Origin of the sequence: Bradyrhizobium sp. SZCCHNRI3052, assembly GCF_032484895.1 — a bacterium.
In the GTDB taxonomy this organism is placed as follows: Bacteria; Pseudomonadota; Alphaproteobacteria; order Rhizobiales; family Xanthobacteraceae; genus Bradyrhizobium.
The window spans coordinates 113,475-343,562 of sequence record NZ_JAUETW010000001.1 but is presented as its reverse complement, the minus strand read 5'-3'; the positions used below and the strand labels follow the sequence as shown (position 1 = coordinate 343,562).

Genomic DNA, 230,088 nt, shown 5'->3' with positions numbered 1-230,088 from the left:
CCTCCTCGCGCTTCGACAGATGCCGCGTGTTGCCGACGAGCTCGATGATGAACATGAATGCCGCGGCATGCATCGTCATCGCCTTGAGGTCGGTCGGCTCGGAATTGATGAAATAGTCCGCGCGCAGCCCCTGCTCCAACAACGAATAGGTGCCGACTCCGCCTTGCAGCTCGCCGACCACATAGGTCAGAACGACATCACCCCTCAGCCTGACGCCGGCCTCGATCAGCGTCTTGACCGCGCAGAAATAAGCGGCGTCGCCGGCCTTCATGTTTGACACGCCGATTCCGTAGACGAAGTCGTCGTCCACCTTCCCCGCCCAGGGATCGAGGGTCCAGCCCTCGGTCACTGGATTTGTATCGACATGGCCGTTGAAGAGCAGGCTCTTGCCGCCGCCGGTGCCGTGCCAGCGGCCGACCGCGTTGACACGGCCCTCGGCCCCGAACGGGGCGACCGCGGCATCCAGGCCGATCGCGCTCATCTGTTCAGCCATGAAGGTCGCGAGCTGCTTCTCGCCCTCGGTCTTCGAATAGCTCTTGTGCTGAACCATGCGCGACAGCAGCGCGAGCGAAGCTGGAATGTCGATGCGGGCGAGCAGGTCGTTGCGATCCATGGGGGCAATCCTTGCGGTCAGCCAACGGGCGCTGGCGAGGCCGCCATCAGCTCGCGGGTGTAAGGGTGAACGTCGTCTGCGCCGAAGGCATCGACGGCACGGCTGTCGACCAGCCGGCCGTGGCGCATCACGACGATGCGGTGCGCGATCTGCCTGATCAGGTTGAGATCGTGGGTGATGAAGAGATAGGCCGCACCCGTCTCGGCGCGCAAAGCCAGCAGCAGCTCGATGATCTGGGCCTGGACCGAGACGTCGAGCGGCGCCGTGATCTCGTCGCAGATCACCAGGCGCGGCCGCGCCGCAAAAGCACGCGCGATCGCGACGCGCTGCTTCTCGCCACCCGAGAGCTGGTGCGGCCAGCGCATGGCATACGACGCCGGCAGCCGGACCTGTTCGAGCAGGCGCGGCACGGCGGCGACGTCGCCGCCATAGAGCTTCAAGGGGCGCGACAGGATCTCACCGATCCGATGGCGCGGATTGAGCGAGGAATCCGGGTGCTGGAACACGATTTGGACATCGCGCCGATAGGCACGGTTCATATCACCGGCCCTGCGCAACGTTCGGCCGTCGAAGCTGATCGTGCCGTCGAAGCGGGCAAGCCCGGTGAGGGCGCGAGCGACGGATGACTTTCCCGAGCCGGATTCACCGACGAGGCCGACGATTTCGCCGGCACGGACGCGGACATCGACGGCCCTGGTCGCCGGTGGCGGAGCCGCACGGAACAGCCCGCCCCTGCCGTAATGGACTTCGATGCCGCGTGCGTCCAGCACCAGGGCCGCGCCCGGCTGATCGTTCACGAGCCGCCGCTCCGGACGCGGCACGGCGGCGATGAGAGCCTTGGTGTAGGCGTGCTGCGGCGTCCTGAAGATGTCAGACGCGGGCACCTGCTCGACGATGCGGCCGTGCCGGATCACCGCGACACGATCGGCGACCCGGGTCATCATCGCGAGATCGTGCGAGATGTAGAGCGCAGCGACGCCCGTCTCCGCACGCAACCGCGCAAACAGCTCGATGATGCGGGCACCGGTGATGACGTCGAGCGCCGTCGTAGGCTCATCGAACAGGATGACATCGGGCCGGCACCCGAAGGCCGTCGCGATGACTACCCGCTGCTTCTCGCCGCCGGAGATCTCGTGCGGATAGCGCCGCAGCACCGCCACGGGGTCGCGCAGCTCGACATGGCCGAGCAATTCGATCGCGAGGTTCCTGGCGGCCCACGCATTCAGATCGCGATGACGCATCAGCGCCTCGGTGATCTGGCGGCCGATGGTCAATGTCGGATTGAGCGCGGTCGACGGATCCTGGAACACCATGCCGATGCGGCGGCCACGGACCGCGGTCAGTCGCTTCGGGCTGAGGGACCGCAGGTCGAGGTCGCCCAGACACAGGGAGCCCGAGACCTCGCGGGCATTGGCCGGCAGATGCCGCATCAACGCCCAAGCCAGCGAGCTCTTACCGGAGCCGGATTCGCCGACGAGGCCGAGCACCTCGCCGGGCGCGATCTCGAGCGACACGTCACGCAGCACCTCGACAGCGCCCGCCGGGGTGACGTAGTCCAGCCCGTAACCAGTGATGGCGAGCGCCGGCTTCATCGATCGTCCCGCGGATTCAGCGCGTCGCGCAGGGCATCGCCGACGAGATTGAAGGCGATCGCCGACAGCGCGATCGCGGCCGAGGGCGCGATCAGGATCCATGGCGCCCGGTGCATGTATTGGCGCGCATCGGCCACCATCAGGCCCCATTCCGATGCCGGCGGCTGTGCACCCAGGCCGAGGAAGCTGAGCGTCGCGAACAGCATCACCGCAAATGACACCCGGATGGTGGCCTCGATGATGATCGGGCCCATCACGTTCGGAAGCATCTCGCGGAAAATGATCTGCGATGCCGCTTCGCCGCGCGCGATGGCGGCCTTGACGTAGTCCTGACTGCGCACAGCAAGCGCCACGGAGCGCGTGACCCGTGCCATGCCCGGCGCGAACGCAAAGACAATCGCGATCACCGCGTTGACAGCCCCATTTCCGAGCGTGCTGACCAGCAGCAGCGCCATGAGGAGACCGGGAATGGCCATCACAGCATCGTTGGTGCGCATGATGAATTCGTCGGCCTTGCCACCGAGATAGGCCGATGCGACGCCGATCACGGCGCCCATCGCGCTGCCGGCGAGCGTCGCCGCGAGCGCCATCGGAACGGTGGCGCGCGCGCCGGACAGCAGCCGGCTCAGCACGTCGCGGCCGAACTGATCGGCGCCCAGCCAGTTCTGCCATCCCGGCGGGCGGAAACGGCCGAGAAAATCCATCTTCTCCGGCCCATAGGGCGCGAGCCACGGGCCGAGGATGCAGACGATGGCGAGGGCAACGAGCAGCATCACGCTGATCGCCCCCTGCGGCTTGCGGATCATCCTGCCGAGCAGCTCAGTCATAGCTGATCCGCCTGTCGAGCAGCGCGTAGACGACATCCGCCAGCGTGTTGGTGATCGCATAGGTGACCGCCATGATCATCGCGCCGGCCTGGATCGACGGCAGATCGCGGGTGGTGATGGCGATCATCAATGCCCGGCCGATGCCGGGAATGGCGAAAATCTCCTCGATGACGATGATGCCGCCCAGGAGATAGCCGACGTCGAGCGCGACGATGGTGATGACCGGCAGCAGCGCGTTGCGCATCACATGCCGCACCAGCACCGTCCGCTCGGGCAGGCCTTTCAGCCGCGCCGCGCGGACGTAGTCGGACTGCAGCACGTCCAGCGTCTCCGAACGCATCATGCGCATCACATGCGCGACGAGAATGACCGAGACGGTCAGGACCGGAAGGATCAGATGGCGCAGCGCCGGCCCGGCATCCTCCAGCGGCGACACGTAGCCGGTCGCCGGCAGCCATGGCAGAATGTCGGTCAGCAGCAGCGCGAGCACGGTTGCCGTGACGAACTCCGGCAGGGAGACCCCGAGATAGGCGACCACGCTGGTGGCCGTATCCGCCGGCCGCCCCTTGCGGAGCGCCGCGAAGATTCCGAGCGGGACCGCGATCAGGAGGGTGACGACGAGTGCGCCCGCTGCCAGCAGCAGCGAGCGCGACAGCGCCGTCAGCATCTCCGGCGCGACCGGCAGGCCGGTGCGCATGGAGACACCGAAATTGCCGATGGCCGCGTGCGCGACCCAATGCGTGAATTGCAGCCAGACCGGGTCGTCGAGCCCGAGCCGGCTGCGAATTGCGGCCAGCGCCTCCGGCGAAGCGTTCTCGCCAAGCAGCGTCTGCGCTGCGTCAGCCGGCAGCGCCTGTGTGATGGCGAACACCAGCACACTGACGACGACGACCGTATAGACCATCAGGAGCAGCCGCCGCAGCAGCCAGGCGAATGACACCGCTCGGATCCCCGCCTCAGCTGCGCCTGGGCGCGCCTGCGCCGAGCGAGACGAGATCGAGCCGGAACACCGATCCGCGCGGATGCAGCTGGTATCCTTCCACATAGGCGCGCTGCGCCGCCAGGATGTCGAAGAAGACCGGAATGACCGACGGCACCTCCTCGCTCATCATCGTCTGGGCCCGCGCATAGAGCGCGGCGCGATTGGCATCGTCGGTCTCGCTACGCGCCGCATTGACGATCTCGTCGAAGCGCGCATTGTTCCAGCGTGTCTCGTTCCAGGCGGCATCCGAGGTGTAGAGCAGCTTGAAGATCGCGTCGGCGGTCGATTGCATGTTGTAGAATCCGACGTAGAAATTGCCCTTCTTCCAGACCTGGTCGAGATAGGTCGCGTGCGGCATCGTCTGAACGTTGATGCGGAAGCCGGCCGGTGCCGCCATCTCACGGATCGCAACGCCAAGCTGCGTGCGCGTGTCCGGTTTGTCGGATGCCACCATCGTCAGGTCGATGCCGGAGGGATAGCCGGCATCGGCGAGCAATTGCCTGGCTTTCGCGATGTCGGGCTTCTTCAGCTTGCTGTCCTGATAGAACCGGTAGGCGGGGCTCAGCGGCGTGTCGTTGCCGGGCGTGCCGTAGCCGCCGGCCACGAAGCCGGCCATGGCCTCGCGATCGATGGTCAGCGCCAGCGCCTGGCGCACGCGAACGTCGTTGAACGGCTTCTGATCGCAGCCCATGTTGACGTTCAGAAACTGCCCCGAGGGGACCCGCACCGCCTTGACGCCGCTGGCCTTGCCGAGCCGCTCATATTCGCCGGGCGTGGTCGACAACATGAGATCGATGTCGCCCGAAATCAGAGCCGATGCTTCGGCGGTGCGGTCGGGATAGACGAGAATCTCGACGCGATCGAGCAAAGGCCGCGCCGGATCGTAATACGCCGGGTTGCGCTCGACGACGATCTTGCGGTCCGGCTCATAGGACACGAGCTTGAACGGCCCTGAACCATTCGCCTTTGTGGCGAGGCTGGCGAGATCGGCAGCAACGACTTTCGCAGGCACGATGCGCGCATTGTTGTAGGCGAGCGCGACCGGAAAATCGGCAAAGGCAACCGACAACGTGAACCGCACGGTCGACGCATCGACGGCAGCGACATCCTTGATCGGGCCGACATTGGTGCGCGCCGGTGATGCGGTCTTCGGATCGAGGATCGCCTTGAAGGTCGCGACGACATCCTCCGCCGTCAGCGGCGAGCCGTCGTGGAAGCTGAGATTGGGCCGCAGCCTGAACGTCCACTCGGTGAGCCCCGCGCCGGCCTGCCACGACAAGGCGAGGTCCGGCTCGACCGACATGTCCGGCTTCAACCGGGTCAAGTTGGAATAGAGCAGCTCGGTGATGAGGTATTCCGGATTGACACGCGCGAGCAGCGGATGAATGACCGCCGCGCCCTGGTCGACCGAGATCCGCAACACGCCGCCGCGCTTCGGCGCCTCGGCCGAGAGAGAGACTTGCGGCAGAGCACCAAGCACGAGCGCGGAGCCGGCAAGGAAATGACGACGGGTCACGGACGGCATCAGGCGAAGTCCTTTTCAGGCGTGATGGCTTCGGGACAGAGTTCGGGACGGAACTCGGCTGCGAGATAGGCGAGCACCGATTTCGCCAATGCGACGATGTCGGCGAGCGTCGTGGATTCGCCCGGCGCATGAATGCGGCTATCGGGCCTGCCGAGGCCCGTGAGCAGCACCTCCTGCACGCCCGTGGCCTGCTGCACCCAGCCGAAATCGGAGCAGCCGGCCGCCCCCCAGCGAGCGAAGTCTTCCGCGGCATAGCCGAAACCGGCCGACAGCGCCTGCTGCCAGCGCGACCAATGCGGCCCGCCGGGATCGGATGTCGGCATCAGATGGCCGGTGAGGATGATCTCGACGTCGAGGGTGCCGGCCGCCTGCCGGACGGCCGCTTCGATCTCGCGGCGTGCAGCGGCGAAGTCCTCCTCGGGCGTGTATCGGCGGCACAGGAGAATCTCGACCAGCGAGGGGATCTGTCCGCCGCATTGGCCGCCATGAATGGCTGAGATGTCGAGGCTCGCGGCGAGCGGTCCAGCCGCCTGCGGCGGTGGCGGCAACGCCGACGTCCGCTGCGCGATGACCGGCTCGAGGGCCGCGAGCGCATTGAGGATCGGCAGCGCCGCCTCGATCGCGTTGGCGCCGGCGCGGCGCTGCTCGCCGGCATGCGCTGCCTTGCCGTGAACCCGCACCGTGAGCGTGAACAGGCCGAAGCAGCCGGCCCAGATCCGCGGCATGGCACTGCCGTTGAAATTCAGAATATGCCCTTCGAGACGGCCCTGCTCGGCAAGGTAACGCACGCCGGGATAAAGCCCTGCCTCCTCGTCCGTGCACAGCAGCAACATCGGATCATAGGCCAGCGGCAATCCAGTCTGCTGCGCGCCGCGGAGTGCGAGCAGCGCCGCCGCAATCGATCCCTTCATGTCGGCCGCGCCGAGTCCGATCAGACGGTCACCGTCGCGGCTCAGCTGCAGCGGATCGGTGGCCCAGCCGGGCGCCGCCGGTACCGTGTCCACATGGAAATAGAGCCCGAGCACCGGTCTGCCGGCGCGGCGCCGTGCGATCAGATTCGTCCGCGATCCGCGCGCCCCCGGTGCGCGCCATAGGTCCTCCGGAACGATCACGCGCTCGCTATCCAGTGCCAGCGGGGCAGCGAGCTGCTCCATCACGTCGGCAAATGCATCGTAGCCGGCCCCCGGAGGAAAGCTGGTGTCGACCGCCACCATCTTCCGCAGGTCCTCGACCGCCGTCTCGGCCATGGCGTCGATCGCGGCAAAAGCGCTGGCCAGGCTGCGCGCGCCCCGGTCCGCTGGAATGCCCTCAGAAATCATTTGCGGCCAGCTCTATCCTATATTCTATATAGAAATAAAATTCACAACGCGGCGTTTGTCAATTCCATGAAAAAGGCAGCTGTGGCCAGCAAAGCGGCAGACGGGGTGGGGGCGGGTCCAGGCGCGCTTCCGGTGCCGCTCTACGAGCATGTCAAGCGCCAGATCGCCGAGGCGATCCTGATCGGCGACATGCCGCCGGGGACGGTGCTGCCCGGCGAGGTCGCGCTCGCCAATCAATATGGCGTCGCCGTCGGCACCATCCGCCGCGCGCTGGCCGATCTCACCGCGGGCGGCATGCTGATGCGCCGGCGCAAGACCGGCACGGTGGTGACGGGCCGCGCGTCGCAGCATGGGCTCAGCTTCTTCTTCCAGTACTTCCGCCTGCTCGGCGCGGACGGCGGCCTGCTGCACTCGGAGGCCGAGGTGCTGTCGGTGACGACACGCGCCGCCGAGCCAGACGAAGCGGCGCTGTTCGCGATGGCCGAGCGCGGGCCGCTGCTGCATCTTCATCGCATCCGCCGCGTCGCTGGCGCGCCGGTGCTGCATTCGCGGATCTCGATTGTCGCGAGCCGCGTGGCGGGATTTCCGGCCGAGCCGAAGAAGGTCCCTGCCCTGATCTACCGCCATCTGCTCGAGGCCTATGGCATCCGGATCGCCGCGGTGCGCGAGAAGGTGACGGCGGAGGTCGCCACCAAGGAGGACCGCAAGCTGCTCGGCCTGCCCTCTCCGAGCGCCGTGCTGGTGATCGACGAGGAGGCCTACGACCAGACCGGCGCGCTGGCGATCCTCAGCCAGCACCGCGCCACGACGGCGCAACACTACTACTCGAACGAGATCCGCTGAGCACGTATCGCTTCAGCAGCCCCAGCGCAGCGCCGCGGTGTGCACCGGCGCGTCCCACAGTCCCAGCGACGCATCATCGAGCGCGGTCACGGTGAGCGAGCAGCCGGCCATGTCGAGCGAGGTGACGTAGGAGCCGACCAGCCCGCGCGCGATGGCGAGCCCGCGCCCTTCCAAGATGCGCCGCGCCGCATTGGCCATCACGTACAACTCCATCGCTGGCGTGGCCCCGAAGCCGTTGACCAGCAGCAGGCACGGAGTCCCGGGCTTCGCTGCAAGATCGGCCAGGATCGCGCCCATCATCTCCTCGGCGATGGCGTCCGCGGACGCCAGCTTGACCCGGCGCCTGCCGGGCTCGCCATGGATGCCGACCCCCATCTCCATCTCGTCCTCGCCGAGCGTGAAGGTCGGCTTGCCCGCGGCCGGCACCGTGCATGAGGTCAGCGCCACGCCCATCGAGCGGGTGCGCCTGTTGACGTCGTTACCAAGCGCCTTCAGCGCGTCGAGATCGCGGCCCTGCTCGGCCGCAGCACCCAGCATCTTCTCCACGATCAGCGTGCCGGCAACGCCGCGGCGGCCGGTCGAATAGGTCGAGGTCTCGACCGCGACGTCGTCGTCGGTAATGACGGTCGCGACCTTGCCCTCCATCATCTCCGCGGCCATCGCGAAATTCATCACGTCGCCTTCGTAGTTCTTGACGATGAACAGCGCGCCCGCACCGGTGTCCACGGACTGCGCGGCCGCGAGCATCTGGTCAGGCGTCGGCGAGGTGAAAACCTGGCCCGGACAGGCGGCATCGAGCATGCCCGGCCCGACGAAGCCGGCGTGGAGCGGCTCATGGCCGGAGCCGCCGCCGGAGATCAGCGCGACCTTGCCCGGTTTGAGGCTCTTGCGGCGAACGAACTTGCTGTCCTCGCCCAGCGTGACTATGTCGCCATGCACGGCGGCAAAACCCTGCAGGCTCTCGCTCAGCACGTCGGAAACGGCGTTGATCAGCTTCTTCATGGCTTCCCTCCCGGTTCGGCGTCGTCGTTGTTTTCGTTGGCTGAGATCAGCGCGGTGATGCCGCGCGCGACGCCGGTGATGATGCGGTCGGCATGGGCGTTGAGCGCGGGGTCGCCGAAGTCCGGCAGCTCGACCACGAGGCGCCGCATCGGCCGCTGCGCCTCGACCTCGTCCAGCCGGCCCGGATGGGCGGCGCGGTAGGCGGTCAGAAAAGCCTGCTGCTCATGCGGCGAGAAGTGACAGATGTGGAAGATGGTCTCGAGATGCTGCAGCGGGATCGGCGTCGCATAGGCCGGATTGACGATCTGCGAGATGAAGCTGCGATTCTTGCCGATCGCCTCCGCCAGCCGCTGCCGTGTACCGGAGGGACGGCTGTCGATGACCGCGCGCAGGATCGCCTTGTATTCGGCGAGCGGACTCGCGGCCCCCGATGCATCCTGGTCACTCATGCGCCCTCTTCCGCGGTCTTTTCCGTGCCCTTGGCGAGGTCAAGCTCGCGGATCGCCGCCTTCACCAGCGGCAGCAGGCCCGGCGCGACCGACAGCGCGCGCACACCGAGCTCAAGCAGCGCCGGCATGGCTCTGACATCACCGGCGGCGTCGCCGCAGATCGAGACGTCCACGCCCCGCGCGCGACCAGCGCGCACCACATGGGCAATCATCGCCAACACCCCGGGATGCAGCACGTCGGCATAGTCGGCGACCTCGGCGCCGTCACGCGAAGCAGCGGTCGCGTATTGGGTCAGGTCATTGGTGCCGATCGAGAAGAAGTCCGCAGCGAAGTCATGCGCTGCCAACGCAGCAGCCGGCACCTCGACCATCATCCCGAAGGCCGGCGCGGCGAACGCGACGTTGCCGGCGGCCAATTCGGCGAGCACGGCGCGGAGATGGCGACGCGCGACGTCCAGCTCCGCTGCATTGGTCACCATCGGCAGCATCACCTTGAGCGGTCCGAGCGCAGCGGCGCGGGCCAACGCGCGCAATTGAACGCGGAAGATCTCGGGGTGACGCAAGGACAGACGGAGGCCACGAAGGCCGAGAAACGGGTTGCTCTCGCCATCGATCGTGTAGCCCGGAATCGGCTTGTCGCCGCCGGCATCGAGCGTGCGGATCGTGACCGGCCGGCCTTCGGCCCATCGCACGAGCTCGGCATAGGCGCGATATTGCGCCTCTTCGTCGTGAAGCAGGTTGCCGGTGAGAAACTCGGTGCGTGCCAGACCGATGCCGTCGCAGGCCGCGGCCGGAAGCAGCGTCATGTCGGCAGGGCCGGAGATGTTGACGAGCACCGAGACGCGGGTGCCGTCGCGCGTCAGTGCCGGTTCGTGCTGGCGCGCGATCGCATCCGCCTTGCGGCGCGAGGCGGTCACATCCTCCGCCCGGGCGGCGGCGATACGCTGCGCACTGGGATCGGCAATGACGACACCGCGACCGCCATCGACCAGCAAATCCCCTGTCAGCTTGTCCCAATCGTGACCGAGCCCGACCACCATCGGCACGCCCCGGCCGCGCGCCAGCATCGCGACGTGACTGGTCGGGCTGCCCTCGCCGAGCGCGATGCCGCCGCCGCTGGTCCAGTCGATGGCGAGAAAAGCCGATGGCGCCAGATCATGCGCGACGACGATCGCCCCTTTCGGCACTTCGCCGTTCTGCGGCAGGCCAAACAAGTGCCGCAGCACGCGGTCCCGGATGTCGCCGAGGTCGCTGGCGCGAGCACGAAAATACTCGTCCTCAGCGGACTCGTATCCCGCGATCTCCTCCGCCATCGTCGCGCGCCAGGCCGCATCCGCAGCGACGCCGCCCTCGATCTGGACGTAAGCCGCTTCTGTCAGCGCATCGTCTTCGAGCAGTGCGAGCTGAAAGCCGATCAGCTCGGCCGCGTCTCCCTCGAGCCCGTCGATCAGCTCGGCCACGGCCTCACGTGCATGTGCGACCGCTGTGGCGAGCGCTTCATGCTCCTCGGCGATCGCCCCTTTGCTCCGGCTGGCGCCCTCCAGCGCATGCAGGATCGCGGCGGGCCCGATGGCCAACCCGTCCGACGCTCCACGCCCGAAAATGCGCCGCTCCATCGTCACTCCTCGTCGAACTTGCGGTCGACCAGATCGACAAGCGCCGCGATGGCCGCCTCGGCATCAGTTCCGTTGGCGCGCAGGAACAGCGTCTCACCCTTGGCCGCCTTGACGCGCATGATCTTCACCGGGCTCTTGGCGTCGGTCCAGGGCCCGTCGGCCGCGATCGCGACTTCGATGCTCGACGCAAAGCGCTTGGCGAGCTGGGTCAGCTTGACCGAGGGCCGCGCATGCAGCCCGACCTCGTTGGTCAGCAGCGCACGCGCCTTCGCTTCCTGCATGCCGATCTCTCCACCGTCAGCCATTATCGTTCCTGCTCATCCGCCCATCAGCTCTTCGGCGGTCGCGCGCACCGCATCGAGCGGCGAGCCGCCGGAAGCTTCCGTCGCCGCCATCACGGCGCCCTCGACCAGCGGCGCGTTGCAGATCACGATGCGCTCGCGCCGCTCCTCCGGCATCATCTCCACCGCCATCTCGCTGTTGGTCTCGGCGCCGCCGAGATCGACCAGGATCGCAACGCCCGACTCCGACCATGCCTTGTCGATCGCGCCCATGATGGCGCCGACATCGGTGCCGAGCCCGCCATCGGCATTGCCGCCGACCGCCGCGAGCGGCACGCTGTCGCCGACCATCTGCCGGACCATGTCGGCCGCGCCTTCCGCCACCTTGGCGGAATGCGACACGATGACGATGCCGACATTCTTCTGCTCACTCATGCCCAGGCCTCATTGAATACGCCGCAGATCGCCTGCACCAGCAGGCTGGACGAGCGCGCGCCGGGATCCATGTGCCCGATCGAGCGCTCGCCGAGAAACGAAGCACGGCCGCGGATCGCCAGCATCGGCACCGTCGCGTCGGCGGCCTCGGCGGCGATTGCGGGCAGCCGGGAACTGAGATCGTCGCCACCGGCCGCAAAAGCTGCCTGCACCGGGATCAAGACGTCGAGCATGGTCTTCTGACCGGCTTCCGACTTGCCACGCGCTCTGACGTCCGCGATGGCGCGACCGAGCGCCGCCGCCGCTTCGGCGGCAGAGGGCTCTGATGGCAGCGCCTTGCCAAGTCCCATCGCCAGCGTGCCATAGAGCGGACCGGACGCACCGCCGACCTTCATCACCAGCGCCATGCCGACCGCCTTCAACGCCTCGGGAAGAGGCTTGGCGGAGATATTGTCCACATCGGCGAGCACGGCCTCGAAGCCGCGCTTCATGTTGAGGCCGTGATCGCCGTCGCCGATCGCCGAGTCGAGCGCGGTCAGCTCCTCCGCATGGGCGATGATGGCATCGGCCATCGCCACGATCACCTTGCGCTTGAACGCCTGGTCCATTGTCTATCTCACCCGCTGGCCCGCCCGGTCGAACAGCAGCGGCCGGGTGAACTCGATAGCGACGGAGTCGCCGACTTTCAATTCCGTATCCGGCTCCACCAGGCTGACGATGGTCTGGTCCTGCAGCGTGATATGCAGATGATTCTGATCGCCGAGATGCTCGATCCATTTCACCCGTGCGTCGGCACGGCTCTCGGCGCGCCGGACCGTCATGTGCTCGGTGCGCGCGCCGATCGTCGCGACGTCGCCCGGCACCGCAAGATCCGGAAACAGCCCGCGCGGCAGTAGATTGATGCCGGGACTGCCGAGCCGGGTCGCCACATAGGTATTGGCCGGATCCTCATAGACCTCCCGCGGGCTGCCGACCTGCACCAGCCGGCCCTGCTCGATCACGCCGATACGGTTGGCGAGCGTCATCGCCTCGATCTGGTCGTGGGTGACGTAGAGCATGGTGGCGCCGAGATCCTGCTGGATACGCTTGAGCTCGATGCGCAGCTCGGAACGCAGCTTGGCGTCGAGCGAGGATAGCGGCTCGTCTAGCAACGCGATCGCAGGTCTGCGCACCAGCGCGCGGCCGATCGCCACGCGCTGCATCTGGCCGCCGGAGAGCTGAGTAGCGCGGTTGCCGAGCTTGTCCTCGATCCGGAGCATCGCCGCGACGTCACCGACGATGCGCCTGATCTCAGCCTCCGCAATCTTGCGCACCGGCGAGCGCAGTGGGAAAGCCAGATTGTCGTACACCGACAGATGCGGATAGAGAGAATATTGCTGGAACACGAACGTGACGTCACGCGCGGCCGGCGTCGCCTTCGTCTGGTCGACGCCGCCGATGGTGATGCTGCCGCGATCCGGCATCTCGAGGCCGGCCACGAGCCGCAATGTCGTGGTCTTGCCGGCACCGGTCGGCCCGAGCAGCACGACGAGCTCGCCGTCGCGGATGGTCAGCGACAAATCCCGTACCGCCGGCTTGGAACCGAACGACTTGCTGACGGCGTTGAGCCGCGTCTCAGCCATGATGGCGCCCTCCTCTCACCGGCTGCTCATACAGCGCCGTGCGGACCGCGCGGCCCGTGGCGGCGTCGAACAGCGACAGCCGGTCGGCGCGGAAGCTGAGCCCGACCGGCTCCGCACGCTGCACCCGGACCGCCGCGGGCGCGCGCGCCTTGACGATGCCATGAGACGTCGTGACGGTGATGATCTGGGTGGTGCCGAGATATTCGGCGCCGAACACCTCGCCGCGCAGCCCGCCTTCGGCGCTGAGCGCCACCTGCTCCGGCCGCACACCGAGGACCAACTCGTCGCTCCCGGCATCCTCGCGCAGCTCGGGCACGCCGATCTCGGCGCCGTCGATCCGCACGCAGTTCGTGCCGGCGCCAAGCCTGCCCGCGAAGCGGATGAAGTTCATCGCCGGCGAGCCGATGAAGTCCGCGACGAACATGGTGGCGGGACGGTCGTAGATCTCCTGGGGCGTTCCGAGCTGCTCCACGACGCCGCGATTCATCACCGCGATCGTGTCGGCCATCGACATCGCCTCGAGCTGGTCGTGAGTCACGAACACGGTGGTGGCCTTGAGCCGGTCGTGCAGGGCGCGCAGCTCGCCGCACATGATGTGACGGAACTCCGCATCGAGCGCGCCGAGCGGCTCATCCATCAAGAACGCTTTCGGCTCGCGGACGATGGCGCGGCCGAGCGCGACGCGCTGGCGATCGCCGCTCGACAACCCGCTCACCGGACGGTCGATCAGATGGTCGATGCGCAGGATGCGCGCGGCTTCCTCGACCCGCCGCCGGATCTCCCCCTTGGGCACCCCCATCGAGACCAGGGGAAAAGCGATGTTCCGGCGCACGTTCATGTGCGGGTAGAGCGCGAACAGCTGGAACACCATGGCGATGTCGCGCTCGCGCGCGCGGCGGAAGGTGACGTCCTCGCCGCCGAGCCTGATCGCCCCCGAGGTCGGCAGCTCCAGGCCTGCAATCATGCGCAGCGTCGTGGTCTTGCCGCAGCCGGACGGACCGAGCAGGCAGAAGAACTCGCCGTCGGCGATCGTGAAGCTTGTGCCGCGCACGGCGGCAAAGCCGCCGAACTCCTTGAACAGATTCTCGATCCGGATCTCGGCCATGGCGTCAGTCCGGAAACTTGGAGACGATGGTGAACATCACGACGCCGGCGAGCGTGGTGATGAAGGAATAGGTGTAGAGCACCAGTGCGAACGGCTGCAGCAGCATCAGCACGCCGGCCGCAATGAGGATCGTTGCCAGCGTCTCCATCGGGCCGCGCCGCAGCGCCCGTGGCCAGCGCGAGTGCGCCGCATCGGCCGGCTGATCTTGTGCCATCTCGGTCATTTGCGCACCGCTCCGAAGGTGATGCCGCGCAACAGATGTTTTCTCAGCAGCACCGTGAACACGACGATCGGGATCAGGAACAGCGTGGTGCCCGCCGCGACCGCCGGCCAATCCTGGCCGCCCTCGCCGATGATGATCGGGATGAAGGGCGGCGCGGTCTGCGCCGTGCCCGAGGTCAGAAGCACCGCGAAGGCATATTCGTTCCAGGCGAAGATCAGGCAGAAGATCGCGGTGGCGACGATGCCGGTGGTGGCCTGCGGCAACACGACCTTGAAGAAGGCTTGCAGGCGGGTGTAGCCGTCGACCATCGCCGCCTCCTCGTATTCGCGCGGGATCTCGTCCATGAATCCCTTGAGCAGCCAGACCGCGAGCGAGATGTTGACGGACGTATAGAGCAGGATCATGCCGAGCCGCGTGTCGGACAGGCCGAGCTCGCGATACATCAGATAGATCGGGATCGCGACCGCGATCGGCGGCATCATCCGGGTCGACAGGATGAAGAACAGCAGATCATCCTTCAACGGCACCTTGAAGCGCGAGAACGCGTAGGCCGCCAGCGTGCCGAGCACGACCGACAGCGCCGTCGAGCCGAACGCGATCACCAGCGAATTCACGTAGCGCGGGATGTAGTTCGATGGACCCGCGACCACCATGTTGCGGCCGCGCGAGATGCGGTCGCACAGACTGGCAGCCGGTGGCAGCTTGGCCATGTACTCCGGCGCCTGCCGGGTCCGGGTCGTGAACAGGTTGCAATAGCCCTCCAGGCTCGGCTCGGCGACGAGCTTCGGCGGATAGGCGATCGCGTCCGACGGCGACTTGAAGCCGGTCATGAAGATCCACAGCAGCGGCACCAGAGTGATCAGCGCATAGGCGATCACCACGGTTGCCGCGATCCGCTTGGTCAGCGGCGACGGATCGACGACGGAATGGGCGGTTGCGAGACCGGTCATCGGCTTTTCACCCGGTTGAGCGCCTTGACGTAGATGTTGGCGAGGCCGAACACGGTGACGAACAGGATGATGGCGAAAGCCGAGGAATAGCCGGTCCGCCACTTCTCGAAGGCTTCGCGCTTCAGGGTGATCGAGGCGACCTCGGTCGTCGAGCCTGGACCGCCGCCGGTCAGGAGGTTGACCATGTCGAACATCTTGAAGTTCTCGATGCCGCGGAACAGCACCGCCAGCATGATGAACGGCAGCGCCATCGGCAAAGTGATCGACCAGAACTGCCGCCACGGCGAGGCGCGATCGACCTCGGCCGCCTCATAGATGTAGTCGGGAATCGAGCGGAGACCTGCAAGGCAGATCAGCATCACGTAAGGCGTCCACATCCAGGTGTCGACGATGACGATCGCCCAGGGCGCGAGCGGCACTTGCGCCAGCATCTGGAAAGACGATGCGGGCGCGCCCGTCGCGGCGGAGATGACGTAGTTGAAGAGCCCGATCTGCGGCTGGTAGAGGAACGTCCAGAAGTTGCCGACCACAGCCGGCGACAGCATCATCGGCAGCAGGATCAAGGTGGTCCACAGGCCGTGGCCGCGGAACTTCTTGTCGATCAGCCAGGCTAGCGTAAAGCCCAGCAGGGTCTGGATCAGGATGGTCCAGAACACGAAGCGCGCGGTCACCGTCATCGCCGCCCAGACGTCCGGATCGGTCAGGATCGACTGGTAGTTGGCGAGTCCGATATCGAGCACGGTGGCGTTCGGACGGTTCGCGCGATAATTGGTGAAGGACAGCCGGATGGTCCAGATCAACGGGAAAATGTTGATCGCGAGCAGCAGCAGCATGGTCGGCATGATGAATAGCCAGGCGATGGCGCGCTCGGACAGGCCGCGCACGCGCCCCGCCACGGCGGGCGGCGTCACCAGGGCGGCGCGGTCGACGAGGCTGCTCAGTCCGGTTTGGTCGGTCATGCGAGGGGCTGCTTCACTGGCGGCTTCGGGCTGGCGGTGAGACTGGCTGGTCCGCCCGGCAAGCCGAAGCTCGCCGGAGGGATTGTCGTGGCGGATCTCGCTTGCGCGAGAGGTGCCGCCTCCATCACAGCTTGCCGTCCTCCTTGAACACCTTGGTCCAGTCGGCGATCAGCCCGTCGAGCGCGCCTTTCGCCGTACCCTGGTCGGCGACGACATAGTCGTGGACGCGCTTCTGCATCGCGAGCAGAAGCTGGGCGTAGGACGGCTCGGCCCAGAAGTCGACCACCTGGTCCATCGCCACCAGGAAGTCGGCGGCGAACGGCGCGGTGTTCTTGAAGTTGGGATCGTTGAGCACGCCCTTGTGGCAGCTGTAGCCGCCGAGCGCCCACCACTTCTTCTGGGTGTCGAGCGCGGCGAACCACTTGATATATTCCAGCGCTTCGGCGCGGTTAGGCGAATATGCCACCACCGAGATGCCCTGCCCGCCGAGCTGCGAGCCCTTCTCCTTCTGCGCGGGGTTGACGAAGAAGCCGATCTTGTCGCCGCCGACATTGGGATCCTTGTAAAGGCCCGGGAAGAAGGCGAACCAGTTCATCTGCAGCGCGACCTGGCCGGACTTGAAGGCATCGAGTCCTTCCTGCATGTAGCCGTTGGAATAGCCGGGCGGCGTGCAGCATTTGTACAGCGCCTTGTAGAACTCGAGGCCCTTCACCGCATCGTCCGAGTTGACGAAGCCCTGCATGTCATACGGCTTCTTCGGGTTCTGATACTTGAAGCCGAACGGATAGAGCGCGTTGGTGACGCCCATGGTGATGCCTTCCGAGCCACGCTCGGTGAAGATGGCCGCGCCATAAACGGTCTTGCCGTCGATCACCCGCTTCTGGAAGAACTCGGCAATGTCCTTCAGCTCTTCCTGCGTCTTCGGCACCTCGAGCTCGCGGCCGAATTTCTTCTTGAATTCCTCGCGAATCTCCGGCCGCGCGAACCAGTCCTTGCGATAGGTCCAGCCGTTGGCGTCGCCCATCGCCGGAAGCGCCCAGTAGTTCGGCGAGCCCTTCGGCCATTCGGCGTAGCCGGCGACGGTGGCCGGCATGAAATCAGAGATCTTGATGCCTTCCTTGTCGAAGAACTCGTTGAGCTTGACGTATTGGCCATTCTCGGCCGCGCCGCCGATCCATTGGGAATCGCCGATCATCAGGTCGCACAGCTTGCCCTTGGAATTGAGCTCGTTGAGCATGCGGTCGGCGAAGTTCGGCCACGGCACGAACTCGAACTTCATGTTGACGCCGGTCTTGGCGGTGAAGTCCTTGGACAGCTCGACCAGCGCATTGGCCGGATCCCAGGCGGCCCAGCACAAGGTAATCGTCTTTCCTTCGGCGCGTGCCGGCGCGGACGCGCCGAGCACGGTCGCGGCGGCGACCGTCGCCGCCAGTGCAAATGTCTGCAGCAACTTCATCTGGCACTCCCTCCCTGTTGGCGCCGTCCCCGCTTCGCGTGGGTGACGGCGATGCATGGCCCGCGGCGAGCGGCGCCGTCACAACGACAGCGCGAGCCGCAAGCGTTTCCCCTGGCCCTCGGATCATCCGTCCGAGTTAAGTATTTTGTTTAGTAGATTGCGAATGACTAAACATGTCAAGCGCGTTTTCGCGACGTTTGCAGCGCATCATGTTTAGCGACTGCGGTAAGCTGCTCGTCGTCCGGAGGTTTGCCGGGAATGGCGATGGCGCGGCTCTCCGGCGCCGCCGCCAGGACGCAGGCGCGGCCCAACTCCAGGCTGCATCCGCGTGATCAGCCCTTCGCCAACGTCACGCCGCAACTGACCCGGCCGTCAGCGATGAGGAAGCGTCCGGCAAGGCGAGCAACGGCGGCCGGCCAGTCCTCTCTCATGACACGCACCTCGAACGTGCCCGCCGCCCATGCGATCGCGAGCTCGACATCCTGGAAATCCAGGAAGCCGCGCGTGAGCGGATACTGGCATTTGTAGTAGGCTTCCTTGGCGCTGAAGATCACGATCGGCAGCATCGGCTGCAACGCGTCGGGCTGGCCACGAAGCCATTGCCGCTCGGCCGGCGTGAGCACAAGATCGCGCATCGACGGATCGAGCTCGCGCAGGTCCTCGACATCCAGTCCAAGCGACGGGACATCCCTGCTTCGGGCCACGGCCACGGCGCAATGATCGGCACAATGGGAGATGCTTCCCGCATAGCCCGGCGGCCACACCGGCGCGCGATCCGGCGTCGGGACGAGCGCGACCGGCGAAGCTCCCAGCGACGCCAGCGCCCTGCGCGCCAGGATCCGCGCGGTCGCGAACTCGGCCCGCCGCTTGGCGACCGCGGCCTGGATATGCGCGCGCTCTTCGGGAAACAGCTCATCCTCCGCCAGCGAGAGGCTGGACGCCGCCACCACGACCGGGCCTTCAAACAGCTTTGCAAGCACTCACATCACCAACTCTGCGCGCGCGTCTCTTTGCGGACCGGCCTCGACCGGCCGCCACCGTATACGACACGGCGACGTCGAAGCGAATTCCAACGATTCAACATGTCCCGCGATCTCGCGGCGCCACGCGCCAGAGCTTTGCATGGCGAGCGCACGCTGCCGCTCGGCGAGCTGCACCACCGACCACTGCGGATCGGCATCGACCAGCACTTGCGCCCGGCGAGGTGCCAATGCACCCGGCCTCCCCCCGGGAGCCCATGGTTGGATCAGGATCAGAACATAATGCGATGCACGTCGATTCTGCCATAACTCGCCGGCTTGTCCAACGCGCCCCTGCCGCTGTCCCCCGCACCATGCTTCTCCGCGCCGCTGACATGCGCGTCAGCGGCCAGCTTTCGCTTGACGGCGGCGTCCCGCAACGGGACTTATCCAGTCCCTCTGTCTGCCGAAGAAGTGCATTCCCATGGCCGCCGATCCGCTCTCGATCCTCAAGACCGTGTTCGGCTACGACAGTTTCCGCGGCCGGCAGCGTGACATCGTCGAGCACGTGATCGCCGGCCACAATGCCTTCGTGCTGATGCCGACCGGCGGCGGCAAGTCGCTGTGCTACCAGATCCCGGCGCTGGCGCGTCCCGGCCTCGGGCTGATCATCTCGCCGCTGATCGCGCTGATGGAGGACCAGGTCGCGGCGCTGCGGCAGGCCGGCGTGAAGGCCGCGGCGCTGAACTCGCGGCTCTGGGGCGCCGAGAAGGACCTGCTGTGGCAGGACATCGAACGCGGCCAGCTCGATCTCCTCTACATGGCACCCGAGACGCTGCTCAAGGCGGAGAACCTCGAGCGGCTCAAGACCGCACGGTTGTCGCTGATCGCGATCGACGAGGCGCATTGCGTCTCGCAATGGGGCCATGATTTCCGTCCCGAATACCGCGCCCTCGACTGCCTCGCCGGGCTGTTCCCGACCATCCCGCGCATCGCACTCACCGCCACGGCCGATGCGCCGACGCGCGCGGAGATCGTCGAGCATCTTTCGATCGGCGACGGCAACAGCTTCATCGCCGGCTTCGACCGGCCGAACATCCGCTATGGCGCAGCGGAGAAAACCAGCACGATGCAGCAGATGCTGGCCTTCCTGAAATCGCGCGAGGGCGAGAGCGGCATCGTCTATTGCCTGTCCAAGCGCAAGACCGAGGAAGTCGCCGCCTCGCTCAGCGATCACGGCTTCCCGGCGCTGCCCTATCATGCCGGCATGGAGATGAAGGCGCGGGAGAAGAACCAGCGCCGCTTCCAGCTCGAGCAGGGCCTGATCATGGTCGCCACGATCGCCTTCGGCATGGGCATCGACAAGCCCGACGTGCGGTTCGTTGTTCATGCCGATCTGCCCTCCAGCATCGAGGCCTACTACCAGGAGACCGGCCGCGCCGGGCGCGACGGACTGCCCTCCGAGACTCTGATGCTGTACGGGGCGGAGGACATCGCGCTGCGCCGCCGCTTCATCGATGAGTCCGACGCGCCCGATGCGCGCAAGCGCACCGAGCGCCGCAAGCTCGATGCGCTGCTCGGCTTCGCCGAGACCTGCCAGTGCCGCCGCCAGGTGCTGCTGCGCTATTTCGGCGACGATTGCGCGCCGTGCGGCAATTGCGACATCTGTCTTGACCCGCCGGAGACCTTCGACGGCACCATCGCCGCGCAGAAGCTGCTGTCCTGCATCCACCGCACCGGCGAGCGCTTCGGCCAGGCCCACGTCATCGCGGTGTTGCTCGGCGAGACCGACGAGCGCATCGAACGGCTCGGCCACGACAAGCTCTCGACCTTCGGCATCGGCAAGGAGCACGACCGCAACGCCTGGCGCTCGATCGTCCGCCAGCTCGTCGCGCATGGTCTGATCAGCGTCGACGTCGCCGGCCATGGCGGCCTGTCGATCTCGCCCGAGGGTCGCCAGTTCCTGCGCGACAAGCCGCAGCTCAGCCTGCGCGTGCTGAAGAAGTCGCGGCGCGACCGCAAATCCCGGGAGCGGCAGACCACGGCGGCATTTCCCGACCTCGACCGCGACCTGTTTGAGAAGCTGCGCGTACGCCGGATGGAGCTCGCCAAGGCGCAGAACGTCCCGCCCTATGTCATCTTCCACGACAAGACGCTGGCCGAAATGGCGGCCCGCCATCCGCGCTCCGTCGCGGAGCTTGCGAGCATCCCCGGTGCCGGCACGGTCAAGCTCGCGCGCTACGGCGAGGCCTTCGTGGCGGTGATCAATGCGCATGATGCGGGCGCCTGAGCCGGCCATCGTCCAGCAGCACCGCGGCTCCTTCGCTCGACGATCAGACGGCACACATGGCTCACACATGGCCTCGCGATCCCGCCGCTGATGACGCCCGGGTTATGCAACTGAAGTCCCCTTCTCCTCGAAGAAGAGGCGCAGGGAAGACCGGGTATCGACTGATACCCGCGGTCCGCGTGCAGCAAAAAGCACGCGGCAGAACCACAGGTTCAGCCCAATATCCGGCCTTCCCTGCGCGACGGTTTGACGACTTATAGGCGCTCTCCCCGGGGATCGGCTGTCTTGCCCCCGTCGCCGGCGGATCATCATCACCGCCGGTTTGGCATCAGCACCGCGATGCCAGGACCACACCACTTCGCCGTCGCATCGCTCCGTTCGTCGGCGCGGGCTTTGACACCCGGCTGCGGAGCAACGCGCCCGTCGCCTCCCCGGCTCGACGCTCGTGACGATCGCGAAACGTCCCTCTTCAGCGAGCCGGGATAACAGGAAATGTGGATGTGATTTGCCCGACGGTGCAAGTGATGAGTTTGCGACAAACTGGCACGACGGGCAGTTGGCGCATACGCGCCATGCACAGATTGCCCGTCGTGCAGCTCGGGATGGCGCGAGTTCGTCGGGTCACAGCAGCCGGTCCCATCGACGCCTTCAAACGTCTTCAGTGATTGGAATGCACCGTCACAGTGATGAGCTTGGCTCCGGCACCGAGCTGCCGGGTCGGCAAAGCACGAGCCATTCTACTTCTCCGCGTGCCCGGCGGCACTGGTCCGACCGCATGGAAGTTCGGGCGGGGCCGGAAGATCGATGCTGCCAATCAGGTCCGAGCGCAACGTTTCAGCGGCGGCCGTCGCCGCCATGGTCTGTCGCAAGGTGCTGACGTTCGATCCGAGCGAAACGATGCCGCCGAGCACCGCGGCAATCGTCCCGAGGACGACGACCGCATTGGACCCCAGCAGGCCCAGCACCGCCCCGAGCAGCAACGCGGCGCAGCCGGATATCACGATCTTCGAGGCCATGATGATCTTTCGACACCGCTCGGCCGCGTCGGCCAGCTGTTCGATCCGCGCCTCGATGAGGGAGATTGATCGCTCGGGTCGTCCTCATCCATCAGACCAACTGTTCTCCTAATTCCGTCCCCGCCCACCAACGTACGGCCATTGGTTGGACAATCCAAGAGATGGTTTGCGGCCGTGAGGCATCGACCTTGATGAAGCTCGCGATCATCTGAGATATTACAGGCCTTGGATCACACCAACGCATGGCATCTGGCTTTGTTACGGCGCGACCAAGCCGAGGAGCCTCTCGAAACTAGGCCGGCACGGGAACCCCGGCTTTCTTCTCCAGCGCGGCCACCCGGTCGCGAAGGCTGCGGATCTCCGCGACCAGGTCAAGGACGTCCGGCGCGGGTTGATGCCCCATCATCCCGACATGGCTCGTTGTCACACGAATGGTCGACGAGCTGATCTCCATGCTGGTGCGGGAGCTCGCAACTGATAGACCCGGTTGCAATGCGGGCGGTGCGGGGACTGCGATCGTAACGCCACCCGCGACAATTCCGTCTGGAGCGGTAACGGTTTTCTCGAACCGCGCGGCGCCTTTAACGGTCACATCTTCGAGTTTCGCTGCACCGTAAATCGAAACGCCCCCGGCGTAATGCTTGCCATCGTTGAGAACAAGTTCGTCAGCCTGGGAGTGAGAGAGCGCCGCGCGCGCCGCCGGAGGCACTTTCGGGCTCTGGAGCTGCACGGTCTCGACGTTGCATGCCATTATCGCTCGCCCCAACCAAGCCGGGGCTAGCAAGAGACGTCCCGCGTGGGCCTCCGCGCCGTCAAACTCGATTCTGAGCATGCCGGGATAGCCCTGCGCGTCGACGGGAACCCTGACATTGCCGCTCTGCAGCACAGTCGTTGATCCTTCCAGGATGACCGACGTGTCGGTGAGTTTGATGTCGCTCGTCATGTTCGCCGCCTCCCGCTGAAGATGTAACTTAAAATATCGTCAACTCGGCCGCCGCAGTTTGATTCACGTCAACGCTCCATCGGCTGGCGCCTGCGACCGTTAACTACGAAGTAGGATGTTCTGGCGCGCGCCAGGCCGCGCTCAGAACATGGGAACTGGCGGGGTCTTGAAATGCCCAATGATCTGCACACCGTCCTGAGCGGCATTCACGGATTGAAGGTCGACGCAGTCGAGAGGTCGGTTCCGGCCTGCGCGGACCATGCCTTCGCCTGGGCAGGCAAGCTGCTCCCCACGCCCCACGTTCGAGCCCGCGCCGATTTCAGCTCGGCTCATCAGCGGGCTTGGCTCGAGGCCATGAGCAATCTAAGTGCATGGAAGACGCGGCAGATCGATCTGAACCTGCCGGCATCGGGGAAGCTGCTGATTGTCGGATGGTACTTCCCGGAGCTCGCGAGCCTGCTCGGCACTGCGGAAAAAAAGCATGTGGTCGTTCTGGTATCGAATGATGCTCCCTGGCTCTCCGAGTTGAAGGACGCAGGCACCACACTGAACTTCCGGGCCGAAGGCGGTGCGGCGGCGCTCGCCGCGTACATGCGCGAAGGCCGCAACGTGTTCGCGATGATGGACAATATTCATCCGGGCACCGAGTTCATCCGCAGCCCATTCTTCGGGCGCCCCACCAAGACTCCGGCCGCCATTCTGAGGCTTGCGATCCGCAACGGCTACACGCTGGCGCTGATAGCGCCCAGGGACAGCCGCGTGGAAGTGGTGGCGACACTGCCCACCGCCGGCAAGCAGCCGGAGGATCTCGCTGCCTGGGTGAACCAGAAGATCGAGCAGGAAGTCAGACGGGCGCCGGAACGCTGGCTGTCGTGGCCGACGCTCGCCTATCGCTTCCAGGCAAGCTGATTCACCAGTCAGGAGGACGCGCGCATGCCCACCACGTCGTTCAATCAGCTCGCGCAGCAGGCCGACGCACTTTACCCGCCGCAGTCGATGCACAGCCTGTTGTCCAGGCTGCGCTACCCCGGAGCGGCACCGGGAACGACCCTGCCGACGGCTTCGTTCGCCGAGGCGGCTTGGCGCCTCTCAGGCCCCTCCACGACACGAATTTCATTCCTCCACTACAACATCTGGTGCCTGCGCGCGAAGATCGGGCTGAAGGAGATCGTCGCCGCTGCCGGAGGGGTGGGCCACTTCGCGGCTTGTCTTGGGGTCTCATCGGCTGAGTTCATCGGCAAGGCACTGGAGATGATCGGGGCCGACATCGGAGATGTCTGCGACCGCATCTTCCCGCCGATCGTGGAAGTCTGCGGCGTTTCCGCCAACCCGCTGAACGATGCCTGCAAGCTGGTGGGCAACGGCCTCTCGCTCGGCGGATACATCATCGAAAATCTCAGTTCCGACCTCGACTGGCTGATAAGCCTCTTCTCGATCCCCGAGGAGGTCGTATTCGAGGTGCTGATGCAGTTGGTCGCGCCGGTGCTTGGCGTGTTCGAAGTGAGTGTCATGGAGAAGCCGGTCATCCCCGAGCGCGCCGACGAAATCGGCCGGAGGGTGTTCGCCTACGACCTCGTATCGCTGGTCGAGGCTTGGGACCAGGATACGCGGGATACGATCCTGGCACATGGCACCGCGCAGCATGTCGACGGACCGACCGGCTCCCTCGCCTACAAGCAACTGCAGAGCGGGATCCTCGTCCTCAGCCCAACGCGGACGATCGAGAATGGCGGCGGGCATGTCTATGCCGCGGACGGCGTGTCGCGAGTGATGCCCGGCGGATGCGAGATGGGCTACATGTTCGATTCTGACAAATGGGCGAACAAAGGGGTGCAACTCACGCGTATCCCGGTCGGCTTCGGTGCGATCGAGCTCTATTCGACGCATGTTTATGCCGGCGATGGCGGCCTTCTGCCGCCCGGCCCAACTGACGCGGAGAAGATCGACGTCAGGCGCACGCAGATTGATGAGTTGATTGCCTTCATCAAGGCGACGCACCTTCCATCCAACGTGGCCATTGTCGCCGGAGATTTCAACATCGGTGCTGATACCGACGAATACCACAACCTGGTCGCGGCGATGGAGCAGGCCGGCTTCTATGACCTGTGGAGCGTCCCGTACGATACGATGAAAAGCGACGGTTTGACCGACCGTCACGGCGAGGGCGACGAGCCGATCTACAACGACTTCAATACCAACTGTAAGGTCTATCGCGCCAGCGAGGCATATCGGCAAGCCTACGATCCGGCCGTTGCCACGCCGACGATGTCGGATGATGTCGATTACTACTGCGACGACATGCAGCCAGACGACGCGAATCCCACCGGATCGAGGATCGACTACCTGTTCATGGAACGTGCGACTGCATTTCACGGCTTCAATCTCGACGTCTCACGTGTGCGCCGGCGTGCTTTCAAGTCACGCATTCGCTGGGTCGTCACCCCCGGCCCGCAGGACTACCTTTCGAACCACATCGGACTGGAGGCGACTTTGTTCGCCAGCCCAAGGCACTAGAGCTCCGGGCGTTCAAGAAGCGCGGCAGAGGCTCGGAGTCACAGAATGGGTCACTCATCGTCGACAATGCCGACTTGGCCGTCTGCGCAGCGCTTGTCGGCGGGGATGCCAAGTTGAGGCGTCTTGGCACTCGACCTGGTAAACGGTAGGCCATTAGCATCACCAACCTCTCGCCGACCGCTGAGCATAAGGGTTCGGCCAGCTTCATGTTCATGCGCGCCGGCAGGCCGCCGACCTTGTGTTACGACTTGATCGTCACCGACAGGCCGCCGGTGAAGAAGACGCTCTCGATCACGTCGAGATAGGGCCGCAGATCACCTTGCGACTGCCCACTTGGTGCGGGACATCGCACGACCGCGTGTTGTACGTTTCAAACAGCAGGCAAGGCTGAGCCATCTCGCGGCGGCATCCGCCCGAGTTGTCATCTTGAGTGAACCTCTTCCTCCGAAGAAGAGGCGCAGGGAAGATCGGGTATCAGCTGATACCCGCGGTCCGCGTGCAGCAAAAAGCACGCGGCAGAACCAAGGGTTCAGCCCAATATCCGGCCTTCCCTGCGCGACGGTTTGACGACTTATAGGCGCTCTCCCCGGGGATCGGCTGTCTTGCCCCCGTCGCCGGCGGATCATCATCACCGCCGGCTTGGCATCAGCACCGCGATGCCTGGACCACACCACTTCGCCGTCGCATCGCTCCGTTCGTCGGCGCGGGCTGTGACACCCGGCTGCGGAGCAACGCGCCCATCGCATCTTCCGGCTCGACGCTCGTGACGATCGCGAAACGTCCCTCTTCAGCGAGCCGGGATAACAGGAAATGTGGAGGTGATTTGCCCGACGGTGCAAGTGATGAGTCCGCGACAAACTGGCACGACGGGCAGTTCAGGCATGAGAGGCATGCACGGATTGCCCGTCGCGCAGGGATGGCCGTGGTCAGATGCGCCGCTGCACCGACGCGGGCTGGAGATCCTGCTCGCAGTGGCAGGTCCTCTGCGCCCTCTCCCGCAGGATCTGCGAGACCATCCGCTCCGTCCCGGTCAGGCCGGTCAGGATCGTCGCGCCGACAGCCATGCCCGATCGCAATCCGGCGGGCATGGCCGCCTTCAGCAGGCTGATCTTCAGCGCGATCCGCGCTTCGCCGGTTGGCGAGCCGGACGCCGCGCCGATCCACTCAGCATCCGCGACATGTCCATAGAGCCGGACGGGCAGGCCCGGCACGTCGATCGTGACCGCCTGTCCGATCGCGACATAGGTGATCTCGGAAACCGCGAGAGCTGCGATGACGTGGGGCTCGCCTGGCGTGACCACCGCCATCAACGACCGATCTGTCGTCACGGCGTCGCCGACATGGAGACCGCTTGCAGCCACGACGCCGGCGACGGGAGCGATGACGTCGTTCAGCGCGACCGTCGAAGCGCGCTCGTCCCGGTGCTCGATCCGCGCGAGAACCTGTCCCGCAGCGATCTCCTGATTGTCGGTCACGAGCAGGTCCCTGACCAGGCCGGACACCGCCGACCTGACCGGGATCTCGTTCATACTGACATAGGCGTCATCGGTGTGAACCAGATATTGGCCCACGGTCACATACTCGACCATCCACGGCACCGCGACCAGCATTCCGAACATCAGGCTGAGCGCGGCGAGCAACCACAGCGCACGTCCTGCGGACGCCCCGGCGCGCGGCTCCGCTGGGGGACGCTCCTGATGCAGAATGACCGGCCGGGATCCACCCGGCGCTTGCTGTCCGTCCACCACTCGCTCCTCACGACCACGGCATGGGGCGCGTTGCCGCCTCGGCGGCATCCTGTTGACGTCAGGGTCGCACCCATCGAATGCCCGTGACGCGAGATGTGGCGGCTCGCGGGCCGGTTGATAATGGCGCCTGGACCGAATTGGGTCTTCAATTTCTCGAAATAATGCCCGTGTCGACGACACCGCGACACCGCCGCAGCCTCGACACGAGACGGGGGTAACGCCGTTGACCGTCGCGCAAGCTTTGCCAGCGCTTCAAACAACGGCCCCAAACAGCCTTCCGATGCCTGCGGTGAGACCCAGGGCGAAGGCCCCCCAGAACGTCACGCGAAAGGTGGCGCGCGGAATGTTGGCCCCGCCTGCCTTTGCGCCGATCGCTCCCAGCACCGCGAGAAAGGCGAGAGAAGCCGCGGAGACGATCGGGACCAGCAAATTGGCGGGCGACACGACGACCATCAGCAAGGGCATGGCGCCCCCCACCGAAAACATCATGGCCGAGGTCAGGGCAGCCTGGATCGGCCGCGCTGCGGTGATCTCCGAGATTCCCAATTCGTCGCGGGCATGAGCCGTCAGTGCGTCTTTCGCCATCAACTGCTCGGCCACCTGCCGCGCAAGGGATTGATCCAGACCTCGCTTGACGTAGATTTCGGCAAGCTCGTCGCGTTCGAATGCGGGGTTGTCGCTCAGCTCCTTGCGTTCCCGGGCCAGGTCGGCCTGCTCCGTATCCGACTGCGAGCTGACGGAGACATATTCACCGGCGGCCATCGACATCGCTCCGGCGACCAATCCCGCCACGCCTGCGATCAGGACGTCGTTTCGTGTCGCTGCTGCCGCAGCAACACCGACGATCAGGCTCGCAGTCGAAATGATGCCGTCATTGGCTCCCAGAACGGCCGCTCTGAGCCATCCGATCCGCGCCACCAGATGGCTTTCGGGGTGGACGTGAAGGCGGCTCATGTCTTTCTCCTGATCACGCCTTGCAACTTCGTGGCGGCCGCCACGGTGTTGGAAATCGTTCCATACTTCCTGACATTCTGATGAAGCAGCTCGAGCCGGCGGTCGTCTTCGTCGGTGTCGACGATCAGCTCGTAATCGATCGACGCCATCATCGGCGGGCTGTCCTGACGGAAGCCGATCAGTCGCACCTCGACGCCACGAATATGGAACTTGAGCATCGGCGTCACGCGTTCGATTCCCTTGATCATGCAGGCGGCAACCGCGGCGAGAAGAAGCTCGGCCGGGTTGAACGCATCCCGCCGTCCCTGGACATCGGTGTCGAGCACCACGGTCGCATCCTTGCAGTCAGCCACGCTTTCATGCGCATCGATCCGTCGGGCGTTGACGCGATACTCTAGCATTGGGGGAGTCTCCGGGCCGCGTGTCCTTGGGGTTGGCAATCCGAACCATGAGCGGAGTGATCGATCGGATCGCGACCGTTCGGTTACGGCGGCGGAAGCGACCGGCGCAATCCATGGTTTCCGACAGGCGTGTCGCTTCCCTAGTCGTCCGAGTGAGGCAGCATGCGAAGCAGCGTCCGGTCCCGGAAGATCCAGTGATGGATCAGCGCGGCGGCCGCATGCATTGCAGCCACGATGACGAGGGCGTGGGCGAGAATTTCATGCACTTCCTTGACGTTGTGAGCAAACGCGCGGTCCTTGGGCCAGGGCGACGCGATCTCGGCAATGCCAAACAGCGGCAAGGAATCACCGCGCGCAAACTGCAACACGATGCCAACGACGGGCACGGCAAAGAGCAGCGCATAGAGAACGTAGTGCGCGAAACGCGCGGCCGGATACTGCCACTTTCCCATCCATGTGGCGAATTCGGTCGCTTCGGGCGGCGGAGAAGGATCGGCCAGCCGCCAAGCCAGGCGCACCGCCAGAAGCATGAGGATCGCGATCCCAGCCGTGACATGGACGAGCAGGCCGGACTCGCGCGGCGCGCCCTTGGGCAGCACGTCACCGAAGACCCCAAGCGCCCAGGCGACGGCCACGAGAACGACCGTCAGCCAATGCAGCGTCTGCGGAATCGCCCCGTAGTCCCTCGTCGAGTTGAAGAGCTGCATCTCAGACCTCTTTGGTCAAAAGATGCTCCTGGCGCGACCGTCCCTCGTTGATGTGGATCAAGCCCTTGCCGGTCCGGGTGCTCAGGACGGCGGGGCGAGTGCCAGCTCTGCATCGGCGATGACATAGCGGACGTAGCGGTAGTCGCGGATGAAGCTGATCTTGCCGTCGCGCCAGCTCAGCCACATGACGTAGCTGGGCCGCGGATCGCCCTGGCGTTCGAACACGGCGATCACTTCCCGGCCCTCGAGCCAGGCCGGCGCCAGCCAGACGCCGTCCATCCCGGCGTAAATGCTGAAGAACATCCCGACATCGGCCGGGCCGACACGGACGGGATGAGTGGACTGGTGCAGTTTGACGTCGTGTGCCAGCAGCGCGCGCAGGCCGTCCCAATCACGCCGGTTGAACAGGCTCACATAGCGTGTCGCCGCATCGGAGGCGGGTCTCGCCGCCGGCCGCGCCTCGGCCACAGCGTTGATCTCGGAGAGCCGCGCCCGGGCGCGGGCGAGATGCGCCTTCACCGAGTCCACCGTCAGGTCGAGCAGCGCCGCGATGTCGGCGAGCGACTCATCGAGCACATCCTTCAGAACGAGGACACTCCGCTGAGGGATCGGAAGCTCCGTGAAGCGCGACACCGCGGTCCGGATCGCCTCGTCGCGCATCATCGCCTCCACGGCATCCGGCACGGTGTCGTCGGCGACACCGTCAGCCGCCTCCATCGGTTCGGCGGCCCGGATCGCACGGCTGCGCAGCAGGTCCAGCGCCCGGTTATGCGCGACCCGGAACAGCCAGGCGCGCAGCATCGCGACGTCGCGCATCTCGTCCACCGCGACGAGCGCTTTTGTCAGGGTGTCCTGCACGACGTCCTCGCCGTCGATCACAGAGCCCATCAGGCGCGCGCAATAACGATGCAGCTCGGGCCGCAGCTGCTCTGCGAGGGCCACGAGCTCGGCGCTGCGCGCGCCGCGCGAAGCATGTCCGCCGTCGCTCAAGCTGCCGCTCCTTCCATCACCGTCACGCCGGAATCTCCGTTGAGACCGAACACGACGCCGTCGACGAACCGCGGGTCCTCCAGCACTGCGACCACACGATCGCCGAACGCCCGTGGCGGCATCGGCGCGCCGAAGCGGGCAACGAACGCTTCCGGCGCAATGCCCATGGACCCGGCATAAGCACCCGCGGCCGTATCCCCCACTCCCGTGCCGAGGATCATCATACGCGGCACGATCGCCTGGAAGCGGATGCCGAGCCTGTCGTCCTGCGACACGCCGTTGGCGTATTTCGCCATGAACCAGAGCATGCGCTTGGCGCCGCCGTAGCCGCCTGACATCTGCGAACCGCCCACCGCCGCGCCGCTCGATCCGACCAGGACGCGGCTTCCTGGTTTCAGGGGGAGCTTGAGCGCCGCCTGGATCCAGTACAAGCCCGCCTTGACGTCCGTTTCCCAGGCAACCGAGAAATCCCTCCAGGTCAGCCGATCCAGCCGGTCCATGTGCGGCGTTGTGCCGGCGTTCAAGATCAGGATGTCGGGGCTGATATCGCCGACGATGCGATGCGCAGCGGCCTCGTCGGTGACGTCGGCCGCGATCGTGGCCACACCCAGGCGCGCAGCAATCGCGTTCAGCGCCTCGGTTCCGCGCGCGACGACGGTCACCTTGGCGCCGCGATCGACGAGGGCCTCCACGACTCCCAGGCCAAGGCCGCGGCTTCCGCCGGTCACGACGATCGTCTTGTCTTTCAGGCTCATGATGATGCTCCAATGTCCAGATGACATGAAAACGATCGAGGCATCGGAAAAGAGTCAGGCGGCGAAACCAATGCGAGCCCCCTTGCGCAACCGGCCGCCCGGCTGGATGCTCCGGGCACATCGTTCATCACGGGAATCGCTTCATGTCCGTCGACACCACCGCCGCCACCGATCGTCTGATGCGTTTTCTCGCCGTCCAGGGCGTGACCGGACAGGAAAAGGCGATCGGGCGCGAGATCATGGCCGCGCTGAAGCAGGCCGGCGTGCCGGCCAAGGCGATGCGGCTCGACGATGCCAATACGCGCATTCCGCTGCCGACCGAGACCGGCAACCTGATCGTCGAGCTGCCCGGCCGCGGCAGCCAGCACAATCAGCCGCGGATCATGTTCATGACCCACATGGACACGGTGCCGCTGTGCGCCGGCGCGCAGCCGAAGATCTCCGGTCGCAAGATCGTCAACCAGGCCAAGACCGCGCTCGGCGGCGACAATCGCTGCGGCTGCGGCATTCTCGTCACGCTCGCGGCCGAGCTGATCCGGCAGAAGCTCGATCATCCGCCGATCACGCTGCTGTTCTGCGTGCGCGAGGAGAGCGGGCTCTATGGCGCGCGGCACGTCAACACCGACGACCTCGGCGCGCCCGAGATGGCGTTCAACTTCGACGGCAGCTCGGCCTCCGCCGTCACGATCGGCGCTGTCGGCGCCGACCGCTGGGAGGTCGAGATCTTCGGCCGCGCCTCGCATGCCGGCGTCGCGCCTGAGCGCGGCATCAGCGCCACCATGATCCTGGCCCTCGCGCTCGCCGAGGTGAAAGCCGGCGGCTGGTTCGGCAAGGTGGTGAAGGGCAAGGGCAAGGACGCGAGGCTTGGCACCAGCAATGTCGGTCCGGTCACCGGCGGCGAAGGCCGCCCCGCGGGCGACGCCACCAACGTCGTCACCGACTACGTCCACGTCCGCGGCGAATGCCGCAGCCACGATGCCAAATTCATCCGCGAGATCACCAAGGCCTACAAGGCGGCCTTCGAGAAGGCGGCCAAGCAGGTCACCAACAGCGAAGGCAAGTCCGGCCGCGTCAAGTTCAAGGCCGAGACCGACTATCATCCGTTCCGGATGAAGGAGACCCTTCCCGTCGTCAAGCGCGCCATGGCTGCCGTTTCCGACATCGGCGCAGCGCCGACCCTGCGCGCCGGCAATGGCGGCCTCGACGCCAACTGGATGGTCCGCCACGGCATCCCCACCGTGACCTTCGGCACCGGCCAGAACGAGCCGCACACGATCGACGAATGGATCAACCTGGACGAATACGATCGGGCGTGTGCGCTGGCGGTCAGGCTGGCGACGATGGGGTGAGACGACGCCATCCGGACACGCACTTGGATGGCTGCAACCTCCTTGCTCCCGCGCAACGTCGTGATGACGGGCTTGCCAGCAAACGCGCATGTTCCGAACAGGTCGAACAGCGAGGCCACGACGTCGCGCTCCCGCGGCGGATTGCACCCAGGCAGAGATTGCCCGTCGTGCAGCTCGGGACGGCGCGAGCTCGTCGGGTCACAGCGGCCAGTCTCATCGACGCCCGTCAAACGTCTTCAGTGATTGGAATGCACCGTCACAGTGATGAGTTGGCTCGGGCACCGGGCTGCCAGGTCGGCAAAGCACGAGCCAATCCTCCTCCGTGTGCCCAGCGGCACTGGTCCGATCGCATGGAAGTTCGGGCGGGGCCGGAACTCCAAAGCCGGACGGCGGTTCTAGTGCGATGGACCTGCCATTTGCGTTGGACCGTCGCCAGCTCCTCGGCGAGGTCAGGTCCAGAACCGCAATTGATCATCCGTTTGCCGGCATTGTTCGGCTCTGACGTTCGTCACAGTTCTCGGCAGAGCCGGACACCGGAGACATCAGCCAATCACGGCGCACTTCACTGGAGGCCTGACATGTCGACCAAACCAGCTCTGCTCGGCCGCACGGCCGCAATTGCTTCATTGACTGCACTCGCGATCGGCGCCCTGGCCCCGACCAGTGCCGACGCGCGAAATGGGCGCTGGCACGGCGGCGGCGGCGGCGCTGCGATCGGCGCGGCGCTCGCGGCGGGTGCCATCGGCACCGGTCTTGCGATCGCCGCAAGCCGCGACGCCTACGATTATTACGATGGCCCGGTCTATGACGGCCCGGCCTATTACGCGGCTCCGTCCTACTACGGCGTGAACCCCCACGCCTATGGCTATTACCGCAAGGGCGAATACCCCTATCAGGTCTATGGCGGCGACAGCCCGAACGCGGTCTGCGCGCAGGGCACGACCTGGAATTGCCGCTGAGACCGCTTCTGATTGAAACCTCGGCGCGGCACCGGGCGAGGTCTCGCGGCGCTCGCCCGGCGCTGGACTCGATTCTCTGCCGTCGGGATCAGTCCCGTAACATGCCATGAGCGCAGCGACATGCGGGACCGATCTCTCGCCGGGTCGCTTCCCCGAAGCCCATTTGAGCCGCGGCGGGCGCTACGCGTCGAACGCGAGGCGGATGACCGATCGCGATACCCTTGCCGGCATGCGCACCGCTGCCCAAATGCGGCGCGCCAGCCGGCATCATGATCCCGATGCGCCATCCGGCGGGATGACGCCCTTGCTGAAGATGAAGCAGCCGTAGAACCGGCGCTCGCCGGTGGCGATCACGCAATAGGCTGATCTGGCCATCTCATAGAATGCGAAGCGCTCGACGCCGACCAGCGGCCACGACCTGCCCTCGGCGCGGTCGATCACCGCCTGCACCTCCTGCTGCACCGGCGTCACCTCCGCAGGACTGCCCACGACCTCCATCCGCACGGCGGCATCGTCGATGAAGCTGTCGAGCGGCAGCACCGACAGCACGGCCTGGACCGCGCGCGCCGCGCTGACATTATCGATGCGCAGCAGCCCGCCGAACACTGTCTGCCGCGCGATCGCATCCGCCGGAAAATTGGTGTCGCAGATCACGAGACGGTCGCCATGCCCCATCGCGCGGAGCGCATGGAGCACGTCGGCATTGAGCAGTGGATCGATCCCCTTGAGCATGTGGTCTCCCTGTCATTTTCATCGAACGGACCAGGTCGCCGGGCCATCGGCCAAGGGCAACTGCTGCCAAACACCTGGAGCGCGTCACGCCATCATCCCATCGCGAACTACACGCTCCCTCGCCTCTCGCCGACCAGGCGAAGATCGATGCTGCCGATCAGGTCCGAGCGCAGCCTTTCAGCGGCGGCCATCGCCGCCATTGTCTGTCGCAACGTGCTGACATTCGATCCGAGCGACACGATGCCGCCGAGCAGCGCCGCAATGGCGCCGAGGAGCGCGACCGCATCGGATCCGAGCAGGCCCAGCACCGCGCCGAGCAGCAATGCGGCGCCGCCCGCTATCGCGATTTTCGAGGCCAGGATGATCTTTCGGCACCGCTCCGCCATCTCGGCAAGCTCGTCGATCCGCGCCTCGATCCGGGAGATCTCTCCGCTCGGGTCGTCCTCATCCATCACGCGAGCTGCCCTCCGCCATCAGCGCCTCATCCTGAAACGACCCGGTCCCCGATCATGCCACCTGTCACGTGGCGCGCGAGCGTACGACGCCGCCATCCCACCGGCAACCATCCACGGCCTGACTTCACCGCGCACAACAGGTCCCGATGCATGCGGACGCTCCTCCAGGGCCGAAGGCCCGGAACAAGGCCGGCAACTCCGGATTGTCGTAACCGGAATTTCCACACGGCAGATGGGCGGCTCATGCCGAGCGCCCGTTCGGCAACCATCGGCTGCTATTGCCTACACGGCAATGAGCAACTTCTGACCTTGGTGCCAGCAGCTCATCAATAAGAGCTGAGCGGAAACGACAATTCGACTACGAAAGCAGCGCGTCGGCCAGGCGATATCAGGAAAAGGCCGCAGAGGCGCGTGATGCTCAAGGCGCCTCGTTACGGGGCCGCGCAACCATATCATCTCGAGTTGCCCAAACACGAGCACCGTCCGCTACTCGTGGCGGCCCGAGCCGTTCGTCAATTGCAAACTTTCCAAGTTGATCCCGTGTTGCACGCGATATCGTAGCGAGCCGGCGGGGATCCGAAGCGGCGCGACTCCACTAGCGAGCCATTTGCGTGCGTTGGCCGGGCGGCGGGTGGGGAAGGCCACCCCACCCTGGACAACGACAACAGTTCTCCTAACCACTGCCGCGTCCCCACTTCAGGCAACGACCTGGGGCCGACTTTCACAAGCCGCGAAGTGTGACCAAGTCGTTCTCATGCCTCCAGGCTCCGAGAGGTCACATCGAGCCATGCCTGCGAGCTCACGAGCATGAGAGTCCTCAAACGTTCGCGCCGGCGACGTTCCTGCCCGCGAGCCAGCCGAAGACCAGCGCCGGACCCAACGTGATGCCGGGCCCGGGATAGGCCCCTTCCATGATCGAGGCCATGTCGTTGCCGCAGGCGAACAGGCCAGGAATGGGTGAGCCATCCGCGCGCAACACCCGCCCGCGCGCATCGGTGACGAGGCCCGCGGACATGCCGAGATCGGCCGGATAGACCGCGACGGCATGGAAAGGCGGCTCCAGGATCGGCGCGACGCAGGGATTGGGATGCCGATCGGCGTCGCCGAGCGCACGCTGATAGATGTCGCCGCCGCGGCCGAAGGCGGGATCTTCGCCGCGCACCGCACCGGCGTTGAACTGGTTGACGGTCGCAGTCAGCGCCTGCGCGGGGACGCAGATCGTCTCCGCGAGCGCGTCCAGGCTGTCGGCACGCTTGAGATAGCCCGCGGCGACGTCGTCAGCGACACTGCGCGTGAACGGCTTGATCTTGCCGAGGCCGTATCTCCACAGGAAGCGGCGATCGCAGATCAGCCAGGCGGGAATGGCCGCAGCGTGATCGAGCTGCGCGCGCACGAACTCGTGGTAGGACACCGCCTCGTTGACGAAGCGGCGGCCGGTGCCATCGACCGCGATCAGGCCGGGTTTGGCGCGGTCGGTGACCGTGTGCGGGAAGACGCCGCTTCTGCCGTCGGCCCGTGTGAAGGTCGAAGCCGGCACCCAGAACGCGCCCGCTTTCGTCGGTGCCGACAGGCACGCGCCCAGGGCCATGGCCAGCCGCGCACCGCGTGGTGCAGCGCCGGGGTCAACGGTGACCGACAGCAGGCCGGCGCCCTGCGGCACATAGCAGCGGCGCAGCTCGGCATCATGCGACAGCCCGCCGGTCGCGAGCACCACGCCGCGCCTTGCGGTGATCCAGGAGCGGCCGGAGCGATCGACAATTTCGAGCCTCGAGACCCTGCCCTGCGCGTCGGCCTCAAGCTGCTGGGCGGAGGTGCCGGTCCGTATCACGACGCCACGATCGAGTGCCGAGCGCAGCAGCCGCGCCGCCAGCGCGTTGCCGAGATAAAGCGTCGTGCCGCGCCGCGCCGTGAGCCGTTGCAGGCCATAGCGCGCGATCAACCTGGCCGCATGCAGAGCCGAGCGCAACGATCGGCCGGCACGGCGCAGATGCGGGATATCCTGGCGGCTGATCATCATGCCGCCGAACAGCATGAACTCCGGCAGCGGATCGCGCAGCAGCGCAAAGGCGTCGCCGAGGCCGCGCGCATCGAATGGCAGCGGCTCCAGCACCCTGCCTCCCGCGGTGGCACCGGGCAGGTCGGGATAATAATCCGGATAGGTCGGCACCGGCTGCAGCCGCAGCGCAGTGCGGGCCTCGAGATCGCGCAAGGCTTCGTCGCCGAATGCAAGGAACGTCTCGAGCCGCGTGCGGTCCTGCCCCGGCACGGTCCGGGCCAAATACGTGCGCGCCGCCTCCAGCGTATCCGCCCGCCCCTCCGCGGCCGCCTTGTGATTGGCAGGAATCCAGACCATGCCGCCGGAGATGGCGGTGGTGCCGCCGATAAATTCGGCCTGCTCCAGCAGCAGCACCGAGCAGCCGTCAGCAGCCGCGATCGTCGCCGCCGTCATGCCGCCCGCGCCGGCTCCGACGACCACGACATCGAACGTCTCGCCGGCGTGCGCCGCCGCCGTCATGCTCACACCATGCCGCCATTGGGCTGCACGATCTGTCCCTGGATCCAGGAGGCCTCGCCGGAGGCCAGGAAGCGCACCACCTCCGCAATCTCGCCCGGCTTGCCGATGCGATTGAACGGGCTCAACGCCGCCATGCGCTGCTTGGCCTCCTCGGTCTTGCCGGCATTGAAAAGTTCGGTGTCGACGGGACCGGGCGCTACCGCATTGACGCGAACACCGCGCGCCGAGAGCTCCTTCGCCATCGACCGCACCAGGCTTTCGACCGCTGCCTTGGTCGCCGCATAGGGCCCGGTGCCCGGCACCGCGTGACGGACCAGCGACGTCGTGATGGCGACGATGGCGCCGGCGTCGCGCACGCGCCGCGCTGCCTCCGCCAGCACGTTGAAGGCGCCTACGACGTTGACCTCCATCAGCAGCCGGAAGTCCTCCGGCTTGAAGCTCGCCAGCGGACCTGCCGGCACGTTGATGCCGGCGTTGGCAATGACGGCCTGCGGCGCACCACCGAAATCGGCGGCCACTTGCGCGAAGACCTGCGCGACCAACGCGGCATCGCGAATGTCGACCTTGTATTGCCGGCCGGGCCCTCCGTCCGACGGGCTGGCGGCGTAGGTCGAGGCCACCTGCCAGCCGGCGACGGCAAACGCCTGGGCGCAGGCGGCGCCGATGCCGCGGGAGCCGCCGAAGATGAGAACGATCGGAGAAGAGGTGGTCATTTTCGATTCCCTGATGCAGATGGTGTCTTCGCCATCGCGGCCCGCGTCGCTTCGATCGTCGCCTCGATGCCTTTTTGCAGATCGTAGCGCGGCTGGTAGCCGAGCTCCGCCTTGGCGCGGCCGATGTCGAGCGCGCCCTTGACGGCGCTCAGCACGCGGCCGCCATGATGATAGGGACCGGTGTCGCCGACCGTGATCCTCGCACCGGGAATGGCGCGATTGACGGCGTCGGCCGTGTCGCGCAGCGTCGGAGCCACTCCGGTCGCGACGTTGTAGGCGTCGAAGCTGTGATGCGGCTTGTCGAGCGCGAGCAGCACGCCGGCCACGGTATCGTCGATATAGACCTGATCGACCGCGAGATTGCCGCCGTCCTCTTGATGAAATGGCTCGCCGCGCAACGCGGCCTCGATGAAGGTGCGGGGCATGCGCAGGCGCGGCAGATGCGGTCCGTACACCCAGCAGGTCCGCACATTGATGCATTCGAGCCCGTGATCGCGCGAATAGACGCGACCATAGTGCTCGGCTGCGAGCTTGGTCACACCGTAGACGCTGGCCGGCTTCTGCGGGTGATCCTCGTCGATCACGGCGGATTGGAAGTCGCCATAGGTCTCCTCGGTTGAGATCTGCACGACGCGCCGGACGCCGGAGAGCCGCATCGCCTCGAACAGGTTGATCGCGCCCTCGACATTGACCCGCAGCGCCTTCAGCGGGATATCCGCGGCCTGAACCACGCCGACCACCGCGGCGGCGTGGATGACGGCGTCGGGACGAAATGTCTGGAACGCCCGCAACACCTCATGCCATTCGCCGAGATCGATCGCCGCGGTGACGAGCAGCTGTTGTTGCGAGGCGAGTGCAGCCATGGCCGGCGAGACCATCAGGTCGACCGCCACGACGCGGTCGCCGCGCGCGAGCAGCGCATGCACGATCGCCGAGCCGAGCCAGCCACAGGCGCCGGTGACCAGAATGGTCTTGCTCGTGGTCATGCCCGGCCCCTCACCGCGGCGCCGGCTCCTCGTCGGTCGGCGGGCTGGTGATCACGAGGAACAGCAGCGGGTCGTTGCCGGTGCAGTGGAATTCGTGCACCACGCCCGGCGGAATGTAGGTGACGTCGTTGGCACGGACCAGCCGGCGCTCGCCATCGAGGATCAGGATGCCCTCGCCCGACAGCACGTGATAGATCTGCTCCTGCACCTTGTGGGAATGGCTCTCGACATGCGCACCGGGCTCGTAGGACGAGATGCGATGGTCGAAGAAGCGGCAGCCGGTGGTGTCCGGCGTCACGATCGCCTTGGACAGCGCCTGATTGTAGTGGCCCGGATACTGGGTCCAGAAGATCTCGGCGAGATTGCGCGTCACCGCCTTCTTCTCTGTCGCCGCATTCGCGTAAGCGTTCGGTCCGGGAACGACGATGGTCATGTCTCATCTCCTCAGGAAGGTTCAGATCGGGCCGGCCAGCCGATGCCGATGGTCACGAACTCGCAGCTACTCATGAGCCGTTGGCCGCGCGTGGCACTGCCTCAGCGGTCTGAGTGATGCCAAGCAAACGCCCTTGCAGCTCGTGATCGGCCGCGAGCGCGGCAGCATCGCCGACATGGGCCACGCGCCCATTCACCAGCACATAGGCGCGGTCCGCCATCGCCAGCACGCTCTCGGCATGATGCTCCACGATGACGAGGCTCGCGCGCGACCTCAGTTTGGACACCGCGTCGCGGACCTCCTGCACCACGGCGGGCGCCAGGCCCTCGAACGGCTCGTCGAGCAGAATCAGCCGGCTCGGCACCATCAACGCGCGCGCGATCGCCACCATCTGCCGCTCGCCGCCGGAGAGATTTTCGGCACGCGCCTTGTGCAGGATGCGCAGCTTCGGGAACAGATCGAACACGTCGTCGAGCGACGCGCCGCCGGCGCGGGTCGCGAGCTTGAGATTCTCCTGCACGGTCAAGTTCGGAAACAGCCGCCGTCCTTCCGGCACCAGCGAGATGCCGAGCCGGTTGATCTCGTCCGGCCGCAGCCGGTTGAGCTCCCTGCCGTCGAACGTGATGCGGCCGCCGCTCGCCGGCACCGTGCCGGTGATGGCCCGCAGCGCGGTGGTCTTGCCGACGCCGTTGCGCCCCAGCAGCGCCACCACTTCGCCCGGCCGCACGGCCAGGTCGAGCCCGTCGAGAACGGTGCCACCGCCGTAGCCGGCGCGCACGCCTTCCAACCTGAGCAGCGGCTCGGCGGCGGCGCTGCCGGGAAGCGGCGTCACATTGGTCGCCCGCGACGGAGCCGCCGCGATCTGGCCATGGGCGGTGCCGAGATAGGCCGTAACGACTTCGGGATGGGCAGCCACTTCCACCGGCTTGCCGTCGGCGATCAGCCGGCCCTGATGCAACACCGTGATGCGGTCGGACATGGCCAGCACACGGTCGATGTCATGCTCGATCAACAGCACGGCGTGGGACTTCGCCAGCCGCATGATCAGCTCGCCTACGATCTTGCGGTCCGACTCCGCCAGACCAGCCAGCGGCTCGTCGAGCAGCAGGAGCTTGGCATCGATCGCGAGCGACACCGCGATCTCGAGCAGCCGCTTCTCACCATGCGCCAGCGCGGAGCAAAGCTCGGCGGCGCGATCGGCGAGGCCTACGGCATCGAGCAGCGACCACACCTTCGCGTTTGCAGCCGCATCGTCATAGGCATCGCGCCAAAGACCTGTCCATTGCCGGTTGGCAGCTTGGACCGCGATACGCACGTTCTCGAATGCGGTGAGGCTGGGAAACACGCTCAGGATCTGGAACGAGCGGGCGATGCCGAGCCGCGCGCGCTTGTACGGTGACAGCTGATCGATCGGCATGCCCTCGAACAGGATGGTGCCGGCGTTGGCCCGCAACACACCGGTCAGCAGATTGAACAACGTGGTCTTGCCGGCGCCGTTGGGACCGATCAGGCTGTGCAGTCCGGTCCGGCTCATCTCGAACGACACGTCGTTCTGGGTCACGATCGAGCCGAAATGCTTGGAGAGGTTGCGGATTGCGAGAATCGGCACCTGTGAGGCCGTCGCCGCAGCCTGACGTGCACGATCCGGCGCATAGGGAATGATGTCGCGCGGCCGCGGTGGAATGACATTGCGCGTCAGGGTCCAGCGGCTGCGGCCGGCGATACGCTGGAAGATGCCGTGAATGCCCTCATCTGACAGCAGCGCGAAGGCGATGATGATGGGGGCGAAGACCAGCCACCAATTCTCCGTGATGGCGCTGAGCCGGTCCTCCAAGACGATGAAGACGATGGCGCCCCACAACGGCCCCAGGAAATGATGCACGCCGCCCAGCGCCGCCATCAGCACCGGATCACCGGCATGCTCCCAGTTCAGATTGTTGGCGTAGACGCCCTGCAGCAGCAGCGCCATCAATCCGCCCGCGGCGCCGATGCCGCCGCCGGCAATGACGAGCGCAATCAGCTTGGTGCGGTAGGTGTCGAAACCCAGGCTTGCGACCCGCTGCTCATTGTCGCGCAACGCCTGCATCAGTCGGCCGAACGGCGCATGCGCCAGCCGCCACAGCATCCACAATGATCCGATCACCACGACGAGCGTGAAGCCGTGGAAGGCAAGCGCGGAGCGAAACAGCGGACGCGCGACGTTCTGCAGGCCGTTCTCGCCTCCGGTCACCGAGGTCCATTTGAACGCAATCTCGAACGCGATCTGGGAGCACGCCAGCGTCAGCAGCGAGAAGTAGAGTCCGCGCCGGCGAAGGATGATGGCGCCGACGATCAGCGCCAGCAGCAGCGAAAATGCCACCGCGATCGCCAGACCGGTGATTTCATTGGCGGCCGGCATGAAGCCCAGGCCGATTGCCAGCGCATAGCTCGCGCAGCCGAAGAAGAAGGACGCGCCGAACGGCACCAGGCCGAGATAGCCGATCAGGAAGTTCACCTCCGCGCCGTAGAGCGTGTAGATCGCGATCTGGGTCACGCGATGGATCGGCATGCCCACAGCGAGCGCGATGCCGGAGGCGAGCGCCAGTATCGCGGCCGCCACCAGCACCGGGTGACTTGCGAGCCGCTGCAGCACGGACTTGGCCGTCGTCATTCGAAACGCTCCCAGCGCTCGCCGAATAGCCCGCGCGGCCGTAGCAGCATGATCGCGAACATCAAGGCATACATCGATGCGGCAGCCGCCTCTGGCCAGAACTGAATGGTCAGCGAGGTGACGATTCCAACCGCGAGTCCGGCGACCACTGCGCCCCGAAAGGAGCCGAGGCCGCCGATGGCCACGATCACGAACGCTGGCATCACCGCATTGGCAGCCATTGACGGCGACACCGTCCACAGCGGCGCGGCCAGCACGCCGGCGATCGCCGCCAGCATGCAGCCGAGCCCGAACACCGCAGTGAGCACCCGCGGCAGATTGATGCCGAGCAATTCCACCATCTCCGGGTCCCGGCTGCCGGCACGCAGGATCCGGCCATAGGGTGTGAACGCCAGGAAGCCCCATAGGCCGAGCAAGGTCGCCGTGGTCGCGCCCAGCACGGCCACGCGATATTTGGTGATCAGGAGAGGACCAACTTCAACGATCCCTGCAAAGGCCGGCGGCGGATTGAACGGCTTGCCGTCGGCGCCCCAGGCGTAGCGGATCACCGCTTCGATCAGGAGCGCCAGAGCAAAGGTCACGATCAGGCTGAGCAACGGCTCCTTGCCGTAGAGGCGGCGGATGATCGTCACCTCCACAGCCATGCCGATCAGCCCGACCACCGGCGGCGCCAGGATCACGGCGCTCCATCCGAACAGCTGGAACAGCTGCCAGGCCACGTAGGCCCCCAGCGCGAAGAAGGCGCCATGCGCGAAGTTGATGACGCCGAGCAGGCCGAAGGTGATCGACAGACCTACGGCGATCAGCACGTAGATGAAGCCGAGCACGAGTCCATTGGCCGCCTGGGAGACGAGAGTGTCGAGCATCGTTCGAGCCTGTCAGTACGCTGCAGGAACAAGGGTCGCCGCCGCCTCAGAGCGAGGGCATGCTGCAGCCGATATCCTCCTTGGTACCGAACGCCTTCGCCGTCTCCTCGGCGGTCGCCGAGGTGTTCTTCAGCACGTCGAAATAGTCGAACTTGTCGGTGATCTGCTTCTTGATCTGGACGATGACGGCCGGGCGCACCAGCTGGTGATCCCAGTCGCGGAAGAAGAACGGAAACTCGCCTTCGGTGTTCTTCCACTGCTCGAGATGCGCCACGAGCTGAGCGGCCTCGGTCGACTTCGCCGCCTCGATCGATTCCAACAGCGCCCGCATGCCGATCCAGCCCGACCACGTCTTGTCCGATGGCGGCTGATTGTACTTCTTCTTGAAATCCTCGATCAGCTTCTGCTCGGCGGCGGTATTCTTCGGATTGTTGTAGTACCACGGCTTGATGTAGATGCCGGTCGAGGCCTGCGGCCCGACGTCCCAGAAGTCGGTGTCCGTGACGGCGACCGCCGCATAGGGGATCTTGTCCTTCATCCCCATCTCGTTCCACTGCTTCAGGAAGTTGGAGAAGTCGCCGCCCACCAGGCCGCCGACGATCACGTCCGGCTTGGCCTGGCGGATCTTGAGGATGTAGGAGCTGTAGTCCGCGGTGTTGATCGGCACCTCGTCGACCCCGACCTCGGTGGCGCCGACCTGCTTCAGCATCGCGCGCGAGGCGCGCAGGATGTCCTGGCCGAAGGCATATGACGCCGTGATGAAATAGACCTTCTTGCCGATGCTGGAGACGTAGGGCATCAGGCCGGCCATCTGAACCGGCACGGTCGCCTGGGTGCGGAACGTGTACTTGCTGCAGCTCTTGCCGGTGATCTCGCTGGCCGCGGCGCCGGTCAGGATCAGCGGCACCTTCTCGCGATTGGCAACGCTCATCATGGCGAGCGCCGAGGACGAGTAGTTGCCGCCGACCACGGCGACCACCTTGCTCTCGTCGACAAGCCGCTGCATGTTCTGCTGCGACACCTGGGGATTGGGCTCGTCGAGCCAGACCAGCTCGATCGGGCGGCCCAGCACCTTGCCGCCGGCCTGCTCGACCGCAAGCGCGCTGCCGCGTTGCAGGTACTCACCGATCGAGGCGCCCGGCCCCTGCTTGGCATAGATCATGCCGATGCGGACGGGCCCGTCGGACTGGGCCCTCGCGGGACCGCCGGCGCCGAGCATGGATGCGGCGGCCACGCCGGCCGATGCGCGCATGAAGGATCGCCGGTTCAGATCACGCTTCAACATGGTGCTCCTCCCTCTCAATGTTGTTATCTTTGTTTTGTATCGTCAGTCGCGTTTGTAAGGCTTGCCGAACACCGGCTCCTTGAATGGGATCGGCGGCAGCTCCCAGGTGCCCGTCGATGGCGGGCGCACCTCGGCGTCGACATGCAGATCGATCACGCAGGGGCGGCGGTTCTTGATCGCGGTCTCGACTGCACCGCGCAGGTCGGCGCTGCGGGTCACCGTCACGCCGTCAGCGCCGCAGGCGCGCGCCCAGGCCGCGAAGTCGGGGTTGTAGCGATCTCCGCCGGGCCCCTGATTGCCGCGATAGAACGCGGTGCCGAGCTCGCGGCCCTCGAACAGGCCATACTGCAGATCGCGGATCGCGCTCCAGGCGAAGTTGTTCCAGACGATCCAGATGCACGGCAGGTCATATTCGACGGCTGTGGCGACGACATAGGGCGCCATCATGAAGCCGCCGTCGCCGACGACGGCGACGCAGGGACGGTCGGGCGCGGCCAGCTGCGCGCCGAGCACGCCGCAGACGCCGAACCCCATCGACGAAAAGCCCCAGCTGTTCAGCATGCTCTGCGGCCGCTTCGGCTGCCAGAACTGCATGAACCAATTGTGATGCACGCCGGAATCGAGCGACAGGATGACGTCGTCCGGCAGCACGTCCTGCAGGGCTCCGACGACATATTCCGGCCGGATCGGCGTGGTGTCGGCGCTGAAGTGCGGCCGCACGAACGCCTCCCACTCCGCCTTCCAGGTCCCGATCTGGTCGCGCCACGCCGCGAAATTTTCGCGACGGATCGCGGGGCGACGCTCCAGCGCCGCGAGCAGTTGCCCGGCGAAGGTCTTGGCGTCGGCGATGATGCCGAGCGTCGGCGGATAGTTGCGGCCGAGCTCCGCCGGATCGATGTCGACCTGAAGCAGCCTGGTCGACGGGAAATTCCAGGAGTAGCCCTGGTGCCAGCTCGACGACGAGCGATCGTCGAAACGCGTTCCGATGCAGAGCACGAGATCGGCATGACGGCCGGCCTGGTTGGCGGGATAAGCGCCGTTGCGGCCGATGAAGCCGAGCGTCAGTGGATCATCCGCCGGCACGCAGCCCATGCCATTGGGCGAGGTGATGACTGGAATGCCGTAGCGGCTCTGCAGCGCGCTGATCTCGGGACCGGCCTCCGAGAGCGTCGTGCCCTGCCCGATGAAGAACACCGGCCGCTTAGCGGCTTCGATCAGATCGAGCGCCCTGGTGACGTCGGCCTCGCTCGCACTCGGCCGGTGACTGCCGTGAACATGCGACAGCGCCGGCAGCTCGACGTCGGCCTCCTCCTGGAAAACATTGTACGGGATATCGAGATTGACCGGGCCGGGACGTCCCGTGACCATGGTGTCGAAGGCTTGGCGCAGCGCCAGCGGCAGCATGTCGACGCGGCTCGGCTGGAACGAGCGTTTCACCACCGGGCGCAGCACCTGGGCGAAATCGGCTTGGTTGTGCGCGTACAATTCCTGGAACGGCGCGCGATTGGCCTGCGACGTCGGAACATTGGCGGTGATCGCAAGGAAGCTCGAGGAGTCCGACAACGCAGTTGCGAGCGACATCACCATGTTGGCCGAGCCCGGCCCGGTCGAGGTCAGGGTCGCGACCGGACTGTGTTTGACGCGGAAATAGGCGTCGGCCATGTGGCCGGCGCATTGCTCGTGGCGGGGCGAGACCAGCTTGACGCGGTCACGCACCTGGTAGAGCGCATCAAGAATGCCGACATTGCCGTGTCCGCAGATGCCGATTACGAAGGGCACCTTCTGCTTGACGAGATATTCGGCGATGACTTCGCCGCCCTTCATCTTGGTCATGGTCAGATCCTTGTCAGGTGACGGTTCGCGTCATGCGAGGATCGTCACGATACGCTCTTCGCTCATTTCGCGGATCGCGTAATGCGGCCCTTCGCGGCCGAACCCGGAATCCTTGGAGCCGCCATACGGCATAAGGTCCACGCGGGAGCTCGGAGTCTCGTTGATGTGAACGCCACCGACTTGCAATTGCCGCGCGGCCTGCAGAGCCTCGTCCAGGCGTTTTGTGAAGATGCCCGTGGCAAGTCCATAAGGTGTGTCGTTGACGCGCGCGATCGCCTCGTCCAGCACATCGAAGGGCGCGACGCACATCACAGGCCCGAACACTTCCTGGCAGCCGAGCGGGGTCGCCTTGTCGACATTCGTGAGCAGCGTGGGAGGAACCACGGCGCCCACCCGCGCGCCGCCGACCAGACGCCGCGCGCCGCTCTGCTCGGCCAGCGCGATCCAGGACTCGATGCGCTGCGCGGCGGCCTCGCTGACGACCGGCCCAACAACGGTGTCGTCCTCGCCGGGGTCTCCGTAGGGCAGCCCGGCAACGAGCTCTGAAAGTCTCTGCTCCACCTGCCCGATCAGCGAACGCTGCACCAGCAGCACCTGGATCGATGTGCAGACCTGGCCGGCCTTGCGGAAGCCCGCGTTGACGACCTTCGGCAACGCAATATCGAGATCGGCGTCCTCGCAGATCACGCAGTGCGAGATCGAGCCGAGCTCCATCTGCGTGCGGCGCAGTCCCGCCTTGCTTTGGATGATGCGGCCGATGTCCGTGCTGCCGGTGAAAGCGAAGAACTTCACGGCAGCTTCGCTCATCAGCCAATCGGCAACCTCGCTATCGCCATGCAGCACCGACATCAGGCCCGATGGCAGACCTGCCGCGATCAGGCACTCCGCCATGATGCAGGACGTCATCGGCGTATGCAGCGACGGTTTCAGCACCACGGCGTTACCAGCCGCCAGCGCAGGCGCAACCTTGTGCGCCACCGTATTGAGCGGAGCATTGAACGGCGTAATCGCGGCCACGACGCCGAGCGGCACGCGGATGGTGAAGCCGATGCGGCCCTTCTGGCCTGCGGCCCCTTCCATCGGCACCATCTCGCCGGCCAGCCGCCGCGCCTCTTCGGCGGAGAGCCGAAACGTCGTCGCACAACGCTGGACTTCGCCCATTGCATCGCGGCGTGGAAAGCCCGCCTCCTGGCGCAGCACCTCCACCAGCTCCGACGCACGCGTCTCAAGCTCGACCGCAGCGCGATCGAGGATGAGGCCGCGATCATAGGGCGTCAGTACATTGGCTTCGAACGCCCGCTCCGCGGCGACAATGCAGCTGCGGACCTGCTCGCGCGACGGCAGATGCGCGGACATGGCGGGCCGCAGGCGATATTTGTCGAGCACGGCGATGGTGTGCGGACCATTCACCCATTCCCCGGCGATCAAGAGGCGGCACGATGGCAGACCGGCCGACGCCTGTCCCTGAACCGCAGCGTCCGCCATCGTCTGGTTCCTCCCAAAGGGTCTTCACACCTGTTACCCTCGTCCTTAGAGAGAAATTGACATTAGCAAAAATACTGTTTTGGATTAGTTGCCATAAGCTGAGCATATAGCCCGGCGGCAAGGTCTCGTTCTTCCCAAGCAGTGCGGTTCCCGCTCATGGATTTGCGTCAGTTGCGCTATTTCGCCCAGATCGTCGAGAGCGGCAGCCTGTCGAAGGCGTCGCGCTGCCTGTTCGTTGCGCAGCCCGCACTGAGCCAGCAGATCGCAAAGCTCGAGGAGGAAGTGGGCAGGCCCTTGCTGCAGCGCTCCTCGCGCGGCGTGATCCCGACCGAGAACGGCCTTGCGCTCTACCATCACGCCCGGTTCATGCTGCGGCAGCTCGACCATGCGCTGTCGATTGCCCGCCAGGATTCGGCAGAGGTCAGCGGCATGGTATCGGTCGGCTTGCCCGCGACGACCGTGCTCGCGATCGGGCTGCCGCTCACCAAGTGCATCCGCGCCAAATATCCCGGCATCCTGCTCAACGTCGTCGAGGGAATGAGCGGCCACATCGCCCACATGATGCGGCTTGGCCAGCTCGACCTGGCCATCCTGTTCAACAACGACGTGTCATCCAAGCTCGACGCGATTCCGCTGCTCGACGAGGAATTGTTCGTGCTTCTCCCTGCCGACAGCCCGCTGGTGCCGCGCCACCGTTGCAGCATCACAGTTGCAGAAGTTGCAGAGCTGCCCCTGATCCTGCCGACGGGAACTCATGGCCTGCGCCGGCGTGTAGCTGCGGAGTTCGAGCGGCGCAACATCACGCCGAATGTGGTCGCCGAGATCGACTCGCTCTCGCTGGTGATGAGCTGCGTCGGTGAGGGCATCGGGGTCACCATCAAGCCGATGTCGGCGCTGCAGGCAGGAGGACGAAGCAGCGAGGACTGGCGCGCCCTGCCGATCTCGGACGCCCGGATCACGCGACGCAACTATGTCTATTCGATCAAGCCGGACCTGCTGGCGCCTGCAGCCCTCGCCGTCGCCAAGGAACTCCAGGATACTGCGCGAACGCTCGTCACATCCGGACAATGGCGCGGCGTCAGCTTGGTCGACGACTCCATGTCTTCCGCCATCCCGCCGGCGGCCTAGCGCACGCGCCGACCGTCTGACCGGCGGTCGCGACTGCATCACGCCCCGCCTCCGGCCCGGTCTCGTCTACTTCAGCGCCGCTTGCCCGGCCAGGGATACGACGTTGTCCTGGGCGCCCGACCCACCACTCACACCGACGGCACCGATGATCTTGCCATCCACGACCAGCAGATTGCCGCCTCGCGATGCGATCATGTCATCGAGCGTGGCGAGATAGGCGAAATACGCACCTTTGCCCAGCAACGTCTCGAACACCAGCGTGGGGCGTCGATAACGTGCCGACGTGCGCGCCTTGTGCTGAGACAGGCCGATCGACGCATATTGGCAATTGTCCTGCTTTTCGAAATAGACCAGATCGCCGCTCGGATTGACCACGGAGATGCAGAATGCGTTCCAATTGCGTTTCGTCGTCTCGGCAACGGCCGCAGCAGCCACCTTCTTGGCCATCTCCAGGCTGATCGGCTCGCCATAAGGAGGCGGAGTCAGTGCATCCGCGACCGCGTCGTTGGGATTGTCGGTGTTCGATGTCTGGGCGAGGCTGTTCGATAAGTGCAGAGCTGCGACGCATGCGATGACGCTCAAAATGGTCCGATAGTGCATGTCTTCCTCCCGACCCTGTTGCCTTCTCCGTGCTCTCGTCGGCCAGCCTGGGCGCCTTGTTTCGCTCGACGAGGCGTGTCGTTCTCAGCCTCCTCATTCCGACGGCCGTGCTTGGAGGTTGCCGAGATCTCCCGGCTGCCCTGCTTGCATCTCCAACGGAGTCATACGCTGCAGGTCAGCGCCGCTGGTCTCGGGCAAAGCCATCGCGGCGATGAAAGCAAGTCCATAGGCGGCGAGCGCGCAAAGGCCCATCGACAAGCCAAGAGGATGCGACGCAGCAAGCAGGCCCACGGTCGCAGGCACGACCGAGCCGAACCCACGCCCGCCACCGAGGCAGAAACCCTGCCCGCTCGCACGAATCTCGGTCGGAAACAAATCGGCAAAGGTCGGCAACATTCCTGATGCCAACCCACCCTGGAACGCGCCCAGAAAGAAGCTGAGCAGGATCGTCGTGTTGGCGCCGATCGGAGCTAGTAGATAGATGCTCGCGTTCACGGCCTGGCATAGCAGGAAGATCATGAATGCGGGACGCCGGCCCGTGCGATCCGAAAGCCAGCCATAGAGCAACGGTCCGACCAACGAACCCAGGATGTTCATGGCAAGATAGCCTGCACTGCTCCCCACGGTCAGGTTGAGGACGGTGCGCAGATAGGTCGGCAGCCACGTGATCATCACATAGGCACCGCCGAAAATGCCGGTGGCCATCGTGACCGCCGCCACGGTACGCCGCACATGGGCCCTGGTGAAGATCGTCCAGGCGGGCCGTCCGGCTGTCTTGTCCGCGCGGCCTTGACGATAAAGCCCGGACTCCGGCACAAGGCGGCGGATGAAGAACACGAGAAAGGCCGGCGCGATGCCGACCGCAAAGAACACGCGCCAGCCGAGCTCTTCAGGAAACAGCGATGAAATGACGGGGAGCAGCGCGACGGAAGCCGCATAACCCACCGCGTAGCTGCTCTGCACCGACGCGGCCACCCGGCCGCGCAGCGCGGGCCTGACGACCTCGCTGATCAGGACGCCACCCACGGCCGCCTCACCGCCGTAGCCGAGGCCCTGGAGAAAACGCACGATCAGCAAGTAGTTGAAGCCGGTCGCGAAAGCCGATGCGAGCGTGAACAGGGCAACCCAGAGGATCGTCAGTTGCAGGACCTTGATGCGGCCGATGCGATCGGCAAGGATCCCCCCGCCCCAGCCACCGATGGCTGCACCGACGAGGGCTGCGGTCGCGAGATAGCCGGCTTCAGGGCGCGTCAGTCCGATTGTTGCAATCAGCGCCGGGATGACCAGCGCGTAGATCGTCGAATCCAGCGAGTCGAGACCAAAGCCCGCGAAGCAAGCCCAATACGTCCGGCGTTCGACCTCGTCGAGTTCGGAATACCAGCCCAGTTTCATGATCGTTCACTTTCAGGCCAGGACTCGAACCAGATGCGCTTCTTCGTTGGCCGGGAGAACAACCGCGAGTGCAGTACAATCGGGTGGCCGCATGGACCATGCAGGCGCACTTTCCGAGCGTGCCTGCCGGTCGTGTCCATCATGATTGCCGACAGCTTCATCGCCCGCCGATTGGAGATAGACGGAATTCCAGCACAGCCAAAATACGATTTGGCGTTGGCGCTCATAAGCCAAAGATATGGCTTGGCCGGAGTTCACCACGGCATCACGGGGCGACCTTGGCGGTGACAAATCCACTTTGATCGAGCGCTCGGCGTACTGTGCCATTCGCCTTGGCATCTGCAAGAAATCCGGCCGCCCACTCCCGCGCCGTCACTTTGCCCTTCGGGACGACCACGACGACGCCCGTTGATTGGATGACCTCGTTCAAGACCCGGCTGCCCGGCAGTCGCCGCGACAGCTCCTCCAGTGCTTCCATGCCCATGGCGAGGGCGTCGAGCCGACTCTGACCGATCAAATCAGCGGCCGATTCGGGTTTGACGAATTTCGTCACGCTGGCACTTTTCATGCTCGCCTCGACCGTTCTGGACGTCGAGGTGCCTTCGATGCAGCCGACCCGGATTCCCGGACGGTCGATATCGGCGACGGCCGTGATGTCCGAGTTCGCGCGAATGAGATACCCGCTCATGTAGGCGACATAGGCAGGTCCTTGATCGACGAACTGCTCCCGCTTGCGATCCGCCGGCATGAAGGACAGATCCCACGCCCCTTTGCTGCCGGCGGCCGCGATTTCGTCCGAGCTCTGATATTCGACGAGCTCAAGCGGCACATTGAGCTTGCCCGCGGCCGCCTTGGCCAGTTCGACTGTCACGCCGACAGGCTTGCCTGTCGCCGGATCGCGCGTCGTCCAGAACGCGGAGGCGGCCGGCCCGACCGCAACAGCGACGCGCAGCACGCCGGTCGGAGCGATCTCGCGCGCATCCTGCGCAGCTGCTCCCGCCATCATGGCCGAGAGGCCCAAGCAAACACTTGCGATGGCAAAGCAAAGCGATGCGAGCAGACCGGTCGATTTCATGCGTGGTCTGGCGCGATCCGACATCGGTACCGCCGTGCTGATAAAATGCCGGTCTTTCATAGCGTCGGATTCCACGATGATGGGATCAGCCGATAGCCGGCGCCGTCTTTCTCGACGTGTCCGACCGACGGGAACGCGAAGTCGAATCCGATCACGGTCGCCTTCTCCGCCGCTGCATCCGCCTCTGCTTCATGTCTCGTCCCTCCCGCTTCGTCTTCTTTTTTCGTCATCCGCAGAATGCACCGGAGAGGACCGAGCCGGCGCGCTGCTCGCCTCGCCGCCAAGGGAACGGATCAGACGATGACGTTCCCTCGCCTCTCATCGCCATGACAGCCGATCACGCCGCGAATAGTGCGCGCAACTGGCCGATGTCGTCGATTTCTTCGAGCCGCCCGACCATGTCGATCAGCCTCTCCGTCTTTTCACTCCCCAGCACGGGCGCCATGAGATCCGTGGCTTTGGCGTTGACGGCCTCCGTGCCCAGCGGATTCTCCTTGGTGCCCAGCGGGTGTCTGGTGAAATGATCGACCTTGCGGCCATCGACCAGAGTCACCTCGACGATCGCACCGCGTGGCGCAGCCGGATCCATCAAGCCCTTGTCGCCTGCGAGCGTCACCTTCGCCCGTTGCTCCAGGATCGTCGGGTCGCGCATCAGCGCGACATCATGACTGTCTCCGAACGAGACCGCCCCCTTGACCAACGCAAGCGCGACGAGATGCTGACAGTTCACGTCGGGCATGGCGCTGTCGCCGACGATTCCCATCGCGTCGGTCGGAAGCTTGACGAGGATGCTGCGGACGTTGTCCGGAGTGAGCCCGTGCTGTCGGCGCAGCGTAAGTAGCGCATCCAGCGGCGACTGGATCGGATAGCCGACCGAAAAGGTCTTGATGGCCGTCTCCGTGACGTAGAAGCGGCTGCCGAGATCCCTGACCATCTCCTCCGGCTTCGGATCGCTCGACAGCGCGATGAACAAATTGTGGGTCCCATCGAGCACGTCATCGACGCCGGTGAGCCCGGCCATCACCATGTCGACGGCCATCACGCCGTTGCGCGCGCCCATGCCGGCGAAATCGAACGCCTTCTCGATATGGTCCTTGTCCTTCACCCAACTCCACAGCCCCGAGACCTGCTGTGCCGAGTAGGAGATGGCGTGACGCATGCCACGCTCGTCCAGTCGCGCCAGCGAGGCCGCCGCGCCGAGCGCACCGAATGTCGACGACGTGCCCTCGGCACTGCGATGCGAGCCACGCACCAGTTCCGGTCCGAGCGCCATCAGAAGGCGGCAGGTCAGGTCATAGCCGAGCACAACGGCGCGGATCACGTCGCGCCCATTGCGATGCTCCCGTTCAGCCATAGCGAGCGCGGCGGGGATGACCGCGCACCCCGGATGCGCCTTAGTGACCGGTTCGAAATCGTCGGTCTCGTCGGCGTGAGCGCACATGGCGTTTGCCATCGCCACATTGACGGCCGTCGTCCGGACGTCGGAGCCGACGACGGACGCCTGCAACTCACCGCCGAGGCTGCGCACGTATTTCAGCGCCATCTCGCCCGGATGCATGCGCGCGCCGGACACCATGGCGCCGAGCGTGTCGAGAAGGCGGTGCTTGCATGCGAGCATTACCTGCTCCGGCAGTTCCTGGTCACGCGCCGCGACCATGTAGCGCGCCAGGCGCTCGGTCACGCCCGGGCTTGCGGCCCAGGCCTGATGGATGGGCATGGCCGCGACGGCAGCGAACCCGCCCGCCGATTGCAGGAGACGGCGGCGCGACGGCATGGACCTCCTCGCCATGGTCACGCCGACGCCGACATCTTCGCGATATCGGCAGCATTCGACAGACCCTCGACATTCCAGCAGGCGTCCATGATCCGCCGGATCGACGCCGCAGGAACGATGCCGTCGGCAAGATCGGAAAACTTCGCCTCGAGCTGCTGGTCGGTCATCGGCACTTCAACGCTGCCGACGGCGTGCTCGATGCGGCGGCTGAGCTTCCGCCCATCCTTCAGCACGATCATCATCTCGACCTGCTCCGGCTTGATCTCGGGCGTGATGACCGGAATGACCTTGCTACGCAGCGACAGCACCGTCGGATCGGTTACCGCGCGATCGCTGAACTGCTTCTCTCCGCCCGCGCCTTCCACGATCGCCACGGCCACCGCGTGATAGATGCTGAACTTGCCCTCGAGCCCCTGCTGCGGCGTCTTTTTGCCGGTCAGCTCGAGCACGAGCGGGTTGACCTTGAGATCGACATGGTCGATCTGGTCGGCCGTCAGCCTGTTCTCGTTGCGCAGCTGAATCGCAGCGTCGATCGCCGGATGCAGAACGATGCCGCAGGCGAACGGCTTGTAGGTGTTGAGGGCGGCTTCGTAACGCTTGCCGAGATCGCCGACGATCTCGCCATAGTCCTGCTTCGTGCTGATCGTGTTGGCCCAGCCGCGCTTCGCCTCGATCATCCCGTCCGACGACGTGAAATTCTTCGACGCCAGAAGGGCGGCAAATATGCCGTTTGACGCCGCACGGCCGGGGTTGAAGCTCTTGTTCATGGACCCGAACGATTCGCGCAGGCCGACCGGCTGCGACGCGGCGAGGCCCAGCGCCCAGGTCATCTGCTGCTCGTTGAGCTTCAACAGCTTGCCGGCAGCCGCAGCCGCACCGAACACCCCGGCAGTCCCGGTGATGTGCCAGCCGACATCGTAGTGGTTCGGATAGACGGCGTTGCCGATCCTGCACTCGGTCTCGACACCGAGGACGAGCGCATTCAAGAACTCCTTTCCGGAGACCGGCTGCATTTCCGAGAGCGCAATGATCGCCGAAACCACCGGGCCGGCCGGATGGATGATCGTCTTCAGATGGGTGTCGTCGAAATCGAAGATGTGGCTGGACACGCCGTTGATGAAGGCGGCGTTCATGATGTCGAACCGCTCGCGCCGGCCGAACAGCGACGCCTGCTGCGGGCCGGAGAACGGCGCCAACGCCGCGACCGCGATGTCGACCGTTTCGTGTCGCGACCCGCCGATCGCGACGCCGACCCAGTTCAGCAGCGTCCTCACGCCTTCCTTGCGGACCTTGACCGGCAGATCATCATATCCCGCCGAGACGATGTACCGCGCAAGCGTACGCGTGACCTCCTTGGGCGGCGCCGCGGCGGGCGCCGCCGGTGCCTGAGCCTGTGCAAATGCCGCATTCGCGCCGACCGCGGACAAGGGAAGAGCGGCGGCGGCCTGAAGCAGGGTCCTGCGATCAGTGTGCATGTGACATCTCCCGGGCTTTGAACGAGGCCAATTGCGCGGCGAGCCGGACCGCGCTTTCGAGCGCGCCGGTGTCTGCGACGCCCTTGCCGACGATGTCGAACGCCGTGCCGTGCGAGGGCGTGGTGAAGACGGTCTCGAGGCCGGCCGTGACGGTCACTCCGCGATTGAAGCCGCGCAGCTTCGTCGCGATCTGCCCCTGGTCATGATACATCGCGACGACGCTGTCGAACTCGCCGGCAAACGCGCGAATGTAAACCGTATCCGCCGGATACGGACCGCTGCAGACAATGCCCTGTTTCGCAATCGCCTCGACCGTCGGCTTGATCATCTCGATCTCGTCGCGACCGAACAAGCCGCCCTCGCCGGCATGCGGATTCAGTGCGGCCACGGCGATCCGCGGCGCGGCGACTCCGGATCTCCGCATCATCCTGTCGACGAGGACCACCGCATCGGTGATCCGCGGCGGGCTGATGTCGTTCAGCGCCTCGCGCAGGGACTGGTGCCCGGTGACGCGCGACATCCATTGTCCATCCAACACGTTCATTTCAGAAAAATACGTACGGTGCCCGAGCAGGTCCGCGAACATCTTGTGCTCGTCCGGGTACCTCCAGCCGCCGTCGAACATCGCCCGCTTGTTCAAGGGCGCGAAGGTGATGGCATCGATCGCGCCGTCCTTGGCAAGATCGATCGCCCGCGACAGCGTCTCTCCGGTGAGCCGCCCGGACTCGGCGCTGGCCTTTCCGATCGGGTGCCTCGACGGGTCGGTGTTGCCGAGATCGATCAGCTGGATCTTGCCGGAAACCCAGGAAGCCTCCCTGGGTGAGCCGATCCGCTCGATATCGAGGCTCACGCCGGCATGCACCATTCCCATCTCCAGCACGCGGGCATCGCCCACCACGACGAGGCGCGCCGCATCGGCCAGCCGGTGATCGGAGAGGATTCGCGCCGTCTGCTCAGGACCGATACCGGTGCAATCACCGGGAACCAGCGCCACGATCGGCAAGTCTTCACTGAGAACCATGGATCCTACTTCGCTGCTTTCATCTGGACGACCCGCCCCCAATCGTCGCGGTCGAATTCACCATCCCATTTCGCGACCACGATCGCGGCCACTGCGTTGCCGACGGTGTTGGTGATCGCGCGCGCCAGCGACATGAAGCGGTCGATTCCGAGCAATAGCGCGAGGCCTTCGACAGGCAGCCCGGCCGCAAGGACGGTCGCCGCCAGCGCGGCGAACGCTCCGCCCGTGACACCGGCTGCGCCCTTGCTGGTGAACAGCATCACGACAAACAGGCTCAACTGCTGTGCCGTGCTCAGCTCGATGCCGTAGACCTGCGCCACGAAGATCGTGCTCAGCGGCAATGTCAGCGCCACGCCGTCGAGATTGAAGGAGTAGCCGGACGGAATGACGAGACCGGTCACGGCGCGTCCCACCCCCGCCCTTGGCAGCTTCTCCATCATTCCGGGAATCGCCGTCTCCGACGACGACGTTCCGAGCACGACGAGAAGCTCGGGGCGCAACAGCCGGAGCAGGTCCATCAGCCGGATGCCGACCAGACGGCAGATCATTCCCAGGACGACGAAGATGAAGAACGCCATCATCGCCCAGGCCGTCCCGACCAGGAGCGCGAGGGCGTACAATGTGGCGGCGCCGAACTTGCCGACCGTGAAAGCCATGGCGCCGAAGGCCCCGATCGGCGCCAGCATGACGACGACATGGACCACGCTGAACACGAGCTCGGTCAACCGCTCCATGCCCAAGCGCAACGGCAGCGCCTTTTCGCCGAGCATCAGGAGGCCAATGCCGCACAGCAGCGCGAGCACGAGAACCTGAAGCACGTCGCCGCTGGCAAAGGCGCCGAAGAAGCTTTCGGGGATCATGTGCTGGATATAGGCCGACAACGAGCCGACATGGGTCTGCGCATACCGGGCCACGGCTTCGGCCTGTTGCGGGGTGGCGTGCGCCACACCCGCGCCGGGCTGGACCCATCGCACCACGATGAAGCTGAACAGCAGGCAGAGCGTCGTGACGATTTCGAAATACAGGAAGGCCTTGAGTCCGATGCGCCCGACCGCCTTCATGTCGCCGACCTGCGCGATGCCGGTCACCACGACCAGGAACACCAGCGGCGCAATCGTGACCTTGATGAGCGAGATGAAGCCGTCGGCGAGCGGCTTGAATTCGAGCGCTGCAGCCGGAAACAGCGCGCCGACGAGTGCGCCCAGCACGGCGCCCGCCACGATCAGGACATAAGGCTCCCGCCAAAGCGAGCCGGCACGGGGCGCAGCAGCCTGCGTCGGGAGCGCCTCGGACAAAGGAGTCGTTGTGATCGTCAATTCCGTGTCCTCCCGCCTCGCGCTCTTTGGCGCTGCAAACAGCGTCTCCGCGGCCCTTATCTTTGGCCTGACATTGGACCAGCCGGTGCCGCGGTGCTAATGCCGTATTGGAATAATTCAATAACGAGCTGGCATCATGGACCTGAGCTGGATCGAGGATTTCCTCGCCATTGCGGAGGACGGCGGCTTCTCCCGCGCAGCGCTGCGCCGGCACGTGACGCAGCCGGCCTTGAGCCGGCGGATCAAGTCGCTGGAAGCGTGGCTTGGAGCGCCTCTGTTCGAGCGCAGCACGCATGTCGTGAAGCTGACGCCGGCGGGGGAGAGTTTTCGTCCGGTGGCGGAGGACGTCATTCGCAGGCTGTCAAACGGCCGCGAGGAGGCCCTGGAAGCGGCGCGCCTCAAGGCCGAGACGGTTCAATTCGTCGCCACCCACGCACTGTCGCAGACGTTCTTTCCGGACTGGATCCGCCGGGTCGACCGCGCGCGATCCGGATCCGCCGTTCAGCTCGTGGCGTCGAACTTCGCCGGGTGTGAGAAGCTCCTGCTCGAGGCCCATGCGCATTTCATGCTGGCGCATTACCATCCATCGCTCGCCAGCCGTCTAAATAACGATCGCTTTCAGCGCATCGATCTCGCCGACGACGTCCTGGTCCCGATCAGCGCGACCGGTTACAAGGCCGTCACGCGCAGCGGTCGCCGCCGACAATCGATGCCGCGGTTTGCGCTGCCTGGCTCTGCGGACAAACCGCTGCCCTATCTCGCCTATCATCCGGGTTCCGGCGTGGGCCGCATCGTGACCGCGTTCCTCGCGACGAAGCAGCCGAGCGCCATGCTGCTCCCCAGCTTCTCAGCACCGGTGATGCTGCTCATCAACATGGCCCGAGAAGGCCGCGGGATCACCTGGGCTCCACGCAGCCTGGTCGAGCTCGATCTCCAGAGCGGCCGATTGGTGAGAGCCGGCCCCAAGGACTGGGACATCAAGATCAGCATATGCCTCATCCGCGCGCGGGCGCGGATGATCCATGCCGCTGAGAGTCTTTGGAGCACGGCAAGGAAGTTGGCAGCGACGTAGCCAATTGGCGAAGATGGCTGCATAGCCAGCGTTGCTGGTCAGCCCAGGCAGGGCTTCGGCGTCGCGCTCCATCTCCGCATGTCCAGCGCCTCTTCGACCCGCTACCAGCGGCAGGTTCCGGTATGCGAATTCGTAGCCCGATACCCTGATCGGGTTCTTTCTCAGTTCAAACCTTCGCAAACCCTCGCAATTGGAGCGAATCCGACACCGGCGTCTGGAACTGATCTATTGTTTGGTTCAAGATTCGGGAGAACAGTTGGACCAGAGAACCGATGGCACGACGCCGAACCATCATCGCAATTCCCTCACTGGGCTCGCTCGACCGGACTGCTGGCCGCGTTGGATACCAACTGACTCAAGCGCTTCGCGAGGCGATATCGAAGGGGATCCTGAAGCCTGGCGAGCGACTGCCATCCACTCGCGCCCTTGCCAATTCATTGCAGCTCGCGAGAGGAACCGTCATCGAGGCGTTTCATCAGCTCCATGCAGAAGGCTACCTCGAGGCCCGGGCCAGAGGCAGCACGATCGTCGCGAACGTCAATGCCGACACCGATTTGATGACCCGCGCTCCGGCGTTGATCGAACGCGCAGACCCCAGTCCTCTGTTGCCGGAGAAAGTCGCCCGTCTTGCTGAGGTCGCGCGGACTCTCCGGCCTCAAGACTCGGCGCCGTTTGCGATCGCTCATCCCGCGGGTGCAGTTGCCCCCGGCGACCAATGGCGACGGCTTGGCAATCGCGTCCGGGCTCTGCGGGCAGCCGCCCCGTCGGGCTACATTGATCCGAAAGGATTACCCGATTTGCGGATCGCGATTGCCGAATATGCACGGAAGGCTCGGGGCGTGAAATGCGAGCCCGATCAGGTCATCGTTACGGCGGGCACGCAACAGGGGCTTTTCATATCGGCGACCGTCCTTCTCTCTGACGGCGATGCCGTGTGGGCCGAAGACCCGGCCTACCCCGGCATTATCGCCGTGCTCGAAAACTTCAATGTCCGGACTTTCCGGATTCCCGTGGATGATCAGGGCATCGACGTCCAAGACGGTCTCGTCCAGTGCCCGAACGCCCGGGTCGCTTTCGTCACACCTTCGCATCAGTATCCGTTGGGCATGCCCATGAGCATGGCGAGACGCACCGCGTTGCTGTCGTGGGCGCGGCAGAACAATGCCTGGATTGTCGAAGACGACTACGACAGCGAACTTCGCTACGCCGGACATCCATTTCCATCGTTGCAGGGACTTGATCCCGCGCGCGTCGTGTACCTTGGGACGATGAGTAAGGTCCTGTTCTCCTCGATGAGGATCGGATATGCGATCGTTCCCCCTCCCCTGGTCGACGCGTTCGCTGGCGCGCGCGCCCTCATCGATCGCCATTCGCCGGCGGTCGACCAGCACGTCCTCGCGCAGTACATGCGCGAAGGCCATTTCGAAGCCCACATCCGGCGCATTCGCGGCGCTTACGCAGAACGACGCGCCGCCCTGATCTCCGCCCTTGTCAAGGACCTACCGTCCTGGGCAACGCTGCAGCCGAGCGACCAGGGCATGCACCTGTTACTCTGGCTTCCGCCCGGCCTCGACGATGTCGCGGTTGCGGAGCAGGCGCACAAAGCGGGGCTGGTGGTGCGACCGATCTCGCCCATGTACCATGCGACCCCGCCTCGTGGCGGACTCATGCTCGGGTTCGGCGGCTTTTCGATTGCGGAGCTACAGTCCGCCGTCGTGCGCCTCAGAGGCGTCCTCGATGCATTCGTCGCAGCCAAGGGAACGGCTCGCCCATCCAAGCCCGCGCCGCTGAAGGCGGTCAGATCGTGAGACAGTCGCTCATGCTCACACCGGCGCGCCGGACGTCTCCTCGCCCCGCATGGGGACGCTGACAAATACGAAGGCTGGATCGCTCGCGCGCTGCTCTTATCGCCTGATTGCCGCGTCTCTACTCCTGGCTTGCCTTGACGGCTGCGGCCGCCAGCATGGCGTCTCCGATGAGATGCTCGCCTCGTTCTTTCAAGGCCTCGCCTGCGGAGCGTATGTCCCGCACCTCCTTGTTCTGGCTCAGCTTGGATTTTCCGACCAGGTTCGTGATTGCGATCTCCAGCCCGACGATCGCCTTGAGCATCGTGTCGATATAGTCCTTCGGACCGTCAGTCATCTTCCAAGGGACCGGTTGAGACGCTTCATGCTTCCGTGTCAAACGGGCGACATTGCCGCGCACGTAACGTTCGTCGTCGTGAATGGTCACGCGCCCGTACGCATGCGCGACGAGATAGTTCCAGCTCGGCACCTGCCTGTGGAAATCCTGCTTGCTCGGGTACCATTGAGGGGAGATATAGGCGTCAGACGCGCGGAACACCACGAGCACCTCAGCGCCAGTGTCCAGATCCCGCCACACCGGGTTCGCGCGCGCCGCGTGGCAGTGCAACGTTCCCCACTGCCCCTGCGCTCGGTTCAGCTCGAACGGAATATGATTGGCGTTCAAGCCGCTCTTGCCGTGCGTGATCAAAATGCCAAGCGGATTCTTTTCGATCAGATCGTAGAGCATCTCAGGACGGGCTTCGTCGAAGTGCGAGGGAACGTACATTGCAACTCCTTCGGCAGGAAGAGAACGCCACGTCACCGTTGACGGTCACGCAGCCATTGTCAGGATTTGTTCAGACCTCGACCATCGCGAAGTCGCTCTTGCCTGCACCACAGTCGGGGCAGATCCAGTCTTCGGACACGTCCTGCCAACGCGTGCCGGGTGGAATGCCGTCGTCGGGCCATCCATCGCGTTCATTGTAGACGAGTCCGCAGAGCACGCATGTCCAACTCTTGTAGACGGGCACTTCAGCGGTCGTTTCGGAGTTCGGGTGAGCGCTGTCCCTGCTCATGATGGCTTGCCCTTGTGTCAGGAGGCGGTTCACGAGCGATTTAGGCCAGGCCTGCCCCATTCAACAGTGCCAGTTATTGGCATTATCACTGGACCAGAATTGTCCTTGATGGGACGGCTTGCCAGCTCCGTGCGGGCCGGCCGGTCCAACACGGCAGCTACCGGCCTCCAGGAGCGGCGGGTAAAGTCCTCCAGGCTGCGGTGCCGCGCGATCAGGAACTGATCACAGCCCTCTAGATTGTACCCGGCCGGGCGGCAGACTCGATGCTTTGCCTGAAGATCAGCTGCTCGTCGCCATTGTCGATTTGCCGAGCGGGAGCTTTCCTGCATGATCCCCTCGCCGGACCGCTCTCGGTGGAGTGCTCAAACGTCGCCCCGACGGCCGGCCCGGCCTCAACTGATCGACAGTCCCGCAACGCCCGCGAATGCAGACAAGATCGGTGGCGCGGCCGCGCCCTGGCGACGCTGCGGCGCAGTGCTTTGACGCCGCTGGATGGACCGCAGATCACCCTGCGACTGTCGACCTGATCAGGACATGGCACGGGTGCGTTGTATACGTTTCAAACAGCGGGTATGGCTGAGCCGTCTCGCGGCGGACTACGCCCGAGTTGTGTCCTGAGTGAACCTCTTCGTCCGAAGAAGAGGCGCAGGGAAGACCGGGTATCGGCTGATACCCGCGGTCCGCGTGCAGCAAAAAGCACGCGGCAGAACCACAGGTTCAGCCCAATATCCGGCCTTCCCTGCGCGACGGTTTGACGACTTATAGGCGCTCTCCCCGGGGATCGGCTGTCTTGCCCCCGTCGCCGGCGGATCATCATCACCGCCGGCTTGGCATCAGCACCGCGATGCCAGGACCACACCACTTCGCCGTCGCATCGCTCCGTTCGTCGGCGCGGGCTGTGACACCCGGCTGCGGACCAACGCGCCCGTCGCATCTCCGGCTCGACGCTCGTGACGATCGCGAAACGTCCCTCTTCAGCGAGCCGGGATGCGCGAGAATGTGGAGGTGATTTGCCCGACGTGGCAAGGGAGAAGTGCGCGACAAACTGGCACGACGGGCAGTTGGCGCATGTGGGGCATGCGTGGACTGCCCGTCGGGCAAGCGGTGAGCAGTACGCAATTGTCGCCCCTTATGACAGCTACCGAGAATAACGTAACGAGGCGGGCGTCTCTCCGAATTCGAGCCAGCATTGTCGATACAATTGCTGTTCAGCAACGATCAATCAATGACTACAATCGGATGGCCGCGATAGCGAGGAAAGCCTGGAAATCTAGAGTAACAGACGCGACTATTCTTCTTGGTCGCAGGTCTTCGTACGCCGTAGACACTCTCCATACTAAAAAACACTCCACCATCGACGTCGTTCGTAAACCCGCTGTAACCATTCTGAATGAGGTTCGTGACGTCGCCTTCCGTACGGTGCACGTTGATATAGCAAAGCTGCGAGAACTCCTTCACGAGCTGGTCTGCGGAGGGACGCTTATCTGCCTCATAGGCAAGGCACTTTTCGATAATTCCCTGAAGACTCTCAGCCAACGGCTTGTACTGCGGATTACTCACCATGAACGCAGGCCATCGTTTTCTGGTCTGATTTCTCACGTTGACGGCAGCTTCCAAGTAGACACCGAAGGGATACTCACCTGTCAAGACCTTGAACATCATCGCACCGAGGGACCAAATATCTGCCGCACTCCCAGGATGATCGCCGGGTGAACGGAACATCATCTCAGGTGCCATATAGGGCAACGCACCGCGGATCGTACCCGAGGTCGATCTCGTCAGATCACCACCATCGTTCGCCGCTCGCGCGAATACTTCTTCGGTCAATGTTGCAATACCGAAGTCCGTAATCTTCAATTCATGAAGATTAACACCCGATTCTACGATAATGTTGCTTGGCTTCAAGTCGCGATGAATCACCCCGGCGTGATGCGACGCCGCCACACCTTTCGACAGATGATGAAACACCCGCGCGCCAAGATGCGGATCAACTACTCCAAATCGAGATAGCTTGGCCTCCAACGTCTCGCCCGGCACAAACTCTTCAATTAGAAAAAGGCTATTATCCTCTTCAAAGTAGTCCAGCGTCTTTGCAACATTATGATGATTGACCATCGCTGCAATTTTCGCGCTTTGAGCAAAGCGCTTATCTGGCTGTCCTGGCTGCGGCGTTTTAAGCGCAACCTCGATACCAAGTAGCTGGTCGGACGCCAAATAGACATCCTGCATACCGCCGCGGCCAATGTGCTTTTGAATCGTATAACGCGAAGAAATAACATCGCCAGGCTTCACGGCATCACCTCCGGACTCGACACGTCGAAGGTCACAAAGCGCCGACCTCCTCCGCCATTTCCGAAGGTTATCACGCAACACCCAGGAACAATGCTTCCAGCCGTTGCGACGGTGTTGTTCAAATAGACAGATCCGGATGCACTGGATACTCTAAAGTCAAATCCGTCATACTCGATGGCCATCGAACCCACCGCGCCAGCGTTTAAAACTATTTTGCGATTCCGTCTGTCGAGGTGATGCGGCTGCCCGCCCATAACGACAAGAGCACGATGCTCATTCTCCAGAAGATGCCGCGCCAGCCTTGCTTGAACGTCGAACATCGTCGGTCGTTTTACCGGATCTACACTTAGACACCCGTGGATGACAGTGGCTAAGTCTGACTGAAGACCAAGAGAATGCAAAAATGCAGGCGATACTTGCTGTGGCGGCCGCAGGATTAGTTCGCGCGGAGCATTGCCAGTCAAAAGCGCAAGCGCTGTCGCACCAAAAGCGTAGACGTCTATCGATTGATCAAAACTTACTGTCAGATCAGCCCAAAGTTCGGGAGCCATGAAAACGGGGGTGCCAATTACACCGTGGGTCCTTGCATCGTCTCGAGCTCGAGCCAACCCAAAGTCTATAATCTTTACTACACCCTCTTTGTCGATCCGAATGTTATTCGGCTTGATATCCCTGTGAATCACGCCAGCTGCGTGAATGTCTCTAAGCCCTGACGCTATCTGCCACAGAATGTTCAGATAAGCGCGACCGGGCTTGAAGGAGTCGATTTCGAGATTGCCGCCATCAATGTATTCGAGGACTATAGCCTTCTCCCGTCGCCCTCGATCCATAATTTCAATAATATCAAACAACTGAACGACATGTTTTGATCGGAGCCTAGCCAAGGCTTTTTGTTCATCGAGGAGTCGCCGCTTTTCGACACCGACCTGCAATCGTTTGATTATTACGCGCCGCTGCAGATGGGTATCCATACACTCAATGATTTCACCCATGCCACCAGTAGCCGTTGCGCCGGTGGGCTCGTACCTACCCGCTATCTTCATCGGTCTCGTCCGAATTGGGGGATCGCTCGATTTGAATTTCTAGTTGAATATTTTCTTTTGGTTCTACGGGCTTTCTCGATTTCTTCGACTTTTTTGAAGCGGCCTTTTCCTTGCCCTCGGGGCGGGATAATGAGTTTTCCTCATGCACCGCGGCAGTTTGCGGTGGCGCTGATGGATTTGTCGCACGGTTTTCGCCGCGATTGATATCGTCTTTGATCAAAATCGATGTCAAATACCCAAATGAATCCCAAAGATCGATCTCGTCTTCCTCGCCTCTGCGAATTTCCTGCAGGAGAGACTGAACGTCGAGCATCGCTGAGGAGGCGTTATCGGGTCCTCCGCACCATCTCGCCAATGCTGCCAGCCGTTCAGAAGCCGACTTTAATTCATTCGCATGCGACAGAATGCGTTCGAGCGTCGCAGCTTCTACAAAATGAATACCGTCTGTTGTAATAGCCAGATTGCGCACAGTAGCCGGAACCGGCTGAATGTGCGGCCTCATACCCTCTCCCATCCCTACGAACTGCAAAAGCTCTCGACCATGTCCGCCAACAGCTTCGGCAAACGAGTCGTCGCGGGTTAAACGCTCAACCTTGGCGTCACGACCGAAGGCATAAACCCGACTATCTCCGAGATTAACAACAAGCGGTCGAAGATCGTGGTCAAGAAGAACAGAGGAAAGAGTCGCTCCCCCTTTCCCGTTAGCAAATTTGAAAACCTCGACATTCGCGTATGCGATTGCGGCAGCCGCCCGTTGTTGGAGATCGTGACCGCGATACGAAGCTAATGCATAGAAAAAACTAGACAATGCCAAAGTTGCGCATCTTCCTCCGTCTCGCATACCGCCCATGCCATCGGCGACAGCGACCGCAATTAAGCGACGACCCCCACTAGCCTTGGAGCGGATCCGTAGCGCCGCAACGCGATCCTGATTTTCAGATCGCTGTAGACCGATATCAGTCGCGAGAATGACTGGAATGCCAAAGCACTGATTGATTGAACGGTCTGGACTAGCTCTAGATAGCCATGCCGCGATTTTCTCTTGAAACGAATTCATCTCAAGTCCTATATCGAGGTACAACTTCCGCCTCGAAATCCTGTACCGCCAAAACTTTTTAGAACTGCCTCAGATTACTTCGTCGCGCACTGCAAGAGTTTGTGGAAGCATTTCCGACGATACATTTTACTCCCACTCAATCGTCCCCGGCGGCTTGCTCGTCACATCGTACACCACCCTATTCACGCCCTTCACCTCGTTGATGATGCGCGTGGCCGTATTGCCCAAAAACTTCATGTCGAACGGATAGAAATCCGCGGTCATGCCGTCCGTCGAGGTGACGGCGCGCAGGCCGACGACGTAGTCGTAGGTGCGGCCGTCGCCCATGACGCCGACGGTCTTGACGGGGAGCAGCACCGCAAAAGCCTGCCAGATGGTGTCGTAGAGGCCGGCCTTGCGGATCTCGTCGATGTAGATGGCGTCGGCCTTGCGCAGGATGTCGAGCTTGTCTGTCGTGATCTCGCCGGGGCAGCGGATGGCGAGGCCCGGGCCCGGGAACGGGTGGCGGCCGACGAAGACGTCGGGCAGACCCAGCTCGCGGCCGAGCACGCGGACCTCGTCCTTGAACAATTCGCGCAACGGCTCGACCAGCTTCATGTTCATGCGGGCCGGAAGGCCGCCGACATTGTGGTGCGACTTGATCGTCACCGAGGGGCCGCCGGTGAAGGAGACGCTCTCGATCACGTCGGGATAGAGCGTGCCCTGCGCCAGGAAATCGGCGCCGCCGATCTTCTTCGCTTCCGCCTCGAACACGTCGATGAAGAGTCGTCCGATCGTCTTGCGCTTCGCTTCCGGATCGGTGACGCCGGCGAGCTCGCCGAGGAAGAGTTTTGAGGCGTCCACATGCACCAGCGGGATGTTGTAGTGGTGCCGGAAGAGATCGACGACGGTCTCGGCTTCGTTCAGGCGCAGCAGGCCGTGATCGACGAACACGCAGGTGAGCTGGTCGCCGATCGCCTCGTGGATCAGCACTGCGGCAACCGCTGAGTCGACGCCGCCGGAGAGGCCGCAGATCACCTTGCCCTTGCCCACTTGCGCGCGGATCTTCTTGATCTCCTCGGCGCGGAAGGCGTGCATGGTCCAGTCGCCGCCGAGGCCGGCGATGTTGCGGACGAAGTTGCGGATCAGCTTGGCGCCGTCGGGCGTGTGCACCACTTCGGGGTGGAACATCAGGCCGTAATATTTGCGCGTCTCGTCCTGGATCACGGCGAAGGGCGCGTTCGGCGAGACGCCGGCGACCGAGAAGCCCGGCGGCATCTGGGTGATGCGGTCGCCATGGCTCATCCACACCTGGTGCTGCTCGCCGGTCTGCCAGACGCCGTCGAACAGGCGGCTCGATGTCTTGACCTCGACGTCGGCGCGGCCGAACTCGCGGTGGTGGCCGCCCTCGACGGTGCCGCCGAGCTGGGCGGCCATCGTCATCTGGCCGTAGCAGATGCCCATCACGGGGACGCCGCTATCGAAGATCAGCTGCGGGGCGCGCGGGGAGCCGGCCTCGTGGACGGATTCGGGGCCGCCGGAGAGGATCACGGCTTTGGGCTGCATCTGCCGGAAGGCGGCCTCCGCCTTCTGGAACGGCACGATCTCGCAATACACGCCGTCCTCGCGCACCCGGCGCGCGATCAGCTGCGTGACCTGGCTGCCGAAATCGACGATCAGGATCTTGTCGTGGAGCGCGGCCACGGAGGTGTCAGTGGCGGCGCTGGCGGGGGTGTTGGGCTGGGCTGTCATGGCAAGGAATTACGCCGAGAGCACGAGTCCCGCAACCCTTCGCCGGGGTTGACGCCCTTTCCTCCCCGTCATTCCGGGGCGCGCGGAGCGCGAGCCCGGAATCCATAACCACGACCGGGAGTATGGATTCCGGGCCCGCGCCAAGGGGCGCGTCCCGGAATGACAGCGTGCTTGTGGCAACGCCGTCATGCCCCGCGAAGGCGGGGTATCCAGTACGCCGCGGCGTCTCGGTCGGCCACGACCGGCGGGTGGATTACTGGGTCCCCCGCTTTCGCAGAGGACGACGGTGGAGGATGCCGCGGCTGCCTCCTCCGTCATTGCGAGCGCAGCGAAGCAATCCAGAGTCTCGCGCGCAACCCTGGATTGCTTCGCTGCGCTCGCAATGACGGCGGTGGGTGGAGTTTAGGCCTGCTTCTTCAATACCGACACGAAGAACCCGTCCGTACCCGTCCGGCGCGGGGTCATCAGCCAGCCCTCCTCCGACTTCAGCGCGGCCTCGGCGAAGGCCTCGGCCTTGTCCCAGAGGACGGTGGCGGTCTGGTCTGGGGGCTGGATGGCGAAGGCCGGGTGCCGATCCACGAAGGCGCGGACCTGGTCGCCATTTTCGGGCTGCAGCACCGAGCAGGTGATGTAGGCGATGCGGCCGCCGGGCTTGACCAGGGAGGCGGCGCGGTCGAGCACTTCGGCCTGGTCCTTCAGCCGGATCTCCAGCGCGCCGGGGCGCATGCGCCATTTGGCGTCGGGATTGCGGCGCCAGGTGCCGGTGCCCGTGCAGGGGGCGTCGATGACGACGAGATCGGCCGAGGCCTTGATGTCGGCGAGCGGATCGGCGTCACCCTTGGGGCTGCGCACATCGGCATTGTGGACGCCGGCGCGCGACAGCCGCTCGTGGATGGGCGCGAGCTGGCGCTTGTCGTGGTCGGTGGCGATCAGCCGGCCCTTGCCGCCCATCATCGCGGCCAGCGCCAAGGTCTTGCCGCCGGCGCCGGCGCAGAGGTCGATGACCTGCTCGCCGGGCTTGGCGGCCGTGAACAGCGCCGCGAGCTGCGAGCCCTCGTCCTGGACCTCGATCGCGCCCTTGATGAAATCCTCCTCGGCATGGATTCCGGGATTGCGCGCGTCGGCACCGAGCGTGATGCGCAGGCCGATCGGCGACCACGGCGTCGGCACCGCGCCGAGATGCTTCAGCGAGGCCTGCACCTTGTCGCGCTTGGCCTTCAGCGTGTTGACGCGCAGGTCGAGCGGCGCGCGGCTGGCCATCGCCATGGCCTCCGCAACGCGGTCGTCGCCGAACACCGCAGTGAGATACGGGTCGAGCCAGTCGGGATAGTCGCCGGCGACCGGCGGCGGCGCGCCCTCGGTCGTGCGCGAGGCCAGCGCCGTCTCCTCCTGCGCGGTCAAGGGCGGCGGCGCGAAGCGGCTGCCGTCGCACATCGCCGCGATGGTCGGCACATCGAGGCCGCGCTCGAGCTTGAGCATGCCGAGCACCCGCGCCCGCGCCGTGTCGTCCTCCATGACATAGGCGCTGGAGGCACGGCGGCGGAGCACGTCCCAGACCAGGCCGGCGATGGCGGCACGGTCGCCGGAGCCGGCGAAGCGGTGGCTGGTGCCCCAGTCCTTCAAGGCCTTGGCCGCCGGCGCCCTCTGGGCCTCGATGGTCTCGATGATGTCGATGGCGGCGGACAGCCGGGCGGCGGGGGTCATAGGAGGTCCAGTTCTAGATCAGGAGAAGGATCTTGAGGGCGAAATACAGCCACATCGCCAGCAACACCAGCGCCGAGGCGGTCCAGGCGAGGCCGCGCTGGCGGCTGTCCTTGGCGCCGCTGACGAGGCCGGCATTGACGAAGCGGGTCACCACGAACACCCAGGACAGCAGCACGATGACCAGATCGGCATGCCGCAGCGGCAGCGCAATCGCGATCAGCGCGTAGAACAGCGTCGGCAGGCCGAATTCGTCGGCGACGTCAGCGGTTTGTGCCCGTGTCCTGTTCCAGAACAGCAGCGCGAAGGTGAGCCCGACCTGCACGAAGACGGGCAGCAGCACCATGGTCAGCGACATGGAAATCCCCCTTGGAAAGTCGAAGGCCCGGCATGATGCCGGGCCCTCGTGGATGAACCGGTTCCCTCAGGACTCCCGATAAGCGCCCGTGGTTCCCGCTTTTTTCCAGACAGGCTTAAGAATTACATCAGGTGTGCTCAGGCCTTGTCGGGTCCGACCCGCACCAGCTGCTTGCCGAAATTGGCGCCCTTGAGCAGGCCCATGAACGCGGACGGCGCGTTCTCCAGGCCCTCGGTGACGTACTCCTTGTACTTGACCTTGCCGTCGCGGACCCAGGCCGACATGTCCTTGAGGAAGTCGCCATGGCGGGAGGCGAAATCGCTGACGATGAAGCCGCGGATGGTCAGCCGCTTGGTCAGCACGTTGCGCATCAGGGCGCCGGCCCATTTCGGGGCGACCGACTGGGTGTCGTTGTAATGCGCGATCAGGCCGCAGACCGGCATGCGGGCGAAGGCGTTGAACAGCGGAAACACCGCCTCGAACACCGGGCCGCCGACATTCTCGAAATAGACGTCGATGCCCTTGGGACAGGCCTCTTTCAGCTTCGCGGCGAGATCGGGATCGCGGTGATCGATGCAGTCGTCGAAGCCGAACTCCTTCTTCACATAGTCGCATTTGTCCTTGCCGCCGGCGATGCCGATGGCACGGGCGCCCTTGATCCTGGCGATCTGCCCGACCGCCGAGCCGACCGCGCCGGAGGCCGCGGCGACCACCACGGTCTCGCCGGCCTTTGGCTGGCCGATGTCGAGCAGGCCGGTGTAGGCGGTCATGCCGGGCATGCCGAGCACGCCCACCGCGGTCGAGATCGGCGCCAGCTTCGGATCGACCTTGGCGAGGCCCTTGCCGTCGGAGATCGCGTGCGTCTGCCAGCCGGCGCGCGCCAGCACGATGTCGCCGGCCTTGAAGCCGGGATTGTTCGAGGCCACCACCTCGCACACGGTGCCCGCCTCCATCACGCCGCCGACCGGCACCGGCTGGGCATAGGACGGCCCATCGCTCATGCGCCCGCGCATATACGGATCGAGCGACAGCCAGATCGTGCGCAGCAGCACCTCGCCAGCACCGGGCGTCGGGACGGCGTAGTCCTCGAGACGGAAATCAGTGGGCTTGGGCTCGCCGACGGGACGGGCGGCAAGAACGATGCGCTTGGCTTGGGACATGGTGTTTCCTCCTGATGTTATTATGCTTGCTGAGGGAGCGGTGCCCTCTCCTCCGTCATTCCGGGGCGCGCGTTAGCGCGAACCCGGAATCCAGAGGTGAGGTGCGCAGGTGATGATGCAAGACAATATCGGGATTCCGGGTTCAGCACGCCGCGCGTTGCGCGTCGCGCTGCCCCGGAATGACGTGGGTATGGCTTACGCCCCGCCCGGATAGTTCGGGCTTTCGCGCGTGATCGTCACGTCGTGGACGTGGCTCTCGCGCAGTCCGGCGCCGGTGATGCGGACGAACTCGGCCTTGGAGTGAAATTCGCCGAGATCCTTGGCGCCGACATAGCCCATGGCGGCACGGAGGCCGCCGGCGAGCTGGTGCATGACGTTGCCGACCGGGCCCTTGTACGGCACCTGGCCCTCGATGCCCTCCGGCACGAGCTTCAAGGTGTCCTTGATGTCCTGCTGGAAGTAGCGGTCGGCCGAGCCGCGCGCCATCGCGCCGACCGAGCCCATGCCGCGATAGGCCTTGTAGGAGCGGCCCTGCCACAGGAACACCTCGCCGGGGGTCTCGTCGGTGCCGGCGAGCAGCGAGCCGACCATGGCGACATCGGCGCCAGCGGCGAGCGCCTTGGCGAGGTCGCCGGAGAACTTGATGCCGCCGTCGGCGATGACCGGTACGTCGGCCTTCTTGGCGGCCTCGACCGCATCCATGATCGCGGTGAGCTGCGGCACGCCGACGCCGGCGACGATGCGCGTGGTGCAGATCGAGCCCGGGCCGATGCCGACCTTGACCGCGTCTGCGCCGGCATCGATCAGCGCCTGCGCGCCGTCGCGGGTAGCGATGTTGCCGGCGATCACCTGCACCGCGTTGGAGATGCGCTTGATGCGGTTGACCGCCTCGAGCACGCGCGAGGAATGGCCGTGCGCGGTGTCGACCACGACGAGGTCGACACCGGCCTCGATCAGCTTCTCGGTGCGCTCGAAGCCGCCCTCGCCCACGGTGGTCGCGGCGGCGACGCGCAGCCGGCCCTGGCCGTCCTTGCAGGCCAAGGGATGCGCGACCGCCTTCTCCATGTCCTTCACGGTGATCAGGCCGACGCAGCGATACTGGTCGTCGACGACGAGCAGCTTCTCGATGCGGTGCTTGTGCAGGATCTTCTTGGCCTCGTCCTGGCCGACGCCCTCGCGCACGGTGACGAGGTTCTCATGCGTCATCAGCTCGGAGATCTTCTGCCGCGGATCGGTGGCGAAGCGCACGTCGCGATTGGTGAGGATGCCGACCAGCTTGCCGGGGATGCCCTTGCCGCCGCCGGTGACCACCGGGATGCCGGAGAAGCCGTAATCCTTCATCAGCGCCAGCGCGTCGGCGAGCGTGGCGTCGGGCGCAATGGTCAGCGGATTGACCACCATGCCCGACTCGAACTTCTTGACCTGGCGCACCTGGGCGGCTTGGCCCTCGGGATCGAAATTGCGGTGGATGACGCCGATACCGCCGGCCTGCGCCATGGCGATCGCCATGCGCGCCTCGGTGACGGTATCCATGGCGGAGGCCATGATCGGAATGTTGAGCGGGATCTCGCGCGTCACGCGCGAGCGGATGTCGACCTCGGAGGGCAGCACATCGGACAGGCCCGGCTTCAAGAGCACGTCGTCGAAGGTGAAGGCTTCGCGAAGTGTCTGGACGGTCGCCATCGTCAACTCCTTGTCTGCGGCCAAAACGGCCGCGATGCGGGTACGGATGAGCGACGCCGCCGTCGAGACCATGCCTCGCCGTCGAATCGGTGCCCATCGGTGGGGTTGACGCGGGTCGATAGCATGGGCCTGTGACGAATCAAAGGGCCGATCCGCTGTCCTCCCGCGATTGCGAAGAACGGCCCAGACCGGCCCTGATCGGGTCCGAAACGCGCAACAAAAGGTCGCGAAGACCCCGATTCCGGAGCAGAAGTTCCGCGCCTCTAGCGCCATGCGCCCGGCGGTGGCCCGTAGCGGCGGATGGCCTCGACCACCTCGCGGTGCCGCCGGTCCTCCCGCCGCATGTGCACGGCGATCAGCGCGTGCGCCGAGGGCACCAGCAGCAGCACGTGGAAGAACAGGCCGAGGACCAGGCACACCAGACACAGCAGCAGGTTGAAGATCGCCGCGAACGGCTGCCCGTTGAGCAGCAGACCCAGCGGCGGCACCAAAGCGGCGAGCAGGTAGATCATCGGCACATCTCCAACAAAACGGGACGCGGCAGCGTCACGCTGCATCTAGGGGGCCATGCCAGCAGCGCAATGGCCTCGTTCGTCGCAGGGTGTTAAAGCCCCGGCGCCCGCCCTCGTCCTCCCGCTGCCGACCTCCGATGAACAAGCAACGCGTCATTCCGCTGATCGTCGCCACCGCCCTGTTCATGGAGAACATGGACTCCACGGTCATCGCGACCTCGCTGCCGGCGATCGCCAGGGACATCGGCACCAGCCCGCTGACGCTCAAGCTCGCCATCACCTCCTATCTGCTGTCGCTGGCGGTGTTCATCCCGGCGAGCGGCTGGACCGCCGATCGCTTCGGCGCGCGGCGCGTGTTCTCGAGCGCGGTCGCCGTGTTCATGATCGGCTCGATCGGCTGCGCGCTCGCCAACTCCGTCGAGAACTTCGTGTTCGCGCGCATCCTGCAGGGCATGGGCGGGGCGATGATGACGCCGGTCGGGCGTCTCGTTCTCTTGCGTTCCGTCGACAAGAGCGCCCTGGTCGGCGCGATGGCCTGGGTCACCATCCCCGCGCTGATCGGTCCGGTGATCGGACCGCCGGTCGGCGGCTTCATCACCACCTATTTCTCCTGGCACTGGATCTTCCTGATCAACATCCCGATCGGCATCGTCGGCATCATCATGGCGCTGCGCTTCATCGATCCGATCAAGAGCGACAATCCCGAGCCGTTCGATCTCTATGGCATGGTGCTGGCCGGCATCGGCCTCGCCGGCCTCGCCTTCGGCCTCTCGGTCGCCGGTCTCAACCTGCTGCCGTGGCCGGTGGTCGCGAGTCTCGTTGCGATCGGCGCGATCTCGATGACGCTCTACGTCCGCCACTCCTGGCGCACCAACTCTCCTGTGCTCGATTTCTCGTTGCTGCGGCTGCCGACCTTGCGTGCCTCGATCGTCGGCGGCTTCATGTTTCGCCTGGGCATCGGCGCCCTGCCCTTCCTGCTGCCGCTGCTGATGCAGCTCGGCTTCGGGCTGTCGCCGTTCCAGTCCGGCCTCGTCACCTTCGGCTCCTCCGCCGGCGCAATGGGCATGAAGGCGCTGGCCGCGCGCCTCATCCGCGCCTTCGGCTTCCGCCATCTGATGACCGTCAATGCCGTCGTCAGTTCGGTCTTCCTCGCCGCCTGCGCGCTGTTCACGCCGGCGACCCCGCTGCTGCTGATCCTGATCATTCTCGTGGTCGGCGGCTTCTTCCGCTCGCTGCAGTTCACCGCGATCAACACCGTCGCCTATGCCGAGGTCGAGACTGCCCAGATGAGCCGCGCCACGACGCTCACCAGCGTCAACCAGCAGCTCGCGATCTCCGCCGGCGTCGCGGTCGGTGCGTTCTCGGTGGAGACCACGATGTGGATGCACGGCGCGAGCCAGCTCACCGCGGCGTCCTTCGCGCCCGCCTTCATCGTCGTCGCGATCACGTCGGCGCTGTCGTCGATCCTGTTCTGGCAGATGCCGGACGACGCCGGCAGCGAGATCTCAGGCCGCAAGGTGGCCGCGATCGCGAGCCGCAAGGGCGCCGAGAAGGGCGCGGAGAAGGCCGCCAGGAAATCGGCGAGCGAGACCACGCATGATGCGCGGGATCAAAAGCTCGGCTGATCGTCCCGCTTCCGGCTCAAGGCCGCCTCGCCCCGGACTTCCAGTAGTCGGCCAGGCGATCGGCCCACATCCGCGCGTGCAACTCGGTGCCGGCATGGCTCATGTGGCAGCCATCGTGGCGCAGCTTGAGCCCGATCTGGTCGGTATCCGGGCCAGGATAAACGCCGAGTGCCGGGTTCGGCACGGCGGCCTGGGCTGAACGGATGATCTCGTCGGGAACACTGCCGCAGAGCGTCGCCGTGGCGACGAAGATCGGCGCCGTCAGGTCGGCCGCCCGCAGGCCGGCAACGATCTCAAGATAATTGCGCAAGTAGGACAGTCGTCCCGCTTCCTTCATTTTCGCAGTGACGTGCAGGGACGCGCCGTCCTCCGCGCCATTGGTGGAGAACGCGAAGGCGTTGTACTCGCCCTGATGCCAGAGCACCGCGCTCGGTTCGAGATTGGCCTCGCGCAGGCCGGCGACGGTTGCGAGCAGCACCTCGAAATACTTGCCGCCGCGGGCGCGCCACTCCTCGAGATAAGTCCCGCCGATCGCAACGGGTGCGATCACGACCGTCTTCGCCAGCCCGCGATCGATCAATTCGTCGCCCAACCGGGTGGCGACGTTCTCGCCCTCGCCCGGCGTTCCCAGCAATGGATTGCGCGCCACGTAGCAGCGGCCGTCGAAGCGGTCGAAATTGTAGAACCGGTTGTGAGGTTGATAGAGCCGGCCACTCTGATCGGGCGCGCCGGTGTTGGAGATGTTCGACTGGCCCGCGGTCAGAAGCACCACCAGCCCCTCGCGCGGAATCGCGTCGCAGGCGATCGGCGTGGCCCTGGCACGCACAGCCTCGTTGTCCGGCAGGAGGCAGCGCGAGGCGTTGCCGCCCGCGATGAAATCCGCGTCAGAACCGTACAGTGCACGGGCTAGGTTGCGTCCCTGCAGCAGGCTCTGCACCTCCGGGTCGCCGCTCGCGCCATCGATACGACGGTCGATGTCGGCAAAGGCGGCGCGCCGCGTGCGCACCTGCTCCAGCAGTGCCAGGAACCCAGGGGCGGTCGAGATGGGTCCGACGGCGCAGGGAACGCAATTGCCGTCGCGCGATTTGGCCGAGGTGGTCGGCTGGCAGACGTCGCGGGCCGGCAGCACCTCCGCAGCTCCTGCCGTCGCGGTCAACGAGACGGCCAACCACGCTGCGACAAGCGTGGCCACGATTGCGCGTCGCGTCATGCTCGGATCACTTCTTTCGTCGCCTCGGTTGACGGCCGCCTCAGGCGCCGGGCATCTGACTCCCGGCCTCGAACATGCCTGAGGAGACCGGATTTCCATTATAGTCCGACTTCATGAAAGAGAGCCGAATCGATCCGCAGCCGCTCGCGGCGATGGCGATGAACTGTTGGCCGTCCGCGCTTCTCCTGGCAGCGACGGCGCTTGCCGTCCCGGCACTCGGCGGCATCGTCAGACCAGCCTTCATCCTCGGCTGCGCGGTGGCCGGCTGGTTCGCGTGGCGTCGCAGCCCCGCGGCCCACGTGCAGTCGGCGATCCTGATGTTCGCCTTTGCTCCTTTCGTGCGCCGCCTGGTCGACATCTCCGCAGGGTTCGATTCGTCCGGCGTCATGCTGAGCGGCCCGCTGCTGTTCATCATCGCGCCAGTTCCGAGTCTGGTGCTTTCGCCCTCGGACAAGGACAGGCCGGGCAATCCCTGGCTCGTGGCGCCCTTCATCGTCCTCGCCTGCATCGTCTATGGCGGCGCGCTGTCGATCTTCCAGAATGACTGGTTCAACGCCGCCAATGGCGGAATGAAATGGGCCGCGCCCGTACTCTATGCGATCGCCCTGCAGCAGCGGGCGCGATCCGACGGCGCCCTGCTCGATGCAATCACGCGCGTATTCCTGCTGGTGCTGCCCGTCACCGGCCTTTACGGCATCTGGCAATATGTCGATCCGCAAGGCTGGGATCGGTTCTGGATGGTGAATGCCAGCATCACCTCGGCCGGCTATCCGCTGCCCTACATGGTGCGCGTGTTCAGCACGATGAACGGCCCGGCCAGCTACGCGACCTTCACGGCCACCGGCCTGCTGCTGGTGGGCTTCCTGCGCCCGGGATGGCTGGCAATGGCGGCGATGGCGCCCGCGGCGCTCGGCTTGTTGCTGTCGCTCTACCGCACCAGCTGGATCACGCTCGCGGTGGGCGTGCTGTTCTGCATGTTGTTCCCCGCGACGCGGCGTCGGGCCGTATCGATCACGGTCGGATTGGTCGGCGCGGTGATCGTCACCGTCATGTTCACGCCGTTCGCGGAGGTCATCACCTCCCGTCTGGAATCGCTCGGCAGCGCGTCGCAGGACAGCAGCGGCAGCGAGCGGCTGGATGAGTTCGTCACGCTGTGGAATGCGCCGAACAGCATGGTCCTGGGATCGGGCTTCACCATCACCGACGTCGGCGTCGCCGGCGCGATGCCGATCGACGGGCAGATCATCGCAAGCTGGGTGACGATGGGCATTCCGGTCGGACTGATCTGCCTCGCGGCCTATGTCTGGGTTGGGCTCGCCGCCACCGGCGCCGCGTGGCGGATACCGACGCGCGAGGGCGCCGTGCTCGGGGCGCTCGCCATCAGTGCGCTCTTGATTCAGCTGCCGCTGACCAGCATCTCCTCCGGCGAGGTCTCGGCGCTGTTCTGGATGCTCGTCGCGATGGCCTGTCCGCTCGACCAGATGGCCGACGGAGCACGGCGCACCGTCGCCGCTCGGCAGCATCAGGCCGGCGCCTGATCGGACGTTGCAGCGCGCGGCGTGATCGCCGCAGTCTGGAGCTTGCGGGAGGCCGGCGGTGCGAGCCCGAAGACGGCCAGCAGATTGAGCCGCCGCAGGATGGCATGCGCGATCAGAGGAAGCACCACGCCGGCCGCCGTTCCGGCCAGCAGATAGACCCATGGCGATGGCGGGATGTGCAGCTTCAGCATGATGATCCGCATGCCCGAGCCGGCAAGGATGTGCAGCACATAGATCGTCATCGACGCGACGCCTGCGGCCGCAAGCCAGCGATGGCTCGTTGGCGCGAGCAGCTTGCAGAGCCCGACCGTGCCGGCGATCCCGAGCACACAGGCCGGCAGGGAGGCGAGCCCGTTGGCGTCCATGCCGGACAGCTGGCCGCCCACCGCCACTGCGGCCGCAAACGCGATCCCGATCACGGCCAACGCGGACCAGCCGGACGGCCGCCATTCCGCCACAACGCTGACACCGTAGACACCCGCGACGTAGAACGGCAGATGATGCAGCGTGAGCGCGAGGTCCGGCCGGATCGGCAGCGCGAGGAACACGCCGAGCCCGGCCAGCGCGAGCGTGGTCAAAACCGTCCGCGACGGGACCAGCACCGCGATCACGTGGCAGATCATCAGCGCGTAGAGGAACCAGAATTGCGCGATTGGACGATACCAGATCGCGGTGAGATCGCCGGGATGTATCGGGATGTTGGCATCCCGCGCCAGCAGCATCGTGATCCCGCCCTGGATCAGCGACCACAGCACATAGGGATAGGCGATGGTCCAGAGCTTGGAGGTGAGGAAAGGACGCGCGCCGCGCCGCAAGCTGTGCTGCACGTTCAAGCCGGCCAGGAAGAAGAACAGCGGCATGTGGAACGTATAGAGCGTGTAGTCCATCCAGCGCGCGACGGCTCCATCCGGGAAGATGCCGGGGCGCACCAGACCGCCAAGCACATGACCGTACACCACCAGGATGACACCGAGGCCGCGCGCGAAATCGATCCACGCCGTGCGCGCGGTGTCAGCCGTTGCCCTCTGCGTTCCAGCATCCATGCCCGACTTGTCCTGCCTCTGTCGCGCAGCCCGCGTCCGGTCCGCGATGCTGCGAAGTCAGCGCCCCAAGTCATATCGCAGCCGGCTTTGCAGCGCCGTCGGCGCCTGCCAGGACATCGGAGGTATTCTCGCGTTAGTCTTAACCAACCGATAAGCCTCTGCCGGATGGCACGAGCTGGAGGCAAAGGCGCTGCCGTGATGCTTCTCCGAGGCGAGCTCGAGGTAACGCCGTGCCACCGTCTCGCGTCCAAGTGCGCGGTTCGACGGCGGGCCCGCTGCCGCCTGCGGCGGCCTCTCTGCCTACCCGACAGCACGATCGGCAACGTCACCGCCCGACGAAACCGCGTCGCGCCAGCCCTGCCAGCGCACCGCGCACGCGGGCGCGATCGGTGATGACGCCGCGGGATGAGCTGAACAGGCGGACCACCAATTGCCGCCGTTGCGCTTCGTCGGGCTGCAGGCGCAGATGCGTGGTCGTCCTGGAGACGGCCTCGACCGACGCCTCGAGCCATCCGAGGCCGTCGAGATGCAGCGGCAATCGGGTGCCCGGCCGGGTCATGCGATGATGCGGTGGACCGGCCACGCGGGCCGACGACAGCGACAGCGCCTCGATCTTGCACGGCACGACCTCGCCGCTCTGCGCCAGCCAGCCCGCCTCGTCGCTCGGAAACAGGTCCTCGCCGCGCGGCAGCTCGAAGCAGACGAGAAACGCGATGAAGGCGATCAGCATCGCGATGCCGGCCCATAACAGATTGAAGTAGTCGATCGACGAGATCTCGCTGGCTGCATTCGGCGACACGAACGCCCAGACGATGGCCGCCGCCGAGCTCGCGGCGATCCCGCCGAAGATCGCGGCGAGCTTGCCGTGGACGCGCGGCTTGGAGCGGTCGCCGCCCTTGTCGGTCACCTTGAAGGGGCGGCCAAACGGCCGGACCAGCGCGCTGAACAAGGTGACCGTGACGGCAAAGCAGGTCACTGCATGGGTCGCTTCCATGAACAGCGGCAGGGTCTTGGAACGCGAGATCCAGCCCATGTAGATGATCGTCCCGAGCAGCGCCGGCACGCCGTAGCGCAGGAACGACAGATAGTCGGCCTCGAACGCCGGCAGCCCGGCGAACCAGTAGATCGGCGGCGCGATCAGAAGCAGCACCATGAACGGCTTGCAGGCCCAGTTGAGCACGCCATGCAGGAAGTGCCAGCGCTGGGTGAAGCTGTAGCCGCGGCTGCGCAGCGGACCATCGCGCAAGAGCGCGACCTGAATCGTGCCGAGGCACCAGCGGGCGCGCTGGGTGATGTATTCGGGCACGCCTTCCGCCGAGAGGCCGAAGCTGAGCGGTTCGTTCAGCCAGACCGTGCGATGGCCGCGCTTGAGCAGCGTGTAGGTGAGGTTGAGATCCTCGGAGATCGCCGCGTGCGGGAAGCCGCCGATCTCCATGAGCCGCTCGCGGCGGACGACGAAGGAGGTGCCGACACAGAACGCGCAGCCCCAGGCGTCCTTCGCCGGCTGGAACACGTCGAAGAAGAAGCGCTGGTCGTCGACCCAGTGGCTTGACGCCAGCAGATTGTGCTGGATCGGATCGGGGTTGTAGTAGAATTGCGGCGTCTGCACGACGGCGATATCGGGCTCGGACAGCAGCAGGCCGACCGTCCGCTGGAGGAAGTCACGGCGCGGGGCGAAGTCGGCATCGAGCACCAGGATCACCGGCGCGTTCGATAGCTGCGCCGTCGCCGCAAGCGCGTTGTTGAGATTGCCGGCCTTGGCGCCCTTGTTGTCGGGCCGCGTCAGATGGCGCGCGCCGACCTCGTCGCAGAAGGCGCGGAGCCGATCGCGCCTGGTATCGTCGAGCACCCAGACGGTCTTGTTGGGATAGTCGAGCGCGAGCGCGGCGAGGATCGAGCGCTCGACAATCTCCATAGGCTCGTCATAGGTGCAGATGAACACGTCCACGACCGGCTGCTCGCCCCGTGCGGCCAGCGCAGCTTGCGCGGCGTCGGCCTGTCCCGAGCGATCGACGCTGCGGGTCAAGATCAGAATCGACATCAGCGTGTAGGAGATCGCCACGATCTCGAGCGTGATGAACAGCCGCGGCCACAGCGCCTGCAGGGTCAGGTCGAACACCGGCAGCGTGTCGTGCCAGCGCCACAGCGTGTAGATCAGGAGGAACGACGCTGCGGTAGCGCCGAACAGCAGGCGGTCGCGCCGGCGCGTCGGATCGAGCAGACGCGCCATCACGAGGAGCCCGAGCAGGACTCCGAGATCGGTGGTCAACACCGAGGCGTCATTGCTGGGGAGCGGAAACATCAGGGGACCCTTGCGCCGGTGAAAGGATTCCAGCCGGTCTCGGCGAGCACGGCCCAGGCGGTAGCACCGAGATGCGGGCGCTTGTAGTAGAAGAAGTCCTGGATGGTGGTCGCGCCCGTCGGGTCGATCGACAGACCCGTGGTGAGGCGCGCGTTGCGCGTCGCGTTCAGCAGTCCCGTTGCCGTGCGGTCGGCACGCAACCCTGCAAGCAGCTCCTCGCTGGCAGCGGCATCTCCGACCATGCGATAGGCCAGCGCCGCCTGCGCGGTGCCCTCGACCCAGACGCCGTCGCGATCGCTGTTGAAATCGAAGCCTCCGTCGACGGCAAGATGAGTTTCGGCAAAGCGCAGCGCGCTGCGCCAGTCGGGCGCATCCGTCACCGCCATCCACGGCCAGAGCTGCACGTCGAGCGCGAGCAGATTGTCGTCGGCGAGGCGGCCGTCGGGCTTGGTGCCGAGCAGGAAGCGATCGCCGCGGAACGTGCGATCGAGCAGGCGGCGCGCCGTCTGCGCGGCATCCTGATAGCGCGGCTCCAATGTGATACGATGGAGCCAGGAGGCCACGGCGTAGACATCGGCATTATGCTCGGTCGACATCCAGCTGAGGCGCACCTGCTGCGGATCGTAACCGTGATAACCGCCGCTGAAGCCGTCCGCTCCGTTCGTTGCGCTGGCAATGATCCAGTCCATCAGGCGCCGCGCGCTGGACAAGTAGCCCTCCTCGCCGGTCGCCTGATGCAGCGTCAGCAGCGCCAGCGCTGCCCAGGCGACGTTGCCGGTCGCGGTGCCGTCCTGCGCGGCATCCTCGCCCCAGATCTTCTTCTGGTCGTCCCACCAGCCAGGCAGCAGCGCCGCCCCGGGGCCGACAGGACCGGCGCGATAGGCATTGCGAAGGCGCCCATCGCCGAAGGTGCGATCATGAGCGGCGGCATGCATCAGCGCGTTGCCGATCACGCGGCCCTCGTCGGTGCGACCGCATGCGACCAGCGCGATCGCTGCCAGAGCGTTGTCATAGGTGAACGCCGTCGTCGAAAGGCCGAGCGGCAGCCCCTCCTCGTCGGCACCCGGCTCGTAGCTGCGAATGAACGCCGCGTCACGGCCGGCGAGGCCAGGCTCGACGGCCTGCACCAGTCCCGCACAGAGCGGAGTCTCGGCCCGCATCGGCGATGCGCCGCCGAGCAGAGCGATCACCGCCATCATCATGGAGAGAAGCCTCATTGTGCCGAGACCGCGCGCGCCGTCGGAAGCCACTGCTCGTCCAATACCGGCTGCTGCGCCGGGTGCGACCGCAAGGCGGAGTCGAGCTTGGTGACACCGGCACGGCGCGTCGCTTCGTCCGGCTCAGACGGGTCCAGGTCGGTCAGCGACGCAACGAGGTGGCCGAGCCGGCGCCATGTCACCGACATCGACGGCACGATGCCATTGTCGCGCGTCACGGTGACCCACTGCCCCACCGTGCAGGCCGGTGTCGCCGCGGAGGTCGGCTGCGCCGCCGGTTTTTCGTCGGCAGCATCAGGTGTAATCATGACATAGAGCTCGCGCCGCTCGGTCTGCGGAAATGGCACGGCAAAGCGCTCGTCGACCTTGTCGCTGGTCTTCGGCAGCACGGCGCTGACGATGCCGCTATGAAAGCCGCCGCCATCGATGCGCACCTTGGTGCCCGGCTTCATCGCTTCGCCCTGGCGATAGGAGAAGATCGCGACCACAAAACGCTTGTCGCAATCGACCACCGAGGCGATCGTATCGCCGGCGCTGACGTGGCGTCCGGTGTCGGCGCCCACCGCCAGCACCTTGCCGGGACCGGGCGAGAGCACGTCCGCGGCAGCGAGCCGCGCCAGCCGCGCGCGCTCCGACTTGATCAGGCCCTCGAGATCATCGAGCACGGCCGCCTGCTGTTTCTCCTCGATCTCCATCCGCCTTGCATCGAGATCGATGTCACGGCGCTTCTGACTGAGCATGTTCAGCGCGACCAGATCCTCGCCGACATAGACGCCGGCGTCGAGCGCCTTCAGCTGTGTCAGCTTCTGGTTCAGCTTGGCAGTCTGCGCATCGGTGTCGTGCAGCGCCGCCGCATATTGCTGCTCGGTCGGCTTCAGCATCTCGACGCTGGCGGCATCGCGCGCGACCATGCGGTTCTGGCGGTCGACGATGGCCTTCTTCTCGCTGCTCTGCGCGTTCGACTGCGCGACGCGGGCACGCAGCTCCTCGATCTGGGACTGCAACTGCGCCTTCAACTGACCGGCTTGGCTCGCGATCTCCCGATCGAGCGAGCTGACATAAGCGACGTCGGACTGATGCTTGGCGCGGGTGGCGTCGAGCTTCTGACGCGCGTCGCCCGCCTTTTCTTCCAGCGAGATGAGCGTGGCGCGGTCCAGCCGCGGATTGGTGATCTCTGCGAGGCGGTCGCCGGACCGAACCTCGCCACCCGGCTTGGCCGTGAGCGAATCGACCTGGCCCGCGATCGGGGACGTCAGCAGCATCACCGGCGCATCGACCACGGCGCGATCGGACTGGTCGGCCACGATCGGCGGCACCACCGCGGTCAGCATCAGCGCCGAGAGGATGCCGGCCACGCCGAGCGCCGACACCCTGAGGATCACGGGATGGCGCTGTGGCTGGGTTGCGGTCTTCGGAGCGGCGGGACGTTGCGCGGGGGCTGGCTTGAAACCGTCATCGAAGCGATCGGTCATCAGGTCTCTTTCGGTTTGGGGTGACACGCCCCGAAAGACGCTTCCTCGGCTGATCCGGAGTTCCAGGCTCCGGTCTCGATGGCTCAACCCAAACCAGATCGCGGGCACATCGTTTCAAGCTGCGCCCGATCTCCGCGCTCACCTCCGGTCACGTTATGTTGCAGTGCGATGGCGCGGTTTCCGCTTGCGGCCGCGCTCAATCCTCATTCGCCTTGAAGCGTCCGAGTCCCTTCAAGATGAACGGCGCGATCAGAGCAATCAGCGCGACGACCAGAAGCGTTGCAGAGATCGGCGACTGCAGCAGGGTCATGGGGTCCCCAAGGCTGATCGCGAGCGCCCGCCGCAACTGGCTCTCGGCGATCGGCCCGAGGATGAGCCCGACCACGACGGGCGCAATCGGGAAATCGAACCGGCGCATCAGGAAGCCGAGCACGCCGAAGCCGGCCAGCATCGACAGTTCCACGACCGACGGTTTTGCCGCGATCGTGCCCATGGTCGCGAACACGAGGATGCCAGCGTAGAGCCATGGTGTCGGGATCGCGAGCAGCTTCACCCACAGGCCGACCAGCGGCAGGTTGAGGACGAGCAGCATCGTGTTGGCGATGAACAGGCTCGCGATCAGGCCCCAGACCAGGTCGGGCCGCTCGGCGAACAACAGCGGGCCCGGGTTGAGACCATACTGCTGGAAGCCGGCGAGCATCATCGCGGCGGTCGCCGACGTCGGCAGGCCGAGCGTCAGCAGCGGCACCAAGGTGCCCGCGGCGGAGGCGTTGTTGGCGGCCTCAGGGCCGGCGACGCCTTCGATCGCGCCTTTGCCGAATTGGTCAGGATATTTGGTCAGGCGCCGCTCGGCAGAATAGGACAGGAACGTCGGGATCTCCGCCCCGCCCGCCGGCAGCGCGCCGATTGGAAAGCCGAACATGGTGCCGCGCAGCCACGGCTTCCACGACCGCTTCCAGTCCTCGCGCGTCATCCACAGCGAGCCCTTGATGGCCTCGATCTTCTCCTCGGTATGATGCCGGCGCGAGGCGACGTAGAGCGCCTCGCCGACCGCGAACAGGCCGACCGCCAAGGTCGTCACCTCGACACCATCGAGCAGCTCGGGCACGCCGAAGGCGAGCCGCGCCTGCCCGGTGAGCTTGTCGATGCCGATGAGGCCGAGCGTGAGACCAATGAACAGGCTGGTGAGGCCGCGGATCGGTGAATCGCCGAAGGTCGCGGACACCGTGACGAAGGCGACGCACATCAGCGCGAAGTAGTCCTCCGGCCCGAAGCGCACGGCGATGTCGACGAGGTAAGGCGACAGGAAGGCGAGACCGATCGTGGCGATGGTGCCTGCGACGAAGGAGCCGATCGCCGCGGTCGCCAGCGCCGGGCCGCCGCGGCCGGCCTTGGCCATCTTGTTGCCCTCGAGCGCGGTCGCCATCGAGGCGCTCTCGCCAGGCGTGTTGATCAGGATCGCGGTGGTCGATCCGCCATACATGCCGCCATAATAGATGCCAGCGAACATGATCAGCGAACCGCCGGGATCGAGCTTGTAGGTGACCGGCAGCAGCAGGGCGACCGTGAGCGCCGGCCCGATGCCCGGCAGCACCCCGACGGCGGTGCCGAGGAACACGCCGACCAGCGCATAGAGCAGGTTCATGGGCTGGACGGCGATCGCCATCCCATGCGCGAGTGCGGCAAAGGTGTCCATCAGAGCAGTCTTTCGAGCGGACCGGCGGGAAGGCTCAAGGTCAGGAGGCGGTCGAAGGCGAGATAGATCGTGGTCGTCAGCACCGCGCCGATGACGAAATCGGTGACAAAGGCGCGCCGGCCGAACGCCGCCGACGTCGTCACGAACAGCGCCGTCGTCGCCAGGATGAAGCCGCCGCCGAAGCCGATGATGGCGATCAGCAGCGCAAGTCCGACAAGAATGAGCAGCACCGCGACCGGATCGGAGCTCTCGCGCGGCGGCAGGTTGCCTCTGACGGCATCGATCAGATTGGCCAGTGCAAGAATGCCGAGCCCGATCGCGATCACGACCGGCATGACCTGCGGGCCCATGCCGTACATCGTGGTCGCCGGGATCTGATTGGCGTCGTAGACCAGCACGAGCGCGACGGCCGCCAGGAGCGCCGCAATGACGATGCCGGCCTTGTCGACGCCTCCCGAGGCGGGTGTCTCGGTGCCGGCGCGCTCCGTCGTCATGACTTGACGAGGCCGACCGACTTCAGCACGTCGGTGACGCGCACGTTCTCCTTCTTCAGGAACTCGGCGAAGGCGTCCCCCGGAAGATAGGCGTCATCCCAGCCCTTCTGTTTCAGGATCTCCTTCCAGGAATCCGACTTCACCATCTTCTCGACGGCCTCGCTGAGCGTCTTTTTCTGCTCCGGCGTAATGCCGGGCGCAGCGACGACCGAGCGCCAGTTGGCGAGCACGAGATCGATGCCCTGCTCCTTGAAGGTCGGGATGTCGACGCCGGGAATGCGCTTCTCCGAGGATATGCCGATCGCGCGCAGCTTGCCGCTCTTGATCTGCCCGTCATACTCGGACAGGCCGGAAATGCCGGCGGTGACCTTGCCGCCGAGGATCGCCGCCAGCGACTCGCCGCCGCCTGAGAACGGGATGTAGTTGACCTTCTTGGCGTCGGCCCCGACGGCGCCGGCGAACAGCGCGGCCATGACGTGATCGACACCGCCGGCCGAGCCGCCGGCGAAGGTGACCTTGGCGATGTCGGCCTTCAGCGCCGCGGCGAGATCCTGCGCGGTCTTGATCGGCGATGCGGCCGGCACGACGATGACCTGGATCTCCTCGGTCAGCCGCGCGATCGGCGTCACCTGCTCCAGCGTCACCGGCGACTTGTTCATGGCGAGCGCGCCGACCATCACGAAGCCGTTGACCATCAGCTGGTTGCCGTCGCCCTTGGCGCCGGTGACGAACTGCGCGATGCCGACGGTGCCGCCGGCGCCGGCGACGTTGGTCACCTGGACGCTGCGTGCCACACCCGACGCCACGAAGGCCTGCTGCATTGCCCGCGCGGTCTGGTCCCAGCCGCCGCCGGGCGCGGCCGGCGCCATGACCTTCAACTCGAGTTGCTGGGCGAAGGCTGGAGTACCGGCAAGCACAGTCAAAGCGACGACCGCGCCGAACAGGCGCGTACAGAACGAATTCAAAGCGGTCCTCCACGGTCGGCCGAACGAACGGCTCGCGTTTCTTTTGCCTCTGAGGAACGGCATTTCAGCGGGAAATGCGGCCGCTGTCCAGACGGGATTGCTCGCGCCGTCGCCCGCGTTGCAGCAGCAGCCTTGGGAGAACGAGACGGTTGTGGGAGGAGCGGCCTAACCGCAAGTCCAGACCATCCCCACCGGCGTCCGCGTCCAGCACGGGCCGAAGCTGCCGCCATTGTAATGGCCGCGATAGAAGCCGGGCTGGCCGAAATAATGCCACTCGCCGTTGTAGAGCATGTATTTCGGCGTACCGTCGATATACCAATGGCGGCGGCTGCCGCGCGGCCCGTTGCGCATGGCCTCCTTGTCGGCATAGAGCGGCAGGCTGTTGTTGGGCGGCTGCTTGTAGCCGGGCAGGAAGCCATAGCCCTGCCAACGGTGCGCCTTGCGCTTGTGCGACGGCGCCGCGGACGCGATCGCGGGCACCAGCAGCAGAAGCATCACGATCGCGACGATGAAACGATGCGGCATCACGGCAGCCCGATGGATACGAGGGTCTCGAATCTTCAGTTCGATTGCGGCACGGCAACGGCCGTTCCGTCATGAAATGTTTCAGCGATGCCGCCGATGCGCGCGGCGCGGCGGAGGCGACGGCGGGGCGTAGAAGGGATTGAGGTCGCACATCGCCGCACGGCCCGACGCCGTCGCGCGACATTGCGGCAGCGACGTATAGCTGCAGTCGATCCACTCGCCACCGCCAAACCGGCCGCCTTCATAGACCTTCATGCACACGGGATAGCGCGGATCGTAGGCTTGGGCGTGAGCAGAGCCCGATAGGACGGACCCGACCGCCAAACCCAGCGCGAGGGCGCTCCAGTTGAGGACACGCATGCAGGACCTCCGGAATCGACGTCTCGCCGGCCCAGGCCGATTCCCGAGACGGTGATTGCCCCTGCTCTGTATCGCCAGGGCGTCAAGGCCGCAATGACGCCATTACAACAGGTCGGCCTGCTCTCCGCCGCGGAACCCCATCGCCAGCACGTAGCGCTCCGACGAATCCTGCCGGCTCGCCGCCGGCTTGACGTGACGGACGCTGGCGTAATCGCGCTTGAGCTGCGCCATCAAGTCGGCATCGGCGCCGCTCTGGAACGTCTTGGCGAGAAAGCTGCCGCCCGGCTTGAGCACCTCGCTGGCGAAATGCGCGGCGAGTTCGACGAGACCGACAATGCGCAACTGGTCGGTCTTGCGGTGGCCGGTGGTGTTGGCCGCCATGTCCGACATCACCACATCGGCACGCCCGCCGAGCATCGCGCGGAGCTTTTCGGGCGCATCCTGGGCATGAAAGTCGAGCTGGGTGAAGGTGACGCCGGGGATCTCGCCCATCTCCAGCAGATCGATCGCGATCACCCTGCCCTTCCCGGCTTCGGCCCCGACCCGGCGCGCCGCGATCTGGCTCCAGCCGCCGGGCGCGGCGCCGAGATCGAGCACCGTCATGCCGGGCTTGAGCAGATGATGCTTGTCGTCGATCTCGAGCAGCTTGTAGGCCGCGCGCGAGCGATAGCCGTCGCGCTTGGCTTGCGCGACATAGGGATCGTTGAGCTGGCGCTCCAGCCAGAGTTTCGAGGACAGCTTGCGCTTGCCTCCGGTCTTGACCTGCACATGCATGCGGCCGGTGGTGTCTTTTGCCATGTGTTTCTCGGTCGTCGTGACCAGACGCGGGAGGCGAAAATCCGTCCACGCTCGAGGTCTGGCGGAACTACAAAGGTCACCCTCCCCCTCCAGGGGAGGGTGAAGTCGCTACGCCGTGCGCAGCGCGCCGTCTTCGCGCATCATCTCGACCAGCATGCCCTCGCGCAGGCCGCGATCGGCGACGCGCAGGCGCGGCAGCGGAAAGGACCGGCGGATGGCGTCGAGAATGGCGCAGCCCGCCAGAACGAGATCGGCGCGGTCGATGCTGATGCAATTGTTCTCGGCGCGCTCCTGGTAGCTCATCGCCAGCAGCCTGCCGATCGTCGTCGTGATGTCGGCGTCGTTGATCCAGATGCCATCGACCCGGCGCCGATCGTAGCGCGCGAGGTTGAGATGGATGCCCGCCAGCGTCGTCACGGTGCCGGAGGTTCCAAGCAGATGCATGCCGGCGAGATCGCCGCCGTTCTCGGCCGCGAACGGGCCAACATGCTCGGCCACGGCCTCGACCATGGCGGCATAGATCTCCGGCGTCACGTCACGGCCGCCGAACCGTTCGGCCAGCGTCACGACCCCGAGCGGGATCGACATCCATGCCTTGATCCGCGGCTCGGCGTTGCGGTCGCCCGCATCGCGCTCGATCCGGACCAACTCGCTGGAGCCGCCGCCGATGTCGAACAGGATCGCCCCTCGCCCGCCGGGATCGAGCAGCGGCGCGCAGCCCTTGACGGCCAACGCCGCCTCGGTCTCGCGGTCGATCACCTCGAGCTCGATGCCGGTCTCCGCCGCAACCCGGCTGCGGAACCCCTCGGCATTGGCCGCAGCGCGGCAGGCCTCGGTCGCGATCAGCCGCAGGCGCCTGGCCTTCTTCGACTGGATCTTGTCCCGGCAGATGCTGAGCGCCGCGATGGCCCGATCCATCGCCGCGTCGCTGATGCAGCCGGTGGTCGAGATGCCCTCGCCCAGCCGGACAATGCGCGAGAAGGAGTCGACCACGCGGAAACTGTCGCCCGAAGGACAGGCGATCAGGAGCCGGCAATTGTTGGTTCCGAGGTCCAGGGCCGCGTAGACGCTGCTGCCATTGCTGGCGCAGGAAGGCGTCGCGACGTCCAGACCCGGACGCAAGCCGGGCTCCAAGTTCCCGCGCGGCGCGGGACTCTCCCGCAGCCGCGTGTCATTGATCATTCAAATGTCTTTCCGCTGGCCGAACCGGCCCAGATGGAAGTTCTCTTTCGTGAGACATTATCAGTGGATAGCGCCGGCGCAACAGCCCCTCCATCAGGCGTGATGCACCATTCCTAATCAACCGTTGTCCGGCCGCGGGCGCTGCACTATCTGGGAACAGCCCGCATTTGCGACCAATTCAGCCCCTTGGGTCCTCATCCATGCAAGATCACACCTCCCCGGCCTCCCTCGAAAACGCGATCGCGCTGCAGAAATTCGGCGTCGGGCAGCCGGTCCGGCGCAAGGAGGACGACACGCTGGTGCGCGGTCACGGCAAATATACCGACGATTTCAACCTGCCCGGCCAGGCCCATGCCTGGATCGTGCGCTCCAGCCACGCCCACGGCATCATCAAGGGAATTGATACCGCGGCCGCAAAGGCGATGCCCGGCGTGCTCGGGGTGTGGACCGGCGCCGACCTCGCCGGAGCCAATTATGGTCCGTTCACCTGCGGCCTGCCGCTGAAGGGCCGGGACGGCTCGCCGCTGCTGCAGACCAACCGGCCGGCGCTCGCCACCGACAAGGTCCGCTTCGTCGGCGACCCCGTTGCGTTCGTAGTCGCGGAGACCGCGGCCCAGGCCCGCGACGCGGCCGAGGCGGTCGAGCTCGATATCGAGCCCCTGCCCGCGGTCACCAATGCCGAGGAAGCCGCCAAGCCCGGCGCGCCGCAGCTCTATGACCATATCCCCAACAACGTCGCGCTCGATTATCATTACGGCGACACGGCCAAGATCGAAGAGGCCTTCGCCAAGGCCGCGCACGTCACCAAGCTCGACATCGTCAACACCCGCGTCGCCGTGGTGTCGATGGAGCCGCGCGTCGCGCTCGCGGCGTTCGACGGCAAGACCGAGCGCTTCACCTTGCAGGTGCCGACCCAGGGCGTGTCCGGCAACAAGGCGACGCTGGCGAAGATTCTGAACGTCGCGCCGGACAAGGTCCGCATCCTCACCACCAATGTCGGTGGCTCCTTCGGGATGAAGAACGTCTCCTATCCCGAATATGTCTGCATCCTGCACGCCGCCAAAGAGCTGGGCCGCCCCGTGAAATGGCGCGACGAGCGCACCACCGCCTTCCTGTCCGACAGCCAGGGCCGCGATCAGATCATCCATGGCGAGCTGGCGCTCGACGCCGACGGCCGGTTCCTCGCTGTGAGACTGTCCGGCTACGGCAATCTCGGCGCCTACATCATGGGCGTCGCGCCGCTGCCGCTGTCGCTCAACACCGGCAAGAACCTCGCCAGCGTCTACAAGACGCCGCTGCTCGGCGTCGATATCAAGACCGTGCTGACCAACGTCACCCTGATGGGTGCCTATCGCGGCGCCGGCCGTCCCGAGGCCAACTACTTCATGGAGCGCTTGATCGACACCGCCGCGCGCGAGATGGGCATCGACCGTCTCACCATCCGCAAGCGCAACTTCATCAAGCCGAGCCAGATGCCGTTTCCGGCGGCGTCGGGCGTCACCTACGACTCCGGCGACTTCGCCGCGGTGTTCGAGAAGGCATTGCAGGTCTCCGACTACGCCGGCTTCGCCAAGCGCAAGCGCGAGAGCCGCAAGAACGGCAAGCTGCGCGGCATCGCGGTCGGCTCTTATCTCGAAGTGACCGCGCCGCCCTCGGGCGAGCTCGGCAAGATCACCTTCGACGCCGATGGCGGCGTGACCCTGACGACCGGCACGCTGGACTACGGCCAAGGCCACGCGACTCCGTTCTCGCAGGTCTTGTCGGCGCAACTCGGCGTGCCGTTCGAGAAGATCAGGCTGGAGCAGAGCGATTCCGATCTCGTGCGGTTCGGCAACGGCACCGGCGGCTCGCGCTCGATCACCGCGACCGGCCAGGCCATCGTCGAGTCCTCACAGCTCGTCATTGCCAAGGGCAAGCAGGCCGCCGCGCATCTGCTCGAAGCCTCGGAAGCCGACATCGAGTTCGCGGGCGGCCAGTTCACCATCGCCGGCACCGATCGCAGCATCGACATCATGGAGCTGGCGCGCCGCCTGCGCGAGGGCAAGATGCCCGACGGCGTGCCAGCCTCGCTCGACGTCGACCACAACTCGACAGTAACGGAATCGACGTTCCCCAATGGTTGTCATGTCTGCGAGGTCGAGATCGAACCGGACACCGGCGTCGCGCAGATCGTCGCCTACACCGCGATCAACGATTTCGGCACGGTGATCAACCCGATGATCGTCGCCGGCCAGCTCCATGGTGGCGTCGCCCAGGGCATCGGCCAGGCGCTGATGGAGCATCTACGCTACGACGAGAGCGGCCAGCCGATCACAGGATCTCTGATGGACTATGCGCTGCCGCGCGCCTCCGACGTGCCGATGATGACGGTCGACAACCATCCGGTGCCGGCGAAGTCCAACCCGCTCGGCACCAAGGGCTGCGGCGAAGCCGGCTGCGCCGGCTCGATGGCATCCGTGATCAACGCGGTGATCGACGCACTGTCCGACTACGGCGTGAAGCATCTCGACATGCCGCTCACCACCGAAAAGCTCTGGCGCGCGATCCAGGACGGCAAGGCGAGGACCGCGGCGTAGCCGCTTCGCTCGCGATGAGGCGAAAACTCTCATTGCCAAACGAAAAGCCCGTAGCCCGCATGCGGGGTCTCACGGGCTGTATCGGTGAACCCGGATGTCGCTCCCGCCTGCACCCGCTGGGCGCCGGCGTGCGCGCATCCGGGCTACGGACTGTCGAGATTGGGCCGCGGGTCCTCTCCACGTCATTGCGAGCGTAGCGGCGTAGCGAAGCAATCCAGACTGCCTCCACGGCAACACTCTGGATTGCTTCGCTGCGCTCGCAATGACGGGAGTGTGGGCAAGCAGCGTACCCAGAACTTCGCCGTCATCGTCCGCGCAGGCGGAGCATGACAGCTGTCTTTTGGATGCCGCGTGCCTCTTGCCAAGTCCGTCCGCTAGGCGGCCGCCTGCGCGCGCGGCTGATAGATCGCCACGTGATGGCAATGCGCAAGTGGGCGGTCGCCATTGGCGACCACCAGCGCATCGATCTCGACGAAGCGGTGGCCCTTCTTCTCGTAGTTCGCGACCACCCGGCCACGCGCCGTGATCTCGTCGGCTTCTGCAATCGCCGACAGCAATTGCATTCGGCTGCCGACGTGAATCCAGGGGCCGAGGACGACATTGTCGACCAGCAGCCGGTTCATCACCCTCTGCAACATGCCCGGGTGACCAAGCCGCTCGTTTGCATAGATCGGATCGCGCTCGCGAATCTCAGAGAGATAGGCGGTGGCCGCCTGCCCTGGCCACGCGCGTGCCGCCGTGCCGAGCCAGCTGCCGACAGCGAACGACTCCGCGCTGACGAGCGGCCGCACCGCCGCGGCTGGAACCTCTCGATATTCGGCCAGAGCGATGTCGGGCGCTGACGCGGGCAGCGACGCGGAACCGGTGGCGCAGATCTCACCTTTACTCACGACCTCCAGGCTGAGCCCGTCGCCGACCTCCTCCGCCCTGACCTCGGCGATCTCGCCGTCATAGACCGGCTTGGTGAACCGCGCCTCGATCAGCCCGCGCTCCAGGAATGCCCGGCCCCAGCGCACAACCGGCTGATGCAGCATATAGGCCAGCACTTCGACGCCGGGCACGAGGCCGCCCGCGAAGCCGAACCGGCGCGCCACGCTGTCATCGTGCATCTTGTTCTCGGACTGCTTGGCCGTGTTGAACGCCTCGACCGCATAGGTCGCGATTCCGTCTGCCATCCTTGCCTCCCTTTGACCCTTTTCGGGCGATGGTAACGGCCGGAAAGGTCCTGGCAAGGCCAGCGTTTGGCTCGCAATTTGGCTGGCGATGGGGTACCAACCGGCCACCCCCAGCAGAACGCCAGATGACGACCGAAACCGCCGAGCTCGCCCCTGTCACGATCTATGTCGACGCCGACGCCTGTCCGGTGAAGGACGAGATCTATCGCGTCGCGATCCGCCACGGCCTGCCAGTGATCGTGGTCGCGGGCGGCTTCATCCGCGTGCCCGAGGATCCCCTGATCACGCGCGTGGCGGCGGGCAGCGGCATGGATGCCGCGGACGACTGGATCGCAGAGCGCGCCGGCGCCGACGACGTCGTCATCACAGCGGACATTCCGCTGGCGAGCCGCTGCGTCAAGGCCGGCAGCGCGGTGATCGCGCCGAACGGCAAGGCGTTCACCGAGGAGTCGATCGGCATGACGCTCGCCGTGCGCAACCTCATGACCGATCTGCGCTCGTCCGGCGAGGTCACCGGCGGGCCGCGCTCGTTCACGCCGCGCGACCGCTCCACCTTCCTCTCCACCCTCGATCAGACCATCCGCCGCATGCAGCGCCAGCGCGCCGCGCGGATGCAGCAGCAAGGCTAGACCCATGGCGCCGCCTCTCATCCAACTCAAGGACATCCGCCTGACCTTCGGCGGCACCGCCCTGCTGCAGGGCGTCGAGCTGTCGGTCTCGCCGGGCGAACGCGTCTGCCTGATCGGCCGCAACGGCTCCGGCAAATCGACGCTGCTCAAGATCGCCGCCGGCCTCGTCGAGTGCGACAGCGGCACGCGCTTCGTGCAGCCGGGCGCCACCGTGCGCTACCTGCCGCAGGAGCCGGACTTCTCCGGCCATGCCACCACGCTGTCCTATGTCGAGGCCGGGCTCGGTCCCGGCGACGATCACTATCAGGCGCGCTATCTCGTCGAGCAGCTCGGCCTCACCGGCGAGGAAGATCCGGCGCATGTTTCCGGCGGCGAGGCGCGCCGCGCGGCGTTGGCGCGCGTGCTCGCGCCCAACCCCGACATCCTGCTCTTGGACGAGCCGACCAACCATCTCGACCTGACCACGATCGAATGGCTGGAGAACGAGCTCGACGGCCGAAGCTCGGCGCTGGTGCTGATCAGTCACGATCGCCGTTTCCTCACCAATCTGTCGCGCGCGACCGCCTGGCTCGACCGCGGCCAGATCAAGCAGATCGACCGCGGCTTTGCGGCGTTCGAGGCGTGGCGCGACGAGGTGCTGGCGGAAGAAGAGCGCGAGCAGCACAAGCTCGACCGCAAGATCGTCAACGAAGAGCACTGGCTGCGTTACGGCGTCTCCGGCCGCCGCAAGCGCAACGTCAAGCGGCTCGCCAACCTGCATGCGCTGCGCCAGCAGCGCCGCGACTATCGCGGCACGGCGGGCGCCGCCAACCTCGCCGCGGCCGAGGCCGACAAGTCCGGCAAGCTGGTGATCGAAGCGAAGGGCGCGTCGAAGAGCTTTGGTGATCGCAAGATCGTCGACAACTTCTCCATCCGCATCCAGCGCGGCGACCGCATCGGCATCGTCGGCCCGAACGGCGCCGGCAAGACCACGCTGGTCAACCTGCTCACCGGCGGCAGCGAGCCGGACAGCGGCAGCATCCGGCTCGGCGTCAATCTGGAGACGGCGACGCTCGACCAGCACCGCGAGAGCCTCGATCCCCGGACGACGCTCGCCGAAGCGCTGACCGGCGGCCGCGGCGATCACGTCATGGTGGCCGGCAAGCCGAAGCACGTCGTCGGCTACATGGAGGACTTCCTGTTCTCGCGCGAGCAGATGCGCACGCCGCTCGAAGTGCTCTCCGGCGGCGAGCGCGGCCGGCTGATGCTGGCGCGCGCGCTGGCCAAGCCATCGAACCTGCTGGTGCTGGACGAGCCGACCAACGATCTCGACCTGGAGACACTCGATGTGCTCGAGGACATGCTCGGCGACTACGAGGGCACGGTGATCCTGATCAGCCACGACCGCGACTTCCTCGATCGCGTGGTCACCTCGGTGATCGTCCCCGAGGGCAACGGCAAATGGCAGGAATACGCCGGCGGCTACAGCGACATGCTGGCGCAACGCGGCGCCGACCTGAAGCGCCAGCATGCCAAGGCGGCTGAGGAGAAGAAGGAAACCAAGCACGCGGCCACGGCGCCTGCGAGCGCGCCGAAGCGCAAGCTCTCCTTCAACGAGAAGCACGCGCTGGAGACCTTGCCGAAGACGATCGCCAAGCTGCAAGCCGAGATCGCCAAGCAGCAGGCCGTGCTCGCCGACCCCGCGCTGTATGCGAAAGACCGCAAGAAATTCGACGCCGCCTCCCTCGCGATCGCCACTGCGCAAGCCGAGCTCACCGCCGCCGAGGACCGCTGGCTCGAGCTCGAAGTGCTGCGCGAGGAGATCGAGGGCGCGTAACGTTCATCGAAATCACTTCGTCATTGCGAGCGACGTGAAACAATCCGGGGCTGCAGCCGGACTCTGGATTGCTTCGTCGCTTCGCTCCTCGCAATGACGGCAACATGGAGTAAATGACATGACCACCCCGCTCGCCGCCAGGATCGCCCGGGAGTACGGCACGCCCTGTGCCGTCATCGACATGGACAGGGTCGAGCGCAACATCGCGCGCATTCAGGCCCAGTGCGAGGCCGCGGGCGTCGCCAACCGGCCGCACATCAAGACGCACAAGAGCCCGGTGCTCGCGAAGCTGCAGATCGAGGCGGGCGCGCAAGGCATCACCTGCCAGAAGATCGGCGAGGCTGAGATCATGGCGGGTGCCGGCATCGACAATATCCTGATCAGCTACAACCTGATCGGCGAGGAGAAGATGGCACGCCTCGCCGCGCTGCAAGCCAAGGCCGACATGACGGTCGCCGCCGACAACGCGACCGTGATCGCCGGCCTGCCGCAGGCGGCAAAACAATCCGGCCGCACGCTCTCGGTCGTGGTCGAATGCGACACTGGGCGCAAGCGCGCCGGCGTCGAGACGCCGACGGAAGCGATCCAGCTCGCGCGCCAGATCGCAGCGTCAGACGGCCTGCGCTTCGCCGGCTTCATGCTGTATCCGACCGAGACCGGCTGGGACGAGACGCAGCGGTTCTATGACGAGGCGCTGGCCGGCGTCCGCGCCGACGGGCTGGACGCGGCCATCGTCTCGACCGGCGGCTCGCCCAACCTGAAGAATCTCGGCAAGCTCAAGGGCGCCACCGAGCATCGGCCCGGCACCTACATCTACAACGACCGCATGCAGGTCGCCGCCGGTGTCGCGACCTGGGACGACTGCGCGCTGCACATCTATTCGACCGTCGTCAGCCGCGCTGCACCGGAGCGCGGTATCCTCGACGCCGGCTCTAAGACGCTGACGACGGATACCGGCGGCCTCGACGGCCACGGACTGATCCTGGAGCACCCGGAAGCGAAGATCGCGCGCTTCGCCGAGGAGCACGGCTTCCTCGACCTGTCGCGCAGCAATACCCGTCCCAATGTCGGCGACGTCGTGCGCATCATCCCCAACCACGTCTGCGTCGTCGTCAACATGATGGACGAGGTCGTCATGGTCCGCGGCGAGGAGATCCTGGGCACGCTGCCGGTCGCCGCCCGCGGCAAGCTGCGGTAGGGCGAAACTCTCTCGCAGCGTCATTCCGGGGCAGCCGCACTAGCGGCTGAGCCCGGAATCCATACGCCCGATCGTGGTTATGGATTCCGGGCTCGCCCTCCGGGCGCCCCGGAATGACGACGGTGTTTGTGGCCGCCCGCTCGGCTATTCACTGCAACTGTTCCGCCAATCTTCCATGGAATCGTAGATGACGGCCTCGGGCCAGCGAGGATCAAGCTCGCGGCGCCGTGTCCACGTCAAATGGACTTGAGCCACGCAGCCTCCCCCGAGCGCTACAAGAACGTCGTCGCAGTCCTCGCGTCGGGCGACGATCCTGAGGGACCGATTAGCCAGCGCATGATTGGGACCTACTTCGCGCGCAAGTTCTTCTTCGAACGCGGCACGGAGCTGATCGTCCGTCATCCAAGACCAGGGCTCGGGAAGCTGGTCAGACATTGCCTGCCATTTCCCCCGCACGCCACTTCAACACGCCCTTCCCCGCGGCGACCCCGGTCGCAAACGACGCCTGCAGCAGGTAGCCGCCGGTCGGGGCTTCCCAGTCGAGCATTTCGCCGGCGGCGAACACGCCGGGCAGGCGTTTGAGCATGAAGTCGGCGTCGAGTTCGTCACGCGCGATGCCGCCGGCGCTGGAGATCGCGCGCGCCAGTCCGGCGGTGCCCGTCAGCTTGATCGGCACGGCGTTGATCAGTGCAGCGAGACGGTCCGGCAACAGCGATGACAGCGACAGGCCTTGCGCTTTTGCCGCCTCCTGCAGCAGGCCGATCGCGACGGGGGACAGTTGCAGCGCCTTGCGCAGGACATTCGAGAACGACTGCTTGCCGCGGGGCGCTGACAGCCGCTTGACCAGATCGGCGGTCGCAAGATCGGGTCGCAGCGCGACGTCAAGAATGGCCGCGCCTTCCAGAGCGATTGCCTCGCGCAACTCGGCGGACAGCGCATAGACCGCGCCGCCTTCAATGCCGTCGCGCGTGACGATAGCCTCGCCGCGGACGCTGCGATCAGCAAACGACAGCGCGATGCCTTTGAGCGGCTGGCCTTCGAAGCGGCCGCGGAAGATGTCCGACCAGGCGACAGTGAAGCCGCAATTGGCCGGCCGCAGCGGCGCAATCGCGACACCCTTCGCGGCGAGAAGCGATGCCCAGCCCCCGTCGGAGCCGAGCCGCGGCCAGCTGGCGCCGCCGAGCGCGAGCACGGTCGCATCGGCCGTGATCGCGCGCAGTCCTGCCGGTGTCTCGAATGTCAGCCGCCCTGCCTCGTCCCAGCCGGTCCAGCGATGCCGCAGCTCGAAGCGCACACCCTGCGTGGCCAGCCGGCGCAGCCACGCGCGCAGCAGCGGCGAGGCCTTCATCGCGGTCGGAAACACGCGGCCGGAGGAGCCGATGAACGTGGGCTCGCCGAGCGCCTCGCACCAGTCGCGCAGCCGCTGCGGCGGGAACGCGCGGATGGCCGGCTCCAGCCACGCCGCCGCCTCGCGATAGCGCGACAGGAAGGCGGACAGCTCTTCGCTATGGGTGAGGTTGAGGCCGCCGCGCCCTGCCATCAGGAATTTGCGCGCGACCGACGGCATCGCGTCGTAGACGGTGACGGCGGCACCGCCCTCAGCCAACACCTCGGCCGCCATCAGCCCGGCCGGCCCGGCTCCGATGACGGCAACTTGCTTGGATAAGGTCATGACTGGAGTTTAGGGCCATGGCGTCACCACACAACAGGTCGTCATGCCCGGGCTTGACCCGGCCATGACGGCGGAGGGTGCGATGCGTATGGTGCCTTACAGCTTGATCCCCAGCCGCGCTGCGGCCTGACCGACGTATTTCTGTGTCTGCTCGAACGCACCCTGCAGCGCCCGCGCCTTCGACATGTCGCTGATCTCGGCAAAATGCGCGGCGATCGCGTCCGGCGTCCACTCCTCCGGCGGCAGGTTGATGCCCTCGCTCTCCAGGATCCTGATGACCGCGAACGAGCCCGCACCCGCGCCCATGATGGTGCGCGTGGGCGCGTCCTCGCTGAGCAGATATTCCACCGCGGGCGTGATCGATTCCGGCTTCATCAGCTGCAGCGCCTGCGGCGGCAGCAGCTCCTCGGTCATGCGGGTCGCAGCCGTCGGCGAGATGATGTTGACGCGGATGTTGGTCTTGCGGCCCTCCTCCGCCAGCACGTTCATCAGGCCGACCATGCCGGTCTTGGCCGCGCCGTAGTTGGCCTGGCCGAAATTACCGAACAGGCCGGACGACGACGTCGTCAGCACGATGCGGCCGTAGTTGCGCTCGCGCATGCCGTTCCACACCGCCTTACAGCAGTAGAAGCTGCCGACCAGATGCACGTCGAGCACCTTGGCGAAATCGGCAACCTCCATCTTGCCGAACGACTTGTCGCGCAGAATGCCGGCATTGGCGCACATGATGTCGACGCTGCCCCACTCCTTGCTGGCGCGCTCCACCATCGCGGTGACCTGCTCGAAATTCGAGACGTCGGCGCCGTCGGCCATCGCGGTGCCGCCGGCCTTGCGGATCTCCTCGACCACCGTCTCCGCCGCGGTCATCGAGCCGCCGGTGCCGTCGCGCGCGCCGCCGAAATCATTGACCACGACCTTGGCGCCGCGGCTCGCCAGCCCCAGCGCATGCGCGCGCCCCAAACCATTGCCTGCGCCGGTGACGATGGCGACGCGTCCGTCGAATCTGATTGCCATGTGTCGTTCCTATTTGTCGCTCGTCATGCCCCGGCTCGACCCGGGCATCCATCCACTTCGAAAGACTCTCGGACTTGATGGATCGCCGGGTCAAGCCCGGCGATGACGAAGGGTGGGTTGTGACGAGGTGAGTTAGCTCAGATAGATGAGTCCGATCCAGTCGGCGACCAGCGCGGGCTTGTCCTCGCCCTCGATCTCGACCGTGACGTTGGTGCGCGACTGCAGCTCCTTCGGCTTGCGCAGAGTGGCTTCGGCAAGGACGAAGCGGCCGCGCACGCGTTTTCCCGATCTCACCGGCGAGATGAAGCGCAGCTTGTCGAAGCCGTAGTTCACGCCCATCGCCGTACCCTCGATCGCCGGCATGACCTCATAGGACATGACCGACAGCAGCGACATCGTCAGGAAGCCGTGCGCGATCGTGGTGCCGAACGGCGTCGCCTTGGCCTGCTCGGGGTCGACGTGAATGAACTGATGATCCTCGATCACGTCGGCATAGGTGTCGATGCGCTTCTGATCGAGCACGTGCCATGACGACACGCCGATCTCCTGGCCGACCATAGCCTGATAGGCTGCAAGCGAAATCGGCGGCTTCTTCCAGATCTTGTTCATGCGTTCCTACACCTCGTGCCCGGATGGCCTCGTTTTCAACTCCGGGAAATCCTCTTCCTTGAATTCCGTGCCGCGCAGATGGTCCGTGCGGTTGTCCTCGTGCTCCAGCCTGCGCAGCTGCACCCGGCGGATTTTTCCGGAGATCGTTTTCGGCAGCTCGCTCACGAGCTCGAGCCGGCGGATGCGCTTGAATGGCGCCAGGCGCGCCTGCAGATGGGTGAAGATCGACAGCGCCGTGGCGCGCGAGCGCTCCGCGCCCGCCGTCAGCAACACATAGGCTTTCGGTATAGCAAGACGGATGGGATCCGGAGACGGCACAACGGCAGCCTCGGCGACGGCCTCATGCTCCAGCAGCACGCTTTCCAGCTCGAACGGCGAGATGCGGTAGTCGGACGATTTGAACACGTCGTCGGAGCGGCCGACGAAGGTGAGATAGCCGTCATCGTCCTGGAACACGACGTCGCCGGTACGGTAGCGCATGCCATCGGCGCCGGACAGCTGACCGTCGTCGCCCTGATAGCCCTGCATCAGGCCGGCCGGACGCTCGCCGGTGAGCGCCAGCGTGATCTCGCCTTCGCCGGAGAGATTGCCGTCGATGTCGGCGACCTCGACGCGATAGCCCGGCAGCGGCCGCCCCATCGAGCCGATCTTCAGTTTCTGGCCCGGCGAGTTGCCAACGATCGCCGCGGTTTCGGTCTGGCCATAGCCGTCGCGAATCGTCAGCCCCCAGGCGGCACGCACCTGATCGATCACCTCCGGATTGAGCGGTTCGCCGGCGCCGCAGGCCTCGCGCAGCGAGACCTTGAAGTCGGCGAGATGCTCTTGGATGAACAGCCGCCACACCGTGGGTGGCGCGCACAGCGTCGTGACGCCGCAGCGCTTGATGATCGCGAGCAGCCCCTTGGCGTCGAAGCGCGGCTGATTGACCACGAATACCGTGGCGCCGGCATTCCAGGGCGAGAAGAAGCAGCTCCAGGCATGCTTGGCCCAGCCCGGCGAGGAGATGTTGAGGTGCACGTCGCCCGGCTGCAGGCCGAGCCAGTACATGGTCGAGAGATGGCCGACCGGATAACTGCGATGGCTGTGCCGCACCAGCTTCGGCTTGGCCGTGGTGCCCGAGGTGAAATAGAGCAGCATCGGATCATCCGGCTGCGTCGGCCCATCCGGCGTGAACGCCTCGGCTACGCCGGCCGCCTGCTCGAACGGCAGCCAGCCGGCAGGTGCCGCCGGCGCGCCGACGACGATGCGGACGAGATCATCGGCGCCCAGATCGGCGAACTTCGCAACCTGATCCTGCGCCGCGACCACGGCCTTGGCGCGGCCGCGCTCCAGACGATCGCGCAACTCGTCGGTGGTCAGCAGCGTCGTCGCGGGGATCACGACGACGCCGAGCTTCATCGCCGCCAACATCGTCTCCCACAGCGGCACGACGTTGCCGAGCAGCAGCAGCAGATGGTCGCCGCGCTTCAAGCCCTGCGCGCGCAGGAAATTCGCGACCTGGTTGGAGCGGCGCGACAACGCCGCAAACGACAGCTTGGTCTGGCGGTCCTGCGCGGCGTCGAAGATCCAAAGCGCGGTGCGGTCGCGGCTCTCCGGATCGGACGCGAGTTCGGCATCGAACCAGTCGAGCGCCCAGTTGAACGGGACGGCATCGGGCCAGCGGAAACCCTTCACGGCCGCATCGTAGTCGGTGCGATGCGCCAGCAGAAACGCGCGTGCGTCCTTGAATGTCGTCATCAGGTGGTCCCGGCGAGCTTGCGAACGTGCTGAATGATCCCGGAAAAATCGACGCCGCCATGGCCGGCGGCCTCGAACGCCTTGTAGATCTCCTGCGCGTGCTGGCCAAGCGGGGTCGCCGCGCCGGCGGCCTTGGCGGCGTCCTGCGACAGCGTGAGGTCCTTCAGCATCAGCGCGGTCGCAAAGCCGGGCTTGTAGTCGTTGTTGGCGGGCGAAGCCGGCACTGGGCCCGGCACCGGGCAATAGGATGTCAGCGACCAGCACTGCCCCGACGAGGTCGAGGCGACGTCGAACAGCGCCTGATGCGACAGGCCGAGCCTTTCACCCAGCGCAAACGCCTCGCTGACCGCGATCATCGAAATGCCGAGGATCATGTTGTTGCAGATCTTGGCCGCCTGCCCCGCGCCGGCGCCGCCGCAATGGACGATCTTCTTGCCCATCTTCTCAAGGATCGGCTTGGCCGCAGCGAACGCGCTCTCCTCGCCGCCGCACATGAAGGTAAGCGTTGCGGCCTTGGCGCCGCCGGTGCCCCCGGACACCGGCGCGTCCACGGCGGCGATGCCGTGCCTTGTGGCCAGCGCATGCGCGGCGCGCGCGCTCTCGACGTCGATGGTCGAGGAATCGATGATCAGCGCGCCCTTGGACATCGCCGGCACGACCTCGTTCCAGACCGCCTGCACATGCTTGCCGGCCGGCAGCATGGTGACGACGGCATCGGCGCTTTTGGCCGCGGCGACGGCGCTGTCGGCGATTTCGGCGCCATCGGCCTTGGCCTGGGCGCGCGAGGTCTCGACCAGATCGAACGCGACCACCTTGTGGCCGGCCTTGACCAGGTTGGCGGCCATTGGTCCACCCATGTTGCCGAGGCCGATGAATGCGATCGTTGCCATGGTTCGTTCTCTCCCCTCGACCTGATTGTTATCTGCTCTGCGGAAAGGTCAGCTCGTCGGCGCCAATCTCGGCAAGATATGGCGCCAGCATGTCCGGTGTCACCTGATCGACATCAGGCGGCGACCATCTGGGATTGCGGTCCTTGTCGATGATCGCCGCACGCACGCCCTCGCGGAAATCGTCGCTGCGGAACACTTCGAGCGCCGCACGATACTCGCGCACCAGGCATTCCTCCAGGGACGCCGCACCGCGTGCCAGTCGCAGCAGCTCGAGCGTCACGACCATGCCGCGCGGCGACTTCTCCTGCAGCGTCTTCAGCGTCGCCAACGCGAGCTCCGAGCCGTCCGCTTTCAAGGCGGCAAAGATGTCGTGCATGCTGTCATGGGCGAACCAGGCGTCGATCTTGGCCTGCTGCGCCGCCACCGGGCCGGACGTCTCCGACGTCGCGAAGCCTGCGATCAGCCGGTCGATCTCGATCGACAGCGTCCCCGGCCTGACTTTGGTCAGGACCTCGCGCAGCGCCGGCCATTTCTCGGTCGGCACCACGGCATCGGCAAAGCGCGCATGGATCGCATCGGGCCCGTTCATGGTCTGCCCCGTCAGGCCGAAATAGGCGCCGAGTTCGCCGGGCGCGCGCGACAAGAGCCAGGTGCCGCCGACGTCGGGAAAGAAGCCGAGCCCGACTTCGGGCATTGCGAGCTTGGTCTTCTCGGTCACGATGCGGTGGCGGCCATGCGCCGACAGCCCGACGCCGCCGCCCATCACCAGCCCGTCCATATAGGCGACATAGGGTTTTGGAAACGCCGCGATGCGCGCGTTCATGATGTATTCCTGGCGCCAGAACACCTTGCCGAGATCGCCATTCGTCTTCGAGCTCTCATAGAGCCCGCGGATATCGCCGCCTGCACAAAGTCCACGCTCGCCCGCGCCTTCGAGCACGACAATTGCGACGGCCGGATCGCCCTCGAACCGATCCAGCGCGGCGTCGATGCCCATCGACATCTCCAGCGTCATCGCGTTGATCGCCTTCGGCCGGTTCAGCCGGATGATGCCGGCCGAGCCTTCGCGGCGGACGATCAGGTCGCCTTCGATAGCCTCGGTCATCGCGCCGCCTCGATCAGCTTGCGCGACACGATCAGGCGCATGATCTCGTTGGTGCCTTCGAGGATCTGGTGCACGCGCAGGTCACGCACGATCTTCTCGATGCCGTATTCGCTCAAATAGCCGTAGCCGCCATGCAGCTGCAGCGCCTGGTTGGCGACCTCGAAGCCGACATCGGTCCCGAAGCGCTTGGCCATAGCGCACAGCATGGTCGCGTCAGCATCCTTGCGGTCGAGCGCAGCCGCCGCGCGCCAGACGAAGGTGCGCGCCGCCTCCAGCTCGATTGCCATGTCGGCGATGCGAAACTGCAGCGCCTGGAATTCGTCGAGCCGCTTGCCGAACGCCTTGCGCTCTTTCGTATAGGCCAGCGTCTTGTCGAGCGCCGCCTGCGCGCCGCCGAGCGAGCACGCGGCAATGTTGAGGCGGCCGCCGTCGAGCCCGGCCATGGCGATCTTGAAGCCGATGCCCTCCTCGCCGAGCCGGTTGGCCACCGGAACGCGCGCATTCTCGAAGATCACCGCGCGGGTCGGCTGCGCGTTCCAGCCCATCTTGCGCTCATTGGCGCCGAACGACACGCCGGGGGTATTGGCATCGATCACCAGGGTCGAGATGCCGCCGGGACCGTCGGCTCCCGTGCGAACCATCGCAACGAGGATATCCGTGGCGCCCGCGCCGGAGATGAACTGCTTCTGGCCGTTGAGCACGTAGTCGTCGCCCTCGCGCGCCGCGCGCGTGCGCAGCGCCGCCGCATCGGAGCCCGCGCCCGGCTCGGTGAGGCAATAGCTCGCGATCAGGTCCATGGCGCAGAGCTTCGGCAGGTAAGCTTGGCGCTGGGCCTCGGTACCGAAGGTGTCGATCATCCATGAGGCCATGTTGTGGATCGAGATGAAGGCCGACACTGTGGGGCAGCCCGTCGCCAGCGCCTCGAAGATCAGCGCCGCATCGAGCCGGCTGAGACCCGAGCCGCCGACATCGTCGCGGATGTAGATGCCGCCCATGCCGAGGCTTGCGGCCTCCCGCATCACATCGACGGGAAAATGCTTCTCCTCGTCCCAGCGCAGCGCATGCGGCGCGATCTTCTCCGCCGCGAAGGCGCGCGCCATGTCGCGCACCGCGATCTGATCCTCGTCGAGAGCGAACTGCATCCGTTCTCCGCGTTTCCTGGTCTTGTTTGTTGGCAGTGGCGCCTCTTCACACTCCGTCATTGCGAGCGAAGCGAAGCAATCCAGAGTCTTTCCGCGGAGGCAGCCTGGGTTGCTTCGCCGCTCCGCTCCTCGCGATGACGGAGTGGGAGCCCTAGCGGGCTCCCACTGTTGTCAGTTCATCTCATCACTTCATCAGCGGGATCGAGAATTCCGCGCCTTCCTTGACGCCGGACGGCCAGCGCGAGGTGACCGTCTTGGTCTTGGTGTAGAAGCGGATCGAATCCGGGCCGTGCTGGTTGAGATCGCCGAAGCCGGACTTCTTCCAGCCGCCGAAGGTGTAGTAGGCGATCGGCACCGGGATCGGCACGTTGATGCCGACCATGCCGACATTGACCTTGGCCGCGAAGTCGCGCGCGGCGTCGCCGTCGCGGGTGAAGATCGCGACACCGTTGCCGTAATCATGCGCCGACGGCAGCGCCAGCGCCTCGGCATAGTCCTTGGCGCGAACGACCGACAGCACCGGCCCGAAGATCTCCTCCTTGTAGATCCGCATGTCCTTGGTGACGTTGTCGAACAGACAGCCTCCCATGTAGAAGCCGTTCTCATAGCCCTGCATCTTGAAGCCGCGGCCGTCGACGGCGAGCGTCGCCCCCTCCTTGATGCCGATGTCGACGTAGTTCTTCACGCGCTCGACCGCCTCGCGGGTGACCAGCGGGCCGAAATCGGCCGATGGGTCGACTGACGTGCCGATCTTGAGGCTTTCCACGCGCGGGATCAGCTTCTCCATCAGCCGGTCGGCCGTGGTCTTGCCGACGGGCACCGCAACCGACACCGCCATGCAGCGCTCGCCGGCCGAGCCGTAGCCGGCGCCGATCAGCGCATCGACGGCCTGGTCGAGATCGGCGTCGGGCATCACGATGGCGTGGTTCTTGGCGCCGCCGAAACACTGGCAGCGCTTGCCGTGGGCGGCGGCGCGCTCATAAATGTACTGCGCGATCGGCGACGAGCCGACGAAGCCGATCGCCATGATGTCCGGATCCTCGAGGATGGCGTCGACCGCCTCCTTGTCGCCGTTGACGACGTTGAGGATGCCCGGCGGCAGACCGGCCTCGATCATCAGCTCGGCGAGCTTCATCGGCACGCCCGGATCGCGCTCCGACGGCTTCAGGATGAAGGCATTGCCGCAGGCGATGGCGGGAGCGAACTTCCACATCGGAATCATCGCCGGGAAATTGAACGGCGTGATGCCGGCAACGACACCGAGCGGCTGGCGCATCGAATAGATGTCGATGCCCGGACCGGCACCTTCGGTGTACTCGCCCTTCATCAAATGCGGAATGCCGCAGGCGAACTCAACCACCTCGAGGCCGCGCTGGATGTCGCCCTTGGCATCTGGAACGGTCTTGCCGTGCTCGCGGGCCAGCAGCTCGGCGAGCTGGTCGTAATCGCGCTGCGCGAGCTCCAGAAACTTCATCATGACGCGCGCGCGGCGCTGCGGATTGGTGGCGGCCCAGGCCGGCTGCGCCGCCTTGGCGTTCTCGACCGCGGCCCGGAGCTCGGCGCGGGACGCCAGCGCGACCTTGGCCTGAACGTCGCCGGTCATGGGCTCGAAGACATCGGCCGTCCGTCCAGACGTGCCCTTGACCTCTTTGCCGCCAATAAAATGACCGATCGAACGCATGGGGTATCCTCCGCAGGGGTAAGCAGTGCCGAATTGGCCGGCATCTTGCAGTCTTTGCGGCGTTTGGGAAGGGTCTAAGCGCTGATCGGCGCTGCGAAAATGCCGCCCCTTCGCTCGGTCGGCACGATCACGGCAGACCCCGCGGCGTGCAGCGTGCCGCGTCCCGCATCCGAGCCGCGCGACGGATCAGCGCTTCGCGGCTACCACCTTCTTCACGGGCCTTTTTGCGGGTGCCCGCACAGGTGCCCTGCCCGCCGGCCCACCTCCGCTGGCGACGGCCAGCGCCACCTCGCGCCCGGAGTTCAGGATATCGTCTGACAATTCGCCGCTGCCCATGAGTCGCGCCATCACGAGCGTCCCCGCCAGCGTCGCGAGCATCGCCGAAGCCCGCTTTCGCGCAGTCTTGGCCGGTACGTCGACGATGTACTCAGCGAACAGGTCGATCAACTCTTCCAGCTTCGCAGCAAAGGCCTTGCGGGTCTTGGCGCTCTCGCGGGCGATTTCCGCTCCGAGCGCAGGAACCGCGCAGCCGTGACCGACATCGTCGCGATGGCCGGCGGACAGATAGCCGTCGACGATGGCCGAGAGCCGCTTCTGCGGCGGCAACTGGTCCAGCAGCTTGCGCCAATGCTCCATCGAACGATCGATCGCATAACCGAACGCCTCCACGACCAACGCCTCGCGCGAATCGAAATGCGCGTAGAAGCCGCCGTGAGTCAGTCCGGCCTCCTTCATCAGGTCTGCAACCCCGACACCATGAGCGCCACGCTCGCGCAGCCGCACCGATGCCTTGCGCACGATCCGCGCGTGGGTTTCCGCCTTGTGTTCCGGAGAGTAACGCATTGCCGTCCCATTGAATGTCTGCGGTCATACTATAACAGCTCTGCGTCCTGCTCGCTGCAGCTATTTGATGAATTCGAGTTGATCTAAATCAACTTCGCTGGCCTGATTTATTCCCGGCACACCCCTGTTGCCCAGGAACCCGACGAGGACGACCATGGACATGCTCAATTCCCACTGCGGCGTGAGTCGTGACGGCCAAGGCGTCGTTCGGCTGACGATCTGCAATGCAGGCGCGCTCAACATTCTCGGTTCGGCGGCGATTCTCGACGTGGAAGCCGGGCTGCGATCGCTCGCCTCCGACGCCGCCATTCGCGTTCTCGTTTTGGCCGGCGAAAGCGGGAAGAGCATGATCGGCGGCGCCGACATCAAGGAGATGGCAACGCTGGACCAGGCTTCAGCGGAAACCTTCATCTCGCGACTTGCCGGGCTCTGCGAAGCGGTGCGACATTTTCCTGCCCCCGTGATTGCGCGGATGCCGGGGTGGTGTCTGGGTGGCGGATTGGAGGTCGCAGCGGCCTGCGATATCCGTGTCGCGGGACACGACGCCAAGTTCGGCATGCCCGAGGTGCGTGTCGGCATTCCCTCGGTCATTCATGCCGCGCTGCTGCCACGTCTCATCGGCTGGGGCCGCACGCGCTGGCTGCTGATGACGGCCGAGACGATCGACGCGCCGACCGCTCTCGCCTGGGGCCTCGTCGATGCCGTCGCCGCCGAGGGAGAACTCGACATCGCGGTCGAGAAGGCCGTGGCATCCCTGCTCGCCTGCGGTCCCGAAGCGCTGCGGACGCAGAAGGCTCTGCTGCGGCAATGGGAGGAGCTGCCGCTGAAGGAGTCCATCGAGATATCGATCGGCGCCTTCGGACGGTCGTTCCTCACCGACGAGCCGAAACGGCTGATGCAACATTTCATCGACCGCAAGCGATAGCAAGTTTCTCCAAGTCTCGCCTCGCAGATCCCGGCAGCCTCGCGCCAGCTTCACGACGGTTCAGCAGGGACCGCCGGGGTTTCCTCTTGCGAGAGATTACTATATGATGATTATCATATTTCATCAGAAAGCCTTGTCATGGCCTCGTCCGATTCCGTCGTGATCCTGTCCGCCGCCCGCACGCCGTTGGGCCGTTTCATGGGCGAATTCTCGCCGCTGAGTGCGAACAAGCTCGGCGCGCACGTGATCGGATCCGCGCTCGAACGCGCCACCGTTTCGCCCGATGCGGTCCAGGAGGTGTTCATGGGCAACGTGCTGTCGGCCGGCCAGGGCCAGGCTCCGGCACGGCAGGCCGCGCGCGGTTCCGGCCTGCCCGACGCCACCGGCGCCACCACCATCAACAAGGTCTGCGGCTCCGGAATGAAGGCCGCGATGCTGGCGCACGACGTCATTCGGGCGGGCTCCGCCGAGATCGTCGTGTCGGGTGGCATGGAGAGCATGAGCAATGCGCCATATCTGCTGACCAAGGCGCGCGGCGGCTATCGTGCTGGCCACGATCGGATCCTCGATCACATGATGCTGGATGGCCTGGAGGACGCCTATGAGACCGGACGCTCGATGGGCGATTTCGGCGAGGCCACGGCTGAGGCCTATCAGTTCACCCGCGCCGACCAGGATGCCTACGCCATCGAGACGCTGACGCGTGCGCGCAAGGCGGTCGAAGGCGGGGCGTTCAAGGCCGAGATCGCCCCGATCACGATCGTCGAGAAATCCGGCCCGCGCCTGGTCGCCAACGACGAGCATCCGCTCAAGGTCGATCCGGTGAAGATCCCGGCGCTGAAGCCGGCGTTCCGCAAGGACGGCACGATCACGCCCGCAGCGTCCTCCGCGAACGCGGATGGTGCCGCGGCGCTCGTGCTCGCCGCGCGGTCGCGTGCCGATTGCGACGGGCTGCCTGTCATCGCGGAGATCAAGGGCCACGCCACCCACAGCCAGGAGCCGCAATGGTTCACGACGGCGCCGATTCCGGCGATCAGGAAACTGCTCGACAAGGTCGGCTGGCGCGTCGAGGATGTCGACCTGTTCGAGATCAACGAGGCCTTCGCCGTCGTTGCCATGGCCGCGCAGCGCGACCTTGGCATCCCGCGTGACCGGCTGAACGTCAACGGCGGCGCCTGTGCGCTCGGCCACCCGATCGGCGCCACCGGCGCGCGGCTGATCGTGACGCTGCTGCATGCGATGGACGCGCGCGGGCTGAAGCGCGGCGTGGCCGCACTGTGCATCGGCGGCGGCGAGGCGACTGCGATCGCCGTGGAGCGACCCTGATGTCCTGAAACGAGGGAACTTAGCCATTTATGTCATTTGGGCGCCCTGGCAGAATGGGCGCGCAACCCCATTGTACTGAGAGCCTCATGATCTCGAACCAACTTGCAGCGATCCTTGGACGGCGCAACATCCATTACGGCTGGGTGATGGTCGCCGTGACGTTCTTCACGGCCCTGGTGTCCGCCGGCACGGTGGGCGCACCCGGCGTGTTCATCGTGCCACTCCAGCAGGAATTCGGCTGGAGCACCGCGGAGATCTCCTCGGCGCTCTCCATCCGCTTCGTGCTGTTCGGGCTGATGGCGCCGTTCGCCGCCGCCCTGCTCAACCGCTACGGCCTGCGCAACATCACGCTGCTGGCCCAGTTGATCGTGGTGTCGGCGCTGCTGGCGTCGCTCGCGATGACACAGGTGTGGCACCTCGTGCTGCTGTGGGGCGTCGTGATCGGCATCGGCACCGGCATGACCGCCTTGGTGCTGGGCGCGACCATCGCCACGCGCTGGTTCGTCGCGCGGCGCGGCCTCGTCGTCGGCATTCTCACGGCCAGCGTCGCCACCGGACAGCTGGTGTTCCTGCCGCTGCTCGCCAGCCTCACCGAGCGGCTCGGCTGGCGCGTCGCGCTCGGGCTGATCTGCATCATGCTCGGCGTTTCCGCCACCGCCGTGCTGCTGCTGATGCGCGATCGCCCGAGTGATCTCGGCCTCCGACCCTATGGCGACAACGACACCGACCCGATCGCCGCCCCCTCGCCCGTCACCACGCCGATCCTCGCCGCCGCCCTCGGCACCCTCCGCGACGCCTCGCGGGCGCCGGTGTTCTGGATGCTGTTTGCGACGTTCTTCATTTGCGGCGCCTCGACCAACGGCCTTGTCCAGGTGCATCTCATCCCGATGTGCCTCGACTTCGGAATTCCTCAGGTGCAGGCGGCGAGCCTGCTCGCCGCGATGGGCATGTTCGATTTCGTCGGCACGATCGTCTCGGGCTGGCTGTCGGACCGGTACGACAATCGCTGGCTGTTGTTCTGGTACTACGGCCTGCGTGGTCTGTCGCTGCTGTTCCTTCCGTTCACCGACTTCTCGTTCTATGGCCTGTCGCTGTTCGCGATGTTCTATGGCCTCGACTGGATCGCCACCGTGCCGCCGACGGTGCGGCTGACGGCGCAGCGGTTTGGGCCCGAGCGGGCCAACCTGGTGTTTGGCTGGGTGTTCGCCGGACATCAGCTCGGCGCCGGCACCGCCGCGTTCGGCGCCGGCCTGTCGCGCACACTGCTCCAGAGCTACCTGCCGGCGTTCTTCACCGCCGGCGCGCTCTGCATCGTCGCGGCGCTTCTGGCGCTGGCGATCGCGCGGCAGGCGAAGCCCGCCGCGGCGTAAGCTCACGGCCGCGTCGTCATCGCCGTGGGCGGCCCGGGCGTGCGCAGCGGCTCGGCGAGGCGGGCGAACTCGCACAGCAGCGCGCGCGTCTTGCGGGGATCGATGATCTCCTCGACCCAGAACTTCTCGGCCGAGCGGAACGGCGAGCGCAGCTTGGTCAGCCGCTCCTCGATCTCCTTGAGCTTGGCCTTCGGATCCTGCGCGGCATCGATCTCGGCGCGATACGCCGCCTCGATGCCGCCCTCGAGCGGCAGCGAGCCCCAATGGGCCGACGGCCAGGCATAGCGGATGGAGAATCGATCGGCCGGCTGATGCACGACGCCAGCGACGCCGAAATTATTGCGCACGATCACCGTGCACCACGGCACCGTCGACTGGTTGACCGCCGCCATTGCGCGCACGCCGTGGCGGATGGTCGCGGCCTTCTCCGCCTCGAGGCCGACCATGAAGCCGGGACAGTCCATCAGGTAGACGATCGGCAGATGAAAGGTCTCGGCGAAGTCGACCCAGCGGATCACCTTCTGGCATGCATCCGCCGTCCACGAGCCACCGAAGTGATAGGGATCGCTCGCCAGCACCATCACTGCGCGGCCTTCGAGACGCGCGAGGCCGATGATGATCGGACGGCCATAGTTCTGCGCCACCTCGAAGAACGAGCCGTTGTCGACGACGGACTCGATGATCGGCCGCATCTTGTAGACGCGCCGGCGATCCCGCGGCACCGCGCTGATGAGCTGCTCGTCGACGCGCTGCGGATCGTCGGTGCAAGGCAAGGTCGGCGGCAGCTCGTAGACCGACGACGGCAGATAGGACAGGAAGCGCCGCGCGCAGGCGAACGCTTCCGCCTCGGTGTCGACCGCGTGGTCGACGCCGCCGGCCTTGGTCTGGATGTCGGCGCCGCCGAGCTCCATCTTGCCGAGGTCCTGGCCCAGCCGCTTCACGACCGGCGGCCCGGCGACGAACATCGCCGACTGCTTGGTCATCACCGAGTAGTGGCTCGCCGCGAGCCGCGCTGCGCCAAGCCCCGCGACCGAGCCGAGGCCGAGCGCGACCACCGGGACCAGCGACATGTTCTCGGTCGTGTAGCGGTACCAGCGATTGCCGCCGATGCCGCCGGGCAGATTGGCCGCGCCTTTGGTCTCGATCGTCTTGACCGAACCGCCGCCGCCGGAGCCCTCGATGATACGGATGATGGGCAGACGGAAGTCGTGCGCCATCTCCTCCGCCATCAACGGCTTGGCGGCGATTGAGGCATCGGCCGAGCCGCCACGCACGGTGAAATCGTCGCCGACCACGACCACGGTGCGGCCGTCGACGCGGGCGCGCCCGAACACGCAATTGGCGGGCGTGACGTGCTTGAGCTCGCCCTGCTCGTCATACTCGCCGAGGCCGGCGACCGCGCCGATCTCGTGAAAGCTGCCGGGATCGACGACGCCGTCGATGCGCTCGCGAACGGTGAGGCGGCCCTGGTCGTGCTGACGCTTGACCTTGTCAGGCCCGCCCATCTCCCGCGCGAAGGCTTCGCGCCGGGCCAGTTCCTCGAGCTCCGGCTGCCAACTCATTCGTTCCCCCTGCCCCGGTGATGGTCTTGTTCTTGTGGTTAGTCTTCGCGTTCACCTGGAGCGGTTTTCTGTCCATCCGGTTGTTGAAGACGTCGGCTTCCGCGCCCTGCAGCAGCGCGGCGATGCTGCGGCCGAGCTCGCGCATCGGCTGGGCGACCTCGTCATGCAGCCGCTGCTCGTCGTACATCGCCGACAACAGCCCGATCGTGAGCACGACATAGGTCTGGTATTGCGGCGACCACAGCGGCAGCGCGACGCCATTGATGTGCGGGCTCCACAGGCCGCAGGCCACCACGTAGCCGTGCTCCTTGAGAAACTGCCTGTTGTGCTCGAGGCGCGGCCGCAGCAGCTTGGCCGCGTCAGGCATCTCGCGCTCCATCTCGGCCAGCAAGGCGTCGCCGACCTCCGGCTCGAGCGCGGCGACATAGGCATGACCGGCCGCGGTCGAGGCCATCGAGATGCGGCTGCCGGTGGTCTCATGCAGTCCGAGCGCATTCGCGGCGCGGCCGAACTCCAGATAGACGAGGTGGAAGCGATCGGGAATCACGAAGCCGACAGTGCCGGGCAACTGCTCGGCGACGTCCTGCAGCCGCTGCCGGATCAGATTGCGCAGCTGCAAGCCTCTGGTCATCGACGTGCTCATCGCCACGGCACTCGGGCCGATGCGGTATTTCTGATCGCGCGGCAGGTAGACCAGCTGGCCCATGCGCGTCAGCGTGTGCGTCAGCCGCGACACCGTCGACCGCGGCAGGCCGCAGCGGTTGGAGATTTCGAGATTGCCGAGCCGCGCCTCGTGCCCCTCGAAACAGCGAAGCACGTCGAACGCCCGCGACACCACCTGAATGACCTCGCCCTCGCCGGCGAGATCTCCGGGCAGCATGCTGCCCCTGCTCAATCGCTCAGACCGTCGTCCCATGCGTTTCCCACCAATTCCGTCATGCGGAATGATATTCCGCTTGTTGAACAAGCTAGCCCAGCCGTTTTGCCGTCACAACAGCAGACCGTCTCCAAAACCCGCCATTCTTCAGCGTGTTGGCACAAGACTCGGCATCCTCAGGCAATCGGCTGCAGGATGCGGGAGGGACGATCGTCGCCGGTTCCAACGCGCGGTACCGCAGCGGCGGCTTTCGATGGGCATCGCCTCTCGCGCATGGCAACACGGGACGGTCATCGCGCCCGCAAACCCGCTCAATCGGTGAGCAGCGGCAACATTTGACCAGCGTTGCGACAAGTGTGGGCTGGCTGCGCCGTCGCGGCTGCGACATAACCGGCGCGAGACCTTGTTCCCGCCGAGCTTGCCATGACCACCCACCCGAGGCCGATCCGACATCCGCAGCATTGGGCGACGGCCGCGATGCCGCCGCTGCAGCGCTTCCTGTCGGCCTGCCATGCCGACTTCTGGCCCGATCATGACGGCACCGTTGCGAACTACATCCCCGAGCTCGGCAAGGCCGACCCGGCGCATTTCGGCATCGGCCTCGCCACATTGGACGGCCACGTCTACGAGGTCGGCGACAGCCGCGTGCCGTTCACGATCCAATCGATGTCGAAGCCGTTCGTGTTCGCGCTCGCGCTCGATACGCTCGGCTCCGACGAGGTCGAGCGCGTGATCGGCGTCGAGCCGTCCGGCGATCCCTTCAATTCCATCCGGCTCAATGCGGAGAACCACCCGTTCAATCCGATGGTCAATGCCGGCGCGATCGCGTGCAGCGGTCTGATCCGCAAGGCACGTCAGAATGACGCCTTCGAGACCATCCGCGACGCGCTCGGCCGCTTCGCCGGCCGCAAGCTCGATGTCGACGACGCGGTGTTCGCGTCGGAAGCCGCCACCGGCGATCGCAACCGCGCGATCGCCTATCTGCTGCGGACGTCGGAGGTCATCAGGGAGCCTGTCGACGACGTGCTCGCGGTCTACTTCCGGCAATGCGCCGTGCTCGTTACCGCGCGCGACTGCGCGATCATGGCGGCCACGCTCGCCAATCGTGGCGTCAATCCCGTCACCGGAGAGCAGGTGGTGACGCCCTATGCGGTGTCGCGCACGCTGTCGGTGATGACCTCGTCGGGCATGTATGACTTCGCCGGCGAATGGATCTACCGCGTCGGCATTCCCGCCAAGAGCGGCGTCGGCGGCGGCATCCTGGCGAGCCTGCCCGCGCGGCTCGGGCTCGGCAGCTATTCGCCCAGGCTCGACGGTCACGGCAACAGCGTGCGCGGCATCAAGGTCTGCGAGGCGCTGTCGGCGCATTACGGCCTGCACATGCTCAACCGTTCCGACGATGCGCGCACCACGATCATCGCCGACTACGACATCGGCGCCAACCCGTCGCGGCGCAGCCGCCGCGCGCAGGAACGCAACATCCTCGCCGCACATCCGGACGCGGTGCGCGTGCTCGAGCTGGTCGGTACGCTGTCGCTCTCCAACGTCGACTACGTCTCGCGCCAGCTTGCGGCGAGCACGCGACCGCAATTCGTCATCGTCGACCTCCATCGCGTCACCGCGATGACACAAGCAGGCGTGCGCCTGCTTTCCGAGCTGTTTCACGAGCTCGCCGACTTCGACGTGACCGTCGTGCTGTCGGGCATCCGCCGCAGCTCGCCGGAATGGCAGGAGATCGCGGCCCGCACCGGCGACATCAGGAACGTCCGCGACTTCTACCTGCTCGACGCCGCGATCGAATGGGCCGAGGACCAGATCGTCTATCGCTATGGCGGGGCGATCGACTTCCTCGAAACCACCGAGCTCGCCGAGCAGCCGCTGCTCGCCGGGCTCTCCGCGGACGAGCGCCACGAGCTCGCGGCGCTCGCGACCATCCGGCACTATCAACAGGGCGAACGCATCCTGGCGGCCGGCGATGCTGCGGCCTCGCTGTTCTTCCTGCGCTCCGGCGTCGTCCACGTCACCCTGCCCGACGGCATCCGGCTCGCGACGCTGACGGCAGGGCAATGCTTCGGCGAGATGGCGCTGCTGGAGCCCGTGCGCTCCGCCGACGTCGTCGCGGATTTCTCCGCCACCGCTTTCGAGATCTCGCTGGTGGATTTCGAGCGTTTCCGCGTGCGCCATCCGAAAGCCGGCGAGCGCATCATGCGCAATCTGGCGCAACTGTTGGCGGAGCGCCTGACGGTCGCCAATGCGCGGCTCAACCTGCTCGCGGCAGACTGATTTCAGTGCGTCGAAGTCCGTCATCGACGTGTCGCACGCGGTCGAAGCAAACAAATACTCAAGGTTGCAATTCACAGTAACTAACAGCTTCCGGTCGATAATTCGCATCACTCGTATTTGTACGGGCTCGCCTAAACGTTACCGGGACTCGGTCGCAGGACAACCATAAGCGAGCCCAATTCACGCCGCATTACCCGACGATGTTCTGAACCGTCGATGAACGCCGAGTGGGGACTCGCGAAGCGAACGTCGAAGTGGGGTGTTCCGAGTAAAATTCCAGCCGACGTAGCGTGTGTATTTGCGCCACGGAGAGTCGTGTCCAGTGTCCAGGGAGGAAACGGCATGAAGGAAGCCACTAAGAGGGCAACGTCGGAGGCACTCGCGCATATGCTGGCGGTGACATCCATGATCGTCATCGCCAGCGTCCTGTTCTACGGGCGATGAAGGGCTGTCTGGAGGTTCTGCGTCGCAGTTTCTTCATCGCCCGTAGGTAGGAATGTGAGCTTGATTGCTCACGCGAACGACCGAGTTGAGTTGCGTTTGAGTTAGTAGGCGTAGCGTAACAGTATTGTGTCAATCGCGCGGCGATCCGGGTCGGGACGAATTTTTCATGCGTATCGTCCCGCCTCGGCCGCCCGCGGTCGACCTTTTCAGACGTCGTTCTGTTCCCCATCTTCATTTGACTTTCCCGAAGTACGGCACGATGCCGCCTGCGAAGGTGACGAAGCAGGCCATGACGAGATCGCCGATCGCAAGTTCGTGGTCGCCATGGGCCATGATGCGAAAGCCCTCACGCATATCCACCAGCACGATGTTGTAGGGCACATGCGCGCGCGTCTCCGGCGTCGCGGCACGACAGACCAATGATGCCGCATAGATGGTACCTTCGCCCGTCGCCGCGTGATCGGTGAGCGCAAGCGAGCCGCAGGCCGCGCAGAAGCCGCGGCGGAAATACTGCAGGTGGGCACAGCACGCACAGCGCTGAAAGCGAATCGCTGCAACCCCCCTGGTCCAGTCGGACGATTCGCTCATCGCACACGCTCCCAGAACATGCTGACATGCGACGACAGCACGCCGCCATCGCCGTGCAGCAGCGCCAGCGCTGCTTCGCGGACTTGGCGAGGTCCGGCGCGCCCCGTCATCTGCAGATGCGCTTCGCTCAGATGCGCCATGGCGCCGCCGACGCCGCAATGACCGTAGCTGAGCAGCCCGCCATGGGTGTTGAGCGGCACGGCGCCGTCGCGGCTGAAATGACCGGCCCTGACCCGCGCCGCCGCCTCGCCGCGGCCGGCGAGGCCGAGATCCTCGAGCAGCATGCAGAGCGTGATGGTGAAACTGTCATAGACGGCGGCGTAGTCGACGTCTTTGATGTCTACACCCGCTGCTGCCTTCGCCTTCGCGATCGCAATCTCGGCGCCGAGCTCGCTCAGGGCCGGCGCCGCCGTGACGTGCTGATGCGTGTGCGCCTGGGCGCAGCCACGCACGCGCACCGCCGTCGCTCCGGTCGGCTCGCGGCTGATGATGATGGCGGCGCCGCCGTCGGACACCGGACAGCAGTCGAGCAGCTTGAGCGGCCGCGCCACCGGCTTCGATGCCATGACGTCCGCGATGGTGATCGGCTCATGGAATTGCGCGCCGGGATGATCGAGCGCATGCGCCCGCATCAGCACGGCGAACTCGGCGAGGTCATGCTCGGTGACGCCGTATTCGTGCATGTAGCGCGAGGCGACGAGGCCGTAATAGGCAGGGATGGTCGGCCCGAGCGGCAGCTCATAATCGGGATGGCCGACCTGGGCCAGCGCCTGGATCGACGCATCGCGGCTCTGCCCGGTCAGCCGGTTCTCTCCGGCGACCACGAGCATGTGCCTGACGACGCCGGCTTCGACCAGGTGATGCGCGAGCATCACCATCGCGAGCCCGGTGGCGCCGCCGACCTGCACCGCATGGGCGTAAGAGGGTGTGATGCCGAAGTGCTCGGCGAACACGGTTGCGAGCATGATGTGCGGCGACACCGTGGAATAGCCGCACAGGATGCCGTCGATGTCGCGCCGCGTCAGCCCGGCATCGTCGAGCGCGAGCTGCGCGGCCAGGCTCATGAGATCGAGCGAGGAGCGGCCGTCGTGTTTGCCGAACGGCGTGAGACCGGTGCCGGTGACGTAGGTCATCTGGCGCACCAAGAGCACCGCCGCGCTCCCCTCCCCCTTGCGGGGAGGGGTCGGGGGTGGGGGTGGCCGCACGAGGAGTCGTCGTGGGGTACCCCCCTCCCTGCCCCTCCCCCACAAGGGGGGAGGGAATGCGGGCAGCGTGCGTCCATCACGATTGGGTTCATCATTTCAGCAACAGTTCATCTCAATACGACTTCGGCATGCCGAGGACCTTCTCGGCGATGAAGGACAGGATCAGTTGCGGGCTGATCGGGGCGATGCGGGGGATCAGGGATTCGCGCAGGTAACGTTCGACGTGATACTCGCGCGCGTAGCCGAAGCCGCCATGGGTCATCACCGCCTGCTCGCAGGCGTGGAAGCCGGCTTCGGCGGCGAGATATTTCGCGGCGTTCGCCGCCGGGCCGCAAGGCCGGCCCTGGTCGTACTGCCAGCCGGCCTGCAGCACCATCAGCCACGCGGCCTCCAGCTCCATCCAGTTCTTCGCCAGGGGATGCTGGATGCCCTGGTTCTGGCCGATTGGGCGATTGAACACGTTGCGCACCTTCGCATAGGCCGACGCGCGCGACAGTGCGAGATGACCGAGCCCGACGGCTTCGGCGGCAATCAGGATACGCTCCGGATTCATGCCGTGCAGGATGTAGTCGAAGCCGCGCCCCTCCTCGCCCAGGCGATCCTCGACCGGAATCTCGACATCCTCGAAGAACAGCTCATTGGAGTCGACCGGCTTGCGGCCCATCTTCTCGATCTCGTGCACCTTGATCCGGCTGCGGTCGAAATCGGTGTAGAACAGGCTGAGCCCATGGGTCGGGCGCTTCACCTCCTCCAGCGGCGTCGTGCGCGCCAGCAGCAGAATCTTCTCGGCGACCTGCGCGGTCGAGATCCACACCTTCTGGCCGTTGACGATGTAGCGGTCGCCCTTGCGCACGGCACGCGTCTTGAGCTGGGTGGTGTTGAGGCCGGTGTTCGGCTCGGTCACGGCGAAGCAGGCCTTCTCGCTGCCATCGACGATGCCCGGCAGCATCCGCGCACACTGCTCTTTGGTCCCGAACACGACGACCGGATTGAGCCCGAACACGTTCATGTGGATCGCCGAGGCACCGGACATGCCGGCGCCGGATTCGGCGATGGTGCGCATCATGATCGCAGCATCGAGAATGCCGAGCCCGGAGCCGCCATACGCCTCCGGGATGCAGATGCCGAGCCAGCCAGCCTCGGCCAAGGCCCTGTGGAAGTCGGCGGGAAAACCGCCCTCCTTGTCCTTCTTCAGCCAGTAGGCATCGTCGAAGCGAGCACAGATTTTGGCCACCGCATCGCGGATCGATTCCTGGTTGGCGGAGAGCGCGAAATCCATCGTCTCACTCCCTGGCAGGCGCCGGCGTCGTCACGCCGTCGCGGATCATCGCGGCGATCTCCTCGTCCGAGAAACCAAGCTCGTGCAGGATAACCGCGCCATGCTCGTTCGGCCGTGCCGCCAGACGCAGCGGCTCGGCCTTGGTCTCGGACCAGGTCGCGGACACGCGGGTGCTGCGGATCGGACCTTCGGTCGGATGTTCGACCACGGGAAAGAAATCGGTCGCCACGAGGTGCGGATCGTTCAGCAGGCTTTCGAGGTCGTGCATCGGCATGACCGGCACATCGGCGGCATCCAGCAGATCGGTCCATTCGGCCGTGGTCCGCGTCTGAAAGATGCGCGCGAGCTCGGCATAGACGAAATCGATGTTGGCGGCACGCCGGGCAAAGCTGTTGAACCTGTCATCCGCGCGCAGGTCGGTGCGGCCGGACGCGGTGAAGAACGCGTCCCATTGCTTGTCGTTGTAGACGATCACGCAGATATGGCCGTCGGCGGTCTTGTAGGGCCTGCGGTCGGGCGACAAATGCCGCGCATAGCCGCCCTTGTCGAGCGGGGGCTGGTAGGTGAGCCCGCCCATGTGGTCGCCCATGATGAAGGCCGACATGGTCTCGAACATCGGCACGTCCAGGCGCTGGCCGCGCCCGGTGCGGTCACGGTGCACGAGGCTGGCGCAGATGGCACCGACCGCCGTCAGGCCGACGATGCGGTCGACCAGCGCATTGGGCACATAACGCGGCGTGCCGTCACCGGCGACCGCCATCAGATGCGACAGCGCCGCCCCGCCCTGGATCAGGTCGTCATAGGCCGGTTTGGCCGCATAGGGACCATCCTGGCCGAAGCCGAACACACCGGCATAGACCAGCCGCGGATTGAGCGCGGAGACCACGTCATAGCCGAGGTTCAGCCGCGCCATCGCCTGCGGCCGGATGTTGTAGAGCAGGACGTCGGCGTCCTTGATGAGCCGCAGCGCGGCCTCGCGTCCCCTGGGCTTCTTGAGGTCGAGGCAGATCACGCGCTTGCTGCGGTTGGTATTGAGATAGACCGGCCCCATGCCCGGATGATGCCACGGGCCGATCTTGCGGGTGACGTCTCCTTCCGGCGATTCCACCTTGATGACATCGGCGCCGTAGTCGCCGAGCGTCTGGGCGGCATACGGCCCCATCAGCACGGTGGTCATGTCGATGACCTTGATGCCCGCAAGCGGTCCCATCGTGGCGTCGGCTCCCTCGATGCTTGTTGTCGCCAGAGCTAACGGCACCTGATGTTCCCTAGCAAGCCGCCGCGCGGGTATGGGGCCATGCGTCAGATCCCCCGCCGCAACATTCCGTGTCGCGGATCACGGACGACGACCGCCGCGCTGCACCAGATGTTCCCCGCCGCGAGCTGCATTCTAGGATTCCATTTCAGCGTTCAGGTGTGTCAGCATGCCGGTCCAACATCCAAAACAAACACGAGGGAGAACACTCATGACGCTCTATCAGGGCAAATGCTTCTGCGGCGCGGTCGAGATCGAGGCCGATGGCGAGCCGGAGGCGATGGGCTATTGCCACTGTTCGTCGTGCCGCTCCTGGTCGGCCGGTCCGGTCAACGCCTTCACCCTGTGGAAGCCTGCGAACGTGCGGGTGACCAAGGGGGCTGACGCGATCGGCAGCTATCACAAGACCGACATGAGCCACCGCAAATACTGCACCAAGTGTGGCGGGCATCTGATGACCGACCACCCGCCGCTCGGCATGATCGACGTCTATGCCGCGACGATTCCGACGCTGAAGTTCACGCCCGGTGTGCACGTCAACTACGCGGAGACGGTGCTGCCCATCAGGGATGGCCTGCCGAAGCTGAAGGATTTCCCGGCGGAGTTCGGCGGCTCCGGCGAGATGATGCCGGAGTGAGACAAGGTCTGCTTTTCGCAAGCACCCAAGCATCGATGGCCTCGCGACAGGATCTGTCCGAGCTGTGCTGATCGAAGCCGCCCCCTTCGAAACAGAGGGCGCAGGGAAGGCCGGGTGCCGACTGGCACCCGTGGCCCCCGTGCGAAAGAAAGCACGGGGAGAGAACCACAGGTTCAGCCGGACCGACCCGGCCTTCCCTGCGCGATGGTTTTCACGCTTATTTCGCGCTCTCCTCGGTGCGCCGGCTTTTGGCCACCGTCGTCCTTGGGGATCATCATGCCCCGCGAACTTGGCATCAGCGTCGGGATGCCGGGACCACGCGACTTCACGTCCGCGCCATGCCGTTCGTCCGCGCAGACAAGCTACGCTGCGACACGTCGCGGCCACCGCCTCCCTGCCTCAACGTTCGTGACGATCGCGAAGCGCCCCTCGTGGCGAAGCAGGATGGGGAGAGTGAAGCATATTTTCTGGAAAAGCGAAACATGAATCTTTTTGACCAGGGGACTGGACAGGCCAAATCAGCCTGAAGGCCCTGGAGAAAATCGCCGCTTGGCCGATCCCGGCAGAGTTCCGCAAAAGCGCATGGGGATGATGCGCTCCGGCCCGCCGAAATGGATGGTGAAGGGAGCACGGAGTTCCGTATGATCTGCGGCGAGCCATCACGGGGTGCCCTGATCAATGCCCGCCGATCTCGTCCAGACCTTCCGCGCGTTCGCCTACAACAATGCCTGGGCCAATCACCGGCTGCTGACCGCCTGCGGCCAGCTCAGCGCCGAGGATTTCGCTGCCGAGCGCACGGGCTTTTTCCCCAGCCTGCAGCGGACGCTGAACCACATCTACATCATCGACCTATTCTACATCGACGCGCTGGAAGGCGGCTGGCTCGGCCCGATGGCGTGGCAGAACGAGGTGCCGTTCCCGCGCCTCGCAGATCTTGCGAAGGCGCAGGGCGCGATGGACCGCCGGCTGATTGCATTCTGCGAGGCGCTGACGCCGGCGCGGCTCGACGACACCGTCCGCATCAACCGCGAGAGCCGGGTACAGAACGAGCGCTGCGACCGGCTGCTGCTGCACCTGTTCCAGCACGACATCCATCACCGCGGCCAGGCGCATGCCATGCTGTCGAGCACGTCAGTGAAGCCGCCGCAGCTCGACGAGTTTTTCCCTGCGGATGATTCAAGCTTGCGGGCGAAGGATTTCGTCGAGCTGGGGTTCAGCGAGGAAAAGGTGTGGCGGAGCTGATGCACGCGTGGCTTCCCTCCCTCCGTCATTCCGGGGCGCGCGCAGCGCGAGCCCGGAATCCATAGCCACAACCGGCCGTGGGGCGCGAGATGCTCGTGGCGCCTGCCTTCGACACACCTCGTCCTGTGGTTATGGATTCCGGGCTCATTCGCGCTGCTTCAAAATGGCTTCGCCATTTTGCGCGCGAATGCCCCGGAATGACTGGGAGGAGAGATCAGCACGAGGCATTGGCCCACACCTCGCGCGGAAGCCGGTACATCACCTGCCGGCGCAACGGGCTGTCCGCCTCGACTCGCGGATGATCGAAATCCGACGCCTCGTTCCTGATCATGCCGAGCTTGCGCATGACGTTCTGTGACGCCTGATTGGCCGGCGCGGCATAGGCGATGATCTCGTGGAGGCCGAGCTCATCGAAGCCGAACGTGAGCGACGCCCGCGCCGCCTCGGTCGCAATCCCCCGCCCCCAGGCCGCGCGCGACAGCCGCCAGCCGATCTCGACCGCCGGCGTGAACGGCGCATCGAAGGCGACGCGGAACAGGCCGGTGGCGCCGAGGAAAGTGCCGGTGGCGCGATCTTCGACCACCCAGAAGCCGAAGCCGTGCGCGGCCTGATGGGCGATCTGGAAATCGATCCACCGGTCCGAGTCCTGCCGCGTTGGCAGCGCGCGGAGGAATTGCATCACGGCCGGATCGGCGGACATCGCCGCGAACGGCGCGCGATCGTCGTCGCGCCACTCGCGCAAGGTCAGGCGTTCGGTGGAGATGATCATGATGGGCAATCGGACCAGTCAATGACAAAGAGCTTCCGCATCGCGGAAGCTCTCCTGTATCACCGTCATTGCGAGGAACGCAGCGACGAAGCAATCCAGAGCGGCACGCGCGGCCCCGGATTGCTTCCGCCGCCGCCTTTCGGGCGATGGCGGACAAGTCGCTTCGCTCGCAATGACAAACGATAGACGGTCGTTGATCCTTACTTCGCCGGCTCCAGGATCGAGACGTAGTTGGCCACGGCCGCACCGCCCATGTTGAAGATGCCGCCAAGCTTGGCATTGGGGAGCTGCATGCCTTCCGGCGCGGAGCCGGTGAGCTGCATGGCGGTCATGACGTGCATGGAGACGCCGGTGGCGCCGATCGGGTGGCCCTTGGCCTTGAGGCCGCCGGACGGATTGACCGGCAGCTTGCCGTCCTTGAGCGTCCAGCCCTCCTTGATGGCGCGGGCACCCTGCCCCCGCGGCGTCAGGCCCATCGCCTCGTACTCGATCAGTTCGGCGACCGTGAAGCAGTCATGGGTCTCGACGAAGGAGAGATCGGACAGCGTGACGCCGGCTTTCTCCAGCGCGCGCTGCCAGGCCACGGTGCAGCCCTCGAAGGCGAGGATGTCGCGCTTGGACATCGGCAGGAAATCCTGCGCGTGCGCGGTCGCGCGCACGTTCACTGCTTTCGCGAAGGACTTCGCGGTCTCGCTGTCGGTCAGCACCAGAGCGGCGGCGCCGTCGGACACCAGCGAGCAGTCGGTGCGCTTCAGGGGGCCGGCGACGTAAGGGTTCTTCTCGCTCTCGGAGCGGCAGAACTCGAAGCCGAAATCCTTGCGCATCTGCGCGTAGGGATTGGCGACGCCGTTCTTGTGGTTCTTGGCGGCGATCAGCGCCAGCGCGTCGGACTGGTCGCCGTATTTCTGGAAATAGCCCTGCGCGATCTTGCCGAACACGCCGGCGAAGCCGCCGACGGTGTCGCCGTCCTCCGGCAGGTAGGACGCCTTGAGCAGGTTCTTGCCGATCTCCGGGCCCGGTGTGCGCGTCATCTGCTCGACGCCCACGACCAGCACGATTTTCGCGGCGCCGGCGGCGATGGCGCGGATGCCCTGGTGCACGGCGGCCGAGCCCGTCGCGCAGGCGTTCTCGACCCGGGTCGCCGGCTTGAAGCGCAGCGCCGGATCGGCCTGCAGCACCAGCGAGGCGGTGAAATCCTGGGGCGAGAAGCCCGCGTTGAAATGGCCGAGCACGATCTCGTCGACGTCACCGGCCGAGATGCCGGCGTCGGCGATCGCCTCGTTGGCGACCTTGACGACGAGGCTCTCGACGGTCTCGGCGTCGAACTTCCCGAATGGCGTATGCGCCCATCCGACGATGCTGGCGGTCATGCTCTCTCTCCCGAATGTCTCCCTGCCCCTCAAATGGCGCTTTGCGCCATGTGAGTCCAGAGGCTGGCGGCCGTCTCAGGCCACGAACTTGCCACCGAGCTCATCCTCAATGTGAATCCGGATGATGTCGTCGAAGGTCTTTTCCTCGGTGGTGAAGCCGAGTTCGCGAGCCCGCTTGGCCTCGAAATTCCGCGGCCAGCCGGCGACGATGCCCACAATGAAGGGATCCGGCTCCCGCTTGATGCGATCCGCCACCTTGTCGCCTGCCACGCGACGCAGGGCTGCGATCTGCTCGCCAACCGTCGCCGACAGGCCGGGCATGGTCAGGTTCCGGCGTGGGCCGATCTTGGCCGTGTCCATGGTTGCGGCATGCAGGAGGAAGCCGACCGCCGAGCGCGGCGTGGCGTGCCAGTGGCGGACGTCCTCGGACACCGGCAGCACGGCCTCCTTGCCGGCCAAGGGCTCGCGCAGGATGTTGGAGAAGAAGCCGGAGGCGGCCTTGTTGGGCGCGCCGGGGCGGATGCAGATGGTCGGCAGGCGGATGCCGACGCCATCGAAGAAGCCGCGGCGGCTGTAATCGGCCAGCAGGAGCTCACCGATCGCCTTCTGGGTGCCGTAGCTGAGCAGCGGCGCGTTGACGAACTCGTCGCCGATGGCCTCGGGGAACGGCGCGCCGAACACCGCGATCGACGAGGTAAAGACCAGCCGCGGCTTGTAGCCGTCGCCGATCAGCCTGACCGCGTCGAACAGCATCCGCGTGCCGTCGAGATTGATGCGGTAGCCCTTGTCGAAATCGAGCTCGGCCTCGCCGGAGACGATTGCGGCGAGATGGAAGATCACGTCGGGACGGTCGGCGACCAGCTTCTCGGCGAAACCGGGCACGGCGAAATCGCCGGCGATGGTGTCGACGGCGATGGACGTGTCGGGCTTGGCCGGCGCGACGATGTCCTGCAGCGTCATGCGAGTGATGGCCTTGTCGCCGAGGCGGCCGTCGCGGACGAGACGCTCGACCAGCTTGCGCCCGACCATGCCGGCGGCGCCGAGAACGAGAATATGCAAGGGTATGCTCCTTCAAATGCAACGATTGGGCGTGGTCTCAACGTTCGTCATTGCGAGCGAAGCGACTTGTCAGCCATAGCCCGAAAGGCGACGGCGGAAGCAATCCAGAGTCATCGGAATGGCTCTGGATTGCTTCGTCGCTTCGTTCCTCGCAATGACGGGAGTTGAGATCCGCGTGAGCAGCAAGCGACGCCTTGACCCGGCTCGCGGACAAAGCCGCCTACTCCTTCACCGCGCCGGTCATGGCCGACACATAATGCTCGACGAAGAAGGCGTAAAGAATGACCAGCGGCAGCGAGCCGACCAGGGCGCCGGCCATCAGCGATCCCCATTTGTAGATGTCGCCGTCGACGAACTCGTTGACGATGGCGACCGGCACGGTCTTGTTCGGCGTCGACTGCAGGAAGGTCAGCGCGTAGATGAACTCGTTCCAGCACAGGGTGAACGAGAAGATGAAGGCCGAGATCAGGCCGGGCACGGCGAGCGGCACCACGATCTTCACCAGGATCTGCCAGCGGCTGGCGCCGTCGATCAGCGCGCATTCCTCGAGCTCGAACGGGATGGTCTTGAAGTAGCCCATCAGCAACCAGGTCGAGAACGGGATGAGCAGCGTCGGATAGACCAGGATCAAGGACAACGGCGAGTCGAACAGCCCATAGGCCTGGATCACCGAGGCTAGCGGGATGAACAGGATCGACGGCGGCACCAGATAGGCGAAGAAGATCAGCACGCCGACGGTGTCGGCGCCCTTGAAGCGCAACCGCACGATCGCATAGGCCGCGAGCACGGAAGCGAAGATCGACAGCGTGGTGGCGCCGACCGCGACATACATCGTGTTCCACAGCCAGCGCGGATACTGCGTCTCGAACAGCAGCTTGGAGATGTGCTTGAAGGTCGGATGCACCACCCAGAACGGATTGTACTTCTCCATGTCGATCAGCTGCTCGTCCGGTTTGATCGACGTCAGCCCCATCCAGTAGAACGGGAACAGCAGCACCACGAGGATGATGCCGAGCGGCAGATACAGCGTGATCAGCCGGCGCGGCAGCGACTCGAGGTAGCTCATGCCCTCGGATTCGTCGGTGCCGGCCGTGGTGGGCGCCTTGGCGTGCAGCGTGGTGTCGGTCATTGGTCGGATCCTTGCTGCCATTTGCGCCGTTGCATGCCAAACCAGGAGATCGCGATCGCCGCCATCAGGAACGGGATCATCGCGGTGGCGATCGCGGCGCCCTCGCCGAGCCGTCCGGAGATGATGCCGCGCTGATAGCTCAAGGTCGCCATCAGGTGCGTGGCGTTGACGGGGCCGCCACGGGTGAGCGCCCAGATCAATTGGAAGTCGGTGAAGGTGAACAGCACCGAGAACGTCATGACGACCGCGATGATCGGCGTCAGCAGCGGATAGGTGATGAAGCGGAAGCGCTGCCAGCTGGTGGCGCCGTCGAGCGTGGCGGCCTCATAGAGCGAGGGCGACACGGTCTGCAGGCCGGCCAGCAAGGTGATCGCGACGAACGGCACGCCGCGCCAGATGTTGGCGATGATGACGGAGGCGCGCGCCCAGGAGGTGTCGCCGAGGAAGTTGATGTTCTGGGTGATGACGCCGAGCTTGATCAGCGACCAGGAGATGATCGAGAATTGGGAATCGTAGATCCACCAGAACGCGATCGCCGACAGCACCGTGGGCACGATGAAGGGGATCAGCACGATGGCGCGGATCATCGCCTTGAACGGCATGTGCCGGTTCAACAGCAGCGCGAGATAGAGCCCGATGGCGAATTTGATGGCGCTCGCCACGATCGTGTAGAGCAGCGTGTTGAACACCGACAGCCAGAAGATCGAGTCGTCCCACAGCCATTCGTAGTTCTCCAGACCGACGAAGACGCCGCTGCGGCCGATCTTCTCGTCGGTGAAGCTCATCCAGACGCCGAGCCCCAGCGGATAGGCCAGGAACAGGATCAGGAAAGCCGCCGCGGGCAGCATGAACCACAGCGCGATCACGTTGCGGTTGGTCTTGATGCGCACCCATGCCGAGGGCTCGCCGACGGCGGCGCCTCGTGGCAACGAGGTCTGAATGGTACTCATTTATCCAGCAGCTCCCTTCGAACCGTGGGGTGAGCGACGCGCGCCCACCGGCGTTCGGGACGGATAGAGTTACTCCGTCATTGCGAGGAGCGAAGCGACGAAGCAATCCAGAGTCCAACGTTCGGCCCTGGATTGCTTCCGCCGTCGCCCGTCGGGCTATGGCGGACACGTCGCTGCGCTCGCAATGACGGTGGGCACGGCGCGTTGCGCCTTGCCCACCCTCCGACGATGGCGACCGGCGCTCTCGCGCGCCGGTCGGCCTCGCCTCAGCGGAAGATGCGCTTGGCGGAGCGCTCGGCGCTCGCCATCGCCGTCTTCACGTCCTCGCGGCCCGTGCAGTAGTTCGCGAACATGTCGACCAGGACGAAGTCGGCGATCGCGGCCGCAGCGGCCTCGCCGAGCTTGCCGACGCCGGCCGGCGTGGTCGCGGTCGCCGCGACGTCGCGATACGGCGTGTTCTTCGGATCGACGGTCCAGATCGGGTTGGCGTCATAGGCCTTGAGGAAGTGCGACAGGTAGCCCTGCGCCGCCTCGATCCACGGATTGAACTGCTCCGGTTCCAGCATGAAGGCGGTGAACGCCTTGCAGGTCTGCGGATACTTCGAGAAGTTGAACACCAGGATCGGGAAGCCCAGATGCATCTCGCGGGTCTTGCCGTCGAGGCCGGGCGGCAGATGCGCGTGGTTCATGTCCTCGGCGATCTGCGGCGCCTCCTTCTTGGCGGTCACGTAGATCGAGATGCCGTTGACCGTCGCGTAGAGCTGGCCGGCCAGGAACGCCTTGTTGTTGGAGCTATCGTTCCACGACGCGGTGCCCGGCACGAAATTGTCGTACAGGCCCTTGACGTATTCGAGCGCCTTGGCGGTCTCCGGCGAGTTGATGACGACCTTGTTGTCCTTGTCGATCAAATTGCCGCCGTGCGCCCACAGCGCCCAGTGCACCCAGCCATTGGCGTCGCCCGAGGCATGGCCGAGCGCCATGCCGCCCGGGGTGCCGTTCTTGTTCATGGCCTTGAAGAACTCGGACATTCCCGCGAGATCCTTCGGGAACTCCTTGAAGCCGGCCTTTTCAGCCGCCGAGACGCGGTAGTTGATGAGACCGCCGGTGGCCGCCACGGGAATGCCGATCCACTTGCCGTCGAGCATGCCATAGGCCTTGCCCGAGTCGGTCCAGCCGCCGCACTTCTTGCCGAGGTAATCGGCGACGTCGGTCATGTCGACGCACTTGTTGGAGAACAGGAAGGGCAGCGTGTAGAGGCCCCACACCATGTCGAGCCCCTGCCCCGTATTGGCCGCGACCGAGGCCTTGGGCTGGACGTCGTCATAGGATTCGTTGGAGACGTTGATGGTGACGTTGTTGGCCTTCTGGAAGGCGTCGACGATCTTCATGAAGGCCACGTCCTCGGCCTCGACGAAGCGCTTCCAGCGCATCATGTTGATCTTGGCGCCGGGCTCGGGCTTGAAGGGCGAGGTCTGCGCCCAGGCCTTGGCGTAGCCGAGCAGGTCCTCGGCCGACATGGTCGCGGCAGCCGCCAGCAAGGTCGCGCCGCCCTTGAGCAGAGACCGTCGATCGGTGGGGAAATGAGCCATCTGAAGTTTTCTCCCGTTGAGTATTTTGCTTGTTTTGTTTGTTGTGTCGTTGCGTCGAGCGGCCGGCTCAAATCCTCCGGCCGCTATCCTTGTCGAACAGATGCGCCGCCGACGCGCGCGGGCGCAAATGGATCTTCTCGCCGGGATTGACCTCGTGGCGATCGCGGAACACCGCGATGATGTCCTGGGTGCCGATGCGGGCGACGATCTGCGTCTCCGAACCGGTCGGCTCGACCACGACGACCTCGGCTTCGATGCCGTCGCTGGCGAGCTCGAGATGCTCGGGCCGCACGCCGTAGACGACGGGGCGGCCGTCGGAGGCAGCCGGCGCGGTGAGGATCGGCAGCCGGGCGCCGTTCTCGGTCTCGACATAGACCGAGCCGTTGGACTTGAGGTGGCCGTTGAGGAAGTTCATCGCCGGCGAGCCGATGAATCCGGCCACGAACTGGTTGTCCGGCTTGTCGTACAGATCGAGCGGCGAGCCCATCTGCTCGACGATGCCGTCATGCATCACGACGATCTTGTCGGCCATCGTCATGGCCTCGATCTGGTCGTGGGTGACGTAGACGGTGGTGGTCTTGAGACGCTGATGCAGCTCCTTGATCTCGGTGCGCATCGCGACGCGCAGCTTGGCGTCGAGGTTCGACAACGGCTCGTCGAACAGGAACACCTGCGGATCGCGCACGATGGCGCGGCCCATCGCGACGCGCTGGCGCTGGCCACCGGAGAGCTGGCGCGGATAGCGGTCGAGCAGCGGCGTCAGCGCCAGGATCTCGGCGGCGCGCGCGACGCCCTTCTTGATGTCCTCCGGCCGTGCGCCGCGCAGCTTCAGCGAGAAGCCCATGTTGTCGGCGACCGTCATATGCGGATATAGCGCGTAGTTCTGGAACACCATCGCGATGTCGCGCTCTTTCGGCTGCACGTTGTTGACGACGCGCTCGCCGATCGAGATGGTTCCGGCGGTGATGTTCTCGAGCCCTGCGAGCATGCGCAGCAGCGTCGACTTGCCGCAGCCGGACGGCCCGACCAGCACGACGAACTCGCCATCCTCGATCGGAATCGTCACGCCGTGCAGCACTTCGAATCCGCCGAATGATTTGCGCACGTCGCGAATTTGCACCGACGACATCAATTTCCTCCTCAAAGACCGACAGCATTGGCTGCTTGCCGGCGGCATTCTGACCGTTGTTCTCGGCCGTTTGATCAGGCCGCTTGTCGTTTTGTAGTCCTGGTCGTGCAGTCTTGTTTTTGATGGTCTTGTTGGCTCTGGTCGTTCCGACCGGCTCCGAAACAGGGCCAGTGCGGCCGACATTGTCCGCAGTTCAGTTCGCTTCCGCAATGCCTCGCTTAGCAACCGCGTGATAGCGCTGTCAATATCGCTTGTGTACCAGACCGCCTATGCTATGAGCGAGGCATGGGACGGAAACGCATCGAGCCGGGCAAAGTCCGGCTGACCGAAGTTGCGGCACTGGCGGGCGTCAGCCCGATCACGGTGTCACGCTTCTTCCGTAATCCCGACACGGTCTCGGCCGGCCGCCGCACGAGGATCGAGAGTGCCGCCAAGGAGCTCGGCTATGTGCCGAACCTCGCCGCGCGCGCTCTCGCATCGCAGCGCACCGAAGTGATCGGCGTGCTGATACCCTCCCTCACCAACAACGTGTTCTCCGACGTGCTGCGGGGCATCTATGATGCGTTCGAAGGCAGCCGCTACAGCATCCAGCTCGCCAACACCCGCTACAGCGTGTTGCAGGAGGAGCGCCTGCTGCGGTTGTTCCTGATGCAGAAGCCGGCCGGCCTGATCGTGACCGGTCTCGACCAGACGGCGGAGAGCCGGTCGATCATCCAGGCAGCGGACTGTCCCGTCGTGCAGATCATGGAGCTCGGCGCCGACCCGATCGACATGATGATCGGATTTTCGCACGTCGATGCCTGTTTTGCAGCCATTTCACACCTTCTCGCGCAGGGCTGCCGCCGCATCGGCTTCATCGGCGCCCGCATGGACCCAAGGGTGCAGCGCAGGCTGCAGGGCTATCAGAACGCGATGAAGGAGGCCGGCTTGTTCGACCCGCGTCTCATCGTCACGGCGCCTGTTCCGACCTCGACCACAATGGGCGGCAGCCTGTTCTCCGATCTGCTGATGAAGGCGCCGGATCTCGACGCCGTGTTCTGCGCCAACGACGATCTCGCGCTCGGCGTGCTGTTCGAATGCCAGCGCCGGCACATTGCGGTGCCCGAGCAGATCGCGATCGTCGGCTTCAACGACATGGAATTCATGGCCGCGGCGGTTCCGACGCTCACCAGCGTGCGTACCAATCGCTACGAGATGGGTCGGCGTGCGGCGACGATGATCATGGACGCCGTCGAAGGCCGTCCCGTGGCGCAGCGCGTCGTCGATCTCGGCTTCGAGGTGATCGAACGGCAGAGCTCGACCTTGCAGCGCGCCGCCGCAAGTCCGCAGCCCGCGTCGGGGCGCGCTTCCGGAACAAAATGGTAGCGCAACCAAAAGCCATGAACTAGAACCACTCGAACCAACGACGACTTGAACGAAAGACGTAGGCGATCTTCGACAGCGGGCCGATGGCGCGCAGACGACGGACCGGCCTCGCCACGTTTGCACTGCGGGAGAAAACACATGACGAACTCGAACGGGCATGCCGGCAACGGCGCTGACAAAAGCCGCAAGCTGCGCTCGCAGGCGTGGTTCAACGATCCGCACAATCCGGGCATGACCGCGCTCTATCTCGAGCGTTATCTGAATTACGGCCTGACCCGGGCTGAGCTGCAGTCGGGCAAGCCGATCATCGGCATTGCCCAGACCGGCAACGATCTCTCGCCCTGCAACCGCCACCACATCGAGCTGGCGCACCGCGTCCGCGAGGGCATCCGCGCCGCCGGCGGCATCGCGATGGAATTTCCGACCCATCCGATCCAGGAGACCGGCAAGCGCCCGACGGCCGCGCTCGACCGCAACCTCGCTTATCTCGGCCTGGTCGAAATCCTGTTCGGCTATCCGCTCGACGGCGTGGTGCTGACGACCGGCTGCGACAAGACGACGCCGGCCTGCCTGATGGCCGCGGCGACCGTGAACATCCCCGCCATCGTGCTGTCGGGCGGCCCGATGCTGAACGGCTGGCACGAGGGTCAGCGCACCGGCTCCGGCACCGTGGTGTGGAAGTCGCGCGAGCGGCTCGCCGCCGGCGAGATCGGCTATGAGGAGTTCATGGAGATCGTCGCCTCCTCGGCGCCGTCGGTTGGCCATTGCAACACCATGGGCACGGCATCGACGATGAATGCGCTGGCCGAGGCGCTCGGCATGTCCCTGCCCGGCTGCGCCGCGATCCCCGCGCCCTATCGCGAGCGCGGCCAGATCGCCTACGAGACCGGAACGCGCATCGTCGACATGGTGTGGGAAGACCTGAAGCCATCCGACATCCTGACACGCAAGGCGTTCGAGAACTGCATCGTCGCCAACTCCGCGATCGGCGGCTCGACCAACGCGCCGATCCATATCAACGCGCTGGCGCGCCATGTCGGCGTCGAGCTCGACATCGACGACTGGCAGAAGGTCGGCCACGACGTGCCGCTGCTCGTCAACATGCAGCCGGCCGGCTTCTATCTCGGCGAGGAATTCCATCGCGCCGGCGGCGTGCCGGCCGTGATCGGCGAGTTGATGCGGCACAAGCGCATCCACGAGGACGTCATCACCGTCAACGGCCGCAGCATGGGTGAGAATTGCCGCGAGGCAGCGAAGCCCGACGGCGACGTGATCTGGTCCTACGACAAGCCGCTGGTGAAGGATGCCGGCTTCCTGGTGCTGCGCGGCAACCTGTTCGATTCCGCGATCATGAAGACCAGCGTGATCTCCAAGGAGTTCCGCGACCGCTATCTCAGCAATCCGAAGGACCCGAACGCCTTCGAGGGCCGCGCCATCGTGTTCGAGGGGCCTGAGGACTATCACGACCGCATCGATGATGAGCAGCTTGCGATCGACGAGCACTGCGTGCTGTTCATCCGCGGCGCCGGTCCGATCGGCTATCCCGGCGGCGCCGAGGTCGTGAACATGCAGCCGCCGGCGGCGCTGATCAAGCGCGGCATCCTGTCCCTGCCCTGCATTGGCGACGGCCGGCAGTCCGGCACCTCGGGCTCACCGTCGATTCTCAATGCGTCGCCGGAGGCCGCCGCCGATGGCGGGCTCGCAATCCTCAAGACCGGCGATCGCGTGCGCATCGACCTCAACAAGGGCTCGGCCAATATCCTGATCTCGGACGAGGAGCTTGCGAAGCGGCGCGCCGAGCTGAAGGCCAAGGGCGGCTTCCCGCACCCCGCCAACCAGACGCCATGGCAGGAGCTCTATCGCAACACCGTCGGCCAGCAGGCCACCGGCGCCTGCATGGAGCTTGCCACGCGCTATCACAACATCGCCGGCACCGTGGGTGTGGCAAGGCATAATCACTAGACCCAACTGCCGTCATTCCGGGGCGCGCGAAGCGCGAGCCCGGAATCCATACTCCCGATCGTGGTTATGGATTCCGGGCCCATCGCTTCGCGATGTCCCGGAATGACGATAACTAAGAAGTCAATTCCCAAGGGAGACTCCATGTCCGACCGTCTCAAGGGCAAGCGCGCCTTCGTCACTGCCGCCGCTGCCGGCATCGGCCGCGCCTGTGCCATTGCCTTCGCGCGTCAAGGCGCCACCGTATTCGCCACCGACATCGATGAGAACGGCCTGAACACGCTGAAGAGCGAAGGCATTGCCGAGGTCGCGACGCTCGACGTGCGCAACACCGCGGCCGTGAACGCGATGGCCGAGCGGGTCGGCAAGGTCGAGATCCTGCTCAATGCCGCCGGCTTCGTGCATAACGGCACAATCCTCGACTGCTCCGACGACGACTGGGATTTCTCGTTCGATCTGAACGTCAAGTCGATGCATCGCACGATCCGCGCCTTCCTGCCGAAGATGCTCGATCAGGGCGGCGGCGCCATCGTCAACATCGCCTCCGCCGCGGGCGTGTTCAAGGCGGCACCGAACCGCTACGTCTACGGTGCGACCAAGGCAGCCGTGGCGGCGCTGACGCGCTCGGTCGCAGCCGATTTCGTCGGCAAGAAGATCCGCTGCAACTGCATCTGCCCGGGCACGATCGAAACGCCCTCGATGCTGGGACGCGCGGCCTCGGCCGGCCCGAACGGGCTGGAGATGTTCATCTCGCGCCAGCCGATGGGCCGGCTCGGCACGGCGGAGGAGATCGCCCATCTCGCGGTCTATCTTGCCAGCGACGAGAGCGCGTTCACGACCGGCGTCGCGCATACCATCGACGGCGGCTGGACGCTGTAGTTCTGCTCCGTCATTCCGGGGCAGCCCGCAGGGCTGAACCCGGAATCTCGAGATTCCGGGTTCGCGCTGCGCGCGCTCCGGAATGACGACAACAAAGATCGACCGGGGAAACATCATGAACCACATCGACCTTACCAACCGCTGCGCCGTGGTCACCGGCGGCGCGCAAGGTTTTGGCCGCGCCATCACCGAGCGCTTCAAGTCGTCGGGCGCGAAGGTTGCGATCTGGGATCACGACATCGCGCTGGCGGAGAAGACCGCGCAGGCGATCGGTCCGGAGGTGCTGGCGCTGCAGGTCGACGTCACCGACACCAAAGCGGTCGAAGGCGCCCGTGACGCGACGCTGGCCGCGTTCGGCAGCATCGACATCCTGGTCAACAATGCCGGCATCGCCGGCATCAACAAGACGGTGTGGGAGACCGATCTCGAGGAGTGGCGCAAGGTGCTGCGCATCAATCTCGACGGTCCCTTCATCTGCGCCAAGGCGATCGTGCCGGTGATGCTGAAGCAGGGCTATGGCCGCATCGTCAACATCGCCTCGATCGCCGGCAAGGAGGGCAACCCGAACGCTGCGCACTACTCCGCGTCCAAAGCCGGCCTGATCGCGCTGACAAAGTCGCTCGGCAAGGAGCTGGCGCAGCACAACATCACGGTCAATGCGGTGACGCCCGCCGCGGCGAAGACTGCCATCTTCGACCAGATGACGGAAGCGCACATCAACTTCATGCTGTCGAAGATCCCGAAAGGCCGCTTCGTGCTGGTGGAAGAGCTCGCCGCGCTGGTGTCGTGGCTCGCCTCTGAAGAGTGCTCGTTCTCGACCGGCGCCGTATTCGACATTTCCGGTGGCCGCGCAACTTATTAGTCGGCGTGCCGATCGATAGAGCCCGTCCTCACCGAGAAATCGTCATTGCGAGGAGGCGAAAGCCGACGAAGCACTCCAGAGCTCCTCGCGCGGCCCTGGATTGCTCCGCGGCGCCGCTGCGCTCGCAATGACGGCGATAGGCAGAACCGTTCCGGTACTGCTGACGATCGCGAGAGATCATGACCAGTTGGAGGTCCCACCATGACCCACCACGGCGGCTGCTTCTGCGGCGCGGTGCGCTTCCAATGCACCGGCGAGCCGATCAACGTACGCGTCTGCCACTGCCGCAACTGCCAGCGGGCGACGGGCGCGCCGTTCTTCGCCCGCGCGCTGTTCGCGCACGACGCGCTGACGATCACCGGCGAAACCGCGCGCTTCCCCTCCTCCGACGCGCTCGATCGCATGTTCTGCCCGCGCTGCGGCGTCAGGCTGTTCTCATGGCGCAGGACGCGCCCGGTTGTCGGCGTGGCCCTGGCCTGCTTCGACGACCGCAACGCCTTTGCCCCGACCGAGCACATCTGGGTCTCGGAAAAGATGGATTGGGTGCAGCTCAGCGACGGCCTGCCGCAATTTCCGGAGAATCCCGCGTAGCATCGGGGAACCATCGTGCCTATGTAAGGCGGTAACGCGTCCGGAACCCCGATCCTTGAACATCTCGCTCTACGGCATCTCCGTCTGGATCCTGCCGATCATCATCGCCATCACCTTTCATGAGGCTGCTCACGCCTTCGTCGCCTGGCGGTTCGGCGACGACACCGCGTTGCGACTCGGTCGCGTCAGCTTCAACCCGCTCAAGCACATCGATCCGTTCGGCACCGTCCTGCTGCCGGGCATGCTGCTGCTGTCCGGCTCGCCGTTCCTGTTCGGCTACGCCAAGCCGGTGCCGGTCGATTTTCGCAATCTGAAGCCGCTGCGCGCCGGCATGGTGATGGTGGCGCTGGCCGGACCGGCCACCAACATCGCGCTGGCGCTGGCGGCCGGACTGGCGTTCCACGCCCTGCCGCTGGTTCCACCGGAGGCGGCGCGGTGGGTGGCCAGCAATCTGTGGAATATTTTCTCGTTCAACATCCTGCTCGCCGTGTTCAACATGCTCCCGATACCGCCGCTCGATGGCGGCCGGGTCGCGGTGGGCGTGCTGCCGGCGGCGCTGGCGCGGCCGCTTGCCCGGCTCGAGCCGTATGGCATGCTGATTCTGATCGGATGTCTGATCCTCCTGCCGCTGGCGGGTTCCCAATTTGGTCTCAATCTTGATCTCGTGTCGGGGCTGCTCCGCGCCACGACCGATTCTCTGAAGCAGCTGCTTCTGCTATTGACGGGTAATGTCTAGATCTACCCGTCAGGGATGGTAACGAACGAGCCCCGAGGCACTCTTGGTCAAAGCCGCTGACATGATGATCGCACGCCGCGCCGACACCCGCGCCCGTGCCGATTTCGCGACCTGGAAGATGATCGCCAAGCTGAACGGCGCCTCCGGCCTGCCGCCGGCGGCGCAGGACTTCCTGGCAAGCTACAAGGCCCGCCTCGGCGACATGCCGGAGGACGAGGCGACCGAGGCCACCATCCGCGAGATGTACAAGGCCTATTATGCCGAGATGGGCGGCGGCGGCGCCCCGCCCGAGGTCAAGCCGGTCGCCGCCGAGCCGGTGACCGGCAATGTCACCGCCTTCCGCAAGCTGCCGCCGAAGAAGGCGGCGCAAAGCGGGACGACCGCTCCGCGCAAGCTGCCGGTTGCGCTGATCTTCGCCGCGCTCTGCGTGGTCTACGTCGGAGTCAGGCTGTATTGGCAGTGAGGTCAGCCGAACCCCACCCGCTCATTTCGGCGGGTTGAACTTGACCGGCAGGATGAAGGAGAACTCGTCGTCGGTGAGGCCCGCGGGAGGCTTTGGCACGGGATCCGAACGGCGGACCATGCTGAGGGCGGCCTGATCGAACTCCGGATCGCCGGACGTTTCCTTGACGTCCACCGAGACGACACGGCCGAGCCGATTGAGCACGAGCGCCAGCTTGAGCTGGGCAGCGGCCTTCTTTCCGGATGGATACTTCTTGTGCAGTTCGAAATAGGCGCTGATCTTGCGGCCCCAATTGGCCGTCAGCCTTTGCACGTCCTTGCCGATACCGGCATTCGGCGCTTTGGTCTTCTCGGCTTCAGGAACCTTCTCGTCCAGGGCCTTGCGCGCGCTGTCTTCGGAGGCTTCCTGCGCCTCCGACGCCTGTGTCTGGACCGTCGCGACCTTCTGCTCCTCGGTCGGCTTCTTCACGTCAGAGGTCGTGACCTCGCGGTCGGCCTCCTCGGTCGTGGTCGGCACATCCTTCTGCAGATCGGTCTGCTCGACCTCGGCCTTCTGCTCCTGCATCTGCGGAGCGGCGGTCTGCGCTACCGAGTCCTGTCCGACCGGAACCTCGTCGTCCTCGACCTTCGGCGAGCCCATATCGATGTCGATGACCTCGGCGCCCGCCGCGCCGAGGCCGCCGGCGTCCTCGTCGTCGTTCAGATGCGTCAGCGCCAGCGCGGCCCCGCCGACATGCAGGATCAGCGCGCCCATGATCGCCAGAAACCAGAGACGGCGCGAGGGGGAGTGCCCGATGTCGAGGTCGCTCATCACAAGCCGGCGCTCCTCACGGCTGCGCGGGCTGGGCCGGCGGCACCTGCACGGCCGCGGCAGGCGGCGCTTCCAGCGCCACCAGCTTGATCTTGGTGTAACCGCCGGCGCGCAGCAGTTCCAGGACGCCCATCAGCTCGCCATAGGGCACCAGCTTGTCAGCGCGCAGGAAGATCGGCCGGTCCTTCGGCTGATCGGTCATGGCATCGAGCTCGCGCACGAGATCGACGCGCTTGACCAGATTTTCCCCGATCGCCAGCGACAGGTCCGGCTTGATCGAGACATAGGTCGGCTTGTCCGGCTTCTTCTGCGGCGTGGCGCTCGAGGACGGCAGGTCGATCGGCAGGTCGACGGTCGAGAGCGGCGCGGCCACCATGAAGATGATCAGCAGCACCAGGATGACGTCGATGAAAGGCGTCACGTTGATGTCGTGGGTCTCGTCGAAATCGTCGTCGAGATCGCCTTCGGAGAGCGAGACGGCCATCCTCGGCTACTCCGCCGCCCGGACGTGAAGGCCGGTATGGCTGCGATCGAGATCGCGCGACAGCAATCGTCCGGTGGTGCCGGAGGCGCGGTTGACGAGCTCGAGATAGCCCTTCGTGACCCGCGAGAAGTGATTGTAGATGATCACGGCCGGAATCGCCGCGGCCAGACCGATCGCGGTCGCCAGCAGCGCTTCCGCGATGCCCGGCGCGACCACCGCGAGGTTGGTGGTCTGCGATCTGGAAATGCCGATGAAGCTGTTCATGATGCCCCAGACGGTACCGAACAGTCCGACGAAGGGCGAGATCGCGCCGACGGTGGCGAGCAGGCCCATGCCGGTGCGGACCCTGCGCGCTTCGGCGCGAACGATCTCGGTGAAGCTCGAGGCTGCGCGCTCCTTGATGCCCTCGTCACTGCCGAGCCCGGCCGACAGCCGTGCCTCTGATATCGCAGCCTGCAGCAGCAATGCCGCGACGGTCTTGCCTTGACCAAGCGCAAGATGGGCCTCGGCCAGCGACTTCGCCCCGGTCAGCTTGCGCAGCGCGCCGACCAGCCGGCGGCGCAGGACGGAGAATTCGAGGCTCTTGGCGATCAGGATCGTCCAGCTTGCGATGGAGGCCAGCGCCAGCATGATCATGACCGCTTTGACGACGATGTCGGCCTTGAGAAACATGCCGAACGGTGACAGCTCGTCCAGCCCGGTGGTCACCGACTTGCCATTGCGGGTGCCGGTCTCGATGCCCACCGGGGCGGCAGCCGTTGGGGCGACCTGTCCCGACGCGGGAGGGGCCATCGTCAGGGCTGTGCCCGGCGCCGGCGCCGGCGCCGACAGATCGGTCGAGACCGCCGGGGCGGACCTGGCCGGCTCCTGCTGCGCATGTGCAGGTAGCCCCGCAGCAACAGACAGACATGACAGGACGATTGCAAACCTAACGAGGAACGATGTCATCATATCTCGGCCCATTAGACCTCGGCCCATTGCCGGATCAGATTGTGATAGATGCCGGTCAGCTTGACAGCATCGGGATCGTCCCTCCCGAGGCGGTCCGCCAAGCTCTGGATCGCCGCGTCCAGATCGAAGATCATGCTCCGGACGTGGGCATCCCGTATCATGCTCTGCATCCAGAAAAAAGAGGCGACCCGGGCGCCGCGCGTGACCGGCGTGACCATGTGAAGGCTCGATGACGGATACAGCACCGCGTGCCCCGCGGGCAACTTGACTTCGTGCGAGCCGTAGGTGTCCTCGATCACAAGCTCGCCACCGTCATAGCTGTCGGGCTCGGCCAGGAACAAGGTCATCGACAGATCGGTGCGGATGCGCAGGCCGGTCAGCGGATCGCCGCGCACGGCATTGTCGACATGGATGCCGAAATGGTCGCCGCGCGAGGCGGTGTAGCGGTTGAACAAAGGCGGAAAGATCTGCAGCGGGATCGCCGCCGACAGGAAGCGCGGATTCTTCGTCAGTGCCGTGATGATGCGCTGGCCCAGCACCCGCGCCGCCTCGCCGTCGGGCGGCAACTGCTCATTGCGCTTGACCATGGCCGACTGCGCCCCGGCCGTCGAGCGGCCGTCCTCCCACTCCGCCGCATCCATGATGCGGCGGAAGTCGGCGACCTCGTCTTTGGACAGAACGTCCGGGATGCAGATCAGCATGATCAGAACTTTGCAGTGGTGACGATGTAGAAGGCGCGCCCCGGGGCCACGGCGACGAACGGCACCGCGCTCCGATACAGCGTGTCGTAGTACAGCTTGTTGGTCAGGTTCTGGGCATAGAGCTTCGTGGTCCAGTTCGCGTCGAGCTTCTTCTCGACGAAGGCGTCGAAGCGCCAGTAGCTCGGCAGCTCGTTGCCGGTGTTGGCCGCGAAGGTGCCGCCATAGACCTTGGAGCGGTAGACCGCCTGCCCGCCGATCTCCCAGCCATTGTCGAGCTTGTACTTCGACAGCATGCTGAACGACTGATGCGCGATGTTGGCGAGCTGCAGGCCGATGTTGGAGGCGACGCCGCTCTGCGTGACCTTCGACTGCATCAGCACCAGGCCGCCGAAGATGCTCCAGCGATCGGTGAGCTTGCCTTCCGCCTCGATGTCGATGCCCTGGATGCGGTAGGCCGCGCCCGAGGTGAGCAGGCCGCCGACGGTCTCGCGGGCATTGTCCTTGGTGGTCTGGAACAGCGCGGCCGAGACCAGCAGATGGCGGTCGACCAGCTCCCATTTGGTGCCGAGCTCGGCCGCCTTGTTGCGCTCGGGTCCGAGCAGGACCGCGGTGTTGGCGGGCACGCCGCCGTAATCGGTGCCGGTGGCGTCGAGTTCGGAGCCGAACGGATTGGCCGAGGTCGCATAGGCCGCGTAGATGCTGCCGATCGGCATCGGCTTGTAGACCAGGCCGACATTGTAGTTGACCAGGTCGGCGTTCATCTTGAGGTATTTCGGCGAATTGGTCGACGAGCTCATGTTGTAGCCGTCATAGCGCACCCCACCGTTCAGGATGACCGTGTCCTGCCAGTTGGCCGTGTCCATGACGTAGACGCTGTTGGTGTTGACGCCGTAGCGCGTCGGGTTGCCGATCAGCGACGGCGTATTGCTGAATGGGATGTAGGTGTATTGCGGCGAGTACACGTTGACGCCGGTAACCGCGCCCGAGCTGGTCGAGCCGCCGCCGAACAATTCGGACGAGAGTCCGGTGTAGCGATCGATCGAGATGTTCTCGTTCGAGAACTCGGTGCCGAGCACCGCGGTGTGCTTGACGCCGCCGGTATCGAGCTTGAACGTCGCATCGTTCTGGTTGGCCCACACGTCCACCGTCTGGTAGCGGCTCTGTGCGCTCGCCGTCGTGGTCCAGAGCAGCGGATTCGGGCTGGTCGTGTTGGGGCCTTGCGGCAGCGTGCCGATATAGTTGAGAAGCGAGTGCTCGCCGCGGAACTTGCTGCTGAGGGTGATCGCCTCGTTGACCTTGTACTCGGCTGCGGCAGTGCCGAAATCCTGCCGCGCGGTCTGGAAGTCGCGATTGAGGAAGCCATACCAAGTGCCGCGCGGAATGCCTGCCGAGGTCACGGGGACGTTGCCCTGCTTGTAGTAGGGCACGCCGAAATCCGGATAACCCGACAGATCGGTATGGACATAGTTCGTCGTGATCTTGAGATCGTCGATCGGCGTCCACTTGGTCGAGAGGAAGGCGCCCCAGCGGTCATCGGTGACGAAGTTGCGCCCCGCCACATTGGAGTCCTGGAACAGGCCGCCGGTGCGCACCGAGAAGGTCGGCGAGATCACCTGGTTCACGTCGAGCGTGACGCGCTTCTGCTGGTCGGTGCCGAACTCGGTATCCATCCGCTTGAAGTTCGTATCGCCAGCCTGCTTGGTGACGATGTTGATGGCACCGCCGGCGGTGCCGCGGCCGGCATAGGACGAGGCCGGACCGCGCAGGATCTCGATCTGCTCGGTGAAGAAGTTCTCGCGGATCGACACCGCGGGATCGCGGATGCCGTCGATGAAGACGTCGTTGCGGGCATCGAAACCGCGAATGAAGAAGCGGTCGCCGAACGCATTGCCGCCCTCGCCCGAGCCGAGCGTGACGCCGGCGGTCGAACGGCCGATCTCCTTGAGCGCGGTGACGTGCTTGTCGGCCAGCACTTCCTTGCTCATCACGGTGATCGTCTTCGGCGTGTTCAGGAGCGGCTCGGGAAACTTGCCCGACGCCTGCACGCGGTTGACCTTGTAGGGCTCGGCTGCGTCCGCGTAGGGGTTGGCGTCCGGCGCGGACAGTCCGCCTGCGTTCGGGAACGCCACCGCGGCCTGCTGCGCCGACTGCTGACGGGCCGCCGCGCGGCGCAGGGCATTGCGCGCGCGGACCTGCTCGGCGGTCGGCTTGGAGGACGTCGGCTTGGCCCGCGCGATCGGCGCATCGACGTTGACGGGCGGCAGGTCGGACGCCGGTTGCGCCTCGGCCGACGACATCGATGCCACCGCCATCAGCCCGGCCACCGCCGACACCTTGGTGACGGAGGGCCCCTCTCCGCGTCCGTCATTGAACCTCATCGCTGCGACCCCACGCAGCGAACGCGGTGCTATCACCTGTCCCATTTTATTTTCACGCGCCCCAGATCTTCATTCCACATCGCTTACGCGGATCATTCGCAGTGCGACGATGTGTCGTTGGTATCGGGCGCGTTTCAGGGGGTCAATTTGAGGAGCCCTAATTTGGCCTTGAATAGTTCCAGATCAAAACAATTCTAAAAACGCTCAACTAACAACATGCGGAACTTGAAATCGTTCTAAACAGCGCGATTTGACTCGCGCTGCCGTCGAATCAGCACCGCGTCGGGCGTAACCCCGGCGCAGGTCAGTTCGACGAGCCAGCCGGCGCGTCGCTGCTCGGCGGCTTCATCAGCGAGAACAGCTCGTCCACGGTCTGCACCGCGATCTGGCGCACGCGATCGGAATCATCGATCCCCGCGATCCGCACGCCCTTGACGACGGCCCTGATCTCATCGCGAAAATCGGTCAGGAAACGCAACGGATCGCGCTGCTCGTTGGCGACGCGCGCGATCAGGCCGGTGACCAGGATCTGGCACGCGAGCATCTTTCCATTCAGTTCTTCCATCGTGAGCTCCCCATTCGCTATCGTCGCACGGCGCATCGTCGGCGACACAGCCTCGCTCCGGTTGAATCCTGCCGCGGCCCGACGGCGCCATGACGGCGGCGGGACCCATCGGCTTCTAATCAGCTCCCATCGGGCGCGACAAGACGGCGAGAATAGGTCGGAGTGCGGCATTCGCACGAGAGACCCGCGCGGCCGGCGAATGGTCCGGCGCGGCGCGCCAGCCGACGATGGCGGCAGAGGATCGCCGCAGACCGCCCTGCTCTCGCGCAGGCCACGCCGCGGCAACGGCAAGCTTCCCCGCCATTCTTCGCACTCAAGATGTTTTACTATATGACGCAACTCAAGATGGGGTCAGAACGGTCTGCGGCGCGGCTCGGCTATTTGAGCGCCACCTCGGCTTTCGGACCGGACAGCATCTTGATCCGATCCTTCAGGTCCCTGAGCGTGGACAGGCTGGTGGCGACGGCCTCGTCCGGAATGTCGTGCAGAACGTCGCCGGCGATCGCATCGCGCAGCTCGTCGAGATCATCGACGAGCTCTCGTCCCGCGGCGGTGAGATGGAGACGGTTCGCGCGGCGATCCCTCGGATCGTGTCGGCGCTCCAGCAGCCCCTGCTCGACCAGCCTGTCGAGCAGACGCACCAGTGAAATCGGCTGCAGTTCCAGCACTTCTGCGAGATCGACCTGTGACATCCCCTCATGCGCGCGCAGCCGAAACAGCACCACCCATTGGGCGCGGGTCGTGCCGCGCTGTTTGGCACGATGATCAATATAGTTGCGCAGGATGCGCGAGCTTTCGACAAGCTGCGCAACGAGCTGACGTCTCATATCCAGCGACATGGCTGTGAACTCCCTTGCGATTCCCCGAAGCTTGCCGATTGTTTAGGTTTGTCCACGCGCTCGTGTGTTTACACATTAATTGCGTGCGTACTATATCTGGCATGCTGGGAATGGTTTTAAAGACCGGTTATCCTGTTCGTCTCAGCATGTGGGCCAGCATGAAGACATCACGAACCCTCGGTTGGATCCTGCTCGTCGCGGCTCTCGGCGGCGCCGGCTATTACGGCTGGCAGCGTCATCAGGGCGCCGAGGCAGCGAAAAAGACCGCTGAGCAGACATCGGCCCGACCGCAGGCGGTTCGGGTCTCGACCGTGCCGGTCGAGAAGACGGACTTCCCGGTCTTCCTCACCGGCCTGGGGACCGTGCAAGGCTTCAACACCGTCCAGGTCCGCACCCGCGTCGACGGCCAGATCGACAAGATCGCCTTCACCGAAGGCCAGCTTGTGAAAGAGGGCGACCTGCTGGTCGAGATCGACCCGAGGCCGTTCCAGGCCGCGCTCGACCAGGCCAAGGCCAAGCGGGCGCAGGACGAGGCCAATCTCAACAACGCCAATCTCGATTTGCAGCGCACCACCAAGCTCGGCGAGTTCGCGACCCGGCAGCAGCAGGACACCCAGCGCGCCACCGTCGCACAGCTCACGGCACAGATCGCCGCCGACGACGCCGCGATCGCCAATGCCCAGACCCAGCTCAGCTACACCCAGGTCAAGGCGCCGATCTCCGGGGTCGCCGGCCTCCGCCAGGTCGACATCGGCAATATCGTCAACGCCTCGAGCCAGACCGGCATGGTCTCGATCGCGCAGATCGAGCCGATCGCGGTGATCTTCACCGCGCCGGAGGAGCAGTTGCCCTACATCAACGAGGCGCAGAAGACCGCTCCCTTGAAGGTGATCGCGTTCACCACCGACGGCAGGAAGCAGCTCGCCGAGGGCAAGCTGATGGTCGTGAACAACCAGGTCGACACGTCGAGTGGAACGATCCGGCTGAAGGCGGTGTTCGACAACAAGGACCACGTGCTGTGGCCCGGACAGTCGGTCTCGACGCGGCTGCTGGTGCGGACGCTGAAGGATGCCACGGTGGTTCCCGACGACGCCGTCCAGCATTCGACCAACGGGCTGTATTCCTACACGGTGAGCCCGGACAGCAAGGCCGAGCTGCGCAAGGTGAAGGTCGGCGTTTCGCTCGATGGCCGTACCGTCGTCGAAGAGGGGTTGACCCCCGGCCAGCAGGTGATCACCGGCGGTCAATTCAAAGTTCAGCCAGGCTCGGTCGTGACCACCGCGGTGGCCAGCTCGGAGCCGGCGCCAGCTAAGGTCCGGCAGGAATGAACGGCGGCATCTCGGCACCCTTCATCAAATACCCCATCGGCACCTCGCTGCTGATGGCAGGTATCCTGTTCATCGGCCTGGTCGCCTACCCCCTGCTGCCGGTCGCACCGCTGCCGCAGGTCGACTTCCCGACCATCCAGGTGACCGCCAATCTGCCGGGCGCCAGCCCTGAGACCATGGCGACCTCGGTCGCCCAGCCGCTGGAGCGGCAATTCGCACAGATCCCCGGCATCGCCCAGATGACATCGACCAGTTACCTGGGCACCGCATCGGTCACGATCCAGTTCGACCTGAACCGCAACATCGACGGCGCCGCCAACGACGTCCAGGGCGCCATCAACGCTGCCTCGGGCCAGTTGCCCAAGACCCTGCCGTCGCCGCCGACCTACCGCAAGGTCAACCCGGCGGACGCGCCGATCCTGATCTTGTCCGCCACGTCCGAGACGCTGCCGCTGACGACGGTCTCCGACTCCGTCGATGCGCAGCTCGCGCAGCAGATCAGCCAGATCTCGGGTGTTGCCCAGGTGATCATCGGCGGCCAGCAGAAGCCGTCGATCCGTATCCAGATCGACCCGGCCAAGCTGGTCGCCAAGGGCCTCTCGATGGAGGACGTGCGCAGCCAGATCGCGATCACCACGGTCGACAGCCCGAAGGGCAACATCGACGGCGAGCGTCGGGCCTACACCATCTACGCCAATGACCAGCTCACCGAGTCGAAGGACTGGAACGACGTCATCATCGCCTACCGCAATGGCGGTCCGTTGCGCGTCCGTGACATTGGCCGGGCGGTGACCGGGCCGGAGGATGCCAAGCAGGCCGCCTGGGCCAACGGCAAGCGCGGCGTGTTCCTGGTGGTCTTCAAGCAGCCTGGCGCCAACGTCATCGAAACCGTCGACAAGATCAAGGCGACGCTGCCGCGCCTGGTCGCGGCGATCCCGCCGGCCATCAAGGTCGAGCTGATGTCGGATCGCACGACGACCATCCGTGCCGCGGTCGAGGACGTCCAGTTCACGCTGCTCCTGACCATCCTTCTCGTGGTCATGGTCATCTTCATCTTCCTGCGCAGCTTCTGGGCCACGGTGATCCCGACGATCACCGTGCCGCTCGCGCTGCTCGGCGCCTGCGCGATGATGTGGGGGGTCGGCTATTCACTGGACAACCTCTCGCTGATGGCGCTGACGATCGCGGTCGGCTTCGTCGTCGACGACGCCATCGTCATGCTCGAGAACATCTCTCGCTATGTCGAGGAAGGCGAGTCCCCGATGGCTGCCGCCTACAAGGGGGCCAAGGAGATCGGCTTCACCATTGTCTCGATCTCGATCTCGCTGGTCGCCGTGCTGATCCCGCTCCTGCTGATGGGCGGCATCATCGGGCGCCTGTTCCGCGAATTCGCGGTCGTGCTGGCGATGACGATCTTCGTCTCGATGTTCGTCTCGCTGACGTTGACGCCGATGATGGCCTCGCGTTTCCTGCGCGGCGGCCACCAGGCTCATGGCAAATTCTACCAATGGAGCGAGCGCGGCTTCGAGGCGCTGCTCAGGGCCTACGAGAAGGGATTGGACATCGCACTGCGCTGGCGCTTCGCCACGCTGATGGTGTTCTTCGCCTCGCTCGGCCTGTCGATCTACCTGTTCGTGCTGATCCCCAAGGGTTTCTTCCCGCAGCAGGACAACGGCCTGATCACCGCCGCGTCGGAGGCGTCGCAGGACATCTCCTTCAAGGCGATGCAGTCGCGCCAGGAGGCGCTGGCCAAGATCGTGCAGGATGATCCGGGCGTAGCCAGCGTCGCAATGGCGATCGGCGGTTCCGGCCGCGCCGGCAATACCGGCAATCTGTTCATCACTTTGAAGCCGCGTGACGAGCGTGATGCATCGGCGCAGCAGATCATCGCACGCCTGAGGCCGCAGCTCGAGAAGGTCGAGGGAGCCCGGCTCTACATGCAGGCCGCGCAGGACGTCCGCCTCGGCGGCCGGCCGTCCCGAACCCAGTTCGAGTTCACGCTGCAGGACTCCAATCTCGCCGAGCTCAACGAGTGGGCGCCGAAGATCCTGGAGAAGATGCGCTCGCTGCCGCAGCTGCGCGACGTCGCCACCGACCAGCAGGCCGACGGCACCACCGTGCAGCTCACGATCAACCGCGACACCGCCTCGCGGTACGGCATCTCGCCCCAGCTGATCGACGACACGCTGTATGACGCGTTCGGCCAGCGCCAGGTCGCGCAGTACTTCACCCAGCTCAACTCCTACCGCGTGATCCTGGAGATCCTGCCTGAGCTGCAGGGCAACATCGACACGCTCAACAAGCTCTACGTGAAATCGCCGACCACCGGCGACCAGGTGCCGCTCTCGACCTTCGCCAGTTGGACCAACGTGCCGGTGCGGCCGCTGTCGATCAGCCACCAGGGTCAGTTTCCGTCGATCACGATCAGCTTCAACCTCGCCCAGGGCGTTGCGCTCGGCCAGGCCACCGATGCGGTGCAGCGCGCGATGGTCGAGCTCGGCGCGCCGGCAACCTTGAACTCGAGCTTTCAGGGCACTGCGCAGGCGTTCCAGCAGTCGCTGTCGACCGTGCCGCTCTTGATCCTCGCCGCCCTCGTCGTGGTCTATCTGATCCTCGGCATCCTCTACGAGAGCTACATTCACCCGATCACGATTCTCTCGACGCTGCCCTCGGCCGGCGTCGGCGCGCTCGCGATCCTGATGGCGTTCGGCTACGATTTCAGCCTGATTGCGCTGATCGGCGTCATCCTGCTGATCGGCATCGTGAAGAAGAACGGCATCATGATGGTCGACTTCGCCATCGCCGCCGAACGTGACCAGCATCTGCCGCCCGAGCAGTCGATCCGCCAGGCCGCCCTGCTGCGCTTCCGTCCGATCATGATGACGACGATGGCAGCCCTGCTCGGCGGCGTGCCCCTGATGCTCGGCAACGGCACCGGCTCGGAGATCCGCCAGCCGCTCGGCTATGCGATGGTCGGCGGCCTGATCGTCAGCCAGATGCTGACGCTGTTCACCACGCCGGTCGTCTATCTCTATCTCGACAAGGTCAACAACGCCTTCGCGCGCTGGGGCCGCACGCATATCGACCACGAGCCCGAGACCGCGGCCGCAGCTCCGGTCAAGGAAGCGGCGGAATAGTCCGCCGCTTGTCGCCGCCTACTGCCGCGCCATCTCGGCGGTGGCCACGCCCTCGCCGTCCAGATTCTGTTCGTCCTGCATCGTCACGGTCACGTGCGAGAGCCGTCCGGTGAACGCAAACGGCGCCGCATAGTCCGACACCGGGCTGCCGCGGTCATGGCCGATGTCGAGCCCCGACCAGGAGATCAGCGTGTGGAAGGCGAGCTGCGTCGTCAGCGCGCCGGCCTCCTCGCCGTCGATCAGCAACGTGTACCGGCTCATGCCGGTGCGCGCGGCCTTGGCCGGCTCGGTCTGCCGCCTGAGACGTTCGACGCGGACACCCAGGCGATGCGATCCCGCCGGCACCGGGCGGGTCGAGCTGATGATCTCGTGCCGGCCGCCGATGTTGAGATCGTGCACGAGATGACCGTCCTTGACGTAGAGGCTGTAGCCCGACGTCGCATCGCCATGGGCGATGAGCACGCCGGATGCGCCCTCTGCATCGATCTCGACATGGGCCTCGATCAGATAGTCGCGGCTGCGCACGTCGGGCGCGACGTCGGTCGGCACATGGCCCATGCCGGCGTGGAACGTAAAGCGCGTGCGCGCGCCGTGGAAACGCGCCGCGTTCTCGGCAAAGCGCGGGCCGAAGCGATCGTCGAGCGGCAGCACCTGGTGCGCCTCCGCCTGCTCCCACCACAGCTTCACCAGTGCCGCGAGCCGCTCCGGCTCGGCGGCGGCGAGATCATGCGTCTCGGAGAAATCCTGCGTGAGATGAAACAGCTCCCATCTATCGTTGTCGAACGGCGTGCCCGACGGGTGAAAGGCCACCGCCTTCCAGCCGTCGTGCCAGAGGCCACGATGGCCGAACATCTCGAAATATTGCGCGACCTGCTTCGACGGTGCCGCCGGATCGGTGATCGAGGCGGCGAAGCTCACGCCCTCGAGCGGCATCTGCGGCACACCCGCGATCATGGCCGGCGCATCGATGCCGATCAGGTCGAGCAGGGTCGGCACGAGGTCGCAGGCATGGACGAACTGGTGGCGGATTTCGCCGCGCGCCGCGATGCGCTGCGGCCAGGAGACGATGAAGGGATCGCGGATGCCGCCGCCATGGGTGTTCTGCTTGTAGCGGCGCAGCGGCGTGTTCGACGCCATCGCCCAGCCATGCGGGAAGTTCGAGTGCGTATCCGGCCCGCCGATGTCGTCGATCCGCGCGAGCTTCTCGGCGATCGGCTCCGGTTTGAAGTTGAACGGTCCCATCGCGTTGACGAAGCCGAGCGGCCCGCCCTCCTGGCTGGCGCCATTGTCGGACATGACGATCACGAGCGTATTGTCGCGCTGGCCGGCCTTGTCGAGAAAAGCGAGCAGCCGGGCCAGATGCAGGTCGGCATGATCGAGCATACCGGCGAAGGCCGATTGCAGCCGGGTGAAGACGCGCCGCTCATCCTCGGAATGGGCCTCCCAGGGCTTCACGCCATCATTGCGCGGCGGCAGGTCCGTGCTCTCCGGCACCAGCCCCATCGCCTTCTGCCGCGCCAGCCGCTGCGCGCGCTCGGCGTCCCAGCCATGGGCGAAGACCGCGTCGTAGCTCTCGATGATGTCGTGCGGCGCCTGATGCGGCGCGTGGCAGGCGCCGAGCGCGAGCCAGGTCAACCATGGCAGCTCGGGCCGGTCGGCCGTGTGGTCGGCGATGAAGCGGATCGCCTGATCGACCAGGTCGGCAGTCAGGTGATAGCCGTCGGCGTAGCTGCCGGGCGGGCTGACATGGGTGTTGTCGAGCACGAGCTCCGGCGCATATTGATCGGTCTCGGCGTCGAGGAAGCCATAGAAGCGGTCGAAGCCGCGCCCCAGCGGCCAGCCGTCGAACGGCCCGGTCGCGCCGCTCTCGGTCAAGGGCGTGACGTGCCATTTGCCGACCATGTAGTTGCGATAGGCATGGGCGCGCAGCATCTCGGCCAGCGTCCCCGCCTCGCGCGCGATCTTGCCGCGATAGCCGGGATAGCCCGAGTCGAAATTGGCAAGGCAGCCGACGCCGACTGAATGATGGTTGCGACCGGTCAGGAGTGCCGCCCGTGTGGTCGAGCACATCGCTGTGGTGTGGAAGCCCGAATAGCGCAGGCCCTGCGCGGCCAGCCCGTCGATCGCGGGGGTGCGGATCCGCGAGCCGTAGCAGCCGAAATCGGAGAAGCCGACATCGTCGAACAGCACCACCAGGATGTTGGGCGCGCCCTTCGGCGGCTGCTGCGGCGCCGGCCACCAGGGTCTGGAGCCTGCGATGGTCCTGCCGATCGTACCGCCGAATGCGGGCTCGCTCATGCCTCGTCCTCCCTCTCGCTCGCGTCCCGGCTGCGCCTCGCAGCCCGTACGAGTTTATCGTTGTGATTGCTCTGGGATCCGCGACGCCCCGGGGCTGGGTGGCACGGCCAGGCTTGCCTCGGATCATAATCATAGTTATCATTATTATTCCAGATGGAGCCAGCGACATGCCGCAGCGGATCGCGCCGGACCACCTGCCCGGCGTGACCCCGTCGCGGCAGCAGCGCAGCCGCGAGACGACGCTTGCCCTGCTGATGGCCGGCGAGGAGCTGCTGCGCACGCGCAGCCTCGCGGAGCTGTCGATCAGCGACCTCTGTGCGCATATCGGGGCAACGGTCGGCGCCTTCTACAGCCGGTTCGACAGCAAGGAGGCCTACTTCAACGCCCTGCTCGCGCTCACTTTGGCGGACGGGCGGAAACAGCTCTTGAGACTCCCGCCGCCCGATCCCGTCCGCGCGGGCGACCCGCAATGCCACCTGCTGGTGCGCGGCACCGTGCTGTGGATGCGCCGTCACAAGGGCGTGCTACGCGCAGCGCTCGTGCGCAGCGAGCCCGGACCGAACCACTGGAGCGGCTTCAAGGAGCTGGCACAGGCACTGTCGGAGCGTGCGGCGCTGCTCCTGCTGCCTGCGGGCCGGCGCGCCGGCCCGGCCTCGCGCACGCGGTCGCGAACAGCGGAGGCGCGAAAGACGGTCGCGTTCGGCGTCCAGGTCGTGCTCGGCACCCTGGTGAACGCCGTCCTCAACGATCCCGGCCCGCTGTCGATCGACGATGACGAGATCGCGGAACGGCTCGGCGCCTGCCTGGTCCTGCTGCTGCGCGCCGGCCCGGACGGCGCGCCGCGAAAGCCGCAGGCCGCGAGAGGCAAACGCTAGACCCTGCCGGCCCGTGGCGCGGCGGGGCGGCAGAGCACGTTGGAAATCCGTCATCCAGCGGCTTGCCAAAGCCTGAGACATGCGGGTAGAAGGACCCGTCGTCGCCGCCCTGCTTTGCCGGCCGGCGCGCAAAACGGTGCCAGACAGTGCGGCAATTGCTTGAAACTGCAGGGCATTCCGGTGGGGAATGGTGTAACGGTAGCACAACAGACTCTGACTCTGTTTGTCTTGGTTCGAATCCAGGTTCCCCAGCCAGCTTGATCACTGCCGCGACGGCCTGAAGCACGACAGCCTCATCCTCGTGATCTGAGAAGCATCGGGGTCGTTTTTGCCTCGGGCACGAGATCCATCCTCAAGGCGCGGACACGCTGCGGCGTCCGCCACCCCTTCGGCACGCGTCCCGCGCGTTAACGTCTGCTCATTGCGAATCGGCGAGAACGGAACAACCATTGCGAGCAATGGACCGGTTCTGTGGAGGAAACACTTGCAAAGCAGCGTCGGCTCCCGTGCCTTCCAGAACGCAAGGCTGCAAAAGCGGGCCAAGAGACAGGCGGACGTGCTGTTGCCGGCGGCGGTCAAGGCCTACCGCGAAGGCCGGCATCCGGAGGCTCAGGCCCTGTGCCAGCAGATCCTGCAGGACCTGCCGCAGCATTTCGGCGCCCTGCATCTGCTCGGCGTCTCCGAACGGGACTGCGGCCGTTTCGACCAAGCCGTGCTCGTCCTGGCACGCGCGATCGAGGTCGACCCGCGCTCGGCCGAAGCCCAGTCCGATCTCGGCCTGTCGCTGTTCCGGCTCGGCCGCTACGACGAGGCTCGCACCCGTTACGAACGCGCCATCGGACTCCAGCCGAACTTCCCGACTGCGCTCACCAATCTCGGCAATGCGCTGATGAGCCTGTCGCGTTTCGACGAGGCGATATCAGCGCACGACCGCGCCATCGCGCTGAAGCCCGGCTATGCCGACGCCCACGCCAATCGCGGGATGGCGCTGCTGCTCACGGGCCGGTACGAAGACGCCGGTCAGAGCTTCGATCGCGCGCTCGCGCTGCAGCCGCGGCTGCTGACGGCCCTGTTCGGCAAGGGCCTGGTCAGCATGAACCTGCGGAACTTCGATACTGCAGTGGCCGCGCTGACGTCGGCGCTGGCGATCAATCCGACTGCGGCCCCTGCCCTCGCCCAGCGCGGGCGAGCCTATCAGGAGCAGGGCAAGTTCGACGAGGCGGAAGCCGATTTTGACGCGGCATTGGCCCTCGAACCGCTGCTGGAAGACGCCCTGCGCGGCAAGGCCACGGTTTCGCTCGTGCGCGGCAACATCGCCCTGGCGACCTCGCTCATCGACAAGATGCTGGCGCAGAACCCGAAGCAGGAGAGCGCCTGGACCCTGCTCGGGGTCTGCTCCGCGATGCAAGGCGACATCGCCACGGCGATTGCGGATTACGACCGCGCGCTCGCGATCAACCCGGACTACGAGGACGCGATCACCAAGAAGATCTTCGCGCTGGATTTCCTGCCCGACGTCGGGGTCGAACGTCTCCAGGCAGAACGGAGACACTGGTGGGAGGCGATCGGCGCGCGGTTGCCACGTCTGCCGCTCGGCGAGCGGAATCTGGACCCGGACCGGCGCCTTGTCGTCGGCTACGTGTCGTCCGATTTCCGCGAGCATTCGGCGGCGCTCGGCTTCCTGCCGATCCTTCGCCATCACGATCGCGCCAGGTTCGAAATCGTCGGCTATTCGTGTTCACCGACGAGGGACGCCAAGACGGAGCTGTGCCGTTCGCTGGTCGATCGCTGGGTCGAGGCCTGGCAGTTGACCGACGACAAGCTCGCCGAGCAGATCCGGGCCGACAAGATCGACATCCTCGTCGACCTCTCGGGACATTCAGCCGGCCACCGGCTCACGCTGTTTGCGCGCAAGCCTGCCCCGATCCAGGTCTCGGCCGTCGGCAGCGTCACTGGCACCGGATTGCCCGTGATGGATTATCTGCTGGCCGATGCGGTGACGATTCCGGCCGCGGTCCGGCATCTGTTTGCCGAAAAGATCTACGATCTGCCGTCGCTGATCACGATCGAACCGCCGCCTCCAATTCCGCCGTCGCCGCTGCCGATGCTTCGCAACGGCCACGTCACCTTCGGCTCGTTCAATCGCGCCGACAAGTTTTCGGAGCCGACTCTGGCTCTATGGTCGAAGCTGATGGCTGCGACGCCGGGCTCGATGATCGTCGTCAAGAACCATGCGATGAACGATCCCCTGCTGCGCGACGGCTTGATCGCCCGCTTCGTCGCCCACGGCATCGCCGCGGAACGCGTCCGTTGCGTCGGAAAGACGTCGCGCGAGGAGCATCTTGCGATGTTCGCCGATATCGACATCGCACTCGATCCGTTCCCGCAAAATGGCGGCATCTCGACGTGGGAGGCGCTGCAGATGGGCGTGCCTGTCGTCGCCAAGCTCGGCAGCACCCCCTCGGCACGGGCGGGCGGCGCGATCGTCAAGGCAGTCGGCCTCGACGCGTGGGTCGCCGATGACGACGAAGGCTATCTCGCGACAGCGCTGAAATTCTGCTCGCGGCCCGGCGAGCTTGCCGCGCTCCGTGCCGAGCTGCCCGCCAGGGTGTTGAATTCAGCCGCCGGAAACGGCGCGCTCTACACGCAGCATGTGGAACAGGGATACCGGACGTTCTGGCGTGACTATTGCGCACGAGCGACGACCGGCTAGCGCTCGAATCAGATCTCGTCGGGCCGGCACAGCGTCGCGCCCGTGCGCCGTTCGACCCATGCCGACGCTTGCGGTGCATCGACGACGCAGTCCGGCCGATCCATCGTCGGCTCGCCGGGACGATCCTTCCAGCGTGCGCCCGATCACGGAATTAACCCGTCATTCACCACGATCCTCATCCGGCCGGAACGATGCAATTTGCTTCAAATTGTCTGGCCAGGGAGACGGGACATGACCAAGCTGATGGACCTCGACGATCAGATCGAGCGGGCCGAGCGGCTCGAGCGGAGCATCACCGACGCGCTGACGATCGAGCGGCTGCGCCAATTCGCGGCCGGGTGCCGGCGCGAGCGCGAGCGGCTGTCGCAGCACCAGCAGCACGCGGCCTGAGCAGGCGCGACGACCTGCAACGCAGCCGTGGTCAACGGGCTGCCCGCGACGGAGCTCGGCGAGCGCACGCTGTCACGAGCAGGTCGTCACCATGTTGGTGCAGAGCTGCCGGGTCCAGCCGATGCCCTTCTTGACGCGGATCTTGGCGAAGTCGCCGAAGCAGCCGAGCAGCTCGACCGCCTGGTCACCGCTCGCATGCGGGTCGAGCTTCGCGCTCGATGTGGCGTGATCGCGGTAGATCGCCGCGCCGTTCTGCAGGCCGCCGGCGCCGACGATGCTCCGATGCAGGAAGCCCCTGCCCTGAAAGATCACGGTCTCCTTGCCCTGATCGACGTCGTTCAGCATGGCCCGGTCGATCTCGAACCAGTCGCCCTGCTGCGCGACGAGATGCACGACGATCCAGCTATCGCTGGTCGGATTTTTCAGGACCTTGACGATGCTGCCGCCAGGCTCGGCACGGACATTGGCACCATTCGGATCGCGGTCGGTGACGTCGGCCTCGACGTTGCAGGCTTCGCGATGCGGCGCCTGCGCAGTGGCAATGCCCGGCGCGATGAGCATTGCGGTCAGCAGCAGAATTCTCGTCAGCATTGAACGGTCACCGGCCTCCGATCCGTCCCGCATTGGTCGCGCGGCCGACGCCGCGGTTCAACATCGAGCAAATGGCGGCGACCAGCCGAGCTCACGGCAACCGCCGATCAGGTCTATCCCGAGGACATCATCGAGATGCTCGGGCATGCGGAGGTCTGGTGAGAGGCGCTACAGCCGACCGCCCGCGAGTGCGGCGGCGCGCGGTCGGCCGACGTCGTCCAGCGCCTGCGGCATCGGCGACACCGGAAACACCGCGTTGATTTGGCCCGTCCCCGATGACGGGAAGAACGGCGTCACCACCTCGACGCCGCGGTCGTAGTGGTTCCAGCCGAGCGCGCCCAGCAGCATGGCGGTATCGTGCATGAAGCCCTCGCCATGTCCCTTGCTGGCATATTCCGGCAACATGTCGCAGAAATCCGGCCACTCGCCGTGCTCCCACATCTGGATCACCTCGTGGTCGAGCCGCTCCAGGAACGGGCTGAACATCCGGTCGCGATACTCGTCGGCGGTGCCGTTCTGGGCAAAGCGATGGCTCAGCGAGCCCGAGGCGAAGAAGGCCACCGTGCCGTCGTAATGATCCTCGACCGCGCGGCGGAACGCCCAGCCGAGCTTGGCGCTGTCGGCGAGATAATGCGAGGTGCACAGCGCCGAGACGGAGACGACCTTGAAGTGGCGGTCGGGGTTCATGTAGCGCATCGGCACCAAGGTGCCGTATTCCAGCGCCAGCGACGTCGCATCGTGGGCCATGGTGGCAACGCCATGGGCGTTGGCGCCCTCGGCGAGGATGTGGCCCAGCTCCGGGTTGCCGTCGTATTCATAGGTCATGTTGGCGATGAAGTGCGGCAGCTCGTTCGAGGTGTAGAGCCCCTCGAAATGCGGCGCGCAATTGATGTGGTAGCCGGCATTGACCAGCCAATGGGTGTCGAACACGACGATGGTGTCGACGCCGGCCTCGCGGCAGCGCCGGCCGATCTCGATATGACCGTCGATCGCCGGCTGTCGCTTGCCCTTGGCCGGACCATCCAGCTCGCTGAGATACATCGACGGCACGTGCGTGATCTTGGCCGCCAGTGCGAGCTTGCCCATCCTCTCGTCTCCCTTCCGGTCGTTCCCCCGGCCGGCATCGCCGACCGTTTGCTTGGAAGGCAGATTACCCCTGCAGCTCCGCGAAAAAAAGGGCCGCACGCGCGGCCCTTCCTTGGTGTCCGATCCATCGTCTGTCCCATGATCATGGGACGGACAGCCACGAGATGCGGTCACGCCGCCTTGATGTCGATGGTCTTGGCGGCCTTCTGTACCTCGGGCTTCTTCGGCAGGGTGACCTTGAGCACGCCCTGCTTGAACACGGCCTCGATCTTGTCGGTGTCGACGCCGTCGGGGATCTGGAAGGAGCGTTCGAACGAGCCGAAGCTGCGCTCACGGACGTAATAGTCCTTCTTCTTCTCCTCCTTGTCCTCCTGCTTCTCGCCCTTGATCGAGAGCACGCCGCTCGCAACCTTCACCTCGACGTTCTTCTCGTCGAGGCCGGGCAGCTCAGCGGTGACCTCATAGGCATTGTCGTGCTCGGCGACGTCGACCGCCGGCGCCACGGCAAAGGACCGTGCGCGGGCCAGGCCCGGCAGTTGGTCGAACAGCGACGGCGTGCGCCAGATCCCGCCATGGAAGTCCTCGAACACGCGATCGATCTCGCGGCGCAGGTTCTCGAACGGCCGCCATCCCTGCATGGATGGCGCACCTGCCTTCTCGGTGTTGACGGGCAGCTTGGTAGGTTCAGCCATAACATCATCCTCCTGCTTCACGCGAGGATCGGGTCCGCAACGGCATGGGCGCGACCGATTTCGTTGATCGGCCGGCATCCGCTCCCTCGCGCTTGACGAGAAAAATATAGGCGGCACGCCCGGGTTCCAGATTGATTGCGATCAAATCGCTGAGCGGCTGGAGGTTCGGATCGGCGCGGCAGCCCCTCCAGGTTTCTTTCGGCGCCGGGGCCTCCACAGCCGAAGAGCCGTTCAGGAAGAGCCTTGGAGATGGTGAACCGGACGTTAACCCGAACGGTTCGCGCGACGCTTGAGGAAAGGATGGAGAAAGCCTTACAGTGCAAGGCCTTAGGTCCCATTGAGGAGGTGCGATCGCAACGCCCCGCGCGACCCTCCGACCACCGGGCTGGGCGGCCGGCGCATTCACAAACATTGCCCGCTTAACAAATTTTCCAGTCCCAGCAGAGAAGGTGTCAACTCAACAATTCACCACAGGTTTCATGACCGTGACATCCTTCGGACGCGTGATCTCGGTGCGGGGCTCCCAGGCCCGCGTCGGCATTCTGTCGACACAGCAGATGAACGTCTCCGATATCCGCGCGACAGTCGGCCGTTTCGTCAGCATTCGCTGCCCGAGCGCCACGATCATTGCGATCATCACCGAGGTGACCAGCGAGGACCTCTCGCGTGCCAACGAATACGTCGCGACGGCTTCGGTAGACCTGCTCGGCGAGATTCTCGGGCCGGCCGAACGGCCCAAGTTCCAGCGCGGCGTCACCCACTACCCGACCATCGGCGACGCCGTCGACATGATCACGAGCGAGGAGCTGCGCACGATCTACACGCCGACCGCCGGCGACCACATCGACATCGGCGCGCTGCAGCAGGACACCTCCGTGCGCGCCTGTGTCAATGTCGAGGAAATGCTGTCGAAGCACTTCGCCGTGCTCGGTTCGACCGGCGTCGGCAAATCGACCGGCGTGTCGCTGCTGCTCAACGAGATCCTGAAGGCGCGGCCGAACCTGCGCATCTTCCTGCTCGACGTCCACAACGAATATGGCCGCTGCTTTGGTGAAAAGGCGCTGGTGCTGAACCCGCGCAACCTGAAGCTGCCGTTTTGGCTGTTCAATTTCGAGGAGATCGTCGACGTCCTGTTCGGCGGCCGACCGGGCGTGCCGGAAGAGCTCGACATCCTGGCCGAAGTGATCCCGCTGGCGAAGGGCATCTACACCCAATACCAGAACACAGACCGCATCGGGCTCAAGCGCATCGACCCGAAGACCGTCGGCTACACCGTCGATACGCCGGTGCCCTACCGCCTCGTCGACCTGATCAACCTGATCGACGAGCGCATGGGCAAGCTCGAGAACCGCTCCTCGCGCATCATCTATCACAAGCTGATCTCGCGGATCGAGACGGTACGCAACGACCCGCGCTACGCCTTCATGTTCGACAACGCCAATGTCGGCGGCGACACCATGGCCGAGGTCATCAGCCACCTGTTCCGCCTGCCGGCCAACGGCCGGCCGATGACGGTCATGCAGCTCGCCGGCTTCCCGGCCGAGGTCGTCGACTCCGTGGTCTCGGTCGTGTGCCGCATGGCCTTCGATTTCGGCCTGTGGAGCGACGGCGTCTCGCCGCTGCTGTTCGTCTGCGAGGAAGCGCACCGTTACGCCTCGGCCGACCGCTCGATCGGCTTCGGCCCGACCCGCAAGGCGATCTCGCGCATCGCCAAGGAAGGCCGGAAATACGGCGTCTATCTCGGCCTGATCACCCAGCGGCCGGCCGAGCTCGACGCCACCATCATCTCCCAGTGCAACACGCTGTTCACGATGCGGCTTGCCAACGAGCGCGACCAGTCGCTGCTGCGTTCGGCGGTCTCGGATGCCGCTGCCAACCTGCTCTCCTTCGTTCCCTCGCTCGGCACCCGTGAGGTGCTGGCGTTCGGCGAAGGCGTCGCGCTGCCGACCCGGCTGCGCTTCAAGGAGGTGCCGCTGCATCAATTGCCGCGCAGCGAGGCGACGATCGCCACCGTCCGATCGGTGAATGCCGGACACGACATGCATTTCGTCAGTGCCGTGCTGGAGCGCTGGCGCGGAGCGACCTCGAGCCGGGACGCGTCGAGCGGCGACAGCGGCGCCGGCAACCTCGGAGATCGCGGCAGCCTGTCCGCCTCGCTGGACGCGCCAATGCTGCAGCCGTCGATGGGCCTCGACCCGGACCGCTTCTCGCTGCTGAAGAAGCCGCTGCGCTAAAGCCGGCGGCGGCTCCTCTCAACTCCCGATCGACGACGGCTGCCGAGGGGGCCTTGCGGGCACTCCGCCACTGGCGGGTGATGGACCGAGCTGGACCGTTGCGCCTGCGCCGCGATCGACTAAGGTTCGCCCCCTGCCACGCATGCCGGACCCGTTGCCATGACCCAGCCCGCCATCAGCCGCTTCCCCGTGCCCGCAATCGATGCGCTGCCGGACGACATCCGCACCCGCCTGCTCGGCGTGCAGGAGAAGAGCGGCTTCGTGCCCAACGTGTTCCTGACACTTGCGCACAGGCCGGACGAGTTCCGCGCGTTCTTTGCGTATCACGACGCGCTGATGGAGAAGGACGGCGGGCTGACCAAGGCCGAGCGCGAGATGATCGTGGTCGCGACCTCGAGCGCCAACCAGTGCCAGTATTGCGTGATCGCGCACGGCGCGATCCTGCGCATCCGCGCCAAGAATCCCCTGATCGCCGACCAGATCGCGATCAACTACCGCAAGGCCGACATCACGCCACGGCAGCGGGCGATGCTCGATTTCGCGATGAAGGTGGCGCTCGAGGCGCAAACGGTCGGGGATGCCGATTTCAAGGCGCTGGCCGGCCACGGCTTCGGCGACGACGATATCTGGGACATCGCCGCGATCGCGGCGTTCTTCGCGCTGTCGAACCGGATCGCGAATGTCACGGGCATGCGGCCCAACGACGAGTTCTACCTGATGGGGCGGCTGCCGAAGACCACGTGAGACGATCAGTCGTCCGACGCCGGCCCGCACCAGCCGGGCAGATAGACCGCGTCGTGGCTCTTTGCGGCCGCCAGCGCGTGCTCCATGGCGGCGGCAAAATGGGTCTCGACCGTCTTGCGCTTGACCTTGCGGCGCAGGAAGTCGGCCCATAGGAACTCGCTGAACGGCGTCGTGTCCTTGGCGAAGCCGCCGGCGCGGCGCAGCTCGCCGGCCAGGCTGCGGAACGGATCGTCCTTCAGATTCGCGACGGACTTCGGCAGATCCTTGAAATGCCGCCGCTCGCCCTTGGCGTCGTAAGGATAGACCCAGCGCTTGTTGTCCATCACGCCCCAGAACGCCTCGCGATCGACCATCGAGAGGTCGCCGATCACCGTGACCAGCACGTCCTTGACGCCCTCGTCATGGAGCGCGCGGGCGAGGTGATGGTGGTCGACGACGTAGTGCCGCTCATCGGGACCAAGCACCACCGGGATCATGTGCTTGCCGAGCAGCTCGGCCTGCTTCTTCTTCGACTTGTGCTCGCGCCAGCGCTCGCGTTTCTCCTTCACCTCGCGCATGCCCACGGTCATCTGCGTCGGGCGCAGGGACAGGATCGGCACGGGATGAAGCAGCGGCTCGCGGGTATTGGCCATGGCTGGGCTCCGGGGGATGATCAGCATTATGCCACGCCTGCCGAGCCGTTCCAGCGCATCTGCCCGTAGCTGCGACGCCGTTCGGACCGGCCGCGGCAGGTTCCAATCACCCGCGGAGCGGGCGCCGATTGGATGCATCCGAGGAGCGAGATGCTTTGCTGATGCAGCTCAATTATGGCAAAGTTTCTTTGTGAGAGGTCGGGCCTGCGTGCTAGAAAGGACCATCGGAGTCGAGGCATGAAGTCCCAGCGCCCCATTGCAGCGGAGGAAGAGCATCGCGTGGTGCCGTTCCGGCCGCGCAGCAGTCCGGTGCGGCGCGTCACCGAGGGCGGCAGTCCGCCGATTCAGCTGCATCGGGGCGAGCGGCCGACACTCGATCTCTCCCGGTATGAGCAGCCCCGCGAGGAGCCCGATGACTTCCGTCACCGCATCCTGGCCAACATCGCCGCCATCGCCTTCACGGTCGCGTTGACCGCGATCGGCATCTGGCTGGCGATGAGCATTGCCGACCTGCGCAAGACCCAGGACTGCCTGCTGACCGGACGGCGCGACTGCGCCCGCATCATCACCGAGACCTACACGCCCTGATCCCCCTGCTGGACGCGGCTGCCGCGGCCGACGAGGCATCACAATCCCGCCACAACCGCCGTGTCCGGCTCCATTGAACTCACCGCGTCGCTCCGATATACGGGCACACGACTCCCGGGCGACGGGGGTAGAAGGGCTCGCATCAGACGGCCCCGGGGGCGCGGTGTCCTCCCGTCGCCACCTACCGGATTAGCTCCAAAATATCAAAGGCTTAGTGATGTCCTCAACATTCGATCAGGTCGCCACGATCATCGCTGAAACCTGCGACATCCCGCGCGACACGATCACGCCGGATAGCCATGCCATCGACGATCTGGGCATCGACAGCCTCGATTTCCTCGACATCGCATTTGCGATCGACAAGGCCTTCGGGATCAAGCTGCCGCTCGAGAAGTGGACGCAGGAAGTCAACGACGGCAAAGCCAGCACCGAGCAGTATTTCGTGCTGAAGAACCTGTGCGCCCGCATCGACGAGCTGGTCGCCGCCAAGGGCGCGTGAGCGCCCGCCATGCAGATCGAATACTTCCTGCTCATCGACCGCATTCTCGATCTCCGGCTGGACGAGAAGACCATCACCGTCGAAGCCAAGGTCCCCACCGAAAGCACGATCTTCGAAGGACATTTCCCGGGCTATCCGATCATGCCCGGCGTTCTCCTGATCGAATCGATGGCGCAGACATCGGGCTGGCTGCTGCTCGCGCTGATGAAGTTCGAGCGGATGCCGTTCCTTGCCGCAGTCAAGGAGGCCAAGATGCGCGGCTTCGTGTCGCCGGGCGAGGTGCTGACCGTCGAGGCCAACGTGCTGCACGAGGGCTCCGGTTACGCCATGACCGAAGCGCGCGTGAAGGTCGGCGGCAAACTGCGCTCGAATGCGACCATCACTTTCAGTCACGTCCCCTTCCCCAATCCGGAGCTGCGCGGACACATGGACGCCGTCGCCGAGCGCGTCGGCTTTCCGCAACAGGTCCTTCAGCGATGAGTGAGACGACAGCCGTGACCTCCGAACCCGTCGAAGTCTGGATCACCGGTATCGGTCTTGCGACCTCGCTTGGCGAGGGGCTCGACGCGAACTGGGACGCCCTCAACTCCGGCCAGATCAACGTCGACGAGCAGGGTTTCGCGCCCTACATCGTGCATCCCTGGGCCAAGGTGAATCTGGAAGCGCAGATCCCGAAGAAGGAGCAGCGCCAGATGGAGGCGTGGCAGCGCATCGGCACCTATGCCGCCGGGCTTGCGCTGGATTCCGCCGGCCTCAAGGGCAACAAGGACATCCTGTCGCGGATGGACATGATCGTCGCCGCGGGCGGCGGTGAGCGCGACATCTCCGTCGACACCGCGATCCTCAACGCGGAAGCCCAGGGCAATTGCACGCCCGGCTTCCTGAACGATCGGCTGATGAGCGACCTGCGCCCGACCCTGTTCCTGGCGCAGTTGTCCAACCTGCTCGCCGGCAACATCGCGATCTCGCACGGCGTCTGCGGCACCTCGCGCACCTTCATGGGCGAGGAGGTTGCGGGCGTCGACGCGTTCAAGATCGCTTTGGCCCGCATCGCCGGCGGCCAGAGCGACATCGCGCTGGTCGGCGGCTCGCACAATGGCGAGCGCAAGGATCTGCTCGTGCTGTACGAGTTCGGCGACTACAATCTGAAGAACGAATTCAAGCCGGTCTGGTCCCGCAAGGACCATCCGGGCTTCGCGCTCGGATCGGCCGGCGCGTTCCTGGTGCTGGAATCCAGGCCGCATGCCGAGGCCCGCGGCGCCAAGCCGCTGGCCCGGCTCAGCAAGGTCGTCGCCGACCGCGCCCGCCGCAAGGAGGCAGGCGCGGTGACCGGAACGCTGGACCGTCTGTGGTCGGCGCTCGATGTCCACGAGGCCCCCGGCGCCATCATCACCGGCGCGACCGGCGCCGAGCCGGTGACGTCGGAGGAGCGCGCATTCCTCGACCATCACAAGGCGTTCGCGGTGCGCTCGAGCGGGACCCGCTTCGGCCATTCGATGGAGGCGCAGTTCGCGCTCGGTCTCGCGCTCGCTGCGCTCTCGATCTCGCGCGGCGCCCTGTTCGCGCCGGGTGACGCCTCGGGCGTGGAGACCGACATGAAGGATGCTCCGGCCCAGATCGTGGTGGTCGGCGCCGGCCACTACCGCGGCGAAGGCATGGCCTTGGTCGAAGCAGTCAAGTGAACGCGGCACGGCCTTAAGAAGACACGACGGGGGACATCATGAGTGTACGCGACAAGTTTGGACGCCCCATCGTGGTCGTGACCGGGATGGGCATCGTCACCTCCCTTGGGGCCGGCAAGTCCGATAATTGGAACAAGCTCGTGGCCGGCGAGTCCGGAATCCGCACCATCACGCGGTTTCCGATCGACGGCTTGAAGACGACCATGGCCGGCACGGTCGATTTCGTCCCCGTGGCGCCGTTCACGTCGACGGGACTGTCCGAGCGGCTCGGTCACATGGCCGTCGAGGAAGCCATCGCGCAGGCTGGAATCGGCAGCAAGGGCGATTTTCCGGGCCCGCTGTTTCTCGCCGTGGCGCCGGTCGAGATCGAGTGGCCCCAGCGTCTGGAGCTCGCGCACGAGGTTGGCGGCACTCAGTTCACCTATGACGACCTGCTGAAGGTCTGCGGCGGCGGCAAGTTCGTCAACTATCACCACCGCTTCCTGTTCGGCTCGGTCGCCGATTCGCTGTCCGACACCTTCGGCACCAAGGGCTCGCCGATCTCGCTGTCGACCGCCTGCGCCTCCGGCGCGACCGCGATCCAGCTCGGCGTCGAAGCCATCCGACGCGGTGAGACTGACGTCGCGCTATGCGCCGCCACCGAAGGCTCGGTCAATCCGGAAGGGCTCGTGCGCTTCTCGCTGCTGTCGGCGCTGTCGACCCAGAACGACCCGCCGCAGGCCGCCTCCAAGCCGTTCTCCAAGAACCGCGATGGCTTCGTGATGGCCGAGGGCGCCGGCGCGCTGGTGCTGGAAAGCTACGACGCGGCCGTGGCGCGCGGCGCCAAGATCCTCGGCGTCGTCGCTGGCTGCGGCGAGCTGACCGACTCCTTCCACCGCACCCGTTCCTCGCCGGACGGCAAGCCGATCATCGGCTGCATCCGCAAGGCGCTCGCCGATGCCGGCATGGCCCCTGAGCAGATCGACCATATCAATGCCCACGGCACCGCCACGCCCGAGAACGACAAGATGGAATATGTCGGCGTCTCCGCCGTGTTCGGCGAGCACACCAGCAAGATTCCAGTGTCGTCGAACAAGTCGATGGTCGGCCACACCATCTCGGCAGCCGGCGCGGTCGAGGCGATCTTCTCGCTGCAGACGCTCGAGCATCAGCGCATTCCGCCGACCATCAACTACGACATTCCGGATCCCGCGATCCTGTTCGACGTCGTCGGCAACAAGGCCCGCGATGCGCGCGTCACCACCGTGATGTCGAATTCGTTCGGCTTCGGCGGCCAGAACGCCTCGCTGATCCTGACGCGCGAACCGGCCTGATCCGCCGCTGCCATCGATGAGTCTCCTGCCCCTCCGGACCAAGCTCGTGATCCGCCGAGCCGTGAAGTCGGCCGGGGCTTCCACCGTCGGCGCGCTGACGGTCGGAATGCTCAGGACCACGCGCTATTTCGACCCGCAGAAGACGGCCGACCGCTTCGCGCGCATTGCGCAGATGATCGGGCCACGCCTGCGCGAGCAGCGCATTGGTCGCGACAATCTCACAGCGGCCTTCCCGGAGAAATCGCCCGAGGAGATCGAGAGAATCCTCGCCGGCGTGTGGGACAATCTCGGCCGCGTCGGCGCCGAGTTCGCCCATCTCGACAAGATCTGGGATTACGACGAGGCGCATCCCGAGCGCAGCCGGATCGAGCTGTCGCCGCGCACCCATGAGCTGTTTCATCAGCTCCGTCTCGACGGCAAGCCAGCCCTGATCTTTGCCAGCCATCTCGCCAATTGGGAGATGCCGGCGCTGGCGGCGGTCGCCCATAAGCTCGATACGGCGATCCTTTATCGTCGACCAAACATCGCCGCCGCCGACCGCATCATCCAGGAGATACGGCAGGTCAAGATGGGCACACTCGTCCCGGCCGGCCGCGATGCGCCGCTGCGGCTGGCACAGGCGCTCAAGAACGGCCAGCACGTCGCGATGCTGGTCGATCAGTACCTGACCGGCGGCGTGGAGGTCACCTTCTTCGGCCGCAAGACCCGCGCCAATCCGATGCTGGCCCGTCTGTTACGCCAGGTCGAATGCCCCGTTCACGGCGTCCGCATCATCCGCCTTCCCGGCAATCGCTTCCGCGCCGAAGTATCGGAGGAAGTGAAGCCGGTACGGACGGCCGACGGTCAGATCGACATCCAGGGCACGACGCAGGCGGTCACCGACGTCGTCGAGAGTTGGGTCCGCGAATATCCCGAGCAATGGCTCTGGCTGCACCGGCGCTGGCGGTAGTCGGCGCCCGGGCAAATTCCACCACGAGGAAGTGGGACTGCAGCATCTTCTACCGCTGACGGGCCATTCGAAGAAAACTCTTACCTCTTCCATCGCCGCTCGCTACCTTTGCCGCGTATCCGACGGCTGTTCGGAAGCTCCAGGGAGGACAAGCGCGAATGTTTTCGCACGTGATGATCGGCACCAACGACCTCGACAAGGCCAAGGCCTTCTACGACAAGCTGCTGGGGACGCTGGGCGTGCGCCCCGCCAGGGTCGACGGCCACCGCATTTTCTACATCACACCGACCGGCATCTTCTCGGTGTCGAAGCCGATCAACGGCCAGCCCGCGACCCCTGCCAATGGCGGCACCATCGGCTTTGCCTGCAGCTCGCCCGAACAGGCCGACGCCTGGCATGCGGCGGGGCTCGAAGCCGGCGGCACCACCTGCGAAAACCCGCCTGGTGTTCGTGAAGGTTCGGCCGGCAAGCTGTATCTCGCCTACCTGCGCGACCTCGACGGCAACAAGCTCTGCGCGATGCACCGGATGACGTGATCGATCTCAACCGATTTGTCAGATCAAACCAAGCGATCAAGTCTCGTCATTCCGGGGCGATGCGCAGCATCGAACCCGGAATCTCGAGATTCCGGGTCTGGTGCTTGCGCACCATCCCGGAATGACGGGAGTCATCACCTGCCCGTCTTCACCTTGGTCCAGAGCCGGTTGATGATCCGCTGCGTCGCCGGCTCACGTGCGGTGATGACGAACAGCTTCTTCAAGGTCGCGTCGTCCGGATAGATGTTCTTGTCGCCAAGGATCTTCGGGTCGATCAGCTTCTGGCTGGCCAGGTTGCCGTTGGCATAGGACAGGAAGTCCGAGTTCTTCGCCGCGACCTCGGGCCGATACAGATAATTGATCAGCTGATAAGCCTCGGCGACGTGCTGGGCGTCGGCGGGAATGGCAAAATTGTCGAAGAACATCTGCGCGCCCTCTTTCGGGATCGCATAGCCGATCTCGATGCCGTTCTTCGCTTCCTCGGCACGGCTCCTCGCCTGCATGATATCGCCGGACCAACCGACGACGAGGCAGATCTCGCCGGTGGCGAGCGCGCTCAGATATTCCGACGAATGAAACTTGCGCACCGATGGCGCGACCTTGCCGACCACCTCGGCCGCCTTCTCCAGGTCGGCCTGCCTGGTCGAGTTCGGGTCGATGCCGAGATAGTTCAGCGCCGCCGGAAAGATGTCGTCGGCGGAATCCAGCATGTGGACTCCACAATCCTTGAACTTGGCGAGATTCTCCGGCTTGAACACCATGTCCCAGCTGTCGATCCGCGCGCCGGGACCCAGGATCTTCTCGACCGCCTTGACGTTGTAGCCGATCCCGGTCGTGCCCCACATGTAGTTGACGGCGAACTGATTGCCGGGATCGTAGGTGGCGAGACGCTCGGTCACGACAGGCCAGGCATTGGCGAGATTCGGCAGCTTCGACTTGTCGAGCGGCTGGAAGATTTTTGCCTTGATCTGGCGCTGTAGGAAGTACGCGGTCGGCACCACGACGTCGTAGCCGGATTTGCCGGCGAGCAGCCGCGTCTCCAGGGTCTCGTTGGCGTCGAACGTGTCGTAGACCACCTTGATGCCGGTCTCCTTGGTGAAGTCGTCAAGGACACCGGGCGCCATGTAGTTCGACCAGTTGTAGAAGTTGACGACGCGCTCCTCGGCGCGCCCCGCCGGTACGGAAAGCGTCAACGCCGCGACGGCCAGCGCCAGAGCCGAACCCATGCAGCCGCGCGTCATCACTTGTCTCCTAGCGCCGGTGGATGGCGTCCGACAGGCGCTCCAGCGCCGTATCCAGGGTTGCGTCCTTCTTGGCAAAGCAGAACCGCACCACGGAGGTCACAGCGTCCGTCTCGTAGAACGCCGACACCGGGATGGCGGCCACCTTGTAGTCGTGTACGATGCGGCGGCAGAACTGCTCGTCGGTCTCGTTGAGGCCGAGCGGCGAAAGGTCGACGGTCAGGAAGTAGGTTCCCTGCGCCTTCAGCACGGGAAAGCCCAGGCTTTCGAGACCGGCCGTGAGCCGGTCGCGGCTGCGCGCGAGCTCGCTGCGCATGTTGACGAAATAGTCGTCCGACTTGCCGAGGCCGTAGGCGACTGCGACCTGCAGGTTCGGCGCGGTCGTGAAGGTCAGGAATTGATGCACCTTGGCGGCCACGCGCAACAAATGCGGCGCGGCGCAGACGAAGCCGATCTTCCAGCCCGTCAACGAGAAGATCTTGCCTGCCGAGCCGACCTTGATGGTGCGGTCGCGCATCCCGGGAATCGCGATCAACGGAATGTGCGCGCGGCCGTCGAACACGACGTGCTCCCATACCTCGTCGCAGATCGCGACCGCGTCGAACTCCTGGCAGAAGCGTGCCAACAGCTCGAGGTCCTCGCGCGGGTAGACCACCGCGGCCGGGTTGAGCGGGTTGTTGAACAGCACCGCCTTGGTCTTTGGCGAGAACGCCTGCCGCAGCATCTCCTCCGAGAGCCGCCAATGCGGCGGCTCGAGGCGGACGAGGCGCGGAATGCCGCCGGCCTGGCGGATGATCGGCAGATAGGAATCATAGACCGGCTGAAAGCAGATCACCTCGTCGCCCGGCTCGACCACCGACAGGATCGCCGACGTCAGCGCTTCGGTGCCGCCGGAGGTGACCATGACCTCGCTCATCGGATCGAGATCGAGCTTGTGCCAGTGCTTGTAGTGCGCGGCGATGGCCTGGCGCAGCTCCGGTAGGCCCATCATCGACGGATACTGATTGTAGCCGTTGAGGACCGCGTCGGCTGCGGCGCGGCGGATATCCTCCGGGCCCGGATCGTCGGGAAAGCCCTGCCCCAGATTGATGGCGTCGTTGTCGCGCGCGAGCTGCGACATCTGCTCGAAAATGGTGACGGGCAGGTCGGCGAAGACCTTGTTCTGCGAGATCATGATCGCCTGTCAGCCGCCGGTCCTGGTCGGCAGGCCGGCCGCCTTCCAGCCGAGCATACCGCCCTGGAGATGCTTGTCGTAGGGCAGCCCGGCGGCCTGCGCGGCGAGCGATGCCGTCACCGAGCGCTTGCCAGAGCGGCAGGCGAACACGACGTCCTTGCCTTGGGGATCCGGGATCAGCTTCGGGTCGAAGCCCGACAGCGGAACGACGACGCCGTCGGGATAGGCTTCCGCGGAAACTTCATTCGGCTCGCGCACGTCAACCAGAAGAATTCGCCCTTCCGCGATCCCCTGGGCCACGTCCTGCGGGGTCAAATCGTGCACAACAGCCACGCCCATCCTCCAAGCCTTCAGCGGGGCCGTATCGGCCCTGATCCGGCCGCCAAACTCACCCCAGACGCTGCGAAAATCAAGCGCTTCGGCACGCTGACGGGATGGGTCTCGAGCTCAGATCGTGACCTGGGTGCCGACCTCCACCACCCGCCCGCTCGGGATCTGGAAATAGTCGGTCGCATCGTTGGCGGAGCGGCTCATCGAGATGAACAGGTGATCCTGCCAGCGCGGCATGCCTGAATGCGCAGCCGGCTTCAGTGCACGGCGCGACAGGAAGAACGAGGTCGACATGATGTCGAACTGCCAGCCGAGCTTGCGCGCGATCGCCAGGGCGCGCGGCACGTTGGGCGATTCCATGAAGCCGAAGCGCAACGTCACCTTGGAAAACGTCGGACTGATCTGCTCGAGGCGAACGCGTTCGGACGGCTCGATGCGCGGCGTCGGCGCGGTCTCGATCGTCAGGATCACGTTCTTTTCGTGCAGCACCTTGTAGTGCTTGAGGCTGTGCATCAGCGCGGTCGGCGCGCTCAAGGGATCGCTGGTCAGGAACACGGCCGTGCCGGCCACCCGCTGCGGCGGACGCTTCTCAAGCATGGTCACGAGATCGGCGAGCGGGAATTCGAGCTTGCGCGACTTGTCGAACAAGAGCCGGCTGCCGCGCCGCCACGTGTACATCAGCGTCATCACGAAGCCGCCCAGCGCCAGCGGCACCCAGCCGCCTTCGAACACCTTCAGGAGGTTCGCCGCCAGGAAGGTCAGGTCCAGGAACAGGAACGGCGCAATCAGCGCGGCGGCCGCGAACGGCGACCACCGCCAGACCTTCCAGATCACGACGAAGCCCATCATGGCCGTCACGACCATGGTGCCGGTGACCGAGATGCCGTAGGCCGAGGCCAGCGCGCTGGACGACTTGAACATCAGCACGAGCAGCATGACCGAGATCAGCAGCAGCTTGTTGATGCGCGGAATGTAGATCTGGCCCGAATGCGCCTCGGAGGTGTGACGGATCTCGAAGCGCGGCAGCAGGCCGAGCTGGATCGCCTGCCGGGTCAGCGAATAGGCACCGGTGATGACGGCCTGGCTCGCGATGACGGTCGCCATGGTGGCGAGCGCGACCATCGGGATCAGCGCCCAATCCGGGAACATCAGGAAGAACGGGTTCTCGATCGCCTTCGCGTCGGCGATCACCAGCGCCCCCTGCCCCAGATAGTTCAGCGCCAGCGACGGCAGCACGATGAACAGCCAGGCGGTCTGGATCGGCCGCTTGCCGAAATGGCCGAGGTCGGCATACAGCGCCTCGGCGCCGGTGACGGCCAGGAACACCGCGCCGAGCGTGATGAAGCCGATGATCCCGTGATGCAGCATGAAGGTCACGGCATGCAGCGGGTTGATCGCCCACAGCACCTCCGGATGGTGCAGGATCGGCGGCAACGCCGCGATCCCGATCACCAGGAACCAGATCAGCATGATCGGGCCGAAGAACGCCGCCACCTTGGCCGTGCCGCGCACCTGGACCGCGAACAGCATGACCAGGATGATGACCGTGAGCGGCACGACGTAGGGATCGAACGCCGCCGTCACCAGCTTGATGCCCTCGATCGCCGACAGGACGGACAGGGCCGGCGTGATCACCGCGTCGCCATAGAACAGCGCGCCGCTGACGATACCGAGCAGAACGATGACGCTGGCGCCGCGCGTGACCGCGCGCTGGGCGAGCGCCATCAGCGCCAGCGTTCCGCCCTCGCCGTGGTTGTCGGCGCGCAGCAGGATCACGACGTATTTGAGGGTCACGACGACGATGAGAGCCCACAGGATGAGCGAGATCACCCCCATCACGGCGTGAGGCGCAGGTTCGCCGCTGCTGCTCGCAGCCATGACCGCTTCGCGCAACGCGTACAGCGGGCTGGTGCCGATGTCGCCATAGACGACACCGATGCTTCCCAGTGTCAGCGCCGCAAAGCTCGCCGTGGAGTGTGCGTTGCCATGCCCGTTGGTCGCCGGCGCTTCCGCGGGCGTAGCTGCGACGTCGACTGTCATGGGGTAGCCCCCTCGAGGACTCGTTAATGCTTCACTGCACAACGCGGCAGAGCGCGCGGCTTATAGCGGCAGCGCGTTGCGACGGACCTGTCGGGAATGCGCCTCAGCCATGCATTTAGGCATACATGGGACATCAGGGAAGACCAACCGATCAAATCGTTACCTGGGTACCGACCTCGACGACCCGGCCCGTGGGAATCTGGAAATAGTCCGTGGCGTCGTTGGCCGACCGGCTCAGACCAATGAAGAGATGGTCCTGCCAGGTCGGCATGCCCGACTGGGACGATGGCTTCAACGAGCGGCGCGAGACGAAGAACGACGTGGACATGATGTCGAACTGCCAGCCGAGCTTGCGCGCCACCGCGAGCGCGCGCGGCACGTTCGGGGATTCCATGAATCCGAAGCGCAGCCGCACCTTGGAAAACTTCTCGCTGATCTTCTCCATGCGCACGCGCTCCGAGACATCGACCCGCGGCGTCTGCGCGGTCTCGATGGTCAGGATCACGTTGTGCTCGTGCAGCACCTTGTTGTGCTTGAGATTGTGCAGCAACGCGGTCGGCACCGAGGTCGGATCGCTCGTGAGAAACACCGCCGTGCCCTTGACGATGTGAGGAGGCCTCTTCTCCAGGCTGGTGATCAGGTCATCCAGCGGGACCTCGATCTTGCGCGTCTTGAGCACCAAGATCGCCGAACCACGCCGCCAGGTCCAGATCGTCACGACCATCGCGGCACCGAACAGCAGCGGAACCCAGGCTCCTTCGAGGAGCTTCAGCAGGTTGGCGCTGAAGAAGGTCATATCGACGATGACGAAGGGAGCGATCACGGCAGCCGCCACGGCCGCACGCAAGTTCCACAGCTTCCAGATCACCACGAAGCCCATGATGCCGTCGGCGACCATGGTGGTGGACACTGCGATGCCGTAGGCGGAGGCGAGATTGCTCGAGGTCCGGAACAGCAGGACCAGCAGCAGCACGCCGATCAGCAACAGCCGGTTGACCCGCGGCAGATAGATCTGGCCGGCATGGCTCTCCGACGTATAGCGCACCTCGAAACGCGGCAGCAGGCCGAGCTGGACCGCCTGGCTGACCAGCGAATAGGCGCCCGTGATCACGGCCTGGCTCGCGATGACAGTCGCGGCGGTGGCCAGCACCACCAGCGGCAGCAGCAACAGTTCAGGCACCATCCGGTAGAACGAATTCTCGATCGCGGCGGGATCGGACAGCACCAGGGCGCCCTGCCCGAAATAGTTGATCAGCAGCGCCGGAAGCACGAAGAACAGCCAGGCCGACTGGATCGGCTTGCGGCCGAAATGACCGAGATCTGCGTAGAGCGCCTCGCCGCCGGTGACCGCGAGGAACACCGCGCCCAGGGTGACCAGGCCGATCGTGCCGTGCGAGAGCAGGAACTGCACCGCATAGTAGGGATTGATGGCCGCGAGCACGGAGGGGTCGTCGCGGATGTGGACCAGCCCCATCACGGCGAGGGCGGTGAACCACGTGACCATGACCGGGCCGAAGGCGGAGGCGACGCGCGCCGTCCCCTTGCTCTGGACCGCGAACAGCACGACCAGGATGAACACGGTCAGCGGCACGACATAATGCTCGAGCGCAGGCGCGGCGAGCTTGAGGCCTTCGACCGCCGACAACACCGAGATCGCCGGCGTGATCATCGAGTCTCCGATGAACATCGAAGCGCCGATCACGCCCAGCGACATCAGGAACAGGCTGCGCCGACCCAAAGCCCGCTGTCCGAGCGCCATCAGCGACAGCGTTCCGCCCTCGCCGTTATTGTCGGCGCGGAGCAGCAGCAGGACGTATTTGGCCGTCACCACGATGAACAGCGACCAGAGGATCAGCGAGAGCACGCCGAGCACGATGATCCGCGACACCGGGTGCCCCTGAGCAGCGCCGTGCGCGGCCTCGCGAAAGGCGTAGAGGGGCGAGGTGCCGATGTCTCCGAACACCACGCCGATGCTGCCTAGCGTCAGCCCCCAGAACCCCGACGTGCTCGCGGTGTCTTGTCCTTCGGTCGATGTCGCGCTGGCCGTCATGTGCTCGGAACGCATCTTCCCTGTTTGGCCCGGCGCGTGTGAACGTAGACCGTTCGCAGGTCAAGTCTCTACCGTAAGCAGACCTATGTTCCCAGCCCGCAACCAAACGGCACGGCTGACACAGATGTCGCATGCCGCATCGCGGCAAGTGCCTTTAGCCCAAGCACCCTGAGGCAGATGTCGGATCTGCCTCAGGCGAATCAAGTGCCTGCTGATGCTCCTCGTTGCCGTTCGCAGTCGCCCGTGCGGCAATATGATGCGGGAAGCGAAGCGTCCCGGCTACGGCTTCAGATCGGGCGGCAATGGCGGGTCTTCCCGCATCAAGGTGATCGTCACGCGGCGGTTGGCGGCCAGCGAGGGATCGTCCGGGAACAGTGGCTGGCTATCCGCCTTGCCGGAGACCGCGTAGATGTGGCTCGCCGGCAACCCTTCCCGCTCCAGGATCTGGCGTACTGCGTTGGCGCGGTCCGCCGACAGGTCGAAACCATCATAATCGCTCCGGGCGGGAACGAAGCCGGCGGCCGTGTGCCCGGTGATCTGGACCCGAAGCGGTGTCGCCTTGAGCGGTGCGGCCAGCTTCTCGATCAGGCGTCGCGTGCGGTCGAAGGGCACCTTCGAGCCATCCGCGAACATCGACCGCCCGTCCTGGTCGACGATCTCCAGGTTGAGCCCCTGCTTGGTCTCTTCGAACATGATGTGCTTGGAGATCTCGGTCATCTCCGGCATGTCCTGCAGCGCCTGACGCAGCGAGGCGGACGCCAGCGCGAACTGGCGATCGATCTTCAGCTTGGCGCCATTGGTATGCTGGCGCTCCTCCTGCTCGGGGCTGGGCTCGCGCGCGGTCTCCTCCGGCGAGATGTGGGCGGCGTTCTTGAGCTTCGGCCGGGTCGGCAGGCCGTCGGATTCCACGATGCCCGAATAGCGCGACTCGGACTGCACGCCGAAGGCGTCGCGCATCGAGCCTGCGACGACTTTCAGCTTGTTGTTGTCCATGGTCGAGAACGCGACCAGCATCACGAAGAAGCTGACCAGAAGTCCCATCAGGTCGGCAAAGGTCACGAACCAGCCGTGACCGCCGCCATGCGCATCGCCCCTCTTCTTCTTGGCCATTGCCTACCCCACCCCGGATCGCCCCGCCGCAGCCGATCAGGCCGGCACGGGCTCGCCTTCGGCGTGGCGATGCTTCTCAGGCAGATAGGCCAGGAGCATTTCGCGGACCAGGGCGGGGCTCTTGGAGTCGCGGATCATCAGGATTCCGTCGATGATCAGCGTCCGGTTGGTTTCCTCGTCCAGCAGCTTGCCATGCAGCTTGTCGGCGATCGGCAGACAGATCAGGTTCGACACCAACGCGCCGTACAGGGTCGCGAGCAGCGCGGTCGCCATGAACGGGCCGAGCTTCGAGGGGTCGGTCATGTTGGCGAACATCTGCACCATGCCGATCAGCGTGCCGACCATGCCGAACGCCGGTGCGCAGTCGCCGATGGCGCGATAGATCTTGCTGCCTTCGTCGAGGTGCATCAGGAAATTGTCGCGGTCACGCTCGAGATTGTCGCGGATGAATTCGAGGTCGTAGCCGTCGGCCACGTAGCGGATTCCCTTGGCGAGGAACGGCTCGTCGGTCTCGACCTTTTCCAGGCCGACCGGGCCCTGCTTGCGCGCGATCTCGGCAATGCGGGCGAGCTCGTCGACGAGCTCGCGGGCCGACAGGCGGCTCATGGTGAAAGCGTACTTCATTCCAAGCGGAACGCCGTGCAGCATGACGCCCAGCGGGAAGCGAATCATGGTGGCTGCGATCGAACCGCCGAAGATGATGATTGCGGCGTGCTCGCTGACGAACATCTCGAGATCGCCGCCCAGCAGCATCATCGTCGCGATGACGATCACGCCAGCCACGAGCCCCGCACTCGTCATAATATCCATGAGTCAACTCCACCCGCGTACGCAAACCACGACCCTGCCGGACCGACGCGGTGCTTCTGGACCGCATGTCACGAGACTAGATGTCCGCCATTAAGGACGAGTTACTGAATTCGGTAGGCATAATGAAACGTAAACAGCAGCGCCGCAGACCACGCCGACTCGCTCAAGCGGCTGAGGATCCGGACTTGAGCAGGTTCGCCGCGGCGAAGACGGCCGACTGATCGAATGATCGCTGCATCTTGTGGACCATCTCCAGCATCTGCGCCGGCTCCATCGTCGCCGATCCCACCTCGAGTTCGCGCGACAGGCGCGACAGCGCCGAGAAACCGAACGTCGCCGACGAGCTCTTGATCGAATGCGCCTCACGCCTCAGTTCGAGGCGATCCTCGAACTTGGCCGCAAGCGTGCCGAACTTTCCGGACGTATCGTCGAGGAACGTGCGCAGGACCTCCAGCGCATCCTCTTCGCCGAGCTCGGAGACCAGGATCTGATAGACGGATTCGTCGAATTGCACCCAGTCGGTCATGCGACAAGCCTTTCCTTGTGTGTGGCAGCGGCCGCGCGAAGCAGAGCGGCATTCAGTCGATCGCGCGTGACCGGCTTGGTCACGAAGTCGTTCATGCCGGCGTCCGTGCAAGCCAGATGATCCTGGCTGGTGGCGTTGGCCGTCAGGGCAACAATGTAGATGTCCTGGGCGGGCGGCGGCAGCGAGCGGATCATCCGCGTCGCCGTCAGCCCGTCCATCTCGGGCATCATCATGTCCATCAGCACGAGATCGTAGGCCTGCCTCTGCACGGCCGCGATCGCCTGGGTTCCGTTCTCGACGATGTCGTAGCGGTGACCGAGCTTGTCCAGGAGCTTCTTGATGACGAACTGATTGGTCAGATTGTCCTCGGCAACGAGGATCTTCAGCGGCTCGAGGCTGCCCGGACGTTCCTCGGCGATCGTCTCACCGACCGGCACGATGGTCGCCTCGGGCGCGCTCACCTGCTCGACGTCCGGCTGCGTCTGGACCTGGATCGAGAAGGTGAAGGTGCTTCCCTCCCCCACCTTGCTCTGCACCGTGATGTCGCCGCCCATGCAGGTGACGAGGCGCTTGCAGATTGCGAGCCCCAGACCGGTGCCGCCAAAGCGGCGCGAGATGGAATTGTCGACCTGCGAGAACTGCTTGAACAGCCGGCTGACGGCGTCTGCGGGAATGCCGACGCCGGTATCGGCGATCGAGAACACCAGCGTCAGGTGCGGCCCGGCAAGGTTCTCGGCACGGACATCGATATGGACGCCGCCCGATTCGGTGAATTTGAGCGCATTGCCGACCAGGTTGAACAGCACCTGGCGCAATCGCGCGGGATCGCCGACCACGTAGTTCGGCACCTCCGGCGCGATCGAGGTCGTCAGCTGCAGACCCTTTTCCTTGGCGCGGGACACCAGCAGCTCGGCGGTCGCCGTCACCGACCGGTGCAGGTCGAACTCGATGTGCTCGATCTCCAGACGATCGGCATCGAGCTTGGAGAAGTCGAGGACGTCGTTGAGCAGCTGCAACAGATAGTCGGCCGACTCGCGCAAGGTGGTCGCGATCTTGCGCTGCTCCGGCGCGAGGTCCGCCGACAGCAAGAGATCGGCAAGGCCGATGACGCCGTTCATCGGCGTGCGTATCTCATGGCTCATCATCGCCAGGAATTCGGAGCGCGCCCGCGTACCTGCCTCGGCGGCATCACGCGAGGCGGCAAGCCCCGCCTGATAGCGCGCAATCAGGATCGTGATGATGCCGATGACCACCGTCAGCAACGCTCCGACCAGCAGATCACGATCGCGGTTGAGCTTGAAGGCGCTGAAGATCTCCTCGAAGGCCTGACCGACGATGACCACCAGCGGCAGATCATTGATGCGCTGGAACGAGTAGATGCGCGTGACGCCGTCGATCAGACTTTTGAAGGTGTAGAAGCCGCTGCTTCTGTGCTGAATGGCGCTCATCACCGGGCTGCCGGCGAGCGAGGATCCGACGCCCCCTGGACCCGCAGAGGCCCGTGCGCGCACGATGCCGTCGAGACCGAGCAGTGTGACATTGCCCTTCTTGCCGAGATCGACCGAATTGTAGAAGCTCGACAGATATTCGGGGTCGAGCGAGACCACCACGACGCCGCCGAACGAACCGTCCGGCATGATGATGCGGCGGGTCAACTGGATCGACCATTTGTTGGAGACACGGCCGAAGATCGGCTTGCTGATGAAGAGAAAATCATCCTTGCCGTCGACATGAACGCGGAAGTGCTCGCGGTCGCGCAGGTCGAGGCCCCGCATCTTCGGATCGATGTTGCTTGACAGCATGATGCCGTCCTTGCCGATCACGACGACCTGAAACGAGAAGTCGGACAGGAACTGGCTGTTCTTCGACCATAGCGACATGTCGAAGTTGTGCGGGTCCCTGGCATAGGAGTCGCGGACGTAGAGCAAGGTCTGATCTGCCGCGCGGATCGAGCGGATGATCTGCTCCTCGAACGCGCGGGCCAGATTGGCGCCGTTCTTAAGCGCCGACTGCTCGGTGCGCGTATACTCTTCAGAGATGGTGTAGAAGATGCCGGCCCACACCAGGGCGATCGCCGAGAGGCCGATCGCGGCGCTGCCGAAATGTCCGATCAGCCGAACCATCTTGTCGACGGTCCGGTCGAGCCGCCCGAACAACGGCCCGGATTTCGATATCAGCCTGCGCATGTCCTTCGCCCTCGGGCGACATGCCTATCGGGACAGGCTAGCCATCAGGTAAAGCTTGATGGATAAAATCTTCTCAACGAGCGACGGCCGCTCAACCTTCGGCGAATTCCGGCCTGTTTGCGGGTAATTCGTCACCGTGTGCGATATTTTCGGCGGAGGGTCAGCCGTCACCCCGTAGTCATCCGGATGCGGTTGCAGCGTCGCAGTTCGGCGAGCGCCCTGCGCAAGGCCGGCGGGCCGCACCGCCGCGCGGTACGGCTCGCCCATTGGGACCGGAGCGAAGCGACGCTCAATGAATCTCCGCCGACCGCTTCAAGGCGGCCTTGAGCTTCTCGAGCGAGAAATCCGCAGACCGCGCGATCTCCAGGATCGGCGTTTCACGGCGCGCGCACAACTCGGCCGCCTCGGGAAGCTTCGCCGCGATGTCGGCGGGGATGACGATCGCACCATGGCGATCGGAGTGGATCAGGTCGTCCGAGCGCACGGTCATCCCGGCGACGCGGACCTCGCCGCCGAAGCTCTCGGCATGCACCCACGCATGCGACGGACCGATCGAGCCCGCCAGTGCCTGGAAGCCGGCAGCCCATTGCGGGATGTCGCGGATCGATCCATCGGTGATCACGCCGAGGCAGCCGAGCGCCTTGTGGACGTTGCTCTGTACCTCACCCCAGAATGCGCCGTAGCCGATGTCGGGGCCGTCGATATCCTGGATCACGACGATGCGGGGACCATGACCGGTGCCGGCATATTCGTAGTAGTCGGTGCGTCGCCTCGCCTGCTCCTCCGCCGGCAATCCCGATTTGACGACGGACCGGATCGTCGCCGTCCGCGCGTAGCCGACCATGGGCGGCAGATCGGGGAACGGACACACCAGCGGCTTGGTCGTGTAGCCGATCAGGCGCCGCTCGGGCGCCACGATCTCCATCGCGTTGCAGATGGTCGGCGTATCGTAGCGCGCGAGCGCCTCGAGGACGGAAGCAGCGAGGGGCGCGGCGGCAGTGCTTGTCACGGGCGTTTTCTCCGGATGATGCGGACGGCATTCGCGGCCGTCCTTGGCCATCCGGTATAACTGAGGCGCCCAAGCCGGCAAAGCGCGCGCCGGGTCTTGGGCCCTGCGCTCAGTGCAGCCGTTCCGGCGGCCGCTGCCCCTGCTCCACCGCTGGCGCGCCGGTCGGCGCAAAAGCCGTCGTGGATGAAGACGAGGCGTGCGACGCCGCAGCCGCGGCACCAAGGACCGCGGCGTGCCGCGCCGCCTGGTGCCGATACAGCCGCCAGCCGAACGGAAGGCTCAGGATGTAGAGGATCGATCCGGCCGACAGGATGTGCCAGGGATAGACCACCAGCAGCGCCACGAAGAACACCACCGAGGCGAACACCGGCAGCACGAGTTCGGGCGAGACACGCATCCGCGTGGTCTTGCCGGAGAACACCGGCAGCCGCGACACCATCAGGAAGGCGATCAGCAGGGTGTAGAACGCCGTCACCAGCGCCGGCGGCCTCGGCAGGTCCAGGAACGCCAGATAGACGGGCAGCAGCACGGTGATGGCGCCGAGCGGTGCCGGCACGCCGGTGAAGAAATTGGCGGCGAAGGGCGGCTTGTTGGGATCGTCGATGCTGGCATTGAAGCGCGCCAGCCGCAGGCCGCCGCTGATGGCGTACATCATGGCGGCGATCCAGCCGCCGTCGCGCAGCTCATGGAGCTGCCAGAAATACAGGATCAGGCCCGGCGCCACGCCGAAATTGACGAAATCGGCCAGGCTGTCGAGCTCGGCGCCGAACTTCGACTGGCCCTTGATCATGCGGGCGATGCGGCCATCGATGCCGTCCAGGAAGGCGGCAAAGACGATGGCGCCGACCGCGAGCTCCATCCGTCCCTCGGTCGACAGCCGGATCGCGGTCAGGCCGGCGCAGATCGCCAGCAGGGTGATCATGTTCGGCACCAGCAGCCGCACCGGGATCGGGCGGAAACGGCGGCGGCGCAGTTCGGGAGAGTTCACGTCGAAGCTCATGATCACACCACGTGTGGTTTGGCCGGAACCTTGTGCCTGAACACAGCTCAAGGTCCCCTTAATGGGTCACCAGCGGGCAGCGACGGTTCACTGGCTCCGGAACGTCAGGCCGGGCACGGGGACGTCGAAATCGGCCAGGATCGTCTCGCCGGCAATGGCCGTCTGCCCCTCCGAGACCAGAACCTCCGTGCCGTCGGGGAGATAGACGTCGAGCCGCGAGCCGAAGCGGATCAGGCCGAAGCGCTCGCCAGCCCCAATGGTCTGCCCCTCGCGCACGAACGACACGATCCGGCGCGCCACGAGGCCTGCGATCTGGACCACGCCGATGCGGCCATGCGGCGTCGAGATCGCGAGCGAGTTGCGCTCGTTGTCCTCGCTCGCCTTGTCGAGCTCGGCATTGATGAAGGCGCCCGGACGGTAGGCGATCTTCTCGATCCGGCCGGCCACCGGGCTGCGGTTCACATGCACGTTGAACACGCTCATGAAGATCGAGACCCGCAGCAGCGGCCGGTCGCCGAGGCCGAGCTCGGCCGGCGGCAGGGCGCGCGTGATCATGGAGATGCGCCCGTCGGCCGGCGCCACCACCAGCCCTTCCCGCTGCGGCGTGACCCGGATCGGGTCGCGGAAGAACAGCGCGCACCAGACGGTGAGCAGCGTGCCGATCCAGCCGAGCGGGGTGAATATCCAGAACAGGATCAGGCTGACGAGGGCAAATCCCCCGATGAAAGGATAACCTTCCGGGTGGATCGGCGGGATCTGAGCGCGGATGGAATTGCTGATCGACATGGCCTGCTTCGTTGAGTGTTGTCGCTCTGACCTCAGAGCGGACCGCCGCCTTGACTAGGTCGATGGCCGGCGAAGGTCAAAATGAATCCTTAATGCATTCTTGAGTTCAGATCAGGGCGGTTCGCGGCATCATTCGGCGGCACTCGCCACCTGTCCGGTCCGATCGGGCCCGGCCGCGTCCGGCTCGCTCCGATCCGGCGGATTGCGGTTCGGCGCCCCCGCATCGTCGCCGATCTGCGCCAGTTTTTCGCGCGCCTCCTCGGCCTCGCGCTGCCGGTTCCACATGCCGGCATACAGCCCGCCTTTGGCCAGCAGCTCGGCATGAGTGCCGCGCTCGGCAATTCGCCCCCGGTCGAGCACGATGATCTCGTCGGCCGCCACGATGGTCGAAAGCCGGTGCGCGATCACGAGCGAGGTACGATTGCGCGACACGCCATCGAGCGCCTCCTGGATCTCGTGTTCGGTATGGCTGTCCAGCGCCGAGGTCGCCTCGTCCAGCACGAGGATGGGCGGCCCCTTCAGGATGGTGCGGGCAATCGCAACGCGCTGCTTCTCGCCACCGGAGAGCTTGAGGCCGCGCTCGCCCACCTGGGTCTCGTAGCCCTTCGGCGCCATCCGGATCAGACCGTCGATCTGGGCCAGCCTCGCTGCCTCCTCGACGGCGGCGTCGTCCGCATCCCAGCGTCCGTAGCGGATGTTGTAGCGGATGGTGTCATTGAACAGCACGGTATCCTGCGGGACCATCCCGATCTGGGCGCGCAGCGACACCTGGGTAACGTCGCGGATGTCCTGGCCGTCGATCAAGATGCGTCCGCCGGAGACGTCGTAGAGCCGAAACAGCAGCCGCGAGATGGTCGACTTGCCAGCACCGGACGGCCCCACGATCGCGACCGTCTTGCCCGCCGGCACCTCGAAGCTCAGCCCCTGCAGGATCGGCCGCTCCGGCTCATAGGCGAAGCGGACATCGTCGAAGCGGACATTGCCCGAGGTGACCACCAAAGGCGTCGCTCCGGCCGCGTCCTTCACCTCGGCATCGCGCGTGAGCACGCCGAACATCTTCTCGATGTCGATGATCGCCTGCTTGATCTCGCGATAGACCATGCCCATGAAGTTCAGCGGCTGGTAGAGCTGGATCATCATGCTGTTGATCATGACGAAGTCGCCGACCGTGTTGCGTCCCTGACGCACGCCCTGGGCGCACATCAGCATGGCCACCGTCAGCCCGATCGTGAAGATCACGGCCTGCCCGGCGTTGAGCACCGCGAGCGAGGTATAGGTCTTCACGCTGGCCCGCTCGTAGCGCTCCATGGAACGGTCGTAACGCTCGGCCTCCCGCGCCTCGGCGCCGAAATACTTCACTGTCTCGTAGTTGAGCAGCGAGTCGATGGCCTTGGTATTGGCATCCGTATCCGAGTCGTTCATGCGGCGCCGGATCTCGATGCGCCACTCGGTCGCAATGTAGGTGTAGTAGAGATAGGCCGCGACCATGGTGAGCGTGACCAGAACGTAGCGCCAGTCGAACTGCCACAGCAGCACCGCCGTCAGCAGCGAGACCTCGACGATGGTCGGGATCAGCTGCAGGATCACCATGCGCACGATGGTCTCGATCGCGTTGCGGCCGCGCTCGAGCACGCGGGTCAGGCCGCCGGTCTTGCGCTCGAGGTGAAAGCGCAGCGATAATTCATGCATGTGGACGAAGGTGATGGTCGCGAGCTTGCGCACGGCATGCATGGCGACGCGGGCAAAAATACCGTCGCGCCACTGCGTCAGCACCGCCATCAGCACCCGAATCCCGCCGTAGCTTGCCGTCATGACGATCGGCGAGGCCACCAGCCAGAACGCCCAGTTATCGGGCGCGATCGGCGCGGTGTTGGCGCCGGTCAACGCGTCGATCGCCCATTTGAAGGTGAAGGGCAGGACCAGCGTCGCGACCTTGGCCGCGATCAGCAGCACCACCGACCATAGCACGCGCATCTTCAGGTCGGCGCGATCGCTCGGCCAGATGAAGGGCCACAAGTGGCGCAGCGTGCCGGCCAGCGTTCCCTGCTCGAGGGACGAAGGCTGGTTGGCGGCTGGTTCGGAGGAGGAATCGGGCGGCATCAAACGTTCTGGAGCAGCGAGTGTTTTGGCATGTTGTGATGCCGGGCGTTGCCTGCGTCATATAGAGTGTCCGGGCACCGGATGCACCGGTACGTCGACGGAATCCGTTGCCGCGGCGCAGTATTTGCATACTTGTTTTCGGACAAATGGACCCATTCAGCCTGCATCAATCCGTGAAAGCCCGCGAATCCACGTCCTCCGCCCTCGTCTTGACGCCTTTCAACTGCAGTGTCACACCGATCCAATGACTGAAATCCGCACCGTTTGCGTCTATTGCGGCTCCGGCCCGGGGACGAATCCCAGCTTCATCGAATCGGCGAAAGCACTCGGCAAGGCGCTTGCCGAGAACGGCGTCAGGCTCGTCTATGGCGGCGGCTCCATCGGCATGATGGGCGCGGTTGCCAAGGCCGTGCTCGACCATGGCGGCGACGTCACCGGAATCATTCCGGACTTCCTGGTGAAGAAGGAAGTCATGATGCCGCTCAAGGATCTCATCATCACGCCCGACATGCACGAGCGCAAACGGCTGATGTTCGAGCACTCCGACGCGTTCGTGGCGCTGCCCGGCGGCATCGGCACGCTCGAGGAGCTCGTCGAGCAGCTGACCTGGAAGCAGCTCGGACGCCACGCCAAGCCGGTGCTGATGGCCAATATCGACGGCTTCTGGGAACCGCTGTTCGGGCTGCTCGCGCACATGCGCGAGACCGAGTTCATCCGCCCCGGCTTCCAGATCGAGCTGCTCAGGGCCGAACGCGTCGAGGACATCCTGCCGCGCCTGCGCGAGGCCGCCGCCCGCGTCGCCAAGGAAGAGACCGAGATGGCGCCTGAGATCGCCAAACGGCTCTGAGCCCCTACTCGCTCGGGAATGTGACCGCCTCGATCCGGTTGCCATCGGGATCAAGCACAAAGGCCGCATAATAGCGCACGCGATCATGCGGCCGCAGTCCTGGCGCACCGTCGGAAACTCCGCCCGCCTCCAACGCTGCCGCGTGAAACGCATCGACCTCCGCCATGCTCCTGGCTCGCAGGCCCACATGAGAGCCGGTGTCGGCCGGCACGCGCGCCATGGCGGGGCGTAGATTGATCCAGAATTCCGGATAGGCCTTGCCGAAGCCGATGGTCGTGGGGCGCTCGATCAGCCGCGTCAGCCCGAGCGGCGCCAGCGCACGCTCATAGAACCGCGCGCTGCGGACGAGATCGCTGACACCGACGGAGACGTGGTCGATCATGCGTTTGCTCCTGGCCTCTCCAGGTCAATGCGAGGAGCGAAGCGACGAAGCAATCCAGAATCGCGCATTCAGCCCCGGATTGCTTCGCTTCGCTCGCAATGACGGATGCATCATCTCACCCTTTCGCGCCGGACTTCACCAGCTTGTAGAATACCGAGTCCATCAGCGCCTGGAACGAGGCGTCGATGATGTTGGGTGACACGCCGACCGTGGTCCAGCGCTCCCCCTTTTCGTCCTCGCTCTCGATCAGCACGCGCGTGACCGCCTCGGTGCCGCCATTGAGGATACGGACGCGGTAGTCGATCAGCTTGAGGCCGTCGATGAAGCCCTGGTACTTGCCGAGATCCTTGCGCAAGGCGACGTCGAGCGCATTGACCGGGCCGTTGCCTTCCGCCGCCGAGATCAGCCGCTCGCCAGCGACGTCCACCTTGACCACGGCCAGCGCCACCGTGACGCGTTCACCGAGCGCGTTGTAGCGCTGCTCGACATTGACGTCGAACTGCTCGACCCGGAAATACTCCGGCACCGAGCCCAGCGTACGCCGCGCCAGCAACTCGAACGAGGCGTCGGCGGACTCGTAGGCGTAGCCCGCGGCCTCGCGCTCCTTCAGTTCCTCGACGAGGCGCGTCAGCTTAGGATCGCTCTTGCTGAAGGGAATGCCGCCACGCTCCAGCGCCGCAATGACGTTGGATCGTCCGGCCTGGTCGGAGACCAGCACCTTGCGATGATTGCCGACGCGCTCGGGCAGGACGTGCTCATAGGTCTGCGGATCCTTCAGCACGGCCGACGCATGAATACCGGTCTTGGTGACGAAGGCGCTCTCGCCGACATAAGGCGCGTGCCGGTTCGGCGCACGGTTCAGCATGTCGTCGAGCGTGCGCGAGACCTTCATCAGGCCGGCGAGCTGCCGGTCCGATACGGCGATCTCGAACCGATCCGAGAACTCCGTCTTCAGCTTCAAGGTCGGGATCAGTGAGCACAGATTGGCATTGCCGCAGCGCTCGCCGAGTCCGTTCAAGGTGCCCTGGATCTGCCGCACGCCAGCGCGGACCGCGGCAAGCGAGTTCGCCACCGCCTGCTCGGTATCGTTATGGGCGTGGATGCCGAGATGATCGCCCGGCACATGCTTGGCGACCTCGCCGACGATCACCTCGATCTCGTGCGGCATGGTGCCGCCATTGGTGTCGCACAGCACGACCCAGCGCGCGCCGGCCTCATAGGCCGCGCGGGTGCAGGCCAGCGCGAACTCCGCATTCTCCTTGTAGCCGTCGAAGAAATGCTCGCAGTCGAGCATCACCTCGCGCCCCGCAGCCTTCGCGGCGGTCACGCTGTCGCGGATCGAGGCGAGATTCTCCTCGTTGGTGGTCTCCAGCGCGACGCGGACCTGGTAGGCGGATGACTTCGCGACGAAGCAGATCGCGTCCGCCTCGGCCTCCAGCAGCGCCGCCACGCCCGGATCGTTGGACACCGAGCGTCCCGCCCGGCGCGTCATCCCGAAGGCGGTGAAGCGGGCATGGCCGAGCTTGGGCTTGGCGGCGAAGAACTCGGTGTCGAGCGGGTTGGCGCCGGGATAGCCGCCCTCGACATAGTCGATGCCGAGATCGTCGAGCATGCGCGCGATCGCCTGCTTGTCGGCCAGCGTGAAATCGACACCGTTGGTCTGCGCGCCATCGCGCAGGGTGGTGTCGAACAGATAAAGCCGTTCCCTGCTTGTGCCTGCCCTGCTCATGCCTGCGCTCCCCCGGAGCCGAGCGTCTTCTTCATCGTAGTGTTGGCGAGCCACTCGCCATTGATGGAGACGCTATTGCGCTGCTGCGCGACGTAGCCGCGCTTGCGGAAGAATTCGACCGCCGTGTCGCTGGCGTCGACCGACAGACCGGTCGTGCCGCGCGCGCCCGCCAGCTTTTCCAGCGCGTCGCACAGCAGGGCGCCGACGCCCTGCCCGGCCGCATTCGGATGGACATAGAGCATGTCGATGTGATCGTTGCCCTTCAGCGCGGCGAAGCCGACCGGCGAGCCCTGCAGGGTCGCAATCAAGGTGAGCTCGGATGCCAGCCTCTTGCCAAAACCCGTCTCATCCTCAGCAGCGGACGCCCAGGCCTCCTGCTGCTCCTCGCTGTAGTCATCACCGGTCAATTGCTGGATGCTGGCGACGAAGATCGCGGCCAGCACCGGCGCATCAGCGGGAAGAAACGGCCGCAGCGCGGGCCTCGGGAGAGCCTGTCCCATGCGTCACCACATGCCGTAGAGTTTCGTGACCAGCGCCACTGCGCCCGCGATCAGCACCAGCTTGAGCAGGATGTAGTACAGCCAGTGCCGCGGAAACGGCGTGTCGGGCTTGCTCATCGCGCAATCTCCCAGGTCGTGACCGGCTTGCCGTCGGCGCCCTTGCCGTCCTTCAATACGATACCCATCGCGGCGAGTGCGTCGCGGAGGCGATCGGACTCCTTGAAGTCCTTGCGCGCCCGGGCCGCGGTACGCTCGGCGATCAGGCTTTCGACCTTGGCGGCGTCGACGCCTTTGGCCTGCTGCTTTCGCGCTTCCCATCGCGCGACTGTGTCCGACAGGAAGCCCGCAAAGCGGAGCGAGCCGGCAAAGGCCGCGCGGTCCGTCTCGCCGCCGGACGCCGCACGGCTCCGCAACGCGTGCAGCTCTGCGATCATCAGCGGCGTGTTGAGGTCGTCGACGAGGGCGGCGATGATCTCGGGCCCCGGCTGCTCACCCGGCGCATCGGCCACGACGCGATACCAGTCGTCGAGCGTCTTCGCGCTCTCCTCCAGGCCCTTGACGGTCCAATCGGCCGGCGAGCGATAATGCATCTTGAGCATGTTGAGGCGCAGCACCTCGCCAGGCCAGTCCGCCAGCAGGTCGCGGATGGTGACGAAATTGCCGAGGCTCTTCGACATCTTCGCGCCCTCGACCTGGACGAACTCATTGTGCAGCCAGTAGTTCGCCATCACCGACGTGCCGTGCGCGCAGCGCGACTGCGCGATCTCGTTCTCATGATGCGGGAAGATCAGATCGAGTCCGCCGCCATGGATGTCGAAGACCTCGCCGAGATAGGCTGCGCTCATCGCCGAGCACTCGATGTGCCAGCCCGGCCGGCCGCGGCCCCACGGGCTGTCCCAGCCCGGCTCGTCCTCCGACGACTGCTTCCACAGCACGAAGTCGGCAGGATTCTTCTTGTGCGCATCGACGGCCACGCGCGCGCCGGCGAGTTGCTCGTCGAGCCTGCGGCCCGACAGCGCGCCGTAGTCCGGCATCGACCGGGTGTCGAACAACACCTCGCCGCCCGCCTCATAGGCGTGGCCACGCGCGATCAGTTGCTTGATCAGGCTCACCATATCCGCCTTGCCATCAGGGCGCGGCAGCACGAACTCGGTGGCGCGTGGCTCGAAGGTCGGCGGCAGGCTGCCGAGCGCAGCCGCGTCGCTGCGGAACTGATTGGCCGTCAGCTCCGTCACCTTCCGGATCGCCTCGTTCAGCGGCAGCCCGGGAAAGTCGCGCGCGGCGCGGGCGTTGATCTTGTCGTCGACGTCCGTGATGTTGCGGACATAAGTGACGTGATCCTTGCCATAGAGATGCCGCAGCAGCCGGAACAGCACGTCGAAGACGATCACGGGCCGCGCATTGCCGATATGGGCGAAGTCGTAGACCGTCGGTCCGCAGACATACATGCGGACATTGTTGGGATCGAGCGGCACGAAGGGGCGCTTCTCCCGCGACGCGGTGTCGTACAAACGCAAGTCCATGGTCCGTCCCCGAATGCCCTGTGCTCACCGCCCCGCCGGACCGACAGTCCATGACGAAGCGAAACGGGTGTCCTACGCCGCACGACCGCCCGCGAGCGGGCCGCCACGGCACGAATCACACTTCCGACCTGCCGGCCGGGCGTCCTGATCATCTCTGTTGAGAAAAGACGGCCTCAGCCAGCGAATCGCTAGCGCGTAATCTCGCGGCAAATGCAGCAGATGGCGAGGAAACCGTTCATGAAACTCACCATGCTGCAGCAGACTGTCTCCGTCAAGAGCCGCAAAACGGCCGTTTTCACTGCCCAAATGCTCGCGCCCCGCCTCATGGTTAATCATTTTTAAGCTTTTGGGCCTAACCATGAGTTGTCTCCTACACCCACCGGTGCACCATGCGAATCTCCCCGGCGCTGCTCGCCTGCTGTGTTCTCCTCGCCGCCGCGACCACCGCCACGGCGGAGAGCCGCATCTTCATCATCGCCAACGAAGCCGACGGCTACGGCGTCGACCAGTGCCTCGCCAAGGGCGACCGATGCGGCGCCTCGGCCGCGCGGTCGTACTGCCAATCACGGGATTTTGCACAGGCCTCCTCCTATCGCCGCGTCGACCCCGATGAAATCACCGGATCGGTGCCGAAAGCCGGCGCAAACTGCGCCCGTGGCGGCTGCAGCGACTTTGTCGCGATCACCTGCCAGCGCTGAGACGGCCGGGAACGGCGGTTCCCGCCACCCCGGCGCCCTGGAAACGACGTGACGATGCCCGACAAAGCGGCTATGGCATGCCCGCCGCTGCCGCGATTTTTCCGAATTCTGTGCTAGTCCCGCGGCTGCACCCATGGACCGGAATACCGCATCTTGATCGCATCCCTGTCTCCGCGCCTGCTGGCCGTGTCTGCGCTGCTCGGACTGACCCTGACCGGCTCGCACGCCCTGGCGCAATCCAGCTCCGAATCCTATGCGCAGATGCCGCCGGGCCCGCCCGGACCGCAGGCCGGCGTCAATCCGATCTGTCCGCGCCTGGAGGCGCAGCTCGCCTCGATCGATCGCGGTGGCGGCGATCCCGCGCGTGAGGACCAGATCCGGCGCTATCAGGATGCTGCCGCCAAGCAGCAAGGCGAGCTCGACCGCGTCAGCATGCAGGCCAAGCGCATGGGCTGCGACAGCCCGGGCTTCTTCTCGATCTTCAACGGCCGCTCGGCCGAATGCGCCCCGGTGAACAACCAGATCCAGCAGATGCGGTCCAACCTGGACCAGATCATGAGCAGCCTGGAGCGGCTCCGTGGCGGCGGGTTCGGCGGCGAGCGCGACAACCAGCGCCGCTCGGTGCTGGCAGCCCTCGGCCAGAACAATTGCGGCCCGCAATATCAGCAGTACGCTAACGCCAATCGCGGCGGCGGCGGCGGCAACTTCCTGACCAGCCTGTTCGGCGGCGGTGCCGACAGCAATCCCGCCGCATCGCTGCCGCCGCCGAGCGCCGATCTCGCGGCGCCGCAGGGCACCTACCGGACCGTGTGCGTGCGTAGCTGCGACGGCGCCTATTTCCCGATCTCGTTTGCCACCGTTCCCGGCCGCTTCGCCGACGACGAGCGCGCCTGCAAGGCGCAATGCCCCGCCGCCGACGCGACGCTGTTCACCTATCGCAATCCCGGCGAGGACATGAACCAGGCGGTCTCGGTCAATGGCCAGCCCTACACCGCGCTGCCGAACGCCTTCAAGTATCGCACCGAGTTCAACCCGAGCTGTTCCTGCAAGGCGCCCGGCCAAACCTGGGCCGATGCGCTGAAATCGATCGACGACCGGGCCACAGCCGCCGAGCAGGGCGACATCATCGTCACCGAGGAGAGCGCCAAGCGGATGCAGCAGCGCCAGACCGGCAAGCCGCCGGCGAACGCCGCCCGCAAAGGCGCCACGCCGGCCGATGCCGCAGCGCCCGCGACCGCGGACACCACGACGGGCGCCGGTGGCGACAAGCAGATCCGCACGGTGGGACCGACCTTCATTCCCGCGCGTTGAGCGAGATCGCCGGGCCATCGGATCATCCTTCGAACGCATCCGAGAACGCACGGCCAGCTAGATCGGGCGACATGACGTCGCCCGACGGTCCCAGCGCGTTCACGGGCTTCCAACGATTGCGCAGCGCTGCGAGACGAACGATCTCGGCCGGGGACACGCCGTCGACGAGAGTGGCACCGCCAGTCGCGTCACCGATCTCGCAGCCATGCAGGTCCGACGTCTTGCGAGGCACGACCGCGAGCGCACCGGAGAGGCTCGCCAAGGCCAGCAGCAGCGAGCCGCGCACGCGCGCCAGGAGAGCGTGACGGGCGTCGCCCGCCAGCGGCCCGGGGAGAACCGTTTCGAAGCCTGCCACTGCCGGTGCGATCGGCAACGTCTCGGCGGTGACGCCGAACCGCGCCGCGACTGCAATAGCCGGCGATTCCTGCGGCATGTCCGGCCCGGACAGCACCACACCGCGCACCCTCGCAGCTCCGAGCGCATCGACGGCCATCGCCAATGACAGCGCGGATTCGATGCCTCCGGTCAGAGCCAGCACGATCCCGGTGAAGCCATGCTTCTCGACGTGGTCGCGCAGGCCGAGCACGCGGGCCGCGTAGTCCGCCTCGTCGCCCTCGCTCGGCGTGGTGACCGGTCCCCGACACTGCCAGCCGTCGTCTCCCCTGCTCCATGCCAAGGTCGTGACCTCAGCGGCGAAGCCCGGAAGCTGCGCGGCCACCGAGAGATCGGCGTTCAGCGCGAACGATGCGCCGTCGAACACCTTGCCGTCCTGACCGCCGACCTGGTTGAGCCAGACGAGCGGCAGATCGCTTTCGGTGACGCGGGCGACCGCGGCCGACAGGCGCCGGTCGCCGCCGCTGCGCAGGTAGCATGAGCGGCTCGGCACGACGATGAGTTCGGCCCCGGTTTCCGCCAGCGTCTCGATGACGTTTTCGTAGCTCGACGATTCTTCGGGCGAGATGTCTTCGCCGATCGCGACGCCGATGCGGACGCCCCGCACGCTGAGCGGGCCGGCCGCCGGGCCGCGCATGAACACGCGCTTCTGATCACCATCGGCCAGGTTGGCCTTGAAGCGCGTCGCGGCGATGCGGCCGGTGTCGAGCAGCACGCAGGCATTGTAGAGCTTGCCGTCGTCGATCCAGGGCGTGCCGATCAGCACCGCCGGCCCGCCATCGGCGGTCTCGCGCGCGAGAGCCTCGATCGCGGCCCGGCACGCGGCCTGAAATGCCGGCTTCAGCACCAGGTCCTGGCATGGATGCCCCGCCAGGAACAGCTCCGGCAGCACCACGAGATCGGCGCCGTCGGCCGCCGCCCTCGCCCGCGCCTCGCGCGCCTTCGCGGCATTTCCCGCGATGTCGCCGACCGTCGGGTTGAGCTGGGCCAGCGTGATCCTGAAGATGTCGGCGGCCATCGCTCAACTCGTTCAAAGCAGCCCGAGCCGCTCGGCGATCGCGAACAGCCAGAAGCAGCCCGACATCAGCAGCGCGACGCCGACGGCGGCCGAGCCGAGATCCTTGACCCGGCCGATCTGCAGATCGTGCTCGGTGGTGAGGCGGTCGGCGAGCTTCTCGATCGCGGTGTTGAGCAGCTCGACGACCAGCACCAGCACCACCGCGCAGACCAGCTCGACGCTGCGCATCGGCGTCGCGCCGACGACATAGGCCAGCGGCAGCGCCAGCAGGAACGCGACCACCTCCTCGCGCACCGCCTGCTCGGAGCGGAGCGCGAAGGCCAGGCCGTTGCGCGAGTTGACCGTCGCGCGCCACAAACGCAGCATCAGAAGCCCGCGACGGCCGGCATCGGTGCGGTCTTGCCGCCGCGCTGCTGCTTCAGCAGCTCGGCGATCAGGAACGCCATGTCGATCGACTGCTCGGCGTTCAGCCGGGGATCGCACACCGTGTGATAGCGGTCGTTGAGATCCTCGTCGGTGATCGCGCGCGCGCCGCCGATGCATTCGGTGACGTCCTTGCCGGTCATCTCGAGATGGATGCCGCCGGCATGGGTGCCCTCCGCGGCATGCACCGCGAAGAACGCCCGCACCTCGGATACGATGCGATCGAACGGCCGCGTCTTGTAGCCCGAGGTCGAGGTGATGGTGTTGCCGTGCATCGGATCGCACGACCACACCACCTTGCGCCCTTCCCGCTGCACCGCGCGGATCAGTCCCGGCAGATGATCGCCGACCTTGTCGGCGCCGAAGCGGTTGATCAGGGTCAGCCGGCCCGGCTCGTTGTCGGGATTGAGGATGTCGATCAGCTTCAGCAGCTCGTCCGGCTTCAGCGACGGGCCGCATTTCAGGCCGATCGGGTTCTTGATGCCGCGGAAATATTCGACATGGCCGTGGTCGAGCTGGCGGGTGCGGTCGCCGATCCAGATGAAATGGCCCGAGGTCGCGTACCAGTCGCCGGTGGTGGAATCGACCCGGGTGAAGGCCTGCTCATAGCCGAGCAGCAGCGCCTCGTGGCTGGTGTAGAAGTCGGTGGCGCGCAGCTCCGGATGGCTCTCGAGGTCGAGGCCGCAGGCGCGCATGAAGTTGAGCGCGTCCGAGATGCGGTCGGCCAGCTCCTTGTAGCGCCGCGACTGCGGGGAATCCTTGACGAAGCCGAGCATCCACTGATGCACGCTGCCGAGATTGGCGAAGCCGCCGGTGGCGAACGCGCGCAGCAGGTTCAAGGTCGCCGCCGACTGCCGGTAGGCGTCGAGCTGGCGCTGCGGATTGGGGATGCGCGCCTCGGGCGTGAAGGCGGTGTCGTTGACGATGTCGCCGCGATAGCTCGGCAGCTCGACGCCATTGATCTTCTCCGTCGGCGACGAGCGTGGCTTGGCGAACTGGCCGGCGATGCGGCCGACCTTCACCACCGGCACCGCGCCGGCATAGGTCATGACCACGGCCATCTGCAGCAGCACGCGGAAGAAGTCGCGGATGTTGTTGGCGCCGTGCTCGGCGAAGCTCTCGGCGCAGTCGCCGCCCTGCAACAGGAATGCCTCGCCCGCCGCCACCCGCGCCAGCGCCTTCTTCAGGTTGCGCGCCTCGCCGGCGAACACCAGCGGCGGGAAGGTCGCAAGCTGCGCCTCGACCTCGGCGAGCGCCTTCTGGTCGGGATAGTCAGGCACCTGCTGCACCGGCTTGGACCGCCAGCTCTCCGGGCTCCAGCGCTCGGTCATGGCTCTCTACTCCCTCTCGGCAACTGCACGCCAAATTCCCCGCGCGGCGGCGCGCGCCTTATACACAGCCTGCTCCCGTGCCGCCACTTGGAATTTAGGGCGCGGACACAAGGGCTTGCACCGCCACCCGAATTTGACTTTGCTGCGGAAGGGCAAGTGATGGGAGGACGAGGCGTGGCTGAGACGGGATCCGACGGCGTTTCGAGCGAGGATCTGACCCTTCCGGCCGTCGATGGCTTTGCGCTCGCGGGCACCCTGTTCATGCCGCGCGGCACGCCGGCGCATGCCGTGCTGATCAATTCCGGGGCGGCGATCCCGCGCCGGATCTATCGCGGCTTCGCTGCTCATCTTGCCCAGCAGGGTTGCGCGGTTCTGACCTACGACTATCGCGGGATCGGCGGCAGCCGTCCCCGCTCCCTGAAGGGCTTTGCGGCCTCGATGACCGACTGGGCCGCACTCGACATCACCGGCGCGGTCGGTTGGATGCGTGCGCGCTACGGTGCGCTGCCGCTGCGCTATGTCGGCCACTCCTTCGGCGGCCAGACGCTCGGCCTGCTCGCCAACAACACCGAGGTGTCGCGCGCCCTCTTCATCGCCTCGCAGGCCGGCTATTGGAAGCTGATGGCCCCGGGCGAACGCTGGCGCGTGGCGACGATGCTCAACGGCGTTGGCGTCCCGCTGACTCATGCGCTGGGTTACACGCCGGGCTGGAGTGGCGTCGGCGAGGACCTGCCGAAGGGTGTCTTCCTGCAATGGGTGCGCTGGATCATGAGCCCGCGCTATCTGTTCGATGACGCATCGCTGCCGCTTGCCAACTACGCCAACTTCAAGAGTCCCGTCCGGGCGCTGTGCCTCGCCGACGATCCCTGGGCCACGCGGCCCGCGGTTGAGCTGCTGTGCGCTGGTTATACGGGCACGACGCCGGAGCTGCTCGACATCGCGCCGCAGGACGTCGGGGCGTCCGCGATCGGCCATATGGGCTTCTTCCGCGCGGCGCATCGCGACACGCTGTGGCGCAGCGCGACGGAGTGGCTGCTCGAAAGCTGACGCGATCGGTTCGTCATAGCCCATGAGCGAGCGCTCCCGCGGCAGATGCTGCCCGAGCTGTGCTGATGTCGTTCACCCTCATCAAGTCGGAGGGCGCAGGGAAGGCCAGGCGTCGGCTGACGCCTGCGGCCCGCCTGCGAAAAAAATGCAGGCGGCAGGTACCACAGGTGCAGCCGAGAACGCCCGGCCTTCCCTGCGCGACGGTCTTAACGCTTATACGCAGTCTGCCTGGTGCGCCGGGCTTGTTGGCCACCATTCGCGACAATGCTTGCGCATTGCGCGGGACACCAGCATCGGGGTGTCAGCACGCTGCGACTTCACGTCCGCACCATGCCGTTCGTCGGCGCGTCCGAAGACACGCTGCGGCACAAGTGCGGCCATCGCTCCCCGCCTCGCGTGTCGTGACGATCGCGCGCAACGCCCCTCCGGCCGAGGCGGGATGCGCGCATCAAAGCACAATTTCTGAATTTCGTAAAGTAGATTCTGCCCGACGGGCCGTTTGCGCAAGGCACATCTGTGGGGAGTCCTGCCTCGATCCGCCGGGTGCAGAAGCCGGACCGATTGCGCTGGTCGAGCTCGGCCGGAACGCTCGGAGGTCGACCTACACCCCGACCATGCGCGCCAGGACGGCACAACGGAACGAACCGCGTGACCGGCCGTTGCCCCTGCGCTGCATCATTTCTCGGATCCTCCGGATGTCGTGCACGCCTTTCCATGAGGGCAGATGATGACCGCAGCCCGGACCACAGCGCGCGCGCTCGCGGCGTCGACGCCCAGCCGCCTGACCAACTCGACACCATCCCTCCAGCCGCTGGCGCATCGCAGCCGGTCGCTGGCGAAGACTCATCCATTTCTTCTGGCGGCAGCGGCGGCCACGACCGTTCTGGCCGTCACAGCACTGATCAATCGCCGCCTCGCCAAGTCTGCCGAGCGGGCCAATCCTCCCGCCGGCCAGTTCATGGACGTCGACGGCGTCCGGCTGCACTATGTCGAGCGCGGCACCGGCGTGCCGCTGGTGCTGCTGCACGGCAACGGCAGCATGATCCAGGACTTCGCCTCCAGCGGCCTGATCGATCTGGCGGCGCAGAACTACCGTGTCATTGCGTTCGACCGGCCGGGCTTCGGCCACAGCGACCGGCCGCGCAACGTCGTGTGGACGCCGACGGCGCAGGCCGGGCTAATCAAGAGCGCGCTCGATCGCCTGGGCGTCTCGGAGGCCTTCGTCCTGGGTCATTCCTGGGGCGCATCCGTCGCCGTCGCGCTCGCCCTCGAACATCCGACCATGGTCAAGGGCATGGTGCTCGCCTCCGGCTATTACTACCCGACCTTCCGGTCCGACGTGGTGGCCGGATCGGCTCCGGCCATTCCCTTGCTGGGCGATATCCTGCGCTACACCATCTCCCCTCTGATCAGCCGGATGATGTGGCCGCTGCTGATGGCCAAGCTGTTCGGCCCGCGATCGGTTCCGGCGAAGTTTGCCGGCTTCCCCAAGGAAATGGCGGTTCGCCCGTCGCAGATCCGCGCCTCCGCCGCGGAGGCCGCGCTGATGATTCCCGATGCTTTCCGCTTCAGGAGAGCGTACGGTGAGCTGAAGATGCCGGTCGTGATCGTTGCAGGTGATCAGGATCGCCTGATCGACATCGACGCGCAGTCCAGACGGCTTCATCACGACGTCAGCCAGAGCACCTTTCGCCGCGTGCGCGGCGCTGGGCACATGGTGCATCAGACGGCGACCGAGGCCGTCATGTCCTCGATCGACGAAGTCGCAGCGGCGGCGTAGTCGGAGGGCGAACATGGCTGCGGCTGCCGGATTGCGGGATCCGTAGCCTGCAGAGCGGCGAAAAGCGGGGATCGAACTTATGCCGGCCGAGGACGCGTGCATGCCGATCTGGCACGAAAAGCATCTGCGCGCTGCCACCAAAGCTGCCGGCGTCGCCCTGTGGTCGTGGAACGTCGACACCGACGCCATCACGATGGACGAGCGCGCCTATGAGCTGTGGGAGGTGCCCAAGACCAAGAGCAGGATCACGTTCGAGGTGCTCTCCCAGAACATTCACCCCGCCGATCTCGAACGGGTGAGATCGGCGTTTTCAGCGACACGGGCGATCGTCGGCGCTTATGAGATCGATTTTCGCATTCTCGCGGATGGCGAAATCCGCTGGATCTCCGCCCGCGGCCAAGGTGACGATGCCGACATCGCCGAGCGGCTGATGTTCGGCGTCTTCCTCGACGTGACCCAGCGCAAGCAGGCCGAAGAAGCCAACGAGCTGCTGGCGGGCGAGATGAGCCATCGGGTCAAGAACCTGCTGACGATCGCCACCGCGCTGACGCAGATGACGTCGCGCACGGCGGCGACAAAGGAGGACATGGCCCACGAGCTCGCCAGCCGGTTGATCGCGCTGGGCCGTGCCCAGGATCTGATACGTCCGCGGCCGGGCGGGACGAACCAAGCAGCCCTGCTCGGCGATCTCGTCTCGGTGCTGCTTGCCCCCTATGACGAGAAAGGCGCCAGCGTCCGCATCCGTGTGTCGGTGCCCAAGATGAATGTCGGAGAACGCTCGAGCACGACATTGGCACTGGTCATCCACGAGCTCGCGACCAACTCGGCGAAATACGGCTCGCTGTCGGTTTCGAGCGGCACGCTGGACGTGTCGTGCAGCGCGCATGACGACGAAGTGGTGATCATGTGGACCGAGCGCGGCGGGCCGCCGAAGTCGGCCGACACCACCGAAGGCTTCGGCAGCAAACTGATCCATCGCAGCATGAACGCCCAGCTCGGCGGCACCATCGCCTTCGACTGGTCCGCCGAAGGCCTGGTCGTGACGCTGCGCATGAGCCGGGAGCGGATGGCGAATTGACACGGCGGAGGCGGAAGCTGGCACCGATCGCATGATCGTGGACACGGCGATTGCGTGCCTTTACGATGGCCGCCGGACTAGCGTGCGCAGAGGCCGGACCAATTGCCTTCCGTGAGATCGGGCTGGGCTGCCCGGATGTCGACCGGCGCGTCCGACGACCATGGAAAGTGTCCGTCGCGATCGGGATAGACCAATTGCAGACATTCGAAACCGTTACCGCCGTAGAACCAGCGGCTCCAGCCGAGATGATTGCGATAGTGCTGTTGCGCGACGGGTAGCAACACGGCGGGGATGTTCTTGAACACATCGCCGGACTCACTGCCGATGGGGATACGCCGTCCCGCTTCGAGTTCATGATACAGATGCCAGAAGACATCCTGAGCGATTTGTCCCCGCAGCGAGAAGACAATCAACTCGGGATGGCCAAACTTCAACCAGAAGCCGGTTGTGTAGGCGAAGCCAGGCCCTTCAGCGTCGGCTCCGACATGAACCGCGAACCAGCCGTGCTCACGAATGTTGGCGACGAACTTCCGCTCATGCTCGTCAAGCTTCTCCGGATCAGCATCGAGCGCAGTGTGCATCGGTTGTGCCTCTTACGTTCGTCCAGACGATTCCATCCTGCGAGCTGTCCGTGAGCGCCGGCATTGCGAGCGAAGCGAAGCAATCCAAGGCATCACGCGGACTCTGGATTGCTTCGTCGCTCCGCTCCTCGCAATGACGGAGAGGCCAAGCCTTACTCCGCCGCCATCTGCCTTGGCGCGGGCGGTGGATTGGCGAGGTCGGCGGCGAGCTGGGCGTAGCGCGCCTTGGCGTCCTGCACCGCCTTCTCCTTGACCGGGCCGTAGCCGCGGATCTTGTCCGGCAGCGACAGGAATTCGACGGCGATGTCGACGTTGGCAGGCGACAGCAGGTTCAGCACGGTGGCGACGTCTTTCTCATAGCCGGCGATCAGGTCGCGCTCCATCTTGCGTTCGGCCGCGTAGCCGAAGACGTCCAGTGGTGTGCCGCGCAGGCCCTTCAGTTTTGCCAGCAGGCGGAACATCTTCATCATGCCCGGCCCGAAGCTGCGCTTCTTCGGCCTCCCTTGCGGATCGAGGCCGGAATTGAGGATGGGCGGCGCGAGGTTGAAGCTGATCTTGTAGTCGCCCTCGAACGCGTCATGGAGCTGCTTCTCGAAGCTGCCGTCGGAGAACAACCGCGCCACCTCGTACTCATCCTTGTAGGCGAGCAGCTTGGCATAGTTGATCGCCACTGCGCGCGGCAGCGCCTCGCCGTAGCCGCCCTTGTCGGCGGCTTCGCGCACCTGATCGACCAGCTTGCGGTAGCGCTTGGCGAGCCGCGCATTCTGATAGCCGGTAAGGTACGCCATGCGGTGGGCGATGATCTCGTCGAGCGTCATCGCCTCAAGCGATTTCGGCGGCACCGCCTCGTCCTTGCCGGTCATCATGTCGGCGAGCCGCTCCGGGTTGACCACCGCGAGGCGGCCGAGCCGGAACGCCTCGGTGTTCATCTTGACCGCGACGCCGTTGATCGCGATCGCCTTCTCGATCGCCTCGGCCGACAGCGGCAGCAGGCCCTTCTGGTAGGCGTAGCCCATCATCATCATGTTGGTGGCGATGCTGTCGCCAAGCAGCGCTTCGGCCGGCTTGGTGAAATCGAGGAAGGTCGAGTCCTTGTGCAGCGCCGTTTCCAGCAGGCTCGTCACCTTGCGGTTCTGGAAATTGAAGTCGCGGTTGAGCACGAAATCGGCGGTCGGGATCAGATGGCTGTTGATGACGCCATGGGTGCGCTCGGCATCGCACAGCGTGATCGTCTCCTTGGCACCCGCCACCACTTCGTCGGCGGCGATGACGAGGTCGGCGGTCCCGGTGACGATGCGCGAGCAGGTCACGTCAGCCGTATTCTCGGAGAGGCGGACATGGCTGAGCACCGCGCCACCCTTCTGCGCGAGGCCCGACATGTCGAGGATCATCGAGGCCTTGCCCTCGATGTGCGCGGCCATGCCGAGCAGCGCGCCGATCGTCAGCACGCCGGTGCCGCCGACGCCGCCGACCGCGACGTTGTAGGGCCGCTCCAGTGACGGCTTGGTCAGCGGTTCCGGCATCTCGCCGATGTCGCCGAGCTCAGCGGGCGCGCGGCTGCGCGGCTTGCCGCCGTCGATGGTGACGAAGGACGGGCAGAAGCCCTTCACGCAGGAATAGTCCTTGTTGCAGGAGGACTGGTTGATGACGCGCTTGCGGCCGAGCTCGGTCTCCAGCGGCTCGACCGAGATGCAGTTCGACTGCACCGAGCAGTCGCCGCAGCCCTCGCAGACGGCGGGATTGATGAAGACGCGGCGCTGCGGGTCCTCCATCGTGCCGCGCTTGCGGCGGCGGCGCTTCTCGGCGGCGCAGGTCTGCACGAACACGATGGCCGAGGCGCCCTTGGTCTCGCGCAGCGTCTTCATGACGTTCTCGAGCTCGTCGCGGTGCGCAAGCTTGACGCCGGGCGCGATGCTGTCGGCCGGATAGGCATCTGGATTCTCCGAGACCAGATAGATCTCGCGGATGCCCTCGGCATGGAGCTGGAAGGTGATCTGCTGCGGCGACAAATCGCCGTCATGGCGCTGGCCGCCGGTCATCGCGACCGCGTCGTTGTAGAGGATCTTGTAGGTGATGTTGGCCTTGGAGGCGATCGACTGGCGGATCGCCAGGCTCCCGGAATGGAAATAGGTGCCGTCGCCGAGATTGGCGAAGATGTGCTTCTCGTCGGTGAACGGTGCGATGCCGACCCACGGCACGCCCTCGCCGCCCATATGGGTGAAGGTCTCGGTGTTGCGGTTCATCCAGAGCGACATGAAGTGGCAGCCGATGCCGGCCAGTGCGCGGCTGCCCTCGGGCACCTTGGTCGAGGTGTTGTGCGGGCAGCCCGAGCAGAAATACGGCGTGCGTGCCACCGGCGAGATCAGCTGCATCTGCGAGGCGTCGCGGCCGTTGAACCAGTCGGCCTTGGCGCGCAGCATCGCCTTGATCTCGGGGTTGAGGTCGAGGCGGAGAAGACGCTCGGTGAGCGATGTCGCGAGCGAGGCGACGGAGAGCTCGGTGGCAAACGGCAGGAAGCGCTTGTCGTGGTCGTCCATCTTGCCGACGATGCGCGGGCGGACGTCGTCGCGCCAGTTGAACAGCTCCTGCTTGACCTGGTTCTCGACGATCTCGCGACGCTCCTCGATGATGAAGATCTCCTCGAGGCCGACCGCGAACTGCCGCACGCCTTCCGGCTCCAGCGGCCAGGGCATGCCGATCTTGTAGAGGCGAAGCCCGATCCTGGCGGCGACCTCCTCGGTGATCCCGAGCTCGCGTAGCGCCTGGCGGATGTCCTCGTAGCTCTTGCCCGACGCCATGATGCCGTAGCGGGCGTTCGGTGAGTCCATCGTGATGCGGTTGACCTTGTTGGCGCGGGCAAAGGCGATCGCGGCAAAGCCCTTGTAGTCCTGCAGCCGCCGGTCCTGCTCGAAGCGGTCATCCGGCCAGCGCAGATTGAGGCCGCCCGGCGGCATCTCGAAATCGGCGGGGATGACGAACGGCGTCATCTCGTCGTTGAGGTTGATCTCGGCGGTCGTCTCCACCGTCTCGGTGATCACCTTCATTCCGACCCAGCAGCCGGAATAGCGCGACATCGCGATGCCGAGCAGGCCCATCTCGATCATCTCGTGAATCGAGGACGGATAGAGATAGGGCATCAGCGCCGAGATGAAGGCATGGTCGGACTGATGCGGCACGGTCGAGGATTTGGCGCCGTGGTCGTCGCCGGCGAGACAGAGCACGCCGCCGTTCTTGGCGGAGCCGGCCGCATTGCCGTGGCGAAACACGTCGCCGCAGCGGTCGACGCCGGGGCCCTTGCCGTACCAGATGCCGACGACGCCGTCATACCTGCCGCCGGGCGACAGTGCGAGTTGCTGCGAGCCCCAGATCGCGGTCGCCGCGAGGTCCTCGTTCACGCCGGGCTGGAACTTGATGTTGTACTGCTCGAGATGCTTGCGGGCCGAGAACAGCTGCTGGTCGTAGCCGCCGAGCGGCGAGCCGCGATAGCCGGAGATGAAGCCGGCGGTATGGAGGCCGGCGGCGCGGTCGCGCCGGATCTGGGCCATCGGCAGCCGCACCAGCGCCTGGATGCCGGTCAGGAAGATGTGGCCGGAGCTTGCGGTGTATTTCTGGTCGAGATTGATCTCGCTCTCGTTGAGTCCCATTCCGCCCTCTTGCCGTGCCTTGTCGGGGTGCGCGGCTGCCGCCGGCCGGCGGAAGCGCGCGTTCTGCCAATCATTTATGTCTGCTTTTGAAGAATGCGCATCACAAATCTCGTCTGCGCAGGGCAGCCAACCGAAATCGCAATTTCGTGGCGGGAGCCGGCTGCGGCTTTTGCGGTTTGTGTCGAAAACGGCCACTGCCGCGAAATGGGATGATGCGCACCATGGCTTTGGCGGCTCGGCGGACGGTTAGTGAACCGTTGTGGCCGGCACGATTCTGGCCCGAAACGAATTGTGCGATGCGACAAGACCGCGGTCGTTCATCCCCGATCGTCGCCCGCGAATACGAAGCGCGGCATGTTCCATTTGTAGCGGATCGCGAGCAGCCGGAACGACAGTCCGAGCGCGAAGGTCAGCGCCGTCCACCATCCGCTGGCGATGCCGAGCGACAAGCCGGTCGCATAGACCAGGCCCGTGACGAGGGACACGCTGGCGTAGAGCTCGGCGCGAAACAGCAATGGCACGTCATTGCACAGGATGTCGCGCAGCACGCCGCCGGCGCAGCCCGTGATCATCCCGGCGACGATGACGATGCCGATCGGCACGTTCATCTGCCAGGCGATGTCGCAGCCCGTCATCGTGAACACGACGAGGCCGACCGCATCGAGAACGAGGAACGCCATGGTCAGCCTGTGAACCAGGCGCGCCATGGCGATCGTCACGAACGGCGCCAGCACGGTCAGCAGCAGCAAGGACGGCTGCTCGACCCAGGCAAGCGGATAGTGGCCGAGCAGCACGTCGCGCAAGGTGCCGCCGCCGAGCGCGGTGATCCCCCCCAACAAGCAGACGCCCATCCAGTCCATGCTGCGGCGTCCCGCCGCCAGCGCGGCCGTCATCGCCTGCGCCGCCAGCGCCACCCAGGTCAACAGATGCAACACGCTGTCACCGGGCGGCAGGTTCCACATCGAAGGCTCCAACAAACAGGACGGAGAATCGCAGTGCATGCGAGGCACCTTAGCGCGCGGTGCAACGGATCGACTGGGGATTTCGTAAGGTTTCGCGGAACAGAGCCGGGGCCCGACTGGTTGTCGGGTGACAATCGCAAGGAGGACATCATGGCCAACGAACGGCTCCCGAACGAACGCTATCCCGACGGCATGAACCGGCCGGACATGACGACGCGGCCCGGCATGCCCGGTGCCGACATGACCGGCGCCGACTACGAGCGCGCGGCGCGGACGGACAGCCAGCTGCAGCCCGACCGCGCGGCGCGGACGGACAGCCAGCTGCAGCCCGATCCCGAGTTGAGGGAAGGCTCCGCCTCGACCGGCCGGATCGCAGCATACGCCCTGGGCATCGCGATCCTGCTCGGCGCCGTGTTCTACGGGCTGAACAACATGTCGATGCGCAACGATCAGGCGAGCACCACGCCGGCCTCGCAATCCGCCTCGACCACCAAAGATAACACCTCGCCCGGCGTGACGACCGGCGCCGCGGGAGATCGCACCACACCGCCGCCGGCGGCCCCGAGCGACAAGCCCAACGCCGTCAAATAATCTCGCGGACGGCAATCAGCGGTCCCACTCCTGGGCGGCGGGTGAGCAATCGCCCGCCGCCGTTTTTTGGCGAGTCCTCCAACAAATTACGCGAAGCGTGCGAGGGCCGCCATGGAACCATAGCAGCGCGAACCGGTTGGCTCATTGACACTCTCACCCAGGAGATACGTAATGAAAGCTCTCTCCATAGCTATCGCAGCCGCGGCAAGCACGCTGGCCGTGACCGCCGCTTCGGCGGCACCGATCTCTCCCGCAGCCTCGGCGGTCCCGCAACGAGACATCCAGAACGTCCGGATGGTCTGTAACGAGGAAGGCCGCTGTTGGCGCGAGCGCAGTGAACGCCGCGTCATCATTCAAGGCGAAGATCGCGATTCCTACGCGTACGCTCCGCGTGAGCGCTACATCGAGCGGCGCGGCTACGAAGACCGCGGCGGCATCGGCTTCCGCGCCCCGGGCGTCAGCGTCGGCATCGGAACGGATCGCTACTAAGCGATTTCAGCGAATCAGACTGAAAAGCCGCGGCAGAGTCCGCGGCTTTTCTACAGGCAGATGAGATCAGTATCTGCGGGAGGACGGGCGCGCAGCCTGATCTCAACCGAAGAGCTTGTTCAGCTCGCCCCCGGGATAGCCGTTGGCCAGTTCGATGAAGGTGCCCTGCTCGGCCATCTCCTTGGCCGCCCGGACGAAGCCGGCCCAGGCCACCCGCGCCAGCGAACCGCCGACGCTGATGCGGCGCACGCCGAGCTCGGCGGCCTGGCTCAATGACAGACCCGACGCGCTGATCAGCAGGTTCACAGGCTTGGGCGCCACCGCGTTGACGACAGCCGTGATCTCCTCGACCGTCTTGATCCCCGGAGCGTACAGACAATCCGCGCCGGCCTCGGCATAGGCCGCGAGGCGATCGGTCACGAGCTTGAGGTCGGGCTTGCCCCAGAGAAACGCCTCGCAGCGGCCGGTCAGCAGCACGTCCCCACCGCTTGCATCGATCGCCTGACGTGCGGCGCGGATGCGCGCAACCGCCAGTTCGCGCGCGTAGAGCGGATCATCCTTGTCACCCGTGGAGTCCTCGATCGACAGACCGGCGACGCCGGTGGCGACCGCGCGCGTGACGTTGGCGGCCACGCCCTCGGGGGCATCGGCGAAGCCGCCCTCGAAATCGGCGTTGACGGGAATGTCGACCGCCGCGGACAGCGCCACCAGATGCGCGAGCATCTCATCGAGCGTCGTGCCGGTATCCGCCTTGCCGATCGACCATGCGAAGCCGGCGCTGGTCGAGGCGACCGCATTGAAGCCGAGATGTTGCAGCATTTTGGCCGTTCCGGCGTCGAACGGGTTCGGCAGCACGAAGCAGCCGGCCGCGTGCAGCTTGCGAAAGGCCGCGCGCTTGTCCGCCGTGTTGATCAACGTCATGTCATCCTCCCATGCATCCTCGCGTTGCGGCAGCATAGAGCCGCGATCATTGCGCCGCCACGACGTTGCGCAAGAATGTTCGCTCTTCGCCCCGAATGAGCTTGTGCTCCTCGGCCAGCGCAAAGTTCGCCCGGCCCTCGGCATCGCCGCGCAAGGCTGCGCGATAGCGCTCGTAAGCTGCGAGACTGTCGAATGAAATCAGGCCGTAGGCGATGTCGTTGGTGCCTTCATGAGGCATGAAATAGCCGATCAGGTCGCCGCCGCAACGGGGGATGATCGACAGCCAGCGCCTGGCATAGGCCTCGAACACGTCGCGCTTGAACGGATCGATGCGATAGCGGATGAAGACGGTGATGGTCATGACAACCTCCGGTAAGTTCTGTATCGTCGACACTATCCGCTTGCCGGGCGAGAATGCTTCGGCTAGCATCGAAGTATGAAATCAGGTCCGGACATTGCGATGGTGGCGGCGCTGGTCGGCGATCCCGCCCGCGCCAATATGCTGACTGCGCTGCTCTCGGGCCGTGCGCTGACCGCGACCGAGCTCGCCCAGGAAGCGGGCGTGACGCCGCAGACGGCGAGCTCGCATCTTGCCAAGCTCGAAGGCGGCGGCCTGGTCGAGCCGGAGAAGCAGGGCCGCCACCGCTACTACCGGCTCGCCGATCCCGATGTCGCCGACGTGCTGGAGAAGCTCGCCGGCCTTGCCGCGCGCGCCGGCCACATGCGGGTGCGCACCGGGCCGAAGGAGCCGGAGCTGCGGCGCGCACGCATCTGCTACGACCACCTCGCCGGCGATCTCGGCGTGCAGATGCTCGACAGCATGACGAGGCAGAAGCTGGTCCGCCGGCGCAAGCAGGAGATCGTGCTGACCGAGGACGGCAAACATTTCCTGGCGCAGCATCTGCGAATCTCGCCGGAAATGCTGGCGCATCCGCGCCGGCCCGTCTGCAAGGCCTGCCTCGACTGGAGCGCGCGGCGGCATCATCTCGCCGGCACGCTCGGCGCAGCGTTGATGAAGCGCTTCACCGAGCTGAAATGGGCGGCGCGCGATGCCACCCCAGGCAGTCGCGTGGTCAATTTCAGCCGCGCCGGGGAAAAGCATTTCGCGGCGCTGTTCGGTCCGGCCGACGACTGACGATCACGCGCTCTTTATCGCAGCGCGGCCCTCGTGCCTTGCGGCCAAGGCGAACGCGGGGCACCGCGTGACGGTTGACGACCATCTCGTCACGTCCGTCGTGGAGTCTTCATGTCCCGTTTCGCTGTCGCCTTCTGTGCCGCCCTGCTCGTCCTCGCCCCGACTGTCGCCCCGGCGGCAGAGGCGCCGCGCGAGCCCTATGGCATCAATCTCGAAGGTTTCCCCTATCCGTATCCGGTCAGCCTGCTGCCCCTGGTCAATGACGGCGAGCAGCTGCGCATGGCCTATATGGATGTGGCGCCGGCGCAGCCGAACGGCCGCGTTGCCCTGCTGCTGCACGGCCGCAACTTCCCCTCGAGCTACTGGGCGCCCGTGATCAAGACACTGACCGACGCCGGCTTCCGCGTCGTGGTGCCCGACCAGGTCGGCTTCGGCAAATCATCCAAGCCTGCAGGCGAGCTGCATTTCGACACGCTGGCGCGCAACACCATGACGCTGCTCGATCACCTCGGCATCGCCAAGGTGGATATCGTCGCGCATTCGATGGGCGGCATGCTGGCCGTGCGCATCGCCCACGCCTATCCCGACCGCGTCGCACATCTCGTGCTGACCGCGCCGATCGGGCTCGAGGACTATCGCGTCTACGCGCCGCCGATCCCGTCGGAAAAGATCATCGAGAGTGAGGACCGGCTGACGGCGGACGGCTATCGCAAGCAGCTGGAGACCAACTACGCGCTGAAGCTGCCGCCGGAGCAGGTCACGCCGTTCATCGATGCACGCTTCAACCTGAAGCAAAGCGCCGACTATTCGCGCTGGCTGAAGAGCTTCGTCAGCTCCTATCAGATGATCTACCGCGAGCCGGTGGTGCACGAGATCCCGCTGCTGACGCAGCCGACGCTGTTCATCATGGGCGCGGACGATCACAACGCGCCGGGGCGGCCCAACGCGCCCGAGGCCTTGAGAGCGAAGATGGGCCAGAACGCCGAGCTGGCAAAGGGCCTGGCAAGCCGGATGGGCGATGCGCGCGCCGAGGTGGTCGCCAATGCCGGCCACCTCGTCTTCCTCGATGCGCCGGACAAATACGACGCACTGCTGCTGGGCTTCCTCGGCAGGTGAAAGCAAACAATGAGCGACAGGGATCGCGCCACGCCGACCCCTGCCGTGTTGCGGTCACACGTCTGAAACTGCGCTTTCTCGCAATGCGGCTGCGCCGATCACCAATGGTGGCGGCGATGCCAATGGCGGTGCCAGTGCCGATGATGGTGGCGCCAGCCCCAATGACGGCGCCGCCAACCCCAATGCCGCCGGCGCCAGCCCCAATGGTGTCCGTGACCATGGTGTCCGTGATGATGACCGTGATGCCCCCAGCGAACCTGCTCCGGCGCGAGCCGGTCGGCCTCATCCTGCGAACCGACCGCGGGCTCGACGTGCTGATCCCTGGCTGAAGGCGCCGCCTCGTTCAGCGGCAATGGCGCGAGCGGCGCAGCGACTGCATCGGTGGTGCGGAGCACGGCGCCGGCCGCCGCCGCGCAGCCGACCCCCAATGCCAGCTTGAGGAAGTTCCGTCGTTCCATCGCACGCCTCCATGATGCACGAGCCAGGGCATGAAGGGAGTATTCGACCGATCACCTGAACGTGAGCTGAACTGGCGCGTGCCTGCGGCACAACCATGGCTCTGCCACCTTCGCCGATCTTGGTACGCGCCGCCGGCCGATCACTCCTCGACCGCCTGCGCCAGTACGAAGATTTCGCGCGTCCGCGTCACGTCGGGCCAGTCGCGATTGAAGTCGGCGATCAGGCGCTTCATCTCGTCGCCGCCGACGGCGCGCTCCATCGCATCGATGGCATCGAACTGATACATCGCCTGATGCACCGCCGGGTCAGCGAGGCTCCAGACCCGCCACGCCTTGCGCACGCCAAAACTCCTGATCGCGTCGGGCAGATGAACGTCGCGATACCAGCGATCGAACTCATCGCGCCGGGCGGGATCAGGCAGGGTCGCGCGAACGACGAAAATGGCTGACGGCATCGAGTTTCCTCCGGACCATGTTGGTGTTGCCGCGGAGTCTACCTGCAATCGGCCGCTCAGCGAAACCCTGCGGCCAGGCCGACCACCTGCCCGTCGAGCCCGTTGAAGCCGTGATGGCCGCGCGCCTGACAGGGATCCCCCGCCTCCGCGCCGCCCGACAGCCACTTCACCCGCGCGCGGCCGCCCGACCATCTGATGAATGGATCGACGCCCGCCGGCAGCGTGAACTTGCAGCCGTCACTGGTGTGATGAATGACCAGCGTCCGCGGCAAGGCGGAGGGCGAGCCCAGGATCGACATCACGTTCGAGGAGCTGCCGGACTCCGAGCTGAGGAAGCCCGAAGTCAGCACCAGCGCATCCGGCCGGGCACCGCGGGCAATGCCTTCCGCGGCGCGCAACGTGCCTCGGCTGGTCCCGATCACCGTCACCGGCCGCTTGATCGCGGCCATGTAGTCCACCGCGGCCTTCAAATCGGTGCTGGCGTCCGCGACCATGACGGCGAGCCCGCGGGCGGCATAGGCGTTGCGCGTGCGCACCAGCTGGTTGCCGAGCAGGCCGTGAATGTCGCCGCGATCGCCGACATTGATGGCGCCGTCGCCGCCGGGCAGCAGGATCACGCTGGCGCGCACCAAGGCCGGCCTGATCAGGGCGACGCGGGAGCCGCCGATCGTCACGGTCTCATCGGCGCCGGCGGCTTGAGCGGCGGCGGCCGATATCATCAGCGCCATGCAGATGCGCACGATGAAAAAACGCGACCTCGCCGTCGTCTCGATCATTGGAGCCTCCCCCGCGCCGACTCGCGCGATGACGGGAGACTATCAGAATCAACGAGGCCCGGAGTGCCTAGGAGTCCGGGCCTCGTCACCTCGCGACCTCGCGCGAGCGAGGCCGGTCGGTATTTGATGAAATCTAGCGCCGGTTCACACGGGTCGCATTGAGCTGGCTCAAAACGTCAGTAGCAGCGGGTGATCGTGACGGAGTGATCGCCGCCGCGGCGTCCCGGCACCGTCACGGTCTGCATCGGGCAGCTCGACACATAGGGGCGATCCGACGGCACGACGTTCGGCGGAAAGCGGTGGACCCAGTCCCACGGGACGTCGTAGGTATAGGTGTAGCGCACATCGGCCGATGTGTGCTCGGGGATCTGCTGCGGCACGGGCTCGCCATAGCCGCCATAGGCGAACGCGCCGGCAGCCGGCAGATAGGAACGATAGCCGCGGTGGTGGTGACGGACGAAGGGCCGCACGCCAGGCGCCGGCGGGACGACTTGGCTTGCCCCCGCCTGACCGGCGGCCACGGGCGCAGCCACGGCAACGCCAGACCGGGCCGACGCGGCCTCGGAGGAGAACACCAGCGCGGCGGCGGCCGCGCAGACGACCAGAACTCTGGAATTCCGATATGCCGATGTTCTAACAGCCATGATACGCGACCCTACTCTTCTGACCCATCAGCGATCGACAAAGGCTAGGCCAGCGGCCCAGTTCCCGCAAACCCTTCGTTAAAGGTTAGTTAAGCCGTAAGCTTAACGCCAGGGGCGAAAACGGCGCAGATTGCCGCGCCGATCCGGCGGCAGCGCGCGGCGGCCGCCAGACTTCGTCAAATACGACGGCGACCCGCCGTGCGCCGCCCTCCCTGCTCTTCAACCGCCGCTCACAGCGGCAGATTGTCGTGCTTCTTGGCCGGCATCTCCATCTTCTTGTCACGCAGCATGGCGAGCGCACGGGCGATGCGGCGGCGGGTGGAGTGGGGCATGATGACGTCGTCGATGTAGCCACGCTCGGCAGCGATGAACGGCGACAGGAAGCGGTCCTCGTATTCCTTGGTGCGCGCGGCGATCTTCTCCGGATCCGCCATGTCGGCGCGGAAGATGATCTCGACGGCGCCCTTGGCGCCCATCACCGCAATCTGCGCCGTCGGCCAGGCGTAGTTCATGTCGGCGCCGATCTCCTTGGACGCCATGACGTCGAAGGCGCCGCCATAGGCCTTGCGGGTGATCACGGTGACGAGCGGCACCGTGCATTGCGAGTACGCGAACAACAGCTTGGCGCCATGCTTGATCAGGCCGCCATATTCCTGCGCGGTACCCGGCAGGAAGCCCGGCACGTCGACGAAGGTGACGATCGGGATGTTGAAGGCGTCGCAGAAGCGGACGAAGCGCGCGGCCTTGCGCGAGGCGTCGCTGTCGAGCACGCCGGCCAGCACCATCGGCTGGTTGGCGACGAAGCCCACGGTGCGGCCGGCAATGCGGCCGAAGCCGGTCACGATGTTCTTGGCGAAGCCTTCCGCGATCTCGAAGAAGTCGCCCTCGTCGACGACCTTCAGGATCAGCTCCTTCATGTCGTAGGGCTTGTTCGGATTGTCCGGGATCAGCGTGTCGAGCGACATGTCGACGCGCTCGATGTCGTCGAAGCTCGGCCATTCCGGCACGCCGTCGGAGTTGTTCGACGGCAGGAAGTCGATGAGGCGCCGCATTTGCAGCAGGGTCTCGACGTCGTTGTCGAAGGCGCCGTCGGCGATCGAGGAGCGCGTCGCATGCACCGAGGCGCCGCCGAGCTCCTCCGCGGTCACGACCTCGTTGGTGACGGTCTTCACGACATCCGGGCCGGTCACGAACATGTAGCTGGTGTTCTTCACCATGAAGATGAAGTCGGTCATCGCCGGCGAATACACGTCGCCCCCGGCGCACGGGCCCATGATCACCGAGATCTGCGGGATCACGCCGGACGCCAGCACGTTGCGGCGGAACACGTAGGAATAGCCCGCGAGCGCCGCGACGCCCTCCTGGATGCGGGCGCCGCCGGCGTCATAGAGGCCGATGATCGGCGCCCTCGCCTTCATCGCCATGTCCTGCAGCTTGGTGATCTTCAGCGCGTGGGTCTCGGACAAAGAGCCGCCGAACACCGTGAAGTCCTTGGCGAACACAAAAGTCTTGCGGCCGTTGACGGTGCCCCAGCCGGTGACGACGCCATCGCCCGGGACCTTGGTCTTCTCCATCCCGAACTCGGTCGAACGGTGCTCGACGAACATGTCGAACTCCTCGAACGAGCCCTTGTCGAGCAGCAGCTCGATGCGCTCCCGCGCCGTCAGCTTGCCGCGTGCGTGCTGCGCCTCGATGCGCTTCTCGCCGCCGCCGAGCTTGGCGCCTTTGCGCCGCTCCTCGAGGGTGTCCAGGATGTCCTTCATGCGCTTCCCGCCCGTTCCCGATGTCGTGACTGTTGGCGGCCTTCTATCACGGCTATTTCGGAGCCGGAAAGCCGCTTTCGGCCGTGCCGCCCCTCCTCCCACAGTTCGGAATTGGAAGCAGAATCATGGATATGGCCGCTCAACCGGATCTGGTCACTGAGCCTTCCGGCACATCCCATGGCGCCGTCCATGGCGGCCCGCGCCTGCTGCTGCGGCTCGAAGGGCTGGCGCTGGCCGCCGGCGCAGCCGCCTTCTATGCCCACCAGGGCGGGTCGTGGTGGCTGTTCGCGGCGCTGTTTCTGGCCCCGGACACCAGCTTCGCGGCCTATCTCGGCGGACCGCGCGTCGGCGCGGTCGTCTACAATGCCGTCCACAGCACGCTGGCGCCCGCCGCCCTGCTCGCCCTCGGACTCCTGGCCGGACAACCGCTGGTCACGGCGATCGCGACCGTCTGGCTTGCCCATGTCGGCGTCGACCGCCTCGCCGGCTACGGTTTGAAATACGCCGACGGCTTCGGCTTCACCCATCTCGGCCGGATCGGACGGCGCGTCCCCTGCACGCCCCGGATCAGGGCGCGGCCGACGGCAGCTCCCGGTTCGGCGTCGCCGCGGCCGGCTTGTCGCGGGTGAAGAACCGGATCACCACGACGAAGAACACCGGTACCCAGAGCACCGCGAGGAAGGTCGCCGTGATCATGCCGCCGAGCACGCCCGTGCCCAGCGCCTGCTGGCTCGCGCCACTCGCCCCCGTGGCGATCACCAGCGGCACGACACCGAGGATGAAGGCCAGCGACGTCATGATGATCGGCCGGAAACGCAGCTCGCAGGCGGTGACGGTGGCCTCGATCAGCGGCATCCCGCGCGCCCGCAGGTCCTTGGCGAACTCGATGATCAGGATCGCGTTCTTCGCCGACAGGCCGATGATGGTGATGACGCCGACGGTGAAATAGACGTCGTTCGGCAGGCCGCGCAGCCAGGCCGCGGCGACCGAGCCGATCAGGCCGAGCGGCACGGCGAGCATGACCGCGAACGGGATCGCCCAGCTCTCGTACAGCGCGGCGAGGCAGAGGAAGACGAACAGGATCGACAGCCCGAGCAGGAACGCGGCCTGCGATCCCGCAAGCTTCTCCTGCAGCGACTGGCCGGTCCAGGCGTAGCCGAAGCCCTTCGGCAAGGTGCCCATCAGCCGCTCCATCTCGGCGATCGCGTCGCCGGAGGTGTAGCCCGGCTTGGGATTGCCGGTGATGCGGACCGACGGGTAGCCGTCGAAGCCGACGACCTGGGTCGGCCCGACCACCCATGACAGGCGGGCGAAGGAGGAGAACGGCACCATCTCGCCGGCCGTGTTGCGCACGCTGTAGGTCAGCAGGTCCTCCGGCTTGAGGCGCTTGTCCTCATTGGCTTGCACGATCACGCGCTGCATGCGGCCGAGATTGAGGAAGTCGTTGATGTAGCTCGAGCCGAGGCTCGTCGACAGCGCGCCGTTGATGGCCGCGAAGGTGACGCCGAGCGCGGCCGCCTTGGCACGGTCGATCTCGAGACGGACCGAGGGCGCCGGCGGCAGCCCCTCGACGCTCAGCTTGCCGAGCACGGGCGAGTTCGCCGCGGCCGCAAACAGCGTATCCTTGGCCGCCATCAGCGCATCGTAGCCGCGCTGCGAGCGATCCTGCAGGCGGAAACTGAAGCCGGAGGTGTTGCCGAGATTGTCGATCGGCGGCGGCGCCAGCACCGACACCTCGGCATCACGGATTTTCGCGAACTCCGGATTGAGCTTGGCGATCAGGGCGTCCGCGCTCTGGGCCTTGTTGCGCTCCGACCAGTCCTTCAGCGTCACGAAGGCCTGCGCGGTGTTGGCGCCCTGGCCGTAGAAGCTGAAGCCGGCGACGAACGACACCGTGTCGATGCCGGGCGTCGCGACCAGCTTCTCGTTGACCTCCTGCAAGATGTCGAGGGTCCGGTTGGCGCTGGCATCGGCGGGCGCCAGCACGTCGACCATGACGAAGCCCTGGTCGTCCACCGGCAGGAAGCCGCCGGGCATGCGCCAGAACGAATAGCCGAGCCCCGCCAGGATCAGTGCATAAACGATCATGAAGCGTCCGGCGCGCGCCACGATCCAGCGCGTCGCCTGGCTGTAGCGGTTGGTCGCCGCGGCAAAGCGGCGGTTGAACCAGCCGAAGAAGCCGCGTGCGGCGTGGCCGTGCCCCTTCTCGATCGGCTTCAGCAGGGTCGCGCACAGCGCGGGCGTCAGCGACAGCGCGAGGAACGCCGAAAAGCCGATCGACACCACCATGGCGGCGGAGAACTGCTGATACATGATGCCGACCGAGCCCGGGAAGAAGGCCATCGGCACGAACACGGCCATCAGCACCAGCGTGATGCCGATCACCGCGCCGGTGATCTGATCCATCGCCTTGTCGGTCGCCTCGCGCGGCGGCAGCCCCTCTTCCGCCATGATGCGTTCGACGTTCTCGACCACGACGATGGCGTCGTCCACGAGGATGCCGATCGCGAGCACCATGCCGAACATCGTCAGCACGTTGATGGAGAACCCGAGCGCGAGCAGCACGCCGCAGGTTCCGAGCAGTGCGATCGGCACCACGATGGTCGGGATCAACGTGTAGCGGATGTTCTGCAGGAACAGGAACATCACCAGGAAAACCAGCACGACGGCCTCGCCCAGCGTCATCAGCACCTTCTTGACGGAGGCCGCGATCACCGGGGTCACGTCGTAGGAGACTTCGTACTTCACGCCCGGGGGAAAGAACGCGGCAAGCTCCTCCATCCGCGCCTTGACTGCCTTGGAGGTGGCGAGCGCATTGCCGGCCGGCGCCAGTTGCACCGCGACCGAGGCGGCGGGCTTCCCGTTGAGCCAGGACGAGAACGCATAAGAGAGACCGCCGACCTCGATGCGCGCGACGTCCGCAAGCCGCACGGCCGAGCCATTCAGGTTGGCGCGCAGCACAATGTTGCCGAACTCCTCCGGCGACTCGAGCTGGCCCTTCACCAGCACGGTGTTCTGCACCCGCTGGCGGGTCGGCGACGGCTGCACGCCGAGCTGGCCGGAGGCGACCTGCGCGTTCTGCGCCGCGATCGCCTGATCGACGTCCTGCGGCGTGAGGCCGAGGCCGAGCAGCTTGTCGGGATCGAGCCAGATGCGCATCGCGCGCTCGGTGGCGAACAGCCGCGCACGGCCGACGCCGGGCAGCCGGCGCAGCTCGGGCAGCACGTAGCGCGTCGCGACGTCGCCGAGCCCGATCTCGTCGAGACTGCCGTCGGTCGAGGTCAAGGTGACGAATTGCAGGATGGCGCTGCTCGCCTCGAGAATGACGATGCCCTGCTGCCGCACCGCCTCGGGCAGGCGCGGCTCGATGCGCTTGATGCGGTTCTGGACGTCGACGGAGGCGAGGTCGATGTCGGTGCCCGGCTTGAACGAAGCGAGGATCTCGACCTCGCCGGTGGTGTCGCTGGTCGATTCGTAGTTCAGGATGCCGGCGGCGCCGTTCAGCTCCTCCTCGATCAGGCGCGTGACGCTGTAATACAGGTTCTCGGTCGACGCGCCGGGATAGGCGGTCGAGATCGAGATCGAGGGCGGCGCGATGATCGGATACTGCGCGACGGGCAGGAACGGAATCGACAGCACGCCGGCCAGGCAGATGAAGATCGCCACGACCCAAGCAAAGATCGGACGTGCGATGAAGAAGCGCGACATGACAACCTCCGGGCCGTGACTGCGTCAGTTCGAGGCGGACGGCTTGTCGGAGCCGGAAACCTTCCAGGGCACGGCTGTGACGGCACTGCCGGGCGCCACCTTCTGGACGCCGTCGACGACGACGCGCCAGCCGGGCTTGAGGCCATCCTCGATCAGGACGCCGGAGGCGAGCGTGCGCCCGGAACGTACCGGCTGAAGGGTGGCGCGGCCTTCGTCATTGACGACATAGACGGCGCTGCTGCCCGACGTCGTGCGCTGCACAGCCTGCGCCGGGACCACGATGCCGTTGGTATCGATCGCCTCCTCGATCTGCACCCGGACATACATACCGGGCAGCAGCTCGCCTTCGGGATTCGGAAACTCGCCGCGCAACGTCACCTTGGCGGTGCCCGGATCGACGCTGACGTCGGAGAACAGCAGGCGCCCTGCATGCTTGTAGATTGAGCCGTCGTCCAACACGAGGCGGACGCGCGCCGCGTCGGGCGCAACGCTCTTCAGCCGCCCTTCCGCGAGATCGCGCCGCAGTTCGTTCAGCTCGGCAACCGACTGGGTGAAGTCGGCATAGACCGGATCGAGCTGCTGGATGGTGGCGAGATGAGTCGTCTCGTTGGGATTGACCAGCGCGCCTTCGGTGACCAGCGCACGGCCGATGCGGCCGCTGATCGGCGCGCGCACCGTCGCCCAATCAAGATTGAGCTGCGCCTGCGCGACCGCGGCCTTCTGGGCCGCAACGTCGGCCTCGGCCTGGCGCTCGGAGGCAACCGCGAGCTCGTACTGCGCCTGGGACGTGGCCTGGCCGGTCAACAAGGTCTTGAGGCGGTCTTCCTGGCGATCGGCCTGATAGAGCACGGCCTCCGCCTTGGCGAGCGCAGCGCGAGCCTTGTCGAGCTCGACCTGGAACGGCGCCGGATCGATCCGGTACAGCACGGCGCCTGCCTCGACGAGCGCGCCCTGCTGGAAGCTGCGCTCGACCACGATGCCGCTGACGCGCGGCCGCACCTCGGCGATCCGCATCGACGTGATCCGCCCCGGCAGGTTCTTGGTCAACGTCACCGGCGCCGCTTCGACCGTGATCACGCCGACCTCGGGCGGGCTCGACGCTTGGGAGGCACCGGAGCCGTCACGGTCGCTGCACGCTGCAAGCGTGAGAAACGAGACCGCACAGATCGTCGCGCCGGCCGAACGGATCAATTGCTCTCTCAGCATGAAGTCCATCTTGTTACGTCGCCGGCGCGCATGGATGCTGGACGATTATCGAGGACATCGGATCGCCGAGGATCCGCCGCCCGTCTTCCAGATCGTCGCTCACCAACTCGGCGCGTCGTATGCCACCGTCGCGAGCCGGCGAACGTTCGTGCGCTCCTCATAGGCGAACTGATAGCTGCAATCCAGAATTTTTCCGCAACATGCGGCGACTGCGACAACTGCGCACCATGTATCATCGCAGACGTCTGCAAGGATGCTGGGCGATATGTCGCGCTTTGCTTCCCGGGCGTTGATGCGGAGTCCGAAAGGCACGAAGAATCCGCAACGACACCGAAAGGATAATGGATCACCCACAAGTCGGATCACGCGACGCTGACGGTCGATGATCGCCTCGTCCTGATCACGTTACCGGGCGCAGAGGCCGCGATCGCCAAACGGTCGCACGAGCGCCGCGTGATCAGCATACCGCTCTCCGCCGGGCTGCCCGCCCGAGCAACGCACATGCCCCCTCGATCCGTTGTCCACCATGCATCTCACGGGATGGTTTGACAGCGCCATGATCGCTCGTTCTACTTGGTTGCAAAGCCGCGCCACAAGCGGCGAGCCAGGAGGACGGTCATGGAGCGACACCATGGTAGCGCGCCGTTGGCGCTTGCCGCGCGCGCCTGTTTCTGTCTCAGACGCGTATCGCAGACCACCGCTGGACCAGCGCGGCGTTCGGGAGCAACGGCGATGGTCATGATGCTGCTCGCTGCACTCGGTCCTGGGCTCGGCGGCAGCGCTAGCGCGCAAGGCATCACCAAGGACGTGCCCGCCCGGGTCGAGATGTACCCGATCCCCTCGCTGACCCTGTCCGACCGGCAGTTCCTCTCCGGCGACGACGGCGGCAAGCCGGTTACAGTGGTCGGCGAAATGCGCGTGGCGCAGGGCAGCGGCAGGCTGCCGGTCGTGGTGCTGATGCACGGCTCGGGCGGCGTCGGCGCCAACATCGCGGCGTGGGGCCGCACGTTCAACGCGATGGGCATCTCGACCTTCGTGATCGACGGCTTCACCGGGCGCGGCATCACCGCGACCAGCACCAACCAGGCCCAGCTCGGCCGGCTGAACCTGATCATGGACATCTATCGTGCGCTGGACGTGCTGGCGAAGCATCCGCGCGTCGATCCCGAGCGCATCGTGCTGATGGGCTTTTCACGCGGCGGACAGGCGGCGCTGTATGCGAGCCTCCAGCGCTTCCACAAGCGCTGGAACAATTCCGGGCTGCAATTTGCCGCCTACATCCCGTTCTATCCGGACTGCTCGACGACCTATCTCGGTGAGACCGACGTCGTGGCGCGGCCGATCCGGATCTTTCACGGCGGACCGGACGACTACAATCCGGTGCGGACCTGCAAGGCCTATGTCGAGCGGCTGAAGGCAGCGGGCCGCGACGTCGCGCTGACCGAATATCCGGACTCGCCGCACGGCTTCGATCTCGGCCTGCTCGGCGCCAACATGCTCGCCGTCGCGCCGAAGGCGCAGACCGTGCGCAACTGCCACATCAAGGAGAGCGACGGCGGGATGCTGATCAATGCCGACACGCAGCAGCCCTTCACCTATCAGGACGCCTGCGTCGAGTTCGATCCGCATGTCGGTGGCAACCCCGCCACCGCGGAGGCCGCCCGCCAGGCGGTGACGGATTTCCTGCGCGCACTGTTCAAACTGTCGTGAGCAAAAATAGAACGATTTGGATCAATTCTTGAGGTGACAGGTCGAACGCATCGGGTCTTGCTGCGTTGTCGCTCACTTTTCGACGATGAAACGGAGCCCGATGATGCGCGCCTCTCGCCTTGCGATCCCAACTTTGCTGACCGCCCTCGCCTTGGGCGGCGCGGCCCATGCGGCGCCTGCCGCGCCGTTCCGGGGGCTGGAGGGCTCCTGGACCGGCGGCGGCGTGATCAGCATGTCCGACGGCAACCAGGAGCGGCTGCGCTGCCGCGCGGCCTATGACGTCGGCGGCGCCGGCGAGCAGCTCCGGCTCAACATCCGCTGCGCGAGCGACAGCTACAACATCGACCTCTCCAGCGACGTCGCCTATCGCGGCGGCGAGATCTCGGGGCAATGGAGCGAATCGAGCCACAACGCATCCGGCACGATCGAGGGCCGCGCGGTCGGCAACCGCATCGAAGCCCAGGCGCGCGGGCAGACGTTTTCCGCCGGGCTGTCGCTGACGACGCAGGGACGCCGGCAGACCGTGTCGATCCGCCCGGCGGGCACGGAGATCAGGGGCGTCGACCTGGAGCTGGCGCGGAGATAGGCCACCAACATTTCCGCGTCATTGCGCGCGAAGCGGCGAAGCGAAGCGATCCCGAGTCCCTCGATGACTCTGGATTGCTTCGTCGCTTCGCTCTTCGCAATGACGACAGTGTCCTGGTCTTCGAGGAACTCACGTTCGCTGGTCCCGGATATCGCTGCGCCCATCCGGGCTACGCCACGACATCACGGCAGTTCGATTCACACCGCGCCGATGTCTTTCAGGCAAGCCTGCGTCAGCGTCATCCGAGCCTCGACGTGGCGCGGCTCAGGGCAGTCCATGTTGAGCGCGAACACGGTCGGCTGATCGCCCTTGTCGACCCAGCCGACCATCCAGCCAAGCGCCCCCTGCTCCTTGCCGAGCAGTCCGGACTTGAAGTGAATGACGGCATCGCCGACCTTGGTCACGGGGATGATGTCGCGGGTCAGATCCTGGCTGCGCTTGGAGACCTGAAGCGCGCCACGCCTGAGGCGATCGATGAAATCGACCTGCTCGACGGGATCGATGCGAAGCGCGCCGGTCAGCCAGAACTGGTCGATGCCGCCGCCGATGTCGTGATTGCCGTAGTCGAGCTCCTCGAGATATGTCTGCATCCGCTCAGCGCCGATGCGGCGCGCGATCTCCTGATAGACCGGCACGGCGGAGACCGCGATCGCGCTGCGCAAGGTGTGATCCTTGTTCCAGGCCTCGATAGATCTCGTGACGCCATCCCATTTGAACACGTCCTTGTCGGGATCCTCGACGACGCCCGTCTCCAGCGCGATCAGCGAGTTCGCGATCTTGAAGGTCGAGGCCGGCAGCCTTGCCTCGCCGGAGCGATCGGTGTCGCTGGCGATGACGAGATATTCCTCGACCTTGTAGGCCAGAAAAGTCCCCTTGGTGCCTTCGTCGGTGAAGCGCTTGGCGAGATCGCTGCGGATATCGTTGCGCGGCGGCGCGACATGCGCGAATGAACGTCCGGGCAGCAGGCTGGCGCCGGTCATCAGGGCGAGCACGTGGCGGCGGCTCATCATGGGCATCGCGAATTTCTCCGTCGTCGTCGGCTCCTCCCTATCACAGGGCGGTGACGACCGACGCATGACGGAGATCACAAATGCGGCGCGCTCAGCGCATCGGCCGCGACAGGTTGAGCACGAACACCAGCACCTCGGCGACGGCCTTGTAGAGCTCCTCCGGGATCTCGTCGCCGAGCTCGACATTGGAGAGCGCGCCGGCCAGCACCTCGTTCTCCTCGATCGGGATGTCGTGCGCCTTCGCGACCTCGATGATCTTGGCGCCGATCGTGCCCTTGCCCTTGGCGACGACGCGCGGCGCGCCCTGGCCCTTGTCATAGTGCAAGGCGACGGCGAGCTGGGTCTTGTTGGCGGCCTTCACCTCGATGCTCATAGCGCGCGATCCAGGAAATGGCCGGCCCTGGGCGGCATCGCCGCCGGCGGCGCGCCGTCCTGCACCACGAGATCGCCCGGCGAGAGCTCGGCACGGCTGAGGGCCTGGCTCAGTTCGGAGAGACCGGCCCGCAAGCGCGCGGCGGTGACCGGACGCTCGGCCCACATCCGCACGGAGGTGCGCTCGGCGCTGAAGCTGATCATCGCATGCACCGGGCCGGCCGGCTCGACGTCGAGCGAGAAGCGCGCCCGCCAGACGCGCTTGGCGGCGTCCGGCGATTGCGTGCCGCCGTCGCGCGAGATCTCGAACTGCGCCATGGCCGTGCCCTGCGGGGTAGCGAAGGGAATCTCGAAGTTCCAGCGCGGCGGCGCGGGATCGGTGCGCGCGGTCGAGGCGTCCGGGCGATCCGGCAGCGACGCCACCTGCAGCAGGGTCTGGCGCGACAGCGCCTGGTCGGTCTCGTCGAGCAGGCGGTGCGCGATCGCCGGCAGCGGCGTGTCCGGGCCGAGCGTCGGCGTCGCCACGGCCTGCGGCATCGGTGCAGCCCCGCGGAACGGCGGCGGCGGCGTGTTGGTGCGCACGACCATATCGGCGCGGCCGTTGGCGTTGCGTCCGGGAACGAGGCCGGCGGCGCGCGGAATCTGCTGCTGCGCTTCCTGCAGCACGGCCAGCACCGTGCCGGGCGTGAGCGACTGCGCCTTGGCGCCCGTCAGGGCCTCGATCAGCGCCGAGCCGGTGAAGCCGGCAGACGCGGCGTCGGGCCGCCCCATTCCCGTGGCCCAGGGCTGTGGCGGCAGCTCGATCTCGATGTCGGGCACCAGCGAGGGTGCGCCGCTCTGTTGCTGCGCGGCGGCGGCGCGGCCGGCCTCGGACAGCACCGAGGCGTAGGAGCCACCGGGCGATGGCTGCGTCGACGCCGCCATGCCGGGCTCGGCGGTCTGCAGCACCGTCGCCAGCGTCTGGCGCAGCACGATCAGCGCCGCCTTCAGGTCGGGCGTGCCGGCACCGGCGGCGCCATTGGCGAGCGAGGATTCCAGGAACAGGCCGGATTGCTGTACGGCGTTCTGCACATCCTCCGCGGTCAGCGCCGGCGATAGCTGGGTCTGCTGCGCCAGCACCTGGGCCACGGCGGCGCGCAAGGCCGGTGGAAGGTTCGGCGAGTCGGCGACGGCCTGGAGATCGGCGAACAATTGGCCCTGGCTGCCCTGGCGGGTCGCCGCCTCCTCGCTGGCAATCGACAATGCGAGCCGCTCCAGCCCGGTCAGCGGATCCGGCGGCGGAGGCAACGCCGGCGCCAGCCGGCCGGTGACGTCGACGACGGTGGCGGCCGGCGTCGGGGTGCCGGTGGTGCCAGCGGCAGCGCTGCCGCCTTGCCCGACGATGGCGAGCTGCAGCCCTTGCGCGGTCTGCGACACGGCGACCTGCACCGTCTGGCCGGCCTGCAGCGGCAGCTCGCTCGCGAGCTCCATCGACAGGTTTCCGATCGCGACTTGGACCAGATTCTCGGCGAGCACCTGCTGCACCCTGGCGCTGACCAGTGCGCCGGCCTGCAGCGTGGTTGCTGCCGCCACCGTGGATCCGGCCGGCGAGCTGCCGACGCCGCGGACGGCGCTCACGGAAGGCGGCGGGGTGACACTCTGGACCATGCGCGTACTCGGGTTACGCGCACAGCCTAGCGGTTGCCCCTAAACCCGGCGTTAACCGGCCTCAGAGCGCGGCGTCGACCGCCTGGAGGATGCGGACGGCGGCCTCGTAGTCGATCTGCTTGGCGACGCGGCGGCTCATCGCCTCCTCGTCGGCCCCCCATTGCGCGACGTTCCAGTCCTCGTCGACATGGGCTGCCGCCCAGACCTGGTCGGGGTCGCGCACCCCATGAACCAGCGCCAGCGCCAGCAGCGCCGAGCCGGTCAGTGTGGTGACGACATGCGCCGCCGCCACCGTCCACGGGCCGGTCGGCAGCGCACCGCGCGCCGCCTGAACCGCAGCCTCCGGCTGGGTCACATGCATGATGCCTTCGGACAGGATGAAATGCGCGCCGAGACTATCGCGGGCCCAGTCCAGCACCGGGTCCCAATGCTCGGCCTCGCGCGCGACCAGCCCCTCAGGATGACCGGCCCGGTAGAACAACAGGTCGGATTGGAGATATTTGGCAATGTCCTCGCGCACGTCATCGGTGCGGTCGACCACCGACTGCACGACGCTGTTGGCGAACCGCGTCAGCGGCATCGTGGCGGGATCGATGTTCTCACCCTGGGCCTGCCACTCGGCGGCCACGGCCGCCGCCAGCTCCCCGGCGGGAACGATGACGACGCGCCCCGACGGCGTGCGGATCGGCCGGCCGTCGAGGGTCACGTTGAAGCCGCCCTCGGCGGCGGCGGTCCCGGCCTCCTTGTAGAAGCGCTTGCGCAGCGGCGTCCGCATCGCCTGGCGCGCCGATTCCTGCGGATCGAGCGGCGACCGGCCGACGACGTCGTCAAACAGTTCACGCATCAGAATTCCAGCCCTCTCGCGGGATGATCACACGGGATCCGTTGTTTTCGCGGTAGATAAGCCCTGTCCGCCCGAAATGCGAGCTGCCGATGCGTCCCCTGCTCTCCGCTCTCGTCCTGCTCGGCAGCACCGTCCCGGCCGCAGCCGGCTTCCGCACGCCGGAATCGCTGGTGCGCAACGTCTATGCGCATTACGGCCGGGGCGCGCCGGAGCTCTCCGCCGGGCTGCCGCGGACGGCCGAGGTCGCACGGCAGTTCTTCGATCCGAGCCTCGCCAGGGCCTGGACGGCGCCGCGGCGTGAGCCCTACGATTTCCTGGTGCAGAGCCCGCGCTGGAAGCTCGGCCCGGTCGCGATCTCGATTGTGCGCAGGCAGTTCGACAAGACCTATGTCGCCGCCAGCTTCGACAACCAGGGCCACCGCGTGACGATGAACTTCATCGTGGTCAAGGGGCCGGACGGCTGGGTCATCCTCGATGTCGAAACCCCGCACGATTCGCTCACACTGTTCCTGGAGCAGTTCCGGAACTGAAGGCCGCAGCGGAAACCGATTCTCCTCCCCTTAAGCAGAGGCTGCAAAGAGGAGGACGACCATGAACATGCCGGAGATCGTTCGCCGGCTGATCGCGATGAGCGAGCAGGATGGCGAGATCACCTTCGACGAGTTGAACGCGCTGTGCGGATGGGACATGCCGCCCGAGGATATCGAAAACATCTTCTGCGCGCTGCGGGACGCGGGCATTCAACTCGTCGAACAGAGAGGCTGAGCGCTCCGGAGCCGCTCACTCCTCCGGCGCGTTCTCGATCGGGTCGAAGCGGTCATGCTCGAGGCCGAGCAGGTTCCACGACTGCAGCATGTGCGGCGGCAGCGGCGCGGTGGCGTCGATGAACCCGCCGCGCGGATGCGGGATGACGATGCGGCGCGCCAAGAGATGCAGCCGGTTCTGCAGGCCGCCGGGCAGCGCCCAGTTCTCGATGTTGAAATATTTGGGATCGCCGACGATGGGGTGGCCGATATGGGCCATGTGCGCGCGCAACTGATGGGTGCGCCCCGTCACCGGCTTCAAGGACACCCAGGCGAGCTTGTTGGCCGAGGCCTCGACCACGGCGTAGTAGGTCACGGCGTGGCTGGCGCCCTCGTCGCCATGGGCGGCGACGCGCATGATGGTGTCGTCCTCGCTCTCCTCCTTGGCAAGATACGTGGAGATGCGGCCCTGCTTGGGCTTGGGCACGCCCGCCACCAGCGCCCAGTAGATCTTGCGCGCGGAACGGCTGCGGAAGGCGCCAGTCAGATGCGTGGCGGCGAAACGGGTCTTGGCGATCAGGAGGCAGCCGGAGGTCTCGCGGTCGATGCGGTGCACGAGCCGCGGCTTCTGGCCCTTGGCGTCGCGCATCACCTCCAGCATCTGGTCGATGTGGCGGGTCATGCCGGAGCCGCCCTGCACCGCGAGCCCGGCGGGCTTGTTGAGGACGAGCACGTCGTCGTCCTCGTACAGCGTCATCGCCTTGAGGCTCTCAAGCGTCTTTCGCTCGCCCTCGGAGAGGCCGGCGCGCTCCTTCGGCGCATCGAGCTTGAGCGGCGGAATGCGCACGCTCTGCCCTTCCTCCAGGCGGTCCTTGGAGTCCGCGCGCTTGCCATCGACGCGCAACTCGCCTTTGCGGACGATGCGCTGGATGTGGGAGAACGACAGACCGGGGAAGCGCGCCTCGAGGAAGCGGTCGACGCGCATGTTGTTCTCGTCGGCCGTGACCACCACGGTCTGCACCTTCGTCGGCAGCAGCGGCGTCTCCGGCTCGACCTTCTTCGGCGGCGGCGCCGCAGGCCTGCGCTCGGCATGCTCCGAGCTGAACCGCGCCGGCTTGCCGGCGCCGGCGCGCTTGGCCGGCGGCTGTTTGCGCGGCGCGAAGCTGTCGCGGCGATCCTCTCCCTCGGCGCGCGGCGCACGGCTGCGCTCGGCTTTACCGCGCCCGAAATCGCCGCGCGGTGCCGCCTCGCGGTCACCGGCAAAACGGTCGCGCCGCGGCCGCTCGGCATCGGGACGCTTCGCAGACTCACGCTTGGCCGCGGCGCCTGGGCTGCGGGCCGCCTCGGCCTTCGGCCGCTCGCTGCGGCGATCGGTCGGGCGATCGGATCGGGTCTGGGTTCGCTTGATACGGCGGCTCATGGCAGGTTGCGTATCTCAAAAGCCACTGCCAGTCACGGCGAAATCGCGATAAATCCGCTTGTGAGTCGGCCCCTTGGGCCATCGATACTGATCGGAGCGAATCGAATGACGCTCACGCGACTGGGCCTGGCGATCCTGGCAGCCACGCTGGCGACGACCGCCACGCAGGCGCAGCAGAGCCCGATGCCCGACGACATCGCCTGGAAGCTGATCGAGATCGGCCGGGTCGTCGCCCCGCCGAAGACCGCCGCGATCTACGCGCCGCTGCAGGCCAAGGAACCCTACACCGGCGTCAAGGTGCAGCGCGATGTGAGATACGGCACGGCCGAACGCAATCTGCTCGACGTCTTCACACCGGATGCCGCGGCCCCGCCCCGGCCCGTGCTGATCTTCGTGCATGGCGGCGCCTTCATCGGCGGCAACAAGCGCACCACGCCGGACGGCCCGTTCTACGACAACATCATGCTATGGGCGGTGAAGAGCGGCTTCGTCGGCGTCGACATCACCTACCGCCTCGCGCCGAAATTCCCCTGGCCTGCCGGCGTCGAGGACGTCGCCAGCGCGGTGCAATGGGTGGCCGCCCACGCCGCCGAGAACGGCGGCGATCCCGCGCGCATCTATCTGATGGGCCATTCGGCCGGCGCGGTGCACGTCGCAACCTATGTGGCGCATCCCGAATTCCACAAGGTCGCCGGCGGCGGCCTTGCGGGCGCGATCATGGCCTCGGGCGTCTACGACCTCACCGCGACGCCGCTCGGCGACCAGGAGATGGCCTATTTCGGCACCGATCCCTCGCGCTTCAAGGAGCGCTCGTCGCTATCAGGCCTGCAAGCCTCGAGTCTGCCGCTGATGATCGTCTCCGCCGAGCTCGACCCGCCGCGCTTCGTCGAGCAGTTCGACCTGTTGAAGCAGGCCGCCTGCAAACGGCCATCCGGCTGCGCCCGCGCGGTGATGCTGCCGCAGCACAGCCACATGTCCGAGGTGTATGCGATCAATACCGAGGACGACCGGCTGACGCGGGAGATCGCGGAGTTCGTACAGACGGGCAAATAGTTGATGGTCACTTGGCATAGCGGTCTCCGAGTCAGGCGTCCGCAGGAGAGCTCGGTGTTTCCCGGCAAGCGGGCCGAGGTGAACCGAGCAAGCCGCAAGGTCAGCGATGCTACCCGCCCCTCTCCTTCCTCAGCTTCGCCCAGTAGTCCAGCCGCTTCCGGATCTCGCGCTCGAAGCCGCGCTCGGGGGGATCGTAGAAGTGCTGGCGACCGAGGGCCTCGGGAAAGTAGTCCTGCCCCGAAAACGCGTCGGGCGTGTCGTGGTCGTACTGATAGCCGGTGCCGTAGCCTTCGCTCTGCATCAGCTTGGTCGGGGCATTCAAGATGTGCTTGGGCGGCAGCAGCGAGCCGCCCTCCTTCGCCACGCGCTTGGCGGCGCCGAACGCCTTGTAGGCGGCGTTGGATTTCGGCGCGGTCGCCACATAGATCACGGCCTGCGCGATCGCGAGCTCGCCTTCGGGCGAGCCCAGGAAATCATAAGCGTCCTTGGCGGCGTTGGCGATGACCAGCGCCTGAGGATCGGCGAGGCCGATGTCCTCCACGGCCATGCGCACGATGCGGCGGGCGAGGAACAGCGGATCCTCGCCGGCGTCGAGCATGCGGGCGAAGTAGTACAGCGCCGCATCCGGGTCCGAGCCTCGCACCGATTTGTGCATGGCCGAGATCAGGTTGTAGTGGCCGTCGGCGGACTTGTCGTAGATCGGCGCGCGGCGCTGCAGGATGTCCTGCAGCTGCACCGCGTTGAATATCTCGTCCTTGCGCGCCGAGCGCCAGACCTCCTCGGCGAGCGTCAGCGCGGCGCGGCCGTCGCCGTCGGCCATGCGGATCAGCACGGCGCGCGCCTCGTCATCGAGCGGCAGCTTGCGGCCCTCGACCGCCTCTGCGTTGCTGTAGAGCTTCTCGATCGCGGCGGCGTCGAGCGAGTGGAACACCAGCACGCGCGACCGCGACAGCAGAGCGGCGTTGAGCTCGAAGGACGGGTTCTCCGTGGTCGCGCCGACCAGCACGACGGTGCCGTCCTCCATCACCGGCAGGAAGGAATCCTGCTGGGCGCGGTTGAAGCGATGCACCTCGTCGACGAACAGCAGCGTGCCCTGCCCGGTCTCGCGCCGCGCGCGCGCCGCGTCGAACACCTTCTTCAAATCGGCGACGCCGGAGAACACCGCCGAGATCTGCTCGAAATGCAACTCCGTGGCGTCTGCCAACAGCCGCGCCACCGTGGTCTTGCCGGTGCCGGGCGGGCCCCAGAAGATCAGCGAGCCCAGCGTGCGCGTCTCCAGCATGCGCGTCAGCGCGCCGTCGGGCCCGAGGATGTGATCCTGCCCGACGACGTCGGACAGCTTGTGCGGGCGCAGCCGCTCCGGCAGCGGCCGTGGCGCATCCTGCTCCATCCCCGCCGCAGCGAAGAGGCTCGGGCCTCCCTGCTGGGGACGCTTCGGGCTCATCCGCCGAGCGTGACGTTGATCTGCTGGCCGCCGCGCAGCACGGTGATGCGCCAGATGCGGGCGGCCTCGCGCGAGGCCTTGTCGAGATCGGCGGTCTTGGCGATCTTCTGGTTGTTCACGGCCATGATGACGTCGCCCTTCTGGAAGCCGACATTGGCGGCGGTGGTGCCGTCGCCCGGCTCGAGCACCACCACGCCCTCGGTGTCGGCATCGAGGTGCAGCTCGTCGGCGACCGCCGGCGAGATGTTGGCGACCTTCGCGCCCTGGAATGGCGAGCGGCCGTTGATGACCATCTCGTTGCGCCCGGTGTCCGGTGCGGTCTCCAGCGCGACCGCGACCTTCACCGGCTTGCCGCCGCGTTGCACCTCGATCTGCGCAGTGCCGCCGAGCGGACGGGTCGCAAAACGGTAGTCGAACGCGTTGGGATCATCGACGGTCTGGCCGTCGATCGACACGATCAGGTCCGACGACTTGATGCCCGCCTTCGCCGCCGGGCTGTTCGCGACCACCGAGGCGACTAGCGCGCCGGTCGGCGAGCGCAGGCCGAGGCTCTCGGCGATCTCGGGCGTCACCGCCTGCAGCCGCGCGCCGAGCCAGGGGCGCTTCACCGCCTTGCCGCCGCTCTTGGCCGAGGCCACGACGACGCGCACCATGTTCGCAGGAATGGCAAAGCCGATGCCCTGCGAGCCGCCGGATTTGGAATAGATCGCGGTGTTGATGCCGACCAGACGGCCGTTGATATCGACCAACGCACCGCCCGAATTACCGGGATTGATCGCGGCATCGGTCTGGATGAAGAACTGATAGTCGGTGATGCCGACCTGTGTGCGCGCCAGCGCCGAGACGATGCCGTGCGTCACGGTCTGGCCGACGCCGAACGGATTGCCGATCGCCAGCACGATGTCGCCGACCAGCAGATCGTCGGAATTGGCGAGGTCGAGCGTCGGAAACTGCTCCTTGGTGCCCTTCAGCTTGAGCACGGCGAGATCGGTACGGCTGTCCTTCAGCACGATCTCGGCCTCGAACTCGCGCTTGTCGGCGAGCGAAACCTTCACCTCGTCGGCGCCCTCGATCACATGCACGTTGGTGACGACGAGACCCGACGCATCGATCATCACGCCCGAGCCGAGCGAGCGCTGCATCTGCTCCTGCGGCCCGCCCTGCAGACCGAAGAAGCGGCGGAAGATCGGATCGTCGAGAAAGGGATTGCGGTTCTGCACCACCTTGGCGGCGTAGACGTTGACGACCGCCGGCTGCACGCGCTGCACGATCGGCGCATACGACAGCCGCAGCTCGGCCTGGGACTGCGGCACGCGCCGGTCCTGCGCCGCGAGCGGAGACGCGGCCAGCAGGGACAGCAGCAGGACCAGTGTGGAGCGAATCAACGACATGCGAACAATCCTGGAAAATGACGGTTTCGATATAGGCGGAACGGCCGGTGCGGCCAAGCTCAGGCGGCCTGATGCGGCGATTTGATGGTCTCTGCAACGGGCGCGCAGGACAGCCGTTCCTGGTGCCGCTCGCCCCAGCTTCTGAGAACCTCGATCACCGGCCGCAGGCTCTCGCCGACCTCGGACAGGCTGTATTCGACGCGCGGCGGCACCTCGGCATAGACCTTGCGGACGACCAGCCCGTCCTCCTCCAGCGCACGCAGCTGCTTGGTCAACATGCGCTGGGTGATGCCGGGCATCAGCCGGCGCAGCTCGCCGAAGCGCTGGCTGCCACCCTGCAGGTGGTAGAGGATCACGCCCTTCCACTTGCCGTCGATCAGATCGAGCGTGGCTTCGACCGCGCAGCCGGGACGGCGGGTGAAATTCTTCCGTTTCATCGCGTGCTGGCCCAACAGTATCCAAACGGGGACTAGTTCCCCATTTTTACAGTACTTGCTGAACTGGCGCCAGCAGGACAAACAGATCCTATCGCCAAGCCAACCAGGAGGCTGTTCATGAAGGCCGTCGGATACCAGCAGTCGCTGCCCATCACCGAGGACCGCGCGCTGTTCGATTTCGAGACCGCCAAACCCGAGCCGAAGGGACGCGACATCCGCGTCGCCGTGAAAGCGGTCTCGGTCAATCCAGTCGACACCAAGGTGCGCAAGCGCGCCGCACCGCCCGCCGGCGAAACCAAGATCCTGGGCTATGACGCCGCTGGCGTGGTCGAGGCTATCGGCCCGGACGTGAGCCTGTTCAAGCCCGGTGACGAGGTGTTCTACGCCGGCTCGATCCTGCGCCAGGGCACCAATGCCGAATTCCATCTGGTCGACGAGCGCATCGTCGGCCGCAAACCGAAGAGCCTGTCGTTCGCCGAAGCCGCCGCCCTGCCCCTGACCTCGATCACGGCCTGGGAGCTCTTGTTCGACAGGCTCGGCGCAATCCCCGGCAGGAGCCTCGACGACCGCACTTTGCTGATCACCGGCGCGGCCGGCGGCGTCGGCTCGATCCTGATTCAGCTCGCGCGCCGGCTCACCGGGCTGACCGTGCTCGCCACCGCGACGCGACCGGAGTCGCGCGACTGGTGCCTGAAGCTCGGCGCCCATGCCGTGATCGATCATGGCAAGCCGATGAAAGAGCAGATCGACGCGCTGAAGCTGCCGCCGGTCAGCCTCATCGCCAGCCTCACCCACACCGAGCAGCACTACAAGGCGATCGCCGACTTCATGACGCCGCAGGGCAAGTTCGGCCTGATCGACGATCCCGCCGAGTTCTCGCTCGCCGCCTTCAAGGGCAAGGCTATCTCGATCCACTGGGAGTCGATGTTCACGCGCTCATCTTTCACGACACCCGACATGATCGCGCAGCACCATCTGCTCAACGACGTGTCCGACCTGATCGACAAGGGCGTGATCCGCACCACCCTCGGCGACAATTACGGCACCATCAACGCGGCCAACCTCAAGCGCGCGCACGCGTTGATAGAGAGCAACACCTCCCGCGGCAAGATCGTGCTGGAGGGATGGAGCTAACTAACAGGCAACAATGGGCAAAGGCGCACCCGCAGTCTCCCCGCGCGCGAGATCGCGGTGGCGCCGTGCCCCACCATCCCGCCGATCGAAGGCATAAGATGGCCGGCAGCCGACGCGCGGTCCGATCAGCGGCCATGAGCGATCGAGACTGGCCGACGGTCCCGTTTCCCCTTAACGAAAGCCGATAAGAACCTCCTCGCGACTGGAACGAACGTCCGTGAGCAGCCTGAAGTCCGCGACCAACCCGCCCGCCGATCACGGCCGGCGCTCCGGATCACCGCTCGAGGTTCTGCGGATCTTCCTCACGCTCGGCCTGACCTGCTTCGGCGGTCCGATCGCCCATATCGGCTACTTCCGCGACGAGTTCGTCGTCAGACGGAAATGGATCGACGAGCATGCCTATGCCGATCTGGTCGGGCTGTGCCAGTTCCTGCCCGGCCCCGCCAGCAGCCAGGTCGGCTTCTCCATCGGGCTGATGCGGGCCGGCTATCTCGGCGCGCTCGCCGCCTGGACCGGCTTCACCCTGCCGTCGGCCGCCGCGCTCGTCCTGTTCGCCTATGGTGCGGGCCGATTGAGCGGACCGATCGGCAGCGGCCTGCTGCACGGGCTGAAGCTGACCGCGGTCGCCATCGTCGCGCAGGCGGTCTGGGGCATGGCGCGCTCGCTGTGTCCGGATCGTGCGCGCGCCTCGATCGCGGTCGCCGCAACGCTCATCATCCTGTCGAGTACGGCCTCGGTCGTGCAGATCGGAGCGATCGTCCTCGGCGGGCTCGCCGGCCTCTGGCTCTGCCGCGGCGAGGCGGCGCCGTCGGGACACGTCGCGATCCCCGTCTCGCGGAGCGTGGGGCTGATCGCGCTCGCGCTGTTCGTTGTCCTGTTGGCGGGACTTCCGCTGCTGCGCGGCGTCACGGGATCGACCGGCGTCGCCTTGTTCGATGCCTTCTATCGCTCCGGCGCGCTGGTGTTCGGCGGTGGACATGTCGTGCTGCCGCTGCTGCGCGAGGCCTTCGTCGGACCTGGCTGGCTGAGCGACGACGCCTTTCTCGCCGGCTACGGTGCGGCGCAGGCCGTCCCGGGCCCGCTCTTCACCTTCGCCGCCTATCTCGGCGCCGTCGTCGGTCCGGAGCCGCATGGGATCGTCGGGGCCGCGCTCGGTCTCCTCGGCATCTTCCTGCCGGGCATGCTGGTCCTGCTCGCCGCGCTGCCGTTCTGGGACTCGTTCCGCAAACGCGCCGGCGCCCAGGCGATGATGCGGGGTGTCAACGCTGCGGTGGTCGGTGTGCTGGGAGCGGCCCTGTACGACCCGGTCTGGACGACCACCGTCCACAACGCCGCGGATTTTGGCATCGCGCTGGTCGGTTTTGTCCTCTTGGTCGCCTGGCGCGCGCCGCCGCTCGTCGTGGTCACGTTCAGCGCCCTAGCCGGCGTCGCAGCCGCGCTGGTGTGAGCGGCGGCGCCGCCGCATCA

201 protein-coding genes, 1 tRNA gene and 2 pseudogenes (1 of these 204 cut by a window edge) are annotated in these 230,088 nt (G+C 65.7%); 61 read left to right on the top strand and 143 right to left on the bottom strand.

Annotated features, from left to right (window positions below; translation table 11 throughout):
- The 6 genes in view from QW887_RS01570 to QW887_RS01545 are tightly spaced (at most 17 nt apart) and all read right to left on the bottom strand, a layout consistent with a single transcriptional unit that may run on beyond the window.
- A protein-coding gene (locus QW887_RS01570; protein WP_315827452.1) for a M20 family metallopeptidase crosses the window boundary here: on the bottom strand, window positions 1–613 show its 5' portion. The gene continues 602 nt to the left of window position 1, outside the view; the window shows 613 of its 1,215 coding nt (coding positions 1–613); the start codon lies at window positions 611–613; the stop codon falls past the left edge of the window.
- Between the two features lie 17 nt (window positions 614–630).
- Complete coding sequence (gene nikE, locus QW887_RS01565) at window positions 631–2,205, bottom strand: ABC transporter ATP-binding protein (RefSeq protein WP_316194095.1); 1,575 nt, start codon at window positions 2,203–2,205, stop codon at window positions 631–633.
- Complete coding sequence (locus QW887_RS01560) at window positions 2,202–3,032, bottom strand: ABC transporter permease (protein ID WP_316194094.1); 831 nt, start codon at window positions 3,030–3,032, stop codon at window positions 2,202–2,204. Before QW887_RS01560 ends, nikE begins: the two co-directional genes overlap by 4 nt.
- Window positions 3,025–3,972, bottom strand: a complete 948-nt coding sequence (locus QW887_RS01555; RefSeq protein WP_315712550.1) for an ABC transporter permease — start codon at window positions 3,970–3,972, stop codon at window positions 3,025–3,027. The genes QW887_RS01560 and QW887_RS01555 overlap by 8 nt, the downstream gene beginning before the upstream one ends.
- 16 nt (window positions 3,973–3,988) lie before the next feature.
- Complete coding sequence (locus QW887_RS01550) at window positions 3,989–5,539, bottom strand: ABC transporter substrate-binding protein (protein ID WP_315712551.1); 1,551 nt, start codon at window positions 5,537–5,539, stop codon at window positions 3,989–3,991.
- On the bottom strand, window positions 5,539–6,858 hold the full coding sequence (locus QW887_RS01545; RefSeq protein ID WP_316173882.1) for a M20 family metallopeptidase: 1,320 nt from the start codon (window positions 6,856–6,858) through the stop codon (window positions 5,539–5,541). The genes QW887_RS01550 and QW887_RS01545 overlap by 1 nt, the downstream gene beginning before the upstream one ends.
- Before the next feature lie 66 nt (window positions 6,859–6,924).
- Here QW887_RS01545 and QW887_RS01540 point away from each other — a divergent pair, with 66 nt between their 5' ends.
- Window positions 6,925–7,701 carry a GntR family transcriptional regulator gene (locus tag QW887_RS01540; RefSeq protein WP_316194093.1) on the top strand — a complete coding sequence of 259 codons (777 nt, stop codon included), beginning with the start codon at window positions 6,925–6,927 and terminating at the stop codon, window positions 7,699–7,701.
- Between the two features lie 12 nt (window positions 7,702–7,713).
- Here QW887_RS01540 and dhaK read toward each other — a convergent pair whose 3' ends face one another.
- The 13 genes from dhaK to QW887_RS01475 all read right to left on the bottom strand — a co-directional run bounded on the left by dhaK (window position 7,714) and on the right by QW887_RS01475 (window position 18,779).
- Complete coding sequence (gene dhaK, locus QW887_RS01535) at window positions 7,714–8,703, bottom strand: dihydroxyacetone kinase subunit DhaK (protein ID WP_315712556.1); 990 nt, start codon at window positions 8,701–8,703, stop codon at window positions 7,714–7,716.
- On the bottom strand, window positions 8,700–9,152 hold the full coding sequence (locus tag QW887_RS01530) for a hypothetical protein (RefSeq protein ID WP_315712557.1): 453 nt from the start codon (window positions 9,150–9,152) through the stop codon (window positions 8,700–8,702). Before QW887_RS01530 ends, dhaK begins: the two co-directional genes overlap by 4 nt.
- Window positions 9,149–10,768, bottom strand: coding sequence for a phosphoenolpyruvate--protein phosphotransferase (gene ptsP / locus QW887_RS01525; protein WP_316194092.1), 1,620 nt, complete (start codon window positions 10,766–10,768; stop codon window positions 9,149–9,151). Before ptsP ends, QW887_RS01530 begins: the two co-directional genes overlap by 4 nt.
- A gap of 2 nt (window positions 10,769–10,770) precedes the next feature.
- The gene (locus tag QW887_RS01520; RefSeq protein WP_316194091.1) at window positions 10,771–11,073 is read right to left on the bottom strand and encodes an HPr family phosphocarrier protein; all 303 of its coding nucleotides are present in this window, start codon (window positions 11,071–11,073) and stop codon (window positions 10,771–10,773) included.
- A gap of 12 nt (window positions 11,074–11,085) precedes the next feature.
- A complete protein-coding gene (gene dhaM / locus QW887_RS01515; RefSeq protein ID WP_284416623.1) occupies window positions 11,086–11,484 on the bottom strand; it encodes a dihydroxyacetone kinase phosphoryl donor subunit DhaM in 399 nt (132 codons plus the stop codon).
- Complete coding sequence (gene dhaL, locus QW887_RS01510) at window positions 11,481–12,092, bottom strand: dihydroxyacetone kinase subunit DhaL (protein ID WP_316194090.1); 612 nt, start codon at window positions 12,090–12,092, stop codon at window positions 11,481–11,483. The genes dhaM and dhaL overlap by 4 nt, the downstream gene beginning before the upstream one ends.
- Window positions 12,093–12,095: 3 nt before the next feature.
- Complete coding sequence (locus QW887_RS01505) at window positions 12,096–13,106, bottom strand: ABC transporter ATP-binding protein (protein ID WP_315749851.1); 1,011 nt, start codon at window positions 13,104–13,106, stop codon at window positions 12,096–12,098.
- Window positions 13,099–14,211 carry an ABC transporter ATP-binding protein gene (locus tag QW887_RS01500; RefSeq protein ID WP_315712564.1) on the bottom strand — a complete coding sequence of 371 codons (1,113 nt, stop codon included), beginning with the start codon at window positions 14,209–14,211 and terminating at the stop codon, window positions 13,099–13,101. The genes QW887_RS01505 and QW887_RS01500 overlap by 8 nt, the downstream gene beginning before the upstream one ends.
- Before the next feature lie 4 nt (window positions 14,212–14,215).
- Window positions 14,216–14,434 (bottom strand): hypothetical protein, encoded by a 219-nt coding sequence (locus QW887_RS01495; protein ID WP_315749850.1) that lies wholly within the window; start codon window positions 14,432–14,434, stop codon window positions 14,216–14,218.
- On the bottom strand, window positions 14,431–15,384 hold the full coding sequence (locus tag QW887_RS01490) for a carbohydrate ABC transporter permease (RefSeq protein WP_315712568.1): 954 nt from the start codon (window positions 15,382–15,384) through the stop codon (window positions 14,431–14,433). Before QW887_RS01490 ends, QW887_RS01495 begins: the two co-directional genes overlap by 4 nt.
- Window positions 15,381–16,343 (bottom strand): sugar ABC transporter permease, encoded by a 963-nt coding sequence (locus QW887_RS01485; protein ID WP_315712570.1) that lies wholly within the window; start codon window positions 16,341–16,343, stop codon window positions 15,381–15,383. The genes QW887_RS01490 and QW887_RS01485 overlap by 4 nt, the downstream gene beginning before the upstream one ends.
- Before the next feature lie 124 nt (window positions 16,344–16,467).
- A complete protein-coding gene (locus QW887_RS01480) occupies window positions 16,468–17,799 on the bottom strand; it encodes an ABC transporter substrate-binding protein (protein ID WP_315749849.1) in 1,332 nt (443 codons plus the stop codon).
- Window positions 17,800–18,131: 332 nt separating this feature from the next.
- A complete protein-coding gene (locus tag QW887_RS01475) occupies window positions 18,132–18,779 on the bottom strand; it encodes a 4'-phosphopantetheinyl transferase (RefSeq protein ID WP_316194089.1) in 648 nt (215 codons plus the stop codon).
- A gap of 463 nt (window positions 18,780–19,242) precedes the next feature.
- Here QW887_RS01475 and recQ point away from each other — a divergent pair, with 463 nt between their 5' ends.
- Window positions 19,243–21,048 carry a DNA helicase RecQ gene (gene recQ / locus QW887_RS01470; RefSeq protein WP_316194088.1) on the top strand — a complete coding sequence of 602 codons (1,806 nt, stop codon included), beginning with the start codon at window positions 19,243–19,245 and terminating at the stop codon, window positions 21,046–21,048.
- 737 nt (window positions 21,049–21,785) lie between these two features.
- Here the strand turns inward: recQ and QW887_RS01465 are convergent.
- Together QW887_RS01465 and QW887_RS01460 are read right to left on the bottom strand one after the other, a co-directional pair.
- Window positions 21,786–22,156 (bottom strand): annotated as a pseudogene (locus QW887_RS01465) (hypothetical protein).
- Window positions 22,157–22,356: 200 nt separating this feature from the next.
- Window positions 22,357–23,007 (bottom strand): hypothetical protein, encoded by a 651-nt coding sequence (locus tag QW887_RS01460; protein ID WP_316164644.1) that lies wholly within the window; start codon window positions 23,005–23,007, stop codon window positions 22,357–22,359.
- A gap of 171 nt (window positions 23,008–23,178) precedes the next feature.
- Between QW887_RS01460 and QW887_RS01455 the strand changes: the two genes are divergently transcribed.
- Window positions 23,179–23,916 carry a hypothetical protein gene (locus QW887_RS01455; RefSeq protein ID WP_316194087.1) on the top strand — a complete coding sequence of 246 codons (738 nt, stop codon included), beginning with the start codon at window positions 23,179–23,181 and terminating at the stop codon, window positions 23,914–23,916.
- Window positions 23,917–23,940: 24 nt separating this feature from the next.
- The gene (locus QW887_RS01450) at window positions 23,941–25,521 is read left to right on the top strand and encodes an endonuclease/exonuclease/phosphatase family protein (RefSeq protein WP_316164642.1); all 1,581 of its coding nucleotides are present in this window, start codon (window positions 23,941–23,943) and stop codon (window positions 25,519–25,521) included.
- A 926-nt stretch (window positions 25,522–26,447) separates the two neighbouring features.
- Here QW887_RS01450 and QW887_RS01445 read toward each other — a convergent pair.
- The 6 genes from QW887_RS01445 to QW887_RS01420 all read right to left on the bottom strand — a co-directional run bounded on the left by QW887_RS01445 (window position 26,448) and on the right by QW887_RS01420 (window position 31,076).
- Window positions 26,448–27,266, bottom strand: coding sequence for an HlyD family efflux transporter periplasmic adaptor subunit (locus tag QW887_RS01445; protein ID WP_315749838.1), 819 nt, complete (start codon window positions 27,264–27,266; stop codon window positions 26,448–26,450).
- 255 nt (window positions 27,267–27,521) lie between these two features.
- Window positions 27,522–28,223, bottom strand: coding sequence for a VIT family protein (locus tag QW887_RS01440; protein WP_315749836.1), 702 nt, complete (start codon window positions 28,221–28,223; stop codon window positions 27,522–27,524).
- Window positions 28,220–28,624, bottom strand: coding sequence for an OsmC family protein (locus QW887_RS01435; protein ID WP_315750037.1), 405 nt, complete (start codon window positions 28,622–28,624; stop codon window positions 28,220–28,222). Before QW887_RS01435 ends, QW887_RS01440 begins: the two co-directional genes overlap by 4 nt.
- Window positions 28,625–28,764: 140 nt before the next feature.
- Complete coding sequence (locus tag QW887_RS01430) at window positions 28,765–29,331, bottom strand: cytochrome b (RefSeq protein ID WP_316164641.1); 567 nt, start codon at window positions 29,329–29,331, stop codon at window positions 28,765–28,767.
- Between the two features lie 81 nt (window positions 29,332–29,412).
- Complete coding sequence (locus tag QW887_RS01425; RefSeq protein ID WP_315827436.1) at window positions 29,413–30,321, bottom strand: sigma-70 family RNA polymerase sigma factor; 909 nt, start codon at window positions 30,319–30,321, stop codon at window positions 29,413–29,415.
- On the bottom strand, window positions 30,318–31,076 hold the full coding sequence (locus QW887_RS01420; protein ID WP_315749833.1) for an SDR family oxidoreductase: 759 nt from the start codon (window positions 31,074–31,076) through the stop codon (window positions 30,318–30,320). The genes QW887_RS01425 and QW887_RS01420 overlap by 4 nt, the downstream gene beginning before the upstream one ends.
- A 143-nt stretch (window positions 31,077–31,219) precedes the next feature.
- On the opposite strand from QW887_RS01420, the gene QW887_RS01415 reads away from it, so the two are divergent.
- On the top strand, window positions 31,220–32,425 hold the full coding sequence (locus QW887_RS01415) for a M20/M25/M40 family metallo-hydrolase (protein ID WP_316194086.1): 1,206 nt from the start codon (window positions 31,220–31,222) through the stop codon (window positions 32,423–32,425).
- Window positions 32,426–33,003: 578 nt separating this feature from the next.
- Complete coding sequence (locus tag QW887_RS01410; RefSeq protein ID WP_316194085.1) at window positions 33,004–33,384, top strand: hypothetical protein; 381 nt, start codon at window positions 33,004–33,006, stop codon at window positions 33,382–33,384.
- A 267-nt stretch (window positions 33,385–33,651) separates the two neighbouring features.
- Here QW887_RS01410 and QW887_RS01405 read toward each other — a convergent pair whose 3' ends face one another.
- From QW887_RS01405 to QW887_RS01355, 11 genes are all read right to left on the bottom strand, one after another.
- Window positions 33,652–34,116, bottom strand: coding sequence for an RbsD/FucU family protein (locus tag QW887_RS01405; protein ID WP_315718506.1), 465 nt, complete (start codon window positions 34,114–34,116; stop codon window positions 33,652–33,654).
- 107 nt (window positions 34,117–34,223) lie between these two features.
- A complete protein-coding gene (locus QW887_RS01400; RefSeq protein ID WP_315718526.1) occupies window positions 34,224–34,568 on the bottom strand; it encodes a hypothetical protein in 345 nt (114 codons plus the stop codon).
- A gap of 820 nt (window positions 34,569–35,388) precedes the next feature.
- Complete coding sequence (locus QW887_RS01395) at window positions 35,389–37,086, bottom strand: FAD-dependent oxidoreductase (RefSeq protein WP_316194226.1); 1,698 nt, start codon at window positions 37,084–37,086, stop codon at window positions 35,389–35,391.
- 2 nt (window positions 37,087–37,088) lie between these two features.
- Window positions 37,089–37,799 (bottom strand): SDR family oxidoreductase, encoded by a 711-nt coding sequence (locus QW887_RS01390; RefSeq protein ID WP_316194084.1) that lies wholly within the window; start codon window positions 37,797–37,799, stop codon window positions 37,089–37,091.
- Complete coding sequence (locus QW887_RS01385; RefSeq protein WP_316184781.1) at window positions 37,796–38,785, bottom strand: NAD(P)-dependent oxidoreductase; 990 nt, start codon at window positions 38,783–38,785, stop codon at window positions 37,796–37,798. The genes QW887_RS01390 and QW887_RS01385 overlap by 4 nt, the downstream gene beginning before the upstream one ends.
- A gap of 10 nt (window positions 38,786–38,795) precedes the next feature.
- The gene (locus QW887_RS01380; RefSeq protein ID WP_316194083.1) at window positions 38,796–39,218 is read right to left on the bottom strand and encodes a cupin domain-containing protein; all 423 of its coding nucleotides are present in this window, start codon (window positions 39,216–39,218) and stop codon (window positions 38,796–38,798) included.
- A gap of 70 nt (window positions 39,219–39,288) precedes the next feature.
- Entirely contained in the window at window positions 39,289–41,868 is a 2,580-nt protein-coding gene (locus tag QW887_RS01375) for a branched-chain amino acid ABC transporter ATP-binding protein/permease (RefSeq protein ID WP_316194082.1), read from the bottom strand.
- The gene (locus QW887_RS01370) at window positions 41,865–42,734 is read right to left on the bottom strand and encodes a branched-chain amino acid ABC transporter permease (RefSeq protein ID WP_315739227.1); all 870 of its coding nucleotides are present in this window, start codon (window positions 42,732–42,734) and stop codon (window positions 41,865–41,867) included. The genes QW887_RS01375 and QW887_RS01370 overlap by 4 nt, the downstream gene beginning before the upstream one ends.
- Window positions 42,735–42,780: 46 nt before the next feature.
- A complete protein-coding gene (locus QW887_RS01365; RefSeq protein ID WP_315827428.1) occupies window positions 42,781–44,019 on the bottom strand; it encodes an ABC transporter substrate-binding protein in 1,239 nt (412 codons plus the stop codon).
- Between the two features lie 42 nt (window positions 44,020–44,061).
- A complete protein-coding gene (locus QW887_RS01360) occupies window positions 44,062–45,852 on the bottom strand; it encodes a thiamine pyrophosphate-binding protein (protein WP_316194081.1) in 1,791 nt (596 codons plus the stop codon).
- 30 nt (window positions 45,853–45,882) lie between these two features.
- On the bottom strand, window positions 45,883–47,337 hold the full coding sequence (locus QW887_RS01355; RefSeq protein ID WP_315827427.1) for an aldehyde dehydrogenase family protein: 1,455 nt from the start codon (window positions 47,335–47,337) through the stop codon (window positions 45,883–45,885).
- A gap of 156 nt (window positions 47,338–47,493) precedes the next feature.
- On the opposite strand from QW887_RS01355, the gene QW887_RS01350 reads away from it, so the two are divergent.
- Window positions 47,494–48,465 (top strand): LysR substrate-binding domain-containing protein, encoded by a 972-nt coding sequence (locus tag QW887_RS01350; protein ID WP_315718515.1) that lies wholly within the window; start codon window positions 47,494–47,496, stop codon window positions 48,463–48,465.
- A 66-nt stretch (window positions 48,466–48,531) separates the two neighbouring features.
- Here QW887_RS01350 and QW887_RS01345 read toward each other — a convergent pair whose 3' ends face one another.
- The 7 genes from QW887_RS01345 to QW887_RS01310 all read right to left on the bottom strand — a co-directional run bounded on the left by QW887_RS01345 (window position 48,532) and on the right by QW887_RS01310 (window position 57,118).
- Window positions 48,532–49,065, bottom strand: a complete 534-nt coding sequence (locus QW887_RS01345) for a GlcG/HbpS family heme-binding protein (protein WP_315718516.1) — start codon at window positions 49,063–49,065, stop codon at window positions 48,532–48,534.
- Window positions 49,066–49,158: 93 nt separating this feature from the next.
- Window positions 49,159–50,457, bottom strand: coding sequence for an MFS transporter (locus tag QW887_RS01340; RefSeq protein WP_316194080.1), 1,299 nt, complete (start codon window positions 50,455–50,457; stop codon window positions 49,159–49,161).
- Window positions 50,458–50,722: 265 nt separating this feature from the next.
- Window positions 50,723–51,592: a transporter substrate-binding domain-containing protein gene (locus QW887_RS01335; protein ID WP_315718518.1), complete on the bottom strand. Its 870-nt coding sequence runs from the start codon at window positions 51,590–51,592 to the stop codon at window positions 50,723–50,725.
- A 277-nt stretch (window positions 51,593–51,869) separates the two neighbouring features.
- Window positions 51,870–53,306: an MmgE/PrpD family protein gene (locus QW887_RS01325; RefSeq protein ID WP_315718519.1), complete on the bottom strand. Its 1,437-nt coding sequence runs from the start codon at window positions 53,304–53,306 to the stop codon at window positions 51,870–51,872.
- A gap of 17 nt (window positions 53,307–53,323) precedes the next feature.
- Window positions 53,324–54,781: an MmgE/PrpD family protein gene (locus tag QW887_RS01320; protein WP_316194079.1), complete on the bottom strand. Its 1,458-nt coding sequence runs from the start codon at window positions 54,779–54,781 to the stop codon at window positions 53,324–53,326.
- On the bottom strand, window positions 54,771–55,802 hold the full coding sequence (locus tag QW887_RS01315; protein WP_316194078.1) for a PdxA family protein: 1,032 nt from the start codon (window positions 55,800–55,802) through the stop codon (window positions 54,771–54,773). The genes QW887_RS01320 and QW887_RS01315 overlap by 11 nt, the downstream gene beginning before the upstream one ends.
- A gap of 5 nt (window positions 55,803–55,807) precedes the next feature.
- The gene (locus tag QW887_RS01310; protein ID WP_316194077.1) at window positions 55,808–57,118 is read right to left on the bottom strand and encodes a cation:dicarboxylate symporter family transporter; all 1,311 of its coding nucleotides are present in this window, start codon (window positions 57,116–57,118) and stop codon (window positions 55,808–55,810) included.
- 136 nt (window positions 57,119–57,254) lie between these two features.
- On the opposite strand from QW887_RS01310, the gene QW887_RS01305 reads away from it, so the two are divergent.
- Together QW887_RS01305 and QW887_RS01300 are read left to right on the top strand one after the other, a co-directional pair.
- Window positions 57,255–58,190 carry a LysR family transcriptional regulator gene (locus QW887_RS01305; RefSeq protein WP_315749806.1) on the top strand — a complete coding sequence of 312 codons (936 nt, stop codon included), beginning with the start codon at window positions 57,255–57,257 and terminating at the stop codon, window positions 58,188–58,190.
- A 272-nt stretch (window positions 58,191–58,462) separates the two neighbouring features.
- Window positions 58,463–59,998 (top strand): PLP-dependent aminotransferase family protein, encoded by a 1,536-nt coding sequence (locus tag QW887_RS01300; protein ID WP_316194076.1) that lies wholly within the window; start codon window positions 58,463–58,465, stop codon window positions 59,996–59,998.
- Window positions 59,999–60,116: 118 nt separating this feature from the next.
- Here QW887_RS01300 and QW887_RS01295 read toward each other — a convergent pair whose 3' ends face one another.
- The 11 genes from QW887_RS01295 to QW887_RS01245 form a co-directional block, all read right to left on the bottom strand.
- The gene (locus tag QW887_RS01295) at window positions 60,117–60,761 is read right to left on the bottom strand and encodes an FMN-binding negative transcriptional regulator (protein ID WP_316194075.1); all 645 of its coding nucleotides are present in this window, start codon (window positions 60,759–60,761) and stop codon (window positions 60,117–60,119) included.
- A 70-nt stretch (window positions 60,762–60,831) separates the two neighbouring features.
- A complete protein-coding gene (locus QW887_RS01290) occupies window positions 60,832–61,005 on the bottom strand; it encodes a rubredoxin (protein ID WP_409977882.1) in 174 nt (57 codons plus the stop codon).
- Between the two features lie 1,263 nt (window positions 61,006–62,268).
- Window positions 62,269–63,342: a serine/threonine-protein kinase gene (locus tag QW887_RS01285; RefSeq protein WP_316194074.1), complete on the bottom strand. Its 1,074-nt coding sequence runs from the start codon at window positions 63,340–63,342 to the stop codon at window positions 62,269–62,271.
- A complete protein-coding gene (locus QW887_RS01280) occupies window positions 63,339–64,334 on the bottom strand; it encodes a serine/threonine-protein kinase (protein WP_316194073.1) in 996 nt (331 codons plus the stop codon). The genes QW887_RS01285 and QW887_RS01280 overlap by 4 nt, the downstream gene beginning before the upstream one ends.
- A 34-nt stretch (window positions 64,335–64,368) precedes the next feature.
- On the bottom strand, window positions 64,369–65,442 hold the full coding sequence (locus QW887_RS01275) for a PP2C family protein-serine/threonine phosphatase (RefSeq protein WP_316194072.1): 1,074 nt from the start codon (window positions 65,440–65,442) through the stop codon (window positions 64,369–64,371).
- 126 nt (window positions 65,443–65,568) lie between these two features.
- The gene (guaA, locus tag QW887_RS01270) at window positions 65,569–67,173 is read right to left on the bottom strand and encodes a glutamine-hydrolyzing GMP synthase (RefSeq protein WP_316194071.1); all 1,605 of its coding nucleotides are present in this window, start codon (window positions 67,171–67,173) and stop codon (window positions 65,569–65,571) included.
- Between the two features lie 402 nt (window positions 67,174–67,575).
- The gene (locus QW887_RS01265; protein ID WP_316194070.1) at window positions 67,576–68,877 is read right to left on the bottom strand and encodes an RsmB/NOP family class I SAM-dependent RNA methyltransferase; all 1,302 of its coding nucleotides are present in this window, start codon (window positions 68,875–68,877) and stop codon (window positions 67,576–67,578) included.
- 13 nt (window positions 68,878–68,890) lie between these two features.
- Window positions 68,891–69,232: an MAPEG family protein gene (locus QW887_RS01260; RefSeq protein WP_315827416.1), complete on the bottom strand. Its 342-nt coding sequence runs from the start codon at window positions 69,230–69,232 to the stop codon at window positions 68,891–68,893.
- A 137-nt stretch (window positions 69,233–69,369) separates the two neighbouring features.
- Window positions 69,370–70,392 (bottom strand): NADP-dependent oxidoreductase, encoded by a 1,023-nt coding sequence (locus tag QW887_RS01255; RefSeq protein ID WP_316194069.1) that lies wholly within the window; start codon window positions 70,390–70,392, stop codon window positions 69,370–69,372.
- A gap of 195 nt (window positions 70,393–70,587) precedes the next feature.
- Window positions 70,588–72,075 (bottom strand): IMP dehydrogenase, encoded by a 1,488-nt coding sequence (guaB, locus tag QW887_RS01250; RefSeq protein WP_315827414.1) that lies wholly within the window; start codon window positions 72,073–72,075, stop codon window positions 70,588–70,590.
- Window positions 72,076–72,338: 263 nt separating this feature from the next.
- A complete protein-coding gene (locus QW887_RS01245; RefSeq protein WP_315749790.1) occupies window positions 72,339–72,587 on the bottom strand; it encodes a hypothetical protein in 249 nt (82 codons plus the stop codon).
- A gap of 137 nt (window positions 72,588–72,724) precedes the next feature.
- Between QW887_RS01245 and QW887_RS01240 the strand changes: the two genes are divergently transcribed.
- Window positions 72,725–74,212 carry an MDR family MFS transporter gene (locus QW887_RS01240; protein ID WP_315749788.1) on the top strand — a complete coding sequence of 496 codons (1,488 nt, stop codon included), beginning with the start codon at window positions 72,725–72,727 and terminating at the stop codon, window positions 74,210–74,212.
- A 16-nt stretch (window positions 74,213–74,228) separates the two neighbouring features.
- Here the strand turns inward: QW887_RS01240 and QW887_RS01235 are convergent, their stop codons facing one another.
- Window positions 74,229–75,422, bottom strand: a complete 1,194-nt coding sequence (locus tag QW887_RS01235) for a sialate O-acetylesterase (RefSeq protein WP_316173925.1) — start codon at window positions 75,420–75,422, stop codon at window positions 74,229–74,231.
- Between the two features lie 113 nt (window positions 75,423–75,535).
- Here QW887_RS01235 and QW887_RS01230 point away from each other — a divergent pair, with 113 nt between their 5' ends.
- Window positions 75,536–76,960, top strand: coding sequence for an O-antigen ligase family protein (locus QW887_RS01230; protein ID WP_316173926.1), 1,425 nt, complete (start codon window positions 75,536–75,538; stop codon window positions 76,958–76,960).
- On the opposite strand, the gene QW887_RS01225 is transcribed toward QW887_RS01230, so the two are convergent.
- The 11 genes from QW887_RS01225 to QW887_RS01175 form a co-directional block, all read right to left on the bottom strand.
- A complete protein-coding gene (locus QW887_RS01225; RefSeq protein WP_316173928.1) occupies window positions 76,945–78,003 on the bottom strand; it encodes an acyltransferase in 1,059 nt (352 codons plus the stop codon). The genes QW887_RS01230 and QW887_RS01225 overlap by 16 nt on opposite strands.
- Window positions 78,004–78,328: 325 nt before the next feature.
- On the bottom strand, window positions 78,329–80,305 hold the full coding sequence (locus tag QW887_RS01220) for a cellulose synthase catalytic subunit (protein WP_316185947.1): 1,977 nt from the start codon (window positions 80,303–80,305) through the stop codon (window positions 78,329–78,331).
- On the bottom strand, window positions 80,305–81,507 hold the full coding sequence (locus tag QW887_RS01215; RefSeq protein ID WP_410052231.1) for a hypothetical protein: 1,203 nt from the start codon (window positions 81,505–81,507) through the stop codon (window positions 80,305–80,307). Before QW887_RS01215 ends, QW887_RS01220 begins: the two co-directional genes overlap by 1 nt.
- An 11-nt stretch (window positions 81,508–81,518) precedes the next feature.
- Window positions 81,519–82,994, bottom strand: a complete 1,476-nt coding sequence (locus tag QW887_RS01210) for an HlyD family secretion protein (protein ID WP_315749781.1) — start codon at window positions 82,992–82,994, stop codon at window positions 81,519–81,521.
- Between the two features lie 196 nt (window positions 82,995–83,190).
- Complete coding sequence (locus QW887_RS01205; RefSeq protein WP_315714419.1) at window positions 83,191–84,690, bottom strand: tripartite tricarboxylate transporter permease; 1,500 nt, start codon at window positions 84,688–84,690, stop codon at window positions 83,191–83,193.
- Window positions 84,690–85,184, bottom strand: a complete 495-nt coding sequence (locus QW887_RS01200; protein WP_315714420.1) for a tripartite tricarboxylate transporter TctB family protein — start codon at window positions 85,182–85,184, stop codon at window positions 84,690–84,692. Before QW887_RS01200 ends, QW887_RS01205 begins: the two co-directional genes overlap by 1 nt.
- Window positions 85,181–86,149 carry a Bug family tripartite tricarboxylate transporter substrate binding protein gene (locus QW887_RS01195; protein WP_315714421.1) on the bottom strand — a complete coding sequence of 323 codons (969 nt, stop codon included), beginning with the start codon at window positions 86,147–86,149 and terminating at the stop codon, window positions 85,181–85,183. Before QW887_RS01195 ends, QW887_RS01200 begins: the two co-directional genes overlap by 4 nt.
- 165 nt (window positions 86,150–86,314) lie before the next feature.
- A complete protein-coding gene (locus tag QW887_RS01190) occupies window positions 86,315–86,674 on the bottom strand; it encodes a hypothetical protein (protein WP_315714422.1) in 360 nt (119 codons plus the stop codon).
- Between the two features lie 81 nt (window positions 86,675–86,755).
- Window positions 86,756–87,034 carry a DUF3551 domain-containing protein gene (locus tag QW887_RS01185; protein ID WP_315714423.1) on the bottom strand — a complete coding sequence of 93 codons (279 nt, stop codon included), beginning with the start codon at window positions 87,032–87,034 and terminating at the stop codon, window positions 86,756–86,758.
- Window positions 87,035–87,136: 102 nt separating this feature from the next.
- The gene (locus QW887_RS01180) at window positions 87,137–87,832 is read right to left on the bottom strand and encodes an RlmE family RNA methyltransferase (RefSeq protein ID WP_315714424.1); all 696 of its coding nucleotides are present in this window, start codon (window positions 87,830–87,832) and stop codon (window positions 87,137–87,139) included.
- A gap of 108 nt (window positions 87,833–87,940) precedes the next feature.
- Entirely contained in the window at window positions 87,941–89,014 is a 1,074-nt protein-coding gene (locus QW887_RS01175) for a Ppx/GppA phosphatase family protein (protein WP_315714425.1), read from the bottom strand.
- Between the two features lie 200 nt (window positions 89,015–89,214).
- Here QW887_RS01175 and QW887_RS01170 point away from each other — a divergent pair, with 200 nt between their 5' ends.
- The gene (locus QW887_RS01170) at window positions 89,215–91,590 is read left to right on the top strand and encodes a xanthine dehydrogenase family protein molybdopterin-binding subunit (protein ID WP_315714427.1); all 2,376 of its coding nucleotides are present in this window, start codon (window positions 89,215–89,217) and stop codon (window positions 91,588–91,590) included.
- Window positions 91,591–91,964: 374 nt separating this feature from the next.
- On the opposite strand, the gene QW887_RS01165 is transcribed toward QW887_RS01170, so the two are convergent.
- Complete coding sequence (locus QW887_RS01165; protein WP_315714428.1) at window positions 91,965–92,765, bottom strand: hypothetical protein; 801 nt, start codon at window positions 92,763–92,765, stop codon at window positions 91,965–91,967.
- Between the two features lie 125 nt (window positions 92,766–92,890).
- Here QW887_RS01165 and QW887_RS01160 point away from each other — a divergent pair, with 125 nt between their 5' ends.
- From QW887_RS01160 to QW887_RS01150, 3 genes are all read left to right on the top strand, one after another.
- Complete coding sequence (locus QW887_RS01160; RefSeq protein ID WP_315714429.1) at window positions 92,891–93,394, top strand: YaiI/YqxD family protein; 504 nt, start codon at window positions 92,891–92,893, stop codon at window positions 93,392–93,394.
- 4 nt (window positions 93,395–93,398) lie between these two features.
- Window positions 93,399–95,210, top strand: a complete 1,812-nt coding sequence (locus QW887_RS01155) for an ABC-F family ATP-binding cassette domain-containing protein (protein WP_315714430.1) — start codon at window positions 93,399–93,401, stop codon at window positions 95,208–95,210.
- A gap of 118 nt (window positions 95,211–95,328) precedes the next feature.
- Window positions 95,329–96,408 (top strand): D-TA family PLP-dependent enzyme, encoded by a 1,080-nt coding sequence (locus QW887_RS01150; protein WP_315714431.1) that lies wholly within the window; start codon window positions 95,329–95,331, stop codon window positions 96,406–96,408.
- Window positions 96,409–96,835: 427 nt separating this feature from the next.
- Here QW887_RS01150 and QW887_RS01145 read toward each other — a convergent pair whose 3' ends face one another.
- The 9 genes and pseudogenes from QW887_RS01145 to QW887_RS01105 form a co-directional block, all read right to left on the bottom strand.
- Window positions 96,836–98,080, bottom strand: a complete 1,245-nt coding sequence (locus QW887_RS01145) for a TIGR03862 family flavoprotein (protein ID WP_315714432.1) — start codon at window positions 98,078–98,080, stop codon at window positions 96,836–96,838.
- A 96-nt stretch (window positions 98,081–98,176) separates the two neighbouring features.
- Window positions 98,177–99,094 (bottom strand): SDR family NAD(P)-dependent oxidoreductase, encoded by a 918-nt coding sequence (locus QW887_RS01140; protein WP_315714433.1) that lies wholly within the window; start codon window positions 99,092–99,094, stop codon window positions 98,177–98,179.
- A gap of 132 nt (window positions 99,095–99,226) precedes the next feature.
- On the bottom strand, window positions 99,227–99,703 hold the full coding sequence (locus tag QW887_RS01135) for a MaoC family dehydratase (protein ID WP_315714434.1): 477 nt from the start codon (window positions 99,701–99,703) through the stop codon (window positions 99,227–99,229).
- A 6-nt stretch (window positions 99,704–99,709) separates the two neighbouring features.
- The gene (locus QW887_RS01130) at window positions 99,710–101,440 is read right to left on the bottom strand and encodes an AMP-binding protein (protein ID WP_315714436.1); all 1,731 of its coding nucleotides are present in this window, start codon (window positions 101,438–101,440) and stop codon (window positions 99,710–99,712) included.
- Window positions 101,440–102,348, bottom strand: a pseudogene (mmsB, locus tag QW887_RS01125) (3-hydroxyisobutyrate dehydrogenase); the annotation flags it as partial. The gene QW887_RS01130 and the pseudogene mmsB, both read right to left, overlap by 1 nt.
- A gap of 10 nt (window positions 102,349–102,358) precedes the next feature.
- Entirely contained in the window at window positions 102,359–103,435 is a 1,077-nt protein-coding gene (locus QW887_RS01120; protein WP_315714437.1) for an enoyl-CoA hydratase/isomerase family protein, read from the bottom strand.
- Window positions 103,432–104,577: an acyl-CoA dehydrogenase family protein gene (locus tag QW887_RS01115; RefSeq protein ID WP_315714438.1), complete on the bottom strand. Its 1,146-nt coding sequence runs from the start codon at window positions 104,575–104,577 to the stop codon at window positions 103,432–103,434. The genes QW887_RS01120 and QW887_RS01115 overlap by 4 nt, the downstream gene beginning before the upstream one ends.
- Window positions 104,578–104,761: 184 nt before the next feature.
- The gene (locus QW887_RS01110) at window positions 104,762–106,258 is read right to left on the bottom strand and encodes a CoA-acylating methylmalonate-semialdehyde dehydrogenase (protein ID WP_315714439.1); all 1,497 of its coding nucleotides are present in this window, start codon (window positions 106,256–106,258) and stop codon (window positions 104,762–104,764) included.
- A 186-nt stretch (window positions 106,259–106,444) separates the two neighbouring features.
- On the bottom strand, window positions 106,445–107,101 hold the full coding sequence (locus QW887_RS01105) for a TetR/AcrR family transcriptional regulator (protein WP_315714440.1): 657 nt from the start codon (window positions 107,099–107,101) through the stop codon (window positions 106,445–106,447).
- 154 nt (window positions 107,102–107,255) lie between these two features.
- Here QW887_RS01105 and QW887_RS01100 point away from each other — a divergent pair, with 154 nt between their 5' ends.
- The 3 genes from QW887_RS01100 to QW887_RS01090 all read left to right on the top strand — a co-directional run bounded on the left by QW887_RS01100 (window position 107,256) and on the right by QW887_RS01090 (window position 110,722).
- Complete coding sequence (locus QW887_RS01100; protein WP_315714441.1) at window positions 107,256–108,026, top strand: enoyl-CoA hydratase; 771 nt, start codon at window positions 107,256–107,258, stop codon at window positions 108,024–108,026.
- 138 nt (window positions 108,027–108,164) lie between these two features.
- Entirely contained in the window at window positions 108,165–109,352 is a 1,188-nt protein-coding gene (locus tag QW887_RS01095) for an acetyl-CoA C-acyltransferase (RefSeq protein ID WP_315714442.1), read from the top strand.
- Between the two features lie 86 nt (window positions 109,353–109,438).
- Window positions 109,439–110,722: an MFS transporter gene (locus QW887_RS01090; protein ID WP_315714443.1), complete on the top strand. Its 1,284-nt coding sequence runs from the start codon at window positions 109,439–109,441 to the stop codon at window positions 110,720–110,722.
- A gap of 2 nt (window positions 110,723–110,724) precedes the next feature.
- On the opposite strand, the gene QW887_RS01085 is transcribed toward QW887_RS01090, so the two are convergent.
- Complete coding sequence (locus QW887_RS01085) at window positions 110,725–112,284, bottom strand: acyl-CoA carboxylase subunit beta (RefSeq protein ID WP_315714444.1); 1,560 nt, start codon at window positions 112,282–112,284, stop codon at window positions 110,725–110,727.
- A complete protein-coding gene (locus QW887_RS01080) occupies window positions 112,214–113,200 on the bottom strand; it encodes an IclR family transcriptional regulator (RefSeq protein WP_315714445.1) in 987 nt (328 codons plus the stop codon). The genes QW887_RS01085 and QW887_RS01080 overlap by 71 nt, the downstream gene beginning before the upstream one ends.
- Before the next feature lie 384 nt (window positions 113,201–113,584).
- On the opposite strand from QW887_RS01080, the gene glsA reads away from it, so the two are divergent.
- The gene (gene glsA / locus QW887_RS01075) at window positions 113,585–115,444 is read left to right on the top strand and encodes a glutaminase A (protein ID WP_316173933.1); all 1,860 of its coding nucleotides are present in this window, start codon (window positions 113,585–113,587) and stop codon (window positions 115,442–115,444) included.
- Window positions 115,445–116,119: 675 nt separating this feature from the next.
- Here glsA and QW887_RS01070 read toward each other — a convergent pair.
- The 4 genes from QW887_RS01070 to QW887_RS01055 form a co-directional block, all read right to left on the bottom strand.
- The gene (locus tag QW887_RS01070; protein WP_315714447.1) at window positions 116,120–116,476 is read right to left on the bottom strand and encodes a Zn-ribbon domain-containing OB-fold protein; all 357 of its coding nucleotides are present in this window, start codon (window positions 116,474–116,476) and stop codon (window positions 116,120–116,122) included.
- Complete coding sequence (locus tag QW887_RS01065) at window positions 116,473–117,609, bottom strand: thiolase family protein (RefSeq protein WP_315714961.1); 1,137 nt, start codon at window positions 117,607–117,609, stop codon at window positions 116,473–116,475. The genes QW887_RS01070 and QW887_RS01065 overlap by 4 nt, the downstream gene beginning before the upstream one ends.
- A gap of 184 nt (window positions 117,610–117,793) precedes the next feature.
- Window positions 117,794–118,960: an acyl-CoA dehydrogenase family protein gene (locus QW887_RS01060; protein WP_315714448.1), complete on the bottom strand. Its 1,167-nt coding sequence runs from the start codon at window positions 118,958–118,960 to the stop codon at window positions 117,794–117,796.
- A 4-nt stretch (window positions 118,961–118,964) separates the two neighbouring features.
- Complete coding sequence (locus QW887_RS01055; RefSeq protein ID WP_315749743.1) at window positions 118,965–120,170, bottom strand: CoA transferase; 1,206 nt, start codon at window positions 120,168–120,170, stop codon at window positions 118,965–118,967.
- Window positions 120,171–120,426: 256 nt separating this feature from the next.
- On the opposite strand from QW887_RS01055, the gene QW887_RS01050 reads away from it, so the two are divergent.
- Together QW887_RS01050 and QW887_RS01045 are read left to right on the top strand one after the other, a co-directional pair.
- A complete protein-coding gene (locus tag QW887_RS01050) occupies window positions 120,427–120,852 on the top strand; it encodes a GFA family protein (protein ID WP_315749742.1) in 426 nt (141 codons plus the stop codon).
- Between the two features lie 678 nt (window positions 120,853–121,530).
- Window positions 121,531–122,094 carry a DinB family protein gene (locus QW887_RS01045; RefSeq protein WP_315749740.1) on the top strand — a complete coding sequence of 188 codons (564 nt, stop codon included), beginning with the start codon at window positions 121,531–121,533 and terminating at the stop codon, window positions 122,092–122,094.
- Window positions 122,095–122,308: 214 nt separating this feature from the next.
- On the opposite strand, the gene QW887_RS01040 is transcribed toward QW887_RS01045, so the two are convergent.
- The 7 genes from QW887_RS01040 to QW887_RS01010 all read right to left on the bottom strand — a co-directional run bounded on the left by QW887_RS01040 (window position 122,309) and on the right by QW887_RS01010 (window position 130,089).
- The gene (locus QW887_RS01040) at window positions 122,309–122,863 is read right to left on the bottom strand and encodes a GNAT family N-acetyltransferase (protein WP_316173940.1); all 555 of its coding nucleotides are present in this window, start codon (window positions 122,861–122,863) and stop codon (window positions 122,309–122,311) included.
- Between the two features lie 200 nt (window positions 122,864–123,063).
- A complete protein-coding gene (locus QW887_RS01035) occupies window positions 123,064–124,233 on the bottom strand; it encodes an acetyl-CoA acetyltransferase (RefSeq protein WP_316173942.1) in 1,170 nt (389 codons plus the stop codon).
- Between the two features lie 75 nt (window positions 124,234–124,308).
- Entirely contained in the window at window positions 124,309–125,292 is a 984-nt protein-coding gene (gene denD, locus QW887_RS01030; protein ID WP_316192707.1) for a D-erythronate dehydrogenase, read from the bottom strand.
- 220 nt (window positions 125,293–125,512) lie between these two features.
- Entirely contained in the window at window positions 125,513–126,421 is a 909-nt protein-coding gene (locus QW887_RS01025) for a carbohydrate ABC transporter permease (protein ID WP_315714455.1), read from the bottom strand.
- A complete protein-coding gene (locus QW887_RS01020) occupies window positions 126,418–127,371 on the bottom strand; it encodes a sugar ABC transporter permease (protein ID WP_316192708.1) in 954 nt (317 codons plus the stop codon). The genes QW887_RS01025 and QW887_RS01020 overlap by 4 nt, the downstream gene beginning before the upstream one ends.
- A gap of 266 nt (window positions 127,372–127,637) precedes the next feature.
- A complete protein-coding gene (locus QW887_RS01015; protein WP_315714457.1) occupies window positions 127,638–128,960 on the bottom strand; it encodes an ABC transporter substrate-binding protein in 1,323 nt (440 codons plus the stop codon).
- A gap of 67 nt (window positions 128,961–129,027) precedes the next feature.
- A complete protein-coding gene (locus QW887_RS01010) occupies window positions 129,028–130,089 on the bottom strand; it encodes a sn-glycerol-3-phosphate ABC transporter ATP-binding protein UgpC (RefSeq protein ID WP_315714458.1) in 1,062 nt (353 codons plus the stop codon).
- A gap of 285 nt (window positions 130,090–130,374) precedes the next feature.
- Between QW887_RS01010 and QW887_RS01005 the strand changes: the two genes are divergently transcribed.
- From QW887_RS01005 to QW887_RS00975, 7 genes are all read left to right on the top strand, one after another.
- Window positions 130,375–131,454 carry a LacI family DNA-binding transcriptional regulator gene (locus tag QW887_RS01005; RefSeq protein WP_316194065.1) on the top strand — a complete coding sequence of 360 codons (1,080 nt, stop codon included), beginning with the start codon at window positions 130,375–130,377 and terminating at the stop codon, window positions 131,452–131,454.
- 138 nt (window positions 131,455–131,592) lie between these two features.
- Complete coding sequence (locus QW887_RS01000; RefSeq protein ID WP_315714460.1) at window positions 131,593–133,416, top strand: IlvD/Edd family dehydratase; 1,824 nt, start codon at window positions 131,593–131,595, stop codon at window positions 133,414–133,416.
- Window positions 133,417–133,557: 141 nt separating this feature from the next.
- Window positions 133,558–134,292, top strand: coding sequence for an SDR family oxidoreductase (locus QW887_RS00995; RefSeq protein WP_315714462.1), 735 nt, complete (start codon window positions 133,558–133,560; stop codon window positions 134,290–134,292).
- A gap of 115 nt (window positions 134,293–134,407) precedes the next feature.
- Complete coding sequence (locus QW887_RS00990) at window positions 134,408–135,154, top strand: SDR family NAD(P)-dependent oxidoreductase (RefSeq protein ID WP_315714463.1); 747 nt, start codon at window positions 134,408–134,410, stop codon at window positions 135,152–135,154.
- 201 nt (window positions 135,155–135,355) lie between these two features.
- Window positions 135,356–135,745 (top strand): GFA family protein, encoded by a 390-nt coding sequence (locus tag QW887_RS00985; RefSeq protein WP_315714464.1) that lies wholly within the window; start codon window positions 135,356–135,358, stop codon window positions 135,743–135,745.
- Between the two features lie 55 nt (window positions 135,746–135,800).
- Window positions 135,801–136,481: a site-2 protease family protein gene (locus tag QW887_RS00980; protein ID WP_315714465.1), complete on the top strand. Its 681-nt coding sequence runs from the start codon at window positions 135,801–135,803 to the stop codon at window positions 136,479–136,481.
- Window positions 136,482–136,542: 61 nt separating this feature from the next.
- Window positions 136,543–136,944 carry a hypothetical protein gene (locus QW887_RS00975; RefSeq protein ID WP_315714962.1) on the top strand — a complete coding sequence of 134 codons (402 nt, stop codon included), beginning with the start codon at window positions 136,543–136,545 and terminating at the stop codon, window positions 136,942–136,944.
- A gap of 21 nt (window positions 136,945–136,965) precedes the next feature.
- On the opposite strand, the gene QW887_RS00970 is transcribed toward QW887_RS00975, so the two are convergent.
- The 7 genes from QW887_RS00970 to QW887_RS00940 form a co-directional block, all read right to left on the bottom strand.
- Complete coding sequence (locus QW887_RS00970; RefSeq protein ID WP_315714466.1) at window positions 136,966–137,754, bottom strand: TonB family protein; 789 nt, start codon at window positions 137,752–137,754, stop codon at window positions 136,966–136,968.
- Window positions 137,755–137,770: 16 nt separating this feature from the next.
- Complete coding sequence (gene exbD / locus QW887_RS00965) at window positions 137,771–138,238, bottom strand: TonB system transport protein ExbD (protein ID WP_315714467.1); 468 nt, start codon at window positions 138,236–138,238, stop codon at window positions 137,771–137,773.
- Window positions 138,239–138,244: 6 nt separating this feature from the next.
- Window positions 138,245–139,189, bottom strand: coding sequence for a tonB-system energizer ExbB (gene exbB / locus QW887_RS00960; protein ID WP_316194063.1), 945 nt, complete (start codon window positions 139,187–139,189; stop codon window positions 138,245–138,247).
- An 11-nt stretch (window positions 139,190–139,200) separates the two neighbouring features.
- The gene (locus QW887_RS00955; protein WP_316194062.1) at window positions 139,201–139,890 is read right to left on the bottom strand and encodes a Fe2+-dependent dioxygenase; all 690 of its coding nucleotides are present in this window, start codon (window positions 139,888–139,890) and stop codon (window positions 139,201–139,203) included.
- Between the two features lie 2 nt (window positions 139,891–139,892).
- Complete coding sequence (locus QW887_RS00950; RefSeq protein WP_316194061.1) at window positions 139,893–142,313, bottom strand: TonB-dependent receptor; 2,421 nt, start codon at window positions 142,311–142,313, stop codon at window positions 139,893–139,895.
- Window positions 142,314–142,572: 259 nt separating this feature from the next.
- Window positions 142,573–142,833, bottom strand: a complete 261-nt coding sequence (locus QW887_RS00945) for a hypothetical protein (protein WP_315714471.1) — start codon at window positions 142,831–142,833, stop codon at window positions 142,573–142,575.
- A gap of 377 nt (window positions 142,834–143,210) precedes the next feature.
- Complete coding sequence (locus QW887_RS00940) at window positions 143,211–143,672, bottom strand: MarR family transcriptional regulator (protein WP_315714472.1); 462 nt, start codon at window positions 143,670–143,672, stop codon at window positions 143,211–143,213.
- A gap of 146 nt (window positions 143,673–143,818) precedes the next feature.
- Here QW887_RS00940 and QW887_RS00935 point away from each other — a divergent pair, with 146 nt between their 5' ends.
- Together QW887_RS00935 and QW887_RS00930 are read left to right on the top strand one after the other, a co-directional pair.
- Window positions 143,819–145,000: an efflux RND transporter periplasmic adaptor subunit gene (locus tag QW887_RS00935; RefSeq protein ID WP_409977903.1), complete on the top strand. Its 1,182-nt coding sequence runs from the start codon at window positions 143,819–143,821 to the stop codon at window positions 144,998–145,000.
- On the top strand, window positions 144,997–148,137 hold the full coding sequence (locus QW887_RS00930; RefSeq protein ID WP_316185943.1) for a multidrug efflux RND transporter permease subunit: 3,141 nt from the start codon (window positions 144,997–144,999) through the stop codon (window positions 148,135–148,137). Before QW887_RS00935 ends, QW887_RS00930 begins: the two co-directional genes overlap by 4 nt.
- Before the next feature lie 18 nt (window positions 148,138–148,155).
- On the opposite strand, the gene QW887_RS00925 is transcribed toward QW887_RS00930, so the two are convergent.
- Complete coding sequence (locus tag QW887_RS00925) at window positions 148,156–150,435, bottom strand: arylsulfatase (protein ID WP_316185942.1); 2,280 nt, start codon at window positions 150,433–150,435, stop codon at window positions 148,156–148,158.
- 167 nt (window positions 150,436–150,602) lie between these two features.
- Between QW887_RS00925 and QW887_RS00920 the strand changes: the two genes are divergently transcribed.
- The 4 genes from QW887_RS00920 to QW887_RS00905 all read left to right on the top strand — a co-directional run bounded on the left by QW887_RS00920 (window position 150,603) and on the right by QW887_RS00905 (window position 154,413).
- Window positions 150,603–151,310: a TetR/AcrR family transcriptional regulator gene (locus tag QW887_RS00920; protein ID WP_315714478.1), complete on the top strand. Its 708-nt coding sequence runs from the start codon at window positions 150,603–150,605 to the stop codon at window positions 151,308–151,310.
- Window positions 151,311–151,491: 181 nt separating this feature from the next.
- Window positions 151,492–151,565 (top strand) — tRNA-Gln (locus QW887_RS00915).
- 229 nt (window positions 151,566–151,794) lie between these two features.
- Window positions 151,795–154,023, top strand: a complete 2,229-nt coding sequence (locus QW887_RS00910) for a tetratricopeptide repeat protein (protein ID WP_316185903.1) — start codon at window positions 151,795–151,797, stop codon at window positions 154,021–154,023.
- Window positions 154,024–154,254: 231 nt separating this feature from the next.
- Entirely contained in the window at window positions 154,255–154,413 is a 159-nt protein-coding gene (locus tag QW887_RS00905; protein ID WP_316185902.1) for a hypothetical protein, read from the top strand.
- A 72-nt stretch (window positions 154,414–154,485) separates the two neighbouring features.
- Here QW887_RS00905 and QW887_RS00900 read toward each other — a convergent pair whose 3' ends face one another.
- From QW887_RS00900 to QW887_RS00890, 3 genes are all read right to left on the bottom strand, one after another.
- Entirely contained in the window at window positions 154,486–155,004 is a 519-nt protein-coding gene (locus QW887_RS00900; RefSeq protein ID WP_316185901.1) for a hypothetical protein, read from the bottom strand.
- 168 nt (window positions 155,005–155,172) lie between these two features.
- Entirely contained in the window at window positions 155,173–156,090 is a 918-nt protein-coding gene (gene hpaD / locus QW887_RS00895; protein ID WP_316185900.1) for a 3,4-dihydroxyphenylacetate 2,3-dioxygenase, read from the bottom strand.
- A 170-nt stretch (window positions 156,091–156,260) separates the two neighbouring features.
- Window positions 156,261–156,782, bottom strand: a complete 522-nt coding sequence (locus tag QW887_RS00890; protein ID WP_315714485.1) for an Hsp20/alpha crystallin family protein — start codon at window positions 156,780–156,782, stop codon at window positions 156,261–156,263.
- A 479-nt stretch (window positions 156,783–157,261) separates the two neighbouring features.
- On the opposite strand from QW887_RS00890, the gene QW887_RS00885 reads away from it, so the two are divergent.
- Both QW887_RS00885 and QW887_RS00880 read left to right on the top strand, forming a co-directional pair.
- A complete protein-coding gene (locus QW887_RS00885) occupies window positions 157,262–159,016 on the top strand; it encodes an ATP-binding protein (protein WP_316185899.1) in 1,755 nt (584 codons plus the stop codon).
- Window positions 159,017–159,175: 159 nt separating this feature from the next.
- Entirely contained in the window at window positions 159,176–159,760 is a 585-nt protein-coding gene (locus QW887_RS00880; RefSeq protein WP_316185898.1) for a peroxidase-related enzyme, read from the top strand.
- A gap of 5 nt (window positions 159,761–159,765) precedes the next feature.
- Here the strand turns inward: QW887_RS00880 and QW887_RS00875 are convergent, their stop codons facing one another.
- Window positions 159,766–160,392, bottom strand: coding sequence for a ParB-like protein (locus QW887_RS00875; protein WP_315714488.1), 627 nt, complete (start codon window positions 160,390–160,392; stop codon window positions 159,766–159,768).
- Between the two features lie 237 nt (window positions 160,393–160,629).
- On the opposite strand from QW887_RS00875, the gene QW887_RS00870 reads away from it, so the two are divergent.
- From QW887_RS00870 to QW887_RS00840, 7 genes are all read left to right on the top strand, one after another.
- Entirely contained in the window at window positions 160,630–160,980 is a 351-nt protein-coding gene (locus QW887_RS00870) for a hypothetical protein (RefSeq protein WP_315714489.1), read from the top strand.
- Window positions 160,981–161,197: 217 nt separating this feature from the next.
- Window positions 161,198–161,479: an acyl carrier protein gene (locus QW887_RS00865; protein ID WP_006609130.1), complete on the top strand. Its 282-nt coding sequence runs from the start codon at window positions 161,198–161,200 to the stop codon at window positions 161,477–161,479.
- A 9-nt stretch (window positions 161,480–161,488) separates the two neighbouring features.
- On the top strand, window positions 161,489–161,959 hold the full coding sequence (locus tag QW887_RS00860) for a 3-hydroxyacyl-ACP dehydratase FabZ family protein (protein WP_315714490.1): 471 nt from the start codon (window positions 161,489–161,491) through the stop codon (window positions 161,957–161,959).
- Complete coding sequence (locus tag QW887_RS00855; protein WP_315714491.1) at window positions 161,956–163,161, top strand: beta-ketoacyl-ACP synthase; 1,206 nt, start codon at window positions 161,956–161,958, stop codon at window positions 163,159–163,161. The genes QW887_RS00860 and QW887_RS00855 overlap by 4 nt, the downstream gene beginning before the upstream one ends.
- Window positions 163,162–163,199: 38 nt before the next feature.
- Window positions 163,200–164,474 (top strand): beta-ketoacyl-ACP synthase, encoded by a 1,275-nt coding sequence (locus tag QW887_RS00850; RefSeq protein ID WP_409977896.1) that lies wholly within the window; start codon window positions 163,200–163,202, stop codon window positions 164,472–164,474.
- A 16-nt stretch (window positions 164,475–164,490) separates the two neighbouring features.
- Window positions 164,491–165,423 carry a lipid A biosynthesis lauroyl acyltransferase gene (locus QW887_RS00845; protein ID WP_316194060.1) on the top strand — a complete coding sequence of 311 codons (933 nt, stop codon included), beginning with the start codon at window positions 164,491–164,493 and terminating at the stop codon, window positions 165,421–165,423.
- A gap of 158 nt (window positions 165,424–165,581) precedes the next feature.
- Window positions 165,582–165,959, top strand: a complete 378-nt coding sequence (locus QW887_RS00840) for a VOC family protein (protein WP_315714493.1) — start codon at window positions 165,582–165,584, stop codon at window positions 165,957–165,959.
- A gap of 134 nt (window positions 165,960–166,093) precedes the next feature.
- Here the strand turns inward: QW887_RS00840 and QW887_RS00835 are convergent, their stop codons facing one another.
- The 13 genes from QW887_RS00835 to QW887_RS00775 form a co-directional block, all read right to left on the bottom strand.
- Window positions 166,094–167,200 carry a polyamine ABC transporter substrate-binding protein gene (locus QW887_RS00835; RefSeq protein ID WP_316194059.1) on the bottom strand — a complete coding sequence of 369 codons (1,107 nt, stop codon included), beginning with the start codon at window positions 167,198–167,200 and terminating at the stop codon, window positions 166,094–166,096.
- Window positions 167,201–167,210: 10 nt separating this feature from the next.
- A complete protein-coding gene (locus tag QW887_RS00830; protein ID WP_315714495.1) occupies window positions 167,211–168,374 on the bottom strand; it encodes an aminotransferase in 1,164 nt (387 codons plus the stop codon).
- A 9-nt stretch (window positions 168,375–168,383) separates the two neighbouring features.
- Window positions 168,384–168,713: a rhodanese-like domain-containing protein gene (locus QW887_RS00825; RefSeq protein WP_315714496.1), complete on the bottom strand. Its 330-nt coding sequence runs from the start codon at window positions 168,711–168,713 to the stop codon at window positions 168,384–168,386.
- Window positions 168,714–168,821: 108 nt separating this feature from the next.
- Window positions 168,822–170,744: a potassium transporter Kup gene (locus QW887_RS00820; RefSeq protein WP_315749695.1), complete on the bottom strand. Its 1,923-nt coding sequence runs from the start codon at window positions 170,742–170,744 to the stop codon at window positions 168,822–168,824.
- A 151-nt stretch (window positions 170,745–170,895) separates the two neighbouring features.
- Complete coding sequence (locus QW887_RS00815) at window positions 170,896–172,794, bottom strand: potassium transporter Kup (RefSeq protein WP_315827469.1); 1,899 nt, start codon at window positions 172,792–172,794, stop codon at window positions 170,896–170,898.
- A gap of 279 nt (window positions 172,795–173,073) precedes the next feature.
- Window positions 173,074–173,904 (bottom strand): flagellar motor protein MotB, encoded by an 831-nt coding sequence (locus QW887_RS00810; RefSeq protein WP_315714498.1) that lies wholly within the window; start codon window positions 173,902–173,904, stop codon window positions 173,074–173,076.
- Between the two features lie 36 nt (window positions 173,905–173,940).
- On the bottom strand, window positions 173,941–174,714 hold the full coding sequence (locus tag QW887_RS00805) for a motility protein A (RefSeq protein WP_315714499.1): 774 nt from the start codon (window positions 174,712–174,714) through the stop codon (window positions 173,941–173,943).
- 163 nt (window positions 174,715–174,877) lie between these two features.
- The gene (locus tag QW887_RS00800) at window positions 174,878–175,240 is read right to left on the bottom strand and encodes an Hpt domain-containing protein (RefSeq protein ID WP_315749694.1); all 363 of its coding nucleotides are present in this window, start codon (window positions 175,238–175,240) and stop codon (window positions 174,878–174,880) included.
- Window positions 175,237–177,426, bottom strand: a complete 2,190-nt coding sequence (locus QW887_RS00795; protein WP_315749693.1) for a hybrid sensor histidine kinase/response regulator — start codon at window positions 177,424–177,426, stop codon at window positions 175,237–175,239. The genes QW887_RS00800 and QW887_RS00795 overlap by 4 nt, the downstream gene beginning before the upstream one ends.
- A 289-nt stretch (window positions 177,427–177,715) precedes the next feature.
- Window positions 177,716–178,435 carry an RraA family protein gene (locus QW887_RS00790; RefSeq protein ID WP_315749691.1) on the bottom strand — a complete coding sequence of 240 codons (720 nt, stop codon included), beginning with the start codon at window positions 178,433–178,435 and terminating at the stop codon, window positions 177,716–177,718.
- 109 nt (window positions 178,436–178,544) lie between these two features.
- Window positions 178,545–179,435, bottom strand: a complete 891-nt coding sequence (locus QW887_RS00785; RefSeq protein ID WP_315714503.1) for a phosphatidylcholine/phosphatidylserine synthase — start codon at window positions 179,433–179,435, stop codon at window positions 178,545–178,547.
- Between the two features lie 87 nt (window positions 179,436–179,522).
- A complete protein-coding gene (locus QW887_RS00780; protein ID WP_315714965.1) occupies window positions 179,523–180,257 on the bottom strand; it encodes a phosphatidylserine decarboxylase in 735 nt (244 codons plus the stop codon).
- Between the two features lie 93 nt (window positions 180,258–180,350).
- A complete protein-coding gene (locus tag QW887_RS00775; RefSeq protein ID WP_315749689.1) occupies window positions 180,351–182,321 on the bottom strand; it encodes an ABC transporter ATP-binding protein/permease in 1,971 nt (656 codons plus the stop codon).
- Window positions 182,322–182,565: 244 nt separating this feature from the next.
- Between QW887_RS00775 and QW887_RS00770 the strand changes: the two genes are divergently transcribed.
- Window positions 182,566–183,168 carry a TIGR00730 family Rossman fold protein gene (locus QW887_RS00770; protein WP_315749687.1) on the top strand — a complete coding sequence of 201 codons (603 nt, stop codon included), beginning with the start codon at window positions 182,566–182,568 and terminating at the stop codon, window positions 183,166–183,168.
- A gap of 4 nt (window positions 183,169–183,172) precedes the next feature.
- Here QW887_RS00770 and QW887_RS00765 read toward each other — a convergent pair whose 3' ends face one another.
- From QW887_RS00765 to cysS, 4 genes are all read right to left on the bottom strand, one after another.
- A complete protein-coding gene (locus tag QW887_RS00765) occupies window positions 183,173–183,550 on the bottom strand; it encodes a VOC family protein (RefSeq protein ID WP_315714506.1) in 378 nt (125 codons plus the stop codon).
- 115 nt (window positions 183,551–183,665) lie between these two features.
- Entirely contained in the window at window positions 183,666–185,279 is a 1,614-nt protein-coding gene (gene cimA / locus QW887_RS00760; RefSeq protein WP_315714507.1) for a citramalate synthase, read from the bottom strand.
- Window positions 185,276–185,779: a GNAT family N-acetyltransferase gene (locus QW887_RS00755; protein WP_315714508.1), complete on the bottom strand. Its 504-nt coding sequence runs from the start codon at window positions 185,777–185,779 to the stop codon at window positions 185,276–185,278. Before QW887_RS00755 ends, cimA begins: the two co-directional genes overlap by 4 nt.
- Window positions 185,780–185,892: 113 nt before the next feature.
- Window positions 185,893–187,302: a cysteine--tRNA ligase gene (gene cysS / locus QW887_RS00750; RefSeq protein WP_316171227.1), complete on the bottom strand. Its 1,410-nt coding sequence runs from the start codon at window positions 187,300–187,302 to the stop codon at window positions 185,893–185,895.
- Between the two features lie 389 nt (window positions 187,303–187,691).
- On the opposite strand from cysS, the gene QW887_RS00745 reads away from it, so the two are divergent.
- Window positions 187,692–188,000, top strand: coding sequence for a hypothetical protein (locus QW887_RS00745; RefSeq protein WP_315714511.1), 309 nt, complete (start codon window positions 187,692–187,694; stop codon window positions 187,998–188,000).
- Between the two features lie 153 nt (window positions 188,001–188,153).
- A complete protein-coding gene (locus QW887_RS00740) occupies window positions 188,154–189,311 on the top strand; it encodes a DUF2865 domain-containing protein (RefSeq protein WP_316188410.1) in 1,158 nt (385 codons plus the stop codon).
- Between the two features lie 22 nt (window positions 189,312–189,333).
- On the opposite strand, the gene QW887_RS00735 is transcribed toward QW887_RS00740, so the two are convergent.
- Genes QW887_RS00735 through QW887_RS00725 form a run of 3 tightly spaced genes read right to left on the bottom strand, consistent with a single transcriptional unit; the run spans window position 189,334 to window position 192,476 of the window.
- The gene (locus QW887_RS00735; RefSeq protein ID WP_316187249.1) at window positions 189,334–190,722 is read right to left on the bottom strand and encodes a nitrilase-related carbon-nitrogen hydrolase; all 1,389 of its coding nucleotides are present in this window, start codon (window positions 190,720–190,722) and stop codon (window positions 189,334–189,336) included.
- Window positions 190,723–190,734: 12 nt separating this feature from the next.
- The gene (locus QW887_RS00730; RefSeq protein ID WP_315749679.1) at window positions 190,735–191,088 is read right to left on the bottom strand and encodes a diacylglycerol kinase; all 354 of its coding nucleotides are present in this window, start codon (window positions 191,086–191,088) and stop codon (window positions 190,735–190,737) included.
- On the bottom strand, window positions 191,088–192,476 hold the full coding sequence (locus tag QW887_RS00725) for a class II 3-deoxy-7-phosphoheptulonate synthase (RefSeq protein WP_315714515.1): 1,389 nt from the start codon (window positions 192,474–192,476) through the stop codon (window positions 191,088–191,090). Before QW887_RS00725 ends, QW887_RS00730 begins: the two co-directional genes overlap by 1 nt.
- A gap of 174 nt (window positions 192,477–192,650) precedes the next feature.
- Between QW887_RS00725 and QW887_RS00720 the strand changes: the two genes are divergently transcribed.
- The 3 genes from QW887_RS00720 to QW887_RS00710 all read left to right on the top strand — a co-directional run bounded on the left by QW887_RS00720 (window position 192,651) and on the right by QW887_RS00710 (window position 196,381).
- A complete protein-coding gene (locus QW887_RS00720; protein WP_315714516.1) occupies window positions 192,651–193,523 on the top strand; it encodes an alpha/beta fold hydrolase in 873 nt (290 codons plus the stop codon).
- A gap of 727 nt (window positions 193,524–194,250) precedes the next feature.
- A complete protein-coding gene (locus tag QW887_RS00715) occupies window positions 194,251–195,303 on the top strand; it encodes an alpha/beta hydrolase (RefSeq protein ID WP_315714966.1) in 1,053 nt (350 codons plus the stop codon).
- Between the two features lie 100 nt (window positions 195,304–195,403).
- Window positions 195,404–196,381 (top strand): sensor histidine kinase, encoded by a 978-nt coding sequence (locus QW887_RS00710; RefSeq protein ID WP_316164583.1) that lies wholly within the window; start codon window positions 195,404–195,406, stop codon window positions 196,379–196,381.
- Window positions 196,382–196,458: 77 nt separating this feature from the next.
- Here QW887_RS00710 and QW887_RS00705 read toward each other — a convergent pair whose 3' ends face one another.
- From QW887_RS00705 to QW887_RS00695, 3 genes are all read right to left on the bottom strand, one after another.
- Window positions 196,459–196,962, bottom strand: coding sequence for a DUF4262 domain-containing protein (locus tag QW887_RS00705; protein WP_315714518.1), 504 nt, complete (start codon window positions 196,960–196,962; stop codon window positions 196,459–196,461).
- A 152-nt stretch (window positions 196,963–197,114) separates the two neighbouring features.
- On the bottom strand, window positions 197,115–200,606 hold the full coding sequence (locus tag QW887_RS00700; RefSeq protein WP_316194058.1) for an indolepyruvate ferredoxin oxidoreductase family protein: 3,492 nt from the start codon (window positions 200,604–200,606) through the stop codon (window positions 197,115–197,117).
- A gap of 317 nt (window positions 200,607–200,923) precedes the next feature.
- On the bottom strand, window positions 200,924–201,568 hold the full coding sequence (locus tag QW887_RS00695; RefSeq protein ID WP_316194057.1) for a trimeric intracellular cation channel family protein: 645 nt from the start codon (window positions 201,566–201,568) through the stop codon (window positions 200,924–200,926).
- 150 nt (window positions 201,569–201,718) lie between these two features.
- Here QW887_RS00695 and QW887_RS00690 point away from each other — a divergent pair, with 150 nt between their 5' ends.
- Both QW887_RS00690 and QW887_RS00685 read left to right on the top strand, forming a co-directional pair.
- Complete coding sequence (locus QW887_RS00690; protein ID WP_316194056.1) at window positions 201,719–202,159, top strand: hypothetical protein; 441 nt, start codon at window positions 201,719–201,721, stop codon at window positions 202,157–202,159.
- Between the two features lie 171 nt (window positions 202,160–202,330).
- The gene (locus QW887_RS00685; protein ID WP_315714522.1) at window positions 202,331–202,648 is read left to right on the top strand and encodes a hypothetical protein; all 318 of its coding nucleotides are present in this window, start codon (window positions 202,331–202,333) and stop codon (window positions 202,646–202,648) included.
- Between the two features lie 102 nt (window positions 202,649–202,750).
- On the opposite strand, the gene QW887_RS00680 is transcribed toward QW887_RS00685, so the two are convergent.
- Window positions 202,751–203,569: an isocitrate lyase/phosphoenolpyruvate mutase family protein gene (locus QW887_RS00680; protein ID WP_316194055.1), complete on the bottom strand. Its 819-nt coding sequence runs from the start codon at window positions 203,567–203,569 to the stop codon at window positions 202,751–202,753.
- 46 nt (window positions 203,570–203,615) lie between these two features.
- Window positions 203,616–203,930, bottom strand: a complete 315-nt coding sequence (locus tag QW887_RS00675) for an NIPSNAP family protein (protein WP_315714524.1) — start codon at window positions 203,928–203,930, stop codon at window positions 203,616–203,618.
- Between the two features lie 75 nt (window positions 203,931–204,005).
- Here QW887_RS00675 and QW887_RS00670 point away from each other — a divergent pair, with 75 nt between their 5' ends.
- A complete protein-coding gene (locus QW887_RS00670) occupies window positions 204,006–204,704 on the top strand; it encodes a metalloregulator ArsR/SmtB family transcription factor (protein WP_316194054.1) in 699 nt (232 codons plus the stop codon).
- Between the two features lie 111 nt (window positions 204,705–204,815).
- Entirely contained in the window at window positions 204,816–205,820 is a 1,005-nt protein-coding gene (locus QW887_RS00665; protein ID WP_316194053.1) for an alpha/beta hydrolase, read from the top strand.
- Window positions 205,821–205,918: 98 nt separating this feature from the next.
- Here QW887_RS00665 and QW887_RS00660 read toward each other — a convergent pair whose 3' ends face one another.
- The 5 genes from QW887_RS00660 to QW887_RS00640 form a co-directional block, all read right to left on the bottom strand.
- On the bottom strand, window positions 205,919–206,278 hold the full coding sequence (locus QW887_RS00660) for a twin-arginine translocation signal domain-containing protein (protein WP_316173976.1): 360 nt from the start codon (window positions 206,276–206,278) through the stop codon (window positions 205,919–205,921).
- Between the two features lie 140 nt (window positions 206,279–206,418).
- Window positions 206,419–206,733 (bottom strand): hypothetical protein, encoded by a 315-nt coding sequence (locus QW887_RS00655; RefSeq protein ID WP_315714528.1) that lies wholly within the window; start codon window positions 206,731–206,733, stop codon window positions 206,419–206,421.
- Window positions 206,734–206,789: 56 nt separating this feature from the next.
- Window positions 206,790–207,509, bottom strand: coding sequence for an alpha/beta hydrolase (locus QW887_RS00650; RefSeq protein WP_315714529.1), 720 nt, complete (start codon window positions 207,507–207,509; stop codon window positions 206,790–206,792).
- Window positions 207,510–207,685: 176 nt separating this feature from the next.
- A complete protein-coding gene (locus QW887_RS00645) occupies window positions 207,686–208,153 on the bottom strand; it encodes a hypothetical protein (protein WP_315714530.1) in 468 nt (155 codons plus the stop codon).
- Between the two features lie 230 nt (window positions 208,154–208,383).
- A complete protein-coding gene (locus tag QW887_RS00640; RefSeq protein WP_009027335.1) occupies window positions 208,384–209,916 on the bottom strand; it encodes an acyl-CoA carboxylase subunit beta in 1,533 nt (510 codons plus the stop codon).
- Window positions 209,917–210,041: 125 nt separating this feature from the next.
- On the opposite strand from QW887_RS00640, the gene QW887_RS00635 reads away from it, so the two are divergent.
- The gene (locus tag QW887_RS00635) at window positions 210,042–210,545 is read left to right on the top strand and encodes a DUF4260 domain-containing protein (RefSeq protein WP_315714531.1); all 504 of its coding nucleotides are present in this window, start codon (window positions 210,042–210,044) and stop codon (window positions 210,543–210,545) included.
- On the opposite strand, the gene QW887_RS00630 is transcribed toward QW887_RS00635, so the two are convergent.
- Window positions 210,484–213,624, bottom strand: a complete 3,141-nt coding sequence (locus QW887_RS00630; protein WP_315714532.1) for an efflux RND transporter permease subunit — start codon at window positions 213,622–213,624, stop codon at window positions 210,484–210,486. The genes QW887_RS00635 and QW887_RS00630 overlap by 62 nt on opposite strands.
- Window positions 213,625–213,648: 24 nt before the next feature.
- A complete protein-coding gene (locus QW887_RS00625; RefSeq protein ID WP_316185893.1) occupies window positions 213,649–214,830 on the bottom strand; it encodes an efflux RND transporter periplasmic adaptor subunit in 1,182 nt (393 codons plus the stop codon).
- Between the two features lie 732 nt (window positions 214,831–215,562).
- Here QW887_RS00625 and QW887_RS00620 point away from each other — a divergent pair.
- Both QW887_RS00620 and QW887_RS00615 read left to right on the top strand, forming a co-directional pair.
- On the top strand, window positions 215,563–216,540 hold the full coding sequence (locus QW887_RS00620; RefSeq protein ID WP_316185892.1) for a dienelactone hydrolase family protein: 978 nt from the start codon (window positions 215,563–215,565) through the stop codon (window positions 216,538–216,540).
- 100 nt (window positions 216,541–216,640) lie between these two features.
- Window positions 216,641–217,126: a hypothetical protein gene (locus QW887_RS00615; protein ID WP_315714534.1), complete on the top strand. Its 486-nt coding sequence runs from the start codon at window positions 216,641–216,643 to the stop codon at window positions 217,124–217,126.
- Window positions 217,127–217,323: 197 nt separating this feature from the next.
- Here QW887_RS00615 and blaOXA read toward each other — a convergent pair whose 3' ends face one another.
- The 4 genes from blaOXA to QW887_RS00595 all read right to left on the bottom strand — a co-directional run bounded on the left by blaOXA (window position 217,324) and on the right by QW887_RS00595 (window position 220,999).
- On the bottom strand, window positions 217,324–218,142 hold the full coding sequence (blaOXA, locus tag QW887_RS00610) for an OXA-1091 family oxacillin-hydrolyzing class D beta-lactamase (RefSeq protein WP_316173981.1): 819 nt from the start codon (window positions 218,140–218,142) through the stop codon (window positions 217,324–217,326).
- Between the two features lie 85 nt (window positions 218,143–218,227).
- Complete coding sequence (locus QW887_RS00605) at window positions 218,228–218,509, bottom strand: EscU/YscU/HrcU family type III secretion system export apparatus switch protein (protein WP_315714536.1); 282 nt, start codon at window positions 218,507–218,509, stop codon at window positions 218,228–218,230.
- On the bottom strand, window positions 218,506–220,155 hold the full coding sequence (locus QW887_RS00600; RefSeq protein ID WP_316185891.1) for a flagellar hook-length control protein FliK: 1,650 nt from the start codon (window positions 220,153–220,155) through the stop codon (window positions 218,506–218,508). Before QW887_RS00600 ends, QW887_RS00605 begins: the two co-directional genes overlap by 4 nt.
- Before the next feature lie 61 nt (window positions 220,156–220,216).
- Window positions 220,217–220,999: an ATP12 family chaperone protein gene (locus tag QW887_RS00595; RefSeq protein ID WP_316173984.1), complete on the bottom strand. Its 783-nt coding sequence runs from the start codon at window positions 220,997–220,999 to the stop codon at window positions 220,217–220,219.
- Between the two features lie 89 nt (window positions 221,000–221,088).
- Here QW887_RS00595 and QW887_RS00590 point away from each other — a divergent pair, with 89 nt between their 5' ends.
- On the top strand, window positions 221,089–221,529 hold the full coding sequence (locus tag QW887_RS00590; RefSeq protein ID WP_315714539.1) for a hypothetical protein: 441 nt from the start codon (window positions 221,089–221,091) through the stop codon (window positions 221,527–221,529).
- 61 nt (window positions 221,530–221,590) lie between these two features.
- Window positions 221,591–221,764, top strand: a complete 174-nt coding sequence (locus tag QW887_RS00585; RefSeq protein WP_315827344.1) for an RNA polymerase sigma factor region1.1 domain-containing protein — start codon at window positions 221,591–221,593, stop codon at window positions 221,762–221,764.
- A gap of 15 nt (window positions 221,765–221,779) precedes the next feature.
- On the opposite strand, the gene QW887_RS00580 is transcribed toward QW887_RS00585, so the two are convergent.
- Window positions 221,780–223,162 carry an RluA family pseudouridine synthase gene (locus QW887_RS00580; RefSeq protein WP_315827343.1) on the bottom strand — a complete coding sequence of 461 codons (1,383 nt, stop codon included), beginning with the start codon at window positions 223,160–223,162 and terminating at the stop codon, window positions 221,780–221,782.
- Between the two features lie 105 nt (window positions 223,163–223,267).
- On the opposite strand from QW887_RS00580, the gene QW887_RS00575 reads away from it, so the two are divergent.
- Window positions 223,268–224,215, top strand: a complete 948-nt coding sequence (locus tag QW887_RS00575) for an alpha/beta hydrolase (RefSeq protein WP_316173986.1) — start codon at window positions 223,268–223,270, stop codon at window positions 224,213–224,215.
- Between the two features lie 109 nt (window positions 224,216–224,324).
- Here QW887_RS00575 and QW887_RS00570 read toward each other — a convergent pair whose 3' ends face one another.
- The 3 genes from QW887_RS00570 to QW887_RS00560 are packed head-to-tail and all read right to left on the bottom strand — an operon-like array spanning window position 224,325 to window position 227,487.
- A complete protein-coding gene (locus tag QW887_RS00570; protein WP_315714543.1) occupies window positions 224,325–225,659 on the bottom strand; it encodes a replication-associated recombination protein A in 1,335 nt (444 codons plus the stop codon).
- Window positions 225,656–227,050, bottom strand: coding sequence for a DegQ family serine endoprotease (locus QW887_RS00565; protein ID WP_315714544.1), 1,395 nt, complete (start codon window positions 227,048–227,050; stop codon window positions 225,656–225,658). The genes QW887_RS00570 and QW887_RS00565 overlap by 4 nt, the downstream gene beginning before the upstream one ends.
- A 59-nt stretch (window positions 227,051–227,109) precedes the next feature.
- Complete coding sequence (locus tag QW887_RS00560) at window positions 227,110–227,487, bottom strand: helix-turn-helix domain-containing protein (protein ID WP_315714545.1); 378 nt, start codon at window positions 227,485–227,487, stop codon at window positions 227,110–227,112.
- Window positions 227,488–227,604: 117 nt separating this feature from the next.
- Here QW887_RS00560 and QW887_RS00555 point away from each other — a divergent pair, with 117 nt between their 5' ends.
- Both QW887_RS00555 and chrA read left to right on the top strand, forming a co-directional pair.
- Complete coding sequence (locus tag QW887_RS00555) at window positions 227,605–228,621, top strand: zinc-binding alcohol dehydrogenase family protein (RefSeq protein WP_315714546.1); 1,017 nt, start codon at window positions 227,605–227,607, stop codon at window positions 228,619–228,621.
- A 217-nt stretch (window positions 228,622–228,838) separates the two neighbouring features.
- Window positions 228,839–230,068 carry a chromate efflux transporter gene (gene chrA / locus QW887_RS00550; protein ID WP_315714547.1) on the top strand — a complete coding sequence of 410 codons (1,230 nt, stop codon included), beginning with the start codon at window positions 228,839–228,841 and terminating at the stop codon, window positions 230,066–230,068.
- Window positions 230,069–230,088 lie beyond the last annotated feature (20 nt).

Coding starts and splice junctions, on each gene's coding strand:
- QW887_RS01485 (WP_315712570.1), bottom strand. CDS start 16,343: ATGACCGACCAAACCGGACTGAGCAGCCTCGTCGACCGCGCCGCCCTG.
- QW887_RS01550 (WP_315712551.1), bottom strand. CDS start 5,539: ATGCCGTCCGTGACCCGTCGTCATTTCCTTGCCGGCTCCGCGCTCGTG.
- QW887_RS00695 (WP_316194057.1), bottom strand. CDS start 201,568: ATGTGGAACCTGCCGCCCGGTGACAGCGTGTTGCATCTGTTGACCTGG.
- QW887_RS01215 (WP_410052231.1), bottom strand. CDS start 81,507: ATGATGATGGCGGTGATCGCTCTGCTCGGCGGCGCATCGCCGATGCGG.
- QW887_RS01275 (WP_316194072.1), bottom strand. CDS start 65,442: ATGAATTCGTTTCAAGAGAAAATCGCGGCATGGCTATCTAGAGCTAGT.
- QW887_RS01020 (WP_316192708.1), bottom strand. CDS start 127,371: ATGAGTACCATTCAGACCTCGTTGCCACGAGGCGCCGCCGTCGGCGAG.
- QW887_RS01300 (WP_316194076.1), top strand. CDS start 58,463: ATGGCACGACGCCGAACCATCATCGCAATTCCCTCACTGGGCTCGCTC.
- QW887_RS01325 (WP_315718519.1), bottom strand. CDS start 53,306: ATGCCGTCGCGCCGCCGTCTCCTGCAATCGGCGGGCGGGTTCGCTGCC.
- QW887_RS00645 (WP_315714530.1), bottom strand. CDS start 208,153: ATGGCTGTTAGAACATCGGCATATCGGAATTCCAGAGTTCTGGTCGTC.
- QW887_RS00650 (WP_315714529.1), bottom strand. CDS start 207,509: ATGATCGAGACGACGGCGAGGTCGCGTTTTTTCATCGTGCGCATCTGC.
- QW887_RS01120 (WP_315714437.1), bottom strand. CDS start 103,435: ATGACCGAGGCTATCGAAGGCGACCTGATCGTCCGCCGCGAAGGCTCG.
- QW887_RS00605 (WP_315714536.1), bottom strand. CDS start 218,509: ATGAGCATCGAGGTGAAGGCCGCCAACAAGACCCAGCTCGCCGTCGCC.
- QW887_RS00570 (WP_315714543.1), bottom strand. CDS start 225,659: ATGAGCCCGAAGCGTCCCCAGCAGGGAGGCCCGAGCCTCTTCGCTGCG.
- QW887_RS00950 (WP_316194061.1), bottom strand. CDS start 142,313: ATGGGACAGGTGATAGCACCGCGTTCGCTGCGTGGGGTCGCAGCGATG.
- QW887_RS00755 (WP_315714508.1), bottom strand. CDS start 185,779: ATGGGACAGGCTCTCCCGAGGCCCGCGCTGCGGCCGTTTCTTCCCGCT.
- QW887_RS01225 (WP_316173928.1), bottom strand. CDS start 78,003: ATGGATGCTGGAACGCAGAGGGCAACGGCTGACACCGCGCGCACGGCG.
- QW887_RS01090 (WP_315714443.1), top strand. CDS start 109,439: ATGATCTCGAACCAACTTGCAGCGATCCTTGGACGGCGCAACATCCAT.
- QW887_RS01280 (WP_316194073.1), bottom strand. CDS start 64,334: ATGGGTGAAATCATTGAGTGTATGGATACCCATCTGCAGCGGCGCGTA.
- QW887_RS01380 (WP_316194083.1), bottom strand. CDS start 39,218: ATGACCATCGTCGTTCCCGGACCGAACGCTTACGCGAATGCGGCGACA.
- QW887_RS00685 (WP_315714522.1), top strand. CDS start 202,331: ATGAAAGCTCTCTCCATAGCTATCGCAGCCGCGGCAAGCACGCTGGCC.
- dhaK (WP_315712556.1), bottom strand. CDS start 8,703: ATGAAGAAGCTGATCAACGCCGTTTCCGACGTGCTGAGCGAGAGCCTG.
- QW887_RS01430 (WP_316164641.1), bottom strand. CDS start 29,331: ATGCAGCTCTTCAACTCGACGAGGGACTACGGGGCGATTCCGCAGACG.
- QW887_RS01255 (WP_316194069.1), bottom strand. CDS start 70,392: ATGTCCCAAGCCAAGCGCATCGTTCTTGCCGCCCGTCCCGTCGGCGAG.
- QW887_RS00855 (WP_315714491.1), top strand. CDS start 161,956: ATGAGTGAGACGACAGCCGTGACCTCCGAACCCGTCGAAGTCTGGATC.
- QW887_RS01040 (WP_316173940.1), bottom strand. CDS start 122,863: ATGATCATCTCCACCGAACGCCTGACCTTGCGCGAGTGGCGCGACGAC.
- QW887_RS01265 (WP_316194070.1), bottom strand. CDS start 68,877: ATGACCCCCGCCGCCCGGCTGTCCGCCGCCATCGACATCATCGAGACC.
- guaA (WP_316194071.1), bottom strand. CDS start 67,173: ATGACAGCCCAGCCCAACACCCCCGCCAGCGCCGCCACTGACACCTCC.
- QW887_RS00810 (WP_315714498.1), bottom strand. CDS start 173,904: ATGGCCAAGAAGAAGAGGGGCGATGCGCATGGCGGCGGTCACGGCTGG.
- QW887_RS01245 (WP_315749790.1), bottom strand. CDS start 72,587: ATGATCTACCTGCTCGCCGCTTTGGTGCCGCCGCTGGGTCTGCTGCTC.
- QW887_RS00590 (WP_315714539.1), top strand. CDS start 221,089: ATGCGTCCCCTGCTCTCCGCTCTCGTCCTGCTCGGCAGCACCGTCCCG.
- QW887_RS01440 (WP_315749836.1), bottom strand. CDS start 28,223: ATGAGCCGCCTTCACGTCCACCCCGAAAGCCATCTGGTGGCGCGGATC.
- QW887_RS00555 (WP_315714546.1), top strand. CDS start 227,605: ATGAAGGCCGTCGGATACCAGCAGTCGCTGCCCATCACCGAGGACCGC.
- QW887_RS01420 (WP_315749833.1), bottom strand. CDS start 31,076: ATGAGCCTGAAAGACAAGACGATCGTCGTGACCGGCGGAAGCCGCGGC.
- QW887_RS00860 (WP_315714490.1), top strand. CDS start 161,489: ATGCAGATCGAATACTTCCTGCTCATCGACCGCATTCTCGATCTCCGG.
- QW887_RS00710 (WP_316164583.1), top strand. CDS start 195,404: ATGCCGATCTGGCACGAAAAGCATCTGCGCGCTGCCACCAAAGCTGCC.
- QW887_RS00870 (WP_315714489.1), top strand. CDS start 160,630: ATGAAGTCCCAGCGCCCCATTGCAGCGGAGGAAGAGCATCGCGTGGTG.
- QW887_RS00830 (WP_315714495.1), bottom strand. CDS start 168,374: ATGATCTCGCAGAACAAGGTCTTCGCCGACCTGCCCGTCACCATTTTC.
- QW887_RS01415 (WP_316194086.1), top strand. CDS start 31,220: ATGTCCGTCGACACCACCGCCGCCACCGATCGTCTGATGCGTTTTCTC.
- QW887_RS00845 (WP_316194060.1), top strand. CDS start 164,491: ATGAGTCTCCTGCCCCTCCGGACCAAGCTCGTGATCCGCCGAGCCGTG.
- dhaM (WP_284416623.1), bottom strand. CDS start 11,484: ATGAGTGAGCAGAAGAATGTCGGCATCGTCATCGTGTCGCATTCCGCC.
- QW887_RS01315 (WP_316194078.1), bottom strand. CDS start 55,802: ATGGTTCTCAGTGAAGACTTGCCGATCGTGGCGCTGGTTCCCGGTGAT.
- QW887_RS01105 (WP_315714440.1), bottom strand. CDS start 107,101: ATGCGTTACTCTCCGGAACACAAGGCGGAAACCCACGCGCGGATCGTG.
- QW887_RS00680 (WP_316194055.1), bottom strand. CDS start 203,569: ATGACGTTGATCAACACGGCGGACAAGCGCGCGGCCTTTCGCAAGCTG.
- QW887_RS00705 (WP_315714518.1), bottom strand. CDS start 196,962: ATGCACACTGCGCTCGATGCTGATCCGGAGAAGCTTGACGAGCATGAG.
- QW887_RS00775 (WP_315749689.1), bottom strand. CDS start 182,321: ATGCCGCCCGATTCCTCCTCCGAACCAGCCGCCAACCAGCCTTCGTCC.
- QW887_RS01150 (WP_315714431.1), top strand. CDS start 95,329: ATGACCACCCCGCTCGCCGCCAGGATCGCCCGGGAGTACGGCACGCCC.
- QW887_RS01505 (WP_315749851.1), bottom strand. CDS start 13,106: ATGGCTGAGACGCGGCTCAACGCCGTCAGCAAGTCGTTCGGTTCCAAG.
- QW887_RS01480 (WP_315749849.1), bottom strand. CDS start 17,799: ATGAAGTTGCTGCAGACATTTGCACTGGCGGCGACGGTCGCCGCCGCG.
- QW887_RS01530 (WP_315712557.1), bottom strand. CDS start 9,152: ATGAGTGACCAGGATGCATCGGGGGCCGCGAGTCCGCTCGCCGAATAC.
- QW887_RS00735 (WP_316187249.1), bottom strand. CDS start 190,722: ATGGCCGCCGACATCTTCAGGATCACGCTGGCCCAGCTCAACCCGACG.
- QW887_RS00975 (WP_315714962.1), top strand. CDS start 136,543: ATGATGATCGCACGCCGCGCCGACACCCGCGCCCGTGCCGATTTCGCG.
- QW887_RS01540 (WP_316194093.1), top strand. CDS start 6,925: ATGAAAAAGGCAGCTGTGGCCAGCAAAGCGGCAGACGGGGTGGGGGCG.
- QW887_RS00655 (WP_315714528.1), bottom strand. CDS start 206,733: ATGCCGTCAGCCATTTTCGTCGTTCGCGCGACCCTGCCTGATCCCGCC.
- QW887_RS01000 (WP_315714460.1), top strand. CDS start 131,593: ATGACGAACTCGAACGGGCATGCCGGCAACGGCGCTGACAAAAGCCGC.
- QW887_RS00815 (WP_315827469.1), bottom strand. CDS start 172,794: ATGACGGCCAGCGCGACATCGACCGAAGGACAAGACACCGCGAGCACG.
- QW887_RS01155 (WP_315714430.1), top strand. CDS start 93,399: ATGGCGCCGCCTCTCATCCAACTCAAGGACATCCGCCTGACCTTCGGC.
- QW887_RS00580 (WP_315827343.1), bottom strand. CDS start 223,162: ATGAGCCGCCGTATCAAGCGAACCCAGACCCGATCCGATCGCCCGACC.
- QW887_RS00925 (WP_316185942.1), bottom strand. CDS start 150,435: ATGAGCGAGCCCGCATTCGGCGGTACGATCGGCAGGACCATCGCAGGC.
- QW887_RS00800 (WP_315749694.1), bottom strand. CDS start 175,240: ATGACCGACTGGGTGCAATTCGACGAATCCGTCTATCAGATCCTGGTC.
- recQ (WP_316194088.1), top strand. CDS start 19,243: ATGGCCGCCGATCCGCTCTCGATCCTCAAGACCGTGTTCGGCTACGAC.
- cimA (WP_315714507.1), bottom strand. CDS start 185,279: ATGAGCAGGGCAGGCACAAGCAGGGAACGGCTTTATCTGTTCGACACC.
- QW887_RS01165 (WP_315714428.1), bottom strand. CDS start 92,765: ATGGCAGACGGAATCGCGACCTATGCGGTCGAGGCGTTCAACACGGCC.
- QW887_RS00630 (WP_315714532.1), bottom strand. CDS start 213,624: ATGTCGCGCTTCTTCATCGCACGTCCGATCTTTGCTTGGGTCGTGGCG.
- QW887_RS00660 (WP_316173976.1), bottom strand. CDS start 206,278: ATGGAACGACGGAACTTCCTCAAGCTGGCATTGGGGGTCGGCTGCGCG.
- QW887_RS01395 (WP_316194226.1), bottom strand. CDS start 37,086: ATGACGGCGGCGGCGCACGCCGGCGAGACGTTCGATGTCGTGGTCGTC.
- QW887_RS01220 (WP_316185947.1), bottom strand. CDS start 80,305: ATGTTTCCGCTCCCCAGCAATGACGCCTCGGTGTTGACCACCGATCTC.
- QW887_RS00725 (WP_315714515.1), bottom strand. CDS start 192,476: ATGACCGAGCGCTGGAGCCCGGAGAGCTGGCGGTCCAAGCCGGTGCAG.
- QW887_RS00945 (WP_315714471.1), bottom strand. CDS start 142,833: ATGGAAGAACTGAATGGAAAGATGCTCGCGTGCCAGATCCTGGTCACC.
- cysS (WP_316171227.1), bottom strand. CDS start 187,302: ATGGACTTGCGTTTGTACGACACCGCGTCGCGGGAGAAGCGCCCCTTC.
- QW887_RS00690 (WP_316194056.1), top strand. CDS start 201,719: ATGGCCAACGAACGGCTCCCGAACGAACGCTATCCCGACGGCATGAAC.
- glsA (WP_316173933.1), top strand. CDS start 113,585: ATGACCACCCACCCGAGGCCGATCCGACATCCGCAGCATTGGGCGACG.
- QW887_RS00850 (WP_409977896.1), top strand. CDS start 163,200: ATGAGTGTACGCGACAAGTTTGGACGCCCCATCGTGGTCGTGACCGGG.
- QW887_RS00730 (WP_315749679.1), bottom strand. CDS start 191,088: ATGCTGCGTTTGTGGCGCGCGACGGTCAACTCGCGCAACGGCCTGGCC.
- QW887_RS01335 (WP_315718518.1), bottom strand. CDS start 51,592: ATGAAAGACCGGCATTTTATCAGCACGGCGGTACCGATGTCGGATCGC.
- QW887_RS01545 (WP_316173882.1), bottom strand. CDS start 6,858: ATGATTTCTGAGGGCATTCCAGCGGACCGGGGCGCGCGCAGCCTGGCC.
- QW887_RS01360 (WP_316194081.1), bottom strand. CDS start 45,852: ATGACCAAGATGAAGGGCGGCGAAGTCATCGCCGAATATCTCGTCAAG.
- QW887_RS00940 (WP_315714472.1), bottom strand. CDS start 143,672: ATGTCGCTGGATATGAGACGTCAGCTCGTTGCGCAGCTTGTCGAAAGC.
- ptsP (WP_316194092.1), bottom strand. CDS start 10,768: ATGGAGCGGCGCATTTTCGGGCGTGGAGCGTCGGACGGGTTGGCCATC.
- QW887_RS01170 (WP_315714427.1), top strand. CDS start 89,215: ATGCAAGATCACACCTCCCCGGCCTCCCTCGAAAACGCGATCGCGCTG.
- QW887_RS00805 (WP_315714499.1), bottom strand. CDS start 174,714: ATGGATATTATGACGAGTGCGGGGCTCGTGGCTGGCGTGATCGTCATC.
- QW887_RS01205 (WP_315714419.1), bottom strand. CDS start 84,690: ATGGACACCTTTGCCGCACTCGCGCATGGGATGGCGATCGCCGTCCAG.
- QW887_RS01305 (WP_315749806.1), top strand. CDS start 57,255: ATGGACCTGAGCTGGATCGAGGATTTCCTCGCCATTGCGGAGGACGGC.
- QW887_RS01450 (WP_316164642.1), top strand. CDS start 23,941: ATGCCCACCACGTCGTTCAATCAGCTCGCGCAGCAGGCCGACGCACTT.
- QW887_RS00670 (WP_316194054.1), top strand. CDS start 204,006: ATGAAATCAGGTCCGGACATTGCGATGGTGGCGGCGCTGGTCGGCGAT.
- exbD (WP_315714467.1), bottom strand. CDS start 138,238: ATGGCCGTCTCGCTCTCCGAAGGCGATCTCGACGACGATTTCGACGAG.
- QW887_RS01015 (WP_315714457.1), bottom strand. CDS start 128,960: ATGGCTCATTTCCCCACCGATCGACGGTCTCTGCTCAAGGGCGGCGCG.
- QW887_RS00930 (WP_316185943.1), top strand. CDS start 144,997: ATGAACGGCGGCATCTCGGCACCCTTCATCAAATACCCCATCGGCACC.
- QW887_RS01385 (WP_316184781.1), bottom strand. CDS start 38,785: ATGACCACGAGCAAGACCATTCTGGTCACCGGCGCCTGTGGCTGGCTC.
- QW887_RS00865 (WP_006609130.1), top strand. CDS start 161,198: ATGTCCTCAACATTCGATCAGGTCGCCACGATCATCGCTGAAACCTGC.
- QW887_RS01050 (WP_315749742.1), top strand. CDS start 120,427: ATGACGCTCTATCAGGGCAAATGCTTCTGCGGCGCGGTCGAGATCGAG.
- QW887_RS00600 (WP_316185891.1), bottom strand. CDS start 220,155: ATGGTCCAGAGTGTCACCCCGCCGCCTTCCGTGAGCGCCGTCCGCGGC.
- QW887_RS01355 (WP_315827427.1), bottom strand. CDS start 47,337: ATGGCGGACGCTGCGGTTCAGGGACAGGCGTCGGCCGGTCTGCCATCG.
- QW887_RS01240 (WP_315749788.1), top strand. CDS start 72,725: ATGAACAAGCAACGCGTCATTCCGCTGATCGTCGCCACCGCCCTGTTC.
- QW887_RS01495 (WP_315749850.1), bottom strand. CDS start 14,434: ATGACCGAGATGGCACAAGATCAGCCGGCCGATGCGGCGCACTCGCGC.
- QW887_RS00900 (WP_316185901.1), bottom strand. CDS start 155,004: ATGCTGACGAGAATTCTGCTGCTGACCGCAATGCTCATCGCGCCGGGC.
- QW887_RS01025 (WP_315714455.1), bottom strand. CDS start 126,421: ATGACCGACACCACGCTGCACGCCAAGGCGCCCACCACGGCCGGCACC.
- QW887_RS00675 (WP_315714524.1), bottom strand. CDS start 203,930: ATGACCATCACCGTCTTCATCCGCTATCGCATCGATCCGTTCAAGCGC.
- QW887_RS01560 (WP_316194094.1), bottom strand. CDS start 3,032: ATGACTGAGCTGCTCGGCAGGATGATCCGCAAGCCGCAGGGGGCGATC.
- QW887_RS01260 (WP_315827416.1), bottom strand. CDS start 69,232: ATGTCGCTGACCATGGTGCTGCTGCCCGTCTTCGTGCAGGTCGGGCTC.
- QW887_RS01160 (WP_315714429.1), top strand. CDS start 92,891: ATGACGACCGAAACCGCCGAGCTCGCCCCTGTCACGATCTATGTCGAC.
- QW887_RS01100 (WP_315714441.1), top strand. CDS start 107,256: ATGGACATGCTCAATTCCCACTGCGGCGTGAGTCGTGACGGCCAAGGC.
- QW887_RS01180 (WP_315714424.1), bottom strand. CDS start 87,832: ATGGCAAAAGACACCACCGGCCGCATGCATGTGCAGGTCAAGACCGGA.
- QW887_RS00575 (WP_316173986.1), top strand. CDS start 223,268: ATGACGCTCACGCGACTGGGCCTGGCGATCCTGGCAGCCACGCTGGCG.
- QW887_RS01095 (WP_315714442.1), top strand. CDS start 108,165: ATGGCCTCGTCCGATTCCGTCGTGATCCTGTCCGCCGCCCGCACGCCG.
- QW887_RS01210 (WP_315749781.1), bottom strand. CDS start 82,994: ATGACCGATCGCTTCGATGACGGTTTCAAGCCAGCCCCCGCGCAACGT.
- QW887_RS01455 (WP_316194087.1), top strand. CDS start 23,179: ATGCCCAATGATCTGCACACCGTCCTGAGCGGCATTCACGGATTGAAG.
- QW887_RS00840 (WP_315714493.1), top strand. CDS start 165,582: ATGTTTTCGCACGTGATGATCGGCACCAACGACCTCGACAAGGCCAAG.
- QW887_RS01375 (WP_316194082.1), bottom strand. CDS start 41,868: ATGACGACGGCCAAGTCCGTGCTGCAGCGGCTCGCAAGTCACCCGGTG.
- QW887_RS01055 (WP_315749743.1), bottom strand. CDS start 120,170: ATGGGACCGCTTGCGGGCATCAAGGTCATCGACATGACCACCGTGCTG.
- QW887_RS00765 (WP_315714506.1), bottom strand. CDS start 183,550: ATGATCGACCACGTCTCCGTCGGTGTCAGCGATCTCGTCCGCAGCGCG.
- QW887_RS01135 (WP_315714434.1), bottom strand. CDS start 99,703: ATGAACAAGATCTGGAAGAAGCCGCCGATTTCGCTTGCAGCCTATCAG.
- QW887_RS01460 (WP_316164644.1), bottom strand. CDS start 23,007: ATGACGAGCGACATCAAACTCACCGACACGTCGGTCATCCTGGAAGGA.
- QW887_RS00700 (WP_316194058.1), bottom strand. CDS start 200,606: ATGGGACTCAACGAGAGCGAGATCAATCTCGACCAGAAATACACCGCA.
- QW887_RS01350 (WP_315718515.1), top strand. CDS start 47,494: ATGGATTTGCGTCAGTTGCGCTATTTCGCCCAGATCGTCGAGAGCGGC.
- QW887_RS01345 (WP_315718516.1), bottom strand. CDS start 49,065: ATGCACTATCGGACCATTTTGAGCGTCATCGCATGCGTCGCAGCTCTG.
- QW887_RS01295 (WP_316194075.1), bottom strand. CDS start 60,761: ATGTACGTTCCCTCGCACTTCGACGAAGCCCGTCCTGAGATGCTCTAC.
- QW887_RS00955 (WP_316194062.1), bottom strand. CDS start 139,890: ATGCTGATCTGCATCCCGGACGTTCTGTCCAAAGACGAGGTCGCCGAC.
- QW887_RS01065 (WP_315714961.1), bottom strand. CDS start 117,609: ATGACCTACGTCACCGGCACCGGTCTCACGCCGTTCGGCAAACACGAC.
- QW887_RS00745 (WP_315714511.1), top strand. CDS start 187,692: ATGCGAATCTCCCCGGCGCTGCTCGCCTGCTGTGTTCTCCTCGCCGCC.
- QW887_RS00620 (WP_316185892.1), top strand. CDS start 215,563: ATGGTCATGATGCTGCTCGCTGCACTCGGTCCTGGGCTCGGCGGCAGC.
- QW887_RS01110 (WP_315714439.1), bottom strand. CDS start 106,258: ATGCGTTCGATCGGTCATTTTATTGGCGGCAAAGAGGTCAAGGGCACG.
- QW887_RS01085 (WP_315714444.1), bottom strand. CDS start 112,284: ATGAGTTGGCAGCCGGAGCTCGAGGAACTGGCCCGGCGCGAAGCCTTC.
- QW887_RS00990 (WP_315714463.1), top strand. CDS start 134,408: ATGAACCACATCGACCTTACCAACCGCTGCGCCGTGGTCACCGGCGGC.
- QW887_RS01080 (WP_315714445.1), bottom strand. CDS start 113,200: ATGGGACGACGGTCTGAGCGATTGAGCAGGGGCAGCATGCTGCCCGGA.
- QW887_RS00615 (WP_315714534.1), top strand. CDS start 216,641: ATGATGCGCGCCTCTCGCCTTGCGATCCCAACTTTGCTGACCGCCCTC.
- QW887_RS01235 (WP_316173925.1), bottom strand. CDS start 75,422: ATGACGCGACGCGCAATCGTGGCCACGCTTGTCGCAGCGTGGTTGGCC.
- nikE (WP_316194095.1), bottom strand. CDS start 2,205: ATGAAGCCGGCGCTCGCCATCACTGGTTACGGGCTGGACTACGTCACC.
- QW887_RS01070 (WP_315714447.1), bottom strand. CDS start 116,476: ATGAGCGAATCGTCCGACTGGACCAGGGGGGTTGCAGCGATTCGCTTT.
- hpaD (WP_316185900.1), bottom strand. CDS start 156,090: ATGGGCAAGCTCGCACTGGCGGCCAAGATCACGCACGTGCCGTCGATG.
- QW887_RS01365 (WP_315827428.1), bottom strand. CDS start 44,019: ATGTTGAAGCGTGATCTGAACCGGCGATCCTTCATGCGCGCATCGGCC.
- QW887_RS00920 (WP_315714478.1), top strand. CDS start 150,603: ATGCCGCAGCGGATCGCGCCGGACCACCTGCCCGGCGTGACCCCGTCG.
- QW887_RS01060 (WP_315714448.1), bottom strand. CDS start 118,960: ATGGATTTCGCGCTCTCCGCCAACCAGGAATCGATCCGCGATGCGGTG.
- QW887_RS00835 (WP_316194059.1), bottom strand. CDS start 167,200: ATGACGCGCGGCTGCATGGGTTCGGCTCTGGCGCTGGCCGTCGCGGCG.
- QW887_RS01200 (WP_315714420.1), bottom strand. CDS start 85,184: ATGACGACGGAGCGCGCCGGCACCGAGACACCCGCCTCGGGAGGCGTC.
- QW887_RS01405 (WP_315718506.1), bottom strand. CDS start 34,116: ATGCTCAAGGGGATCGATCCACTGCTCAATGCCGACGTGCTCCATGCG.
- QW887_RS00985 (WP_315714464.1), top strand. CDS start 135,356: ATGACCCACCACGGCGGCTGCTTCTGCGGCGCGGTGCGCTTCCAATGC.
- QW887_RS00585 (WP_315827344.1), top strand. CDS start 221,591: ATGAACATGCCGGAGATCGTTCGCCGGCTGATCGCGATGAGCGAGCAG.
- QW887_RS01130 (WP_315714436.1), bottom strand. CDS start 101,440: ATGACGACATTCAAGGACGCACGCGCGTTTCTGCTGGCGCATCGCACC.
- QW887_RS01490 (WP_315712568.1), bottom strand. CDS start 15,384: ATGACCGGTCTCGCAACCGCCCATTCCGTCGTCGATCCGTCGCCGCTG.
- QW887_RS01520 (WP_316194091.1), bottom strand. CDS start 11,073: ATGGCTGACGGTGGAGAGATCGGCATGCAGGAAGCGAAGGCGCGTGCG.
- QW887_RS01175 (WP_315714425.1), bottom strand. CDS start 89,014: ATGATCAATGACACGCGGCTGCGGGAGAGTCCCGCGCCGCGCGGGAAC.
- QW887_RS01045 (WP_315749740.1), top strand. CDS start 121,531: ATGCCCGCCGATCTCGTCCAGACCTTCCGCGCGTTCGCCTACAACAAT.
- QW887_RS01320 (WP_316194079.1), bottom strand. CDS start 54,781: ATGCACACTGATCGCAGGACCCTGCTTCAGGCCGCCGCCGCTCTTCCC.
- QW887_RS00560 (WP_315714545.1), bottom strand. CDS start 227,487: ATGAAACGGAAGAATTTCACCCGCCGTCCCGGCTGCGCGGTCGAAGCC.
- QW887_RS01390 (WP_316194084.1), bottom strand. CDS start 37,799: ATGACCACCTCTTCTCCGATCGTTCTCATCTTCGGCGGCTCCCGCGGC.
- QW887_RS00885 (WP_316185899.1), top strand. CDS start 157,262: ATGACCGTGACATCCTTCGGACGCGTGATCTCGGTGCGGGGCTCCCAG.
- QW887_RS00890 (WP_315714485.1), bottom strand. CDS start 156,782: ATGGCTGAACCTACCAAGCTGCCCGTCAACACCGAGAAGGCAGGTGCG.
- QW887_RS00625 (WP_316185893.1), bottom strand. CDS start 214,830: ATGCTGAGAGAGCAATTGATCCGTTCGGCCGGCGCGACGATCTGTGCG.
- QW887_RS00595 (WP_316173984.1), bottom strand. CDS start 220,999: ATGCGTGAACTGTTTGACGACGTCGTCGGCCGGTCGCCGCTCGATCCG.
- dhaL (WP_316194090.1), bottom strand. CDS start 12,092: ATGGACCAGGCGTTCAAGCGCAAGGTGATCGTGGCGATGGCCGATGCC.
- QW887_RS00820 (WP_315749695.1), bottom strand. CDS start 170,744: ATGACAGTCGACGTCGCAGCTACGCCCGCGGAAGCGCCGGCGACCAAC.
- QW887_RS01140 (WP_315714433.1), bottom strand. CDS start 99,094: ATGGCAATCAGATTCGACGGACGCGTCGCCATCGTCACCGGCGCAGGC.
- QW887_RS01410 (WP_316194085.1), top strand. CDS start 33,004: ATGTCGACCAAACCAGCTCTGCTCGGCCGCACGGCCGCAATTGCTTCA.
- QW887_RS00825 (WP_315714496.1), bottom strand. CDS start 168,713: ATGGGCGTGGCTGTTGTGCACGATTTGACCCCGCAGGACGTGGCCCAG.
- QW887_RS01400 (WP_315718526.1), bottom strand. CDS start 34,568: ATGGATGAGGACGACCCGAGCGGAGAGATCTCCCGGATCGAGGCGCGG.
- QW887_RS00995 (WP_315714462.1), top strand. CDS start 133,558: ATGTCCGACCGTCTCAAGGGCAAGCGCGCCTTCGTCACTGCCGCCGCT.
- QW887_RS01230 (WP_316173926.1), top strand. CDS start 75,536: ATGAAAGAGAGCCGAATCGATCCGCAGCCGCTCGCGGCGATGGCGATG.
- QW887_RS01500 (WP_315712564.1), bottom strand. CDS start 14,211: ATGGCCGAGATCCGGATCGAGAATCTGTTCAAGGAGTTCGGCGGCTTT.
- guaB (WP_315827414.1), bottom strand. CDS start 72,075: ATGGCGACCGTCCAGACACTTCGCGAAGCCTTCACCTTCGACGACGTG.
- QW887_RS00640 (WP_009027335.1), bottom strand. CDS start 209,916: ATGAAGGACATCCTGGACACCCTCGAGGAGCGGCGCAAAGGCGCCAAG.
- QW887_RS00935 (WP_409977903.1), top strand. CDS start 143,819: ATGTGGGCCAGCATGAAGACATCACGAACCCTCGGTTGGATCCTGCTC.
- QW887_RS01190 (WP_315714422.1), bottom strand. CDS start 86,674: ATGCCGCATCGTTTCATCGTCGCGATCGTGATGCTTCTGCTGCTGGTG.
- QW887_RS01145 (WP_315714432.1), bottom strand. CDS start 98,080: ATGACCTTATCCAAGCAAGTTGCCGTCATCGGAGCCGGGCCGGCCGGG.
- exbB (WP_316194063.1), bottom strand. CDS start 139,189: ATGATGACATCGTTCCTCGTTAGGTTTGCAATCGTCCTGTCATGTCTG.
- QW887_RS00770 (WP_315749687.1), top strand. CDS start 182,566: ATGACTGAAATCCGCACCGTTTGCGTCTATTGCGGCTCCGGCCCGGGG.
- QW887_RS01115 (WP_315714438.1), bottom strand. CDS start 104,577: ATGCAGTTCGCTCTCGACGAGGATCAGATCGCGGTGCGCGACATGGCG.
- QW887_RS00785 (WP_315714503.1), bottom strand. CDS start 179,435: ATGAGCTTCGACGTGAACTCTCCCGAACTGCGCCGCCGCCGTTTCCGC.
- QW887_RS00665 (WP_316194053.1), top strand. CDS start 204,816: ATGTCCCGTTTCGCTGTCGCCTTCTGTGCCGCCCTGCTCGTCCTCGCC.
- QW887_RS01035 (WP_316173942.1), bottom strand. CDS start 124,233: ATGACCGCCAGCATCGTCGGATGGGCGCATACGCCATTCGGGAAGTTC.
- QW887_RS01010 (WP_315714458.1), bottom strand. CDS start 130,089: ATGTCGTCGGTGCAAATTCGCGACGTGCGCAAATCATTCGGCGGATTC.
- QW887_RS01185 (WP_315714423.1), bottom strand. CDS start 87,034: ATGCGTGTCCTCAACTGGAGCGCCCTCGCGCTGGGTTTGGCGGTCGGG.
- QW887_RS01435 (WP_315750037.1), bottom strand. CDS start 28,624: ATGCTAGAGTATCGCGTCAACGCCCGACGGATCGATGCGCATGAAAGC.
- QW887_RS01340 (WP_316194080.1), bottom strand. CDS start 50,457: ATGAAACTGGGCTGGTATTCCGAACTCGACGAGGTCGAACGCCGGACG.
- QW887_RS00880 (WP_316185898.1), top strand. CDS start 159,176: ATGACCCAGCCCGCCATCAGCCGCTTCCCCGTGCCCGCAATCGATGCG.
- QW887_RS00970 (WP_315714466.1), bottom strand. CDS start 137,754: ATGAGCGACCTCGACATCGGGCACTCCCCCTCGCGCCGTCTCTGGTTT.
- QW887_RS00715 (WP_315714966.1), top strand. CDS start 194,251: ATGACCGCAGCCCGGACCACAGCGCGCGCGCTCGCGGCGTCGACGCCC.
- QW887_RS00875 (WP_315714488.1), bottom strand. CDS start 160,392: ATGGCCAATACCCGCGAGCCGCTGCTTCATCCCGTGCCGATCCTGTCC.
- blaOXA (WP_316173981.1), bottom strand. CDS start 218,142: ATGCCCATGATGAGCCGCCGCCACGTGCTCGCCCTGATGACCGGCGCC.
- QW887_RS01370 (WP_315739227.1), bottom strand. CDS start 42,734: ATGCTCGACACTCTCGTCTCCCAGGCGGCCAATGGACTCGTGCTCGGC.
- QW887_RS00795 (WP_315749693.1), bottom strand. CDS start 177,426: ATGCGCAGGCTGATATCGAAATCCGGGCCGTTGTTCGGGCGGCTCGAC.
- QW887_RS00565 (WP_315714544.1), bottom strand. CDS start 227,050: ATGTCGTTGATTCGCTCCACACTGGTCCTGCTGCTGTCCCTGCTGGCC.
- QW887_RS01005 (WP_316194065.1), top strand. CDS start 130,375: ATGGGACGGAAACGCATCGAGCCGGGCAAAGTCCGGCTGACCGAAGTT.
- QW887_RS00905 (WP_316185902.1), top strand. CDS start 154,255: ATGACCAAGCTGATGGACCTCGACGATCAGATCGAGCGGGCCGAGCGG.
- QW887_RS00635 (WP_315714531.1), top strand. CDS start 210,042: ATGGATATGGCCGCTCAACCGGATCTGGTCACTGAGCCTTCCGGCACA.